Below are 230,686 nucleotides of genomic sequence, written 5' to 3' on the forward strand. Positions count from 1 at the left end.
TAAAAAGAAACAATATATGAACTTTGCAAGAGAAGAAGAGGAAACCCTCTACCCTTCGATTCCAAAGGGTGAGTTTGACAAAACATTATGGAACAAACTTGTCGTATCATCGTTTGGTCCGCAGAAAAAGTACAAAAACCCGCACTTTGTCCGTAAAGCCGATTTCTAAATAAACACCCCTAAAGTTAGGGGTGTTTATTTATACGTTAACTCACCAGTCGTAAGTTAAACTTGCAATAACATTTTGTCGGTCGCCATACCAACAAAAGCCATCACATGTCGCTATGTACTTTTTATCCGCGATGTTTTTAGCTGCGACTTGTAACTTGTAATCGCCGATTCGATAACTGACCGTCGCATCCATTAAGAAATAACTTGGTACTTTTAGTCTCTCTTCATTGTCTCCGTATGACTCACCTGTATAGCGCGCGCCTAAGCCAACAGCAAAGCCATCAAGAGGTCCATCAAAGAAACGATAATGTGCCCAAGCTGATGATACGGTATTCGCCACTTGGGAAGGCGTTTTGCCAACCCATGCCTTATTGATGTCTTGTTTTATCTCTGCATCAACGTACGCAATGTTCCCGATCAATGTTAAGGATGGTGTCACATTAGCTACAGCTTCAAACTCAACGCCGTTATTTTCTATTTTTCCTATTTGCGTTAATTCACTCAAGTAGATACGAGCCAAGTTTTCTTTTGTTGCCCGATACGTTGCAATATTGAAATAACCATCAAATGAATCCGGTTGGTATTTCATACCGATTTCAAATTGATCACCGCTTTCAGGCTTCGCTGACTTACCATTGCTGTCTTCTTGAATAATTGGATCAAAGTACTGAGAGTAACTAAAGTATGGCGTGAAGCCAGAATCAGAAATATAAGCCGTTCCCACGCTAAACGTCCACTCTCCATTATCGACTTTCGTGCGAGCACCAGTGGTAACATTATGTACTTCATTACTTGTATCGTCGTAACGTGCCCCCAATAACATCGCCCATTTATCGTTGATCAGCATATGATCTTGAAAGTAGACGCCGAGCTGCTGATTATCGATTTTCGTTCTTTGCTTATCGGTTTCGCTCAATGGTTGTAGCGTATTCGGATTGAGTAACATTATGTTATCCGAATAAGTAGGATTAAATACATTAAACCTAGGATCGGGCAAAGCTCCCATTGGTGTGTTTAATAATGCATTACCATTAGCAACTATAGGGTCATTGGCAAAATCTTTACCATCGATACTGATCATTTGAAAATCTATGCCCAACATCAAGTTATGCTCAACACTTCCCCAATTTACTTGGTGCATCAAACGATTATCGATATTAAAAGCATCAGATGACCCATCTTCTGTTGAAGCACCCCTAAGTATGGTTTTGCGTTCATTTGATGGGTCCAAAGCCGGCCCCAACGCAGGCACGTCAGCCGAGTAAACGTACGAATACATTTGTCTTAGCTTAACATCCATTTCGCTGTAACGAGCTGCTTGAACAAATGAAGTGGTATCATTAAATGCATGAGAAAACTCATAGCCTAAAGACACCTGCTCACGCTCAAACGTCTCCCAGTTAGGATTGCCTATCGCTAAACTATCACTGATCTTTCCATTTTTGTTTGGCGTTAACGTTCCTTCAACTGGCAAAAATTGCAGATAAGGATCTGAGTCGTCTTTTTGATAGCTCGTTAGAAAGGTAATTTCAGACGTCTCATTAAATTTGTACGTCATCGATGGAGAGAGAAGAATGCGCTCTGCTTCTACCCCACTAATTCTCGTCCCATTTTTTCTCGCTAACCCTTGAAAGCGGAAAGCTAGCTGCTCACTCACCTCAGAGTTTACGTCAAGAGAAAGTTGTTTACGGTCTTCAGAACCGTACTCCAAAGATACAAGTCCTGATCCCCCATCAAATTGAGATCGCTTACTGACAACATTGATAACCCCACCTGGAGGGTTTTGCCCATAAAGAACAGACGCTGCACCACGTAAAACTTCAACCCTCTCTAACGCAAACGGATCTATTTGCCAACTATAGAAGCCAGAAGAATATAAACGGGTACCATCTTGATACAACCCGCTGTTCGCTTGTTTAAAACCACGAATAATAAACCAATCTTGCTTGTTATCTTCGCCGAAATAATTAGTTTGAATGCTTGGTGTGTACTGTAGTGCGTCAGAAATGCTAATAGAGGCACGATCATCCATTTGCTCTCGCGTAACAACAGACACCGCTCTTGGAGTCTCATTGATAGCAATATCAGTTTTCGTCGCTGCCCGACTCTTCGCTCCGAGATAACTAAAATCTGGACCAACTGCACTGTCTTGCTGCTGTCCAATCACAACTATATTTTCATCTTCCTGAGCCAAGACATTTGGCGTTGATAAAGCTAATACAACCGCCATCGACGTTGGTGTCAGCATAAACTGCCGAGTCATATTCTTCTCCTTTTTGTCGGCAGCCAAACCAACCCTTCATGACTTCAGCGACCGCTGAAAGAAAAGCGAGTTACGGCATCGCCAGTTGTTTCCGTAAAAGACAAACCAGAGGTTTTGCATAAAGCACTCGCATAGGTTACGAATGCCACTACGAGTGCTTATTTGTATAAGTACTTTCTTGGTTGAGGCTTAACTCATCTCTATAAACGGCGTAAACCCCACATTAAATACAAACCGCCAATGAGAGACGCCATAAGCCCTGTTGGTATTTCTTGCGGGTAAAGGACCTGTCGTCCCAACCAATCAGCCAACAACATCACCCCTGCCCCCAGTATCGCGGCGCATAACATGTGTTGTGACGCTTTGTTAAAACCAAATAAGCGAGCTAAATGCGGAGCCAACAACCCAACAAAGCTAATCGGGCCAACAACCAATGTCGCACTGACCGTGAGACAAGCAACTAAAAGAAGCAGTATTGCGCGTGAACGATCAACTCGAATTCCAAGTGCTTTAGAGGAAGCGGCACCGACAGGAAGAATATCTAGCCATCTTACGCAGAGAAAACTCAACCCTATAAAGACAAGCGCAGATAAAGACAATGGGAGTAACGTTTCAACCGAGACATAGTAGGTAGACCCAGACAACCAAGCCAATGCTTGATAACTTCTTGGGTCACCAGTGGCTAGAATAAAGCTCTGTATTGCATTCATCAGTGCGGTTATCGCAATACCAGTCAACAAAATACGCTCCGGCTGAAAGCCTGACTTACGGTTTAGCAGCACAATGACTAATACCGTCGCTAATGCGCCTACGAGCCCGCCTAGAGAAAGAGTGAAAATTGACGAACCAAACCCAGTAAACATCGCGATGATCAATCCCATCGCTGTCCCTGAACTGATACCGATCACTTCAGGACTTGCCATTGGGTTTCCACTTAGGCGTTGAATCATGGTTCCAGCAATCGCTAACATTGCCCCCGCAATTGCTGCTGCAAATAATCTAGGTGCGCGCCACTCCAAAAAAATCCAATTTTGGCTAGCAAATAAGTTTGCCCACCCTTCATTTTGCACAGCAACCGTGGCAAAAAGAACAACAGAAATTAACGTGCCGATCAACGCCAATGAGATCGCTTTAGGGTTTAGCTTGTAAACATGTTCACGATGTCGAGTTAACACTGTTTGAGTATGGCCCTGCGTCTTTTGTGATAAGCGAGGTAACAGCCATAACAGTAGCGGAGCGCCCAGTGCAGCGGTTGCTGCTCCCGTTGGTATAAAACTCGCCATTAGCCCCGGCAGTTGCTGAATAACCAAATCGGTTAAAGTCAATAACATGGCACCAATCAGCATTGATACCCAAAGCTTATGCTGGATTTTATTGATACCTATCAATCGAGTAATCGCTGGCGCCGCTAACCCGATGAAACCGATGATTCCTACGGCAGAAACCACCCAAGAAGTGATTAACACCGCAAGCCCAAGACAGACAAAACGCAACTTAGCTAGCGAGACACCTAAACTCTTGGCACCTTGCTCGGAGAGTTCCAACAGACTTAACGGCTTTGCAATCACAAATGCAACGACCGTAGCAAGTGCGATTCGAGGGGCAAGATACGAGAAATCTCCCCATCCACTCTGAACAAGCGAACCGGCTCCCCATATCATTAACCCATTCAGCTTTTCGGTATTCATCATCAGAATAACCGTACTTAATGATGCAAAGTACAGGTTTATCACTAACCCAGAAACGACGACAACCGTTGGAGATAACGCTCGTCGCCATGACAACAGCATCACCAACCCCATCGATATCACACCGCCGATGAGAGCAACCAAATTAGGCGCGATATCCAACATCCAAGGTGCGAATAGCGTAGCTAACATCAAAGCAAAACTTGAACCGCTCGCCACACCAAGTGTCGTGGGTGAAGCGAGAGGGTTACGCAGCACTTGCTGCATCAATACCCCAGCAACCGCTAATCCAGCACCAGATATAATCGTGGTGAAGACTCGAGGCCACCAGCTAAAGTGAAGTAAAACAGAATCGATAGATTGAAAGTTAGGCTCCCATAAACTGCTTAGAGCCAACGAAAATGAGCTTACTTGGTACAATTGGAAAGCACCAATAGAAAAGGTAAATGCCGAAAGTAACACCACAAAGCTTAAAGGCATCGTTTTCATTGTGTTAACTCCTCGACCTTACTCGCCGTAACTAACTCTGCGAAACGGAGGGCTGAAGGCATAGAACCAAAACTCCAAACGGGCGCGACTTGCATGACCTTTTCACCAGATTGTTGAACAACATATTGCCAAAATGGGTCTTGAGAGAGCTGCTCCGCTCCACCATAAGGTAATGGCTCTACGATAACGATTTGAGCTTTTATGCCAGCTAACTTGTCGATGCCAACTAGGCTGAAGCCCCAGCTATTCGTCTTTTCATTCCATGCATTACTCAGCCCAATCTTTTCGATAGCCTGGGAGTAAAGACTATTTTGACCAAAAACACGTACGTGCTTTGTATCCATAAACTGAATCATTAGAAGTGGCGGCTGGCCTTTATTTATACGCTGTTTTAATAAAGACAAACGTTTTTCATATTGTTGGATAAGCGCCTCTGCTTCCGCCTCTCTTCCCAGCTCTTCACCAAACCTCCGAGTGAAACTGGTAAGTACCGACCAATCCGTAATCCCGCTTTCATATAAGTCAATCGTGGTAACGGGGGCAATATCGACTAAGCGATGCTTCATTGAGGAGAAGTACGGGGCAATAAAAATACGGTCAGGTCTGAGCTCGTAAATACGCTCTATATTGGGTTGAGTTCTTAACCCTACATCCTTAGTTTGAGGTGGTAACGGTGGCGATTTTACCCAAGCATCGTAATCTTGCCCTTGAGCAACGCCTACAGGTACGACCCCTAAAGCCAACATCGTTTCAGTTTGTGTCCAATCAACCGACATCACCCGAGGTGATGCGTCAGCTAGTGCTTGAAAAGAACTGACCAAAAGCGCACTAAGTGAGAGAGCGAAAGAGAAATGTTTAAGTCGAGTGTTTGTACTGCTCATTATTCCAACCTTTAGCTTGGCATCGCCACCGGATAACCCGCGGGGTGGTCAGAGATCATCATCTCTATCCCATATATGTCCCTCAACTTAGGTTCAGTAAACACCTGTTCAACATTGCCTTGTGCAATCAAATCACCTTGATGTAATGCAACGATGTAGTCGCAAAATCGTGCAGCCAAGTTGATGTCGTGTAATACGATAATAACGCCCAAACCCAGTTCTTGACTGAGTTTAGAGATAAGCTTCAACATATCGACTTGATGGCTGATATCTAGCGCAGACAAAGGCTCATCAAGAAGCAAATACTCGGTTTTTTGGGCTAACAGCATAGCTAGCCACACACGTTGACGCTCTCCTCCAGATAACGTGTCCACTAAGCGATCTGCGTATTTTAGTGTGCCTGTCATCGCCATTGCTTCTTCAACAATGTCGTGATCTTTCTTACTCAAACGTCCAAGTAAACCATGCCATGGATAACGACCAAAACCGACTAAATCTCGACCTAAAATACTGTCGGTCACTGGAAGATGCTGAGGCAAGTAGGCAATGTGTTGGGCAAACTTTTTCGCTGAGAGATCGTTAATGCTCGTTCCATGCAGAACCACGTCACCAGCGGTGTATGGCTGTTGCTGTGCCAGCAACTTTAACAATGTGGATTTTCCTGAACCATTGTGTCCAACAAGAGCGTATGTTTTTCCGGGTTCAAATGTCACATCAAACGCTTTTAGCAATGACTTGCCTTCAATCTCAAACTGGAGTGCTTTAGCTTCCAACATCCCTACTTCACCTAATAGCCATTTACGAATAACAGTTATTCAGAGCTCTCATTCGTTGATCACGTTTGCCGTTCTTATTCAACAGAACGATTAATAAGGGAGGTTTTATATAACAACAAAGATACAAATGCAAACCGTTGTCATTATCATTACATCAACAAGATCATTGAGAGAATTGCTAAGTGTTAGTGATAATTTGCTCTGCTGAACTTCATTAGTAAATTATAGGCAGGTCAACGAGAGCAGCGGTCTCCCACTGCTCTCGCATAAATTTGAACGAATACTGCAGCGTATGAAGAAATGAAAAATGCCGCAGTGAATACATTAATGACGAGCGTCAGCGCCAAACTCTACTTCTTTATAGATATCGGCCAGCGACTTTTTACCTTGTTTGTCTTTGGCTGAACGCTTTTTCTTAGTTTGATAATGGTATTCTTGCTCCTGAAGTGCTTGTTCGTGCTCTTTTGCTGACTCAACAAACTCAGGATTTGCAAGTGCTTGTTGGCGTAAGCGGTTTACTCTTTCAAGGGTTTCCCACAACATACTTCACCTCCAAACTTATTACTGTATATAAAAACAGTATTGTTTAAATATTCCTCCTCGTCAACATTTCAACTTTGTTACTGCTCTTCACATTAACCCCAAGCCTGTATAGTGCTCGGGATATTTGTGGATGATTTGCTTTATATAACCTTGATGCTCTCGCAGAGCATCAACACATTCTCGAGATAACCATCCCTGATATACCCATTTTTCAAGTTCTAACAATGCGTATGGGATGGACCACGCTTGTCTGTACGGATGGTGCGTCGTCATAAAATCAAAGGCATTCGCGACAGCCGTAATTTGCGCGGCGATTGGTATATCATCATTGGTTAAACCATAAGGATAACCAGTGCCATTTAAGTTTTCGTACTGATAAGTAACCATCTGCAAAAACAAAGTCACACTCGGGTGAACCGGATTTCCGATACGGGCAACCATGCCATCCGCTGAATCGATACAACGCTCAATATGTTGAATCAATATCGCCTCTTGTTCTTGAGAGTAATTTGTTCGGCGGCTAGCAATTTCAACTGGCAGCTGACTATCACCGAGCGCATGGAACTGAGCAAAAATACCAATATCTTCGACCATTTCGTCATTCAGGTGATAACGATCCGCTAACTGCGTTGCGATAATTTGACTGTAGTACTTCATGCGTTTGGTATGCGCGTAATACTCAGGTGAATAGCCTGGCATCATACATTGCATTCGGTTCGCTAGCGTTTCTATCGCATTGACTACTTGAGTTTCTGATTCAACCGCAAATCGAATCATTTCGAAATAAGGTTTAAGACCATTCAGCGCTTCTAAACTAAACGCATCACGTTGAGTGGAGTTCAAAAATACAAAACCAGTAAAAGCTTTATTGTCATAACAAGGAATAGCAGCCGACGACTGATATCCGTGTTTGAGTAAAATTTGAACCCGAGGACAGTGATTAATATCATGAAGGTCTTCGACGATACGAGGAACCGCGTTTTTAGAGGCAATATTGAGGTGGTGGAGTTTACGGAATGCTGATTCGTGATGGGCTAAACACCAAGTGTCGAACTCACTTTCTGCAAATGATTTGAGCACATCTTGGTCTGGGTGATATTTTGCAAATGACACCCTATCAATACATGGCAAGTGCGCCTGCATCCTGCCTTTTAGCGTTTGCAGTTGCTCGTTAAGCGGTTTTGCAAACGGGTAAAAACTCCGGTGCGCCATGCTTTACCTCCACACCAAAGCAGAGAAACAAGAAAAGCTCATTGTGTTGCAAATTCAATGGTATTTTGAGCGGTTTTCTCCACTTAAATTATCGATATACCACAACTTAAGTGTACGAAATAAAAGCACATTTCTACCAATTTTTTCACCGGATATCTTACGGTAATTTGATCCAGATTAAAAAAGCCAACGAGCGAAACTCGTTGGCCTAACAATACTGATTGATTACGATGGATTCAGTAACTAGAAGTTATTCAAAGAACGTTCTAAACAACTAGCCTAGAGCAGGAAGCACACCCAGCGTAATTAACACCTGAGCGAATACGATGCCAGTGCCAGCGATGCCCGTTATCACTAACGCACCTTGACCACCTGCGACGCGGTACTCCCCAGTAAAATCATCCGATTTACGAACCTTGATCACCATAACCAAAGGCAAAAAGATGGCTAAAATCGCTAAGGCAATCGCTGCATAGCCCAAAGCCATAATAAAGCCTTGAGGATAGAAAAGTGCGAAGCCTAGCGGTGGGGTAAACGTCACTAGTGCCGCAATCAAACGATTAGGCTTATCGTTAGTTCCTTTGATGGTATCACCCAAAAACTCGAATAGACCTAAACTCACACCAAGAAATGACGTTAACAGTGCCAAATCAGCAAATACACCGACAATGTTGCCTAAGTTTGATTGGTGCACCGTCTGCGATAGTTGACCAATAAGCGCGCTCAACCCACCGTTTTCAATAAGAGTACTTTGGCTAACCACACCCAACGTCACGATTTGCCAAAAGATATAAATAACGAGTGGAATCGTCGAACCAATAATAACGGCTTTGCGTAAAGAAGAGGTGTCACCGTCTAAGTAATTCACAATTGCAGGAATACTTCCGTGGAAACCAAACGAAGTAAAGATAACCGGAATCGCCGCTACAACAAGGCCTTGTTCGATTGGCATACTTAACAAGTAAGATTCCGTAACGTTTGGAGCAAGAAAAGAAAGCACCGCAACCATCGCAATGAGCTTCATCGCGAACAGAACTCGGTTTACTTTATCGACCGTACCGGTACCCACTGTCACAACTAAAGTCACAATCAAGGTAAAGATTATCGTTGATGTAGGCCCTGAAATATCGAGGTCAAACCATTGTGCAAGGCGGTCTCCGAACTGAGCACCACCGCCAGCGATATACGCTGCACATAATGAGTAGAAAAGAAACAACATCGCAAAACTTGCCACCCACTTGCCTTTTTGACCTAGGATCTGTTTCGCCAAAGTATGAAGTGTAGCACTACTCTCCGCATGTTGATGAAGCTCAAGCATAAGCAAGGCAGTGAAAGCCATCAGAGCCCATAAGCCTAGCATGATGATAATAGAAGTTGAAAAACCAATGCCGGCAGAGGCAAGTGGAAGCGCTAGCATACCAGCGCCTATTGTAGTGCCCGCAATAATTAGCGTACTACCGAATACTTTAGAACGACTCATTGTATATTAATCTTTACACTTTATTATAAATTATCAGTATTAGATCGGGCAACGGCGGACCGAAACCAACACCATATTTGTATTGCCGTCGATATTGTAGGATCTTTAGCAGAAGATCAAGCAAAGTGTAAGGATAAAAAACCACACATGTAAACTATAATTTACGCCTTGCTGATATTTAACAATAACTGTGTGCATTCTTCCCTGTTCATGAACTTGGGAACAGGGTAATTCCAGTGCGCCTCTTTCAGAATTAAATCAACAAGCGCATCAGCATCTTCACGTTGAATGAGCGCACTGGTTTGCTCAATATCAATAGTTGAAAACAAGGACTCCAGATTCGCCAAAAAATGCTGAGCACTTGCGTTACCTAACTGCCCCTCGGCCGTCAACTCATCGAGCTTTCTTAGTTGAGGCTCAATCTCTGATAATGAAAAGCGCAGCACAGGCAACAAGGCTAATCCGTTTGCCATACCATGAGGTATTCCATATCTCGCACCGAATGTGTGAGCAAAGGCATGAACATAACCCAAACTCGCTTTGGTAAATGCTAAACCCGCGTAATAGGATGCCATAGCCATTTTATGACGAGCTTCGACATCATCCCCTTGCATCACAGCCCTAGGAAGATATTTAAAAATGAGTTTAATAGCGGCAACCGAATAAGCCATCGTTTCTTGAGTAGCGTTTTTCGATACATAGGCCTCAATAGCGTGGGTTAATGCATCAACGCCAGTATCAGCCGTGATCTTAGGAGGTAAACCAATCATTAAATTCGCATCTAAAGCTGCCATTAGTGGCACCAACTTTGGATCCATTAAAGGGGTTTTAATGTGTGAGGAGGGATCTGACACGACCGCAGCGATAGTAACTTCACTTCCGGTTCCAGCCGTTGTTGGAATAGCAAAAAGCGGCGCTGGCATTCGCCATACCTTCAATAGTCCAGCTAATTTTTTTATTGGCCGTTTATTGGTAACTTTCGCAGCGATGACTTTTGCACAATCCATTGCAGAGCCGCCACCCAAAGCTAATATGCCCTCACAATGAAAACGATGATAAGCCTCTAGACCGCTCTCTACCTGATCATAGGTAGGATCGGGCTTAACTTGCGAGAAAACATCTAACTGTAAATCGAGTTGTGCTGCTGCCTCAAGCACCTTATCAACAATACCGACTTGGACTAACCCTTCGTCGGTAACTAACAAAACGCGTTTAAATCCCAGCTCGGTCATCGATTCTAATAGCTCATTCATCGAACCAGGGCCGGAAAACAAGGTTGGTCTCGGCATAGGAAGGATATGGGCTGCTATTTTTAACCCTGCGGTGTAAGTCCGATATAAACGATGCTTCAACATACGAAATCCTTTTCATTTAGAGCTATCATTCTAGCTACTTTTACTACCTATGCTTACTTTGCAATCACACATTTTCAATAAACTTATCTCACTAAAAGGGCTAGCATCGCTGGGAAACCGTACCATTTTATTACCTTTCCTCAACGACATGAGCTACAGAGTAAATGTTTTCAACGACGCTCTATTGTCATGTAGTTAGCAAGCTGCTTTCCCTATTACTCTGTTAGTTACAGAGCAAGCCTCGAAGAAGTCTTCTTATTTTTTGCCTTCAAAAGCAACAATATGAATTCTCTTAATCAGACATCAATACCGTGTGTCTCTGGTTGAGCCCGAACACGATCTACAAAAATAAAAATAAGAATGCGTTACATCATGATTTATTGTCGTTTTCAAATAAGTCAACAAGAGCAACAATAATCTTTCAAAACTTATACTTAGTTCAAATATCTGACTCTTAACCATGAGCTTCAGGTGATATTATTATGCAACTAGGATTATTATCCCGCCCATAATCAAAACTATGTCTAAACGCCCACCTTTTTGGGGTCTATTCGCTGTCGTACCCAATTTTTCCTATCACCTTCTGATTTGGGTTTAGCGTGGGCTAATTAGCAATGTCGGTATAAACCATGAATCATTCTTGCCATTCCCATACGGACATGGGCTTTGAAGTAGATCTGAAACAAGCACTTATCTGGGTTGCTCGAGCACTCGACTATGTCGGTGTTGATGATACGCACCATAGCCATCGTGTCGCTTACATCGCTTACCAATGTGCTCGGGTCATGAACTGGGAACCAGAAAAAGCGGAGTTTTGCTACTTCGCAGGGATGATCCACGATTGTGGGGTCTCCGAAACACAAGAACATAAAATGTTACTTGAGGAGTTGGTGCCACAAGATGTAAAAACACATTGCTTAAGAGGATACCGAAGCCTCAAGCAGTGTCGTTTGTTACGTCAGTTTGCTACACCTGTTCTTTACCACCATACACATTGGAGTGAACTAAAATATCTTGATTTACCGCCTTTTGAAAAAGAGGTCGCTGCCCTACTCTATTTAGCCGATCGTCTCGATTTTATGCGTTCCAAATACGTCATGAACTGCCACTGTGACATTGTCACTCTTCATGAAGAACTAATTGCAGAATGCATCATGGCAAACGCTGGAACTTTGTTTAATCCAGACATGGCTAAGGCAATGGTTAGGCTCGTTATGACCGACGCATTTTGGTTCGCGATGGAGTCTGAAAATATAGAAACCATCGGATTAAACTTTAAAAGCATTGATTGGCTTCAAAAACAGCTCACCATCCAAGATATGAATAGTTTGGGCATGTTTATCGCTCGAATTGTTGACGCAAAAAGCCCATTTACTTATCAACATTCGCAAAAAGTGGCGGAGTTATCTCGGTATCTAGCCATCAAGCTTGGGTTCTGTGAGCACGACCAAGAGATGTTATTTATTGCTGGGTTGGTGCATGATATCGGAAAGTTAAAAACACCAGATGAGATTCTTCATAAAGAAGGCTCTCTTAATAAACAAGAGTATACGCGTATTAAACGCCATACAATTGATACTCAGCTCGCATTACACAAAGTGTTTCCCAACGCTAAAATAGCGGAGTGGGCCTCTAATCATCACGAGCGTTTGGACGGTTCTGGCTATCCTTATCATAAAACAGGAGACGAACTCGATGTACCATCGCGTATTGTCGCGGTTGCCGATGTTTTTCAAGCTCTGTCTCAGGACCGTCCCTACCGCGGACGAATGGCGCAAGCACAAATCGCCGCGATTATGGGTGAGCAAGTCGCTAAACAAGAACTTTGTCCTAACGTCTATGAAGTACTAGAGCGAAACATGACCGAGTGTTACGAGCTATCAACTAATGTTTAATCGATAAAGGGCGTATCTACGCCCTTTGCTGATTTTGTGCAGGTTGCAAACCAATCATTTTGCAATATCAAGTACATTGTCTCGCACACCATTGATTCTGAACCAACCTGCAATGCTGAACCGCTCTGCGTTGGTCGGTAAAACCTCATGCGGGAATTGCTCAGATAAGAATAAAAGTAAGCGTCCTGATTGAGGAGGGATGGTTGCTATCTTATTATCATTTAGATCGTAAACCACCAATTCACCTGCATCCTTTTCCGTCCAAGATTCGTTCATGTAAAAAACGGTTGTCAATCGACGGTTTTCATTGCCCTTAAAACAATCTAGATGCTTTTGGTAGAAATCCCCTTCCTCGTACTTGGCAAAGTGAGCTTCATACTCAAAAAGTCCCAGAAACAAGTGACGGTTCACTTCTTGGCGTATTTCTTCCATCTTATCTAAGTAAGAAGTAACCGCGTGCCCCATATTGGGCGATAACCATTGAATTTTGTCACTTCGAATTGACTCAATACGAGTCACATCGTCATTACGACCAATACGCGCTTTTTTCCAGTTACTTGGAATGCAGTCTCGCAATTGATCCACTTCTTGTTCTGAAAGAAAATCATCCCAGATGTAGTAACCATGGGTTGCTAACGCATCGATCATTTTATTCATTATTGTCGTTCACTCATATTAGTTGGGCGGTCTATATAAAAAATCTTCAACCCCACAACAAATGCGATTTTTTGTCGAAACGACAACAAAATAAAAAGAGAGTAAAAATAGGTGATGACGAATATAAAAATGCCGCTCATATGAGCGGCAATATCTTTTATTATTGACGAGCTTCTAATCTGGTTGGATGAACTCGCAACGGACTAAGACGTTTAATAGTCGGGCGTTGTTTGTTTTTTAACTGGATATGACAAAGTTCCAGAATTAAGCCGAATGCCATCGCAAAGTACACATAACCTTTGTTGATATGAATTTCGAAGCCTTCTGCCATCAATAAACCACCTAACAAAACGAGGAATAACAAAGCAAGTGTCTTAAAACCAGGGTAACACGACACCAGGTTATTGATTTTTTCGGCTGTCATGACCATCACGATAGCAGACGAAACAATCGCTGCGACCATAAGTGGGACATCACTTGTCAAACCAACGGCGGTTATCACCGAGTCCATCGAGAATACAGCATCCACGGCAACAATCTGCAACAGAACTACCGCTAAACCAGTACGGGCGTGAGTTGAGTGAGCCGACTCGTTGTGATTTAACCAACTCCACAACTCTTTCAGGCTTTTAGCCAAGAGGAATGCACCACCCGCAATCATGATAACGTCTCTTCCGGTAAACGCATGGTTCGCCAAAGAAAATAGCGGTTGAGTCAGTTGCATGATCCAAGAGATTGAAAACACTAAACCAATACGAGCAATAACAGCAAGACCAATACCAAGGTTTCTTGCCAGCTTACGTTGGTGCAGCGGCAGTCTTTCACATAAGACAGAGATAAAAACGACGTTATCAACGCCTAAGACAACTTCAAGCGCAAACAAAGTGGCGAAAATAGCCCAAGCTTCTGGTTGCATAAAAAGTTCTAGCATGAGCATGTCTCCAATAATAAGAAGACATATGGTGAAGGGTTTTGTCGACTAAAGGGGTCGTCCATTAATTATTTATACCTTTGTTACTGAGGGATCATGAGTAAATCACCAAACAATCAACAAAACAATATCTATTTTAATTAACAAGGAACAAGTTTAATTCGTGTACAAATCAATCAACTCCTCCAAATTGATTAAAATTACATAGAAGCTTTAGAATTGAATAAATGAAAGCATTAAAGTCCAACAAAACTAAGATAAATTTCTAGACTTATAAGCACCATCAACCCTTATGCAACCCATTAAATGCATTGAGCTCAAAGAGAAACAGGCGTGTTTCCGAGATAAACAATAGTAAAAATTTGTTTCATGCTGATATACTGCCAAAAATCATAAGAAACCATGCTATTTATGGACTACATTGCTCTTTCGCGTATAAGCCTTAAACATCTAACTGTTTTACATATGTTGTTAACCACTCACAGCGTCACACTTGCGGCAGAACGCTTGTGTGTAACACCATCGAGCGTCAGTAAAACGCTCGGACAGTTGCGCGAAACGCTAAAGGATGACCTTTTTTATCGTGATGGCACTCGCTTAGTGCCGACAGCATTTGCGCTGCATATAGGCCCATCAATCCATGGCATACTCTCCAGTATGAATGGGTTATTACATCAAGGCTCTTTTAATCCGGCTTACTATCAAGGTAGTTTTTCATTAGCAATGCGTGAAAGTTCGTTTGAGCTCTTTGCGCCAGTTCTACAGCATCTGTCCCAACAACTGAGCAATCACGCGCACTTGAATGTCCATGCGAAAGAGGAAATGAGCTTCGATGCATTAGCAAGAGGTCAAGTGGATTTTTTGTTGCTTCCTCACGATCTCAGCCAACCACCCACACAAAATAAAGACTTGGTCTGGAAAACCATTTTGAAAGACGAAATGGTTTGCTTAATGAGAGCATCGAACCCACTCGCTGAGCAACCCCTATCTGTTGAAAGTTACCTTTGTGCAAGACACATCGGTATTCATGATAAAGATCTGTCACAACCTTATTTTGAGCAAAATCTCACCCAAAGGCATTCAAAGCGAAACTTGGCCATGCGTGTAGCCGACTTTGGTTCAGCTGCGGTGATGTGTCAGCACTCGGATTACTTGTTCACATGCTCCAAGCTTTGGGCAAGAGCGGCAATGCAAGCAAAAGGTTTGGTTGAACAAGCTCTTCCATTCGATTACGGACAGGTAGCCTACAGCCTCGTTTGGAACAAAGCGAGCTTAAACGATCCCGCTTTAAAATGGTTACAGCAACAATTACTCGACGCCTGCGCCATGTTAGATGCCTGTGATGCGTAAGTATAGATAAACAACGGTACTACGTGAGTACTGTCGGCACTGTGATAGGGTTACTCACGTAGCATCGAAGCTCTGATTTTAAGCGTTCGATATCATGATGAGAGCACATATCCCAAGTTAACGCCTCCCCCACTACTCCGTGATGCTGAAAGGCATTTAAACGGATAAGCACCGATTCAGGAAGAGTACTCAAGTAACGTCCAATTGCTACGATTTCTATATCTAAATCACTTTTTTGGGGAATATGCAGTAAGCGGACCTCGTACAATTTTTCGTGCTCAACAAGGTACTGAAGGGTTTTAAATACACGATGATTATCACGCCCAGTTAGCCACTGATGCGTCTCCGTCTGCCACGCTTTCAAATCGATCATTGCGCCATCCAGAAAAGGTAGAATACGCTGCCAACCAGCAACCGCTAAAGAACCGTTACTGTCGATGAAACAAGAGAGGTGCCGTAATTCAGGATCTTGTTTTATCCCTTTAAACAGCTCAATAATGAAAGGAAGTTGTAAGGTAGATTCCCCACCGGATACAGTAACACCACTGATGAAAAAGCGATGTTTGCGTATCAAATCGAGCATTGTTACTACAGAGTAATCAGTAATTTTTGGATTAGATTGGTTCTGACATATCTCTATACAATGATCGCAGTGGGTGCACTCCTCTTTAAGCCAAACAACGTTGTTGTTTTCGTCGAACTTCAATGCGCCTGCTGAACATTCACTCACACACTCACCACAATGATTACAATGGTTTATCGTGTGAGGATTGTGGCAGTTCAAACACTGATAGTTACAACCCTGTAGAAAGATGACTAGACGATTTCCTGGCCCATCAACACAAGAGAAAGGAAGGATACGAGTGACTTTTGCCAAAAGGCTTCCACTTCGTCTAGACATCTTGTTCTTTCCTAAACCGAACTTATGCCTGCGTGTAAGTCGGTGTTACTTCATGACTCACCACACGTGGCGAGCGTTCTAAAATTTTGGTATTTTTTGCTGCTTCTGCACCTAGAAACGTCGTGTTGGTTCTCGAACCTTCTTTATCATATTTCGCGACGTCTGAAAGTTTGATCATGTAGCCTGTCACGCGAATTAAGTCATTTGAAGTGACATTCGCGGTAAACTCACGATAACCAACATTTAGTGCCCCTTTACATAAATTGAACATCGCTTCTGGGTTAGATTTCACCGTTTCATCAATCGTCAAAACATCGCTGATACCCGCACGATAATACTGATGATGCTTCGCCGTTGCTTGTACATAAGTGACAGGGTCTGGCTCTGCACCATAAGGCAGACGTACACCTGGCGTAACATCATGATCTAAGCTAATGCCGCCTTGTGCATGTAAGAGCGCTTTGCCATCTAAACCATATTTCACCGGGGTTGAGTCCACCAGTTTAGCCAGTGTTGCTGAAACATCATGAGCAAAAGTATTTGCTCGATCATTTTTTCCGTATCGCCCTATTTGCCCTTCTTTTTCAAATAGAAGGTTTACCGCTTCGGCCATGCCGTAAACGCCATACATTGGCGCGAAATAGGACTCTTTTATCAACCCTTCTTGCGTCAAAAAGCCTTGAAAGAAGTTCGATTTTTCATGCAAGTGCGTGCTTCTTGCGTTTATGAGCTCGACCATTAATCGATGGTAAGAAGGCAACGCACTGTTTAAGAAGTCGTTACAGTCTGATGCTCGTTTTGCAACTTCTTTTAAATTCATTCGCACCAATGTGTTCGAGCCACCTGCTAATGGAAGCGAGTTGTAGCAACTTACAATACCAAAGCGTGAGCCGTTGTAGGCTTTCGCGTGCATTGGGTAATTGGCGATATGCGGTTTACTGCATTCACAAATGTTCTGTGTCGCTTGACGAAGTAAGTCATCAGGTGTAACTGTCTCGTCGTACATAAAGGTGAGATTCGGTGCGATCTGCTTGAGCTCCGCATCTACTTTTAAAACAGTGCGACAAATAATGTTGTCTGTCGGTCCGACATTCACATGCATAAACGCATCTGGCAATGTGCGATCCAGCATGATCCAAAAATGTTTTAACTTTTTGTAAATCTGGCTCTCTGTTAGGTCGCCTATGTAAGGCAACAAGACATCATCTAACTGGCCTAAGTAAACCGGAATGTTCGTTACCGAAGGAACATGATGGTAAATGATGGTCAGCATGTTCAACGCATCATCGAAATCATCAGCCGGAGACAACTCTAAATAGTCTGAGCCTTGCGATAGAAATTTAGCGTAATCAGGCAACACATAGCGAGGTTTAAACGGTGCATGACCTTCAAACATATCGCAGATGATGCCTTCATCCATTGCTTGTCTCAGTGATGGAGATACGGTCATGTAAGGAATGCACGCTTCCGCCTCTAAAGCTAAAAAACTCGACTTCTGTTTTGGAGAAAGACGGACGTCGGTCGCGATATCTAGAAAACGTTGTTGTAGTTTAGAAAGGCTTGTCATCTAAGATATTCCTACAAAGTAACCACAAGCCCACAAGACAAAATACGAGCTCTACCCCTAAAGAGTAACGTGATTTTACTCCTGCTTGGCTGTTGCCACTAATGAAAATAAACAAAACGTCTATTTCCATTCTGGAAATAAGATAAAGCTAAATTAGCGCATCCCAACTTACTATATGGGAAAAACCTAGCTGCGTACCGAAGTCTGTCTTATTTATCGGTTTGCCGTCGACAACATCACGCCAGCACCAATAAATACTCCACCAGTCAAACGATTGAACAACTTCGCTCTTCCAGCGACAAACAACCAATCGGAGGCTTTTACCCCTAACAAGGCATAAAATGTTAGCCAGCTCAGCTCAAAAACCACAAATGTAGACGTGAAAATCGCGTATTGAGACAGTAGCGGTGCGGAAGGTTCTATGAATTGAGGAAACAAAGCGGTGAAAAAGACTATCGCTTTGGGATTACTAGCGCCAACAATGAAACCACTAGTGAACGCGCTGAACGCTGTCGCGGAACTTTGAGTCGTTGCCGTTTTATTAAAATCTGTCTGAGATGAGCGCAACGCTTGAATACCTAACCAGATTAAATAAGCGGCACCACACCATTTGATAATATTAAAAACCAACTCAGATGAAGCAATGACAACTCCCAGCCCGGTAAATGAGAGCGTAAGGATGATCGTAATAGCAGACAAACTGCCAAGCGCAGTCATGAAAGCAATACGAAACCCACTACTCACTCCTTTACTCAAACACAACAGTGAGCTTGGTCCTGGTGAAGCAGTGAGCACGAGAATGGCAAGAGTGTAAAAAATCCATGTATCTATTTGCATTGGCATCCCTTCCAGCAAAATGAGGTTTATAGCCCATTGTGTATGGAACTATTTTATCGCCCGGTTTCTATCCATGAAGCCGAGGTCTTAATAACCATCTTGCATCTAAATAACTTAGAAAAAATTAATAGATAGTTATGCAAATAAAATACGATCTACATGCAAGGATGTAAAGCCTATTGTATAAGCTTATCTATTTCTCTTAATCATAAAAAGGCTTAGGATCGATCTCTAACGATGAAGGCGCGATCGCTCTTTCAATTTTGTACGCACTCGTTTTTAAATCCACCATCGTGACATCAATGTATCGTTTATACTTGCGGGAGTAGAAACATTTCACTTCTGGCTTTAATGCTTGAGATTCATTTGAAGACCAAACAATACCAACACGCCCATCGTTCAACTCGACAATGGAGCCTACGGGATACATCCCAATGCAATTAATGAATTTGTAAACTAAGTCGGCGTCTAAATGAAATGGTGTTAGACTCAACAAGATTTTAAACGCTTCGGCAGAACTCATGCCTTTTTTGTAACAGCGATCAGCCGTTAGCGCATCGTAGATATCTACAATACAGCTCATACGGCCGTGAATTGGAATCTCCTCCCCCTTCAAGCCTCTAGGATAACCATTGCCATCTAACTTCTCGTGGTGCATCAAACAAACATCACGGCTTACGTCACTAAGTCCTTTTACGTGAAGGATAATCTCACCTGCGAACACTTGATGTAGCTTCATATGTTCAAATTCTTCAGGCGTTAGCTTCGCTGGCTTGTGCAAGATCTTATCATCGACTTTAATTTTACCTACATCATGAATAATGCCACCTACAGCAAGCTGTTTTAGCGTTGGTTTATCTAAGCCCAAGTACTTACCGAATGACACTAAAAGACAAGCGACATTGACGGAGTGTTCCAATAAGTAAGAGTCTTTTTTTCGGAGCGCAGAGACACACTGCAACGCATCTGAGTCAATCAAAACACTTTCAATGACATCGTCAGCCCAAGCTTCTACTTCATCAACTTCAATGATTTTTCCTTCAAAAGTTTGATTCAATAGTTTCTGCGCCAAATCTTTTGCTTCGGCGATCAGCTTTTTGGCTCGCTTGTGTTGGATGTCTCTCGAACGATAAGTTCGTTGACCCCTCTTAAAATCTGAGTGTTTCTGCTCTCTCGTCTCTTTAGTGGCATCAGTTGATTCATCTACATGCTTGAAGACACACTGCTGCGAAGATAATGTTTGATCTACCCAAACATACTTTACGCCACTTGTAGCAAGCTTCTTAATGCCTTCAGGGCTAGATATCCGCCCTGCATTGGCTAAATTGACGCGCTTGTTGTGCTCTATCGCGGTAACAAACATACCAACGCCGATATCAGCGAGCGCAATTTTGATTGAATTTTTCGGATCGTACTGCATATAAAGAAGGCTTACTCGATATTAACGTCCGCATTATAAGAGATTTGATTACTTGGCGTGATAATAAATTTGAATTGATTACAATTAATGAGCATCCTGTCAATTAATAATCGGTCGCGCTCATTAAGTCCTTTTTGTTATTATGGTTTTATCCAAGATAACATATATACAAATGACGTTAGAAAACAGCACATTGATACCGACACAACTGAAAATAACTTTAGGATAATTATTCATAAATATTTATAGATTGCGGACGGCATCAATAACTGTATTTTATAAATGATTTTTACTGTTGACTATTTTTTATAAATGTCGATGATTAGCCGCCTAATCTTAGTATGTTATTAACCTAGTAGCGCATAAAATGATAGCCAAACAATTTGAACTGACACTTTTGTGATTGTAATGTACGCCAGCAGATCAACTCTATGTTATCAACCCCAACACTCATCTCTGATGCTAAAAGGCTCGAGGAGGAAATATCTTGACCACCATATTTGACCAACAAGTCTCAGATAGTGACCGAGAGTTCCTAAAAATCGTCGAAGAACGATTCATTCATATCTTCGATGTATTTAACGAAGGCCTCTTTTACATGGATGAGTTTGGCACCATGGTATTTTATAACAAGGGCTTTTATGAGCAGCTTGGTATCAACGCTGGTCGAATCAGCTTAGAGCAATGGTTAGACCTTGTTCACCCTCTCGATCGAGAAAGACTCTCCACTCGGGTCGATGCTCACATCATTACCAACAACACGAGGGTCACAACGACCTACCGCGTGCGTAAACCCAATGGACAGTACGTCTGGATTGAAGGCGTAGCCATGACCAAAGAAACAGAACATGGTCATTATATGGTTGGTAGCCACCGTGATATTTCTGAACGCAAGCTGATGGAAAGCTACATTCATCAAGTCGCATTTCATGACAATGCGTCAGGTATGGCTAATCGCGCCCATCTCTTGCTGGATATTGAAGATAGTGTGCGAGCCACCGATTCTTGTGCATCTATCTGTTACATTCAGATAGAAGAGATTAAATCTTACTTAAATCAATATGGCAGCGAGTTGGTCGATGGGTTAGTGGAAAAATTGCTACAAACTCTCAGTCACCTACCTTCTCCAAATAGTTCTGTATATCGCGTACATGATGATGACTTTGCGATTTTGATTCACGATGAATGCTCGGTAGAAACGCTGCAAAGTTATGCCGAAAGTTTAAAGGAAACCTACCACGAGGCAGTGATTGAAGAGGGCCAATACTTAGGAAGTAACATTAGTATTGGTTTGTATCCTTGCATAGATCCAAGTCACTCAGCAGAGGAAATATTACGTAAAGCAGCACGAACTTGTCAGTACGCAAGCGAGCAGAATAAAGACCGTGTTGCGGTTTACAGTGAGAAAACTCAGCATGCCGTAGACCGTTATTTCTTTATTGAACAAGGTCTAAAAAGTGCACTAGAAAAACAGACATTAAGCGTTAAGTTTCAGCCAATTATTGACGCCAAAAGCTCAAAAGTGGTGAGCTTCGAATCTCTGGTTCGCTGGCGTAGCAAAGAGTTTGGCGAAATTTATCCAGACGAATTCATCCCCGTGGCAGAGAACAAAGGTTTGATTGTCGAACTCGGATATCAAGTCTTTGCCAAAGCGTGTGAATTTATCAAAAACTACCGTGAGCGTTACCAAAACCAAGTTCGTGTAAACGTGAATGTTTCTGTACTTCAGTTAATGAATAGTGAATTCCCTGCGCGAATTAAAGCCATGGCGGATGAGGTTGGTGTCGATCCTGAGTCTATTGTGTTGGAACTAACAGAAACGTTTATTTTGGATAATAATCAGACAGCCATTGCCCCTCTGAATACCCTCAGGGAACTAGGATTTGCACTCTCTCTGGATGACTTTGGATCTGGTTACAGTTCATTAAATAGCTTCTTCGACCTCCCGATGACACAAATCAAAATTGATAGGTCGATGGCGTGGAAAACACTAAACAACCGCTCTTCACAAGAATATCTGAAGTTTCTTATCACTATGTGCCAGGAAAATAATATTGAAGTAGTGATTGAGGGAATTGAAGACGCCAAAATGTGTGAATTTTTTACCGAAATGGGCGTCGATTATCTGCAAGGTTATTGGTTCTCTAAGCCACTTTCTGTTGCCAGTGCAAGCCGCTATTCGTTGAGTTAAGCATACTAGAGCAATATTCCGCACGGCCACGTTAAACATGCTGAACTATTCACTATAGATTTCAGACACTAACTGGCCGTGACGAAAACAAGCTTAATGTCCCCCTATTAACGTAGGCGTTCAAACACCACACTCTGATCTAAATGTTCGTGATACTGAGTGTAATCTAAGCCCACATCAAAGATATATTGGGTCACCAGGTTTCTAACGCACTCTATTAATTGGCTTGCTTGCCATGGTTTTTCAAAGTAGCGGTCAATGCCTGCGGAGTTGATCGCATTAATCGTATCGGTGTGCGTCGCTTGCCCGGTAAGAAGCACTTTCCTCGTAAAGCCAAAACGACCGTCCTTTGATACATCGGTCAGCAGCTCTACTCCCGTTTTACCTGGCATCACATGATCGGAAATAATCAATGCGATCATCTCGCCTTCTGCATCAAATTCATCCATCAGTTCTAGAGCCTCACCTGCTGATTCGCAGTCTTCGACATTCAACCACTGATTTAACGGCTCTAAATCTTGTAGAACCGCGCTTAGTACCTCTCGTTGGTCATCAACGCAAATTACATTAAGCTTCTCCATGTTCACCCTCTACTGGTAACTTGATTCTAAAAATCGTTTTTTCACTGTCGCTCTTTACTACAATAGAGCCGTTATATCCGGCGATAATGCGCTTCACAATCGACAGACCTAACCCTAAACCAAACGACAATCCCCCCTTTTTAGTGGTGAAGTTTGGCCGGAAAATTTTTCTACGTGTCGCTTCATCAATTTCTGGTCCGTTGTTAGCAATCGTGACCAAAATTTTACCCTTACTCTCCCGAGTATGTATTTCGATACCGGGTTTCTCCGTTTCACCAAGTGCATCGCACGCATTCTTTAATATATTTACCCAAACTTGGACGAGTTCGGTTTGAGAACCAATAAAAGCAGGTAAATCCGCAGGGCTAAAACGAACACTCACTCGTCTTAAGTCACTTTGCAATAGAGCCAAGGCGCGATTGATTGAATCATTGATGTTAATCGCTTCATCCAAGTCGATATCCGTGCGCCCCAATTGTTTTACGGATCGTACAATGCCAACGGTATGTTTAGAGGCAATGCGTAAGTCATGGAGATCTCGTCCCATTTGCCAGAAACGTATCGCTTCTTCTGGTCTTTTTAGCCAATGTTCCGAAAGGAAATTATTTGGAACGGCACGTGCAAGATCACGAGCAACCTCCTTGGTTAAACCGTAGTGTTTTTCGAAGTGGCGCCCCCGCTTTCTCGCTTCGCTAGAAGAGACTTTCTGCCCTTGCATTAAACCAAAATCAAAAAATTGACTCGCTTCCGGATGAACTTCTTCAAGCAGTTCCATGATAACTGTCTCTAGCCGTTCTGATTTACTGCTTACAACGCCTATCGCATTGTTCAACTCATGAGCAATACCCGCTGCAAGCTGCCCCAACGTTGTCATTTGCTCTGCGGTATGAAGCTTTTGTAGTGCTTTTTCTTTAGCCAATGCCTCTTGCATTGCGCGCCGTTGACGACGAGATAATTCGTTAACCATCACAGGCATAAATTGTGTCGTCAATGGTCCGTATGTCGCCTCTTCCACGGCGGGCGTATCGCGCTGTATCCAAGCCAATTCAACATCGGTTTGAGCAATCACTGTCGAAGAGGCGGTCCACGTACCAGAAAAGAAACTGTGTACGCCAATAAACGCACCTTGAGACGCAGAAAATACCTGAATCGGTTTCTTGTCATCTTCCGCGTAATAGCCCGCCAGTTCTCCCGACAGCACATAGTACAAGCGATCGTTGTAGCCTGCTTGCTCAATAAGCACCGACCCGGATAAAACCGTTAATCGGCGTTCAAGGTGATTAAAGTAGCGTTGTACTAACGCGTCTAACTTCGTTTCGTACATGGGTTATCCAATATGCCCAACAGTATGTAAAATCCACACCATCACAAAACTGAGTAATACGCCAATCACGCCTAGCACGGCACCGATACGAGCCATTTGGCCGCTCTCGACATGCCCTGTTGCATGAGCTAACGCGTTTGGTGGCGTACTGATTGGTAACGACATACCGAGTGAAGCGGCAAATGTCACGACCAAGATTAGAGTAACTTCACCGCCGAGAGGCGTTAGCGAAGCCATAGAAGTACCCAGCGCAGCCATAATCGGCATCAGCAAGTTTGCGGTGGCTGTATGCGACATAAAGTTTGCCATTAACAAGCACAAGAAAGCCGCACCAAACAAGACAACATATGGCGAGAACTGATCAAACGGTATGCTGTGTACCACCAGCTTCGCAAGCCCGGTTTTATCTAGAGCAAGGCCCAGAGCAATACCGCCTGACACCAACCAAAGCACATCCCAAGAGATTTTCTTCAAGTCTTCTTTGTTGATGATGCCCGTCAATGAGAACACTGCGACCGGAATTAATGCTACTGTGTAAGAATTCATTCCATGTGCAGAACCCATCAACCAAAGAATAATCGTGCCGGCAAAGGTGACGTAAACCATTATTGCTTTGGGTGTTTTCAAAAACTTGCTTTTAATGTTCAGATCGATGGTGGTTTGTTCGGCTTTATACAAAAAGCCAATCAGAAACCAGGCTAACGCCATCATCACAATAACGAATGGCACACCAAATACCATCCATTCACCAAACGTAATTAAGTTGTCACCAACCAAATATTTTAGGGCGATGGCATTCGGTGGCGTGCCGATTGGAGTACCAATGCCACCAATGTTGGCCGCAACAGGAATACACAAAGCGAATGCAATTCGACCTGGGTCTTTAGGTCCGAAAACTGCTATCACAGGGGTTAAAATGGACAACATCATCGCTGTTGTTGCGGTGTTTGACATAAACATGGAAAAAACAGCGGTGATCAGCATCAACCCCAGCATAACGAACTTTGGTTTTTGTCCAAATGGTTTGAGTAACACTCGGGCTAAGTTGACATCTAACCTGTACTTTGTCGCCGCCATAGCCAAAAAGAAACCGCCGAGGAAGAGCATGATAATCGGACTAGCGAAGGTCGCCATTATCTCGTTGTATTGTAATAGCTCACCAAAATGTGGCTGCCCTTCTTGCAAACGAAAGAGCACAATACCTTTATTTGATACAAGCAATAGCTCTAGGACAATGATCACAACCGAAGTGGCGTAGATTGGAATTGGCTCGAATACCCAGCAAAGTGCGGCAAGCAAGAAGATTGCAATCACTCTTTGCTGGACGATAGTAATGCCATCAAATGGGAACGCAGAGAGAGGCATTAACCAAACAAGCAATGGTATCAATGTTGGAACAACGTATTTGAGATAAGGGCGCATAGTACTACTTCTCTTCCTGAGATGGTTAGCCAGACACATTTGGCGTTTGGAACGCTATTACCCGCCGCAAAACCAAAACTTTCAGACTGTTTTTAAGCCTTCAGAGACGAAATGCGGTAATGGCGTTCCAGAGAAGATTATGTACACTGTTTTCAAACAAAACGTTGGTGCGAGATCAATGAACTCGTTTTCACATTGGAAAACATTTTATATCTGTGTTCAAGCTCACTAAATGCTCACGATTTAAGTTAAATATACTTTTCCATCATAAAGTTAGTTAAGGTTTCTCCCCTAATCTCAACACGTTGTCGAGACTTAACTGTGAAACCCATTTTCTCGTAAAAAGGTCGGGCGGTAATACTCACTTCAGAATACTGTCGTTTTATCCCCTGTACTTTCGCCTGTGAACAAAGAAAAGACATCAAATCACGACCAACACCTTGTCCTTGGTATTCATGATGGCAAAAGAAATGATCAATCAAGCCGTCACCTTGCAAATCACAATAGCCAACGACCTGCCCTTCTATCTCCGCGACGTAGGGTTGAATATCGTCCATTTTGTGTTGCCACACATCGAGGTCAAAATCTGATGGTGCCCAAGCGGAAACTTGTGATTCAGTGTAATCGCGACGATTAATGATTCGCACAGTATGGTAAAAGAGTGCCCACAGTGTTGGGGCATCCTCGGTGCGATAGCAGCGTATTGAGAGCATCAGTTTCCTCATTCTTATTCAATAAATACTAAGCATTAACGCAAAGTGATACTAGTGAACTCATCATTTTCAATGCCAATCACTAAAGGCTTCCCAATCTGATTACTGTTCATCAGTACGGTTGTATTCAGCTCACGGCTTGATCTGCGTATATTGCTTTTTCTTATGATATGAATATTCACAATATAATCGGAATACTCCTTTGTGATTCCGCCGGAAAATTCTACGTGCTCACTTTCATTGTCTCGGACAACATGAAATTTTCGATTGGCTTGAATATCAGTACTGATGGAGGAGTCACCATAGTTCAGCACAACGGACGTTGGTTCGCTATCTTGATTGGCAAAACAGCCAAATGCGAACATGCTTAATGCGAGTATACTTTTTGATTTAAACATTAATTATTCTATTTCTGGTTATTTTTCTGCTATTTGCATGACCAAACAGCACTTGTTCTGTGAGCGCCTATTGTGCCATAGCTGAACGCTGACTCTAAACGCGCAAAAAGATGAGCGATGAAAATTCCGTCCAAAACAAGCAAATGTGAGACAATGTGAGGGTCCCAAACTCACTCAACCAGTCAAAGGCCACTGTAAATCTCTGTTTTTTATGCTTTTAATTCATGTGACCGTGTAAGGAATACATACAACCTCTTACTTTTTCATACGCAACTAGATGAATCGTTCGAGAAATACGGCATCGTCTATGCCACATGTTACAAATCGGCTTACCTTATTATTACGTATGAACTGGAATTATGGCACTAACTTCCCTCTCTCTTTTAATAAGGAGAGGATTTCAACAATCAGGCTTGCCACGTTTTTATAGCTAAAATCAGTAGAGCGTTACCAACATCGGTTGGTCTAGGAGCAATAAATGAAAGACCCTCTCAACTTTACTCACCTTGTAAAAATTTGGCTCATGTCAATCGCGGTTATGCTGGGTGGATGCACTCAAGGAGATTGGCGTACCGCTAGCAGAGAACCTGCGGGTATCGCACCCGATCCTTCCAATGTTAAGCATGCTGTGATTGAGTTTTACGCCGCAGACGCGTTTGGTTGGCGAGGCTGGTTTGCCGTTCATACATGGTTTGCAATAAAGCCTGAAAATGCGAACGAATATACAGTGTATGAAGTAGTCGGCTGGAGAGTGAATCGCGGACAACCCGCTCTATATCAGTACCAAACTGGGACGCCAGATCGATATTGGTATGGTGCAAAACCAGAAAAGATCCTCTCCATACAAGGTGAAAAGGCCCGCCAGCTTATCCCTAAAATACAAAGTGTTATTAACCAATACCCTTGGGCTGAAGAATATACGCTGTTTCCAGGGCCAAATAGCAATACATTTCCGGCTTGGGTGGGTAAACAAATTCCAGAATTAGAGCTGAACTTGCCGTTTCGCGCAATTGGTAGCGGTTACGCCAGCGATTAACAGCAAAGATTAGTCACTGGCTCGTTTTATGTTCAGCATAAAGCGCAATATCTATTGTGCGTCGTCACCCAACTCCGTTCTATTTCTTCCATTATGTTTCGCTTTATACAGTGCATTATCGGCGTCTTTCATTACCGCTTCAATTGGTGTGTCATTGCCTTTCCAGTGAGAAACGCCCAACGAAACCGTGACCTTACCAACCACCTGAAAGTCATGTTGTTCCACGTTGTGTCTAATACGCTCTGCAACATCCATAGCGTGGTTTACGTCTGTTTTTTCCAAAAACATCATAAACTCTTCACCGCCAGAACGACACAGGTGATCATTAGAGCGAGCTTGGTCTTTCATTAACTGCGCAAACTCTCTAAGTAAGTTGTCACCCACGTCATGGCCATAGTTATCGTTTACGCTCTTAAAGTGGTCAATATCTAGCGCCAAAACAGAGAACGCGGTATTTTCCTGCTTAAACAAACCAAGAACTTTATCTAATCCACGTCGATTCAATAATCCAGTCATCGAATCTGTTAATGTATCCAGTTGCAGCTTATCAATGGTTTTTGACACGATACCAAATGCTTTAAGAAAACTAAGCTTCAAATGTGAGACCTCAAAATACCAAGACTTAACCAGTTTGAGATCATCGATAGATGATGAATGTTCTTCGACACCTCGCACAGCACCCGCTAACTGCCAAAGTGGTCTAGAAATAAGAAGGGACAAGAACCAAATTAGCAACAAAGTTAATAAACCAATTGGAATCGACTTAAGGAAAACATTCCACATCTGTTCATCTAGCACAGATAACGTCATCGATTTAGGGCGCTGAGCAACAATTCCCCATCCTGATGACTTTACTGGTGCATAACCAGCAAGCATTTCGACGCCGCGAGAGTTAACAATTTCTTTGTTACCGCTCTGCCCCATCGTCACCGCTTTGATTGCTTCATTATCGTCGATTACTTCACCAACTCTCGATTGATCTGGGTGATAAATCAGAGTGTTACTCTCATCGACAACGTAAAGGAAAGAACCATCTTTGTATGCGTGCTGGCTGAGTAACTCTGCAAGAATATTTTCTTTTTCTAGATAAATAGTGCCGCCGATATAACCTAAATATTCATTAGATTGAGAAAATATAGGGTATGAGATGGTTAACAAGTAATTTCCAGCTGGCGATATAAATGGTTCAGTAACAACCGGTGCTTGAGCGTTTAAAGACTGGCGTTTTCTTTCACCCACTAACCTTACACCTTTCACCTGAAGTGTTTCAGGGGATACAGAAATAATAACCCCTTTTGCATTAACGACAACCACAGAGTTAAATGATTTGGTTTGCGTTCTTAATCTCTCAGCCTCTTTATCAAGAAGCTGAGCGTCATGCATCTTGTCTTTTAGCACGTTCGCACTGTATTTTAGCTGCGACATTGAGCTTTCTATGAAAGAGTCTGTCATTTCAGACATTTTTTGGGCGTAAACACGGTTTGATTCTAACGTGTTATTGATGATGAGATCCCTTTGAACACGATAAATCGAGTAGAATGCGTTGATCAAAGTGACAAGCACACTGAACACACATAGGGTGACAATAAGATTTCTAAGATTGAGTTTTTCTTTTCTTCTAAAAGACATTGCCAATGGCCAACTTTGAAGGCTTTCTATATGAATGAGCGTATAGGTTATATGAAATTGATTTGATTTTCAGGTAGTAAGTTGGGATCAATGTTAATATTTGCTCACATTAAAGAACACTTTATGAGCTAAAAAGAGAATTCAGTAGCACGATAAAGAACCGTGCTACTTTCATATTTGGCGTTTAAGAGGGTTTTGTCTCTATCATCGTTTTTAATATATCCACAACTAGCTGATGATCATCTAACTGCGGTAAACCCGATACCGTCACAACCCCAACCAAACCAGACCCAGAAAGCCGAATTGGGAACGCGCCACCATGAGCACAGTACTCACGAGCATCGAGATGAGGCTGATTTTCGAAATCACGTTGCTTTTGCTTGTTGTACAGAGAAAGATAGTAAGAGCTGTGGCCATACCTTAATACTGAGTTTCGCTTCCTACGGACCCAATCTAAATGATCAGCGCAGGTTCCTGCCATCGCGTATTGAAATAGCGTTTGTCCAAAGCCGTAAACCTCAATAGCAACAGCCGCGCCGCGAGCTTCAGCCTCTTCTTTTAGAGCGAGGCCGATAGACCACGCAATATGGTGATTAAATTCCGCCAACTGAAGTTCATGCTCTTGCAGGGCCACGAGTTCAAGCGTCAAACTCATGGTTTCACCTGAATCGTTTTACCCGTTTTACTGCTTTCCAATGCCATCTCAATCAGAGCGATATTCTGTACTGCTTGAGCGGCAGGAACCGGGTTATCAGTGCCCAAACGAATGGCGTCTGCCACACCAACAAAGTAAGCTTGGTACTCGCCTCTCTCCGTTTTGATAGTTTGCGCACCGTCTTCGTCGTAACGGACGCCGTATAACACCTCATCTTCTTCCGACCAAGCATCGTTTTCCGGCAAACGGCCTTCTTTTAAGTAGCCCTCTTGAGGATCTAATCCGAACTTTTCATATTTAGCTTCCGTACCCAATACTTTGTAGCGGAGATTCGGCTCTGGGCTATACAAGTTTGAATGCAAGTGCACAATATGCTCAGGGTAATGAAGTATCAAGTTGTAATAATCAATCGTCGTCGCGCCCGGACGCATCATTCGACATTGTGCGTCTATCGCATCTGGCAAGCCAAACAACACCAATGCTTGATCGAGAAGATGAGGAGCAAGGTCGAATAGAATACCACCGCCATCTTGAGCCTGCTCTCGCCATCGTTGACGAACTTCAGGGCGGTAACGGTCAAAGTGTGACTCAAACAGCTTTATATCACCTAACTTACCTTGTTCGATAAGAGATTTAACCGTGAGAAAATCTCCATCCCAACGTCTATTGTGAAAAACGCTCAGCACTAGACCTTTCTCTTCCGCCAAGGCGATAAGTTCATTACCGTCTTCTATACGAGTAACAAACGGTTTCTCGACGATGACGTGTTTCCCATTGTTCAACGCACGCTTTGCAAGTTCGTAATGTACGTCATTTGGCGCAGTAATGATTACGAGCTCTGCATCACTATCATCGAGTAAAGTATTCGCATCAGAAAACCACTTAGCATCTGGCCAATCATTTTGAACCGCCTCCTGTTGACGAGAGCTTATCGCGCTCAGCGTTAAATTTGGTAGCGCTTTAATGAAGGGTAAATGAAACGTTTTTGCTGAATATCCGTAACCAATCACAGCGGTTTTTACGGGATCGTAAGCCATTCTAAGATTCCTTATTTCGGTGACACAACAATACATTCAATATCATTGTGATCGAGGAGTTGTTGAAAATCTGATTGAGGGGGATGATCGGTAATAATGATGTCGATCTTTGACAAATCACATACGTGGTGGAAATTGTCGCTACCAATTTTTCGGGATTCACAAACGACGATGACCTGCTGAGCTTGAGCAATCATCGCTTGTTTCATTGTTGCTTCTAACAAACTATTTGTTGTCAGCCCTCGGGATGTCAATGCACACACGCCAATGAACGCTTTGTTCACGTGATACTGCTGCATTTGCTGCTCTGCTTGCGCCCCTAAAACTGCTCTGGCATAAGGGTCAAAGTGTCCGCCTAAGAAATAAACGTCCATTGTGTCGTTTGTTTCAGCAGCGGTCAGTACATCAATGCTGTTAGTGACGACGTTGAGCTTGTTTTCTCCACAATGTGCTTTTCCTGCATAGAGTGGGAGCAGAGACAAAATGGTGCTGGTATCAATAACAAGATGGTCGCGCTCATCCAACAACGCTGCGGCAGCTTGAGCTAGTCGATGTTTAACGTCACTCACGGGTCGACTCGCGTATGCCTCGGTATGGGAAGAGATCGGCGCAAGCATGACACCACCTCGTATTCTTTGTAACCCAGGTTGCTGACTCAACTTAACTAAGTCTCGACGAGCTGAATCTCGCGAGATACCAAAGTACTCACAAACTTCAGACAACGTTACTTTGTTTTGCTGCTCCAGCTTCGCTCTGAGTGCTACGAGTCTTTCTTCTTGTGTCATAACTTAAATTCACTTAAGTGGTTTTAAGTAAACTTGCCACAATAATAGAAAAATTACCAACAAAACCACTTACAACCAACTCAATTGACCAAAGGTTAACCAAAGATAAATGAGCAGCAAGGCAAAACTTCCTAGGACGGTACGTTCACTCAAGCCCACATAGTTAGGCGTATGAAGTTTATTTATACCCATTTAAAACAACTGGCTCATCTAGCCCTAACTGCACTCTATTTCTTTTAATAAGCGCTTTTGGTAGTGGAATAAACCCAGCATTTCGTACCTGTTGTGTATTGTGGTCGGTTGTAAGGAGTTCAAATAGCTTTGATTTTTTGATCTTCTGATTAGTGTCGAATTGTTTATTTATATAAACGTAATAGACCACGGAAAATGGATAGCGAAGAGAATAGATGCAATCTGTGCTCAAAGAGCATGAGTCATCATTATGATGAACAGAGAGAGCCTTGTAGCTCGACCACTGTTCTGAGTATTTAAAATCGGAGTATCGCATATAAGCTTTGGCTGACAAGTCGTCGCTTAAAGCCCGTTTCAATCGGTCTTCATCAAGCATTTGAATCGATGATTGACAACCATTAGAGCTCACATCTGGGTTACTTAAACGCATCTCCCCGAAAGCATACGTATTTGCATCACAGCGTTTCAATTCACTAACGGAAAAACTATCTACCGTACTCTTTTGACCATTGATTACGACAATAGCGTTTGCCATTAAAAACAAACGTGTAGGCCTGTGGCCTCTTTCTCGTTGAAATCGGGAGATGTTTTCATCTGACCATTTCTTAGATGTGATCGCAATAGAGGTTCCGTCATTTAGCATGTCGTTAAAACCACCAGACTGAGATGCAAGCGCTACATTTACATTTGGCTCATCTATCAATGTTTCTATCGTTTCTAGTATCTCTGGCTCGACAAAAATCGATGTTCGAGCCTCAGAGTCAGAAAATGCCAGCGGTGAAATCAAACATGAAGTTAGAGCAAGGAAAGGCAAGACTTTAATTTTCATAATTCAGCTCCAACTTCGAATTAGGTGTCAACTCGCTGTCCGAACTAAATATAGTCCACGCTTGTTCAGTACTTTCAGCTTTCGTGTTTACAACAGCAATTGTGCGCCTTTCCCGTTTTTTTAGTTGTACCGTCAATGCCGTATTCTGATAAAACTCTTGCTCTTCAATTCGAGTATCTTGAATGCCGTTTCTCACTAGCAATTTTCGTATAGCTGCCGTTCTTTTCTTTGCCAACGCTTTGTTGTATTCGAGTGACGCTTCAGGGCTTGTGTCTCCTATCAGTATGACTTGCGCATTTGGGTTACTCTGAAGCAATGCTTTCAACTCGCTTAGCGGCATATCATGAGATGGCGTTACCTGATGCTCATCCATCGCAAAGAAAAAGCTGATCAGGTGTGTCTGCGAGTCGTTGACCCAATTCGCACAGCCCTCACTGTCAACAACCACACCTTTGGGCGTATCTGCGCAGTTATCTCGTTGGTTTATCACGCCATCACTATCATTGTCTTTAAGGTCGTTGTACTGGTAAGTGGTCAACGTCGTATTCGGTGATTCAGCACAGCCTGCTAACATGAAAACTAGAACACTCGTCACTGCGAATTTATCCATTATTGTTCTCCTTCCAGTTCTCTGGATACTCAACTCGCAACGCATAAGTCAGAATCCCCATCGAGTTGAATAAACGGTAAGTGGCAACCAAATGATCGTACTTTGTTCGGGTGTAGTTCCGTCTCGCAACAAACGTTTCAACTTTGGCATCTAATACATCTAACAAACTGCGTCGCCCTACATTGAACTGCTGGATGTACCCTAATTCAGTTACTTTCGCCGCATCAACGTTGACTTTTAAAAACTCCATTTGCTGTTGAAGCAATGTATGTGCGTCCCATGCCAGCCTTACACCTTCATTCGCATCTAGTTCTGCATTTGCTCGAATAGCCCTCGCCTCCTCTACTCGCCAGGCAGATGACTCCACTCGGGAGTCTGTAGAAAAGCCGTTAAAGAGATCGTAGTTGACCGTCAGCATAACCTTTGCATCTTCGTTAATGCCTTCAATATTATCCACGTTGTCTGTTTTGTTGGCTGACAGCTCAAGCTTGAGCTCTGGGTAGTAATCCCCCTTTTCTCTTTTTACTTCATGTCGAGCCGCCTCTAAATCTTTCATCGCCGACTGTATGGATGGGTGCAACCTAACCGCTTGTTTGAGTGCTTCGTCAAGCTTATTCGGAAGCAATTCCTGCGGGTAAACAGGCTCAACTAAGTTTTGCGGCGCTCGACCAACTAAACGTACAAATCTTGTTCTAGCATCGGAAAGATTGTTTTGGGCGGCAATCAATGAGGACTGTGTTGTCGCGACACGCGAAGAAACTTGCGCTAAGTCGGAGTTGCTGGTTAAACCTTTTTCTTTTTTATCTAGAATGAAACGGTAGATCTCTTGGTGTTCACTTAGGTTTCTTTCTGTCAGTTTCATCAACTCTCGGGCATGTAAAACATCCACATACGCTCTGACAGTATCTAATGCAACATTTTCCGCAGATGCCAATAAGTCCAAGCGTTCAGCTTCAGCCTCGTAAGATAGGCGATCAACATCAGCACTTGTTTTAAATCCATCAAATAACAGTTGGGAGATTCTTACGCCCATCTCCGTTCTTTCTAATGTTCTATCTTCACTGTCGATGTAGTTTCCGTTGTTATATCGAGTACCTTCGTACCCTGCTGCTGCATACAAATTAACCTGAGGAAGAAATGAACCATTTATGGCATTTCGGTCTCGTACCATCGACTCATAGCGAGAATAGCGAGCAAGCAAACTGGGGGAGCTATCGAGAGATAACGTAACTGACTCTTCTAAAGTCAAAGCGTTTGGCGACGATGATACTGCAAACAAGACCAATAACGTTGATTTAAGCCGCATCTTATATCCTTATGTCTATCTTTCTCTGAGCGAATTCTCTTTCGCACGTAATATAGGTTTTAACCAATAATTCAGTACTGTTTTTTCTCCTGTAAGAATGTCTACCACAACCTGCATTCCCGGGATGATCGTAAACTTATCATCAACCTTGAAAGTAACGTTGGCACGGTAGTAGGCATTGCCCTCTTCATTTTGAAGTGCATCGGCGCTTACGTAGGTCACTTCTCCTTCTAGGCCTCCGTAAATGACAAAGTCATAGGCAGACAACTTTACCGTTGCCGGCAGGCCAGGCCTTATGAAGGCGATATTCTGAGGAGAAATTCTCGCTTCAACGATTAACGTGCTATTACGAGGGACTATTTCTAAAATAGGCTCACCCGGCTTAACCACACCTCCGATGGTTCTGACAAAAACATCTTTGATGGTTCCATCGACCGGAGAAAGTAACTGCGTTCGATTCAACTGATCCGCAATCGCCTGACGACTTTCATTGAGCTGCGCTAGTTGCGTCACAACTTCATTGAGCTGCCCTTGTGCCTCTGCCCTAAAAGCAAGCGCAGTACCACGATAATCTGCGATGGATTCAGAATACACAGCCCTTTGCTTTTGGGCAGCAGCTTGTGAACTCGCGATGTCTCCTTTGAGCTTTATAACGTCTCTATTCAGTTTTAATAATTCCACTTCAGCTACCGCGCCACTAGAAACCACCTCTCTCAGCATATCTCGCTCTTTCGAGACAATAACCAGACTGCTTTTTAGTGTTTGAATGGTATTCAAGGTATCAAGATAAGCTTGCGATTGTTGCTCAATTCGCAATTTAGCCTCCTCCAGCTCAGACTCCAGTTGGCTCAACCGCTCAAGATAGTTTGCTTTGGCATTCAGATAGGCAGAGTGGCCGGTCATCGAAATATCAAATGGCTGAGGCTCGATACTCACTTGTTGTTTCCAATCCAGTTGGAGGCTATTCACTTTTACCGTTTCTAATTCAATTTGAAGCCTCTGCTTTCTGGCGAGCAAAGATTCAACTTGTTCAGAGGTCTCCGAATAGGTCGACTTAAACCTTGTATCATCCAGAATGGCGATGGTTTGCCCCTTAGTGACGCTTTCACCAGGCATGACAAGTAACTCCTTTAGAATGCCTCCCTCTAAGCTCTGAATCGTCTGAACAGACAAAGTAGGAACAACTTTTCCTTCGCCGACAACCACTTCGTCTAACCTCGCCCACGAGGCCCAAATAATCACACTCAGCACTAACGCGGCAGACAACCAAATCAACGTTCTCGAACGGTTTGCTAAATGAGCATTACTCCAACGAACTGTGCTCATCATTGACCTCCTTCGCGTACAATTGATACTGCGCGTACTCTGTTCGTCTTCGCGTTAGACTGTTGTTTAGCAAAAATTTCTTGGGGCGCTCCTTCCCTCAAAATTGTGCCTTTATCAAGCACAACAATTCGATCACAAAGCGATAATAAGGAATGTTTATGAGAGCTAATAATCATCGTCGTCGAGTGCGGCAACGATTTGAGAGCATTAAACAACGCATTCTCAGCTGGCTGGTCTAAGGAACTGGTTGGCTCGTCTAAAATTAATGCTGCTGGGTTTCGATAAAAAGCTCTTGAAATCGCTACAGCTTGCCTTTGCCCCCCCGACAAATAACGCCCTCCTTCTCCGACTTGCGTTTCTAGACCATGAGGAAGGCGACTCATGTACTGGTTCAAACCCGATAATTCTATCGCACGGCGTAAACGTTCTTGATCAATAACATGATGTCCTAATACTATGTTTTCCATAATGCTGCCGTATATAAGATGCGAATCTTGGCCAACCCAACCCGTTTTCTCTCTTATCAATTCGGCGGGCCAAAGCTGACTGTCAATGTCATCAAAATAAACGCTACCCTGTAAGGCACTGAGTTGATTGGTAATAATAGAAAGGAGTGTAGACTTTCCTGCTCCTGCACTACCAATAACGCCAACGCGTTCGCCTTGCTTGATAGTAAGATTAATATCTCTCAAACATGGCATATCAACATCTGGGTATTGGAAGCTCACGTTTTCTAAACGTATATTCCCTGTAAATTCGGCAGACGTAATGACCTGACTGCGTTGCGCCTCCTGAGGTAAAGACATGATAGAATTTAAGCCTTCAACCGCTGTTTTTGTCTGTTGATAGCGAAGTAACAGCATAGCTAACTGGTTAATCGCCCCTGCAGCACGACCGCTAAGCATGACAATAGCAATGAGCCCCCCCATGCTTAGCAATCCCTCAGAAATTCTGTACACGCCTGTTACAAGTAACATTACGGTAATTATCTGCTGGCTAGATTGAATGGAGTAAGCAACGATATTCGAACAGTTTCGCGATTGATTTTGCCAATCAGAAAGCATGGATACCGTTTGCTCCCAACGCTTTTGTGCTTCTCCCGTAGCGTTATTTTGCTTAATCTCTTTTAAAGAGGACAATGAATCAAACAAGTGAGCTTGTCGCTTCATGGATAGTGCAGCACTTTCCGTATGTGATTGTTCTATTTTTGCTTTTACCGCAAAACCAAGGATCAGCAGGGTAAACATGACGGCAATAGGTATGAACATCATTGCCCCACCTAGCCAACCTATTAAGACTAAAAATAACAACGTAAATGGGAGATCAACTAAGGTCACAAGAGATGCAGAAGTAAAAAAATCGCGAACACTATCAAAATCTTGTAGTTGTCGAGCGAATGCACCGACTGATGCAGGACGGTGTTCAAGTTTCATCCCCATAACTTTAGAAAAAAGTATCGAAGAAAGCTTGTTATCGATGTACTTACCCGCGGTATCAGTGACAACTCCCCTTGCTTTACGCAATAGCCAATCAAAAATAATGATGACGGAGACACCAGCGACCAAAACCCATAATGTACTGAAAGCTTGATTAGGCACTACACGATCGTAAACGTTCATAGTGAAAAGCGGAATAACTAGCGCTAGCGTATTGATAAGGAAAGAGGCAATCAAAAGATCTCGATACCACGGAGACATTTCTTTCACTACGGCGAAAAGCCAATGTTCATTATAATCCGCTTGAATAGAACTTATCCGTTTGTCCAGCTCTGGACGCATAGAAACTTGCCATGCTTGAGGCTGGAATTGATTATGCAGTTCCTTGCTCGTGACGTATTGCGTTTCACCTTGATCTTCACTAAATAACGTGACTTGATAATCGCTGTTATGTCGCTCAGATATAATAGCGGGTTGTAACGTCTTCCTATTGATTACCACCAATGGAAAGCTCAACATTGCGGTGGATTTTAAATCGATTAATGTGAGTTCAAGATCGGCTCGCTCAGCGGCTCTGATGAATAAGTCACTATCCAATCTACCCTCAACAAGAGGTAATCCAGAAAGCACCTTTTTTGTATGGTGTCTAACCTCAAAATAACGCATCAACCAAGTTAACGATTGCCCCCAAGGATCGTTAGTCAGCTCACTTGATGAGGATGAGTGATGCTTCATGACATACCACCTACTAGCAAGTTGTTGTCATCAATCATCTTCTGTAAGACATTTTCTTCGGCTACGCCAGTCGAGTCACCTTTGTAAAGCTGATCGAGAGTGACGCCCTGCATAAGAATCTGTTGTTTTGTCCCCGTCTCTTCTGGTTTTATGTGAAGCGTTACGCCATCATCATTCTCTGTTAAATCGAGCTTATTATCGACTTCTGTTATCGAGGTAGCGGTGATTATCGAGGCGATGTCAATTGTGTCATTATCATCACCAATAACGGATATTTGGAAATCGTTGATCACATCGTACGAGGGCTTTAACTCGTTACCGAGCCCTGAACTGTCAAACTGGAATACATCGCTGCCACTTCCTCCAATAAGCAAATCATTAGCATCTGTCGCAAGTAATGTTTGGCCCCCTTCTTCCACTAAGGTAACATTGACTGTCTGAGCAGCACCTTCTGCGACTGTAGCACCCAGTGTTGCAATCGGTTTTATCGACAACGTAAAATCACTTGCACCGCTAAACCCGCCAACGATGGAAAGATCAGCGACATTCTCTTGATCAACAGTATAAATGCCGTTCAATCTTTCACCATGACTCAACTCTAGATCTGTTGGTAATCCGCGAATCTCCACACTTCCAAACTCTTCGGGTGCAGGATTGACTAAATTCATGCTCAACCCCAAAGGAATACTCCCAGACGCTTCAGACACAATAGACTGATAATCAGCCGTTAGTGTTGGCTCATCAGCTTCAGGGGTAACAACAATGGTTAGATCGGTAGTTTGCACATCTCCAAAATCGGTTTCGAGTGTCTCTGACACTATCGCTTGATCAAACGTTCTAACATTGAGAGCAACATCCATCGTTCCAAATGCATCCTTCGGAATGAACTCCAAACCTGACACTTCATTTGCTCGCACTAATACCGTCGCCACGGCATTGCCCGCGTCATCGAAGGTAAAGGATGAGAATTGAGTTCCAATACGAATCCTACCTAAGCCTTCCAATGCAGAGGGTTCAGAGCTTGCTTTGATCAACATCGACACTTCTATATATTCGTTGCTATTTGTTTCAAAACCGCTCGCTAAAAAGTCAATCGAAATGGAATCACCTTCATCTCCAGTGAACGTGTTAGAGGTTGTATTCAACGATACATCATCGCCAATCGGTTTTACGCCGACGTTGAACTGAGAAGTGGTATAGTTATAGTCGTTTGATCCAGACTCTTGGGTAATAGCTTGCAGTGTTAATGAAATATCCCCACTAAAATCTAGTGGCGGTAGAAAGTAAACCTTATCAAGTTGTGCTTGAGTTAGCTGCCACTCCTTGCTCTCACCATCCGTTGAACCGTTATCAGGGAGTAATTCGAACGTCCCATTATTGTCCCAAACCAACACGGCTCCGTCTGGCACTCCTGTCATGACCAAAGACATCGACTCAGAACCATCTTGATCGATTAATGATGCAGATAAGTTTCCTAAATAAATATAATTATCTTCATTACCAACTACGTCTTCTGTTTCCAGAACCGCTTTATCAACCACTGGGGCAATGGTAACGGTAACTTCTGTTGATTTAGTTTGAGTATCTTTCGCACTGTCAGTACTTAAACAACTTCCCGTGACTTCATCAGTAATGTTTGCGTCAACGGAAATAACAAGCTCTCCACTGTAGTTTTCAGGTGGGATTAACTGAATTTCGTTTAGACGCGTAACATCTGTCACTACCCATGTTCCATCACCGTTGTCAATGAGTAGGCTCGGGTCCACGGCAGTAAACCGCGCATTCTCGTCAGACACCGATAAAGAAACCCAATTGACACTTTCAAGGCCAGTCGCTGCGTCACCTTCTCCAGTAATGGACTGCATTGGCCCTTCACTATCGCCCAATACAAGAGCAAGATTCAGGTTGGTTATAGTATCTTCTTGAACCGTAACTTGGCTTGGTGCTATCGCGATATCATCGACAACAGGAGAGATTTGTACCGTAATGGTCTGAGCGGTTGTTTTCGAGTCACCATCGCATGGGGCCGTTTCTGTCACTTCTAAATTGAAAGTAATGCAACCAGCAAAGTCCTCATCCACGCCAGTAAGCGTCAAGGAAGACAATCCAGCGCTAGAAATTGAATAACCCAACAGATTGCCCGTATTATCATAAGCAGGTATCACACCTTCGCCAGTAAGCTCGACTCCTTCAGGTAAAGAATCTGCGGCGACAAAGAAGGAAACTAAGTTATCATCACTACTCGCCACATCAGGGTTTAAAAACGCCCCAATTGAGACATCTTCACCTTCTTTACCTACAATATCCCCACTTTGAACGCTTCCCGGTTCACCAGGATCAGCACACTGGTCTCCATCTCCTTCATGGCCAGTAATTTGAATTTGGAACTGACCTGTGATGTATTGAGCATCCGTTCCATCTCGAACATACGCTAACACATTCACATCAAGTATCTCTGTGTTAGATGGGCTATAAATCGATGCGCCAGCAAGCAAATCTTGAGCGGTTTCCAACACGCTATCACTTGTGATTCCTTCGATTGGAATCAGCCAGTTCCCATCGGCATCTTGAGAAGCACCATTCGGATGAGTAACAATGAGGTCTTGACCCTGCGGTATCTGTAAAACGATGTAATCGAGATACTCTGAACCATCAATATCCGCTTCTGTAAATGTAATGCCTCCACTCACGTCAACAGCAGACCCATCCGTACTTGTGAATACTTCAGTCGCGCCTTCTAAACGTGTTTTGTCAATATCTTCATTACCAATATCCACTTTTCCAGAAACCACGACGCTCAAAGAGCCATTGATTGCCTTTACATCAGTCTCCATCGTCGGAGACGTGTCTGTCACTTCGTACTGAACTTCCAGGCTAAACGTCCCACTTAGGTCTTCATTAGCTTTTACAGTGATTCGTCCACTGTTTAACAACTCAGATAATGTTGCCGAGCTACCATCGAGTAGTTCATTGAGTTCTAACGGTAAATTACTTTCCTCTACTGCATTACCATCAAAGTAAAGTGTTAAGCCATCTGGAATGGATACAATGATGTATCCTGTCAAGGACTCACTAGAATCTATATCTTGATTAACGACAGGCTCAAGATTTAGTGTGATGAAATTGTCCTCAATACCATTGCTTTGTAATTCTTGACCGTCAGTTTGATCAACAATAGGTAAGATTTCCATTTCCACTTTAAGAGGGGTTTCAGCAGAATCACCATCGGGCTCTGTTGAAACGACGATAACATCCATGCTCAGTGTTCCACTAAAATCTTGCTCTGTTTTGAGGTAAGTGTTTTCAAGAACAGCGTTCGAGACCTGATAAACTGGCCCCGTTATTGGGTCCACGTATGCAATTGGAAGAGCAATAGGGTCACCATTTACATCTGTCAGTTGTGTTCCCACAGGGATGTTCTGAAGCAAGATATTAATTTCTTCTGATAGATCGTCGTCTGATGTCTGGATGATAAAATCCAGTTGTATCAGGTTATCTTCGTCTAACGTAGAGAGATTACTAATTACTTTAGTCGCTTGATCATATTGCCAATTCCCCTGTCCACCATCTAGGACAATTGGTTCATCGACCACGCCTTTTAGCTTAATGTCAATGGTTGCAGATTGGCTCTCGGCGGTTTCATTAAGAGGTGCTAAGCCATCAATAGTCGACTCTGTTGAAATGGCGGTTACTTGAAGGGATAGAGATTCAGTAAATGAGCTGATATCCGATTTTGGTTGAAGTAACGCCTCTGAATTGGCTAGAGCATTGGAGGTCACTAGGTAGGTATTAATACCGATAAGCGTAATCCCAGCTCCGACAGGCAATGTCCAACCATCTTGAACTTCTATGCGATAAGAAAGAGACTCCGAGCCATCTGTGTCAGTGAGCCGCCCTAGGATGTAATCTTTTAAGTCAATCGCTTGGTCTTCAAGCCCCTGAATGTTTTTAACGGTCAGCGTAGGCACATCGGCATCTGGAGATATATCGATAACAACTTGCTCAGTGATCTCCGCTGTTTTATCTTGCTCATCGGCAAACACACTACCCGACTCAGTCGTTACTGCCGTTACATCAAAAGTAAATCTTCCGGCTAAGTTTTCGTTAGATGTGATTTCAATTTGATCTAACTCGGATTGGCTGTACGCTTTCCCTTCCTCAATAGCACTTCCGTTAAGTGTTAATATAAGTCCATCTGGAATATTCGAAATTTGGTAGTGGAGCGTTTCAGAACCGTCTTGGTCAAACTTTTCAGCGACAATATTGAGCGAAAGTGATTCAGCGGAATCTTCAACACTTTGATAAGAAAAGTCCGAATCATTAGACCACTCTGGCAAATCTGCAACCGGTAAAACGTTAACATTTAACGTGTTATTGCCTTGTAATACAAAACCATCTGGTTCGACATCAGATACGATTAATGCAGACACTGCTAACGAAACTTTGATAGTGTTGCCCGACAGGTTTAGTGCTGGTTGATAAGTGAGATCACCATTTGGAACGGTGAATATACCCACCCCCATTAGCTCTGTACCAGAAAGACTAATAAATCCGTCATTATCATCATCTTCAAGGCGCGCTCCGTCTAAAAACAGAGCCCCTCCTTGTAGAGATTCAACAGAGATCCTTATCGCTTCAACACGCTCATTATTCTCCGTATCCCCAGGAGAAACTCTAATCGGTAACGCGACTGGCGTGGGGTCTCCACTATTATTCGCGCCATTATCTTCTAACGTATCTACATTAACGGTTCGAATAAAGCCCCTGGCATCATCAAGAATTAATTGAGCTTCACTGCTTGCTTGGTCACCGTCTGCATCCGTCACAGTTATCGTTAGATCATCAAGCAAACCACCTACAGGCGTATTAACAATAAGCTCGGTAGTTAGCGTAAATGTCCCATCTTGAGCAATAGTCAGCGTTCCATATTTTAAGTTACCATCACTACTATTGATTAAATCGATGGTCCAAGCATCATTGCTAAATACCGAACTCGCCGTATCGTATGTTTCACCTGCATAGGTCAAACTTGAAATCAACGTGCCATCTGAACTGATTAAGTCGGCATTATTGCTAAACCAGTTTCCCGAAAACTCATCCCCCTCGGTAAGTTCAATTTCTATTGGTGAGCTTGTGTCTTCAGGGATATCATCTACTACACTAACGGTATATGTCTCAGCTTCAGACTGGTCGCCATCCTTATCAACGGCATAAATTGAAAAACTGAGTTCTAATGTGTTCTCGTCCGCTGGAACACCGTCAGGTTCATCGTGTTCAAGTGCACGGTATAGATCAAACTCGACAGTCCCATCGGTATTAAATCTAATTCTAAAGACGTCTTGCTCGCTTTCATCTCTTGCATATAACCAACCATTCGAGTCCGGTGAATCAAGCGAAACCAGGCTACCACTACTTGTTTTATAGCCGAGCGCATTGAACATATCGATATTCACGCTCACACTGGCGATAGAGTCTGAACCTTGTAATAGCGTAATGGATGGTGACGAGCCCTCGATGCCAGAATCAAGCGAATCATCATTCAACCCGCTTTCATTGACTGTGATTCCCTCTGTAATTACTAGTTCCGGAAACAAGCCATCATAGACCAGTATGTTGGACTCCGTAGAGATCTCGCTTCCATCAGAATCTCTCGCCACGATGGGCATAGAGATCGACAATTGCGTCCCATCACCTAAAACATGGTCAAGCGAGTGATAAAGCTCTACAGTTACATTAACGGTAGACGTATCATTTGATGGCAAAGAGAAGTCACTAGGTAACGTGATCCTAAATACAACGTCTCCAGTGTCTGAAATTGCGTCAAAGCTTCCATCATTGTTATCGTACCAAGTGACAGCCTCTCCGTTATAAGTAACAGCATCACCAAGCGTAGTTTTGACAGTATCTCCATCATTTATGTCAACACCCAGATACACAATCGGATCGAATGATGACGTAACTATCACATCCGTATTCGCTATGGCTGAAACCCCATCAGGAGCAATGTTTGTATCGACAGGTGTTTCGGTTAACTCGACATTGCCGCTATTGATTAGCGCTTGTCCATTGTCGTTATCTATCACATTAATGTCTAAAACGACCGACGTGTTATCTTGGTCTGAGTCCATTGCAGTAACAACGAGAGGTACGTTTGGATCAGTATTTTCTTGTTGGTCGAGAGCCTGAAAAAGCTCAAAGGAGTAGGTAATGTCGCTATTTGCATCAATAGGTAATGAAGCATTGAGGGTAGCCTGAAAGATGGGAATCTGAGTTTGCCCATCTTCGTCAAGAATATAACCATCAAGTGTTTTGCCATCCGCAGAGACTTGATAAAGCACAACTTGTTCACCACTCGTCAACAAGGGTTGTTCAGAGACGATGAACGACAAAGATTCGAGGTAATCACTGCCAACCTCAACTTGAAAATTCCCTGAGCTCAACACACTTCCATTTGCGAGATCAGATTCTTTTACTTCTACCCCATTCAAATTATTTAAAGTTGGGTCTGCGCCATCCTTTAGAACATAGTCAATTTCATTCTCTACAAGCGGTGTGGCATCTAAATCTACGCCACCAATGGTCAACGGGAAAGTGACCGTATCACTGCTATTGAATTGATCGATAGGGTGCTCAAGAGTAAGCGAAATTGAAGCTAATACATCGTTACCCGACTCAACGCCACTCAATGTTAACGTAAATACAGTGACACCATTCGCAAATGCTGTAATTTGCTTTCCACTGGAACTTAACGTGTAGCTAAGCTCATTATCAGAGACTGAGCTTGTAAGCCCTAATGCTTCTAACTTAGTAATGGATGCCCCACCAAAATACAAACTACTCGGATCAGGGTTGTCAGATCCCGCGACAATATTGACAGTTCCTTCAAAGTTCAATATCGGGCCATCCAAAGGGACTTCTGTTACGTCTATAGTCGCATTGCCTACGTAACCTGCTTGTCCATCAGTAATGTCAATGGTCGCGTTAGCCAAGCCATAGTCTTGGGAGTCATCTGCCGCTAAATAGCTGAAAGAAACACTTTGCTCGACCGAATGATCTAGGTTTCGACCTGCATCAAACTGCCAAGAGCCATCAGAAAATACGGTTAATTCGCCTTTTTCTAAACTAAAACTTACGGATCCCCCCTCTAGAATTGACTTCTGCTCCCCGCCAGCCTCTACAAATTTCACATAAAGTGTTCCATCAAGATCAATATCATTTTCAAGTACATTGCCCGTAATTGTTTGATCTTCTACGACTGAGTATGTGTCATCTCTAATCACCGGATCAGAGTCATAAATAGTAATCGTTAACGGTGCCACAACCGTCTCTTGTGTACCATCAGCATCACTTTGAGTGCTTTCAACCAATACGTTAGTCACCAGCTCATCTTGACCTACACCATGATCAATCGCTTCATAAAAAGTAATTTGAACCGTACCATCATCATTGACTTCTGCTGAGAAAACTAATCGGTCGTCAGTCGATGTTCCTTGTAAGCTCAACCCATCTTCTGCAACAACAACGTTAATAGATTGACCGACCGATGTAAGCGCGCTCAAACTTGGCTGCTCTGCATGCAGTGCTGGCACACCATTTTCTATGTTGATGGCTGCCGAGCTGCTTTGCTCACCAAAAAATCCAACGATGTTTTCAGAAAATACCGTTGAACCGGGTAGCACTATTGTCGGCATGGTATCGACCACGTGGTTGCCGGCGGCATCCAACACTTCTGCTTCAATGGTCCACGTGTTGTTTAGATTGAGAGTGTTTACGTCAATTCCGGTTACTGTCCACGAACCTGAGGCATCAACGAGGCCAGTAAAATTCAGCGTGCTGTCTCCGTCACTTACCCGAATCGTCACTGCCAGACCTTGCTCTACACCACTGGTTGTCCCTCTCATTTCCGTGACTATACCCTCACGGAAATCATCAATGGCAAGGCCACCGCTAATATAAAAATCCGTATCGATATCAATGGTGGGAGCAGTGGCATCTATGGTCGTAGCCTCATCCATTGCTTTCGCTTGGTTGCCCGCTACATCATTCACGGAGGCAGATACGGTTAACGCCCCATCGGCTAACGTGGATAAGTTCGCCCCTTCGACTTGCCACATACCATCAACGACAACGGTATTGAACGAGAGCATCACCCCCAAGCTGTCTTGAACCGTGACAGAAACCGTCTGACCATTTTCAACATCACTGACTTGCCCTGACAAAGTGACAGATTGGCGCTCTTCAGTGTTTAAATAGCCGTCTCCGCCATCGTCAACGTCCACCGTCACACTTGCGAGCGTATCTTTGATGATGGTGTTTTCACTGGTTGTAGGGTTGCCCGCTATATCAATACTCTCAGCAACAACTGTCAGCGTACCTTCAGACAATCCAGAAAGGTCAACGTCGTCCAGAGACCAACTTCCACCAGTCACCACCGTTTCTAAGTTTATGACCGCTCCTAACGAGTCGGTTACCGTAACTTGGATACGCTGGCCATCTTCAATGTTTTCAATCGTCCCTTCGAGGCGAGTAGTCGCGATTTCGTACTGATTTAAATACTCATCCCCTCCACCATCAAAATTGACGTTCACCGTTGCAAGCGTATCTTTAATGGTCGTATCGACGGCGTTCAGGTTATTGCCATAAATGTCAGAAACCACAGAAGTCACCGTAAGCGGCCCTTCGGCAAGAGAAGACAGATCAACGCCTGATAGGGTATAAGACTCGTTCTCTACGGTCGTTGTAACAGTAATAGAATTATTGAGGCTATCGGTAATGGTGATAGTAACAAGCCACTCATCGCTTATCTTGAGTGCGTCACCTTGAATCGTGACACTAGGAACTTCAAACTGGTTTTCGTATCCATCGCCGCCATCAAGAATATCCACCGTTAAAGAGGCATCATCGTTCAAACCTTCAATTGCCTCTAAGGTAATATCCAATGTTACGGAGGTGGTGTCACCGTCTGAATCTGTTGCATTAACTAACAATGGTATATCCAGGATTTGATCTTTTGACAGATCGAAAGAGCGATATAATTCAAAGGAATACTCTATTTCACTACTCGACTCTACAGGTAATGTGGATAATAGTTTCGATTGAAAAATATTTACTTCCACCCCACCTTCTAAGATATAGCCAGTAATTGTCGTACCGTCATCAGACAGACGGTAAAGCAACTCACTTTCACTACTCACTAATGTGGGCTGGTTTAATTCGCTAAATCGAAGAGAGTCAACATAATCACTCCCGATATCGAGTTGAAGGCTCCCAGTCTTAAAGATTGCCCCACTTTCTAGATTAATCTCTTCCATTGCAACAACAGTCAAGTTGCTCAACGTAGGATCAACACCATCTTTCAACACGAAATCAATTTCATTCTCTACAAGCGGTGTGGAGTCTAGATCTGTCCCTCCAATGGTCAGCGGGAAAGTGACCGTATCACTACTATTGAATTGATCGATAGGATGATCAAGAGTAAGCGAGATTGAAGCTAGTACATCGTTACCCGACTCAATGCCACTCAATGTTAACGTAAATACAGTGACACCATTAGCAAATGCTGTGATTTGCTTTCCACTGGAACTTAACGTGTAGCTAAGCTCATTATCAGAGACTGAGCTTGTAAGCCCTAATGCCTCTAACTTAGTAATGGATGCCCCACCAAAATACAAACTAGTCGGATCAGGGTTATCAGAGCCAGCAATCACATTAACACTGCCTTCGGTGGTTAATAATGCCTCTCCCAGAGGTACTTCTGCTGCGTTTATAGTAGCGCTGCCTACATAACCCGCTTGGCCATCTATAATGTCGATAGTTGCGGTTGCTACACCGTAATCTTTTGAATCATCGGCTGCGAGATAATCAAAAACGAGACTTTGCTCAACCGTGTGATCTAAGTTGCGACTGGCATTCAACTGCCAAGAGCCATCTGAAAATACGGTTAATTCACCCTTCTCTAGACTAAAACTTACTGAGCCACCATCAGGGACAGACTGGATCTCTCCTCCGGCTCTGACATATCGAATGTACAATTCACCATCAATATCAATGTCATTCTCCAGTACATTGCCAGAAATGACTTGGCCTTCGGTTACACTATATGACTCATTTTCGATCACTAGATCGGCATCAAGGATGGCGATTTCTAGGGGAGCCACAACAGCCTCTTGTGTGCCGTCAGCATCACTTTGAATGCTTTCAACCAATACGTTAGTCACCAGCTCATCTTGACCTACACCATGATCAATCGCTTCATAAAAAGTAATTTGAACCGTACCATCATCATTGACTTCTGCTGAGAAAACTAATCGGTCGTCAGTCGATGTTCCTTGTAAGCTCAACCCATCTTCTGCAACAACAACGTTAATAGATTGACCGACCGATGTAAGCGCGCTCAAACTTGGCTGCTCTGCATGCAGTGCTGGCACACCATTTTCTATGTTGATGGCTGCCGAGCTGCTTTGCTCACCAAAAAATCCAACGATGTTTTCAGAAAATACCGTTGAACCGGGTAGCACTATTGTCGGCATGGTATCGACCACGTGGTTGCCGGCGGCATCCAACACTTCTGCTTCAATGGTCCACGTGTTGTTTAGATTGAGAGTGTTTACGTCAATTCCGGTTACTGTCCACGAACCTGAGGCATCAACGAGGCCAGTAAAATTCAGCGTGCTGTCTCCGTCACTTACCCGAATCGTCACTGCCAGACCTTGCTCTACACCACTGGTTGTCCCTCTCATTTCCGTGACTATACCCTCACGGAAATCATCAATGGCAAGGCCACCGCTAATATAAAAATCCGTATCGATATCAATGGTGGGAGCAGTGGCATCTATGGTCGTAGCCTCATCCATTGCTTTCGCTTGGTTGCCCGCTACATCATTCACGGAGGCAGATACGGTTAACGCCCCATCGGCTAACGTGGATAAGTTCGCCCCTTCGACTTGCCACATACCATCAACGACAACGGTATTGAACGAGAGCATCACCCCCAAGCTGTCTTGAACCGTGACAGAAACCGTCTGACCATTTTCAACATCACTGACTTGCCCTGACAAAGTGACAGATTGGCGCTCTTCAGTGTTTAAATAGCCGTCTCCGCCATCGTCAACGTCCACCGTCACACTTGCGAGCGTATCTTTGATGATGGTGTTTTCACTGGTTGTAGGGTTGCCCGCTATATCAATACTCTCAGCAACAACTGTCAGCGTACCTTCAGACAATCCAGAAAGGTCAACGTCGTCCAGAGACCAACTTCCACCAGTCACCACCGTTTCTAAGTTTATGACCGCTCCTAACGAGTCGGTTACCGTAACTTGGATACGCTGGCCATCTTCAATGTTTTCAATCGTCCCTTCGAGGCGAGTAGTCGCGATTTCGTACTGATTTAAATACTCATCCCCTCCACCATCAAAATTGACGTTCACCGTTGCAAGCGTATCTTTAATGGTCGTATCGACGGCGTTCAGGTTATTGCCATAAATGTCAGAAACCACAGAAGTCACCGTAAGCGGCCCTTCGGCAAGAGAAGACAGATCAACGCCTGATAGGGTATAAGACTCGTTCTCTACGGTCGTTGTAACAGTAATAGAATTATTGAGGCTATCGGTAATGGTGATAGTAACAAGCCACTCATCGCTTATCTTGAGTGCGTCACCTTGAATCGTGACACTAGGAACTTCAAACTGGTTTTCGTATCCATCGCCGCCATCAAGAATATCCACCGTTAATATAGCATCGGGATTCAACCGCTCAGGAGCCTGAGTCTCAGAAGTTGGGTTTTCTCTTTCTTGCACTGCTGGCCTGGTAACATAGCCATTAGAAACGAGTTGCTCAGGTAAAACAGCGCGAATATAGGCAACAAAACTTAACCCACCAGAAGACTCACTAAAATCTCGAACGCTCTGATTAAAAGTGGATTCAATACCGTTTTGAGATGCAATTAAAAGATCATTCGAACTCGATTCATCCTCACTTGTTGTATCTTCATTAAATGCAATATCGAGAATGTCAGTATTAAGAACAACCACCTCTACTTCTGGAACTAATTGTTCGTTGGGCAACATTTGGATCCAAGAACCGTCACTTAAAACCGCCCAAAGAACATTACCGATTTGAATGTAGAGTATTGGCTGCATAATTCGCCCCATATGAAACAACGAACTTTAAGTATGGTCGACGAATATGACTGTTCAAATGAAACTAGAAAAAACATGGCCCTAAATGGCTCTAATGAGATATTGAACCAAAAACATACCTCATGTATGCGAGAAAGAGCCATTGGGGTAAACTACTTCTGGCGTAATCCATCCACTGGAAATTGATTGAAATTCCCCTTGCTACAATCGGGCTCATATCCAAATGGAGCAGGGAAAGGAATCGTATCGCAGCTTGTTGAAACGGAAGATTCAAACTTTACTCTCTTTCCTATCATGATAGGAAATAACCATGTGGCATTATTTCTTAAATCAAACTCCTCTTTAGGGTCATCAATCAAATTGTATATTTCAGGGATCTGTAATGGGCGCCCTTTCTCCGGCATGATATCTTGATCAATAAAGTGCATCTTGTAATTTTCCCACTTATAAGCGTAGGTTTCAGATCCATTGTTAACGATGAAACCATCTCGATTAGACTTTTCACTATCTCCCTTTAAAAAGGCCCACTGATCAATACTATCTATTGTTCTATCGCTTGGTAATTTGTATCCACCGACATGAGAAAGTGAGGCAAATAGATCCACAACATGGATAATTTCATCACTCACTCTGCCCGGTTTGATGTGGTTAGGCCAAGAGGCAATAAATGGTGTTCGGAGAGAGCCTTCAAGAGCCGTAAAGTACGCACCACGCCATGGTCCGCTAGAGCCTTGGTATGGCATATGCCACTCTGGACCGTTGTCAGAAAACCAAATCACTAGTGTATTGTCTTTAATTCCTGCTTTTTCTATTGCACCAATAACTTGCCCAGCTCGAAAATCTATCTCAGCTAACACATCTGAGTAATTTCCTTTGCCTGTTTTACCAATAAAATCAGGATGAGGTAGCGTCGGTAAATGTGGTTGAGTAAAAGTAATTACAGAGAAAAATGGCTTATTCTCTTTCACATTTCGATTTATAAAATCTGTGGCATGTTCAACTAGCTCACTGTCAATCGTTCTACGTGAGTCCAAATTATATTCTTTGACCCCTTTAGGATCCTGCCCTGCTCTAGCTGAAAGGATTTGAGGTTTAGGTAATATAGCTTTATAACCGGGTTGAGAGCTATATTCTGACTCATCCGTCGTATTTGCAATGCCATACCATTCATCAAAGCCTTGATCCGTTGGAAAGCGCCCTTTTTGGTCTCCCAAATGCCATTTCCCGTAAAGGCTCGTGTTATATCCTTGTTCCTTAAACTTCTCTGCAATGGTTATCTCCCAGTTCACCATACCGTAAGGCACTCCCCAAACAACCTTATCTGTCCCAGATCTAAGCGCTCGCCTCCCCGTCATGAATGAGGAGCGAGTTGGCGTGCATTGCGGTTCCACATTAAAATTAGTAAGGCGTACACCTTCTCTAGCAAGTTGATCTAAGTTTTTAGTTTCAACACCTCTGGTACTCCCATAGGAACTTAGTTCCCCCCACCCAAGGTTATCAACCAACATTACCACGACATTTGGTGTCTCTTCCGCAACCACTTCTAACGGGATACATAGAAACAGGATAGTTGCTATTTTATTTTTCATAGTGTCGCCTTTCATTGAAATTCAATCCTGTAAGTGCGTCTTATCACACTTAAAACACACTAAAGTCTAGTCCATGTTAGTTAACATTTTTGAAAAACAGGGATTACTTGGAAGCAACAAAAAACCTCTACTATATTCAACTGACTACATTGTCTCATTTGGTGTCATCTCACTCGACTTCGCCATGATGAACACAATTAGTAACGTTATATAACGATAATGGATTCATTTATCGCGGAGGATTTTCATGCGAAACTCGATTAAAAAGGTAATGGCATTGGTCGGTACATTAGCTGCGTCCACAGCCTTTGCTGCCGATAAGCCCAACATCCTTGTGTTCTGGGGTGACGATGTAGGTGTATACAACATTAGTGCGTATCACAATGGTATGATGGGAGGGAAGACTCCTAACATTGATAAAATCGCCAATGAAGGTGCCATTTTCACAGACGCTTACGCACAACAGAGTTGTACTGCCGGACGAGCCTCATTTATTCTGGGCCAACATCCGTTTCGTACCGGTCTATTGACTATTGGTATGCCCGGCGCAAAAGAGGGTATTCAATCGAAAGATCCTACTATCGCAGAGTTACTTAAAAATCACGGCTATGTGTCTGGTCAGTTTGGTAAAAACCACCTTGGTGATCAAGATGAGCACCTACCAACTAACCATGGGTTTGATGAGTTCTTTGGTAACCTATACCATTTAAACGCGGAAGAAGAGCCTGAGTCTGAGTTTTATCCAAAAGATCCAGAGTTTCGTAAAAAATTCGGACCTCGAGGCGTGTTGAAGGCGACTGCGGATGGCAAAATCGAGGACACAGGTCCCCTTACTCGTAAGCGTATGGAAAACGTAGACCGAGAGTTCATGGATGCTAGCTTGGCATTTATGGAAAAAGCAGTAAAAGAAGACAAACCATTCTTTATTTGGCATAACTCAACCCGTATGCACGTCTGGACACATTTGAGTGAAGAATATCAAGGGAAGTCAGGTTACGGCTTATACGCCGATGGCATGATGGACCTAGATGATCAAGTAGGTGTCATGCTTGATAAACTTGAAGAGCTAGGCGTAGCAGATAACACCATTGTTGTTTTTAGTACTGATAATGGCGCTGAGAAATTTACCTGGCCAGATGGTGGTACTACACCGTTCAAGGGCGAAAAAGGTACGACTTGGGAAGGCGGATTCCGCGTTCCGATGATGGTACGCTGGCCTGGAAACATTAAACCAGGAACGGTTATCAACGATATCTTTTCACAAGAAGACTGGATGCCAACTCTACTAGCAGCTGTGGGCGAACCTGATGTGAAAGAAAAACTATTGAAGGGTCATAAAGCAGCGGGCAAAACCTTTAAAGCACATTTAGATGGCTACAACCAACTTGATCTGCTGACTGGTAAAGCTGATGAAGGCGCACGCAAAGAAATCTTTTACTTCGATGCTGGTGGTAATTTAAACGCCGTTCGTTATAAAGACTGGAAGATCCACTTCAGTATTATGGAGGGTGCCATTAATGAGGCATACCGCAAAACACCTAGTTGGCCTTTGATTGTAAACCTTCGTATGGATCCATTTGAGGTCGGTCCAGATGCAGCACTTTACGTCAGACATTTTTACGCTGATCAAATGTGGATGTTCGTTCCTGCTCAAGCTATCGTGCGTAAGTTCCTAGAGACATTTAAGGAGTTCCCTGCAACGAAAGGTAGCTCGTTAAGTATTGAAAAAGTGGTAGAAACAATGACACAGCAACCTAGAAACTAGACCCTAGGTATCGAAGCTACTGTGGAATTAACTAAGGCCTCAATTGTGAGGCCTTTTATTTCGTTGCAATTGTTTGGTTGCAGCAATTTATGGTCAAACAAAGATTATCATTTAGTGCTCTCTTTAAACACTTGATTCCAATCTTGTTTCATATCGACAAATAGCCAACCTTGCTCTTCACCTACTTTAAACGATTTATCTAACTTACCAACATGAGAATCTTTATCATACGCCCATTCGCGCTTGTCATCCGTGTGATGGATAATCGCAGAAAATCTTGGACCTGAACCTGCTTTCGTCCACTCTAACATCTGTAAATCACCATCAGAATTACCAAACGCCATGACCGGACGTTTGCCAATGAAGTTTTGGATCGTCACAGGCTTTACTGCTTTGTCATTGACAAAGTCTATTTCCGGCATACGTTGGATGGTAGGTTTTCCATCAACACTTTGATATTCCGCCTTTAACGTCGTTCCCACGATGTTTTGCGTTGGAATGCCGTATACTTCCGGCACCCAAACGCGCATAAATTCAATTCCGCCTCCAGAAACGATGTAGGTCTGATAGTCGTTAGCTCTTAAATAGTCGAGCAGTTCGAGCATAGGTTGATAGACCATTTCAGTGTATGGTCTACCCGTTGTTGGATGGACAGCCGTTTTCAACCATTCCTTAACTTCTTGATGAAACTGTTCAGTAGACATTCCAGAATGGGTTGCCATAACAAGCTTCATTACACCTTCGAGTCCTTGTTTACCAATCCCCTCCATGTCACCTTTTAATGCGGAAGCAAAGGGTTCGGTTGTCTTCCAATCAGGATGCTCAGAGGCCATTTCTTTTACTCTATCGATCGCAAAAAACAACTGTAGATAAACGGGCTTTTCTGCCCAAAGTGTTCCATCATTATCAAACGTCGCGATTCGTTGGCTTTCAGGAACATAGGAATCCGAACCTTGGGTCGTTGTTTTCGTAACAAACGCCATAATAGCTTGCTTAGCGTCAGTGTTGTTCCATGACGGAAGTGGATCTTGCATATCAGCAGCAACAGCGTAACTAGACAGAGCAAAACCTGTTGCTAAGACAATCGTCTTTAACTTTATAGCCATCTTAATTCCTTATATTGAGGTGCTAGGTGCGAATCCAATCAAAAGTATAGTTCAATTGAAACAGGCGCATATTGAACTGACATATCCAACGGCCACCAAAGAGTGACACCGTCACTAAATTGGTTCACTATTTTATTGAAATAGGAACATGGAATTTACCGATTAGAGTTTAAATTCATTGGCTTCAACTGATGTAGAGGCACTTTTACGTCCCTTTTTCTGATTGAGCTCTTCAATAACATAGTCGGGAGCGACCTTCGTTAGCTCTGTTAAACAGTCATCCGTTTTAGGGTTGCCGTATCTGACATAGATGTCACACACGGCATACAATTGTTCTGGAGCACCGGATATCAAATACGCTTGCTCAAAAGCGTTGACAGACTTCTTCAAGTCTAACTCTTCTTGCAGAACACCATTTAAATACCAAAAGTAACTGTTCGTCTTTGCCATCGTCGCAGCTTTGTCTATTTCAAACGCCGCTTCTTTCTTTTTGTCTAATCTAACCAAAGCGAGAGATTTAGAATAATGCAGCGAGGCATCTTCTGAATTTAGCTTGATGCCCTCGTCAAGCACGTTGATAGCTTTTTGGTCTAGCTGTTGCGCTCGGAAGTTGTCTGCATAGCTTAACCAAACTTGAGGGTTGTTTGGCTCAAGCTTAGTTAACTCTGGGTATATCAGCGCCGCTTTATCCCAATCACGATGCCAACGGTAAACGTCTGCAAGTAATAACTTGGAAACATTATCGTTCTTACTGGACAAGTGTGCTGTCAGCTCTGAAACAGGCCCTTCAAGTGACTGATGTTGCTCTGAACTCAAATTGGCGTAATCTCGAACGAGGTTAATCGCTGCTGTAATTCGCACCATGGCGGCGTCATCACTCAATAATGGTGAAATCAAACGCCAACGGTGCTCAATCATATATGGTTGTGCTCCCACGATCGCAGCTTCGCGAATACCTGCATCTTCATCCTGCAACCCACGCGCAACTGCAACCAATGCATTTTGGCTTGGATAGTTGGCTAACTCACGTAAAGCATCAATACGTTTTTCTGAAGACAACTTTTTATTTTGCGCATCATAAGACAGCTTTTCGACTCGTTGCGCCGGTGTCATTTGAGCTTCTTGTGGAGTGACAACCGTTGTCGGCGATACCTGGTCTGGGTCTAGCAATGTTGTTTCTTGTGCCACTGCTGTTTGACTCGCAGCAATGCCGATCGAGATCACGAGTAATGATTTAGAGAGCAGCTTAATTTTTTGCATTCAATAACCTATATTCTTTCATTTCCGGGCCTGTAGCAGGCGTAGTGACTATCTTAAAACTTCGTTTCAAACACAGTCTGTGTTTGAGTAGCTTGCTGGTGTAGAATCTGGTCACTGTATTTACCGTGAACCACTGGGTTACCTGTCGCTCGTAAGATGTACGCCATCGACTGATCAACATGGGTAAAAAACTTCTTCCAACCCGCGCAGAGATAATTAAGACCAGGCTCACCTTGCCTAGTACGGATAAAACGGTTTTTGGGACATTCTCCAAAACATGCAAATTGATAATCACATTGAAGGCACTGTTGGGGCAGCGTACGACTTTTAGCAAACCCAAATTTCTGCTGCTCAGAGCTATAAGCGAGCGTATCGAGCTTTTCGTGATGAATGTTTCCAACCTTATATTCTGGGTACACGTAATGATCACACGCAAACACATCACCATTAGGCTCCATTGCTAAGCCCTTCCCGCAGATTTCACCTAACGTACACAGTGGGTTTTTTCTGCCCATCCAGGTTTCGATACTGGCTTCAAAGTACTGCACAAACACGTTGCCGATATCGTGTAAAACCCATTCATTGAAAATCGCGATCAGAAAATTTCCCCATGCTTCATCCGCAACGCAAAAAGGCTCAACAACGGCATCTTTATGACCTGGGATCAACCGTTTATCTCCTTGCTTTAGTTGCTCGTTTGGCTCCCAAGTTTGAGGGGCGGTTGTTCTGAATGTTTTCTGTTCAACTATTGGAATAAACTGCATTTGAGGGGAGCGTACTTCATCTCGCAAGAATCGGTACACTTCAAGTGGGTTACGGCTGGTCAAGTTGTTAACACAAGTGAGCGTAGCAAACTTTACTTCGTGCTTATGTAATAATTCAACCACATTCATAACTTGCCGGAATGTGCCTCTACCAGCTCGGTTTGTTCGGTAAGCGTTGTGCATCATTTCTGGGCCATCAATGCTTAAACCGACGAGAAAGTTGTTCGCCTTTAAAAACTCACACCATTCATCGTTAAGCAGTGTGCCATTAGTCTGGAGATCATTGGAGATCGTAATGCCATCGGGACGGTATTTATTCTGTAGCTCAACAATTGTCTTGAAATAATCCAAACCTAGCATTGTCGGCTCACCACCCTGCCAAGAGAAAATGATTTCAGGTGTATTCTGTCCCGCTATATATTGACGGATATAGGTCTCTAGCGTTTCCTCATCCATGACTGGTGAGCAGCCTGGCTTGTACTCAAGTAAATCTTGTTTGCTTAGGTAATAACAATAGGTGCAATCGATATTGCACACTGCACCGATAGGTTTCGCCATAACATGTAATCGCTTGGATGCTTTTCCATTGAACTGCGGACCTTGAGTTATGTGCATTCATCACCTTCTTAGTTGCTAGCCTGTGCCCAACGGCGTTAAGACTAATTATTAAGTTAATCGCCTAGTGTGATGATAATGTTCAATTATTCGTGGCGCTTGTTATAGTGTGTATAACTGTTTTTCATAGACTTGCCTGATAAAATTCTTTGATCATAAATGTTGATGGAGCTCCCCTATGAAGCATTCCAAAAGTAATACTCTTTACCTTGGTGCCGCTATTTCGATTTCGCTAATTATGACTGGATGTGCAACAACACAACCTAGCCCTCTTGCTCAAAAAATCGATCAAGATATGGTTCTTATTGAAGGCGGACAATTTACGATGGGCTCGGATAATCCATCAGCAAATAAATCCGAGCGCCCGGCCCGCACCGTTCGCGTGGAAGATTTCTATTTGGCAAAATTTGAGGTAACCCAAGAGTTATTCGAATCGGTTACAGGCTCTTCTCTGAGTTATTTTAGAAACCCAAATACGCCCGTGAATAACATTAGCTGGCAACAAGCCAATTATTTTATAAAGAAATTGAATGAAAAAACGGGAGAGCACTATCGTTTACCCACAGAAGCAGAATGGGAGTTTGCAGCGAAAGGGGGGAATCTAAGTCAAGGATTCACTTACGCGGGGTCTGATGATATTAACGACGTTGCCTGGTATGCCAGTAACTCAAACAATAAGGCACACAAGGTAGGTCAGAAAAAACCGAATGAGCTTGGCTTATACGATATGACGGGTAATGTTGGTGAGTTTGTTATTGATGCGTTTGATGAAGGCTATTACAAATCAGCACCAAGTGATAATCCGGTAAACGCAAAAGATGAAAAAGAAAGCCTTGCACACAAGTCTGTACGAGGTGGTAGCTTTGCCTATGATGCTGACGAATCCGAAAACTATCGTCGCGATTTTGCTAGCCAGTCAGTCATCATGTCCGACATGGGGCTGAGATTAGCGAAAGACGCTGATTAAACTAAGCAAGAAAAAAGTGGAGCGATAAAAGCTCCACTTTTGGTAATTAGCTCCTATTGACCCCGACAATAGAGGCTTTAAGCTGATCAATAGCTTGTTTAGGTGCATAGTGACTAAGCTCTTGTATGCACCTATCGAAAGCAAAAGCGACAGCACCTTTTTTATGATTTCTCGCTAGAACCTCGCATTGAGCATACAAGTGCTGTGGATTGCCACCGACTTCAAATGCTGTTTGCAACGCTTTACTGGCTTCTAGAACATCGCTTTTTTCTAGGGCTAGACCGTACACGTACCAATAATGAGCATTAGTTTCACCAATTTCTGCGGCGCGTCTAAGTAGCTTTTTCGCATCATCAGCTTTGCCTTGACGCAACAAAGAAAGACCTGCGCTGTATGGTAACGTGCTGGATTTAGGTTGAGCTTTCATCCCTTGTTGTAGCACCGTGAGCGCAGCTTCTTCTTTACCTAGGTGACGATACAAATCTGCTAGGTTAACGTAGCTATTTTCGAAATAGGGTTCGATGCTGATCGCTTGTTTATACAGCTCGGCCGCTTTGTCGATTTCACCTAAGCTGCGGTACACATTCGCCAAATTGGTTCTTCCGAAACCACGATCGGCATTAAACTCTTGAATTTCCATGTACTCTTCTAAAGGTGATTTAATGATATCTTTTTGTAAAGGGGTCATTTGTGCGTAGTTCGCTACCAGCACCGAGGCAGCTTCCGCTCTCACTGAAAGCACCGGGTCACCAAGCAATGGCTCTAGAATCCGCCACCGATCATGAAATTCATAACCAGACGAGCCTGAAATTGCCCCTAATCGAACCATTTCATTCTCATTCTTAACGGCCCTAGCCAAAGATACTGTTGTATTTTGGTCAGTGTTGCCCCCCATTCTCTCCAGGGCTGAGGCGCGAATAATGTCTTTTAAAGACGAATCCTGAGCAGAGTATGCCAACGCATTTGCTGCTCCTTGATGACCAATTGAATCCGCATAAAATGCGACAGCAAAATGTTGCTGATTACGATACTTCGAATTCGGGTACCATTCTGCTATCTGTTCATCGGCCCATTGATTGCTTTTATCTTCATGGCATGACATGCAAACATTGGGCGTTCCAATATGTTTGCTCAAATCCGGTCGTGGAATATGCCAACTGTGGTCTCTACGAGGATCGACTTGCATGTAAGTCGTTTCTGGCATGTGACAGGTCGTACATTGCGATGCTTCAGATCCAGCCTTATGAAAGGTATGCTTTTCAGGTGTATATTCAGATGCAATATGGCATTGCGAACATACTGCCTCTTCTGGGATCGTTAATTCTGCCGTGTGTGGATCATGGCAATTAGTGCACGTGACCCCCTTCTCCGCCATTTCAGATTGAAGAAACGAACCATAAACATAATCTTCGTCGTAAATCTGTCCATCATGATAGTAGAGTTCAGGTGTTATAAGACTTAAGCGATATTTATCAAAAAAGGAACCTTTAACATGATCACCTGTTTCATTTAACTGGGTTCGGCGACTATGGCATTGAGCGCATGTTTGCACTTGATTGGTTGCTTCAATTGATTTCGGCTGTAACGTACTATGGCCTTCCTCAAACACCCAGTCCGACACTGCTTTAGACAAATTTCGATCAAAGCCATAATGGCTGTCATGCTCAAAAGAAGTGCCAGCATTTTTGTATTTCTTGGCCAGTTCTATGTGCTGACTAGCGGGACCATGGCATGCTTCGCATCCCACATTAATCTCTGACCATGAGCTGTTGTAAGTGTTTTTGTCAGCGTCGTAATTCTTCTTTAGGTTCGTTGAATGGCAATCAGCACACATGAAGTTCCAATTTTGCCCGGTATTGGTCCAATAGAATTCATCCGTTGTTGTCGTTTCTGGATAAAGATGAAACCAACGCTGTCCCCCTTCAACTTTAGCTCTTGTGTCCCAAGCAAAAGGAATAAGCTGCACGCGGCCATCTTCAAACTCGACCATGTACTGCTGTAATGGTTCCCAGCCAAATGTATAGCTGATCTTATAGTCATGCCATTGCCCGTCAGAGCCTTGAATGTTGACCCAATATTCGCCGCCTTTTTTAAAAAAACGATTAGGCATTCCTTTGTGTGTTACAACATGGTTATCAAAATTACCACGCACAGAGGTTGTACTTGCATGCTTCATGGCCATATCGTGATGTGACCCTTTCCAGGCCTCCACCTCGTTTTGGTGGCAATCTATACAAGCTTGTGTGCCAGCATATTCTGGATTTAAGCCTAAAGGAATATTTGGTTTCTCTGTTAATAACTCTTGAGAAAAAGCCATAAAACTGACAACAACGTTGACCAGCAATAAAATGCGAAACCGGCCTGCCCACTGACTCATAGATATCCTTATATTTATAATGTACAACCTAAATCAATATAGACACTAAATCACTGGTTATACAAATAATTACAAGCAATACATAACGACTTTAGTATTGCTTTAGGACCGTAAAACAAGCGAGCATCCTATTGCTTTTCATTTCCATCCCCTCTTCTACTACGCAATAAAAATAAGGCTCTTAGGTGATCTAAATCTACTTTACGAATCTCTACAAACTAATAGAACAATCCTATTTCTTCTTAATTAACAAATGGTTACAACCTAGCAATAACTTATGGTTATATCGAGTATAAGAGGATTTTTCTATATACATCATTAACTTATGCAGCAACTAAGCATAAGGCTCACTTGTGCTTATCTTTACTCTCAACAATCTGGAGTTTTTATGGCAAATCAATTGAGCAAAATCGCTGTGGGCGCAGGACTGTTAGCGGCGTCCAGTGCTGCTATGGCAGCCGACAAACCGAATATTCTGGCAATTTTTGGTGACGATATCGGCTACTGGAATATCAGCGCATACAACCAAGGTATGATGAGTTACAAAACGCCAAACATCGACCGTATCGCGAATGAAGGTGCGTTGTTCACAGATCACTACGGACAACAGTCTTGTACTGCTGGTCGCGCGGCCTTTATTACGGGTGAAGAGCCATTTCGTACGGGTTTGTTAACAATTGGTATGCCAGGCTCTGACCACGGCATACCTGATTGGGCGCCAACCATTGCAGATCTGTTAAAAGAACAAGGTTACATGACGGGTCAATTTGGTAAAAACCACTTAGGTGACCAAGATAAGCACTTACCGACCAAACACGGCTTTGACGAATTCTTCGGTAACTTATATCACCTAAACGCAGAAGAAGAACCTGAAACTTATTACTACCCTAAAGACCCAGAGTTTCGTAAAAACTATGGCCCTCGTGGTGTCATTAAGTCTTATGCCGACGGTAAGATTGAAGACACTGGCCCGATGACACGAAAACGTATGGAGCACGCAGATGAAGAGTTCCTAGAGAGCTCTTTGGCATTTATGGAAAAAGCAGTTAAGGCGGATAAACCCTTCTTTATTTGGCATAACGCCACTCGTATGCACGTTTGGACTCGCTTGCAGGAAAAATACCAAGGTAAATCAGGCGTAAGCATTTATGCCGATGGTATGCTGGAACACGATGATCATGTAGGTGTTTTACTCGACAAGCTGGATGAGCTAGGTGTTGCAGACAACACTATCGTTATCTACTCAACGGACAACGGCGCAGAAACCATGACTTGGCCAGATGGTGGCGCAACACCATTCCATGGTGAAAAAGGTACAACTTGGGAAGGCGGTATGCGTGTTCCTCAACTGGTTCGTTGGCCAGGCGTAATTAAGCCAGGAACCAAGATCAATGAAATGATGGCACACCAAGACTGGTTGCCTACATTATTGGCAGCTGCTGGCGTACCTGATGTAAAAGAAAAACTGGCAGAAGGCTACAAAGCAAATGGCAAAGAGTGGCGTGTACATTTAGATGGTTATAACTTCATGCCATACTTTGAAGGTAAGGAAGAAAAAGGCCCTCGTGAGTCGCTGCTTTACTTTACGTCTAATGGTGAATTAAACGCTGTCCGCTGGAATGACTGGAAACTTCACTTTGCAACGCTTGAAGGGAACCTAAGTAACGCAGTTCGTTTTGCTCCGAACTGGCCTAAAATCATCCACCTACGCGCTGACCCATTCGAAAAAGGCCCAAGCGAATCACAAATGTACTTGCGTTGGATGGCTGACAACATGTGGCTATTTGTACCTGTACAAGACGTTGTGGGAGAGTTCTTTAAAACACTTCCAGAATACCCAATGCAACGTGGCACAGCGATGAACCCTGCTTCACTAAACTACAACTCTCTAAAAATGCAAGAGAAGCTGCAACAACTAGACAAAGTTGAACAAGAAATCAGCAAGTTTAAGTAAACTAAGTTAACGTTAGTTAATCAGTAACATAAGCCAGCAGACCATTCTGCTGGCTTATGTGTATCGCCACATAGGAACTTACTTAAATCGCCTGTTTAGCCTATACAAAGTGGGCATTGTGAGTACAAACTGAAAAACAAAAAAGGAGAGCTAACCTGCTCTCCTTTGTATTTTAACCGTGGATAAACTAAGCCACATTAACCGATTTAGCTAAACTGCTACTTTGGAAAAACTCATCATGCAATGCGCAAATCGCGTGCTGGTATTCCTTATCACCGACAACAAATTGAACATTTACATTTCTCAACGATGAGTGCAGTGCAACTGGCGTAACGCCATTATTCATCAATGCAAGTACACCTTTTGCCAACGTCTTGTTGGTATCAATTTGAGAACCAATTGCTGAGATAAGCGCGACCATACGGCCTTTAATCGAGGCATTCGGATAACGTTTCTCGGCTTTATACAATACTTTGTTTAAGCTATCAGAACTGCCACCTAGATAGTAAGTAATAGAGTTAGCGTTCATCTCTTTACCAACCAAACTTACACGAGCATCTGAGATGATTTCCATCAATTCGTAACTAACGTTATCGGCTTTTCCCACCATTGCTTGGTCAAACAAATGCAGTGCAAATACTTTTTCTTTACCTGCGATGATCTCGACTTTGTCTTCTTCTGGGCGGTAGCTTGAAGAGATCAAAGTACCTTCGTGTTCAGGTTCGAATGTATTTTTAATCTGTAGCTCAATACCACTTTCACGTAAACCCGCAGCGGCATTGGGGTGAATCGCTTCCATGCCAAGGTTGGCAAGTTGGTCTGCTACGTCATAGTTTGTACTACCAATTGGTAATACTTTTTCAGGGCCAACAACGCGTGGATCTGCTGAGCTCAAGTGGTACTCTTTGTGAATTACTGCTAAATCCGCTTTTGTTATTGCTGCAATTCGGCTAAATGTCATCTCACTATAACCTCGGTCATAAGTGTGCATTAGGCCCTCTTTACAGTAAGCATAACCTGTCACGATTGGCAGTTCTTTTGATACATCGATATCAGCAAACGCGTCACTGATCGACTCATCAAGGCTTCTTGGCGCTTGATTATCCCAACCAGACAGGTCAACGAACTTAGCGTTAATACCCATATTTTTTAGTTTTAGTGCTGTGTTGTAAGCACTATGTGCCTCACCGATAGACGAGAGAAACTCTCGAATTTGAGGCAAGTACTGGCGCAACGAAAATTGACCGTACTGACAGGTTTCTAAAATATTCGCGATACAGTTTTTCGCTTCAGCAATGCGGGAGCGAATGAATTTATCCGCACGGATACGATTCATTGGGTCCGCAAAAATATTTTCATTGGTCAGCAACATACGGCTTTCAACGTACGCTAACGCTTCTTCCCATTTGTCGTCGCGTTTCGCGATAAGCTGATAAACGCCTGGTTTACTGGTTTTTTTACACTCGAGCAGCGCATCGGTCATACCACCGTATGCAGATACGACAAAAATACGATTGTATGGTGTTTTGGGACGAAGAATAATATTGTCGAGAACAGCATCAAATGCTGTCATTGATGTACCGCCGATTTTTTCTACGGTAAATGTCATGATAAGCCTTTTTTGATTGGTAACTTTAAAAAGAAAAAAGAAGAGATAGTAAAGTGTGGGGTGGCAAAGCACCCCACCATCATCTTTTAGTCAACGAGAGGATAAACACCGTTTTCATCGTGCACTTCAGCGCCAGTAATCGGTGGGTTAAACACACACGCCATTACCATTTCTTTATTCTTATAAGCTCTCAAGTAGTGCTCATCGTGTTTATCAAGGATGTATAATGTACCTGGTTTGATTGGGTACGTTTCTCCACCTACAACTTCAATCTCACCTTCACCACTCATACAAAACACCGATTCAAGGTGGTTTTGATAGTGAATATGAGTTTCTGTATCTTCATAAATCGTTGTGACGTGGAAAGAGAAACCCATGTTGTCGTCTTTCAACAACATGCGGACACTTTCCCAGTTATCTGAAACAACACGTCGTTCGCTGTTGCGGCATTCATCTAGAGTTCTGACGATCATAATTAAAATCCTTATTAAGATGCTTGTTTGAAATGTTTCGCAGCGATAGTCTCTACTGCATTTTCAAAGATGCTTAGTCCTTGATCTAGCTCTGATTCGCTGATGGTTAGTGGACAGAAGAACTTCACAACTTCATCGTCTGGACCCGCTGTCTCTATCACCATTCCATTCTCGAAACAGTTTTTCGCGATTTCAGATGCCATGTCACCATTGATACATTCAATACCAACCATCATGCCGCGGCCTTTTTTCTGCACAAACATTTGTGGAAAGCGACGAACACAACGGTCAATAACAGCACTTACCTTGTCTGAACACTGCTTGATGTGTGTTTCAAAATCATCGTTTGCCCAGTAAATTTCTAGTGCTTTTGCAGCGGTAATAAAGGCGTGATTATTGCCACGGAACGTACCGTTATGCTCGCCTGGCTTCCACTGGTCAAGCTCAGGCTTAAGTAATACGACAGCCATCGGCAAACCGTAACCACCGATCGACTTCGATAGCGTCACGATATCCGGTTGGATACCAGACGGCTCGAAACTAAAGAAAGTACCGGTACGTCCACAACCTGCTTGAATGTCATCGACAATCACAAGAATGTCATTGGCTTTACAGATTTTGCTCAAACGTTGTAACCACTCGTTTGAAGCAGCATTTAAACCACCTTCACCCTGCACAGTTTCAAGAAGTACAGCGGCTGGTTTATCCATACCTGCAGAGTTATCATTTAGCATGGTTTCGAACAGCGCGAGACCATCTACGCCAGCGTAACCTTCAAATGGAATACGAGTGACGTTACTTAGACTAGAACCATTACCTTGTCTGTGATGCTGGTTACCCGTTGCAGCCAGTGCGCCAGCAGTACAACCATGGAAGCCGTTAGTAAACGCAACGACGCTGTCGCGGCCTTTTACTTTTTTAGCCAGCTTCAATGCCGCCTCAACAGCGTTAGTACCTGTTGGGCCCGTAAACTGAACCTTGTAATCCAAGTTTCTTGGTTTAAGGATGTAAGTATCCAACGCTTCCAGAAACGATGCTTTCGCTTCTGAGTGCATATCCAAACCGTGAGTAATACCGTCCATTTCAATGTACTCAAGCAACGCTTGTTTTAGTACTGGATTGTTATGGCCGTAATTTAGAGATCCCGCTCCAGCAAGGAAGTCTAAGTATCGTTCACCTTGTTCTGTTTCTAGCCAGCAGCCTTTCGCTTTACGAAAAACGACCGGGAAATTGTTTGAATATGAGCGTACGTTGGATTCCTGCTTTTTGAAAATATCCATGATGAGACCGTTTTTAATTCCTATTGTTTGAGGATTATTTGAGAGGAATGCGATACAAATATTCTGTATCGTGTTTGCCTTTAAAGTGGGCTTCTTCATCCAAAAATGTGCTTACTTGGCCAGAATTGCCGTTAATCGCATCTAACTTTTTGAACAGTGCCCAAGAGGCTTTATTATCTTCCGTGATGGTAGTTTCTACCGATTTAACACCGCCTAATTCCTCTCGGGTGAGAAGTTCTTTCAACATGCGGAATGCTAAACCATGACCTCTAAAGCGAGGTGAGACTGCAACTTGCCAGACAAATAAAACGTCTTGCTCGTCTGGTTTCTGATAACCGGAAATGAAACCTGCGATTTCGCCTTTTTGCTCAACCAAAATACTGGTTTTGCTGAAATGCGTAGACTGTAGGAAATTGCAATAAGATGAGTTCATGTCCAATGGAGGACAGTCTGCAATCAAGCTGTAAATGTCGTCACCATCAGAGATTTTAGGCTCACGAAAAATCCATTTTTTACTTGAGTCTTCTCCAATCTCTGGATAAAGGACCCAAGGTGCTGATGTGATCATGTGAAAATACATATCCTTTGAGGTCTAATTAAATTTCCTTTTTATTATGGGCATCCCTCGCGACTAAAAATCAAATAATCCGCCTTTTTATCGGTATTTTTGTGATATGGATCACAAAAATAAACCTATTAACCAAAAGTTAAAATAGTTCGAGGTCTAATTTATTAAATAGTCACCTAAATGCACAGTACAAAAAACAACCAGAATAAGACCATTTTCCATGCTGTTCATTTCTCAGAGAAAAATAGAAATCCAAAAAAAAGCGGCATGCTTTCGCATACCGCTTTTATCAATAATTTAACTGCTGATACTAGTTATTTTGATTTCTTAGACACCGCCTTTGGACGAGGTTCATCCATCAAACCTTTTATCAAAGATACCGTTGCAACAAGCAAAACAATAGTAAATGGTAAACCAGTCGTCACCGCCATTGCTTGAGCAGCAGCTAGACCACCACCCAACATCAATGCAATCGCAACCAAACCTTCAAACGTACACCAGAACACGCGTTGTGGCGTTGGTGCATCGACCTTACCGCCCGCAGCAATAGTATCAATAACCAGTGATCCTGAGTCAGAAGAGGTAATGAAGAACACCACGACTAAGATAATGCCGACAAAAGATGTTATCTCAGCCAATGGCATAACATCTAACATGGCAAAAAGTTTTAAAGGCAGTTCTGCGTTAAACACCGCCTCATAGCCATCATTAACGTATTGGCTAATTGCGTTACCGCCAAAAGCCGTCATCCATAACACACAAACTGAAGATGGGATAAGAATAACGCAAATAATAAACTCACGAACCGAACGACCGCGAGACACACGTGCGATGAACATACCCACAAATGGTGACCAAGAAATCCACCACGCCCAGTAAAACGCCGTCCAGCCTTGAGAGTAATTCACATCCTCTCGTCCAAATGGCATAGATAAGGCAGGGATATTAGCCACATAGGAAACGATGTTCTCGAAGAAACCAGTTAAAATCGCAATCGTCGGGCCAACAACAATAACAAATAGCAATAGCAGTGCTGCAAGACCCATATTGATTTCAGATAAGATCTTCACGCCCTTATCGAGTCCAGCCACAACAGAGATTAAAGCGAGCGCAGTAATACCAATAATCAATATAACCTGCGTCGTATTGGTCATTGGGACATCAAACAGGAAGTTCAAACCCGTTGCGGCTTGAGATGCACCGTAGCCTAGCGATGTTGCTAAACCAAAAACCGTCGCTACCACTGCAAGAATATCGATAATATGACCAGTCCAACCCCATACACGCTCACCAAACAAAGGGTAAAAAATTGAGCGCATGGTGAGTGGCAAACCTTTGTTAAATGAAAAGATAGCCAGCCCAAGAGCCAAGAGCGCGTATATTGACCACGGATGAAGTGCCCAGTGGTAAATCGTCGCAGCCATCCCTAATGCCGAAGCTGCAGTTGCATCGCCCTCTGCACCACCTAGCGGTGCCCAGTCAGTACGTACACCATTCTCAACGCTCACGCCACCAATCGCAGAACTAAAATGGGACATCGGTTCTGATACACCGAAGAACACGAGACCAATGCCCATACCTGCAGCAAATAGCATTGCCAACCATCCGGCATAGGAGTAATCCGGTGTTGCTTCAGTACCACCGATTCGCACACGGCCCAATGGTGTGAAGATCAATCCGACACAGACAATGACAAAAATATTACCTGAAGCGAGAAAAAACCAGTCTAAATTGTGCAACAAACCCGCTCGTAGGTCTGCAAAAAACGGCTCTACCTGTTCTCGGAATAATAGTGTTATCACAACAAACATGACGATTGCTAAGCCAGAAATTGCAAAAACACGGTTGTGAATATCAAGGCCAAATGGGCCTACCTTTAGCGCAACGTTATCCTGACCAATTTGATAGTCAGTATCTATTGCGTTTACTTTTCCATCGGGGCGTTGAATGCCACCGTTATTATCGGTGCTCACGGATAATCTCCTTAAAAATACGTGACCAAGTTTAAATTACTTTCGTCGGAGTTCGAGTAATGAAACGTCTTCATCACTACCAAGCACATGTTCATAAAACATTGTTCTTATAAGCGGTTACTCAATCCGCCATCATAATCTTAAAGCCCCCTATCTCTCATTGCATTTTATTGTTTTCACCATAAATAACGCCTATTGCCAAACCGAAGATATTGGCATGTTTCGATTAAAGTGATACTGCAGTTGTGCTTGAAACAGCTCCGCAGTTGCTAACGCATCCGTCAGGGCATGGTGAGGTTGATAAGCAGGGAGGCCATATCTTTCACGAGCGTGCCCTAATCGTACAGAACCGGGTTTCTTGCCTTTCAACTTATTGATAAAACCTCTGCATTCACGGCGTTGTATCGCATACTCAATATCTAACGTATCAACGACAGGAAACTGTATCCCCTCTCCGATGCTATTTAGCAAGGCGTTATTAAAGAACTGCCTTTCAATGTTCTTATAGTGAACAAGTACCACTTTGCCTGACAACGCATCCAATATTTCACCCAAGATCTGAGACAGCTGCGGCGCGTTTTTTACCTCTGAGTCAGTGATACCGTGAATAATGACAGACTCGTGGTTTAACTCTCTGTTTGGGTTAACGACCCAATGAGCAGAGCCATTACATTGAACACGATCAATAGTAAACGGCACAAGTCCGATCGTGAGAATGACATCCTCTTCCGAGTTCAATCCTGTTGTCTCAAAGTCTACCGAGACAAATGGCACTTGTTCAATTGGTGTTTCCCCATTAACCATCGGTGTCGAATAATAGCGTTTGAGCCTCTCGTCTTTCGCTTCTTTAGCGAGTTGTTTGAACAACATTGACCACTCTGGCGTCTGGGATGTATCCAACAACGGTTGTTCTTTTTCTACATTTTTTGAGAACCACATTATTTGCTACTTCTCTGGTATCGAAACTTAATGAAGTTCTGAGCGTTACTTAGAATTTGAAATGCTGCTTTTAAGTTTCGACGTTCAAATTCAGACATGTTCTCCGGCTCAATATTGTTGTCTGGCTCTTCTCCATTTTCTATATCAAGGGCTTGGTGACGAATTCGAACCATGTAGATTAGCTCCATCGCATCCCTTAAATCCAAACCTCGACCTTTCGGTAAAATGCCAGCATCATTAATGTCATCTAAACGGTCGAAAGAGTTTTGCGATCGGGAACCGATTGCCAGAGAATGCACCCGTATTAAATCGGCCAACGGAGCCGTCCCCCTTCGCTTCAAGTTAATCGAGTTGCGATGACGACCATCTTTCTCCATCACAAAGTCTTTGAAAAAGCCCAGTGGAGGCGTCCTACGTATTGCGTTATACGCCATACAAGCAAGAAAGCGGTTATTTCTTTTCGCTCGTCTCACAATAAAGCTGCTTAATTGCTCCGCCCATTTCACTCGCCCATGCACACCGAGGAGATCAAAAAAGATATTACTATTTAACAATCTCTCAGGGGTTGGATTGTCTATCCAGTTTCCAAAGCATTCTTCCCATTCTGCACGAGTTTTTCGCCATTCTGGGTTGGTAGCCATAATGTCTCCAGTACAATAAGCATAGCCGCATGCCGCTAAACCATCACAAACAAATTTAGCAAACTTTTCAAAGTACTCTCCGTGAATCTCAACGTCATAACTGTTATCGAGAATAAGCGCGTTATCTTGATCCGTTACAATTAGCTGCTCATCCCTCGCCATTGAACCCATTGCGACTAAACAATAAGGAATGGGCGCTGGGCCGAACTCTTGCTCAGCTAATTCAGCGAGGCGTTGTTTGAAACTACTGCCTATAACCGACATGGCTCGACCAATCATGTGCGCGTTGGCATCTTCATTGACCATTCTTACGAAACAGTCTTTTACTTGTTCAGAAACCTGCTTGAGATCCTCGACACTGGTTTGCTGAAAAATAGAGCTCACTAGCAATAGGCTGTTCTGAGATTCATAACGAACGATGTCCGTCATGCCAATAATTCCTATCGGCTTTTTATCTTTTAAAATTGGTAAATGATGCACGTTGTAACGCAACATGGTTAACATGGCCTCAAACACATAGGCGTTATAATCCAATGAAACCACGTCATAACTCATGACCTCACTCACTGGAATATTGGTATCAATACCTTGAGCTAGTACGCGAATGCAAAGATCGCGATCAGTCAATATTCCAAGCAGCTGTTCATCATCTTCTTCTGTGAGCTCCTCTGTCGGGCGAATAATGAGCAGAGAGGTGACATTTTCCTCTGCCATTAGTATCGCAGCTTCCTGAATTGAAGCCGTTGCCTCCAGAGTTACTGGATCTCTTGCTAAGATTTTACGTGCCTTAGCGGTGGTAAAGTCATTGCTTTCGGAGCGGCTAGATATTGCGCTTCGCAAACGCGCGCTATCTTCCAGTTCCATGTAGTCCGCAAAGTTTTCAAACTCATCACAAAGTTCATTGAAGATGTTTTCCGGAATACAGTAAACGAGAGTGTCTTCTATCGCTTTGGCTGGCATACGTACGCGGTTGTTCATCAACAACCCCATCTGACCAAACAGTCCACCAGCATCAATCCTGTTGTAAAGTTCACCTTTACGTCGATAAATCTCTACCGCCCCACTTCTCACCATATACAAGTCGCGGATCGTATCTCCGAAGTTAAGGATTTTTGTTCCTTGCCGAAAGTATGCAACCTCGGCATTGAGAGCAATTTTTCTAAGCTGCTCTTCAGGTAGGTCATCAAAAGGTGGGTACTGGCTAATGAAATTGAGCACTTCTAACTGTTCGGCTTCCATTTTTTATTCCATACGTTGCCTAAACTACAGCGATAAATATCACCCTGAGTGAAATCAAGCAATAAATAAATCTAAGGATAACAGTACCTAACCGATTTCACAGGACCAAGCCTTAACCAAAAATTAGAGCTCTAACCTTTTTATATGTAGAGTTCTAAGCTATCACAGCTTATATCTATGCAAGCGAGTTGAGTTGAAATGTACAAAAAAATTCAAAATAAATTCAACCCTACGTCAGGGCAACGTTATGGCGGATAAAAACACATCACAAGCAATTGTTTTAAATATAAAAAATAAGAATTGAACATACCTTGCTCAACGAATTCTCTATGCACGGCAGAACTAGTTAACCAACCCCCTTTCGTTGAAAGTTGAACTAAAATTAATTAGAGTACAAATCGTTAAACAGTTATAAACACACGAAAAAGGACAGATAACATGGATCCCATACTGGAAGTTAAGGGACTGTATAAAGTGTTTGGAGAAGACCCAGAGAGAGCCTTCTCGCTTATCGACAAAGGCGTCGATAAAGACGGTATTTTTGAACAGACAGGTTTAACAGTCGGCGTAAACGATGTATCTCTCACCATAAATGAAGGGGAAATTTTCGTAATCATGGGCCTTTCTGGCTCCGGGAAATCCACCCTTGTTCGACTTCTTAACCGGCTCATTGAGCCGACTAAAGGTAGTGTTTATCTCAAAGGAAGAGATATCGCCCACATCTCCGAGAATGAACTTCGAGAAGTTCGTCGTAATAATATCTCAATGGTGTTTCAAAGTTTCGCACTCATGCCACACATGACGGTGATTGAAAATGCCGCCTTTGGTTTAGAACTTGCCGGCATCGATGTTAATGAGCGTCAGAAAAGTGCCCTTTCCGCCTTAGAAAGAGTGGGTTTAGACCCTTATGCAGAATCTTTCCCTGACGAATTATCCGGTGGTATGAAACAGCGCGTTGGTTTAGCGAGAGCGTTAGCCTGTGATCCTGACATCCTATTAATGGACGAGGCGTTTTCCGCTTTAGACCCATTGATCCGTTCTGAGATGCAAGATGAGCTTATTCGTCTACAGAACGATGACAAACGCACAATTGTCTTCATTTCTCATGATTTGGATGAAGCAATGCGCATTGGCGACCGTATCGCCATCATGCAAAACGGTGAGGTTGTTCAGGTTGGTACACCTGATGAAATATTACACAGTCCAGCAAATGATTATGTCGAAGCCTTTTTCCGCGGCGTAAACATCGCAAGTGTCTTGACAGCAAAAGATATCGCTCGCAAGAAGCCAGCGGCTGTTTTTAAGAAATCGGAAAATGACGGTCCAGGCTCTGCGATGCAGATTCTGATGGATCACGACCGTGATTACGGTATTGTCGTCGATAAATCTAGCCGATATTCCGGCATCGTATCTCTTGATTCACTACGTTTGGCTCATAAAGAAAACCGTTCGTTAGCCAGTGCTCAATTACCGGATGAAGTTACTCTTCAGCCTGATCAGTCAATTAATGACATTTTGGGTCTGGTTGCTGGTGTTCCTTATGCCGTGCCTGTCGTAGATGAGCAAGGAACTTACTTTGGTGTCGTGACTAAATCACGTCTTCTACAAACACTAGATAAGGATTAACACGATGTCTTCAGAGCAAACTAACAATGATCCCTGGTCAAATACTGCTCCTGCGCAAGATGATCCTTGGTCGCAAGGTACAGAGGCCGCGCCAAGTAATGATTGGCTCAACTCAGAAACTGTAGAGCAAGCGCCATTCGATATTATGAACCCATTCCAAGATGCGGTTTTACCCCTCGATAGCTGGGTAGAATCCGGTTTGAACTGGCTGGTGGAACATGGTCGACCTGTTTTCCAAGCAATACGAGTTCCAATCGACTTTATTCTAACGTCGTTTGAAACTGCTTTGGTGTCTACACCTGCGCCTATAATGGTACTCATTTTATTTTTGCTAGCGTGGCAGTTTTCCAATGTAAAACTTGGTTTTTCTACTCTTGTATCCCTTGTTTTCATCGGCCTAATTGGTGCGTGGTCACAAGCGATGACAACGCTAGCACTGGTGTTAACCGCCGTTTTCTTCTGTTTGCTTATAGGGCTACCAATGGGGATATGGTTGGCAAGGAGCCAAACCGCTGCCAAATTTGTTAGGCCAATATTAGATGCAATGCAAACGACTCCCGCGTTCGTTTACCTTGTGCCAATTGTTATGTTGTTTGGTATTGGTAACGTTCCTGGCGTAGTAGTAACGATCATTTTCGCCCTGCCTCCCGTTGTGCGCCTGACTATTTTAGGTATTCAGCAAGTACCTGAAGAGCTTATCGAAGCTGGCCACTCTTTCGGGGCAAACAAAAAACAGATGCTTTATCGCATCCAGTTACCGTTGGCGTTACCAACTATCATGGCAGGTGTAAACCAAACCTTAATGCTGTCACTTTCTATGGTAGTGATTGCTTCAATGATTGCTGTTGGCGGCTTAGGCCAAATGGTACTTCGTGGTATTGGCCGACTTGATATGGGTCTTGCTGCCGTTGGTGGCTTAGGCATCGTTATTCTTGCGATTTTGTTAGACCGTATCACCCAGGTGTTAGGGGTTAATGCGGGCAACACTAAACTTCGCTGGTATCACACAGGTCCTGTTTCATACCTATTAAAACTGAAAACAAAGACGAACCAAGACGATCTAAAACTTAGGAGAAACATCAATGAATAATTCATGGAAGAAAGCGCTCTCAGTTGGAGCTCTAAGTACTATCGCATTTTCAACTTATGGTGTGGCAAGTGAACTACCGGGTGAAGGTGTCACTGTTCAGCCTGTTCAATCAACCGTTGCAGAAGAAACATTTCAAACGTTGATCGTAAACCGCGCACTTGAAGAGCTTGGTTACGATGTTAAACCGACCAAAGAAGTGGACTACAACGTAGGCTACACCTCTATTGCTAAAGGTGATGCTACTTTCTTAGCGGTTGGTTGGTTCCCTCTTCACGCCGATAAGTACACGATGTCGGGCGGTGATGATAAGTTCTTCCGTAAAGGCCAATACGTAAGTGGTGCTGCGCAAGGTTATTTGATCGATAAGAAAACCGCGGAAAAATATAACATCACTAACATTGGTCAGTTAAAAGATCCAAAATTGGCGAAGCTATTCGATGCAAACGGCGATGGCAAAGCGGACTTAACTGGTTGTAACCCAGGTTGGGGGTGTGAAATGGTTGTTGAGCATCAGTTGGATGCTTTCAAACTTCGTGGCACAGTAACACACAACCAAGGTAACTACGCGGCGATTATCGCTGATACGATCTCACGTTACAAAAAAGGCGATCCGATTCTTTACTACACTTGGACACCGTACTGGGTAAGTGGCGTTTTAGTTCCAGGGAAAGATGTTGTGTGGTTAGAAGTGCCATTCTCTTCACTTCCTGGTGAGCGTAAGGACATTGATACGACACTAGAGAACGGTAAGAACTACGGCTTCGAGATGAACTCTATGCGCATCGTTGCCAATAAAGAGTTTACGGAAAAAAACCCTGCTGCTGCGAAGCTATTTGAAATCATCAAACTAAATATCAATGATGTTAGTGCTCAGAATATGATGATGAGCCAAGGTAAGAACAGCTCAGCGGACATCGAGTCTCATGTAAATGGTTGGATCAAAGCGAACCAGAAAAAGTTCGACGCATGGGTCGAAGAAGCGAAGAAAGCCGCAATGTAATCATGCCTTTATCAACCTCTAGAGCCAGTTGGTGTTATCAACTGGCTCTTTTTTTACACAAACGCCCCTCCCCCTTACATAGACATACCAACACTTACACTACTCGACCATAAACCCACATTATAATTCACGTTTATTTCACGCTTGCTTTGCTAAAAACAACACAACATAACAATTAAACTATTCGAATAAATATGAAAAACTTATCAAAGAGCTCTGTGTGGGGGCCTTTGCAGCCAATTGCTGCCTTTTCTTTGTTTTCGCTTCTATTTCTGTCTATCTCAAGAGTTTTGCTAGCTTTTTGGCAGATTGACCGTATTGACTCTCTAAACGACTTAATTTACATCCTAGGTCAAGGTTTGCGCGTAGATATTGCAACGCTTTGCTGGTTATTTATTCTTCCAGCACTGTTTTCAACCTTCATGCCATTAACCGGTAAGATGGGAGAGTGTTGGAAGCGAATATTACGCATATGGATGGTTTTAGGGCTTTGGGTGCTTGTATACATGGAGCTAGCAACAGCGCCATTCATTCAGGAATACGACCTACGTCCAAACCGCCTGTTTGTGGAATACTTAATCTACCCAAAAGAAGTCTTGAGTATGCTCTGGACTGGCTACAAATTAGAACTGTTTATTGGTGCGTTAGGTACAGTTTTAACCATCACTTTAGGTTGGAAGTGGAGTAAGAAACTGACCGATAAGGCGCAGCAGGTCAACTGGAAATGGCGACCACTATTGGCACTTTTCGTTGTTCTTTTTGGGGTTGCAGGTGCTCGCTCATCTTTAGGGCACCGCCCGCTAAATCCTGCTATGGTCGCCTTTTCTAACGATCCACTGCTTAACGACTTAGCACTGAACTCATCTTACTCATTGTTGTTTGCGGTTAATAGCATGAAGTCAGAAAAGAGTGCTGAGCAGTTCTACGGAAAAATGGACACTCAAAAGATGTTGGAATTAGTTCGCACTTCATCAACAAAGTCCGACTTCACCCCTTCATTACTCCCAACCATGAACAGTAACCCCGCGACTTACCAGGGTAAACATAAAAACTTAGTGATTTTGCTACAAGAAAGCTTAGGCGCCCAATTTGTCGGTGCTTTGGGTGGTTTACCTCTAACACCAAACCTTGATGAACTCATGAAGGAAGGTTGGCAGTTCACACAAATGTACGCCACTGGTACTCGTTCTGTTCGTGGAATTGAAGCCGTAACCACGGGCTTTCCTCCATCTCCGTCTCGCGCGGTAGTGAAGCTGAGTAAAAGCCAAACGGGTTTCTTTACCATCGCGGACTTACTGAAAGCTCAAGGCTATCACACGCAATTTATTTACGGCGGTGAAGCCAACTTTGACAACATGAAAACTTTCTTCTTTGGTAACGGTTTTGATCAAATAGTAGAAGAAGACGATTATAACAACCCAAGCTTTGTTGGCTCTTGGGGTGTTAGTGATGAAGATCTATATAACAAAGCAAACGAAGAGTTTGAACGCCTTTCAAAAAGCGACAAACCTTTTTTTAGCTTAGTTTTTACGTCAAGTAATCATAGCCCTTATGAGTATCCAAAAGGCAAAATTGAGCCATACGATTCAGAATATATGACGCGTAAGAACGCCGTTAAATATTCCGATTACGCTTTGGGTACTTTCTTTGAAAAGGCGAAAAAGTCATCTTATTGGGATGATACCATTTTCATTGTAATTGCAGATCATGATGCACGTGTTTCTGGCGCTAACCTTGTTCCAGTTAAGCACTTTCACATTCCAGCATTGATCCTTGGTAAAGGCATTCAACCACGTAAAGATGACCGCATAGCAAACAACATAGACATGCCGCCTACACTGTTATCTCTGATTGGGGTAGATGCTAAAACACCGATGATTGGTCGTGATTTAACGAAGCCACTGGCTCGCGAAGATGAACGCGCAATGATGCAATACGACAAAAACTTTGGTTATTTAACGCGCGACAATCTCGTTGTGCTTTCCCCTGGTGAAAAGATATCGACCCTGGCGTACGACTTTAAAGACCAAACCATGAAGCCGCTAGAGGTGGACGAGTCTATTATCGAGCGTGCAAAAGCAAACGCATTATTTGCATCTAAAGCGTATCAAAACAACTGGTATTCTTCCAAACACACTCATTAATACCAATGATTCCGCTGATAAAAAGGAGCTAAACGGCTCCTTTTTCTTATTCTGTCACTTACCTTCGAGAATGTTCTACTGACAACTCCTGTCGTTCCTTTCCGTTAGATTGCCCCTACTATTTCTAATTGATTAAGGAACAAACCATGCTGACTATCAATTCATTCGTTCTCTACGTTGAGGACATCCAGCCAAGTTTTTTATTCGAAACTGTTCGAACGCAAAGTCACGCAGTTGTCTCCAACCTTCGCCGCTATTCCACTGACCGAAGGCTTAACGTTGACACTCAAGCAAAGAGATAATCTTTCACCCTACAGCGGAATTAGAGGTGGTGGCACCGAGTTGTCTTTATCGGTGCCCAATAGTCATATGCTAGAGCGCATTTACAAGCGCTGGAAAGACCTAGGTGTTGAGTTTGTTCAACCACCAGCGACATCAGTGTATGGGTTAAATTTTATGGCTATCGATCCAGATAAGCATCGCATTCGTGTTTTCATAAATGAATAAAAATGCGTTAAAAATGCTTTTTACCCATTCCCAATGTGACTTCAATAAATTAGACTCAAGGAAACATCAAAAGCGGCGTAGTAATAAGAAGGAATGCCCATGAGCTCAAGTATGATCCTTAGCGAATCCCTAATCGAGAGCGGAAGAGATATCCCCCTCAAAGAACTGCTTTATGCAAAGCGCGTGCTGGATAACTACATGGCAGTAGCCAAAGAAAGTAGCCCGCTTGAGCTATTAACTGAGATGAAATCGGCAGCAAAGCAAGTAGAATACTTTACAACGACGAGTAACCCGTGTGAGGCTCGTAATGTCATCAGTCAGATGATTGATAAAATCGACACCGCGGAATCTTTTGCTTCGTTCAAAGCATTAGCAGGTAAGCCATCTCAAGCACTCAATGAACTAATTGAAGATCGAGCTCAGCTGATTAAACACGAACGAGAGCTCCTGCTCGCCTCAGGCTATGACGCCTCACGAATCTAATATACGCGACAGGCTAAAAGTCATAGCTAACAACGAAAAAGGAGCTCTTAAAGAGCTCCTTTTGCTTTTCAAAACCGGATACAAAAGACTTAAAGGCCGATATCTTCCGTTATTGCTTTGATTTGTTTGAGGTCCATTTTATAGACTTCAATCATTTGATCGACCTGACTTAGTCGTGAATTAGCTTCATCATGTTTATCACACGCGTCCGACTTCACGTCCCAAGATTTGCCTTCTAAAAATACGTCACACTCTTTCTTGAGTTTCTCAATCTTAGGTAATAATTTCGACCGTTCTTTCTCGAGAGACTCTAATTCTTGCGAAATTTTCAGCTCTTTCTGGAATACTTCGCGGGACCGCTCAAACATAGTCGCTTGCATATCCGCTTGACGACTCAACTTCTCATTTTCTGACTTCGTCGTGTTGATCTTATCTGCCTGCTGCTTCAATTGAGACTCTAGTGACAAGTTGACCTTCTCGACCTCAGTCAATTGCTTTTGCAACTTCTTAAGTGCTTTCTGGTGCGCTTCGTCTTTCGCGGCAAGTAACTCACTAACTTGGTTTTGTATTTCTTGGTCAAGCGCCTCTTCACGCACTTTTACTTGAGATTCCAACTGGGTTTTATCTTGCGTTAGTGCTTGATACTTTTCTTCTAATACGTGGTAAGTCGATTCCCACTTGTTCGCAGTGACAACCGATCCAACAAGGCCACCAAATGCCAAGCCTAACACCGCAGCGATTGCGATATAGATATGCGTACGTTTGTCACGCTCTTCAATGACAACTACGTCGTCTTGCTCTTCCATTTTGTTCTGAGAACTCACCGTATACTACTCCAAGGACTCTTTTACTTTGCTAGCGGATCAATTCCGCAAACATAATTGATGCTGTATAAATCAGAAATGCGCCAATTAATGTTATAACGGTCGCTTTTTGGACTTTTTCATTGGTTCGATAACGAAACAGCACAAATGCTACTGCAATCAACACCGCAATGGCTAATAATCTGGTCATACCGCCTCCTTGTCCACTCATGAAAAACTGCCTAGGTCCGTAGACTGTTTCACAAAGATTCATTGTAACCCATTTATACGTACCATAAGGTCAACTTAGCGTAGATTTTAAAATAAGTGCTCCGATTTTAATCAATTTTGTGTCCTTAATTGAATAACTTATGTCGTAACGATCGAAACACATTTATTGTTCTGAAGTGTTTTTGGGTTCCATTCCCTAACCCAATAAATTTTATTTATGCCGTGACTCGCACAAAAAGATTGGCAAACATACCTTCATGAAAATAGATAAGGTTATTTCATTGAAAATAAATTGACATAGGGTGTTGAAATGGACCAAAAACATGATAGAGTTCACACGTTAATGATGACCAGCATCATTAACTAACCTTTACTCATTTAATTGAGTAATTGTTCCGATGAAGACTGCAGGAGAGTGGTTATTAATCAAATTTTAACATTTGATTAGCATAACTCGCCGAAGAATTAACTATTTCAGGTGCTACCTAGGTAGCGGGGACTGTAGTTGGAGGAACCTCTGGAGAGAACCGTTAAATCGGTCGCCGAAGGAGCAAGTCTTGCACTCACGCAAGGTGAAACTCTCAGGCAAAAGGACAGAGGAGTGGAAAGTTACAACCTAACTATTTTGCTTGGCCTTCCCGCCTACAGCCAATAGCTTAGTTCTTTTAGAGATCGTTGATCTCGTCCTTTCCCTCTTCTCCTTATTAGTTGTTTTATTAAGGGGAAATCATGAACAACCTACAATCTTTACTACAAACCATCGATAATTTTGTCTGGGGTCCACCGCTGCTTATTTTGCTAGTGGGTACAGGTGTTTACTTCACTTTTAGCCTTGGCTTGATCCAGTTTAAACACCTCCCAACAGCGCTAGCGATGGTATTCAGTAAAGATAAGTCATCTAATACTCAAGGTGACGTTTCTAGCTTTGCAGCTCTTTGTACTGCACTCTCAGCAACAATTGGTACTGGTAACATTGTTGGTGTTGCCACAGCAATCAAACTAGGTGGACCAGGCGCTCTATTCTGGATGTGGCTCGCTGCCCTTTTCGGAATGGCGACTAAATACGCCGAATGTTTGTTGGCGGTTAAGTACCGAAGAGTCGATGATAAAGGCCAAATGATTGGTGGCCCAATGTATTACTTGCAATACGGTGTTGGCTCAAAAGCTCTCGCGATCATGTTTGCAGTGTTTGCTTTAGGTGTTGCTTGTTTTGGTATCGGTACGTTTCCACAAGTAAACGCGATTCTGGATGCAAGTGAGATATCTCTTGGTGTTAACCGTGAGCTATCTGCCTTTGTACTAACTCTTTTGGTTGCTTTCGTAACTTTGGGTGGCATCAAATCCATTGCTAACGTTGCAGGAAAAGTGGTTCCTACCATGGCTGTATTTTATGTGTTGGCGTGTTTAAGCGTGATCATCATGAATGCAGACCAATTGTTCAATGCCGTTGAATTAGTGCTGGTTTCAGCCTTTACATCAACAGCAGCGACTGGTGGTTTTCTAGGTGCAAGCATCATGTTGGCAATCCAATCAGGTATCGCTCGCGGTGTGTTCTCAAATGAATCAGGTTTGGGTAGCGCGCCTATGGCAGCAGCAGCAGCGAAGACAGACTCTTGTGTTAAACAAGGCCTAATTTCAATGACGGGTACCTTTTTCGATACCATCATTATTTGTACCATGACAGGCCTTGCTCTAATCCTGACCGGTGCATGGCAAAGTGACCTAGCAGGCGCCGCGATGACGACTCATGCTTTTGCGGTGGGTTTAAATGCAGATACATTTGGCCCTATGCTCGTCTCAATCGGTTTGATGTTCTTCGCTTTTACCACCATTCTTGGTTGGAACTACTACGGTGAGCGTTGCGTTGTGTTCCTGTTCGGAACTAAAGCTGTGCTTCCATACAAACTGATTTTCGTTGGCTTGGTGGCATCTGGTGCATTCCTTCACCTCGATATGATTTGGCTACTGGCTGATATCGTAAACGGTCTGATGGCAATTCCTAACCTGATTGGTTTGATCGCACTGCGTCACGTCGTACTGGCAGAAACCAAACTGTTCTTTAGCTCAACATCGCAATCAGGTGAAGTTGAAGCAGTGAAAGCTTAGTGAAATGACAGCTGTTCGGTCACAAACTACCAGTAACGGAGAGCAAAGCACATTAGAAATGGTAAAAACATAAAGCCCGCTATTATTTAGCGGGCTTTATTTATCTTCGGTTAAATGGTTAATCTCTCAACCATTGATGCTCAACGTTTTCTCCACGTTCTTCAAAAAACTTCGCATTTTTTTGCTTGAATTGATCCGCTTTCAACTCTGATAGCGGCCAGTCTAAAAATGCTTCTGTTACAAACGAGTCGCCGACACCAACCTCAATCGATTCCAGATGTTTCCCGATGTAGCGATAAAAGTAGCCTTGCCCAAACGCATCGCACACCATAGGTACATGCCTGACACGTTGATGATTGACAGAGACCGAAGCCCAAGTCGTCGTTTTAGGTTCACAGGTTTGCTCTTTTACAACGTCGACCTCAAATTTATTGTCCATAGTTGTCGAAACAAAAACGACAATAGCGTCATGCAAATACACACGCCTGAGCAATAACTGTTTAGTGTCTTGAGTTCGCGTTTGTTGTATTCCATTAGCAAAAGGCTCGAAGTAGCCCCAGTGCCAAGACCAGATCATGCCGCGTTGCGCAAACTGTACTTGTGGCCACGTATGCCAAGCAACAGCGGCACCTATCCCCACAATAAATACAGCGAGTAGTATCAACAATCGATAAATATTACGCATTAAACGGGTTTTTCAATTAATAACTTCACACCAAGTGCGACTAATACTGCGCCCGTCGCGCCTTCCATCCACTTCATAAAGCTTGCATTCTTTAGTAGATTTTTAGCCGAGTTAAGCGCGCCAGCTAAACCACACTGCCAAACCATCGCAATAGCAAAGTGTACAGATGCCATCATCATTGATTGAAGCAAGGGTGAACCTTCTGGATTCACAAACTGTGGTAAGAAAGCCAAATAGAAGACCGCCGTTTTCGGGTTCAAGACGTTAGAAAGAAAGCCCTCTCTAAAAGAGCGCTTACCATTAAACACTTCGTGAATCTGCTCGGTCACGGTCAATCCATCTTTCGACGACATTAGCGCTTTTAAACTGCTCAAACCAAGCCAGATAAGATAAGCTGCGCCAATCATTTTTACGATTTGGAACAACTCTGCTGATTGCGCAAGAATCGCCGAGATACCAACCGCAGAAAAAAAAGCATGTACGAATAAGCCAAAGCAAATCCCTAGACTGGTTGTACATCCATCTTTTAGGCCCGAGCGGCTAGTGTTACGGATAACAAGTGCAGTATCTAAACCTGGCGTTAACGTTAAAATCGTAATGGCAATAATAAATGCCTCGAAATTCAAAATATCCATATTATCGTGATAATTAATTGTCAATCCTTCATCAATACCGCCAATCCACAAGATTCGCAAGCTTCTTTTTTAAGAGAGCTATACAACTGGGTGAGTTTATGGACAATGGGTTGGAGTTAATTGTTAATTATTAGTAAATTAACGCAGGTTGCTTAGTGCAACACCATATGAAGGACCCGTTATCGGGTGTTTAGGGAAAGAACAAAAGAATAAGAGTAGTCACATGAACGCATTTACAAAACTCGTTGAACATTCCAAAAAAGTGGCAAATTTTGAGCATCTATCTGCCATCATAGATTGGGATCAAGCAGCGGTCATGCCACCTGGTGGCGCTGAAGCACGCTCGAATGCCACGGCAGAGCTTGATGTACATATCCATTCTTTAATGACTCAACCGCACTTGGGAGAGCTTTTCGCTCAGGCAGAAGAAGACACGCTGTCTACAAAAGAAAAATCTATCCTAAGAGAAATGAAGCGTGGGTGGCAGCAAGCTAACTTACTACCAGAATCATTAGTTCAAGCTCAATCTCTTGCTGGCTCCAAATGTGAACATGCATGGCGTACACAACGTGGAGAAAATGACTGGGCTGGTTTTGAAAAGAACTGGGCTGAAGTAGTAAAGCTATCGCAGGAAGAAGCGCAAATTAGAGCCGAAGCAAATGGCACGACTCCTTATGATGCCATGCTCGATGTTTATGAACCTGGCACAACGTCTGCGTCGTTAGACATTCTTTTTGCTGACGTGAAAACCTGGCTTCCTACTTTGATCGATGAAGCGCTTGAAAAACAACAATCAGACAACATCTTATTGCCAACTGCACACTACCCTGCGGAAAAGCAAAAAGCGCTCGGTTTGGAAGTCATGAAGCTACTTCAATTCGATTTTGAACACGGTCGACTTGATGAGAGTACCCACCCATTTTGTGGCGGTGTACCGACAGATGTACGTATTACGACACGTTATAATGAAAACGAGTTTGTCCAATCATTGATGGGGATTGTCCACGAAACTGGCCATGCTCGATACGAGCAAGGGCTACCAAAAGATTTATCAGGAACACCCGCGGGAGAAGCTCGCTCTATGGGTATTCATGAATCACAATCACTCTTCTTTGAAATGCAAATAGGACGAAGCAGCGCGTTTATCGATCACCTCGCTCGACTGGCTTCTAACCATTTTTCTGGTAGTGAATTCGAAAAAGACAATTTAGCCAAAATTTACACTCGCGTAGAAAAAGGCTTTATTCGCGTAGATGCTGACGAACTTACATATCCTGCTCACGTTATTCTTCGATATGAAATTGAGCGAGATCTCATGAACGGCGTCATCAAACATACAGATGTACCAGAACTCTGGAACGAAAAGATGAAAGCGTACTTGGGGCTATCAACCGAAGGAAACTTCAAAAATGGCTGTATGCAAGATATCCATTGGACAGACGGAAGTTTTGGCTATTTCCCGTCCTACACGCTCGGTGCGATGTACGCTGCACAATTTATGGCAGCAATGAAACAAACCGTCGATGTAGATGCGGTTATTCGTTCTGGCGACTTAGCTCCGATATTCAATTGGCTCTCGGAAAACATCTGGAGTAAAGGGAGCTTATTCACCACTGATGAGTTGGTAAAACAAGCCACGGGTGAAACACTGAATGCTAAACACTTTCAAGCTCACCTAAAAGATCGCTACTTATAAAGCGAAAAGAATAGAAAGTAAAAGCCCAAGGTTCGTATGTTCCTTGAGCTTTTTGTAGGCTATCTATGTGTTATGCCAAGCTAGGGATGAGCCTAGGCTTGTACAAACAGTCCTCACCCTCTGGTCTAGTTTTAAACCGACGATGAAGCCACATATACTGGCTCGGACTTGCCATGATTGATGTTTCAACTATTTGATTCACGAATGCGGCGGCGCGTTGATGATCCTCTTTCGGGAAACCTTCGACGGGCGCACTAATGGTTAGGGTATAGTGTCCGTCTTTTCCTCTTACCATCGTAAAAGGCACAATGGCGCAATCTGTAGAATCAACCAACAAACTTGTACCTGTCGTAGTACAAGCATTTTTAACGGCAAATAACGGTGCAAATGTCGAGCGTCGGTTACCATAATCGTGGTCCGGTGCATACCAAACCCGCTCACCCGTTTTAAGTGATTCAAGCATGGCTTTGACGTTTTTACGATCAATCAGTGTACGATTAGAGCGAGAGCGTCCCTTATACTGAAAATAATCAAAGCACGGATTATTGTTTGGGCGATAAACACCGGTTCCAGACTTTTTAATGCCAAAAGCTCGAGCACCTAACTCTAGATTCATTGAGTGTACGGCCAACATTAATGCACCTTTGCCTGACTTCTCTAAAGCCTCTAGATGCTCCATGCCTTTTATCGTGACGTGTTTGTTTACCCGTTTATCTGACCAAAACCATGCCATTGCGGTCTCAAAAAGTGCGATGCCAGTATTGTCGATGTTGTCTTTTAGAATTGCTTCGCGTTGGCATTTTTCCATATGAGGGAAGCAAAGCTCAAGATTGCGTCTGATCGTAACTTGACGTTTTCTCATGAATCGCATAGCTAAACGACCAATGTTGCGTCCCAAAGCTAGTTGAACTTTAAAAGGAAGGAGGCTAAGTAAGTACATCACGCTAATGATAATTAACGTTCCCCAGTAACGAGGCAAAAGAAATTCGGCCTTGAAAGCAGGCTTTTTGTATTTGTTCATGTAAGTATTGTCAGATGTGCCCATCTATAAGTGATAAAAACAATGATAATGGACTGCACTTTTATCATTGATAACGCTAATAACATAAATTAAAGCGCGCGGATTCTATGGTTCTTCGACACACTACACAATAAGAACTTTGCAGAAATATGTAGGGAATGAAAAAGCAGTAAAGATGAGTCGCCACGTTAACATCTATCGGAGTGATTTATCTACTGCCCTTTCCTAAAGTTTGAAGAAACATAACTTTGTATTTTCAATGCGCTAAATAATGTCTATTTTTCAATCACATAATGCGACCGTTATGAATACAACAATAAGACGTCATATCAATACTCGCCATTAGCGATTGAATTTGTACTAAAAAGCCGCAGCAATTTCTCGCTGCGGCTTCTTATTCACTTAACAAGTAGAGTGGCGTTATTCGTGCCCTACTGTTTTGGATAATAAATTTACGATCAACACACCTGCGATGATAAACCCAATACCAACTAGGGCTGGTAAGTCTAGACGCTGTCCGTAAACAAAGTAACCAACCGTCGCAACCAAAACGATCCCAGCACCACTCCATATGGCATAAACAACCCCGACAGGCATTGTTTGCACTGTGACGGAAAGCAAGAAGAAAGCGATGCCGTAACCAATCAAAACGACTGTGCTCGGCATTACTTTCGTAAATTGCTCTGTTTTGGGAATATAAGAAGTGGCAATCACTTCACATACAATCGCTATCGACAGCGCCAACATTGGTGGCATAGAGACAAGCATTTTGAACATAAGGCATTAACGCTCAACAGAAATGTAACCGACAACATGTCCGGATAATTAGACCGCGCATTATACCCAACTCATCTCACGATGGAATACCACTAACGATGTTTACACACCATCACTTTCGCTTACTTTTTGATGACCAGGTGAAAGGCTGACGTTTTGGTGCTGACGAGAAATTTCAAAGTAGATATGCATATCAATCGGCTCAGGTGTATTGAGTAGCATCTTACCTACTTCACGTTGGAAATGACCATAATTACCTAGCTCATCCGTTAGTTCTAGGAGCTCGTAAGAGGCTTCATCGGCAAACATTCCATACGCATACTGATAATGACTGATATCCTTGCTCTTATCATAACCCAGCTTTTGAAGAGCTTGATCAATCTCTTCCGGCGTATAAATGTCTTTATCACCAAACGAATGCAGTAGCACGCAAGGAACTTCTTGAGCGATGCTCTGAATCTTTGTCTTTCTCTTGAAAATACCGAACATAATGTCCTCCACTGACGATGTTTCCAAACATGCACATTAATGCAAAATGGTGAGCTGATTGTTTTTAGTATGGCTCATTAATTTGAGACTTCCTTACTACGAAGTCACCTTCACATATTAACGTGATCGCATAATTACCAGGAAATAGTACACACTGCGTTTCAAACCTATCTCATCAGAAACTCTGCTTTAGTCACAATTGTGTGACAACCCCGAGTACGGTTTACCATAATGTAAAGAGTAGATTGAAAAGTCGGATTTCGTATCGACATCTAAACTTAATTAAGTTAGCTTTAGAAGTATAGACGTCTAGATTGACTATACTTAGGGAGAGAAAGTCGTGCCAATTAGAATTCCAGATCAATTACCAGCTACCGATGTATTAAGGACAGAAAACATCTTCGTGATGAGTGAAACGCGTGCAGCGAGTCAGGAAATACGTCCTTTAAGAGTGCTGATCCTTAATCTGATGCCAAAAAAAATAGAGACTGAAACTCAGTTTCTGCGTCTACTCTCAAACAGCCCACTACAGGTTAACGTCGAATTACTGCGCATTGATAACCGCCCGAGTAAAAATACGCCAACTGAACATTTAGACACGTTTTATCGCCAATTTGAAATGGTGCGAGATAAAAACTTCGATGGCATGATCATTACTGGGGCTCCATTAGGTTTGGTGCAATTTGAAGATGTCATTTATTGGGATCATCTCAAAACCATCATGGAGTGGGCAAAAGATCATGTGACATCCACTCTTTATGTTTGCTGGGCTGCGCAAGCAGGGTTAAAGCTACTCTACGATCTACCTAAAAAAACGCGTAAAGAAAAACTTTCAGGCGTGTATCATCATCAAATCCATCATCAGTTTCACCCTATCTTACGCGGATTTGATGACACGTTTTTGGCTCCTCACTCGCGTTACGCAGATTTTTCGCCTCACTTTCTAGAAGAGCATACTGACTTAGACATTTTAGCGACATCGGATGTCGCAGGTGTGTACTTGGCCACCACAAAAGACAAACGAAATGTCTTTGTCACAGGACACCCTGAGTATGATTCTCACACTTTACATAATGAATATATCCGAGATTTAAGCGAAGGTATGGAGCCCGCTATTCCTGTCAACTATTACCCAAACAACAACCCAGATAACCCACCAATTGCAAGCTGGAGAAGCCATGGACACCTCCTCTTTTTAAACTGGCTGAACTACTGTGTTTATCAGCAAACACCGTACGATCTCGATCACTTCAGTGAAGATGCTTTCACTAAAGACGATTAGCTTCAAAATAAGCAAACAAAGCACTCATCATTACCGAAATGTAATATGTGAACCAAGCCGCCATATGGCGGCTTTTTCATAACAGTTTGCAAACCTGATCGCATAGTGTTTTTTCCTCAATAGGTTTTTGCTAAGTAATTCATATCATGCAGAAAGATTCAGGGATGTAGGGATAAAGAATGAAAACAGCAAAGCTCGGTGCACTAATATTATTGTCTCAGTTTGCACTCGTGGGTTGCGTGACGGTGAAAGAAGATGGAAGCCCTGTCGTTAAAGCCGATCCTGTGGCAATGGCAGAATCACGTATCGCACTTGGCTTAGGTTATTTAGACGGCGGTAACATGATTCGCGCGCATGATAACTTACAACAAGCCTTAAACCACGCACCTCAATACTATCGCGCGCAATTATCTATGGCTCACTACTACGAAACGGTTGGTGAAGATATTAAAGCCGAACAGATGTATAAACGCTCTCTACGCCAACACACTAAAAACGGAAATGTGCTCAATAACTACGGTACTTTTCTTTGCAAGCGAGGTGACTTCGAAAAAGCCGATCAGATGTTTAATCGAGCCATTGAGCAGCCTTATTACTACCTTATTCCAGCAAGCTATGAGAATGCAGCTTTTTGTGCGCTAAAATCACAAGATAAAGACAAAGCGAGATACTACTTTACTAGAGCTATCGATCATGACCCTCATAGACCAAAATCGATTTTGCAACTCGCTAAAATAGAAATTGATAGCGGTGATTATACTGAAGCTAGAATTCGATTAATGAGATTCAATCAAATGTATGGCGTGAAGAAGCCCTCTTTGCAACTCATGATTCAACTTGAACGTGCAGCAGGCAATGAAGCTCTCGAGAAAAAGTATCAAAAACAATTGGAAAAATTTTCTTAGTACAAAATAGCGATACATAAGGCGCATTAGCTCACAGCCAATACAGCGCTTGACCAAGAATCCAGTGAATTCAGACTCACGGTGATACATTCATCCTGTACATAAACGTCAAATTCGGTACTATTTGAACGGAATAAGTGACCAAGTCACATTATAAAAAGTGCGCACACAACGAAATTTGTACATCATACTGTTTTTAAGATTGATTTCGGCACATTGATAAATACTAAATATTACTGACATGCACCAGAAGGAAGTTGAAGCCGGATGAAACCTGCCTGCACTCTGTTATTACTCACTTTGCTGAGTTCACCTTTTGTTGTCAGTGCACAAGAAAATATTGAGAAAACATTCACATTTGGCATTGTGTCCAATAAAGCCCAAAGCAAAATCAAAAAAGCGACGCCCCTTACTCAGTATGTAACTGAAAATATGACTGAATATGGTTACGCAAAAGGGGCGGTAAAGGTATTTAAAAATTATCGTCAGCTCGCGGTTGCGCTTGAAAATGGCACCGTTCAAATTGCAACGGCGACCCCCTTTAATGCGATGACCTTAGAAAAGGAGTCTAATAGCCAAGTTCTTGCTATACGATGGAAAAAAGGCCTGCAAAAATATCATACGGTGTTCTTTACTAATAAAGAGAGTGGCATTGAGTCACTTTCTGACCTGCGCGGAAAAACGCTTGTTTTCGAAAAGCGCACGTCTACCAGCAGCTATTACCTACCTGCGATTACATTGCTGAACCACGGAGAAAAACTGCAATACCTTCCCTCTCCTGATGACAAACCGGCCAAAGACAGCATTGGTTATTTATTCCTTGATGAGCAACTCGCTCAGTCAAATGAAATCAACCTATCTGTATGGGTATATAAACAGAGAGTTGCAGCAGGAGCATTCAGTAACTTCAACTGGAACAATCCCAAAGATTTGCCAGAGAACATGAAAGACAAACTAGCGATTTTTTCTCGTTCTGTTGAAATACCCAGGGATTTGATTCTCGCTTCTCCAAGCATGAGCCTAGAGCAACAGCGTAAAATCACGTCCATACTGCTTGATATGGATACAACTCACGAAGGCTCTCTCGCACTTAAAAAGTTTCAGAACACCAAAAAATTCAGCGCGCTTACTCCAGAAATGCGAGCCTCCTTAAGTACAGTGCGCAAGTCAGTTCACTTATTACCGAAGGTGGATTGATGTTTCAAAAGCTCTCACTCGAAACCAAATACATTTGCTCGACAATGTTCGTTGTCTTGTTTGTTGTGGTGATAAATCTTGCGTTATACATGCACGGTTACGATGCGTATTCAAATAGCTTAACTCAACAAATCACGAACAACTCTCAAGAAAAAACAGAATCTTACGTTAAGCAAAAAGGGTTGGTTTATGCAGAGCTATTATCAAAACAGCTTTTTGATCCACTCTATACAGACAATATCAGTCAAGCGTATGAGCAAATTAAGGCAACATTGAGCCAGCCAGATGTCTCGAAAATACATGTTGTTGACAATGAAGGGCTAATCTTTCACGACGGCACTACTCAGCTAAGGATGTTTGCCCAACCTCATTACCGCTCTCCTTTTATTTTGAAAGCAATAGAAGAATCTAGAACTCTCGTTTCCTTTTCCAAGCATCAGTTGGAGATCGCAGCGCCGATTCAGCAATCAAACATTACTCTTGGGGCGGTGTATCTTGAGCTTAACTTGATACATCTACTGGAAGAGAAAGAACAGAACATTGAACAAGTCCAAGCGATTACCTCAAACGATAAACAGAAGATGTTTAACTTGCTGCTAACGATCAGTGGGATATCCGTTCTATTCGGTAGCATCATCGCTTATGCTTTGGGGCGGTCGTTAACTAAGCCACTCAAGCAACTAAAAGATCAATTTTCAGAGTCAAATACCCAAGCGCTGCCAGTCACCGATATACAAAGCAAAGATGAAGTGGGAGAACTTATTTCGGCGTACAACAAAATGTCAAACAAAGTGAACCGATACACCAGCCGAGTTGAGTTCATGGCGTACCACGATATTCTGACTTCCCTGCCAAACCGAGAAAAGTTACTCATTGATATTCAAACGCAAATAACTGACCACAAATCCCCCTCACTCGCGGTTGTGTTTATTGACTTGGATGACTTTAAGCACATTAACGATAACTACGGACATAACATTGGGGATAAATTGCTCGGCCATCTTGCTTCAGAGCTTCAAAGCCGTTTGCCGAGTTATTTTAAGCCGCTTTACCGCCTTTCTACCATCGTAAGTCGAGTAGGTGCGGATGAATTTGTACTGGCCTTTCCGTGCTCGGACAGTCATGAAGCTACAGAAAAAGCGCACGCTATTCATCGCCAACTACTCTCTCCCTTTAGTTTGGAAGAGAACGATATTCAAATTACGGCAAGCCTCGGAATTGCTGTGTATCCAGAATTTGGTTCAAACGCTGAATCTCTTTTACAGCTTTCCTCTCTTGCGGCGCAGGAATCTAAAAGACGCGGTAAAGACATTATGACGATATACGACTCCACGTTTGATGAAACGATTAAACAACGTTTATACATAGAACGAGAACTGCGTCGTTCAGTACGTGACTTGTCTCAATTCGAGCTGTGGTATCAACCACAATTTGATCTAAAAACCTATCGCCTAATTGGGGTCGAAGCATTGGTTAGGTGGAATCATCCCGAGAAAGGCTATATCAGTCCAGAATCGTTTATCCCGATCGCAGAGCAAAGTGATTTAATATTGGAGCTTGGAGAACATATCATTGAGACAGCAGTTGCTCAGCGGGCAATGTGGGCAGAACATTTCGGTACGGATTTTCACATCGCATTAAACTTATCCCCAAGGCAAATCTATCGCCAAGATTTAAGTCAATTATTTTCTAAGTATTTACGACGACATGATGTCGCCCCTCAAACCATTCATGTTGAAGTGACAGAGTCACTTTTTATTGATGATACAGAGAAAGCTCAATATGTGCTTAAAAAACTACAAAGTATCGGAGTGGAAGTTTGGCTAGATGACTTTGGTACGGGGTATTCAGCCCTTGCCTACCTACAACATATGGCTTTTGACGGGCTCAAGATTGATCGTTCATTTATCGCTCAAATCCGAAAAAGCGATCAAGACGATTCATTAGTTCGCGCGATTGTATCCATGGCTCACAACCTAAGAATGAAAGTAGTAGCCGAAGGCGTAGAAACTCAAACTCAACTCACACGAATGGAGTCTCTCCACTGTGACGTCGTACAAGGCTTTTTCTTAGGTAGGCCAGTACCTGCTGAGGAATTGATTGCATTTGAATACCAACGAGGGAGTGGCGCTCAAAGCGTCAATCACTTTGCTTAGAACGCCGTTTTGTTAACTATTGCCGCTTAGCGCGTTAGTACTCGTAATGCAATATCGGTCACACTTCCCCCACCTCATTAATATGAATTTTCTCTTAAAATCTAACATCTGAGATAAATAAACTACACTTTTCATATCAACTTCTTGGATATGGAAATGCGCGTGGTAGGAATCTTTTCTTGGAACAACCTGTCGGTAAAACAAAAGCTATTTGGGTTGGTTTTGCTGCCAATTTTATTGTTGCTTGTCCTCGCGGGTAAACATGTACAAAGCCTTTCTATCCAGGCTCAGGAACTACAAAAAGCACAGTTATTCTCTGTCTACATCGACCGCGTATCTTCGCTTTATCACCTACCGAATAACCCTGATTTAATAGATAAGCAACTAAAAACTCAGCAGATATCTCAATTGTTACGCGACACCGCTGCACCAGTATTCGGTGAAAACGCTGAGATACTAAACCAGTTGACAAGCTTTGAGGAAGCAACCCTCTCGATGCTCTCTTCGCAAAATCAAGAAGAAAAGTTAGATGCGGCAGAGTGGCGCGCTGATACGTTCAAAGAAATCCTCATGAGCTTAGACAAAGTCTATTTTAGAAATGTGAGTTATGAAACAAACACTCACCTTTCTTCTTTGATGCAACTTGAATGGTTGATGTTTTGGTCCACTGAAGAGCATAGATTAAGCGAATATTTGATTCGATCTTCAGAGGAAAATAACGAGTATGACCTCACAACACAGGCTTCTATCCAATCTTTAATCCAGAACCAACAACTATTTCTAGAGCGTTTTGTGACGCTAAATGCCAATCAACAACAAGTAGATCTGCTCATTGAGACGTTTACGGGTGAAGTCTTTATCAAAAGCCAAGAGTTTCGTGCTTATTTATTGCAACCAGCTCAACTCAAATCATTAACCCCGGATGAGATTGATGCGGGGTTATCTGCACTCAACAAACGCTTATCGTTATTACAAAGTGTTGACGACAAAATGGAACAACAGCTGAGTGATGATATATCAAAGACAATCAACACGACGACACAGCACCGCTTTACCTTTATCGCAATGATGAGCCTTTTAACGCTGTTGGTCGTAAGTTTAACGCTAAGATTGGTGCGAAAAGTTACTGGAAACTTGAATCTAGTCCTCAAATTTCTCAGTAACGAAAGCAATGAACAAAGTAACACTGAAAATTCACCTCTTGCTCAACTAATAAAGGGTAAAGACGAGCTGAGTAAGTTTGCTCGAGAGGTAAAAAAGCTTAGTGATGAGCGGATGTTGTCCAGACTAAAGCTCACACAAGCTAAAGAAGATGCAGAACAAGCAAAAGATGATGCAATTAAGGCGAGTAAAGCCAAAAGTAGCTTTTTGGCCAACATGTCCCACGAGATCCGCACGCCGCTAAATGGCGTTATTGGCATCTCTGAAGTGTTATCCGATACTTCCCTGACTGCCACACAACGCGATTACGTCGACACGATTGAAACCTCCTCCCAACTGCTTTTGAGTTTAATTAATGACGTTCTAGACTTCTCAAAAATTGAATCTGGGATGTTGCTCATTAGCCCACATTCAACTTGTGTTCGAGAGTCTATCTATGACATTGCTTCTATCATTTCACCGAAAGCAAAGGAAAAAGGCATCGATGTGCAAGTCAACATTAGCCGTAACACGCCTTACCACGTAATGTTGGATGACCATCGTATACGCCAAGTTGTCATGAACTTCATGTCTAACGCGGTAAAATTTACCGAACAAGGCAGTGTAGAGCTATCGGTCATCACCCGCGAAATTAAAAATGGTGAAGCGGTCATCGAGTTTTCCGTTAAAGATTCTGGGATTGGTATTGATGCCCAGCAGCAAAAGAAAATATTTGCTCCATTTGCCCAAGAGGATAACTCTACTACCCGACAATTTGGGGGAACTGGACTTGGGCTTGCCATTAGCACGCAATTAGTTGAGCTAATGGGTGGAGAAATTCAACTTGAATCCGAGAAAGGTAAAGGCAGTCGCTTCTTCTTTGAACTAACTGCTCCTGTTGTGACGCAAGAGTTTAACGCTTATCACGCTCTGAATCACAACGATATATGGATTGTATGCAGCAGTACTCAACTAGAACAAAAACTGCGTAACGAGTTAAGTTTTTTCAACATCAATATAACGCAGTCAGTAGATACCTTAAGTGCGTTGCCAACGTGGATTGATAACGAGCGCGTTATCGTTATTCATGTAGAAGCATCACCAAATGCAGCGGCGATGCATATCGATGAGATAGAAAGCCTTTGTAAACGAAACATTCGTGTCTGCCTCATCAAGCACCTTCATAGCCCACAATTCGACTTTAGAAACAATATCAGCGCCTTGGTCACTCAGCCACTACTAGGGCAGCGCTTAATTAAAGCACTTGAAAGTTGTGCGGCAAATTTCTCGCACGCACAACAAGAGAGCACTTCAGCGCAACATGTTAAATCTCTGCCGAAAATTTTGGTCGTTGATGACAATACGGTCAATCAAAAAATCGCGGGGCTACACGTCACAAAAGCTGGCTTCGACTTTGATGTCGCAGTAAACGGACAAGAAGCGGTTGAGAAATTTCAACAGAATCAGTACAGCCTAATTTTAATGGACTGCATGATGCCCGTAATGGATGGATTTGAAGCCACCCAAATAATTCGTCAAATAGAAGTAAAAGAAAAACGCGCTTTCAGAATTCCGATTATTGCTCTAACGGCAAGTGTGGTCGATGACGATATACAAAAATGCTTTGACGTTGGAATGGATGACTATGTACCCAAACCGTTTAAAGCAGGGTTGCTTAAAGAGAAGTTAGATAAGGCAATAGGGTTACGCGTTTCCAACACGACGCCTGCTGAACCACACCAAGAGAACACCACCCCCGATAAAACTCATGAACTACCTGCAAGTTCTGAGCAACCAGAAGCAACGGTAACGCCTATTCGCTCCGAACGCATCTTGCTTGTCGAAGATAATAGAGTGAACCAGAAAGTGGCTTCTCTATTGCTATCTAAAGCAGGCTATCAATTCGAAGTCGCAGAAAACGGTCAAATTGCAGTCGAAATGTTCCAAAAAGATGGAAAGTTTGATGTTATTTTGATGGATTGCATGATGCCCATAATGGATGGGTTTGAAGCTTCTAGGCAAATTAGAGCTTATGAAGCGAGTAAAGGATTAGCTAAGACGCCCATTATCGCATTAACAGCAAGCGTCGTTGATGATGATATTCAACGCTGCTTTGATTCAGGAATGGATGCCTACGTACCAAAGCCTGTGCGCAAAGAAAAACTGTTGTATCAAATTGAACAAGCAATGTAGGTGGATTCTATGAGTAGAAATCATTCTCGCGTTGCTTTTCCTTTGCGTTACATAAAACGCTATCTGTTTATTCTGATTGCCCTTCTTTCATTAAATTGCCAAGCTCTCGCTGCAGAGAGCTACGCCGTTTTCTCATTTAATGACGAATTCTCTCCGCTCACTGTCAATAAAGCGCGAAAGTTGTACAGAGGGAAGACGCAACTTTTACAAGGCCAGCGAATTGAACTCTCTGACTGGCCTGCGACATCAACAGAAAGAGCTGAGTTCTATCGTTATCTTCTCAACAAAAATTTAGCGCAAATGAACGCGCATTGGGCAAGCTTGTCTTTTTCAGGTAAAGCTAGACCGCCAAAAGTGATTGCACGCTCCAGCATTGATGACCTCATAGCATGGATGCAAGAGAAGCCGAATAGAATTGGTTATGCCCCAACATCGAGCGTCCCTAGTAATGCTCATGTTTTATGTGTGGTTAGCTCGGAGAATTGATATGAAAAAATATTTAACCATGTTATCGCTGAGTATCGCGACCTTTCCGAGCTCAGCCACGATTGAACTAACAGAACAACTTTCTTTAAGTGGTTTTGGCTCTACTTCGTGGGCAAAATCCGATAACCCAACTACGGTACTAGTTAACCGCTTTATTGGCGATGAATCTTGTTTCGATTGCGATACCACTTTCGGCATGCAGCTCGATTATTTTCACAAGGCATTTCGGGCATCCGCACAAGTCGTAAAGCGCCCGCAAGACCATTGGAGCTCGCCTCAGCTCGAGTGGGCGTATTTGGCTTATACCTATAAAAACATAGAAATAAGAGGAGGACGCTTAAGACTGCCACTGTTTTTGATGTCTGAGTACAACTATGTCGGTCACGCTTTTACCCAAGCCCGCCCACCGAATGAGGTATATGACAGCATTCTAGGTATCACGGCTTATAACGGCCTATCTGCACGCTGGATTCATGACCTTAATGAGCAAGTCGTACTTACCGCCATGCCGTTTGTCGGGTTTAAAGACAATAGTGACGTAACCATCAATGAACGTACTGAATTGGAAATTGAGTCAAACAACACTGCAGGGATGAACTTAACGCTAAGCGGAGAGAGCTATCGTTGGAATTTTTCCTACCTCCACGGCGATTATGATCAAACAACGACGCTCTCTAACATTGAGCAGTCCACTCCCGGTGGCGGAACCACAATCATTGACCGTCTAGTTGAAACAGAAAAAAACAACACGATCGATCTGTTTTCTCTAGGGTTAAGATACGAGCTCGATAACATTGTGATTATGGCAGAAGGACAGACCAGCAATCTTTCCTCATCTTGGTACGCGACAACAAGTTATAATGTAAAAAAGTTGACTCCTTATATTGTTTACGGTCAGCAGTTTAATAGTCGGGATAAAAAAAGTGGAGACAGTTTCTTACTCGGATTGAGATACGACCTAGATTACAACGTTTCCCTAAACGCAGAATGGCAAAGGTTCAACGCCTACAATAATAGCTCTGGCGCGTTTTCATCAGCCCCAAAGGATGACAGTGCGAGCCTTTATACGCTAATGCTCAACTTCGTTTTTTAATGTTTCTTACAGTACCAATTTCCACAACGCTAGGGGCTGTTGCATTAAGAAGGCTTTTTGCAACACGTAACTAAACGCTAAACGACTGAAAGGGGTAAAATCGAACAGTTCAGATAGATAAGTGGCAATCCAAACATAGACAAAGGTTACTCTATTTCGGTTTGTTTTGATTGTCTTTTAACCGCTTTTCTTTGCGTCGCAGTGCCCGGAAAAACTTTGACTCTTCGTGGTACCAACCAAGGACACTAATTGGAAAGCCCACGAGCATCATAATAAAAACATCCGCAGGGAGTTGTTCCCAAATGTCGCTTAAAGAATGCAGCTCTCCAAAAATGAACAAACCGATGACTTTACCAAGCAGTAATGCACAACAAATCATAAAGAAGGACTTTAATATATAGTGCCATTTGCCTTTTTTACGCTCTTCTCTCCAATAGGCATACTTATATTGTCGATCGTACATTCATCCCCCTAAAGTAAACTTGCCGTAAGTTTAAGCATCTCGATAGCGTAAAGTGCGTTGGCACCTCTTTAATCATAGTGCGTATCTAAAGTGAATGCTTGTCGTGGCAATAAGAAGGAGATGTATTCTGTAGTAAGAGCTACATAATCTCTGAACGTTATATGTCTTGTGTCATTCGGATGATGCCTGATTTTGCTTATCGCTAGTGTTTTCTGAACACCCAAATCGGGCCGATGAGTAGAAACTGTAAATCCTCAAAAAACGACGGTTTTTTACCTTCAATCTTGTGACCGATAAATTGCAATATCCACAATACACCAAACAAGAGCATAGAAATATGCAGAACGGGCAACATCAATACCTCTAGAGACCAAATAAGGCCAATGCACGCTAATGTGTAGCCGATCATCATCATGAATACGCTCAGAGACAAACGAAAATAGAAAACCCAAGTGGGGATCACTGCTACCCAAACCCAATTAAGTTCGAAGCCTAATAATGAAATCTGGGGAATCGACCAAATAAGTCCAACCACAGAAAGGTAGATACCTGGAACTGCGATTGTGTGAATCTTTTGGTTGATAGGGTTTTGGTGACTCTCCCCGTATTCTTTTAGCCATTCAGATAATGCTCGCATATCATTCCCCTTTTCCACCTTCTTATTCTTATATAGCCCGAGGATGAAAAAGGTGCGAATTTTTCCGTAAAGGCTACGAGCAACGAGCGACAAAACAACAGAGGCCAGTGCGTTGCCGATTACTCACCAAGCAACGCTCGTTGTGCTTTCGGCAGCTTGGCAACGACAAGAGCATAAGAGCGTTCACACAAGTCTTGAATCAACCCATCCTCGACATCACCGTTAAAATAAACCGTTATCCAATGACGCTTATTTAAGTGATAACCTGGGATAATGTCCGTAAACTGCGACGTTAAGACTTCTCCATCTTCTGGTTTTACTTTTACGCTGACATACTCCCGACCGTTTCTCTCTGCAATGATGGCAAACATCTTGCCTTTGATTTTGTAAACAAGCGCTTCAGGCCCAAATGGGAAATCGCTTTCTGCACACATGAAGGTACTTAAGTATTGTTCTAGTTCTTTGCTTTTCATATCCCCTACCTCCTTCTGCGTTCTCACTCAAATTGTGGCAATAGCAATTTTAACGCCTGGTTAACCTGCTCTTTTTCATTGCCTTCTAAACCATGCAATAACGATTGCTGAACGTCTACATGCTCCAAAATTAGCTTGTCAATTAAGGTTAAGCCTTGCTCTGTTAGTTCAACGGTGACGCTACGTCGGTCTTCTTTACTATGGGTTCTGGTAATAAACCCTTTCTTCTCAAGTTTATCTAAGCGATTAGTCATCGCACCCGAAGTGAGCATCATCGACTCTATTAACGCTGAGGGAGTAAGACAATATGGTGAACCAGCTCGACGCAGTGTCGCTAACACATCAAATTCACCCATTTTCAGGTCGTACTTCTTATGTAGCTCGGCGACCCTAGATTCCATGTGTTTTGCAATTCGCATTAGTCGACCCATTATTGCCATCGGTTCAGTGTCGAGGTCTGGCTTCTCCCTAGCCCACTGCTCTACCACTCTATCAATTGCATCCATTATTTCTCTCCAAACATCATATATTTTTTATTTTAACATAAAGATACTTTACAAAAAGCCACCTTGCCGATATCGTTACATTTAATTATCTCTACATAAAGATATTTAACATGAACATTTTACTTGCGATGATTCCTGCCTTTTTTTGGGGGACGACTTACGCTGTTACTCAGTTTACTCTACCGGACTGGCCTCCCGTTTTACTTGGCGCTCTAAGGGCACTGCCTGCGGGTCTTTTGTTGCTGGCAATAAAGCCCTCGTTTCCAAAAAGAAGTGAGTGGAAGGTGCTGCTTGTTTTAGGAACCATCAACATCGCTTGCTTCTTTGGTCTCATTTTTGTCATGGCGTTGACGCTTCCTTCTGCCATCTCTGGTGTTGGTATGGTTTCGGTCCCCGTTTTTGCGATGCTGTTTGGTTGGGCGGTCTACAAACGTCAGCCTAGTGGCATTCAAGCAATAAGCGGCGCAACTTTGATTGCTTTAGCTTGGTTCTTATTTGATCCTAGCTCTATTTCTCTCGAACCCGTGGGCTTACTTGCGATGATCTCCGCCATTATGTGCATCGTGATAGGAAGTAGCGTAACAAAGTCACTAGGTACAAAAATGCACTGGTGGACAGTGCTAACATGGCAGCTCATTTTGGGTGGCGTGATTATGTCTATCGCAACAAGTGTGCTGGCGATAAACAATCCAGAGCCATATGTTACGGTCGTTCAGGACGTATCCATGACGAATATTCTAGGGTTACTGTGGGTAATTATTCTGAACACCGCATTAGGGTATGGCATGTATGTATGGTTATTGCAGCGGATGTCGGTAGTAGATTTTACCTTTGGGGGTATTGCAAACCCAGTCGCAGGCATTGTTTCGGGCCTACTGCTATTGGGGGAAACGTTCACTCCTCTGCAATACAGCTTAATGCTAGGAATGATCGTAATGTCATTACTACCTCAGCTCATTACGTCGATCAAAGCGAAAAGAGCCGCACTCTCCTCCTAAGTAACGTTAATTCCTAACACTCTAGAAGTAATGAGAGTGTTAGGAATCCTCAAGTGTGACCCCATCAGCAGAAATCAGCGCTAACCTAGGCAACTGACACCTTTAAAACGGTACGTTTTGACATTATGGCTGTTAAGCGCCTGCAAGGTTAGTCAGGGGCTCTGGTTTAGCGTAAACATAACCTTGAATAAGGTAAATCGCATGCTGAGCCAGGTATTCGACTTGAGCCTGGCTCTCTACACCTTCTGCAATCATCTCACATTCCGCTTTGTTCGCTGCAGACACAATTGAGTCCAGCACTTTCAATTTTTGGTCGTCAGATCCTATTGGATCAATGAACATCTTATCCACTTTTAAACATCGGATGCCCAAGTCTTGTAGGTAAGAAAAGCCACCATATCCGGTACCAAAATCGTCAATTTTGAACTTGTAGCCTTTATTCGTTAAATACAAAATCTCTTTTTTCGCGGCCTCAGTGTCTTTTACTGGTATTCTCTCGGTCAACTCAAAATGAATTCTATTCGAGATTGGCCAATTTAACTCCGACAGCAACTTCGTTAATACGCCTGACTCTAAATGGGAGGAAACAATATTTATGCTGACCCACGTATGCTCGGGTAAGTCACTTAAGTCTTGTATGATTTTACGAATAAGCTGATTGGTCATCGGGATAATCAGGCCACTTTCTTCTGCAGCACCAATAAACATATTTGGTGGCACCATTCCATCACGCCGCGACCATCGAATCAGAGCTTCGTATCCTACTGTCTTACCATCGCGACTATCGACAATCGCCTGGTAGTAAGGAATAAATTCTGCATTACTAATCCCATTTTCAATTAGACCAGTAATGGATTTTCTCAAGCTTTTACCAGATATGTATGCAAAGGCAGTCGCAAGACCTGCAAGCACACTTACAAGACCGCCCCACAAAAGTACTCTTTCCTGAGCATAATTTTTAAGTTTTTCACCGCTGTATATCTTTATGAGCATGTTGGCTTGAGACTCTCCTGAAAAGAAAAACTCTTTTGACAGTGCGTTTTCTTCTCCTGCAATATTCGCTTTGCCACGGCTTATCGTTAAATCACCAAATATTGGTTCATCATACTTAAACTCTACAAATAGGCAGTCTTTGCAAGGCGTTTTTATTACCTCGTTAACCCAACTGTTATCAAGTACCCAGAAGACTTCAACGTGTTCATTATCATAAATGACCATCCACTCTATTTGGTCATTCTGTTGCGGCAAAATAAGTGATGCGAAAAAGTTTTCATCCATCTGAAATCGTTCACTACTAGATGGGCGAGACACTTCACTACCAACCGTGGAACACGTTTTTCCGCCTTCTGTGGTCATCGCAATAAAACGAATGTAACGGTTATAAAAACGTGGGTCGCGTAAAGTTCTTACATCACTATCACTACAAGTAAAATCTAACTGAGCAATCTGCTTCACTATTGCTCCGTCCAAATAGGCAGACCTTTGATTTAAATAATCTACGTAAGCATCTATTTTCGACGCTTTTACCGAGTTGACGTAAAAGTTGGTTATCGAATGAAAGGCCACTACAAATATGGCGATGGGAACTAAGCCGAGTAAAATGGCATACCTTGTATTCTTTGTTATCAAAGTTCGTCCTGCTAATCTGTCAAGCAACCTAAGTGGGATATGAATACTATCTCATTTTTATAGTCCAAAAAGTGAGGAATGACGCTCAATAAAATTATAGACTCAAGTGGCTTTCAGATGTCGGGATTTAGAATGCGAGCACCAAACCACACTCGAGGAGAACAAAGTAGCGACTAAGTGGAAAGTAAGGACGAACCCAATTGTTAAGTCATCCGTAATAAAAGTGACAACTTGGAGCTTGAGCAATACTTTTTAGATAGGCAGCAGATACGCTAAAAAACAAAAAGGAAACGATTGATGCCAACCGCTTCCTTGATTTGTTATTGCTATTTAAAAGCGCGTGAATTACGCCACTTCAAGAATCACTTTTTCCAACTTATCTAAGCCTTCGTTCAGTACGTCAGATTTGATGGTCAGTGGAGGTAACAGACGAATCACGTTCGCTTTTACTCCACAAGAAAGCAGGATAAGGCCGTTTTCTTGCGCTTTAGAAATCACCGATTTGGTCATCTCTTGTAGCGGCTTACCTGATTCTGGGTCAGTAAATTCAATCGCCATCATCGCACCCGTAGTACGGATTTCACCAATAGCAGGCACAGATTGTTGCAGTTTGGTCATACGTGCATTGACCACTTCACCGATGCCCATCGCTTTAGCACACAAATCTTCTTCTTCGATGATTTTCAGCACTTCAAGACCAGCAACACAACCGAGTGGCGAGCCTGCATAAGTACCACCTAAACCACCAGGCAGTGCGGAGTCCATTACATCCGATTTACCAACAACAGCTGAGATTGGGAAACCACCAGCAATGCCTTTCGCCATTGTCATTAGATCGGGTTCAATGCCTAGGAGCTCCGTCGCAAACATTTTACCGGTACGGGCAAAACCCGTTTGGATCTCATCCGCAATCAGCATGATACCGTGCTTGTCACACAGCTGACGCAAGCCTTGTGCAAACGCTTCAGGCGCTTTGTAGAAGCCGCCCTCACCTTGTACTGGCTCGAAGATGATCGCCGCAACACGTGATGGTTCAATATCACAAGCAAATAGATCGTCGATCGCTTGTAAGCTTTGCTCAACGCTGATGCCGTGAAACGCATTTGGGTACGGCGCGTGGTAGATTTCGTTCGGGAAAGGACCAAAGCCCGCTTTGTACGGCGCAACTTTACCAGTTAACCCCATCGTCATGTTTGTGCGACCGTGAAAGCCGCCTTTAAACGCTATCACGCCGCTACGGCCTGTATGAGCGCGTGCCACTTTTACGGCATTTTCGACCGCCTCGGCGCCAGTGGTTAGAAAGATCGCTTTCTTCTTAGTCTCACCTGGTACAAGTTCTGTCAGCTTTTCAGCCAGCTCTACGAATGACGCGTATGGCGTAACCATCGCACACGTGTGTGAGAAATTGTCCAGCTGAGCTTTTACCGCTTCGCTAATGCGCTTGTGAGAATGCCCGGTGTTAGTTACCGCGATACCCGCTGCAAAGTCTATGTATTTGTTGCCTTCGATATCCCATACGTAAGCGTTTTCTGCTTTCTCTACGTAAAGTGGGTACAGTGCGCCCATGCCTTGAGCGATAACTTGGCTTCTTCTTTCGTGCAGTTGTTGGTTTGTCATTGTTTTGTCCTTAATTAGTTGCCGCCAAAGCAGAGATATTTCACGTCCATATATTCATCGATACCTTGTTTTGCTCCTTCGCGTCCGATGCCGGACTGCTTAACACCGCCGAAAGGAGCGACTTCAGTAGAAATCATGCCTTCGTTAATGCCAACCATGCCGTATTCGAGCGCTTCTGCGATTTTCCAAACACGGTGGATGTTTTGGCTGTAGAAGTACGACGCAAGACCGTAAATGGTGTCGTTCGCCATTTCGACTAGTTGTTCGTCGCTGTCAAAACGAATCACTGGCGCGACAGGGCCAAAGATTTCCTCGGAAACAATCTTCATGTCGTGAGTAACGTCTTTGAGAACCACTGGCTGCATAAATAAACCATCGAGCTTTTTAAGTTCTGAAACCGGCTTCGCGCCTTGCTCGATAGCACCATCGATCAACGCTTGAATGCCTTGCTTCGCTGACTCGCTGATCACTGGACCAATGTTGACCCCCTCTTCCAATCCGTTACCAACTTTGAGCTGCTGAACCGCAGCGTCAAACTTAGCAACGAATTCGTCATACACTTTGCTGTGCACGTAGAAACGGTTAGCACAGACACATGTTTGACCAGCATTACGGAATTTAGAAGCGATTGCACCTGTCACGGCTGCATCGATATCAGCGTCATCAAACACAATAAACGGTGCATTACCACCCAGTTCCATTGATGTGCGTTTAATGTCCCCCGCACTTTGCTGCATCAGCACACTACCAACTTGGGTAGAGCCAGTGAAAGACAACTTACGAATCAACGGATGCGAAGTGAAAATAGCGCCTACCTGACGTGAATTTTCACCCAGAACCACTTGCAGCACATCGCGAGGGATACCCGCTTGATAGGCAAGCTCTGCGACCGCAAACGCAGACAGCGGCGTAGATTCAGATGGTTTTACGACAAAGCTACAACCGGCCGCTAAAGCTGGCCCTGCTTTGCGCGTGATCATCGCAATTGGGAAGTTCCAAGGCGTAATCGCACAGGCGACACCAATTGGCTGTTTGATGGTCACCAAACGCTTGTCCGCACTTGGCGCAGGAATCGTCTCACCGTAGGTACGTTTCGCTTCTTCAGCAAACCATTCGATAAAGCTCGCACCGTAAAGCACTTCACCTTGAGCTTCCGCTAGCGGCTTACCTTGCTCTAACGTCATCAAACGGCCAAGGTCGGCTTTGTTTTCTAACAGAAGTTGGAACCAACGATTGAGCATGCCAGCGCGAGTTTTTGCTGGCAGTGCCGCCCATTCTTTCTGCGCCACACTGGCACGTTCAATGCCATTTAAAATGTCGTTTTCGGTTGATACTGGTGCGTACCCGAGGAGTTCTCCGGTCGCCGGATTAGTCACTGCAATGCCCTGTTGTGGATTCGCTACCATAAACGAAACAAGGCTTTGGTTTTGTATCTGTTGCATGGTCATTCCTTTTGACAACTCATCATCGCCGCTAAGCCAGCGGCGAGTTTATGTTTAAGCAGGGATCTGCTGCGTAATACAGTGAATGTTCCCTCCGCCGAGTAGAACCTCTCTCGACGATATCGCGATGATTTGGTATTCCGGCATCGCGTTTTGCAAAATATCGATCGCCATAGCGTCGGTCTCTTCGTCCAGCATCGGCAAGAACACATGCTCGTTGACGATAAGAAAGTTGGCATAAGAGGCACTTAGGCGTTCGCCAGCTTGTCGACTCATTCCTGAACTGGCGTCAATGCCATTGGCTTCACGCTCGCTGTAATGCAACGGACCCGGTAATGGCAAACGGACAATTTCAATCTCGCGCCCTCTCGCATCGTGCTGAGATTTCAGTACTTGTTCCGCTTGACGAGATAACGCGTATTGCGGATCGCTTGGGTCATCGGTCCAACTTAGTACCACTTTACCCGGTGCGATAACGTGCATCAGGTTGTCGATATGGCCGTCTGTTTCGTCATTGAATAAACCATTTGGCAACCAAATGACTTTTTCGATACCGAGGTACGCCTTTAACTGCTCTTCGATTTGCGCTTTGCTCAACTGCGGATTACGTCCTGGGCTGAGTAAGCACTCTTCTGTGGTGTAAAGCGTGCCTTCACCATCGGTGTGAATCGCCCCACCTTCAAGTACAAACGGAGCGCGGTAATGATCAATACCGATGATGTCGCACACCGAGCCAGCGACAAGGTCGTCCTGCTTCCAGTTGTCGTAAAGCCCGTTGTATTCGCCGCCCCACGCGTTGAATTGCCAACTAATCCCACGGCGCTCGCCCGCTCGGTTAACAAGCACGGTCGGCCCGATGTCTCGCATCCACGCATCGTTAAATGGGATTTCCACCAAACGTACATCTGAGTGAAGCATTTGACGCGCTCGGTCAAAGTTGTGCGAGCACACCGCCACACACACTTTGGTCACTTCCGCGATTAAGTTCGCGATTCTGGCAAAGGTTTCTTGCGCGGGTAATGCGTCATCACGCCAGTTGTCTTTCCTTTCTGGCCACGCTAGCCAAACTTCACTAACCGGCTGAAACTCAGCCGGAAAATAGAAGCCATCTTGCGCTGGTGTTGTCGATAACTTCATTTTAACGCCTCTTTAAACGGCTAGTTTGCCAACGCTGGTGTAAAGGTCTGGACGACGGTCGCGGAACAAGCCCCACGCGTGACGCGCTTTCGCTGTCGTAGCGAGATCGATTTCTGCGTAAATGATGGTTTCACCTTCACGCGGTGCTTCGGCAATTTTTGCACCGGTGTGGTCAGTGATAAAAGAAGAGCCGTAGAACGTCGTCTCGATACCATCATCGACTTCAGTGCCCACTCGGTTTGACGCAATCACTGGAACGAGGTTTGCTGCCGAGTGACCTTGCATTGTACGTTGCCAGTGGTCACGTGAATCCAGTGTCGGATCTTGAGGCTCAGAACCGATTGCAGTTGGGTAAAAAATCGCTTCCGCGCTGTGCAGAGCCAAGCTGCGTGCAAGCTCTGGAAACCATTGGTCCCAGCAAATGCCAGCACCGAACTTACCGAACTTGGTTTGCCACACTTTGAAACCGGTATCGCCAGGGCTAAAGTAGTACTTTTCACTGTAGCCCGGACCGTCAGGAATGTGTGACTTGCGGTAGTTATCTAGTACCGTGCCATCGGCATCTATCATTACTAGCGAGTTAAAAAACGTGTTGCCCGCTTTTTCAAAGTAACTGACTGGAATAACGACGCCGAGCTCTTTAGCCAACGCACTCATCTCTTTAATAAGACGACAATTCTCCGTTTCTTCTGCAAGCTCGAAATACTTTGCTTCCTGTTTCTTGCAGAAGTAAGGCGCAGCGAACAGCTCTTGCGGAAGAATCACGTTCGCACCGTTTTGTGCTGCTTCACGAATCGCCTTTTTTGCTTTGGCTAGGTTATCTTCCAGATCCCAGCTTTTCGTCAGTTGAAGGGCTGCAAATTTCACCACTTTGCTCATTGGATATTCCTTATCTCTTAAATCGCCAGTTTGTCACGTAGGTTGTAGTAAGCCGCACCCATTGCCGTAAACGGAATTTGGAAGTGGCGGCCACCTGGGAAGGAGTAATGTTTCAGTGCAGCAAACGCGTCGAAACGTTCAGCGTGTCCAGTCAAGGTTTCAGCCAGCAACTTGCCTGCTAGGTGAGTACACGTTACACCGTGACCGCTGTAGCCTTGTAGGTAGTAAATGTTGTCTGCAAACGAGCCAAATTGCGGCATGCGTGAGTAAGTCAGCAAGAAGTTACCCGTCCAGGTGTAATCAATCTTGATGCCTTTCAATTGTGGGAAAACTTTTTCCATCTTCGGACGGATCAGTGATTCGATGTTTTCTGGGTCACGTGCACCGTAAACTACGCCACCTCCGAACAACAAACGCTTGTCGGCGGTTAAGCGGAAGTAGTCAAGCAAGTAGTTACAGTCTTCAACACAGTAGTCACTGGTCAGCACTTGTTTGAGCTGCTCATCACTCAAAGGCTGAGTCGCCACCACTTGTGTGCCGCACGGGATCGCTTTGTTGCTGATGTTTGGTGCCAAACCACCAAGGTAGGCGTTACCTGCCAGTACCACGTACTTGCTCTTCACGCTGCCTTGCGCCGTTTTGACTACTGGGTTAATCCCTTTGTCAATCGACACGACCGCCGACTGCTCAAAGATTTGACCACCTAGAGAAATGAACGCAGCGGCTTCACCTAATGCCAGTTTCAGCGGATGAATATGACCACCGCGCATATCCAGCAAACCGCCAGTGTACACTTTCGTCCCTACCGCTTGTTCTACCTCTCCTGCGTCAAGCAGAGTCAGTTGGTCGTTGCCGTAACGCTCCCAGTTCTTCTTATGTTCTTCTAGCCCTTTGAGTTGTTTACTGTTCAGTGCCGTGAACAAGCCACCTTGCTTGTAATCACAGTTGATATCATATTTGTCGATCAGACCACGGATGATATCGCCGCCTTCAAAAATCATATCGCACAGAGCTTTAGCTTGGTTTTGGTCGTAACGGCTTTCAATCACGTCAACATCTCGGCTGTAGCTATTAACGATTTGGCCACCGTTACGACCAGTTGCCCCAAAGCCCACTTTTGCGCTTTCTAGCACAACGACTTTAAAACCTTTTTCTGCAAGGTGTAGTGCAGAAGAAAGACCAGAAAATCCCGCACCGACTACACACACATCGCACTCGATGTCGTTTTGCAACTGTGGGTATTCCGGCATGTTTGGCACAGAGTGCGCGTAGAACGAATCCGTATGCTTGTTCATAGAACTATTCCTTTATTTATCGTAATCGTCAGCAGGCTTAAGGATGGAGGCGAATCCAAGTGGTTTTGGTTTCGGTGAATTTTTCAATCGCGTGGAGAGACTTGTCTCGACCGTTTCCGCTCATTTTGAATCCACCAAATGGAACCGTCATGTCACCTTCGTTATAGTTGTTGACCCAAACCGAGCCAGCTTGCAGTCGTTTTGCTACGCGATGAACGCGGTTGATATTGCTACTCCAGAGTGCCGCGCCTAAGCCGTACTTCGAATCGTTAGCGATCTCAATTGCTTGCGCTTCGTCTTTGAATGGAATGACACACAGCACCGGACCAAAAATTTCCTCTTGAGCGACACGCATCTTGTTGTCGACGTTGTCTAAAATGGTTGGGGAAACAAATGCGCCCTGCCCATCGACATCGCCGCCACAACGTACGTTTGCACCTTCTGATTCACCTAACGAGATGTATTCCAACACTTTTGATTTATGATCTTGGTCAATGAGCGCACCCATTGATGAACTTGGGTCCATTGGGTCTTTTGGCGTGAACGCTTTCGACGCTTGAATAACTTTTTCTATAAACTGCTCTTTGATGCTTTCGTGAACAAGCAGGCGGGTTGCCGCGACGCACACCTCACCTTGGTTGTAGAAACACCCTGCGGCGGTGTCTGCTGCTGCGCGGTCTAAATCATCACAATCTTCAAACACGATGTTCGCGTTCTTGCCGCCCGCTTCTGCAAACACACGCTTTAGGTTGCTCTCACCCGATCTGACCATCAGTTGACCTGCAATGCGCGTCGAGCCTGTGAAGGCGATGCAGTCTACGTCTTGGTGTTTCGCCAACGCGTCGCCAGCTTCATGACCAAAACCCGTAACGACTTGGAAAACGCCTGTTGGTAATCCCGCTTGAGAAGCAAGTTGACCTAGAAATATCGCGGTGAGAGAAGATTTTTCTGACGGTTTTAGAATCACGCTGTTACCAGCGGCTAAAGCAGGACCAAGTTTCCAGCACGCAAGCCAAAGGGGAAAGTTCCACGGTACAACCGCAGCAACCACACCAATTGATTGATGAGAAATAAAAGCGTGTACATCTTTTTCTGTTGGGGCAACTTCGCCGTACACTTTGTCGATCGCTTCTGCGTACCAGCGTAAAGAGTTTGCTGCGCCAGGAATATCGGTTGAGAAGCTGTGAGAGATAGGTTTACCAGTATCAAGCGTTTCTAGCAGAGCCAATTCTTCTTGGTTTTGATCAATCAAGTCAGCAAACTGTTTAAGCACTGCTTTGCGATGAGCTGGGCTGCTCTCGCTCCACTGACCGGATTGAAATGCTTGGCGAGCGTATGAAACCGCGAGATCAACATCTTCATTTTGGCAACGGGCGATTTCGGTGAATATCTCATCTGTTGCTGGGTTAACTACCGGGATGGTTTGCCCTGTTAAAGCGGCACTGTATTCACCGTTAATGTACGCCCTGTTTTCGATGTTTAGATTGTTTTTTAGTTCAATCCATTGCTCTTGGGTTTTCATACGCTCTCCTTGTGATCACACAAGGCAAGCCCCCACTAAAATGTGGTTGGCGTATGCGCACTTATCATTCGACAAGCCTTGTCTGTGTGATTTGTAAATCGATGGGGCTTCGTCGTATCAATAATGTACGACTCGCCCGCTGTTATGACATGAGATTGCCCTTTATATTCCAGAGTGATTTCACCCTCTAATACGGTGCCAATCTCTTCGCCTTCGTGTTTGATTTCTGCCGCACCAGTGGTTCCATAAGGTGCGTATTCCTCGATCAAGAATCCGATAACTTGATCTTTGTCGCCATTCGTTACCAGTTTCATGGACACCGTCTCGCTCCCGATTTCCACAAGATCTGACGGCTTGATGACTACTTTCACTTCATCGTTCGAAGGTTGTTCAAAAGTGAAAAACTCTGATAACGATAAAGAAAATACATTAACGATTTTTTGTAGTGAGCTGACCGACGGGCTCACTTTGCCATTTTCAATGGATGAGATTGCACTGTGGGTAATACCAGCGCGCTCGGCTAGTTCCCTTTGTGACAATCCATGTTTTTTTCGTAACTGAACAATATTTTTACCAATCTCTTGATTGTCCATTCATACAGCTCCAAACGTTTAACGAGAGGTAGCCATCATAAATTCATTGAACAAAATTTGAGAGAAATGATTGGTTTTTGCTTCCCATTCTGGGTGCCACTGCACGCCAACGAAAAATTTTTGATTAGGAAGACTAAATGCTTCTACCAAGCCATCCGGGGCTTTAGCTTCTACTTGTAATAGAGGAGCAAGCTGATCGACGCCTTGGTTGTGTAGTGTGTTCACTTCAAAGAAGGTGGTATTTTCCCAATGATTTTGCACCAGCCATTGTTCAAATAAGCTCTGCTTTTGAACTAGTACAGCGTGTGCTGGCGCGTATTTTTGTTCGAAATCTTCAACAGGCGCTTCACGATGGTCATTGAAGCCGGAGTCATGAACGGCTGGGTTTAACGAGCCACCAAGTGCGACATTCATCTCTTGAAAGCCGCGGCAAATACCAAGGCACGGAATGTTTTGGTCAACCGCATGACGAATTAACGTGAATGAGAGCTCATCACGAGCTTCATCTTTGTAGCTCTCTTCGTGCGTTGCATTGTATCGATGTGGCGCAACGTTAGAGTGGCTGCCAGGAAAAAGAAAACCATCACATATGTCTAGGATGGTGGTTACGTCATCGCCCGACATGTCGGGAGCCAACATAATCGGTAGTCCTCCAAAATCCTTTATGGCGCGAAGGTAAAAGTCGTTGACCGCTTGTATCTGATAGCCACCCAACTCTTTAGCGCAGCTAACCACACCAATGATGGGTTTGTGTGTATCTGCCATGATATGTCCGTGTTCAATTTATTTAACACAAACCCTACAAACCATGTACAAAATTATCAACACAGATGACCATTATTATCGTCACAACGTGATCTGAAGCACTTTTTAGGCTTCAAAACTGAATATTTATGCTCATTATATTGAACAAAACAAAACCAACTGTTACAAAATAGTTAACAGAAAGACATAAAAACCAGCCGTTAAACATCAAAAACACAGTGTAAGTACATGTTTAAATTAAAAATAACCTAAAAAACAAACAGCTCGCTCAGAGTGCTGTAATTTATTTGTTAATTTGGTTATTTCTAATTTCTACTCGTCAGGCTATTTGGAGAAGAAAATGGAATCGTATCTACAGGAAGTACAAAATTTTAAACAAAAATGGCCCGATATTGAATTTATCGATCTCATCTTTACCGATATAAATGCCACCCCGAGAGGAAAACGCATCCCGATAGATGCTCTAGAAAAACTGAATAAAGGTGTTGCCCTCCCCCTTTCGACCATCACCCTAGATACCAAAGGTAACGTCGTTGAAACGGCCGGGTTGGGAGAAGATCTCGGAGAGCCAGATAATCTCTGCTATCCAATCAGCGGCACCTTAATGCCGACGGCAAAAGAACAAGTTGGTCAGCTACTGCTTAGTATGATGGATGAAACCGGGCAGCACCCTAACCCACTGTTCATCCGAAACATTCTCGCTTCTATATTGCAAACACTGCATGCTAAAGACCAATATCCTTGTGTCGCGCTCGAGCTGGAGTTCTATTTAATAGACAAAACCCGCGGCGAAAATGGCGAACCATTAACGGCAATTAACCCCACGAAAAAAACTCGAGAAAAAGATACCGAGGTTTACGACCTTGATGGACTAGATGACTACGCTGATTTCTTGGCCGACCTTAATCGAATTGCATTAGAACAAGGTTTAAACACTTCCGGAGCCCTATCTGAATCGGCACCAGGGCAGTTCGAAATCAACTTCAACCATTCTAAAGATGTACTTCGAGCATGTGATGAAATCATCATCGCAAAACGCTTGATTCGCCAAGTCGCTCATCAGCACGGATTTGACGCCACATTTATGGCGAAACCTTTTAGTGAGCAAGCGGGTAATGGCATGCACATTCACCTCAGCTTGGTTGATACAGATGGTAACAACCACTTTAGCCAGCCAGACGGTCAAGCGAGCGCCTTCTTCTATCAAACCATGGCAGCGATGCTGTCACAAACATCCGATTCCATGGCCCTAATCTGTCCTAACGTTAACTCTTACCGTCGCTTTGTTCCTGGCGCTTACGTCCCGACCAAAGCCGATTGGGGAGAAAACCACCGTGGTGTTGCGTTGCGTGTGCCTATCAGCGATAGCAAAAATCGCCGTATAGAGCATCGTATAGCAGGCGCTGACGTTAACCCTTACATTCTCGCTGCAGTAGTACTTTCCGCAGTATTAGCGAGTGAAAGCTACACCAAAGATCAATGTCCACCGACTCTCAGTGATGATGCAATTGAGTTACCTCTGCGTATGTCAGAAGCTCTAGAGCGACTGGAGCACAGTGAGCTGGCTCAATACATCTCAAGAGACTTTATCGATTTGTATCTAGCTTGCAAACAGAGTGAACTCGCAGAATTTGAGCGAGCGATTACTCCATTGGAAATCGACTGGATGTTGCACTCGGCATAAACAAAGGAAATGAACTTTATGACTACGCAGACCAAGGCGCTGGATGCGCCTCTTAAAATCAACTCTCAACACATTATTGTTTCTTTAATCTCGGTTGCGACGTTTGTCTTTTTTACCACAATCGGTTTGAACCATGAGGAAGGCGAAGCCTACGGATGGATGAGTCTTTTACCAACGGCGTTGGTATTGGTCTTTGCGCTGACAACACACCGAACTGTGGAAGCCCTCTTTAGCGGCGCTATTGCCGGTGTTCTTCTGCTTAACCCAACTGAAGCGGTAGAACAGATTGTTGATATTTCCATGAGTGTAATGATGGATGAAACTATTGCTTGGATCATCCTCGTTTGTGGTTTGATGGGCGGCCTAATTGCTATTTTGGAGAAAGGCGGCAGTATCTTAAGCTTCTCCGACATGCTGGTCACGAAAGTAAAAAGCCGTAAGCAATCGATGCTGATGACCTTTGCTTTAGGTATTCTGATCTTTATCGACGATTATTTGAATGCGATTGCAATTTCTTCCTCAATGAAAAAAGTTACGGACGGCTACCAAATCTCGCGTGAAAAGCTCTCATATCTTGTGGATTCAACCGCCGCGCCTATCTGTATCCTCGTACCGATTTCCACTTGGGCAATTTTCTTCAGTTCGTTGCTAGAAGCAAACGGAGTAGCAGAAGCGGGAGATGGTATCAAAGCATACATTGAAGCTATTCCATACATGGCTTACGGCTGGGTAACGCTGGTGATTGTTTTGCTGGTTGCAATGGAAAAGATCCCAGATCTAGGTGCGATGAAAAAGGCAGAAAAGCGTGCGAAGAATGGTCAAGTTCGTCCAGACGGTGCAACAGATGTCGACTTTGGTCCCGATGTATCTGCACATACCAACCCAACCATGGGCCTTGTCAACTTCTTGTTACCAATGATCGTACTTGTTGCCGCAAGTTGGTATTTTGGTATCGATCTACTTGCTGGTGTTTTCGTCGCGTTAATCTTTACTATTAGCTTTTACGGCGCACAAAAACTGATCTCGATGAACGACATGTTCGAAGCTGTTTATGATGGCATTAAGGTTATGCTACTGCCGCTTGCGACCGTTATTGGTGGTTTCATGTTGAAATCGGTCAACGACTCATTGGGCGTCACGCAGTATGTCATTGAGACCGTCAGCCCTTACCTGTCAGCGTCTTACTTCCCGGCGATTATCTTTATGATTACGGGCGCGTTGGTATTTGCAACGGCATCGTCTTGGGGAACGTTTGCAGTAGCGATGCCAATTGTTCTACCTTTGGGCGAACAGCTTGGTGTGCCTCTACACTTAACCGTTGCAGCGCTGCTTTCAGCATCAGCGGCAGGGAGCCACTCTTGTTTCTTTAGTGACTCAACCGTGTTATCTGCACAAGGTTCGGGCTGTACAGCAATGCAACACGCAACCACACAGTTTCCTTATGCGTTGATTGGTATTGTTGCAACCGCGATTTTCTTCTTCATCATCGGTTAGCCCCTTTATCTAATTGCAAAACCCTGCTCAAAAATAGCGGGGTTTTGTTCTATCAAGTCTAATGATCCTCTTAAAACTACTTTACGTTCGTTCAGTATAAAAATACTCAAAGATGTACAGCTGCACTCAATAAGGGTTTGGTAAACCTAATATTTTTGGTTTACGCTTAGCGAAGAGTTTATTGTGCAACAAGGCAGCTTTTGAGTAACTTAAATGCCGCCTTAATACAGTGTTAACGGTTGGAGAGACATGAAAAAGTTAGCCCAAGAGATATGGATATTTGACGGAGATCCCGTCCAATTCTTAGGACTCCCATACACCACTCGTATGACTATTGTTAGGCTTTCTGATGGTGGCCTTTGGGTTCATAGTCCAATTAAGTTATCAAATTCGATTAGAGAGCAAATCAACAATCTAGGCCAAGTGAAATACTTAATCGCTCCTAATCATTTACACCACTTGTTCTTATCTGAATGGGTATTTGCCTATCCTAGCGCAGAAGTTTATGGCACAGATGAAGTCATCAAGAAGTGCCGTGATATACACTTTCACGCTTCACTTAACCAAGGCGGTAATGCTTGGAACTCTGAGGTTGAACAAGAACTATTTTCTGGCTCTCCATTAATGGAAGAGTGTGTGTTTTATCATCGACTTTCAAAGACCTTAATTGTTACTGACCTCGTCGAGAATTTTTCTGGCCAGGACTTTAACTACTGGCAGCGGTTTGTGGCTAAAGGGGCCGGTATTCTTGCTCCGAATGGAAAAATGCCTTTGGATTGGCGCCTAAGTTTTATGTTTAGCAAACAAGAGGCTCGAAAACACTTAAATAAACTGCTGTCTTGGAAACCTAATATATTGGTTATGGCTCACGGTGAAATCGTCCTTGATAATGCAGACAAGTTCTTACAGCGCTCTTTTAAGTGGCTAGTATGAGACAACATTGAAAACTCACACAACAGAATAGACAAGAAGCTATTTTAAAACATTAGGCCCTTTTAGCTTAGTCTTAGGGGGCAATTTACAGAACTACACGTTATGTTTAACGATAAGCTCCCCTATTCCTCTTAATTGAGCATTATGCAGCAATTTAAAATTCCGTTAGAATTGCACTTCAAAAACTTCAATGCGAAGAATTCTGAACATTGATACGGACATAAGTTCAAGAGTTAACATAACGCTATAGCAATCTCTTACTAATTATTTTGCTTCGAGACATTGGCATACTCCCGAAACAAACCCTTCGACTCTAAAGGTTTTGTTAATAACTGTTGCCATGCTTGTTAGTTATTCTCGTTGAACTCAGTATCTTGAAGTTGTTTGAATATATAAATTTAAAAAAGAGACATAAGATGCACAAAAAACTCATCATTCTAAGCTTGCCTATTCTATTAGCCGCATGTGCGGCACCAAAGTATACGGTAGAAACAATCTCGAAAGAAAATCAGAGCAAGGAAATCACCATCGTAAAAGACAACGCCACGCGAGATGTTTTCTTAGATTCGATGCAAGACTGGTGTTTGGATACCGCCCATAAATGCACAGTCGTAAGCGACGGCACGCCTCCTGTTAGCTCTGAGCTAACACTTACTTACGTATCACGCTGGAGCTGGGATTTTAGAACATTTATCGCTGATGCTCAGATCAAAGCCTACAAAAATAACGAAAAAGTAGGACAAGTTGAATTTAAAGCACCAAACAGCGCGAATCCAGATAAATGGGGTAAAGACAACAAACGAATCATTTCGATGATGGATTTGTTATTCGGTAAACAAACCGTGAGTGAGGCTCAATCCAAGATTAAGCTGGGCGAAATGTAATGAGCCGAACAATTGCCCATTTAACAAGCATCATATATTTGTAGAGAAAGATAGGAATGTTTAAGTGACTGAAGTCAAAACCATTGGGCTTTTCTTTATAACCGCCATTGCAGAAATATTAGGCTGCTACTTACCTTATCTCTGGTTAAAGGAAGATAAGTCAGTTTGGCTTTTGGTACCAGCAGCGCTATGCCTTGCTATGTTTGCTTGGCTTCTATCTTTACATCCTACCGCAACTGGCAGAGTTTATGCTGCTTACGGAGGTGTCTATATTTTTGTCGCAATTCTATGGTTGTGGTGTATCGACGGCGTTCGACCAACGCTCTGGGACATAGTGGGGGTTTCTGTCGCTATGCTTGGCATGTCAATCATCATGTTTTCACCCAGAGCATCCTAAACGTAACCGAGGGAAACCCTTACGCTTAGTATTTTGGCTATGTGCTAGATTTATTGATTAATAACATTATGACGTAATTGCTACATAGCCAAAGTATGCTTGGGCTTCACCCCAAAACAGCGCTATTTATAGGAGATACCAATGAACCATGCAGTGAAGGCAAGATTTGATGAGTATCCAAAACATGTGCGTATTCGGATAGAAGAGCTACGAAATATCGTCTTAACTATCGCTTCTGAATTAAAACTGGGGGAAGTTGAAGAATCTCTAAAATGGGGAGGGCCAAGCTACAGTGTGAAAACAGGTAGCCCGGTAAGGATGGATTGGAAACAGAAAACGCCTAGTCGTTATTATCTGTTCTTTAATTGCCAAACTAAGCTCGTCGACACATTCCGCGAACTGTATAGTGACTCACTTGAGTTTCAGGGTAATCGAGCAATAATTCTATCTTTATCAGCACCTTTGCCAGAAGCTTCAATCAAGACCTGTTTAGAATTAGCATTAACCTATCAAAAGCGAAAGAACTTACCTCTTTTAGGTATGTAAAATCGCTTAATAAAACTATTTACGGCCGATTAACCATATTCAACTACTCTACCTTTGTATCCTTTTTGATGCTTCCGCAGTAAAGTTTTAGATTAAGTGGTCACGTTAATAGCGCCGTAACCAAACTAGTAATATCGAAATAAAGAAGAGTTTATGAAATCAAAAATCTTGTTCTTACTTATGCTTGGAGCTCATTTCAATGCTTTTTCAGCGACGAACTATCAAGTCAATGTGGTAGTAACAGAGCCTCAATCAACATTCATTTTTCCGACTTTTGAAATATCCTCTAAAGGAAAAAGCAAAACCAGTTTTGTCGACGGCTGCACGTACTTAGGAACCCTTTCAGAACCGAGCAAAAATAACATACAGCTTGAAGCTACCATGTCATGCAACCAAGATGGCGCTACGTCAAGGATGGAAATGCCGGTATTTGTACTCAACTCCGAGGGTCAAAGCGCGAGTTATGATCTTGTAGAAAACGGGATCGTGATGTGGAAATATTCTGTAGAAGTTAAGCCGTCACTTAAAAAGTGATATATCAGAAATACTAAAGTAACAATCAGCACTATTAACCGCCGCTTAAGTGTAATAGGTATATTCTTTACGACTTAATGACGTTACTTGTTGCTGCAAGTCTCCAACTCATGTACAAAACAGCCCTAAATTTAATAGGAGCTAAGTGGCATGAATTTAATTGTACGTCAGGTAACTTTAGGTGATGCTGAAGGCATTACAAACGTCCTCAATCCCATCATTATTGAAGGTTTATACACTGTATTAGATACGCCTTTCACACCTGAAGAAGAAAAAGAGTTCATTACTCATTTCCCAGAACGGGGCGTGTTTACAGTCGCTTTATCCGAAAATAGCTCACAAGTCATTGGTTTCCAAAATATCGAGCCCTTTGCACAATATACAAAAGCTTTTGACCATGTTGGCATAATTGGTACGTTTGTTAGTGACGGTGCTCGTGGCCAAGGTGTGTCTAAACAGCTTTTCAAATCGACATTCGAAGTAGCCAAACAAAAGGGTTACGAAAAACTATTTGCGTACGTTCGCAGCGATAATGAGCGAGCGTTATCAGCCTATCTCAAACAAGGCTTCGAAATCGTAGGGACCGCGAAGAAGCATGCAAAAGTTCGTGGGAAATACGTAGACGAAGTCCTCACTGAGAAGTTTTTGTAGGTGTTAAGTCGCTAAACACTAAGCACGCATATAAGAACATTTGAACCAAGACTCAATTTCCGTCGTAGAAATCTCTTTTCTAAAATAGGTTATTTGAAATGAAACTGACCTCGGAAACTGAGTCAAGAATAATAGAAATGGCATGGGAAGACCGCACCCCATTTGAGGCTATCGAATTCCAATTTGGTTTGAATGAATCCGACGTGATTCAGTTTATGCGTAGCCGGCTCAAATCAAGTAGCTTTAAATTGTGGCGTAAAAGGGTTTCGGGGCGCAATACAAAACACAACAAGCTACGAAACTCAGACATCATTAGAGGTTATTGCCCAACTCAATATAAGCCGCGATAGCGAACTGCACTTGGCATAAATTTTTATTACGAATCGCAACATTTATCGCCCTACCTTTGAATCAACTCCATGATTGGAGGGGAATAGTCACCACTTAATTCAACCTAGGTGTTTCAGGGCGATAATAAATTCATTGGGAGTCATCTTAACGTCCTCAGTCGCCATCAAACTAATGATTCCACAGAAAAGATTGATACAAAACGCCCACTAAAAGTAACTCAGATTAAGGCGTCATTTAACCCGTGTATCAATCTCTTTTACCTTCTGTTTAGGCACTAGAATCACTAACCTTCTATTTTATCTTTGAAGGCACAGATAAAAAGCTGCATGATTAAAAAGGAAAAATAGCGGATAACTGTTTAACAAGCACTCGGAGCTTGGAGGCAATTTTGAACAAATTACTTATGATGTTTGCGTTGGTTTCTTTACCTTGCTTGGCTTCTGATGATGTTGAAGATCCCTGCAAAGTAAAAGGCGGTGGCGTTATGGCTGGTTATCAGTGTGTAGAAAAGAAGATGGAATCTGCAGATAAAGAGCTTAACGAAAGTTACAAGGAAGCAATCGCTAGAATAGGTGAGGAAGAAAAAGCACTAAGGGAAACATGGTCTCAGACCGAACTGGTAGAGCCATTTCGAAAGGCCCAAAGAGCTTGGCTAAAATACAGAGACGCCGAATGTGAATTTACGGGCCTGTCTTCCACACCCTCACCCTGGCAAGGTGTCCAAATTGAAGAATGTAAGTTAAGAATGACGTTAGAACGCGTCGAATACTTCAATGGTGTATACGTAGGCTAAACGGATTACATCTAACAAGGCACTTCAATAAGATTCGCAACTCTTGGCAATTTCAGTTTAAATGTACTCTGTGTTTAAGATGCAAGCGTTCAGGTTGTGCGTAAAGCTTATATGGGTGTGAAATAATTATGGAAAAAGACGATTTAGTTGGGCTAGTAGTTAAGTATTTCGAGAAAATAGATGCCGGTGATCCTAGCTATCTGGATCTATTCTCAGAGGATGTTGACTTTTTCTTTCCTAAATTTGGGCAAGCGAAAGGAAAGAGTGCCTTAGTGGAGTTTGGCAATAGGATTGGTAGCTCGTTGATTAGTATCTGGCACGACATAGACGGCTTTCAAATAACGACTGCTGGAAACAAGGTCATTGTTGAAGGACAGGAAGGCGGCGTAATGAGTGATGGTACCTCTTGGCCGGACAACAAAGTTTCCACAGGGCGTTTTTGTAGTGTATTTGAGTTTGAAGGAAAAATGATAAGTCGTATGTTTGTGTACGTAGATCCTGACTTCCCGAGTCGAGATTTTGAGAGAATTTCCGTGCTATCAGGCGAGAGCAACGTGCGACAAACTGTTCAAGCCTGAATACTACCGTTACCGCATAGCATCTTTGTTATGCGGTAGTATTCGTAGTTAAGGTGTGTTGAGGGCTTTGATATCGCTTTACTCACACCTTATCAGTGCGTTAGCCACATTCCCTTACTGATAGAAATGCTACTTTCTTCAATCGTCCTGTATTATGATAATGAAAAAGATTGCACTAATTTTAAAATTAAAATGAACCAAAAATTTTTTCTAAAACTACTCCCTGTCCCTTTTCTTCTAACCGGTTGCCAGTCTACGCAAAGCCAGCTTCAGCCTATACCTGAAAACGTATTATCAAACCTATCGACTCAATGGGCAGTGGTAGAGGCCTGTTTTCACTCCGATGCTTATAGCTTAGAGCAATCCGTAAACTATCGAGAGGCCATTAACTATTCTTTTTCTACTTGGCTAGTCGATCAGTCCGATATCGATCAGTCTGTAAATGAAGCTCGTGTAGCGTTATCAGAATATCAGTCTCAGAATGATGGTTTAGGAACAACATGTAAGGATTGGCACCTACCCTTAGAATCTGGATTGCGAGAAGTTAACAATCACAAGAATCAAGTGGCGATAAACCAGCAGCGAGCACATGAAATACATAAAGCAAACGCTTCTAAACCTGTGACGTATTCAACACCAGCATCTACTTCGACTAGTAATGTTGTTCACTGTTACAAATTGGAAGACGTTAGCTTGAATAAGAACATTCAAACGTTTAATGGAATGATATGCCCTATAGGCTGGCTTAAATATTATGGCTATTAATGCATTTGATTAATAAAGCCCTTAAGAATGAACTCAAAGTTTAATTTTTAGTTCAAGGTTGGGTTTCGTGTTTACAATGTTATGTTTCCAGTTGGATTACCGTATTCGAATAGATTGACGAAGTTAATCAACATATGTGTATTGATGCTTACTTTTTATCGAGTTATCTTTGTTTGATAGCCATTAAAACGAGTAAGGAAACAAAGTGACTGTGTTAACAAAAGGCATACACCACGTAGGTTTAACCGTATCTAACCTAGAAGCAAGCGCGAAGTTTTTCACTGAACAATTAGGTTGGAGTGAAGTAAAAAGAAATCCAGACTACCCGGCAATATTTGTGAGTGATGGGCATATCATGCTTACACTATGGGCGGCTAAGGCTGATGCCGCCACTCCATTTGACAGAAAAACGAATATTGGTTTGCATCACTTAGCTTTACTCGTAGAGACTGAGAAGCAACTCTATGAGTTGCGTGATCAATTTATGGCGTCGGGAATCGAAATTGAGTTTGGTCCCGAGCTTGTTAAGACAGGACCCGCAAAACATTTAATGTGTTACGACCCAAGTGGTATTAGGGTTGAGTTTTTCTGGGCGGGCTCGTAAAACAAACATAACAAAATTTTATAATAGGGATTTGGTACACATGGCATTGTTAGTTTGCACCGCCTTTGGTATTTAAGGTGCTCAGCAGAAGCTTGCGTATTGAATGCCCCTCCCCTCCTACTACACATTTTGCGACTTACGAGTAAGTCCAAAAGGATAAATGTTATGTATAAAATCGGCGTTGTTTTATTTGATGATTTCACGGATGTCGATTTCTTTCTTATGTATGACTTGCTAGGGCGCACAACCGACAGTTGGACGGTAAGTATACTTGGAACTAAATCTGAACATCATTCCCACCTCGGTATGAAAGTTAAAACAGACGGACACCTTTCTGAGGTGACGAATCAAGATGTCGTTCTTATTACAAGCGGCAAACAGGGTATTCCAGCCGCTTTAAAAGATGCTGAATTTATGTCAGCGTTGAATCTTGATCCAAATAGGCAGCTAATAGGTTCGATTTGTGCGGGATCATTCATCCTCCATGAACTCGGTTTACTAAAAGGCAAGCGATTAACAACAAACCCAGATGCAAAGGCTGTTCTACAAAGTATGGGAGGAGATGTTCAGGATCTGCCTCTCGTGATAGACGGTAATGTAGCGACGGCCGGTGGCTGTCTTTCACTGATGTATCTAATTGGTTGGTTAACAGAGCGGCTATTTGACTCAAACAAACGAAAAGCTATACAAAATCAATTGATACCTGCTGGGCAATTAGAGCTGTTTGAAGAACTTATTGCCACAACTATTCAATCAGCAGAGTTAGCAAGCTCGGATAACAAGGCGTTAAGTAATCATTCATAACATGTGGTGTTTTACATTACGTTCGTTTTAGTGTTTAGGGTAAGTCACACATCAGTCTTGTGTGACTTACCCTTGAAGATAACGCCACTTGGGAAATTAACTTACAGGGAGTAAATCAATTGGTAAAAATGTACGGTTCTGAAGAGACAAGAGCGTTTTGCTGTAATTGTAAAGAAGTAACGCTACATCGGTACGAAAGCTTCTCTAAAGCGCAGGAAAAGACCGAGAAAAAAGCTAAAGGTTTCTTCTCTGGTCTATTTGCAGCAATAATTAGCTCATTAATGGAAGGCGAAGCGACTGGTGACTACAAATGTACAATATGCGGCACTAATCTTCACACGCCAGATAATTTAGATTAGTAGTCAGTGTCTCTAAAGCCACAGCAAGTGGCACGCAACATAATTTATAGACGGCTCTAGTGGGTTTGAAGCGTATGCACCTTATGCTTTGCATTTAGGGTCTTGAGGTTGTGTTGCGGATCAGGTAGTGCACTTTTATCTCTGACAAGGGGCTAACGCAGAGCAAAAACAAGGGACAAGAAAAGAAGTAGTTTTACTTGAGTATCAATGAATTACAGACACAAAAAAGCCCACCAAAAGGTGGGCTTTTCTAAAATTTGGTGGGTCCGGGCGAACTCGAATCGCCGACCCCTACCATGTCAAGGTAGTACTCTAACCAACTGAGCTACGGACCCAAATTTTTACGTTCCTAACCATTCAATTCAGAATGGTGCGTCCGAGTGGACTCGAACCACCGACCCCCGCCATGTCAAGGCGATACTCTAACCAGCTGAGCTACGGACGCATTTCTCTGGAACGACGAGGATATTAGCTATAAGCGAACGACGGTGCAAGCACAAATTTGCCAACTTTGAACCGTTTGGCGAAAATGTAAACTCAACACGCGTTTTCAGATGATTTTATCGACAAGGACTGAGCCCGTAGGGTTTAAAAGTGTGATCTATATAACTTTTATTATCTCACTTAATTGTCGTAAGGCACTTCACTGAGCATCCAAATCTGTAAGGTTTGCGATACATTGGGGCAAGTACCAAACAAAATCTGATATTTAGGTTTAAATGGATCGCCGATATAGGTTGTACGGATCAACTCTCCTGTTTTGACATCCACTTGAGTGCTCACCCTGCCTTTGAAGTTTTGAAATATGACAAACTGCTCACTGTGGTAAACCATTTGCTCTCGGTAAAACAAGAAATGATCTTGGGGTGTCTCTGTCAATTCACACTCCAGTGGTTTCAAATTAGGTATCGCACTAACATTCGATGCGATGAACAACGCCGATAAAATCCATCCGTATCGCATATGGCTGCCCTATTCTGCCCTCTTTTTCAAAGTATAGGCCCTGCCTTGATGACTGATACAAAAAAGGCTTTGATCATCTCTAATCAAAGCCCCTTGTTTCTGCTGGTTAATTGTCGTGTTTAGTCGTCCGCCTCAAACACAACGTTATAATTTTCGGTGTATGTACAATTCGGCTGACGGCTACAAGTAAAGAAACGTCTCCCTTTGAACTCACCTTGGCTTGCGGTTTTAATGATCATCGGACTGCCGCATTTTTTACAAAAACGCACTTCTTTATCGGGCTCAATCAAATCAATGTGTGCCGCAAGCAAACGACGTAATCGCCCAACTTGATAACTGTGCTTTATCGAGGCGCCAATTAAAGGCAGGTTGGCCGTCTTACAAACATGAATCAATAACTTTTGTCTTTCTATCTTACCCTTGTTTAGCTCCTGCCCATTATCCAATTCAACGATAACGCGCGGCTCTAGTGTCCTTGGGTCACAAATAACGTAATCAAAATAGCTTCGAGATATACGATTGTTCGCGACAAAAAACTGCTTCTTATTTTTGATTTCTTTTGGCGTAACCAAACTGGACATGTTTACTTTCGCGAATACTACGGCATGCTCCCCGACCGCCGTTCTTAACGCATTATAGAACGCACCCTCTTGACCTCTGAGCAGAGGGCCTTTCGAGCGATAAGGATAATCACGCGTGTCATCGTGCTTAATCACGTACTTTTGAATAACAAAGAAGAATAAAACCAGAAGAACAACAATGATAAAAATGTTGGTCATAAATAAAGTGCATCCAAAACAACTCGTTGCTCAAAGCGTAAATGGAAATGTTATGCAGAGCAACAAAACCTCGCAATTTTGAGGCGCCACGACGATAGCGAGAAACAGAAAATTTTGCTCACCAATAAAAACGAGCCAATCACACACTTGGATTGGCTCGTTTAAATTTTGTTAATACATTATGTATGCTAAGAATCAACTATTAGCGTCTGGCTGATTCTCTGGCATCGCATCAATAAAAGCTGGTAGTTGATTGCATGACTGCACAACAGCGTTAATGGTTGGATAAAGAGAGGTATCTACACCAAAGCGTTGTGCGTTATAAAATTGTGGTACCAGACAAATATCGACAATAGATGGCGAGCTTGTCAGGCTAAACTTGCAATCACCATTTAGTTTACGATGCTTCTGAAGTTTCTCTTCTAATGCTGTAAAACCTTTGTGGATCCAGTGATGAATCCAAGCGACTTTGCGCTCTGGCTCGCAAGCTAACTCCCCCTCTAAATACTGTAGAACTCTTAAGTTATTCAGGGGATGAATCTCCATTGCAATATCCTGAGCCAAAGCTAGCGCTTGGTATCGAAGCGGCGTTTGCTCGGGGATCACAGTGACATCCGGGTAGTGTTCTTCTAAGTATTGAATGATCGCCAGTGACTGGGTTAACTGAACCTCCCCATCCACCAGCAAAGGAACCAGTTCAGAAGCGTTTAACTCATGGTACTCGTCACTGTGTTGTTCGCCACCATTGCGCACCAAGTGTACCGATTTTGAATCATACGATAACTCTTTAAGATTCAAGCAAATACGCACACGATACGCCGCCGATGATCGCCAGTATCCGTATAAAATCATGCTATCGCTCATATCGTCTCCCAACCAGCATTGTTAGTGCTTGAGATATTGGCTAACTTGTTGGTCAATCGAGCCGAATATGTTGTTGCCATCCGCATCGAACATTTCCAATCTGATTGAATCTCCAAACGACATGAAGTTAGTCGACGGCTTACCATCACGAATGGTTTCAATCATGCGAACTTCCGCGATACATGAATAACCAACACCACCCTCCTCAATCGAAGTGCCATGTTCGGTGCCTTGCTTATTAGATACCGTGCCAGAACCTATAATTGCCCCAGCAGATAGCGGGCGCGTTTTAGTCGCATGAACAATTAAGTCTGCAAAATCAAACGTCATATCGATACCCGCATTTGGGCGACCAAACGGCTTGTGGTTGTAGGTCGAGACCAATGGTAAATGCACTTTGTTTTCGTACCACGCTTCGCCGAGTTCGTCAGGTGTTACTGCCACAGGAGAAAACGCAGAAGAAGGTTTAGATTGGAAAAAACCAAACCCTTTAGCTAATTCTGCGGGAATTAGCCCACGCAGTGAGACATCATTCACCAGCATGATCAAACGAATCGACTCCTGAGCCTCTGCAACACTCGCGCCCATTGGTACGTCACCAGTTACCACAGCCACTTCACCTTCGAAATCAATACCCCATTCATCACTCGCAAACTCGATGTTGTCACAAGGACCAATAAAGGCATCAGAGCCTCCTTGGTACATCAACGGATCCGTCCAAAAACTCTCTGGCATTTCAGCGCCGCGAGCTTTTCGAACCAACTCAACGTGGTTTACGTAAGCACTGCCATCAGCCCACTGATAAGCGCGAGGAAGCGGCGACTCGCAGTAGTGCGCTTCAAACTCTTCATACCCTGCAACCGTGCCATTGTTCAGTGCAACGTATAGCTCTTCCAGTTGCGGTGCTAGCGTATCCCAGTTATCAAGTGCCACCTGCATCGTCGGTGCTAAGTTCATGGGGTGGAAAATTTCTGTCGCTGGTACGCAGCGCGTTAAGTCTTTGCTCACGACCATCAACAGACCGTCACGAGTGCCATTTTTCTTGGTTGCTAATTTCATCCTTGCCTCTTACTTCTCTTGCCAGCTATAGACGTATTCTTTGTTTTCTACTTTTTCCAGCTCATCCGAAAACTGAAGTGCGTGACGCGTATCAATCATGACCGCGACTTCGTCGGCAAAAGTCTTCTTATGCTCTCGCCCTGCCTTGAAAGCTTTCGGGTGAGGGCCATGTGTAAAACCTGCTGGATGGAATGTCACCATACCCGCTTCAATGTTGTCACGACTAAAGAAGTCACCTGCATGGTAGAACAAGACTTCGTCATAATCGTCATTGTTGTGGTAGAACGGTACTTTGAGCGCTCCAGGATCACTTTCAATTGGACGAGGAACGAAGGTGCACACCACAAATCCTGCTCCTACAAATGTAGTATGTGCAGAAGGCGGTAAATGGTAACGATGTGACATAAGTGGACGAATATCACGCCAGTTCACTTTTACTACCGCCAAATCACCATGCCACCCAATCGCATCCAGCGGGTTGAATGGGTAAGTGATAACACTGACTTTATCGTGGCGTTTCACCTGAACCTGTGTTTGATTCTCAGAATATTGAGCACGGAACTGATCGTTGATCGACGGCGTTTCTAAAACCGCCGGATCAAACACCGCGTGGTTTCCAACCATGCCTTTTTCGGGCAATGTATAAGCCGCATCGGTGTTTTCAATCATCAGAATGAACATCGGCTCGCTTGGTTCTAAACGCCAACTCGTTGAGCGCGGGATCATGACATAATCCCCTTCGCTCACTTTCAAATGACCATAATCACAGTAGAGATCTGCCGTACCTTGGTGGATGAATAGCAGTTCGTCGCCATCTGCATTTCTCACCAAGAAGTCCATTTTTTCATCCATACGCCAAACACGAACTTTACAATTCGCGTTGTGTAATAGATGCGGGACTGCCCAAGGGGTAATATGGCTGGCTTTTTCGACTAGATTAAAATCAAACGCTCGTGGACGTAGCTCGCCCTCCCACTCAGACCACCCCGTTGGGGCATGTTGATGATGAAAATGTGTTGCGGGGCCGAAGAAGCCACTTCGACCTGCCTCACGTTCATAAATTGCCTCTTCCGGGAAGTCAGCATGTGCTTGTTTAGAGCACACTCCCTCCCGATGAGGGAATGTGATCCATTTATGCATCGCTCAATACTCCTCGGCGAATTTGGTCTTCTTCTATCGATTCAAACAACGCTTTGAAGTTACCCTCGCCAAAGCCTTCATTGCCTTTACGTTGGATGATTTCGAAGAACACAGGGCCGATAACGGTTTGAGTAAAGATCTGTAGCAAGATGCCATCTTTCGTTGGTGCACCATCAATAAGAATCTGCAAATCACGAAGCTTGCTTACATCTTCACCGTGGCCTTCAACACGCTGATCGACTTTCTCGTAATAAGTATCTGGCGTTGGCATAAAGTCCATGCCTCGCTCACGCAAGGTTTTGACCGTTTCGTAGATGTCGTCAGTGGTCAATGCGATGTGTTGAATACCTTCGCCATTGTATTCACGGATAAACTCTTCAATCTGTGATTTATCATCTGACGACTCATTGATAGGAATTCGGATTTTGCCGCAAGGTGCGGTCATCGCACGGCTGACAAGACCAGTCAACTTACCTTCGATATCGAAATAACGAATTTCGCGGAAGTTACCAATGCGCTCATAGAAACCAGACCAGACATCCATGTTGCCTTGCTTAACGTTGTGCGTTAAGTGGTCGATTTCGTAAAGACCAACATTCGCTTTTGATAAACGTTCATCAGCATCATCATAAAAACGAAAATCGACATCATAAATACTCTGCTTTCCATAACGGTCGACAAAATAAAGCAAGCTTTCACCGATGCCATAAATAGCAGGAATGCTTAGCTCCATCGGCCCAATTTCCGTTTTATATTCTTTACCGCCTTTCTCTAACGCATGCGCCAGAGCAACGGTGGCGTCTTTCACACGAAATGCCATGCCACAAACCGACGGACCGTGAACTTTGGCGAATCCCTCAGCTTGGCTATGCGGCTGCGCATTCACAATAAAGCTAATGTCACCTTGTCGATATAACCACGCTTCTTTTGAGCGATGCTTTGCAATCTCCGCAAAACCTAACGATATAAACAGATCTTTAAGCTGTTGAATGCCTTTGTTGTCAGCAGCAGTATATTCAACAAACTCAAATCCGTCTGTTCCTAGTGGGTTATATGCATCAACCATGACTTTCTCCTTGTCTCAGTAGCTTTTGTTTGGACTTATTTTTCTAACTTGGCGCAGGTCTTGAGAAATTGGAATACGTGGGGAGAAATCTTTATCTTGGCGATTTTTACGCATAATTGTAAAATATATGTTACACACAGAGAACGCATCGAACCCACTTTCGTAAACATCAAACAAACTGCTTATTTTCAATATATTAGATTGATATTTTCGGCTTTACGCCAACACACAAAATGTAAACAAGTTGTTACCTTGGCATTTTATCTTGGCAACGTAGCTCAAAAAGTAAAAGGGGATGGAAAGTCTATTGCACCCTATCTCTATCCGATTTATTCATTTGATCCTGCAAAACATCAAAAGTAATGTTTCGTGACGCTTCATACAGTTCGAAAGACTCATCGGTCAGAATCGTGTCATGGATACCCCTTTATTGATTCACCTCAGTTTTATTCAAAAGTAACTGTGCCATAAGTGGTGCTCTGTTCCCTATCGAGCCGAGCCACAAGGCTTCACGCTCGATCAGAAAAAGAGACATCTAATGACACACATTAATCAAGAACGCCTAGTTAAACACTTTTGCCAACTAGTACGTATCGACAGCGAATCAAAAAACGAAAAACAAATTGCAGAAACACTGGCAGAACAGCTAGGCGAGCTAGGCTTTACCGTACGCAAACTTCCAGTGCCTGAGCACATTTCTAACGGTTTTAACGTGTACGCCCGTTTAGACGGCAAAAAAGACGGCTCTATTCTAATGAGCTGTCATATGGATACGGTCACTCCAGGTATTGGCATTGAGCCAATCATCGAAGACGGCATTATCCGTTCAAAAGGCAATACGATTCTCGGTGGCGATGATAAATCTGGTATTGCTGCCATCATGGAAGCCGTTCGTTGTATTCAAGTGGAAAACCGTGAGCACAAAACGTTAGAACTTGCTTTCACCGTGTATGAAGAAGGCGGCTTATTCGGTTCACAATACTTCGATATGTCACATGTCAATTCAACGGAAGCAATCGTGTTAGACACAGGTGGCCCTATTGGCACCATTGTGACCGCAGCCCCAGGCCAGCAAAAAATCATGGCAAAAATCAAAGGTCGACCAGCACACGCAGGGCTTGCGCCAGAAGAAGGCATCAGTGCGATCATGGTGGCGGCAGATGCCATCAACCAAATGAAGCTGCTTCGCATCGACGAAGAAACGACAGCCAACATCGGTATGGTTAACGGCGGTCAGGCCACAAACATTGTTATGCCTGAATTAAAAATCGTGGCAGAAGCACGCTCCCTGAATGGCGATAAACTAGATGCTCAGGTCAATCATATGATCTCAACATTAGAGTCTGTCTGTAAAAAACACGGTGCAGAAGTCGAAATTGAATCTAGCCGAGCCTACGACGCTTTTGTTATTGAAGAAAACCACCCACACGTAAACGCTATAAAAGCAGCGTTTTCAGAGTTGGGCATTGACGCTTTAACAAAAGGCACTGGCGGCGGTAGCGATGCCAACAACTTTAACAAGAAAGGTCTCACAACGGTCAACCTTTCAACTGGCATGGCAAAAGTACACACGACAGAAGAGTTTATCGCGGTAAGTGATATGGTCAAAATCACTGAGTTCGTGAAACATTTCCTAGTCAGTTAACGTCGTGCCTTTTGAAGAGCAGACTGACTATCTTCCCCTTCTAGCCTGTGTTTGAAGGGGATTTTAATTTGTATCGAAGCAAAATTACTTCCCGTCATGCCAACTTGATATCAGATCTTCAAAGAAATTCCCCTAGCTCACTTTTTGAGACCAGACAGCTCAACACCTGACACCCTGTTACAGTAATGTTAAAACTCGATTGTGTAGACAATTTATACAATATACATTTTTGGCATCTTTCAGGATGAAAAGAGTGAGACAAGGATGAAATTACCTAAGTTGCTTTTATTAGCGTCGATGATGAGTCCAATACTGGCAACATCAAGCTATGCCGCGCCGTATCCCGCAGGTGTGACCCTCAATGAGACACAAGAAATTACGCTAAACAATGGAGCTGAAGTTACTTCTATTGATCCAGCCAAGCAAGCCGCAGAGCCCGCTTTTAATCTCGGTCGAGACCTGTTTGAAGGTCTGGTCATTCAAGATAAGCAAGGTAAAACCATTCCTGGTGTTGCTGAGTCTTGGTCAGTCAATGACAACAATACGGTTTATACCTTCCACTTACGTGATGCAAAATGGTCAAATGGCGAAACGGTCACTGCACAAGATTTTGTCTACAGTTGGCAACGCTTACTGAATCCAAGCACTGCTTCACCGTACGCTTGGTTTGCAGCCATTCCAAATATCGAAAACTCGCAAGCCATTATGAAGGGCGAAGCCGAGCCTGAGTTTTTGGGCGTGAAGGCGCTGGATGAAAAAACATTCCAGGTTACACTCGAAGAGCCTATTCCCTTCTTTACGAAACTATTAAGTCATCCAGTGCTTGCCCCCGTTCATAAAGCGACCATTGAAAAACATGGCAACCGTTGGACCCAGCCTGAGCATATCGTTACAAATGGTGCGTTTACTGTCTCTGAATGGAAAGTTAACGAAAAACTGGTGATGGTTAAAAATCCACATTATTGGGACGCAAGCAATGTAGTGCTGGAAAAAGTCACCTGGCTACCAATTGGTGATGCAAACGTAGTGCTAAACCGCTACCTAGCTGGTGAGATAGACCAAGCGGTTTCCATTCCTGCCGCCCAGAAGAAAAAGTTAATTCAACAACGCCCACAAGAAGTGGCAAGCACCAGTGCGTCTCTTGGCTCCACATTCTATTACCTCAACACTCAACAAGGGCCAACAAAAGACGTGCGGGTTCGTAAAGCCCTATCATATGCCATTGACCGTCAACTGTTAACGAGTGCTATTTTGAGAAACGGTGGGGTTCCAATGTATACCCTTGTGCCACCTCAAACAGATGGTTTTAAATCTCACACTCCTGAGTTCGCAACTTGGAACCGCCATAAACGTATCGAAAAAGCGCAGCAATTACTGTCAGAAGCTGGATACGATAAAAGCAATCCGCTTAAGTTAACGTTTACCGTACCAACTTTCTCGATGGACGTAAAAATGGCAACCACCATGGCAGGCATGTGGAAAAGCCGATTGGGTGCGCAAGTCACGATAAAACAGCTAGAACCGAAAGTGTTCTACGCACTTAAAGAGCCGACCGACATTACTCGCGGCGGCTGGACGGCCGACTACAATGAAGCCTCTACATGGTTGGATATCTTCGTTTCTAGTGGTGAGTACAACGATTCTCGTTATAACAACCCGCAATACGACGAGTTAATGGCTCGCTCAAAGACCATGAGCAACCCATCAGAACTGTATTTACAAGCAGAAAGCATGCTGATTGAAGACATGGCCATTATTCCTATTTATCGTCCGGGTAACGATCAATACCTCATCAAGCCTTACGTGGGCGGCTACGAACTGACAAACCCTGAGTCGTCGTACTACCGCAAGAATGTCTATGTAAAAGCCCACTAAAAGCATGTTTTCGGTCTGAGTCGGCAAGTTCAATGTTTACTTGCCGTTCCTCATATCTCTCGGTGGAGAAGGCAACCTGAGCTCAGACCATTTTTTATTCATAACCGTTCGAAGTGATTTCGGATGACCAAAGGATGATGGATCATGATTTGGTACATTGTTAAGCGATTAGCTATCGCTATCCCCACGCTTCTATTCATCGCACTCGTATCATTTTGGCTGATGCACATTGCACCAGGGGGACCATTTGATATGGAACGGCCTATGCCAGAAGTGGTACGTGCGAATATCGAAGCAAAATTCCATTTGGACCAGCCCTTCCTTACTCAGTTTTGGATTTACATTGGTAATTTCATACAAGGAGATCTCGGTCCGAGCTTCGTTTATCAAGACTTCAGTGTTACACAGCTCGTCGCACAATCATGGCCAGTTTCAGCAGTATTAGGCGTACTCTCCTTTTGTATCTCCGTTCCACTTGGCATGTTACTTGGCACCATTGCGGCATTGAACCGAAATAGCCGCCTAGATTACGGCCTGATGACACTTTCGATGACTGGAGTTGTGGTTCCGGCTTTCGTGCTTGCTCCAGTTTTAGTCATGATCTTCGCTATTCAGCTCGGCTGGTTCCCTGCTGGTGGTTGGGAAGGGGGAAAACTGGCTTTCCTTGTTCTTCCCGTGCTCAGCCTGGCGATTGGCTCCATTGCGAGTATTGCACGCGTCATGCGTGGCGCAATGATTGAAACACTCAACCAACCATACATTCGAACGGCAAAGGCCAAAGGTTTGTCCACAACCTACATTTTATTCCATCACGCTTTGCGACCATCCCTGATTCCCGTCGTTGCGATGCTCGGCCCTGCGTTTGTGTCTGTCGTGACAGGCTCGGTAATTATCGACATTTTCTTTGGTACAGGTGGCATGGGACAACACTTTGTGTCTGGGGCTCTCAACCGCGACTACGGCCTAGTAATGGGCATTACTCTGATTGTCGCTTCACTCACTATCTTCTTTAACCTTGTGGTCGACTTGCTATATACGATTATCGACCCTCGTATACGCGTTTAGGAGTACGGCATGTTAACGATCAAAAAACTGGATACACAAGCTCTTCAAGATCAAGTCGTCGACAATATTGAAGCCGTCGAAGGTCGCAGTCTTTGGCAGGATGCATGGACTCGATTTCGTAAAAACAGAGCCGCGATGACATCAGTGTATGTTTTGGCGTTCATTACCTTATGCATCACCTTCGGCCCCTCTCTTGCCGCTTTTGGCCATGATGAAATTGACTGGGAAGTGCTCATCGATCCATACGAGCTAGGAAAACCTTCACTGAGCAGTGGTCATTACTTTGGTACCGATGATCTCGGGCAAGATGTTTTCGCTCGCACGATGCAAGGTGGCAGGCTCTCTATTTTGGTAGGTTTTGTTGGCGCCTTAGTCGCCGTTGTTATTGGTACGATTTGGGGAAGTATTTCCGGCTATCTTGGCGGCGTTGTCGATAGCGTAATGATGCGCATTATTGAGGTGCTCGATTCGGTGCCATTTATGTTTATGGTTATCCTGTTTGTTACCCTTTTTGGCAACAACATCTACCTGATTTTTATCGTGATCGGAATGGTATCTTGGCTGGGCATTGCCCGTGTTGTACGTGGCGTCACCTTCGGTCTAAAAAAGCGAGAGTTCATCGAAGCCGCACACTCTATTGGGGTTTCTAAATTGACAATTGTCCGACGCCATGTTCTGCCTAATGTTCTTGGGATCGTGATGGTTTATTCCTCCTTAATGGTACCAGGATTCATTATGTTCGAATCGTTTTTGAGCTTCTTAGGGCTTGGTGTTCAACCACCAGACACGAGCTGGGGAATCCTAATTTCCGAAGGCGCAAAAATGATTGACGTTGCATTGTGGATGCTGCTTTTTCCCTCTCTGTTTTTAGTTGCCACCCTCTTTTGTTTTAACTTCATCGGCGATGGCTTGCGTGATGCTCTTGACCCGAAAGACCGATAAGGACAAACCCATGCTATCTATTGAAAACATGAACGTGCGCTTCGATACGCCAGATGGGCAAGTGCAAGCGGTCAGTAATCTCTCCTACTCGATTAAAGCGGGCGAAACTCTTGGGATTGTTGGGGAATCAGGTTCGGGAAAAAGCCAGTCTGTTTTCGCATTAATGGGGTTAACCGCGGATAACGGCGCCGTGTCTGGAAGCGCAATGTTCCACGGTGATGATTTACTCGCGATGTCTAAAAAGCAGCTCAACCGCATCCGTGCAGAGAAAATCGGAATGATCTTTCAAGATCCGATGACGTCACTCAACCCATTTATGAAAATTGGCAAACAGCTTTGTGAAGTTCTCATGATTCATAAAGGAATGACCCGAAAACAAGCAAAAATTGAATCGATTCACATGTTGGATGCGGTGCGTATTCCCTCTCCCGAAACTAGGATGAATCAATACCCTCACGAATTATCTGGCGGAATGCGTCAGCGAATCATGATAGCGATGGCCTTGTTGTGTAAGCCCGAGTTGTTAATTGCAGACGAACCAACCACCGCGTTAGATGTAACCGTTCAAGCTCAAATTTTGACGCTATTACGAGACTTACAACAAGAGTTCAATACGGCTATTTTACTGATCACTCACGATATGGGCGTCGTCGCCGAGATGTGTGATCGCGTATTGGTCATGTATGGTGGTCAAAAAATGGAGCAATCAGATACCGAGACATTGTTCGCTCAACCTGCGCACCCCTACACTCAAGGCCTGCTAAAGGCGATTCCTTCCATCACTGAAGATATGCCGCGTTTACCAACCATCCCAGGTAACCCACCAAGTGCGTTGATTAACCATCAAGGGTGTCCGTTTAAAGAGCGGTGCGAGCATCGAGAGACGCGTTGCCAATACGAAACCCCACGGTTTTCTCCATTAAACACGAGCCAGTCCATTGCCTGTCACGTTAAAGCACCCAGTGTTATCACTCCCATTCAAATAAAAGCTTAAGGAGGCGTTATGAATAAAAAAGAAGTCCTCATGTCTGCTCGTGATTTAAACGTCCACTTTCCTGTTTCACGTCATCTTATTCCAAGTCGACGTAAAATCGTGAAAGCGGTCAATGGTATCGACTTAGATGTTTACCGAGGTGAGACACTTGGCATTGTGGGGGAATCAGGCTGCGGAAAATCAACACTTGCTCGCGCCTTACTTCGCTTAATTGAACCTACACATGGCGAGTTGACTTGGAAAGGTCAAGACATGCTCGGGTTTAGTAAAAAAGAGCTTTCCTCTCGACGCAGAGAATTTCAGATGGTGTTTCAAGACCCATCCGCTTGTTTGAATCCGAGGTTAACCATCTCAGAATGCATCGCCGAACCACTGCTCACCCACGAGCCAAAGCTTAAACGGGCAGAGGTAGAAAAGCGTGTCATCGCTATGATGGATAAAGTGGGTCTCTTGGCGAGCCAGCGAAACCGCTATCCACATGAATTTTCCGGAGGTCAATGCCAGCGTGTGGGCATTGCCAGAGCATTAATTCTCAATCCAGATTTGGTCGTGTGTGATGAACCCGTTAGTGCACTAGATGTCTCCATACAAGCTCAGGTCATCAATCTTCTAGATGATCTTAAACAAGAAATGGGGTTAACACTGGTGATGATTGCGCATGACTTAAGCGTGGTGCGCCATATCAGCGACCGCGTTATGGTGATGTATCTTGGTAAACCTATGGAAGTAGGACGTTACGATCAAGTATTTGATGATGCTCAACACCCCTACACCAAAGCACTGTTATCTGCTGTCCCGATAGCTAATCCGCAATTAGCACGTGACCGTGAAATACAACTATTGCCCGGCGATCTTCCTTCTCCACTTAACCCACCGAGCGGTTGCGTTTTTCGTACTCGATGCCCAGAAGCAACAGAAGTATGCGGGCAACAGAACCCAATAAAAACAGGCTCGGAGCAGCATCATATCTATTGCTCAAATATGACTTTAGGAACCATTTAATGAACAATACTAACTCAGTAAACCAACGCCTTACGTTATTGCGTGAGGCAATGTCCTTTCACAACGTGTCTGCATATATCGTGACCAACAATGACCCACATAACAGTGAATACTCAGCGGATCATTGGTTAGCGCGAAGCTGGATTTCAGGTTTTACCGGCTCAGCAGGCGATGTCGTCATTACCCAACAAGGTGGTGGCCTGTGGACTGATGGTCGTTACTATATTCAAGCTGAAGAACAGTTACACGGCACAGGACTTGAACTGTTTAAAGCCAAACAACCAGAAACGCCGACAGTTGCCAAATGGCTGGCTACCACGCTACCAGAAAACAGTATTATCGCGGTTGACGGGCGCGCCATCAGTTACGCTTTTTATCAAGGCCTCAAACAAACCTTTGAAGCGAAAAACATTAAGATCATTCTCGACCTGGATTTACTCACACCGATTTGGCTTGAAAGACCACCTCGCCCAAGTGCACCCGTATTCGAGCACCCCACCGCTTTTGCTGGCGTTGACACTGAAAATAAGTTAGCGAGAATCCGTTCTTGGTTAACCGAGAACCAAGTAGATAGCTTATTAGTGTCAACGCTAGATGATGTCATGTGGACAATGAATATTCGAGGTGGTGATACGAATTACTGCCCAGTTTCTGAAGCCTATCTAGTCGTAGAGCAATCACTTGCGACACTGTTTATTGATAAAGCCAAACTGCCTCAAGACGTTGAAAGAGCGCTGACCGATCAGAGTGTACACATTCGCCATTACAACTACGTAAGTCAGTATTTGAATCAGCAATGTGAGGGATTATCGCTCGCTTTTAACCCGACCCACACAGACAGCTTATTGGTGAGTTCGATTGAAGGGAATGTGAATCTAAAGCCAATGGCTTGCCCTGTAACGGCAATGAAGGCCATAAAAAATGCGACCGAGCTAACTAGCCTAGAACAGGCATTAACAGATGATGGTGTGGCAATCGTAAGGTTTATGAACTGGCTAGAAGAGCAAGTTCCAAGCGGATTCGTTACAGAATTGTCTGCTGAGGCACAACTGAACCACTATCGCCGTCAAACCCGACATTATGTGAGTGACAGTTTCCGTACTATCGCAGGCTTCGCAGCTCACGGGGCAAAAATGCATTATGCCGCCGATGAAGAGAGTAATGCGGCGGTCAATGAAAGCAACTTCTTTCTCGTCGATTCTGGTGGCCAATACCTTGGCGGGACAACAGACATCACCCGTACTTTCCACTTCGGGTCACCGACCATTAAGCAGCGCAAAGATTATACCTTGGTGCTCAAAGCGGTCATCCGACTGACTCAGACTCGATTTATGAAAGGCTCTACGGGTGCCAATCTTGATATCATGGCGCGTGGCGTCTTATGGCAACATGGTATTGATTACAAGTGCGGCACTGGACACGGCGTGGGCATTTGCTTGAATGTTCACGAAGGCCCACAAAATTTCTCGCAAAGCCACCACGAGGTTGAACTAAAACCGGGTATGGTCATTACTAATGAACCAGGCGTTTATCGCGAAGGTGAGTACGGGGTAAGAATAGAGAACATTCTTAAAGTTGTAGAAGTAGAACAAAATGAGTTCGGCACGTTTTACGGTTTTGAGACCATCACTCTTGCTCCAATTGCGACCAACGCCCTTGATTTATCAATGCTAGATCAAGCAGAGCTAGACTGGCTCAATCATTACCATTCACGAGTCTATCAAGCACTTAGCCCTTTTCTTGATACGCAAGATAAAAACTGGCTTCAACGCACAACCCAACTTATTGAGAAATAGGATATCAGCAAGCTTTATAACGTTTTCATTTTCATCTCAAACTCCTTGTTTGCCAGCCTTCGGGCTGGTTTTTTTTATAGAGATAACGGCGTGAAAAACAAAAACGCCCCGCAATGTTAGCGAGGCGATCAATTAAATTAAAATGATGCAGTTAAAATGCCCTACTGACGACACTTCTGAGCATCAAAATCAACGACGATGGCGGCATTCTCAAAGTCACCAGATACTTTAACATAGCCCCAGTAGTTACTCTGATTTGACAACGTAATACACTCTCCATTACCAATATTATCTGACCACCCGTGAAGATTAGCACCATCCGGCCAACCAGAGTTACTGTATTCAAGCTTTAGGTTGCCCGTACCATTCCCCGTCGTTATCGCCAGATTTGAGCTCTCATTCACCGCTGGCACGCTTAGCCAAATGGTTTGTTGATTTGCCAAGCAAACGGGCTCTCCTGCTGTTAGGCGCCCACCGCTTACTTTACTTTGCACCGCGCAGTCTTGTGGCAATGTGTCATTACCGCCCAACGTTGAGATAACAACACTATGAGTGGCGGTTGCCGTCAAGCCTTCACTGTCTGTCACACTTAGACTGACCGAATACTCCCCTTCACTCCCATATTGGTGCGTCGGCTTGGTTTGTGTACTTGTCGAGCCATCACCGAAGTCCCATAAGACGCTGACGATCTTCCCGTTTGGGTCTGTACTGTTTTCACTGCTAAATGTAATGCTTTCACCGACTTTCCCCTTGTTGTTTGCGGTTATGACTGCATTAGGTGCACCATTTGAGACAAGGGCTTGCTGCCACTGCTCAAACTCACTTTGATACAAATTCGCCCATTGGGTGATCGTTGCTTTGTAATTGCTCCAATTCCCCTGGCGTGTTTCCACCAGCATTTGGTTTACGTCATCTTTATGATTTTCAAACATAAAACGTACAGCTAAGTACCCCCAACGATAAATTCGATCGACATCAAACCCATCATAAGTAGTCTCGAAAATCTCACTTAAGGTATATGTCGAGCCGTCTAGAATCGTCTCAAGTGCTGCTTGGTTGTCATTTTCTTGAGCGACATACTCTGCAATGCCTTCACTCCACCACACTATTTTTTCAGTTGGATGACTAAACCCTCCATAGAGATCAAATCGACCATCTAAGTAATGCACGTATTCGTGCTCTAAGTTCCAGACAAAGTGATCCGCGTTCGCATAAGAGGCTTCATAAGCAATAAAGTTGGGAATATTCCCCGGCTGGGAAGGATCGCCCTCCAAGTACATACCGCCATTGTCAGTACTAATATCGAAAATTGGCCCTGCGTACTTACCATAATCGGTGCTTGAATCGAAGATATTGACTTGGAGCTGAGTATTATGGTCATCTTTTACTGGCTGTTCACCAGTTTCTAATGACTGATGAAAGTAACCCTCTTCGTAACCCATTTTAGAACATGCGGCCGCGTGTTGCTCTTGCGTCATATTCTGGGACAATATTCGAATTGTTGGACTACAAGTATAAGTTTGCGATAGCACTAAGCCTTTTAGCTCAGTTTCGAAATTACAAATTCCGAACTCACTACAATCTGCGTAATATGAGGCGGTGTCCGCCGCCGCAAGCCAAACCGCGTCACCCCGACCATACATTTCATACTGTTCAAAGATTCGACTCAGCTGACTCTTCACCACAGAACTCGCGTTACCCGTATATTTGGTCAGACGCCCGAGCTCTCGCCCCGCATTCGCGGCCATAAACTCATCTTCAGCACCGATTGATGACGCCCTCAGAGCAAAATCGCCTAAAGCTTTGGCAAGGTCTGTTTGGTTACCAACTACTTGCACAAATTGCTCGTTCCACTGCCCACCAAACAAAATAGTGAAAACACCATTAACCGCATTGCGCATATACCAGTGCTGGGCGTATTGATCATTCCAACGTGTAAGCCACTGAGTCACTTGCGGTAAGTACGCGTGCTGCAAGCCCGCACTATCCATAGTGATGATGACTTCACTAAGCACTTTGCCGTGACGGTCGCTGTTCTCGTAGAAATTTGCGTTGTTAACAAACGCATCCACTGATTCTTTCACCGCTGGGGTGACCCATTCAATAAATGAGATGTTGTCATTGTAAAACTCGGCGTAATAACCCGCGCGCAAGTATAAGAACAACGTTTCTAGTTCATCGCTCCCGCCACCTGTATACCCCTTCGCCAATGTCGTAGTACGCTTCGCAATGTTGTACATATGATCGGAGCTAAATACCGACTCTTGAATCCGACTTTCAGCAGAGAATAGCTGGTTCACACACGTCGCGCCCTGACTTAAAATTTCGCCGATCAATTGGTTACTGCTTTCGGTAACCAATGCTTCCAAATCACAAGCAGTGCTCGACTCATCAAGGCTTTCAAGTGACTGTACTCGAGTTGCCTTGGAGGGCTGAATAGGGAGAGTTGCGGTTGGTTGGTATTCAACTCGATTGGATTCAACACCGTGTGTATGAGCCGAATGTGCATGTTGCTCTGTAACTTGAGAAACTGGCTCGCTTAACGCAAATACGCCAGTGCTGGTTAATGTTGTCGCAATCGCGACACTCAAAGTCTTCAGTTCCATCTAATTTCTTCTATATTGAGTTTTCCTTAGATGCATTACGTCTTTTGCATCGCCACTGCCCTTATTACTGCAAGAGCATCTCCATATAATCTACTCGCAAGACAAGAAGAAACATTTTGTTAACAACTAGATGTGGCGGTATCAGTTTTTGGTACTCGAGTTGCCGTTGCACGGGCTTGCCAGAAATCGATTTGCTTTAGTAATATTGATCAACTAGTTGTTTATCTTTCCATTCAAATATCTTTTATTGCTCCTCACAAAAGCGATAAAATGGTTTCTTTTCTTTTTGCTAAACAACTCCTATGACCGACGCTGATATTGAGCTACAACACCTTTGGTTAGAAGTCCAAGCCGAACGCTGGCAAAACCTGCCACGCTTTTTATTCAGTTACTACTGCTACAAGCACAACCTTGTCAGTAAAACCAACAAAGTTTGCTGGGAGACGGCACGTGCAAAACTGCGCGCTTCAACATCAATAAAAGAGCGAAAAAAGGCGGTGGTTGAATCGTTAGTCCCTGAGGAAACCGTGGTTGGGTTATTGAAAGCCATCAGCAAAGATGGGGAAATGACATTTGACGTGATGGGAACCACACTTGATACGTTTTTGCATTATGTTGTGATTAGCAAGGAAGAAAAAGCGCGACTTAAATCAAACATGCCAGCTAGTTGGTATCAGCAATCAAACAAGTCGCCTTTGGCACGTTTCGAGCAGGCTGGCATTAATCTACAGGAGTGACATGTCAGTCATCGCTGACGACAAACACAAAAGACAAGCGCCTACAATGAGGCGCATTTGGTCAAAAATTGAGGAGCACCTAAACAAAAGTGCGTAGCGAGCAACAAAGAAAAAGTTTGGTTATTCTTGAATGCCTCGAATGCGTACATTACGCCTACGTAGAACTTCTAAAGTCACGAGCAAACACACCGACATAAAAATCAGCAACGTAGCGACCGCCAATATAGTCGGACTGATTTGCTCTCGAATTCCTGACCACATCTGCCTAGGAACGGTTTTTTGTTCTGCCCCAGTCAGGAATAACGCCACCACAACCTCGTCGAACGAAGTGCCAAAAGCAAACAAGCCACCAGAAATCATCCCCGGACGAATAAGAGGAAAGGTAATGTGTCTGAAAGTATAAACAGGGTTTGCTCCTAAGCTAGCCGCCGCTTTTACCAAGCTATGGTCAAAGCCGCTTAACGTCGCAGTAACGGTAATGACGACAAAAGGCGTACCTAACGCAGCGTGTGCCAAAATGACGCCTAAATAAGTTTGTGATAAGCCAAGGCGTGTGTAGAAAAAGTACATCGCAGCAGCAGAGATAATGACTGGTACGATCATGGGTGAGATCAACAGCGCCATAATCGTATTGCGAAAAGGCAAATTACTACTTGCTAAACCCAACGCCGCCAGAGTTCCTAGCCCTGTTGCAACGAGTGTCGCCATAAAAGCAATGAACGTGCTGTTTTTCAGCGCCAACAGCCACTGATCACTAGTAAACATTTCTTGATACCAGCGAGTAGAATACGCTGCCGAATCAAGGTTTAGCATCCCCTCGGTAAAAGTAAAGTAAGGCGTTGCATTAAACGATAACGGGATGATGGTCAGAATTGGAGCGATTAAAAAGAACAGCACCAACCCACAAAAAACTAAGTAACCTGCGTAAGCGACTCGCTCTACTTTTGATGCATAGTTTGGTAATGCCATGGTTATCCCCCTACCTTGAGGTTGTTAATGCCAACCACACGGTTGAACATATAAAACAGAACCAGTACAACGAACAAAAGCAGTCCACCCAATGCGCCAGCCATCCCCCAGTTCAGTGATGTCTGCATATGATAGGCAATCATATTGGAGATCATCTGTCCGCTTCTTCCACCAACCAAAGCGGGCGTAATGTAGAAACCAATAGAAAGAATGAAAGTAAGCAAAGCCCCCGCACCTATCCCCGGTAAAGTAAGCGGCATATAAACTTTGATGAACGCAATGAAAGGCGTCGCGCCTAGAGAACGAGCGGCACGGAAATAAGTTGGGCTAATTCCTTTCATTACGCTATACAGAGGCAGGATCATAAAAGGCAACAGAATGTGCACCATAGACACCACCGTTCCGAAGGTATTGTGAATCATCTGAATTCGCTCAGAAGTAAAACCCGACCAAATAAGGAGATCATTAATGACCCCTTGGTTTTGCAGCAGAACAATCCAAGACGTGGTTCTGACTAATAATGATGTCCAAAATGGCAGCAGCACAATGATTAAAAGTAAGTTCGCGCGCTTATCAGGTAAATTGGCAAGCAGGTAAGCAACGGGGTACGCCATCACCAAACAAATTAAGATGATTGAAATAGACATCCAAAAAGTTTTAAAGAAAAGGTCGACGTATATTTGGCGTTTTTCTGGTTGGGGTTCAATGTCTCCAAACTCATTCACTTGCAAGTCTAGCGCTGCAAGATAGTGACTGAATGTTAATGCGCCACTAAGATTCTTAAACGCCGCCCAATATTTAGGATTAGCCCAACGCTTATCCAGCTTAGCCAACTGTGTCACCGAGCTCGGCAGCGACGTCAAACGAGAAAACTTTCTGCCGGTTTTCATGAGTAAACTGCGCATACCAGACTCTTCAATATTCATCCGGTTGGCTATTTTCGGTAGATCTTTGCTTTGATAAAGCGCAAGTACTTCAACAGAGAATGCCTCAATGACTTCTTGATGAGGCTGACCTTGATAATCCCAACTTTCTAAGGCTTGAATAGTTTGTGGTAGTGACAGGGATATTTCTCGGTTATCCACGCTTCGATAAAGCATGTCGAGGATAGGAAAAGCAAACGTAAGCAGAATAAAACACACCAATGGCGTTGTGAGCATAATGGAGCGAAGCTTTTTTCGGCGCTCGGCCTTTTGCAACTGCGCTTTCAAATTGGTTTCTTGCTCATGAACTTGGCGTTCGATTTCCAATACAGAATCTAATGCGGTTAGCTCTCGACTCATGCTGCTACCTCGCTACTTTGAGTTTGTGTCCCATCAAGAGCATGGCAATCGTCACTTTGCCAACCAATACGACAAATTGAGCCAGGCGTTAACTGCAAGTGTTTACGATTATCGTTAGGTACTTTAACGATGAAGTGACCAACGCTCTCTACTTCGACGACCAAACGATAATGATCACCGTGATAAATCAATTCTCGTAGGACGCCTGAGACTTGGTTCTCACAAGACGCTTTCTCTGGTTGAATAACAATCTTTTCTGGTCGAATGGAAAGCGTTGTTCTCTGCCCTTGCTCAGAGACTCTGACAGGTTTCGCAGTAAATAACTCTTTCCCAACGAGCACTTGGCAATACTTTCCGTTCCACTCTTTGACTAAACCTGAGAGTTGGTTGTTTTCTCCGATAAACTGCGCAACAAACGTATTACTCGGAGATTCATAAAGCTCGGTTGGTGTCGCGAGTTGTTGCACTTCGCCGTGATTAAAAACCGCAATACGGTCGGACATAGTGAGAGCTTCGTCTTGATCGTGCGTCACATACAAAATGGTAATGCCAAGCTTTTCATGCAAATGTTTAATTTCCATCTGCATTTGCTCGCGCAGCTGCTTATCTAATGCGCCTAGTGGTTCATCCATCAACACGAGTTTAGGCTCAAACACTAATGCTCGCGCTAACGCGACACGCTGTTGTTGACCACCTGATAACTGCTTTGGGTATCGAGTCGCAACATGCTCAAGCTCGACCATTTCTAATACACTCTGAACTTTGCTTTGAATCGTGTCACTGTCGAGTTTTCGCACCTTTAAAGGAAACGCAAGATTCTCAGCAATGGTCATATGTGGAAACAACGCATAGTTTTGAAACACCATACCAATATCGCGCTTGTGCGGCGCGAGATGATTGACAGGAACGCCATCAATATAAATGTCTCCACCGGTCGCAGTTTCAAAGCCTGCTAGCATCATCAAGCAAGTGGTCTTGCCCGATCCTGACGGCCCCAACATAGTAACAAACTCTCCAGGAGCAATATCTAAGTTGAAGTCTTTCACCACCAAATTCGTGCCATCGTAGGTTTTCTTAACGTGTTGAAAGCTGACATAGTCCTTGTTTTCCGTGCTCATGACTTCCCTCTTCTCATTTTTTGAATATTACGAATGAGTAGAGCGTCAGTTAACGCTCTACTAAACAGCACAATTACAGATTGTATTTGGATAGGTCTAAGCGGGTTTCTAACGCATGTTCAACCATTTGAATGACTTGTTGACGCTCTTCACCTTGTAAAAGTTGGCGTGGCGCACGAACTTGTTCAGAGCCACGTCCGCAGACTTGCTCGGCCAATTTTATGCACTGAACCAGCGTAGGAATGGTGTCTAAACGCAGTAGAGGTAAGAACCAACGGTAGATCTCTAACGCTTCAGCATAACGACCTTGGCTTGCCAGTTTATAAATCGCAACGGACTCTTCTGGGAATGCGTTGGTTAAACCAGAAATCCAGCCGGTCGCACCTAGCATCAATGATTCAAGAGCGATGTCATCAACACCACTGAACACGGTAAAGCGGTCATCAAATTTATTGTAAAGCTCGGTGATACGACGAGTATCAGTGGTCGACTCTTTGATAGCTACAATACTTTCAAACTCAGCCAGTTTCGCCATGATGTCGAGGTTTACATCGACACCATAAGCAACCGGGTTGTTGTAAATCATGATTGGCATTTCTGGCGTTGCTTCTGCTAGCGTGCGGTAATATTCGAACGTTTCGCTCTCAGACGTGCGGTAAACCATGGCAGGCATCACCATACAACCATCGATACCAATTTTGTACGCATCCTGCATGTAATCAACAGCTGCTGTGGTAATAGACTCTGCTGTACCAGCAATCAAAGGCGCACGGCCATTTACGACTTCTTTTGCCGCTTGCAAGACCTGGCGTTTCTCCTCCGGGTACAACGCACAGTTCTCACCGACAGTACCCAAGCAGATAATGCCATTCACACCATCTTTAATTTGGTTATCTATAACAGTTTGCGTTGCGTCTAAGTCGATTGACTGATCTTGACGAAATTGCGTACTGACCGCCGGATAAACACCTTTCCAATCAATTTTCATGAACTACTTTCCTTATATGTATATTGTATGCAATTTAAATGAACGAGCAAAAATGCTCAGGCATGGCTATCTATGCCATTTTCTAACAACACCGCCTTTACAGCGGCCAAATCAGCCAAAGCACTGCCAACTGATTTGTATAAAGTAATGACCTCATCGTTTTGACGTCCTGAGATTTGTTGGGCGCAAAGCTGCGGTAATTCCCCTTTAATATCGTCTGACGTGAACACGCCCTCTTGAATTGGAATGAGAAGATCGCCCGCTTCGGCTAATACATTAATACGGCTATCAACATACACCTGTGCTCGTTGCACTGCTTCGGAGTCGCATTCACGCTTATCCAAGTCATGATTACCGACCAAATCAATATGGGTGCCCGGCTGCACGTCTGCGCCATTAAACAAAGGCTCTGCTGATGCGGTAATACAGCTGATGATGTCAACGTGTTTGATAACGTGGTCCACATTTTCTACGACTGAAACACGGAACCGACGCTCATCAGGAAGCGACTGATACTCTGAAGATGACACAATGGCATCTACCGTCGCCTCGGCTTTGTCTGAGTTACGCCCCCAAATATAAACCTGCTTAAGTGGGCGAACCGCAGCGTATGCCCACGCAAAATAAGGCGCAAGATTGCCCGTTCCGAAGATCAACAGACGATCAGCATCGGGACGCGCTAAATAGTCCGCTGCCAACGCAGAAGCTGCGGCGGTGCGCCAAAACGTTAAAACTTTACCGTCCACGAGTGCGAGCGGCTCACCATCGTTTCGTCTAAAAACAAGCAGCTTAGATGCAAGCGTATCTTTGCCTTGCTCAGGGTTATGCGGGAAATACGTAAAGGCTTTCACCGCAATTAACTCCTGGTTCCAAGCTGGAAGTAGCGCAAACGCCTCGTATTCTCCCTCTTCTAAGGGCATGACTCGGCGTTGAGGTATTGTTGCTGGCCGCGAGTACATTTCACGCATCGTTTCAATAAGAGACTTCATTGTTAAACATTGCGCGACTTGCTGTGCTTCGATGACTTTCATCATTTCTCCGAAAACATAAATACAGTTGAGGAAAAGTACGGAACCTCACTTATGGATGAAAACTTGGCCCCATACACAATTTAACGCCTAGTTAAGCAGCCAGGTATTAAACTCTTCATTTAGTTCATCTGCGTAGTCTGACCACCATTCATCGTTAATCAGGAAGGCGGTTTGGAAGTTTTGAGGTGCGGTAGGAAGGTTCGCTAAAATGTCTGGGTTCACCTCCGCCGAAGACGACTTACGCGTAGGCCCATAGGCAACGTACTTAGCTTGATCAGCTAATGGTTTTGTTCCTGAAGAAAAAGCAATAAAGTCCAATGCAAGCTTTGTGTTCTCACTCCCTTTAGGTATCGCCCATCCATTCATGTAACCCATTTGACGGTCCCATATAATCCGAAATGGTTGACCTTCATCTTTACGGGCATTGTGGATTCGGCCGTTAAACGCCGAGGCGATCACCACTTCTTTGTCTGCAAGCATTTGAGGTGGCTGGGCTCCTGTTGTCCACCACAGCACTTCTGATTTGATCGTATCCAACTTAGCAAACGCACGCTCACGCCCGGCTTCGGTTTCGAGCAGGCTGTAGACCTCTTCTGGTTTTACACCATCAGCCAATAGTGCCCACTCAAGATTACCCTGAGGTTGTTTTTGCAATGCACGTCGACCTGGAAAAGTTTTTAGGTCAAAGAGGTCGGTCAACTTGCTAGGCAAAGCCTTACCTTTAAACGCGTCTTCGTTCACCGCTAATACAGTGGACACTACGATGGTATTGATTGCGCATTCGTGAATCGCACCATCAATAAAATCCTCTTGTGCTGGTGTTCCATCAGCTCCCGGAGGCAAAATACTTGGGCTCACTGGTTCTAATAGCCCTTCTGCACAACCACGAACAATGTCCGGCTTGTCGAGAGAAACCAAATCCCAGCGCACATTGTTCGCTTCCACCTGCGCTTTAATTTCGGCTAATCCGCCGCTGAAATCCTCGGATACGATCTCGACACCTGTTTTTTTAATGAAAGGCTTGTGATATGCCTCCACTTGGCTCTTGGTGAATGCACCACCCCAAGATACGACCGTCAATTTGTCTTCAGCATAAGCAGAGGTCCCCAACAGCATTCCTGAAATCAACAGCGCCAATGGTGCTTTGGTCATTCGTGACATGTTTTACTCCTTTTGGTTGTTTTTCTGGAGGCATCCGAGTACGGCTGTTGGACACCATTCTTGTTAAAATTAAGTTAACATTAGCATTTAATATATTTTATACAATATTTAATATTAAATTTTTCAGGCAAATCGTTGTAATGAAAAAGGTGAAAGATCAATCGATGTCGGCTTTCCTTCGATAAGCTCTAAAAGGAGATCTGCCGTAATCGCCGCTTGAGTTAATCCAAGGTGTTGGTGGCCAAATGCCAGTAATACATTTCCATCCCAAATGCTATCAATAACCGGTAACGAGTCGACTGTTGAAGGCCGATTACCCATCCACTTTTCTCCTTGCTTGAGTGAATGTAACCCCGATTCAAACATCTCATCACCTAACTTAAAAAGCATTTCTGAACGTTTCATATTGGGTGGTGACTCTACATCGGCATACTCAACAGTGCCTGCCAAGCGTAGCCCACCAGACATCGGAGTCATGATGAATTTTCTATCGGCAGAGCTAATAGGAAATGGCAGTACATCATGCTTGTCGTCCACCATTAGGTGATAACCTCGCTCGGCTTGAATAGGCACTTTGACTCCGGTTAGCTGCCGTATCAAAGGCTTAGAATGTACACCAGCGGCAACAATGATTCGGTCAAATGAATACGTTTGAGACTCAACCAGCACCTCGCCATTTTTCGCCAACGCAGATACACCGTTTTGTAAAACCTTACCGCCAAGAACTTCAAAAGCTTCACTTAGCTCAACACAGAGCTGATAAGGGTCTAGCGTATGACCTGTATCGGGAAAAAAGACGCCGACACGAACCTTATGGCTGAGATCAGGTATCCGCTCTCGAATCGCCTCTTGTGTCCAAACTTGATACGCCACACCGTTTTTAGCCAGTGAGTTAAGCGTGCTTTGATAATTCTGAAACAGTTTCTCGTTTTCAAAAGTGAGCAATGAACCATTCATTTTTATTAGATGTGCTTTTCCGATTGAATCAAGCACGCCACGCCAACTTGCCACTGACCGCTCGTTAAGACTCTTAATCGCGTTTTTTGCCCGCTCCGCGGCTGATGGCTTTGTTTGTAATAGAAAACGAATCATCCACCCGATTGTGTTTGGAATATCTTGCCAACGGATCGAAACCGGACTTTTGGAATCTAGCAGCATTTTAGGTAATTGTGGAAGCAGCGCTGGCGTTGCAAGAGGGAAGATTTGCTCAGTCGCGATATGACCTGCATTTCCCTTAGAGCATCCATTCCCCACGCCATTGGGATCAAAAATCGTGACTTGATAACCTTGTTGCTGCAACTTCAATCCAATTGATAAGCCAATAATCCCCGCACCTATCACGGCGATCCTTTCCTTTTTGGTTTCATCCTTGACCAACATAAATATGCTCCGAGTCACACTTGAAAACGTAGATTGTATACAATATATTTTACATTACGTTAACATCACTATTGTTTAATTCAACCATTTTTTCAGCAAGGAGCGAAAAATGAGACAAGGAACTTTTTTCTGTATTGATGCCCACACCTGCGGCAACCCAGTTAGGCTGGTCGCAGGCGGTGTGCCTCCACTCGAAGGCAATACCATGAGCGAAAAGCGCCAATACTTTCTTGAGCATTATGATTGGATTCGTCAGGCACTCATGTTTGAGCCTCGCGGACACTCAATGATGTCGGGGTCAGTTGTCTTGCCTCCTTGCAGCGATAACGCAGACGCTTCAATTCTGTTTATTGAAACCAGTGGCTGCTTACCAATGTGTGGCCACGGCACCATTGGAACCGTCACTACCGCTATCGAGAATCGCCTTATCACTCCCAAAAAAGAAGGCCGTTTGATACTTGATGTCCCAGCAGGACAAATCGAAGTGCACTACCAAACAAAAGGTGACAAGGTCACGTCAGTGAGGATATTTAACGTACCAGCTTACCTTGCCCACCAAGACGTAACCGTGGACATAGAGGGCTTAGGTGAGCTCACTGTCGATGTTGCTTATGGCGGAAACTATTACGTAATCGTCGATCCTCAAGAAAACTATGCCGGACTTGAACACTACTCTCCAGATGAAATTTTGATGCTTTCACCAAAAGTTCGCGAAGCGGTATCTCGAGCGGTTGAGTGCGTACATCCAGAAGATCCAACAGTATGCGGTGTTTCTCACGTGCTATGGACCGGAGAGCCCACTCAAGAAAACGCCACCGCTCGAAATGCTGTGTTTTACGGCGACAAAGCGTTGGATCGCTCGCCATGTGGTACGGGTACTAGTGCACGCATGGCGCAATGGCATGCAAGAGGCAAACTCAATCAAGGAGAAGACTTTATTCACGAAAGTATCATCGGCAGCCTATTTCAAGGACGTATAGAAGGCATTACCGAAGTGAATGGCAAAGCCGCTATTTTGCCAAGTATTGAAGGATGGGCACAAGTATACGGTCACAACACAATATGGGTAGACGATGAAGACCCATATGCGTACGGATTTGAAGTGAAGTAATAAGGATAGTAAGGAAGAATGATGAACCCACAAGAACCAACCACTTTTTACGCAGTCAACGCCTTTACTGGTGAGCCTCTACCTATTGCGTTTCCGGTACATGGAGAGCAAGAAGTTAATCAAGCCGCCTCAGCCGCCCAAAACGTTGCGCGTGAGTTTCGCCAACTAAGCAATGCAAAGCGAGCGAGCTTACTTTGCTCTATCGCCTCTGAATTGGAAGTGAAGAGTGAAGAAATCGTTGCTCGTGCTCATTTAGAAACTGCCCTTCCCGAAGCACGTTTAAGCGGTGAAATAGGACGTACAGCGAGCCAATTAAGACTATTTGCCGAGGTTGTGAGCTCGGGTAATCACCATCAAGCAATTTTCGATACGCCAAACCCAGACCGTCAACCACTGCCGAAACCAGATATTCGTCGTCAGCAAATCGCAATTGGCCCTGTCGCCGTGTTTGGTGCGTCTAATTTTCCGCTCGCATTTTCTACGGCAGGTGGTGATACGGCTTCGGCACTGGCAGCTGGCTGTCCTGTGATTGTAAAAGGCCATACCGCCCACCCTGGCACCAGTCAACTTGTTGCAGAGTGTATTGAGGCTGCACTTGAGAAAGAGTGCTTACCGCAAGCCATCTTCACGCTATTGCAAGGCAACAAACGCGCACTTGGCCAAGCACTCGTTACCCATCCAAAAATTAAAGGGGTTGGGTTTACAGGTTCCGTCGGTGGTGGCCGTGCGCTGTTCAATCTAGCTCAGCAAAGACCAGAGCCAATCCCCTTCTATGGTGAACTAGGGGCGATTAATCCAACATTTATTCTCCCTTCAGCCATACGAGCAAACGCCTCATTGGCTGAAGAGTTTGTGGCTTCTATGACTTTGGGCTGTGGACAATTTTGTACAAAACCAGGCGTTGTATTTGTCTTGAATAGCCCAGAAACGCAAGCCTTTATCGAAATCGCTCAAGGGTTAATTCGACAACAATCAACGGCCACTTTGCTAACGCAAGGAATCCGAGAAACGTATGAATCCGAAGTGGATAAGCGAGCTTCCGAAACAGGCATTAACGTAACTCGTTCTGAACAAGCAGAAGTGACCAATGTCGCACCAGCACTGTTCGTGACGGACAGTAAAAACTGGCGTAAAAACCCGCAATGGGAAGAAGAAATATTCGGTCCTCAATCGTTGATCGTAATCTGTGAAGATTTCGATGACATGTTGAAACTGAGTGATTCACTGACTGGCTCGCTCACCGCAACCCTTCACGCTACCGCTGAAGACGAAGAACAAGCCAAGCAACTGCTTCCAAGTTTGGAAGAAATCGCCGGACGCCTTGTATTCAACGGTTGGCCAACTGGCGTCGAGGTTGGTTACGCTATGGTTCATGGTGGACCCTATCCGGCTTCAACCAATTCTGCCTCAACATCTGTCGGGGCAGAGGCTATTCATCGTTGGTTGCGTCCCGTCGCTTATCAAGCTTTACCAGAATCTTTATTGCCGGATTCATTAAAAGCGTCGAACCCACTGGGTATTCAACGCGCCATAGATGGCAGTGTGTCCCAATAAAATCACCAAATGGCTCAAAAAGGCATCAACTGATGCCTTTTATTTCACTCTACTTCTCAAAACCTTCTTTCCTAGTTGGTTTGTGCCAGAAAAACAATAAACTACTAAAGTAAAATGGATTGGATACAATATTAATTTCACGGGAGACTTCAATGTCACAGAAACCTGTTTTTAAAACGCGTACTCAGCTCGTTGAGGAAGCAATTCGAACTCAGATCTTGAAGGGCGAGTTAAAAACTGGTCAACCTTTACGTCAAGATGCGTTAGCAAAAGAGTTTAATGTTAGCCGAATTCCTGTGCGTGAAGCGTTAGTTCAATTGGAAGCACAAGGACTCGTTAGCTTTGAACCTCACAAAGGTGCGACGGTCACTGAGCTATCTCCAGAGAAAATCAATGAGCTATTTGAACTGCGCGCTGTCGTGGAATGCCACATTTTAGAGCGCGCGATTCAAAATATGACAGACGCTGACCTTGAACGCGCGCGCGAAGTTCGCGAACGTTTCGAGTCAGTAGTGAACAGTGGCGACGAAGTAGAAGAATGGAGCAACTACAACTACGAGTTCCACAAAGCCCTATATGCGCCAGCCAACATGCCTGAAACTATGGACGTCATTTACAACCTGAACACAAAGTGTGACCGATACATACGCATGCAGCTATTGTTTACTACAGGCATTAAAAAGGCAGAAGAAGAGCACTTAAGCTTGTTTGAAATGTGCCAAAATCGCGATATCGAAGGCGCCAAGTACCTACTGAAAAAGCACATTCTAGAAGCAGGCACAGCGATTCGAAACCTGCTGCTTGAAAGGCAAAATATCAGCCAGTAAACGGAATAACGAATAAGGTGATATTCAAGGATGAATGTTGGACCAAAGTTTTTACTTGCAGCGCTACGACAAAAGATTAAAGAAGAAGGGCTTTGCTACAATTCCTTGTCAGAGAAAAGTGGCATCCCTTTATCTAGTATTAAACGCCACCTACATAATCCAGCTTTAGGTTTGGATAAAGTACTTATTTATCTGAACTACCTGAATACCGATCTCATCGAACTCGCAACCTTAGCCAACGAGCTTCAGCACCAAAACGAGCAAATGCTAACAGATGAAGAGAGCGCCCTTTTCGTTGAGCATCCTTATTTACTTGATTTTATTTATATGCTGACTTCTCGTGATATTAAACCGCAAGAGATAGCCCAAACTTACGGACTTTCTGATACAAGCTTACGATTCTATTTGCGTATCGCGGAAATTCTAGGATATGTCGAAAACTTCGGAGACGGCTTGTTTTACCGTTCTGGTCGTCGATTTATTATGGAAGAAGGTACGGCATTAGACACCTTATTCAAAGAGCGATTTCAACAAGATTCGCTTTCTCATGATATCAACCCAGGCATATGTATAGGTCGCATTAGGCTCACCGAAGAGCAGAAAGTGCAAATAGAGGACGAGCTTTGTAATAAATTAGCGAAACTTAACGCAGTTAACACTTCCAACAATGAAGGTGAACTAACAAATATATTAATGCGCTGCACTCCCGGTGCTCAGATATTTTTCGCTGATGATTTACCTAACATTGACGGAAGCCTATTAAAGCACGTCGCTCAACTCACTAAATTAAGTTAAAGCATCAGACAAATAAATCAAACAAATCCCAGATAACATCATATACCCCTACCAAATTATTGATTCAAAGCGTTTCCTGAATCTAATTCTGATTTTTATTTAACAAGCATCGCTTAGTCAACTAAGAACTTGTCTTAATTTCACACTTATTAATTGTCTTGTTAGATCTTTTAAAATAGACAGAAAACTTAAGTAATGACTAATTTAGCTTAAGGATAAAAGACAACTTTTTTACGTTATTTACCTCACACTATTTAACTATAAATTTGCAGACGAACAAATTAAATTAATACATTCACCTAGCTAATAAAAACAAAAGCAAAACACATAATTATAATTCTATTATTTATAAGGACATAGAAAAGTGAAATTTAAGTATTCTTTAGCAACGGCAGTCACTCTCGCATTATTACAAGGCTGTGGCGGTGGCGGCGGTGATAGCTCATCACCTACTCCGTCCACTAGCAGTGCAAACGGTCCAACATGGAAAGTTCATGATTTTAGCCAATCGTCGAAAACGTTTATCAACCAATGTGAAACGCCCCGCGTCGGACTGGACCCATATGACAACTATGCCGCCTATCCAGATAAATTGGGCTCTGCATTACACGAAAAACTCTTTTTAAGAGCTTTTACTAACGAAACGTATCTATGGTATGACGAGGTTCCTGATAATAATCCAGCAAACTACAAAACTGTTACTGATTACTTCAATACGCTGGTCACCTCTGCTACTACCGCGACGGGTAAACCGAAAGATCGCTTCCATTTTACCGTCTCTTATGAAGATGATATGAAATCATCGCAATCCGGTTTAGTTGCTGGATTTGGTTTCAACTGGGCATTCCTACGTGGCGTACAACCTCGAGACGTTCGTATTTCCTACACTGAAGAAGCCTCGCCAGCTGATAGAAGCGGCATTGCTCGTGGTGATAAGCTTCTGAAAATCAATAATATTGATGTGGTTAACACCGGTAGTCAGTCCGACATTGATTTTATTAACAAAACGCTCTTTAACCCTGACATCAATCAAGATTACACCTTCACATTTGAGAGTGTTGACGATCTAGAGAAAACCGTGACGCTTACCGCCTCTGATGTCATGACCTCTCCAGTTAAAAATGCCAAAGTGATTACACACAATGGTATGCGGATCGGCTATCTGCAATACAACTCCTTTGAACCAAGCGCTCAAGCCCCGCTTATTGAGGCGTTTAGTACGCTCTCAGCAGAGAATGTTGACGAGATCGTCGTTGATTTACGTTACAACGGCGGTGGATTAGTCCTTCAGTCCTCGCAAGTAGGCTACATGCTAAGCGGTGCTGGTCAGAACCGAGTCTTCAGTGAGTTGATTCACAATGACAAAGTGATGCGTACCATTAAAGATGGGGATAACATCTATCGCTTTACAAATCTAGCAATAGACTGGGCAGCACAGAAATATTCGGACCAAGTGCTTCCGACACTGAACAAAAAGCGCGTATATGTACTGACTTCAGGAGGCACGGCTTCCTCAAGTGAACTGTTGATCAACGCTTTGCGCGGCATTGATGTGGAGGTTATCCAAATAGGCTCAACAACCACAGGTAAACCGTATGGGTTCTCACCAGAACAAAACTGCGGCACTATGTACTACACTATTCAGTTCAAGTCCGCGAACGAGAAAAAATTTGGCGACTTCGCTGATGGTTTTATTCCTACTCCAAAGAGCCAAATCAATACCGAGTTAGGCTTAAACAACAGAGTGGAAGGTTGCTGGGTCAATGACGACCTAACAAAACCATTAGGCGATCCGTCTGAAGGTATGCTTTCTGCGGCACTAAACTACATGGAAACTGGAACCTGTCCGCCAGTCTCCTCTTCAAGTTTCAACGCCATGCCGCGTAACATTTCATCTCCGGAGTTAAGCGATCTTCGCTCTCCGCTACGAACAGAGGCAATTCATGTTGAGATCAACTAACTTTTTACGAATGCTGATTCGGGTTGCGCTTTTCTTAGGCACTTCGATTTCTTTGATAGGATGCCAAGCTATGTCACAAGAACCCGTTGAAGCATTGAGTAAAAAGAGCTCTCCGGAAACAGTCATAGAGATTCAAAACGCGATCGCAGAAATCCAAGGGACACCAGCACCTAGAATCGCAAATAACGTATTTGAATCCTCACCGCATGTGTTGATTGAAAAAGGACGAGTAAAAGGGAAAAACAATCAACTGTTGGATGGCAGCTATACGGATCTTCCAGACCAATATACGTTGCAGATCAGAGGTGAAACCTGTGGCTTGTACTATGCCAAAACAGATACTTTTGTCTCTCTCAGTTCACTAGATTGTGAGCCCATCATTAAGTTTTAGATCTCCCAAAATAGAAGCCCGCTGATATCAGCGGGCTTTCTACTTTATTGCTCAGCGTGAAACGGTCAATGTTACTTTAATTCAATCCATGCTTTACGCTGTTGTTTATCCATGTATGACCAAGCTACAAAGCGGCTCACTTTCTGTCCTTGACTCATTTCAACCACACGAATGGCTTTCACACCCAATTTTTCAAGCTGCTTGCGCATCGGGCGAACGTTGTCTTTTTTGGATATAAGTGTTGTAAACCACAAGACCTGCGCAGCAAAAGCTTGGCTTTCATTCGCCATTTTTCGGATAAACGCCGCTTCTCCGCCTTCACACCACAATTCAGCGTTTTGACCGCCAAAATTCAACGCCGGCTTACTTGTCTTTACTTGTGCGGTTTGAGATTTTAGCCCTTTCTTACGCTGGTTTGCTTTTAGATTATCGATTTTACGCTGGCTGCCCATAGCGGCATCTTCCGCCGAACGGTGGAATGGCGGATTACATGTCGTCACATCATAACGATCATTCGGTTGAATGATACCTCGATAAATATTGGCATCATTGTGTTGCTGTATTAATGCAATTTTTCCCGTCAAAACACGATTGTGCTCTACGATCGTTTGAGCCGATTGGATGGATTTTGGATCGACATCGCTGCCCGTATAGTGCCAACCGTATTTTGTTACACCAACAATCGGATAAATACAGTTTGCTCCCACGCCAATGTCCAACGCTTTCACTTTTTGGTGCGCGTACTGACCTTTTACTTCACCATCAAGTAGTTCTGCCACTCGGTGAATGTAATCAGCGCGGCCCGGAATCGGTGGGCAAAGGTAGGTGTCGGGAATGTCCCAGAACTCGATACCATAATACGCAGCAAGCAATGCTTTATTGAGCATTTTAACAGCATTAGGATCAGAGAAGTTTATGGAGTCTTCCCCTTTCGGATTTTTGATAACGAATGGCTTTAACTGTGGTTCACTTTCCACGAGTTTTTTAAAATCGTAACGACCTCGATGAACATTACGCTCATGCAAACCATTCTTCGCTATTTTTATGAACTCGACTTCGCTCTTTCCTGCAGGCTGCGAGGATTTGCGCGCAACTTTGTCTTTAACACGCTTCGGCTTGGCTTTATTCGCGTCTGTATTCTGAGCCGCCTTTGAAGCCTTTGGCTTTGCTTGCTTCGCGTTGTGATTATTGTTCTTCATTCAAATTCGCTTTTAAATCGAGGTAAATCATAAACAAACGAGCATCAAATTCGAGTTGGTGATACTCAGGCTCCATGCAGCAACATAACTGATAGAACGCCTTGTCGTGGTTTTTCTCACGAGTATGTGCCAACTCATGTACCACCAGCATTCTTAATAGTGGCTCGGGCGCATCTTTAAATACATTGGCAATGCGAATCTCGTTTTTCGACTTAAGCTTACCACCATGGTTTCTACTGATTACACTGTGCAAACCAAGCGCATTGTTTACCGCGTGAATTTTCTTATCGTAGACAACTTTACTGATTGGCGCGGCTTTCTTCATGTAGCGATTTTTGATTGCCATGGCGTACTCATAGAGCGCCCTTTCGCTTTTGATTTGGTGCCTATCGGGATAACGCTTTTCGAACCAAGGAACAAACTTGCCACTCGCTATCAATGAGCTCACCTGCTCTACGATGTTTTGTGGGTAGCCTTGAATGTATCGAAGTGACGGATGCATAGAGTTAACGTCTGTTATGACAAAATAAAGGCGCTCAATATACCTGAGATAAAGGACAGTTTCACCTTAGCTTTCGCCTTTCATTTATGGTGAAAGGCCGTTAAACTTCGCCTCCCAATGATAATGGAGAGAAACTCAATGAAACGTGTCGTCCTTTACGTCAAAGACAAATGCCCTCACTGCAAAGATGCTCAACGTTATCTGGATTCGAAAAATATTAATTATCGTTTGTGCAATGCTAAGATGCAACGCGGTCGCAAAGAACTTGATGCGCTTGGTGCTCGTTCAGTGCCAGTTTTAAAAATTGGTGATCGGGTAATGATTGGCTGGAACCCAAAGAACTTCGAGAAGATGTACAAAGGCGACTAGTGCTCGGACGATGAATCTGCGCTGCGTTTAAACGTAGCGCTTGATAAAGTCGATAAACGTTCGATCTGCTATTGATAAATACCCCTGCTTGCGCCAAGCAAGTGCCAGATCCAGCGTAACTGGTGGTTCAAACGGTAAGCCAACAACGCCCGACTCATGTTGAGTCACCAATTCCAGTAACGCGGTAATCGCAAACTCTTGTTTCACAATACTCAAAATCAAAGGCAGTAAGTTGGTCTCGAATGATGACTTCATGGTAAACCCATGCTCCTCACTCACCTGATCCAAAAATTCGCGGTGAAAATAGCCATGCTGAAACATAACCAAATCATGTTCAAAGAACTCATCAAAAGTAAGAGCGTCTCGCTGGGCTAACTCATGCTCAGGTGAAACAACTGCGACCATTTGGCTAGTAAACAAATGGTCAGTTTCTAGATCATCAGGCACGTTATCACAACTGATCACACCGATATCGAGTTGACCATTGAGCAGCATACGACGAATCGATTGAGTCCCAGCTTCGACCAAGGTCAATTTTAACTCCGGGAACTGGCTTTTAAATGCCATCACAATTCGTGGAAAGAAATAACTGCCCATCATTGATGGCGTCCCGAGCCTTACTTCGCCTTTCGCTAAGCCTTTCAACTCATCAATCGCGAGCTGCGCGTCGTGCAACTGTTGAATCACCCGCTTGGCATGTATAAGTAGCGTTTCGCCCTCTTTCGTTAAGCTGATTTTTTTATCATCACGGCGAAATAGGGTAACACCCAAAGACTGCTCAAACTTTTTGATAGAAATGCTTAATGCGGGCTGGGCAATATGCAGGGCTTTCGCCGCATGGGTAATGTTTCCGTGTTCAGCGACCGCCAGAAAATGTTTAAGTTGTTTCGATTCCATTAGATCATAAATATATGGTGTCCATATTTTTAATATATTTTTTTAATTTATAACGAACTGATAGATTGATCACAGTCTCTCCATTTGCTCACATTAGGCAGGATTCATGGTCAGTTTTGGCACACCGGAATACAAACGCATTACGCTCTCGCTAGCGCTTGGTTCCTTCTTGGTTTTTTCAAATTTATACCTACTACAGCCAATGCTGCCCACTTTTGCTCAAATTTTCACGATCACAGAAACGCAAGTGAACTGGTTATTTGCGGCCTCAACACTCGCTCTCTCTTTTAGCCTCGTTCCAATGGCTGTGTTGTCAGAATCAGTGGGACGAAAGCCAGTCATGATGGCTGGTCTGTTTTCGATTCCTACCCTTTCCGCTTTGATGCTGTTTGGTGACTCATTTCTGTTTTTGGTGGTATGTCGAGCACTGATCGGTGTCGCGCTCGCCGCTTTTGCTGCGGTCGCCGTGGCTTACATGGCAGAAGAACTCGACAAGCACGCCTTCTCGATGGCAATTGGAACGTACATTGCGGCTAACTCATTAGGCGGCATTGCAGGGCGTATTAGCGGCGGCTTATTGGCGGACAATTTCAGTGTTGATGTCGCCATTGAAGTTATGATGGTGTTCACTCTTCTTGGTGTCATTGGCGTTCACTATTTATTGCCAACACAGCGCAACTTCACCCCGTCATCAAGCAGCTTGCGCCATCAAAATCGTGCGCTTATTGGTCATTTTAAAAACCAACGCGTGTGGTTCGCGATGCTGATAGGAGGACTCAACTTTGCTTTGTTCGTCAACCTTTATTCCGTCATGGGTTTCCGTCTGGTGAATGAACCTCACAATGTGCCTGTCGGGTTGGCCTCACTGATCTTTATTTGTTACTTGGGAGGGACTTTCTCCTCTCGTTGCGCAGGCCACTGGAGTAAACGTTATTCATCAATCCTCGGTATGTTCTTAGGCGCGATAGTGAGCATGACGGGGATGTGGATTGCTGCGGTTGAAAGCTTGACTGCAATGCTAGTTGGGTTGTTGCTGATAAGTTTTGGTGCCTTCTTTACTCATACCCTCGCCTACGGTTGGGTCGGTCAGAATGCCACTCACGCCAAAGCCACCGCGACAGCGCTCTACTTAGTACACTACTATGTAGGCGGTAGCTTAGGAGGATTCTTACTTCTTTATTGTTGGCAGCATGGAGGTTGGTCGAGTGTTCTTATGGGGGGAAGCACCGTCTACCTAGCAATGTTTGCTGCAATTGCGTATTTGAAACACATTGCCGAAAGAAAGCATACTGACCAAACACCTGACACTGCGAGTTTAAAGAGTAGCTAAGGTACGCTCACTTGCGTAATACCTCTCTGGTTACTTGGATAACCAACTCTGCTATGCTTGCGCTACTTTAATAAAAACCAGAAAGTCGTATGTCAACGCGTTCAACACAAAACACAGATATCGAAGCGATCACTCAACAGGTCGATCAATGGCTCAACGATGTAGTAATCGGTCTCAACCTTTGTCCGTTTGCTGCCAAGCCGCAACGTAATAAACAAATCAAAATCTTTGTTAGTGAAGCGACTCTAGAAGAAGCGCTTCTTGAAGATATTTTATTGCAACTGATTGAGCTGAGTAACACAGAGCCCGAACAACTTGAGACCACGTTGGTTGTGGTTCCCAACATGCTACAAGATTTCTGGGACTACAACTTTTGCATAGATTGGGTTGAAGGATTAATTAAGCAGCAAAACTGGGAAGGTGTTTTCCAAGTAGCGACTTTCCATCCTGATTACTGTTTTGGCGGCGCAAGGCCTGAAGACGACGAAAACCTAACCAATCGCTCTCCTTACCCGATCTTCCATTTGATTCGCGAAGAGAGTATGGAAAAGGTACTAAAACACTATCCTGATCCTGAATCCATTCCCGATACAAACATCGCTCGTGTTTCCTCCCTTTCAGAGGAAGAACGTAAAAAGCTGTTCCCTTACCTATTTCGTTAAGCACCACCATTCCCAAAGGCAGATTTATCACCAGTTAGATGCAATGCCCTTGGGGTTCAAAGTGCGGTTTGGTATCATTGCCGCTTCAATCGATTCAATGGAAATTAGAATGCAACTGTCAAAGCTAACCCAAGAGATTTTTGATCACTTATACCGTGATATCACCGAGTTCCGTAGTACGTTCGACTTACCAGTCGCAGACGCTGCAAGCCTTGATACGCAAGCAGACACACTACACACCTCTTTGGCGATCGAAGAGCTAACAGAGCTAGCAGAAGCAGATTGTAAAACTGAGCAAGCAGATGCCATCGTAGACAGCGTGTATGTATTAATGGGCCGTCTCGTTCATCTTGGCCACAGCAAAGTAGAAGACAACCCGGCGATCAGCTACTTAATTGATCTTCTATTAAACGTTGCGGTAAACCGTGGTATCGAATTTATTCCTTGCTGGGATGAAGTACATTCAAGCAACATGAGCAAAGTATGCCGTAACGAGCAAGAGTACTCAGAAACAGAAGCATTCTACGCGGAACAAGGCATCAAGTTGATGGCGGTGCAGAAAGGTGAATACATCATCGCGAAATGCGCCGAAGATTTCGTATCGGAAGGTAAAACCATTCGTAAAGGCAAAGTACTCAAATCTGTTTACTACCGCCCTGCAGATCTAAAACCGTTAACTCAATAAGCGTTGAGTTTGGCTATCTCGATTAAAAAAAAACGACCTCAAGTAGGTCGTTTTTTATTGTCCCTAAACATTAATCAAAGATTAAATAAGGTTGCTCATCTACGATGACCTTTTTGACTTGAGTATTGAACACTTCCCCGAGAGCTTCTTCCGTTAGCACAGTATCGGCACTTCCTGATGAGTGCAGCACACCGTTGTTAAGCAGCAATACTTTATCTGCGTGCTTTAATGTGCGATTGAGATCGTGATTAGCAACCAATACTCCAATTCCCTGCGCCGCCATAGTGTTAATCAATTGATAGAGCAGACCCTCTTGCGCAATATCTAACGGTGCTGCTGGCTCATCCAAAATTAAAAACTGCGAAAAAGGATTAATGGTACGCCACACCTGCAAACATACACCTGCTAATCGGACACGCTGCCACTCACCACCGGATAATGTTTGAATACTGCGATGAAGCTTATCTTGCAGTTGTACCAGCTCCACCACCATATTGACAGCATCACGCACTTTGATATCCGCAATCTCAGCACCACTTGGCAGAGATAAAGCGAGATACTGAAACACATCAACATTAAACGCTGGGCGCGATTGCTGACACAAATAACCTCGAACATGAGCTTGCTCTGACAACGGTAAAGTAAGCAAGTTTTTGTTGCCAACGTACACTTCACCACTCATACCGTCTCGGTGACTTAACGTACCAGAAATCGCAGCCAATAAAGTACTCTTACCGGAACCATTAGGCCCAACGATATGTACGATTTCGCCAGCTTTGCATTCAAAAGAAAGAGGCAATAATCGACTACCAACCGACATATGTTTAACGTGCATCATGACTCTTCACCAGCATCCAGATGAAAATAGGTGCGCCAATCGATGTTGTCATGACACCTAAAGGTAACTCTGCGGAGTCCAATAACAGTCTTGCGCCGATGTCAGCAAATACAAGCAACGCAGCACCAGATATTGCAGAAAGTGGCAATAAATAACGGTTTTCAGTACCAAAAGCCAAACGCAACAAGTGCGGCACCACCAAACCAACAAAACTGATGATGCCACCCAAAGCGACTGAACTACCCACCAAAACAGAAATGGCGAGGATCAATTTCCAACGCATTTGATGCACATCGACACCCAATTGGGTCGCATGAATCTCACCCAGCATCAATTTATCAAGCGACTTGCCTTTACAACATAACCAGATAAGCACCGGTAACATCACCAAAGTAACGGTATGTTGATACCAACTTGCACCGCCAATACTGCCCATTAACCAATACATCAGTTGGCGTAAACTGAGATCATCACTAAAGTAAAATGCCCACGTCACAATCGCGCTCGATAAAATACCCAATGCGACCCCAACCAAAAGCAATCGAGCCGTCGTCAGGTGCATTGCCCTTGCTATCGCCACCAAAACAAACGTGAATACCATCGAGCCTGCAATCGCTGCCAACATAAAAACAATCGGGGTAGGAAGAACAGGTGACGCGAACATGATTAAGACCATTGCTAAGCTTGCGCCACCAGAGATACCAAGCACGCCAGGTTCAGCCAACACGTTCCCAAGCAACACTTGTAACGTCGCGCCAGATACCGCTAACGCAGCACCAATAATTGCCGCAGACACTAACCTCGGTAAACGCAAGTCCACCAATAACTTCTGTTCAAATGCAGATAAGGATTGAAAAGGAGAAAGGAAAATTTCTCCGACCATCAAGTGAATGGCAGAGAGTACAGCGAGCACGATCGACATAACCATCAGGTTACGTTGCCAGCGTCGTTCCTTGTTCAGGATAAGTTGTTGAAAATCCATAGCGGCCGATAAAAACAAACGAGGCTTAACCTTACAGTTAAGCCTCGGTAAATTGCAATTAACTTCTCAAAGCAATGTTGGATTAATCGTAAACCAACTCACCCTCTTCAAAACGGGTTTTCACTTCACAAACCATCAGAGCTGCACGTTGACCTATTGCGACGTGGCGGTTCGGGAAGACAATCGCTTCGTTTTCATTCTTCGCCATTAATGGTTTGTCGCCATCATGACCAAACACTTCGCCGTGAACAAATGAGGTGAAGTTTTCAACATTGTCGTCGAACATAAAGTCAAAGTCTTCGTTCAAACGAACGATTGTGCGACTTACGCGATACTTAATGCATGGTTTTGGTAAGTGTTCTGGCTTCGTTTCCGCAATCAAATTACGTAAAGACAAATCAAACGCGGTCAGTTTATCGAGGTCATTTTCACCGATACGAGCCACACGGCCAAGCTCCATTGTGAGAGCCTGCGCACCAAAATTCTCGGCACTGTACCAGCTAAACGTGCTCGATGGTGAGTTTGACAGGAGCACTGCTTCAATGTGTGCACTGTCCAAGAAATCGATCAATGCCTTGCTGCGCACAGGATGACGAGTCTTAGGACTTACTGCAAACGTATAGTGCTTCGAGCCTCTAATCGCGCAGTGTAAATCAAGGTGCCAGCGTGTTGTCGGGTCGGTATCCTGATAAAAATCTCGAACAAGCAGCTTAAGCGTATCGGCGATAACAAGCTCTTTTGTCTGTTTGTGTTCTTTTTCGTCAAACAGACGGTTGAGATTTTCTTCGAGGAATCGCGTGTGCGCCAGAGTGGATTCTGGGTGAGCGATAATGAACAGACAACGGGTATCGACCGTCTGGAACCCAGATTCTATGTCTTGAATAATGGAATCCACCAGCTCCATCGGTGCGGTTTCATCTCCGTGAACCCCACAAGAGATGATGATGTTCTTCGTATCCTGAGTATAATTCGCAGGGATTACTTCTAATACACCACGCTGATAGAGTTTAAGTTTTACACCGTTAGAAAGCACCTGCTCCGCTGGTGCAACATCAATATGAACATCTAACGTGTCAGTTAAAAACGATTGGCGAAAGAGAGACTTCGTCATGCGTTACTCCTTAATAGCACGGCGGATATGTTAATAAATTGTACAAAGGATTTTTGTTGCTGCGATCTCACTTATGAGTAGAAATCACTATTTCCCTCGAAAATCCGATGCCTTTTCGCGCCAGGCACTCAAATCAAGCATTGAGGCGTTTAATTTTCAAACAATTACAAAGTGTTAGGGCTGTGAACTTTACCACAGCCCTGATTAAGATCATTATGATTTGATCAAATTTTTGTAGCTATAAAGCAGATTATGCATCAACACTGCGAAAAACTTAGCCGCGCTGTGCGAGCAAACGCTCAAACTCATCGACTTTTTCACGCACTAGCTCAACACTCTGCTGCCAAAACGTTGGCTGGGTTAAATCCATCGACAGATGCTTTTCGACGACATCTTCCGCCATCATGCAGCCAGTATCGCGCAGCAAATTGATGTAATCGGTGTAAAACGCTTCGCCTTTGGTTTCTCGCTGTGCATAGATACCCTTGCTAAACAAGAAACCAAATAGGTATGGGTAGTTATAAAAGCTCACGCTATCAATAGAAAAGTGCAGCTTGCTTGCCCAGAAGTACGGATCCGGTTCGCTCATTACGTCGCCATACCATTCTTTCCAAGTTTCTGACATCAACTCACAGAATTCATCTGCGGTTAACTCTCCATCCTGGCGGCGTTCATAAAACGATTTTTCAAACTCGTAGCGAACCGGAATGTTGATCATTAAAGCTAGCGCAGATGACAACTCTTCCCACAACATCTCGAGCTTTTCATCAACGCTCTCAGCTTTCGAAATCAAATGATCACGAACGATGTTTTCTGCAAAGATAGAGGCGGTTTCTGCTAACGTCATTGGGTAGTAAGTTTGGCAAAGTGGCAAATCACGAATAACCCAGTTATGGAACGCATGGCCAAGTTCATGTGCCAGAGTCATAAGGTCTGACCGGCTGCCACTCCAAGTCATAAACACAAGTGGTGTTCGCGTTGCTGGCAGTTTGGTGCAGTATGCGCCAAGACGCTTGTTAGCATTTGGCGCGGCATCAATCCAACCATTTTGTACCATCAAACGGACAAACTCCGACATCTCAGGGTTTACTGTTTCAAATGCTTCACAAATAACCTCAATCGCTTCATCAAAGTCGTAAACCTTCGCTTCACCGCTCAAAGCAGGCATAGCCGCCAGATGATTCCAAGGTTTCATCTCATCCAGACCATGTACTTGCGCCATCAATAAACCCGCTTTCTGACCAATAGCTCGACTGTGTTTGGCTACGGTCATCATCGCATTTAAAGTTTCAGCTTGGATTCGGCTACCATGCAAACTCGGCTCTAGGAAGTGAACTTCACGCTTCGTAGAACGCTTTTTGTTTTCAGTTAAGCGCCATCCTGCTAACGCATTCAAAATCGCAGCGAATGATTCTTGGTGCGTTTGCATTGCATCTTGTACGCCTCGCCACGCGGCTTCTTGACGCTCGAATTCAGAACCATAAAGAATGCTTGCCGCTTGAGAAAACCCAAGCTCTTCACTATTACCATCTGTGTACTCAAGCTTCACTTTCAATGAGCCAGTCAGGTTATCGTATAGGTTACCCCAAGCCGATTTGCCATCCACACTCATCGCAGCCAGTAACTGTTCTTCTGCGTTGCTAAGACGAGTATCCGCCAACTTTCTAGAATTCAAGATAGAAAAAGCTTGCCCACTGATATCAGGATTCTCATGGTCTAACACGCGCAAGATAAACTCTTCGTCGGCATGCGTTAGTGTCAAATCAAAGGGACTGAACGCTTGGGAAAGCTCCGAAAAGATGCGGGTCATTTTACCAAGTAACGATTTCGCTTCGGCGTTTGTTGCATCAACAGAAGCATAACAACTCGCAAAATTTGCAACTGTACCCGCTAAACGACTCGCGGCTTCATTGGTCAAAATCGCATTTTGCATGATCTCTACGTTGCCACAATCTGCTGATTGTTTATTCAAAAGATCAATACATTGTTCCACAAGAGCAATATCGTCTTGAATTCGTGGGTCAGAAAGGTCGTTATAAACGATGGACAAATCCCAACTCGGCGTTGTCATTTCTATATTTCCTTTTTATGTAACTGAGTCAATTTTCGCTTCCTGCACCTAGCAGATGGGCTTCCACTGACATCTTCCGTGACTATGCCCGTAAGCAATATCGTTCTGGGCATTTTAATATTTATAAATTAACGAGTTAAAAGAGGTACGCCAATCGAACGCACCGAGGCGTAAATTTGCTCATCTATGGTAACTGTTACATGCGTGACAGAAGCGTTTCCTATCGACAACGTCGAATACCACTTTGGGTTACGCCAATCTAACTCCAATACATGAGCAAGAATCATACGAATGACGCCACCATGCGTGACGATAAGTAGATTGTCATTGATATCGTTGATGATTTGAGACCAAACGCGACATATGCGCTCAGAAAATGTGCTTAAGCTCTCAGCATTCGGCAACGTATGTTGTGCTGGCGATTGCCAAAAAGCATCTAGCTTTTTCCACTGCTCAGTGAGCATATCAAAAGGCATACCATCAAAATCACCAAATGCCATCTCTTGTAAAGACTCATCCGTCATTACTGGTAATAATTGCTGTTCAGCAATGATGTTTGCCAGTTCTTGACAGCGTGAAAGCGGAGAAGAAATTATTCCAACCACACCTCGTCCACTCTCGGCCCAAGCCCGAGCAATACTCTCTTGATCAGCAGGCGTAACTTTTACATCTGTTTGGCCATGGAGTCCTGGTGGAGCGTCTACTTTTCCATGACGCACAAGATAGATATTGAGTGTTTTCATTTTGTTCCATCCTACTCTTTAAGAACCAACGGCAAACCAGCAGCAACAAAGGTAACGCGATGGCAAACACTGGCTAGTTTTTGATTCATCCGTCCTGCATTATCCACAAAATAACGACTAACCGCCCCCAAAGGTACAATGCCCATTCCAACCTCGTTAGAGACGAATATTAACGTCGCATCTGAGCCACGTACCACCTGTATAAGCTTTTCAATTTCTGCTTCTAGCTTCTCATTGGAACATTCATCACCTAACTCAAATATCCAATTGTTGAGCCACAAGGTTAAACAGTCGATCAATACAACATCGGTGATAGCGAAATTTGTCAGTAACTCAGATAAATGAAGGGGGCATTCATGCTCTTGCCACTCGCCCCCGCGTTGCTTTTGATGATGCGCTATTCGCTCTCGCATTTCTTGGTCAAATGGCAGCGCGGTTGCAACATAGTGTAATGATCGATGAGAAGCGACCGATAATTGCTTAGCTGTTTTTTCTGCCAAATGCGACTTCCCAGAGCGCGCGCCACCGAGTATCAATTGCTTCATGAGGAGTGATACAACCCAATCATAGTGAGATAAATAAGCAGTTCCGACAACTGTTGCGCTGCGCCAAGGCAATCCCCCGTAAAGCCGCCAATTCTCTTGGTTAACCAACGTTTGAACATCAAACGAAATACCACGAGAACAAGCGATATCAAGATCGCATCCGCGATACCAAGCACAAGCAATGTTACGCCACCAGTAAACAACAAAATGGAGACTTCTAGAGAAGACTGGCGACTTGCTAGCGGTTTACTTTTCGACGTATCACTGTCACTGACATAAGGCATGTCATAAATAAGCGTCGCTGCTAGTGCTCGGCTTGCGGTGTAAGCGACGACAATGACCAACCAAAAGTGCGGCAAGTTAGCCAGTTCACTCCAAAAAACATACTTAGCCAATAACGCCATAATGAGAGTGGCGGCACCATAAGTGCCAATACGACTGTCTTTCATAATAGAGAGGCGTCGCTCTACGGTCATGCCACCGCCAATGCCATCCGCCATATCGGTCAAGCCGTCTTCGTGAAAAGCCCCAGTTAACAATAAGCTAAACACCATCGTTAATACTATGGCAACCGACTCTGGGAAAAAAATTGAGGTGAGCGAGAATACCAAAGCGCAAAGTGCTCCAAGCACGAGACCAACTAACGCGAAGTAACGGCCTGCCTGATTCATGCGTTCTTCACTGTAAGGCAACGCTTGGGGCACGGGTAAGCGGCTAAAAAAACTGGTAGCTAATAGAAATAACTCCCACTGGTATCTTAACGATGACGGCGTGACTTTCTCAGAATTATCAGGGACTGACACTATACTGTAACTCCTGCACTCTCGAAGCTCGCCATTTTGTTGTAAAACTGAGCGGCAGCTTTTAACAAGGGTAAGGCAAGAGCGGCTCCTGTTCCCTCCCCTAGCCGTAAACCAAGGTCGAGCAGAGGTTCTGCTTTAAGATGTTCCAATACAAATTTATGTCCATTTTCTTCAGAGCGATGGGCAAACAACATGTATTCACGCGTTTCTTCGTCTAACAACGTCGCAATATAAGCCGCTACCGATACGATAAACCCATCCACTAAAACTGGAGTTTTAAGCCGCTTGGCTTCTAAAAAAGCGCCCACCATTTGTACGATTTCAAAGCCCCCAACCTGTGCGAGAATCGCTTTGGTATCAAGACCTCGACATCGGTTTACCCCCTGTGCTACCAGTTTATATTTGCGGCTCAACTGCTGTTGATTGATTCCGGTGCCAACGCCAACACAATAATCAATATCTAATGAGCTCAGCGCCGATAACAGTGCTGAGGCCGAACTGGTATTACCGATGCCCATCTCGCCGAACATTAAGAGGTTTGAACCATGCAAAATGGTATGCTCAGCAATCTTCGCACCATATTTTAAACCTAACGCCACTTGTTCAGGGGACATCGCGGATTGTTTAGAAAAATTAGCCGTGCCGTTACCCAACCGTTGTTCAACCAAGTTGGGATGGGATTTAAATTCTGGAACCAGCACATCAATAGGAGCCAACATGCCGCAATCTATTACTTTGAGTTGAATGCCATTAATGTCGCAAAAACAGTTGATGGCTGCGCCGCCAGCGAGAAAGTTAGCCACCATTTGCTGAGTGACTTCGCTTGGCGCAATGCTCACACCCTCCTCTGCAACGCCGTGATCTCCAGCAAATACCAGCATGCTCGGTTTGCAGATAGCGATGGAATCAACTGGCTGAGGTTTATCCTGACTTTGAATAAGAGCTAACTGCAGTGCCACCTTTTCCAATAAGCCTAAAGAACCGACGGGTTTGGTTTTGTTATCTATGCGTGCTTGTATCTCCGCAGCAAAAGAGTCATCCATTTTTTACGTTCCTTTGATGTTGTCTGGGTGAGAGATGTTCTGTTGTTCAAGAGGTCTTGTTCAGCGACAGTTTTTGCGCGCCCCACTATTGTATACACTTGCATCCAATTGGGGCAGCGCTAATCAAGTTTATCTCAGGATAGTCTGCCGAGTTCGCAGAGCGTCTCACCTTTCTTGCACGAGATTATAAGTAACTCGTTGAAATCCGCTACAATAGCTTAGACTATGTTCCCATATAGGAGAAAAGATATGGATAACAACACCTGCGCAATCATCGCCGGTGCAACTGGCTTAGTAGGCTCAAAAGTCATTGCAAACCTCATAAATCAATCGGGTGTTGGAACATTATATTATCTTTCTCGCCGCCCACTCGATGGCGTCCTAGATGTGGACAACAAGCTTATTCCTCTCATTGATGCAGACCTTTCTATCCACCAATGGGATGAGAACCAACCAACACCAACCATCGGCTTTATCTGTTTAGGCACGACCCTTAAGCAAGCAGGCAGTAAGGATAATTTGCGTAGAGTAGATGTTGATCTGGTGTGCAAAGTCGCCCAACAAATGAAAACAATCGGAGTCAAACGCCTTGCGGTTGTTTCTAGCCTCGGTGCAAATAGTAAATCGCCATCCCATTACTTAGCTTGTAAAGGACAAATGGAACAACGAATCGAAGCTATGGATTTTGAGGAAATCGTATTTGTTCGCCCAGGCCCGCTTGTTGGTCAACGTCAAAACCCAAGAATGGACGAGAAGTTAGTACAAACTCTGTTTAAGGTAATTCGCCCACTTATGCTTGGCAAACTGTCCAACTTTTTACCTATTCGAGCAGAAGATGTCGCCAAAGCGATGATTTATCAACTTTTCAGTTATCAAGAAGACTCGGTGGTTTACTTACAAAGGAAAGAAATGCGTGACTTACTGCATCACTACGAATAACCATTTTGTACAATTAACGTGCTAATTCACACTCTCACGCGACTTAGATCTCGTTTTTATATTCATTTTAGATCTAGCTAATACCCGTTTGTCATTTTTAAAGTTATATCACGAGCGTTATCTTACGCTCCATAAATAAATCCGTATAAAACCCCGTATAAAAAACAACCGCCACTTCGGCTGGTTGATAAGGTCAAATTATGAATTTTGCAGTGATAGCCTCTCTAGCCGTCTTTGTTGGAATATTGTTCTTTCTATTTAATCAACAACAAAAGAAACACACTCTTTCACGTCTCGTTTTGATCGGTCTTGTTACCGGTTCTCTTTTTGGGCTTGCTTTGCAACTCATTCACGGTGAAGGCAACAGCGCAATTGCTCAAACACTTGAATGGGTAGGCATTGTAGGCAGTGGCTACGTTGGTCTACTGAAAATGGTCATCATGCCACTGGTGTTAGTATCGATGATCTCTGCAGTTGTTAAATTGGAGAAAGGTGGCTCTTTAGGTAAAATTTCTGGCCTGACCATCTCTGTTCTTTTAGTAACGACTGCAATTGCTGCACTTATCGGTATCTTGGTGACAACGACATTTGGCCTTTCAGCAGAAGGGTTAACTGAAGGTGCGCGTGAAACCGCTCGTATCGCCGTTTTAGAAAGCCGTGCCGGTACAGTAAGTGACCTAACTATTCCTCAAATGCTAGTTAGTTTCATTCCAACCAACCCATTTGCTGATCTAACAGGTGCTCGCTCGACATCGATTATCGCTGTTGTGATTTTCGGCGTGTTAACTGGTATCGCCGCTCGTAAAGTGATGATAGAAAAAGCAGAGTTGGAATCACCGATTCGTACTTTCGTAGAAGCTGCTCAATCTATCGTTATGCGATTAGTGAAGATGATCATGGCCCTAACGCCATACGGCATCGCAGCACTGATGGCAAAAGTGGTAGCGACATCAAGCGCAGGCGACATCCTAAACCTACTTGGCTTTATTGTGGCGTCTTATGTTGCTATCGCACTGATGTTTATTGTTCATGGCGTATTAGTCTCTTTTGTCGGCGTTAGCCCTGCGGAATACTTTAAGAAAATCTGGCCTGTACTGACCTTCGCGTTTACATCTCGTAGCTCAGCAGCAACGATCCCACTAAACGTAGAAGCGCAAATCACCAAGCTTAACGTTCCACCAGCGATTGCAAACCTATCAGCATCGTTTGGTGCCACTATCGGCCAAAACGGCTGTGCGGGTATCTATCCTGCAATGCTTGCAGTGATGGTAGCTCCGACAATGGGTATCAACCCTCTGGATCTTCACTTTATCCTGTCATTGATTGCGATTATCACCATCAGCTCATTTGGTATTGCAGGTGTCGGCGGCGGTGCGACGTTTGCAGCCTTGATTGTTCTTCCTGCAATGGGCTTACCTGTGACCATCGCGGCGCTGCTTATCTCTATTGAACCATTGATTGACATGGCACGTACCGCACTAAACGTTTCAGGTTCAATGACTGCGGGTACAATTGCTAGCCGAGTGCTGAAGTCACCAGAAAGTGAAGCAACATTGGAAGAAACACGAGCATAGAACTCAAATTCCTTCCAAAGCGATAAAACGTAAAATATCAAGCCGATGGTTCGCCATCGGCTTTTTTCATTTTCAAAAATTCAACTTGCATCTTTCGTTGCTAGTCAAGGCGTTGAATGGTCTAATACTGTCATCGGTTTTGTAAACGGTAAGCAGAATGCACCAAGATAATCAGCCCACTTTTTTCTTCTTTGATTATGAGACATGGGGAACCAACCCCGCGAAAGATCGCCCAAGCCAGTTTGCTGGTGTTCGTACAGATGAAAACTTTAATATCATCGGCGAGCCTTTAGTCATGTACTGCCAGCCACCTGCTGATTATCTTCCGTCTCCTGAAGCTGCACTTATTACTGGTATTACTCCGCAAAAAACGGTTCAAGAAGGCCTTTCTGAGCCAGAGTTTATCGCTAAGATTCACGCTGAACTCGCGAAACCAAATACTACCAGTTTAGGCTACAACAGCATTCGCTTTGATGACGAAGTGACCCGTTATACTTGTTATCGCAACTTTATCGATCCATACGCATGGAGTTGGCAAAACGGTAACTCACGTTGGGATTTACTCGATGTACTACGCGCGTGCCATGCCCTTCGCCCAGAAGGCGTAGAATGGCCAGAAAACGAAGATGGCTTCACTAGCTTTAAATTAGAACATTTGTCCGTGGCTAACGGCATAGAACATAGTAACGCGCACGATGCCATGGCAGATGTGGTTGCGACTATCGAAATGGCAAAGAAAGTAAAAGCAGCGCAACCAAAATTGTTTGATTACTTTTTTTCTATGCGCCAAAAGCGCAAGCTCAATGATTTAGTCGACATCGTCAACATGACACCGTTGATGCACGTTTCAGGCATGCTAGGGCGCGAATGCCAGTACACTAGCTGGATTGTGCCTGTTGCTTGGCATCCAACCAATAATAACGCCGTTATCACCATCGATTTAGCGAAAGACCCTCAACCTATTCTTGAGCTATCCGCAGAAGAGCTGCACGAAAGACTCTACACTAAGCGCGAAGATCTTGGTGAATTGCTACCAGTGCCAGTTAAACTAGTTCATTTGAACAAATGCCCTATTCTCGCCCCTGCAAAAACGTTAACGGCTGAAAATGCGGAGTCTATTGGCATTGATCGCCAGCAATGTCTCGCTAATCTCGCTTTGTTGCGCCAACATCCTGAAATTAGAGAAAAGCTGATTAGCCTCTTTTCAGTCGAGCGTAAATTCGATAAAAGTGATGACGTCGATACACAGCTTTACGACGGGTTCTTTTCTCCGGCTGATCGCGCAGCTATGGATATCATTCGAGAAACCGATCCGAATAATCTTGCTGCATTAGACATTGAATTTGATGACAAGCGCATTAAACCTCTATTGTTCCGCTATCGTGCGCGTAACTTCCCAGGCACATTAGACGAGCAAGAACAAAGACGCTGGGCACTACACTGTCGAGAAGTGTTTGAAAGCCAAATTGAAGAGTACATGCTGAATTTAGAAAACTTAGTTCACGAACATGAAAGTGACGAAAAGAAGATTGCGATATTAAAATCCGTGTACCGTTATGTAGAGAGCTTAGCTTCCTAACTCCTCCTAATACAAGCGCACCTTATGGTGTGCTTGTTGTTTATATACTGTCAAAATGATTAAAGAACGATTCTTACAACTGATCCAACTGCTCATTTCAATCTTCCTCATCATGGGAGCACTTGGCATCGGAATTACCATTCAAAAGTTCACTGGCGTTTCCGTTCCAGGAAGTGTCATCGGTATGCTCGTACTGTTTTTCTCCATGACTCTTGGGCTTGTAAAAGTCGACTGGGTCAAACCGGGCGCCACGCTATTTATCCGCTATATGATCTTATTGTTCGTTCCTATCAGCGTCGGATTAATGCAGCATTTCGATTTACTACTCGCCAATGCGCTCCCTATCATCGCTAGCGCGGTTGGCGGTTCACTCATTGTATTGGTCAGCCTCGCTTGGCTGCTGGATTACTTGCTACAGGAGAAACACTGATATGTGGTTAGTTGTTACCATTGCGGTTTTTCTTATCGCTCGCCAAATCGCAATCAAAGTGAACAATCCTCTAGCAAACCCTTTGCTGATCAGTATCGCAGTGCTCATTCCTTTGCTTACTTACTTAAATGTGCCATTTGAAACGTATTATGCGGATAACGAAGGAATTAGCTTTTTGCTTCAACCTGCTGTAGTTGCTCTGGCTTATCCACTATATGAACAACTACCACAAATTAAAGCAAACTGGCGAATCATCACTTTCGCTTGCACAGTAGGCAGTGTGATGTCGATGATGACAACCACCTTGATCGCAGTCGCTTTCAAAGCGGATATCAGTTTAATCGCGAGTCTAGTGGGTAAATCCGTCACGACACCAATAGCGATGGAAATATCGAGTCACCTCGGTGGTGAAGCCGCCGTTGCAGCGATCTTGGTTCTGATTGTCGGTTTATTGGGCGCAATTTTGGCATACCCAATTTACAATTTGATTGGAATTAAACACCCGATTGCACGTGGTCTGACAATGGGTACAGTCTCTCATGCCTTAGGCACCGCTACTTGTGCAGAGAAACAACCCATAGATGCCGCGTTCTCATCACTCGCATTGGTTTTATGTGGGATCATAACTTCTATTTTGGCTCCAAGTTTTTTTGCTTTGGCGGTCTGGCTATATCAATAGTTAAGCGCTCTCGGTCTGCCCTCCTTCCGGCAGGCCGTAGCCTTTCCGCTTCTTCCTTACCCTTTTCAAAACCCTATCTTATCTATCAACCTCACCCAGTAATATCGTGAAGGGACTTGACTGAGATATACATTCATAGCATTAGCATTCTAGCTGCTACCACTCGCTCTAGATTACGTAAGTATAAAGTAGCATAGCGGTAAAAGTCGCGTTGGTAACATACTCCTGCTCCTTGGTCATATGAATATATACTGATATGGTTAATTGTGAGACGGAGATAACGCTTCACACCTGTGCAATCGAATACATGTGTGAGCTCACTCTAATTATGTAACAGAATTATCAATTGCATTATTTATCGTGATCTAACGCACGGAACATTTCTATCTTTCACATAGAATAACTGTCCATGCAATAACAAGGATTCAACATGAAAAGTCGCATTGAACAGGCGCTAGCAGGCGCTCCAGAAGCACTTTCCAAACAACTTGCTCCTATCATCCAAGCTGATGATTTTGATGCTACGCTTTCAGTTCAACAATTTGAGCAGTTGCTTTCAGCTACCGGTCTATCAGACAAAGAGCTTCGTGTTGCGCTACTTCCTTTTGCCGCAGCGTACTCCTATGCTCCCCTTTCTGACTTTTATGTCGGCGCTATCGTTCGTGGTCTTTCAGGTCGCCTTTACTTCGGTGCCAACATGGAATTCTTTGGTGTACAGTTGGGTCAAACGGTTCACGCAGAGCAGTCTGCGATTAGCCATGCTTGGATGAAAGGCGAACGTGGTGTTAAGGATATCACTATCAACTTCAGCCCATGTGGTCACTGCCGCCAGTTCATGAATGAGTTATCTACCGCAAACGAGCTTAAAATCCAGCTCCCAGAACGCGAAGAAAAGTCACTTCATGAATACCTTCCTGAAGCCTTTGGACCAAACGATCTCGGTATCGAGTCCGGCTTAATGGCAGAAGTTCAACACCAGTTCTCATGTGATGATGAAGACGCACTCATCCAAAGTGCAGTTGAAGCGATGAACATGAGCCACTCTCCATACACCAACAACTTGAGTGGTTTAGCATTAGAGATGACTAGCGGCCGTGTATTCCAAGGTGCTTATGCAGAAAATGCAGCGTTTAATCCTAGCTTGCCACCGCTACAAGTTGCGCTAATCCAAGTTTTACTTGCGGGTGAAACCTTTGACAGCATCAAAGCCGCTGCATTGGTAGAAAACTCTGAAGGTAAGATCAGTCACTTAGCCGATACGCAATCAACGTTGGAAGCGTTGAATCCAGATATTCCGCTTAGTTTTGTCAACGTATAAACGACAAATTCAACAAAGAGCTCTACAACATGTAGAGCTTTTTTATTACCTAAAAACCAAAAGCAAACGTTTGCTTTGTCATAAAACTTCAGTATGATCTCCTGCAATTTCTGTCTCATCACTCTATTTTGTAAGGGAACACTATGTTTGGCACTGCAACTAGCGCAAATGCTACCCGTGTATTACTTTTAGGCTCTGGCGAACTCGGTAAAGAAGTCGCCATTGAATGCCAGAGACTTGGTTTAGAAGTGATTGCTTGTGATCGCTATGCCAATGCTCCAGCGATGCAAGTCGCTCACCGTAGTTATGTTATCGACATGTTAGATGGGAACGCCTTAGAAGAAGTTATTACGAAGGAACAACCTACTTACGTCGTACCAGAAATTGAAGCCATCGCAACCGGCAAACTGGTAGAGCTTGAAGAGAAAGGACTGAATGTTGTTCCAACCGCTAAGGCAACCAGGCTAACAATGAATCGTGAAGGTATCCGACGTTTGGCAGCAGAAGAACTGGAATTGACGACTTCACCTTATCGTTTTGCAGATAACTTTGAAGACTTCAAAGCCGCGGTTGAGCATGTGGGTATTCCGTGCGTGGTGAAGCCTGTGATGAGCTCTTCAGGTAAAGGGCAAAGTGTTATCAAGACCGAAGACGACGTTACAAAAGCATGGGATTACACTCAGGAAGGCGGGCGTACGGGTGCAGGTCGCGTTATCGTGGAAGGTTTTATCGACTTCGATTACGAAATCACTTTATTGACCATCAGAGCCGTTGACGGTGTGCATTTCTGTGCTCCAATTGGTCATCGTCAGGAAGATGGCGACTACCGCGAATCATGGCAACCGCAAACTATGTCAGAAAACGCAGTAAAAGCAGCTGAATACACGGCTGAGAAAGTGGTAAACGCGCTCGGTGGCTACGGCATCTTTGGTGTAGAGCTATTTGTTAAAGGCGATAAAGTCATTTTCAATGAGGTCTCTCCTCGCCCTCACGATACGGGTATGGTTACAATGATTTCACAGGAAATGTCTGAGTTTGCTCTCCACGTGCGCGCGTTTACCGGAATGCCAATTAATAATATTGTGCAATATGGCCCATCTGCGTCTGCTGTTATTCTTGGACAAGGGACTTCCACAAACATTCGCTTTGAAAACCTAAGCAAAGCTTTAGCTCAACCTCAAACACAAGTTCGTCTATTCGGTAAGCCAGAAATCGATGGTCGCCGCCGTTTAGGTGTTGTCCTTACGCGACGAAAAACCACCGAAGAAGCCGTTCAAGATGCTGTTGAAAGTGCTTCAAAAGTGAATATCATTTATTAAATACGAACCACTCATACAAAAATAGCGCAGCTCAAATTGCTGCGCTATTTCGTGTTCCAAACCGAAGAGAGCCTATTCACTCTCGATTAAGTACACTTCTTCAGAGAAGCGACTTAAGCCTTTTTTCGCAATTTTAGGATGATTCTCGTCAGCTTCATCTACGTTCAAACAAGTAACTTTGTAACCTGAAAATAACTGCTCTATCTCTTCGACCGGCACGCTAAATGGAGGCCCCGCCATCTCTTCTTGAGGATAGTTGAGTGTGACAAGCAAAATACGACCGCCTGGGTTCAGCAGTTGCTTGAGACGCTCTACATACTCCTCTCGCATATCTTGCGGTAAAGCAACCAACGCGGCGCGATCATAAATGATATCGGCTTGAGATACTGGTGCAGTGAAAAAGTCCCCAGTATAAATAGAGAGCTCATCAAATTGATAAAGCTCGTGCATGCCATTAAGAGGCGTTACCGTTGGCGTGTAAAAATGTTCAGCAAAAAAGGCACGCACAGCAATATGGCTTAGCTCAACGCCTTCAACCGAATCATGCTTCATCGCTAGCCAAATCAAGTCTTCTGACTTTCCACATAAAGGAACTAACACTTTATCTTCACGCTTTGGATTAGTGTGTTTCCAATATACTGGTAATAGCGGGTTTACATCTTCCAAGTGAAACCCGATCTGATTGCTGGCCCATTTGTTATGCCAAAATTCTTGGTCTCTCATTTTACTTTCTACTTGTCGGCTGTTTTCATTTTGAGAGGTAAGACTAACGTTTTTTTTCAATTTGTCTATGCCGTTCATCTTTGGTTAATACTGCGGTGATAGGATGTAATCGGTCTCATAGGAGACGCGCCTTTATCTGATAATCAGAATAAAGAAAAGAGAAATGGTGATCTAACGCACGATTCTACTTCAAGATAAAACTAAAACCTTGGAATCTTTCGTAATGGCCCCATTTATAAGTTAGTACCTGATTTGCCGAACTTAGCGACCTTTATGTTCCCTATTTTCTAAGTACAAGCAAGTTAAGGAGAGTGAATGAGCTTATTTCTTCGTACTACAGCATTGATGCTTTTGGTACTTAGCCGTGCACCGGCATTTGCCGCACTTCCAATTACCCCTGCGCCTAGTGGCGAACAAAATCGTTCAACCAGCCAAAACGAAGTTTGTTCGAAACTTTTTAAACACAGCCTTAGCGGTTTATATGGCATTCAGTCAATCGACACCACACCAACTCAGCCATATTCTGACTTCGACATTCTTTACAGCAAAGCTCACCAAGCGCAATTTGAACTTGAAACTATCTGTAAAAGTACCGCACTTCTTAATGACGCTCAGCCATACTTCGCAGGCGTGAAATCCAAACAACGAGCAGAAGAAAAGATAGCTTTAGAGTTAGATGGGAAAGTTGAACGTATTACTGACCTAGCACGTGCAACGATTGTAGCTGAAGATGTCGCGAGTTTAGTCTCCATTTATGAAACGTTAGAGCGTGAAACAACGATTGTGAAAGTAAAAAATCGATTCAAAAAACCTGGCCCTTCAGGATATAGAGACTTGAACTTGCTCGTTCGTTTACCAAAAACAAACCTAGTAGCCGAAGTTCAACTGCACTTGAAAGCAATCGCAGATGTAAAAAGCGGTCCCGAACACGACCTATACGAAAAAATCCAGAAACTAGAACGTCAAGCGATGTTGGAAAAACGTGAGCTAAGCGAAATAGAGCTTGCCTCTATTCGCAACATGCGTACACAGTCTAAGAACTTGTACCAACAAGCATGGCAACCATACTTAACAACGCATCTAGAAGCGGCGTAACCGATATCATTAAGCGTCTCTCATAAACAGAAAAACCACCGCATTGCGGTGGTTTTCATTTGTATGCACACGAATTTTACGCAAAAAAAGACCACGCCTTAGCGTGATCCATTTATTCGGCTTACTGTACTTTCTTCAGGTTTTCTACACGAGCTTTTAACTTCTGACCCGGGCGAAAAGTCACTACACGTCGAGCAGTAATTGGAATATCTTCACCAGTTTTCGGGTTACGACCAGGTCGTTCATTCTTGTCACGAAGATCAAAGTTACCAAAACCTGACAGTTTTACCTGTTCGCCACTTTCCAGTGCCTTACGAATCTCTTCAAAGAACACTTCCACCGTTTCCTTGGCGTCCCGCTTACTAAATCCTAATTTATCAAACAGGTTTTCTGCCAGTTCGGCTTTTGTGAGCGCCATAAAACTTTCCTCAAAGCTATGTTAAACAATGCTACGTTAGTGTAGCGCCAGAGCAGTTTTACCCTACCAATTCAACAACATATCGGGGTTACATCAGGAAGTGTATGACAAGCTTATGATTTTCGCCAACTTTTTTCTTGGCGAACAAAAGGAATAGCACTACGTAAATTATTGTTAAACGCCAGAAATTTGATATTTTTGTTTTTGTTTCATCTTCATCAGGAAAAACATCCAGATTATAAAACTAAAAATAGTTTAAATGTCAACATTAAACACTATTTAATAAAAATATCAGATATTGGTTATTTAACAGACACTTGACATAGAACTTGTCGTAAATTCAGTGATTTGTATGTAACTCGATACGTAACAATTAGATTAAAAGGTATGACCACCTGTACTTTGCAACTGTGCTTAGAAAGCTTGATTAAACCCACGCTTCTCGCTGTTTAACGATGACGCCATATACAAAGATTGATAATGTGGAAGTTCGTGTATTTCCTCATTGGCTTCTTACACTGCTTCTAGGCGACTATGATTAATCAAATCATAAATATTCTTTTCCCTGTTTTTGCTCTTGTCGGAGTTGGCTATTTGGTCGGTCGTTACATCAAGCCTGACTTTCGCCCAATAAACCGCATTAATATTGAGGTTTTTACGCCAGCACTGGTATTTTCGTCACTCGTTAGCATGCCGCTCGATTCAAATCAGGGGCCACTTCTTTTGGCGGCAATTGTTGCGGTTTTAATTCCCGCACTACTCATGATCCCGGTATGTCGATGGACGTCACTCTCGTTTAAAACCTGGGCGCCACCACATATGTTTCGCAATAGCGGAAATCTAGCTATTCCTTTGTTTACCTATACGTTTGGAGAAATTGCGCTGTCGTCAGCAGTGCTTTTATTTGTCGTGTCAGCATGCTTGCATATCAGCTTAGGCGTAATGCTGCTTAGTCATGGCAACCCTTTTAAGCAAATAGTCAAGATGCCAATCTTTTTAGCAGCGTCGTTGGCTCTGTTTCTCAACGTGTCAAATGTGGGAGCATGGGCGCCTTTATACGAAGCCACGGCTCTACTTGGGCAAGCGGCCGTACCCGTGATGCTTTTATCTCTGGGGGCACAAATGTGTCATTTAAGGTTGGACGGTTTAAAGATTGGTGTGCTGTGTACCGTGCAGTCACTGGCAACTGGTGCTGTCGCTTTTGCACTTATTTATTGGTTAATTCCCCTTCCGACGATGCAATTGCAAATGATGGTGCTCTTCACAATGCTGCCGCCAGCCGTCATGAATTACCTATTTGCGGAAAGGCTGAATATAGAACCCATGAAGGTGGCGTCAATGGTACTATTTGGCAACTTTTTTAGCATTCTTACGCTACCTCTTCTGCTTAGCTATACCCTCTCACTCGCTGCCTAACCGCCAACAAGCTATCGTTAGCGTGTATTAGCTGAAAAACAATACGTTCCTAATCTCGGGTAAGGGCCATCCCTAGTTTGGTCTAGTATTTTAAAGTAATGAGGGATGGTGCGAGCAGTAAGCAACTTGAACAACGATAAGGTAATCCTAAAAATAAAAAACCCTGCCAAACTGGCAGGGTTTTCATTTCTTAAGAAGATACGTTACGCGAGATTAGTCACGCAGAGACGCACCAAACTTCTCAGAAACGTGAGCAACGATAGCGTCAACCGCACCAGCGATATCTGCATCTTCAAGCGTACGCTCAAGTGACTGTAGAGTCAGAGCGATTGCTAGGCTCTTCTTACCATCTTCAACGCCTTTACCTACGTAAACGTCGAACAGTTTCGCATCTTTAAGGAACTCGCCACCTTGCTCTAGACAAGCGTTAACAATGTCACCAGATGCAACAGCTTCATCCACTACTACCGCGATATCACGACGGTTTGAAGGGAATTTAGAAAGTGCTACCGCTTCTGGGATCACTTTGCTGTTGATTGCAGACCATTCGATTTCGAATACGATAGTACGACCGTTTAGACCGAACTTACGCTCAAGCTCAGGGTGAACTGTACCGATCACGCCCACTTCTTTGCCGTCTACGATGATTGCCGCAGATTGACCTGGGTGAAGTGCTGGGTTAGCTTTTTTGCTTTCAGGTGACAGTGCAGCGAAAGAGTACGCTTTTTCGTTCGCAGATAGCTCTAGAATCGCTTCTAGATCGCCCTTAAGGTCGAAGAAATCAACAGTGTTGGTTTCGATATCCCAGTGCTCTTCACCACGAGTACCAGCAATAACACCTGCAAGCATAGGCTCTTGACGCATGCCGTTTTCTGCAGATTCACATGGGATGAAACGTAGGCCATATTCGAATAGACGAACGCGTGGCTGTTGACGCTTCTGGTTGTGAACAACCGTGTTCAGCAGACCTTGGATAAGACCAAGACGCATTGCTGACATGTCTGCAGAAATTGGGTTTGGAAGCACTAGAGGCTCAACACCAGGTACAACTAGCTTTTGTTGCTCAGGCTCAACGAAGCTGTATGTAATTGCTTCGTGGTAACCACGGTCAACAAGAAGATCACGAACGCGTTTCAGTGGAAGATCCGCTTCAACGTGGTTGTGCATCTTAAGTGCTGCTGCTGGGTGTTGGTTAGGAATGTTGTCATAACCGTAGATACGGCCAACTTCTTCAATCAGGTCTTGCTCGATAGCAATATCGAAACGCCATGTTGGCGCTACTGCCATCCAACCTTCTTCTGAAGCTTCAACAGTCAAACCTAGACGCTCTAGGATTTCTACTACGTCGCTATCTGCAATGTGGTGACCTAGCAGGTTGTCTAGCTTAGTACGACGTAGAGCAACTTTGTTTGGCTTAGGTAGGTCTGCTTCAGACTCTACTGCAACAACAGGTGCTACTTCACCGCCACAGATCTCAACAAGAAGCTGAGTTGCACGCTCCATTGCGCTCACTTGTAGTGCGTAATCCACACCACGCTCGAAACGCATTGAAGAATCAGTGTGAAGACCGTAGCTACGTGCGCGGCCACGGATGTGGTCAGGTGCAAAGAATGCACACTCAAGTAGAACGTCTTTAGTCTCAGTTGTTACACCAGAGTCTTCACCACCAAAGATACCTGCGATTGCAAGTGCTTTGTTGTGGTCTGCTACTACAAGTGTATCTGCGTTTAGTTCTGCTTCGTTGCCGTCAAGAAGCGTTAGCTTCTCACCTTGCTCAGCCACACGAACTACGATGCCACCCTCGATCTTCGCTAGATCGAATGCGTGCATTGGTTGGCCTTGCTCTAGAAGAACGTAGTTAGTGATGTCTACTACAGGGTCGATCGAGCGAATACCACAACGACGCAGTTTCTCTTGCATCCATAGTGGCGTTTCAGCTTGAACGTTTACGTTCTTAACTACACGACCTAGGTAACGTGGACACGCAGCTGGCGCTTTCACTTCGATAGACACTTTATCGTCGATTGAAGAGGCAACTGCTTCTACTAATGGCTCTGTCACGTCAGCACGGTTTAGTACGCCAACTTCACGAGCTAGACCACGAATGCTGAAACAGTCTGCGCGGTTTGCTGTTAGGTCTACGTCTACCGTTACGTCGTTTAGACCTAGGAATTCACGGAAATCAGTACCGATTACTGCGTCTTCTGCTAGTTCCATGATGCCGTCTGACTCAACGTCGATACCTAGTTCAGTGAACGAACAAAGCATGCCGTGAGATGGCTGGCCACGTAGTTTCGCTTTTTTGATTTTGAAATCGCCTGGAAGAACAGCACCAACTGTTGCTACTGCTACTTTCAGACCTTGGCGACAGTTAGGTGCGCCACAAACAATATCTAGAAGCTCTTCTTCACCCACGTCAACTTTAGTTACGCGCAGTTTGTCTGCATCTGGGTGTTGGCCACATTCAACAACGTGACCGACTTTAACGCCAGTAAAAGAACCAGCTACAGGAAGAACGTCGTCTACCTCTAGGCCGGCCATTGTAATTTGGTGAGTTAGCTCGTCAGTAGTAACCGCAGGGTTTACCCACTCACGAAGCCATGATTCGCTGAATTTCATGTTGATGAACCCTCTGGATTACTTGAACTGTTTTAGGAAACGAAGATCGTTCTCGAAGAACGCACGTAGATCGTTCACGCCGTAACGAAGCATTGTTAGACGCTCAACACCCATACCGAATGCGAAACCAGAGTATTTTTCAGGATCGATACCTACGCTACGTAGCACGTTCGGGTGAACCATACCGCAGCCTAGTACTTCTAACCATTTACCGTTTTTGCCTTTCACGTCTACTTCAGCTGAAGGCTCAGTGAATGGGAAGTAAGATGGACGGAAACGTACTTCTACTTCTTCTTCGAAGAAGTTACATAGGAAATCGTGCAGGATGCCTTTCAGCTGAGCAAAGTTTACGTTCTCATCAACCAGCATGCCTTCCACTTGGTGGAACATTGGCGTGTGCGTTTGGTCGTAGTCGTTACGGTATACACGGCCTGGTGCGATGAAACGGAATGGTGGTTTACCATTTTCCATCGTACGGATCTGTACGCCTGACGTATGAGTACGAAGCATCAAGTCTGGGTTGAAGAAGAAAGTATCGTGGTCAGTACGCGCTGGGTGATCAGCTGCGATGTTTAGCGCATCGAAGTTGTGGAATGCATCTTCGATCTCTGGGCCAGCCTCGGTGTTAAAACCAAGTTCGCCAAAGAACTTCTCAATACGCTCTACAGTACGAGTTACTGGGTGTAAACCACCGTTTTCAATACGACGACCTGGTAGTGTTACGTCGATTGTTTCTGCTGCTAGTTTCGCTTCAAGCTCAGCACGTTGTAGTGCATCTTTACGAGCTGCGATAGCTTGCTGAACGACGCCTTTCGCTTTGTTGATCTCTTGACCAGCTTCACGGCGTTCTTCTGGTGGTAGTTTGCCTAGGCTTTGAAGTTGAGCAGTTAGCTCACCTTTTTTACCCAGATACTGAACACGCACTTCATCAAGTGCGACTAGCGATTCGGCAGCTTCAATTGCAGTGCTCGCGCTAGCAATGATCTCTTCTAGATGTTGCATCGTTTCCTCATCTACCTGTAGGTAGTGTCCATAAGGGAGTGATTGGTTTTTTGATAGCTGTACATAGTAGCCAAACCGGGCACCAATGCCAAATTGAATTACGAAAAGAAGAGGTTATTGAATAAAAAGAGCACAAAAACGTCAAAAATGTCATCTTTAGTTAATCTGCCGTTTAGTTGTGCCCTTTTGTTTTAGAAATAGTATTGAATAGATAGCTCGATAAAATCGTCATCTCTAGCGAAGTAGAGCAAATCATTTGGTGTTTCATTTTTAAACAACCAAGCATCAATTTGCCACTTAACGTGATTCGATATTCGGCTCGATGCTTCTAACTTAGCATTGTAAACATCATCGTTATCTAAATCCTTCGTAATTCCCGTCAATACTTCCGTTCCGTCCTCATCATTGAGCGCCCAACGAATACCTGCAAACACATCATTTTGACCGATAGTTTGTGCGTTGTTCCCACGACTGTCATAGAGGTACTCACCAATAACTCCCACATCCCAAACCGTGTCAAATGCACCGACGAAGGTATACTCAAAACCCGTCACAAGACCGACATGATTATCAGCGCTATCTCGATAAACACTTTCTAGTTTCCATAACCAATCGCCAACGATTCCTTGCACATCCAGACCGACATGACTCATCAGAGCGTAGTAAGGCTTTAATTCTCCGTACTCAAAACGAAAGTAAGGATCCCGGTTTGTTCCATATAAATAGCTCAGGCCTACGTCCCAATCGCCAAGCATTTTCGAATATCGAAAAGCCACATCTACGTGCTTCTCTTCTCTGCTTGATTCATAGATAGCATCATCAGAGACAACGGGGTCGGTTCGCAAGCGGCCATCTGTACCCGCAAACGTTCGTTCCCTAAAGTAAGGTAACAACATTGCGTGGACGGTGCCCCAGTCTTTGAAAGAGGTAAAATGTAACATCGGCTGACCGAGTTTATCTTCACCATCGACGGCTTCAATGGTATCTGTTTGGTTTACTACATCAACTAAATGGGCTGATTCAGTCACTCCCCAAAAGACCTTACTAATCCCAACTCGAAGCTCATAATCATCCCAATAAGTCAGATAAAGTGCCTCTCGTATGTCACCATGACTTCGCTCATCGTCTAGACCATCCAGACGATAGAAAGGTGTGAAAGTAAAGTTTGCATCACCATTTTGCATCTCCCAGTAAAATTCTGGCTGCAAAACCAATGACGTTTGCGCTTTGCTCTGACCCTGAGAGCCCGTTTTAAAAAACTGACGATGCTCAATATTGACTTGTCCTGCAAGCTCGACGGCAGTCAGAGGCATCGAGTAAAAAAAGGCTGCTGCACTAAGCAACAACCCAGCATTTAATCGCTTCATTTTTCCTCCACTATCTCACTCGCTTCAACACATTCTTATGAAAGTCATTGTCTTGTAATCCAGTGTTAAAACGCATTTCGCTAGTCGTTAGCTCAGTACTTTTTCCTGTTTGATGGTTTGTCATCGCCATAGTGTGCGCTCGCCAATATTGGTTGAGATATTGCTTGTAATCGGAAAAAGAAAGCGTTTTTAACAAAGAGCCTTTGCGGTCGTAAAACTCAACTTTAAGTGGACGATAATGCGCTTTATCTAACCATACCGTTTGCTTGGTATAACCTGAGTTCTTATCGGTCGGAATTTGCTCTACGACGAAAACATCTTGCCCGTTTATGCTGTCATCTTTTAGGTAGTTGAAACGGTATTTTTCAATCTCAAAGGAACTGAGATCCTCATACGCGAATTCACTGCCCATAAAAGGACCTGATTTGTTACGCGAGGAAATACGTTTCACACGTTTCAGTGCAGGAAGGTAAAGCCATTGGTCATCGGCACCCACCGTATGAGAATGGTTAAGAAACGCCGTGCCTTTTACATCTCTCGGTTCATCAAATATCGTGAGCCCTTTGTCACCATCGCCATCAACTTCGAGTGATTGTAAGCGCATTAAACGTGTGCTGCTTTCTCCTTGCGCGTTTCGCAGAATCATTTGCATCGTAGCAACAGAATCCCCCCACCCTTCATCACGGGCTTTGCGCTCTTGGGCAATTTCTAGTCCTTTGGCTTCATCCGCCAACACCGCATGACTCATAATAAGCGAGACAGAAAGTACTGATACTTTTAAGGCATTTTTTACTAAATTCATGTTCGATCCTTTAATTCGTTATGACTGAGTAACAGTCTTGGTTTGAGAGTCAGTTGATTTAAGCTTATTTCGGCGCTCCACCTCGTCGTAAACGCCTTTGTCAAACAACATCAGTAGAGTCGGTAGGAAGATGAAATCCACAACAAGGGCAATAAAGATGACAATGGCACTCAGCTGTCCCATATCGGCATTTAAACGGAAGCTCGACATCGCCAGAACAGAGAAACCAGCAACAAGCACGACCGTCGTAATCCAGAGTGCGCGCCCCACGGTACGAAAGGCGTAGCGAACCGCTTGCTCCGCACTGTGGCCATCTTTACGAGCGTGTTGATATTTAGAAAGAAAGTGAACGGCGTCATCGACAACAACACCAAGCGTTAATGTCACAACGACAGACAATCCCAAGTTAATCTCGCCAGAAACCAGCGCCCAAATACCAAAACCAATAAGCGCAGGAGCAATATTCGGGACAAGACTAATTAAGCCAAGCTTGAATGAACGCAAGGCAAAGATCAGTAATGCAGAGATTAAGACAAGAGTAATGGGCAAGGTTGACAGCATGCTGGCCATATTCGTTTCACCAATATGCGCAAACATCAATGAAGGACTAGAAGCAACAACATCATATTGAGGCGCGTTTTCGTTAAACCATTGGTAAATGCGATTTTCCAAATCAACAAGCTCGACGCTGCCCAAGTTCTCCACGGTGAGAACCATCTTGATCGACGACTTATCTACATTGATTTGGTTGTTCAAATCTAAACCATACGGTAGTGACATTTCATAAAGCAGCAGATATTGAGCCGCTAATTCTCTGTCTTGAGGGAGCGAGTAATAAGCCTGATCATCTCCATGCATGTTCTTGTTTAGGCGCTTATAAACATCGCTCAAGGTCGCAACATGGTCCGTTTCTGGCTGCAACCTTAGCCAGTCAGTAAATTTACCCACGGTATTGAGAAAATTAGGATCCGCAATACCCTGCGATTCGTTGGTTTTTATCGCGATACTGATGTTCGCCATGCCACTGATTCGCTCTTCCATAAAATCAGCCGCTCGGCGAAATTCATTGCTATGGCCAAAGTACTCGACGGATTCATCATTGACTTTGTTCAGTGGAATCAAGCTCGCACTCGCGACAATAACAAGCACCGACAACGGCAATAAAGCATGTCGCTTTGACACCACGAAATCTCCTAAATGATCCATAAAGTGCTTTCTTTCATCAGAAGTATCCGACTTCACCGTAACCGGAAGGATATTAAGCAAGGCGGGAAGTAACGTGATGGAAAGGAAACAAGCAACCATGACGCCAAGGGCTGATAGGTTGCCGAAATCTCTCAGGATTGGAGAATCCGACATATTCATCATTAAAAAGCCGATCGCGGTGGTAATGGAGGTAATCAAGATAGGCATGAAATTGAGCGCAATACTTCGCTCAATAGAGTGGGCTTTACTAAAGCCGTTTTGCATAGACTGACGCATTGTCGCGATGATGTGTACACAGTCTGCGACGGCAAGCGTCATCACCAAGGTAGGCACATTAACGGTCGCCGTGCTTAAGAACATACCAGCCCATCCTGACAAGCCCATTGTAACCATAACCGAGCCGATAATAACGATGAGCGTCGCGATGACGCTAAGCAATGAGCGCAACATGATGGTCAGAAACACCAATATCACTAGTAACATAGTTGGCACTAATGTTGCGCTATCATCTTGGGCTGCGGTCATAAACGCGTAGTTCATTGCAATAATACCAGCCTTGTGGAATTCCGTGTCTGGGTACACTTGCTGATAACGCTCAATCATTCCGTTTATGTAAGCAACCACCTCTTGTACTTCAGCAGTTTTATCTATTTCAGGGAGTTGGACCGTAATGTTTACGACCGTGACATCTCCTTTTTCAGAAATCAGTGAACTTTTCAAAACCGGCTCACTCAACGCAATACTTTTGACTTTCTCTATTCGTTGAGGTGTCAATTCATATTCGCTATACAGTAAATCTTCGACAAGAAGATCATCTTCAAACGCTTCGGTATGCTGGTAGTTAGCGAGGGAATCAACGCGGGTGGAGTATGGAACTTGCCACGCCTCGTCAGTGATCTGCTGAATAAGAGATAATGTGCTAGGAGTAAAAACAGTGCCGCTCTTTGGTGCTATAACCAAAGCAAGACTGTCAGATTTTGCAAAGGTGGTTTGAATTTCATCAAACGCAAGTAACTGCTCATTTGTTCCATCAAAGAAGATGTCGTAATCTCCTCTAAAGTAAAGATTTTTTCCTCCAATAGTTGCTATGACAATCAATAAAACGGTAGCAAGCATCACCAATACACTGTAATTCGTTGGTAGCTTACCACACCCTGAACGGGCGTATTGTTGAACGTTGTGATGTGGCATCACACTCTCCTTTTGTGACGTTTCGTCAAATTTAAAAACTAAAAAAACAGCAAATGCTGTAAATAACCAGACAAACTCGACATGCAAACTTTAGATCGAATGAATTTGGCTACATAAGTTAGTTTTTAGTAACTTCCTATGCTTCTCGTGATCATTGGCTGAACGCCAACCTTCGAGATTTAATGACGATTCGTCACAATAGTGCGATAAAAAAGCCAACCATAACGTCAGATTGGCCTTTCCAGTTTATTAGCGATTCACTGACTCTAAATAAGCAAGCTCTTCACTAAATAACTCCTGCTCCACTCGACGCCAGGTTTTACGGTAGTCCCATTCTGTAGATAAAGGCGACCAACCTAAACCATCAAGTAACATATTCGCGTTGTGCAGTACTGAGAATGGGTCTTGAATTCGCTGAATACATCGACTGTTCGATGCATTTTGCGCCAAAGCGTTTGAACCGAATGCAATAGACCAGTTTGCGAATACAATAGCATCAGAACCAATTGCGGGAGAAAACTTAAGATCACCACATTCTACCGCATTGTTCACCAGCGCATCAGCACCATCTATTACTTGTTCTTCCAAGTTATTCAGTTCATTCACACGTTTAGGCGAAGCCTTCTCTAGAACCCAAGGCGTCTTTGCAACAATCGCACAAGTTGATAGTACTGGCTCCATACGAGCGTAAATACGATAACCTACATGCATCGCAATGATTTTTTCTCTGGTATTGCCATTAAATTTGGCGGTACGTTCGAAAAATATTGCTTCGCTTTTCAGCGAATGAATACAAAGCGCAAGAATCACATCTTCTTTGCTGCAAAAATGATTGTAGATCGTCCCTTTAGAGTAAGGGCTTGACGCTGTAAGCTTGTCCATCGTTAAGTTGGCAAAGCCTTGCTCTTGAACTAAAGACTTAGCCAATTGAATAAGCTCTATCTCACGATCAGCAATCGCCTGTTGCTTTTTTGTTAGCCCTGAAGACACACGACATCCGTCTTGCTTGCTATATTTTTTACAGCGAAAGTTAAACATAATCCTTTGATCCGTATACCAACACACTCCCAATAATTGTAACACGATTCTTTAATACAGGAACGCAACTAAAGTTGACGAACCGTCACAAATGACACTTCGTCATAATAGATCAAAAAACAAACATTTCAAGTATGAATTTATAATTAGAAGATAAATAGCTACCAATTATGCATACCCAAGTAGCTACAGGATGCTTGGTTCAACGAGAATGGTTTCTTTGTAGAGGAAGCGAGAGAGGCTTTGGGAGGAACAACGAAGGAAATCAGCATGTTAAAAATAACGAAAGTAGATGCTGAACAGGTATTTTTCGAAATAAGCCCAAAACACTTTAAGTCTGAATTAAGAGCAAACACCGCTGAATGCCCTACTTACAAAGTATTTGCTGTCTTAGGCTTTTTCTTTTGCAACGCCCTTTCAGAAACTCTCTTCAAAAAAGGCTCAAAATCTATATAGATAGGCTTGGCTTATCACCTGCAGATGCGATGGCATAACGAATATCATCAATAAATCGCCCCTCTGTCTCAATAATGCCGTCAGAGAATGTGACTGGCTGATGTGGCCCAGCAAGTAGAACAATATTAGTAAAATCAGAGACATTAAAGTTCTCTGCTACAACATTTTTGGAATGAAAATCGATGACGGTCTTTGCGACTTGATCTTCCAGTAACAAAAGCTGTTCTTCGGTAATTTTCATACGCGCCAAAGCAACGCGAACACACTTATCGTGGGTAGTCGTCTGCTCTTTTATGATTTCGGTATATTTGTCGTTGAGCTTGGAGTTTTCTGCATAGCTATAATATAAAGGTCCGTGCAGCGTTATATTTTTATCTTCATCAACGTAAACAAGATCCAACAACTCTAATGCTTTTAAGTAATCAGACATGCTCTGCTCAGACAAGTCATACTTTTTCTTTAAAATAGAATAACCATCTTTACCTCGTAGCATTCTCAATTCACGATAAAAGTCGTAAAGGTGAGGGAATTGAAAGAATACCTCATCCTGCGTACGACTAAAGTAATCCTCGTCTTCACCTTGCAATTGATTTGCGAGCTTTTGTAGTTCATCTAACGTGCAATCAACCGCTCTACAATATTCCAGCAACTTATCTAAAGCGAGATTCGTGCTTGTAAGATGTCTCTTAAAGGTAGACAGTGGCATACCCATTTTCTCAGATAGCTCTCGATATGTTAGCCCTTTTGTTTTAATCGCTTGGCGTAATGCGGCTAGCAAGTATTCGGGAGTCAGATCTCTCATCTACAATTCCTTTTGCAATGTTACAGCTGTATAGTATTTGTAACAATTTAGAACCGCTTGGCAAGGTATAAGTTCATATTTTTATAAGAAAAACATGAATTAATATACTGAAAGGAGAATTCACACAACAAATGAAAAATTCAATATGAATTCAGTTTCATTATAGATATAAAATAATATGCAAAATAAAAGTAAAGCAATTACTCTAAATTGTCGTGATTAATTTTAATAGTAACGTAAAGTTGAGAATATAAACCTATTCGCTCTACAAAAATCTAGAATAATTAACCTAAAAGGAACAGAACGGTAAATGCATAATAATTCACCGCCCTCTATTGGCATTTTTGCAATGCTATTCAAGTAGACTAGTTCGCTAATTTCACCGCAGTACCAAATGCCAAAATTTCCGAAGAACCATCTACGATTGAGCTTGTGGTAAATCGAATCCCTACAATTGCATCGGCACCTTTAGACTCAGCGTCCGCCACCATGCGTTGTATAGCAATATCACGCGCGTCGGTCATCATTTCCGTGTAACCACGAATTTCGCCGCCAACAATGCTCTTGATACCCGCCATGAGGTCACGGCCAATATGTTTTGATTGAACAACATTACCAGTTACAACCCCTCTGATTTCAGAGATCTGCTTGCCAGGAATGCTTTCGGTCGTTGTGTAGATCATTTTTAATCCCTTATAAACGTAAAAATTTATACCCAAGCTACCTTATAACTAACATAAGATGCTAACCAATAAATTGAGAAGACTGATAAACAATACTCTAAATAACCAAGCTAAAAGTCATTTGGGTATAAATTTTAGCAATAAAAAAGGAGAGCTAATGCTCTCCTTCTCTTAATCCTAAACTGCTAATTAAAGAGCAGCTTTCGCTTTTTCAACTAGAACTGCAAATGCAGCTTTGTCGAATACTGCGATGTCCGCAAGGATCTTACGGTCGATCTCGATAGATGCTTTCTTAAGACCGTTGATGAAACGGCTGTAAGATAGACCATTTTGACGAGATGCCGCATTGATACGTGCAATCCATAGTTGACGGAATTGACGTTTCTTAGCGCGACGGTCACGGTAAGCGTATTGACCAGCTTTAGTAACTGCTTGGAAAGCTACGCGGTAAACACGTGAACGCGCACCGTAGTAACCTTTAGCTTGTTTTAGAACTTTCTTATGACGTGCACGAGCTTGTACACCACGTTTTACGCGAGGCATTATGCTTCTCCTAAACTAAACGATTGATAACTAAAAAGAATTAAGCGTATGGCAACATACGGATTACTGCAGCCACTTCACATTTTGGAAGGATTGCATTCGGACGTAGTTGACGCTTGTTCTTAGTAGTACGCTTAGTCAGGATGTGACGTTTTGTAGCGTGCTTGTACTTAATACCACCAGCAGTTTTCTTAAAACGCTTAGCAGCACCTTTGTTGGTTTTCATCTTAGGCATGATGAATAACTCCGCATTGAGTAGGTTTAATAAACAACGTAATTAGGGCGAACAAAACCCAGCCGTTATGCCTTTATCGAAAGGAAAGCGGCTAGGTTTTAATTACTTGATGAGCCGTTAATTACTTCTTTTTAGGGGCTAGCACCATGATCATCTGGCGACCTTCAATCTTCTTAGGGAAAGATTCAACTACAGCAATTTCTGCAGTATCTTCCTTAAGACGATTTAGAACGTCAACACCGATGTCTTGGTGTGCCATCTCTCGGCCACGGAAGCGAATTGTTACTTTCACTTTGTTGCCTTCTTCAAGGAAACGCGTCAGGTTGCGTAGTTTTACCTGATAGTCTCCAATATCAGTTCCAGGACGGAATTTTACTTCCTTGATCTGGACCTGCTTTTGCTTCTTCTTCTGCTCTTTAGCAGTTTTGCTCTTCTCGAAGAGGAACTTACCATAGTCCATCACACGACAAACAGGTGGCTCGGCGTTAGGACTGATCTCAACGAGATCCATACCAGCTTCTTCAGCAGCTGCAATGGCTTCTTGAATCGATACAACACCAACTGATTCACCGTCAGCGCCTGTTAGTCGAACTTCACGAATACCACGAATTTCACCGTTGATACGGTGCGGGTTTTGTTTTACCGGCTGTTGGCCACGTCTTCCGCCTTTAATAGCTTATTCCTCCAGATTGAGCTTACGGCTAGAGATCTCGTCTTGTATGTATGCAATAAAATCATCCACTTTAAATTTACCAAGATCTTTACCTTTACGAGTACGCACTGCAATTTCGCCAGCTTCCATTTCTTGGTCACCAACAACAAGCATATACGGTACACGCTTCAAAGTATGTTCGCGGATTTTAAAGCCAATCTTCTCATTTCTCAAGTCCGCTTTAGCTCTAATTCCACTTTTTTGTAGTTTTTGTACTATTTCTTGAACATAACCTGACTGTTTATCAGTAATGTTCATAAGAACTGCTTGTTCTGGCGCCAACCAAGTTGGGAAGAAACCAGCATATTCTTCGATAAGGATACCGATGAAGCGCTCTAGTGAACCTAGAATCGCACGGTGAATCATTACCGGTACAAGACGTTCATTGTTTTCACCTACATAAGTAGCGCCTAGGCGACCTGGTAGGTTGAAGTCTAGCTGGACAGTACCACACTGCCACGCACGGTCTAGACAATCGTATAGTGTGAATTCAATCTTAGGGCCGTAGAACGCACCCTCGCCTTCTTGAATTTCGTATGGGATATCCATCGATTCAAGAGACTGCTTCAATGCTTCTTCAGATTGATCCCAGATTTCATCTGAACCTACACGTTTCTCTGGACGAGTAGACAGTTTCACTACGATGTTGTCGAAACCAAATGTTTGGTACGTATCGTACACCATCTTGATACAGTTTGTTACTTCTTCTTGAATTTGGCTCTCAGTACAGAAAATGTGAGCGTCATCCTGAGTAAAGCCACGTACACGCATAATACCGTGTAGTGCACCAGATGGTTCGTTACGGTGACATGAGCCAAACTCAGCCATACGTAGCGGTAGGTCGCGGTACGATTTTAGACCTTGGTTGAAGATCTGTACGTGACCTGGACAGTTCATTGGCTTAATCGCGTATTCACGGTTCTCAGAAGAAGTTGTGAACATTGCATCAGCGTATTTATCCCAGTGACCTGAGCGTTCCCAAAGAACACGGTCCATCATAAGTGGACCTTTCACTTCTTGGTAACCGTACTCATCTAGCTTAGCGCGGATGAATACTTCTAGATCACGGAAGATAGACCAACCATTGTGATGCCAGAACACCATACCCGGTGCTTCTTGCTGCATGTGGAATAGGTCTAGTTGCTTACCAATCTTACGGTGATCACGCTTCGCCGCTTCTTCTAGGCGAGTTAGGTGCGCTTTCAGTGCTTTCTTGTCGTGGAAAGCCGTACCGTAGATACGTTGAAGCATTTTGTTGTCGCTGTTACCACGCCAGTAAGCACCTGCAACATTCAGCAAAGTGAAGTGTTGACAGAAGCTCATATTAGGAACGTGAGGACCACGACACATGTCGATGTATTCTTCATGGTGGTAAAGGCCTGGACGATCATCGCGAGATACGTTTTCGTCTAGGATTTCAACTTTGTATGGTTCGCCACGTGATTCAAACGTATCACGCGCTTCCTGCCAGCTTACTTTTTTCTTAACCACTTCGTACTTGGTTTTCGCTAGCTCTTTCATACGCTTTTCAATCTTTTCAAGATCTTCTTGCGTTAGAGATTCGTCTAGGTCGATATCGTAGTAGAAGCCATTGTCGATGGTTGGACCGATCGCCATTTTAGCTTGAGGGTAAAGCTGCTTAAGAGCGTGACCAAGAAGGTGAGCACAAGAGTGACGAACGATTTCTAGACCGTCTACTTCATCTTTAACTGTGATGATTTCAAGGCTTGCGTCTTCTTCAATTAGATCACACGCATCAACGCGGTTACCGTTTACACGACCAGCGATAGTTGCTTTTGCAAGACCAGGACCGATCGATTGCGCAACTTCCATAGTAGAAACTGGGTTGTCAAATTGACGCTGACTGCCGTCAGGAAGAGTAATAATAGGCATGCTATGTCCTTTACAGTGGTGTTGCACACCAAGCAACACATGTTATTCAAATTAGAAGCTATTTGTTGAAAATAGTTGAGAGTCAATAAAGGCCTCTCGGTAACACGAATACCGGACCGTTATCGAAAATGGGATTGTACCTAGCTCACATTTAGAATGCAAAGCGCGATTTTGTTTTGTCATAAGAACTTAACCGCAGACCCGTCACGACAATCTGATCATGCTTTTTAAGAGACCGCATAACTTGTAAACGGAATTGCCCCCCAATGAACTTACACAACAAATTACAATATCGCCTATTACGTCTGAACCGATACAAAGCTTAACACGCTTGGCGAGAGCTCAACGTGCGATTTAGGTATATAGTTGTTTTATAGAGTAGTTTGTATGTAGGTATTCATCATGGTCTATTTCAAATCGCGCTTTATGGTACTTCTAAGCACCTCGATATGTTCTTTGCAAGCCTTCGCATCAAATGACTTATATGGCCCGCTGCGTTCTTACGCACAATCCCCAATGCAAGTGGTTAGTCACACCAACATACTGCGTTCAGGGCATAGTCTGCCCTCTGGTTTTGTCGAAGCCTATGGTTCGGGAACCGTGGCAAGTGTTTGGGCTCATACTGATGAATACGCACTGGATTATTACCACAATCAAATCGAATTAGGCAGCAAATGGCAAGTCAGCAACCGTTGGCAGTGGGAGCTCAACTATCGATGGGTCTTTGCCGCTGACAACCATTTAGATGGACTGACGAAAAGCTTCCATAAACTTTTCGGTATCGGACAAAATGGGCGGGATAAAGTAGACAGAGATCGTTTTTACATTTCAATGCCGCAATATAATGTGCTTGAAGATGATTTCGAAGGACAAACACTAGCCAATAACCTATCTACTTACTTACAGTATCAAGTGTTCCAAAATGAACATCACGGCCTATCGATTGGCGGCAGTTTGTATTTTAACGATGTGGCTCACGGTACTTTTCAAGGTAGCAGTTTCGAGCAAGGCTTCCAATTAAACTACAGCTACTTAAGTGATGCTCATGCATTTTATTCGATGATTGGCATGACTTTTCGCTCGGATGACCGTGCCTTGCTCGATCTGCCCTATCGACATAATACGATTGCCATTGCGGGTGGGTACCGTTATGCCTTAGAAGATAACCATCACCTGATGTTGGAATATCATTGGTATCAAGGGTCAACAGAAGGGCCCACAGAGTTTGCTGATGCCTCTAATGAACTGGTATTGGGCTATCGATATCTAATGGAAAATTCAGCGCTTGAGTTTTTAGCCGTAGAGAACGCAAGAAACATGGATAACAGTACCGATATCGCTTTCACAATAGGATATCGGTACATATTTTCATCAAGGTGATGAGAGCTATAGATTTAGCGTTGGTGCCACTGCGGCTGCGACTTGAGCATCGGTTGCATTGATCGGCAACGTAAACGAGCGATATTGGTCACCAGCCAAACTGAGCGAACGGTCAATCTCTGCCAAACAATGCATGACCTGCCCTTCCAGAATAAAAGAGAGCTCAATTTCTTTTGATGAGATAAAGCCGCTGTTACGGAACTCTAGCTCTTGATAAATACCAGAGCGAGAAGCAAACGAGCCACCGCGCAAAAAGCCTTTTTCAACATCGGCTTTAACCATAGTGAAGCCAGCTTGCTCGATCGCTTGAATAACCCGAGATGCTACTGGTAGTGGTTTCACTTCAATATAGTCACGGTCACGCGGATCAATTGCAAAATCAATATCTAACGTCGTCTCGACCCAAACATGACATTGATTCTTAAGTGCGCTAACCGCAGTAATTGGTGTTTCGTCATGCAGTTTTAGCTCAAACGGAACCTGCTTTTCTTCATTAGGTTGAATCACAAAAGGGTCAACTGCTTTCAATTGATCGATAGTGAAGGTTTGATAACTTACGCTATCATCCACTTCGACTTTCATTTCCGTGTTCAATTTAATCGTAATAGCATCAATTTGTTGTTCGACGTCTCCACCTTTGATATAAACCTGCCCTTTCAGCGTCGCTCCTTGAAACACGCTCATTTCGTCCAAAATGGTATCTACTTTTGCAGAGCCGATCCCCAGTGATGCTTTCAATTTTTTAAACATATTTTTCCTTTTTTAGCGACTTTTCTTCTAATAATCGTTTGTTTACACAATTGTTTTCTGCTGTGCAAGCAATAGACCACAAGAAAATGCTTGAATTCAATCATCAAGCCAAATAATGCTCAACAGCAAGAGTCATTCAGCTCTGCAATAGGATTGTTCGGTCACTAAGCGGTACATTCGTCGAGAAATGTTTGCAATTTGTACCTAAATTAAGCAGTATTTGTATAGTCAAATAAAGGAAAATGATTATGTCTGCACCACTCTACATTCAAATTAAACAATTTATCCTGGATAAAATTGAGGCTGGAGAGTGGGTAGTTGGTCATCGCATCGCCACCGAGATTGAGCTTACCGAGCAATTTGGTGTCAGTAGAATGACAGTGAACAAAGCAATTCGGGATTTAGTTAATGAGGGCCGATTACAACGTCGCCCACGCTTAGGCACGTTCGTGTGTGATCCTGGTGAAAAGTCAGAATCTCCCCTGCTAGACATTCGAAACATTGCCGAAGAAGTCAGCGATAGAGGGCGAAAGTATGGCAGTAAAGTGCTCAAACAGATTGCTATAAAAGCAGATGACAACATTGCGACAAAACTCGGCGTTATGTTAGGCACGACAGTGTTTTACAGTGAAATTATTCACTATGAAGACCAAACGCCGATTCAATTGGAGCTCCGCTGGGTGAATAGCCAATATGCCCCGAGTTATTTAAATCAAGACTTCACACAAATCACTCCAAATCAATACCTGTCAGATAATTGCCCACTCAGCGCGATAGAACATACTGTAGAGGCAATTGTGCCTGAAAGCCGTATTAAGCAAGACTTAAAAATGCAAGCCAATGAACCTTGCCTTCTCTTGAATCGCAGAACGTGGAGCCAAGATAAGTTAGTCAGTACCGCCCTACTTTATCACCCTGGTAACAAATATAAGCTGAGCTCAAAAGTGCTCATTTAAGGACAAGATTTGTCCTCTAGATCTACGTTTTGATCACATTTTAGCAACATCAATCTTGTCAGTGTTCTTATTTTGCTCTATTTATTTGTATATACATTTAATGATACAAATAAACACAGGGACACAAACATGGATTTGCTGATTGAAAACGCACGTCTAGTTACCATGCAATCGGGAGAATGCGGATACCTTCCAACGCCTCCAGCGCGCATTGGTATTCAATCTGGAAAAATCGTTGCGATCAGTACCTGTGCCATTGGTGAAGACGCACCGCAAACCGAGTCTCTGTTGTCTGCCCAACATTACCCTCAGAGTATCGATCTTCAAGGCCAGTTAGTTCTGCCAGGTTTGATCGACTGCCACACTCATCTTATTTACGCGGGCAATCGTGCCAACGAATTTGAAATGCGCTTAAACGGCGTGCCATATCAAGAAATTTCCAAACAAGGCGGCGGGATTCTCTCAACGGTACATGCGACACGCTCTGCAACCGAAGCACAACTAGTTGAGTTAGCGTTACCACGTTTAGATGGGTTACTCGCGAGTGGCGTCACTTCTGTCGAGGTGAAATCTGGCTATGGATTGACACTGAATGATGAAATAAAAATGCTCCGTGCCGCCAAAATGCTAGAGCAAGAGCGCAAAGTTAAAATCACCACTACACTTCTCGCCGCTCACGCTATTCCGCCAGAGTTTCAAGGTCGTGCAGATGATTATATTGAGCACATTTGTCAGGACATAATCCCTGTTGTCGCAAAGGAAGAATTAGCTACGAGTGTCGATGTTTTTTGTGAATCGATTGGTTTCAATCTTGAACAAACAGAAAAAGTGTTTGTAGCTGCAAAACGCCACGGCTTAAAGGTTAAAGGGCATACTGAGCAACTTTCTAATCTCGGTGGTACAGCCCTCACTGCGCAATACAACGGTCTGTCAGCGGATCACATCGAGTTTTTAGATGAACAAGGTGTTAAAGCACTTGCTCGATCAAACACCGTCGCCACTCTATTGCCTGGCGCTTTTTATTTTCTAAGAGAGACTCAGTTACCACCGATTGAGTTATTGAGAGAGCATAACGTGCCGATGGCAATTGCTACGGACGTCAACCCAGGTACATCACCATTTTCTGATCTCACACTCATGCTGAATATGGCGTGCACGCTATTTCGCCTTACACCGCAAGAAGCACTGCGTGGTGTAACGCAACATGCAGCCAAAGCACTGGGTTATCAAAACTCACGTGGCGAAATCAAAGTAGGGTTTGATGCGGACTTCTCTATCTGGGATATCGAAAGCCCTGCGGATTTAAGCTATCAAGTCGGAGCAAAACGTCTGGTAGGTCGTATAGTAAATGGTGAATACATTTCACACGGAGGCCAATAATATGTCTCAATTCGACCTACACTCTCCCCTATTTCATTGGCAAGGCCGTCATGATGCCGAGGACGGCAAGCTTGGTCAGCGAATTCATCACGTTGTTCAACGCCAAAAAGCAGATGAGTTGAGTGCCGTTGCGCATGGCGTCTCATTACTCGGTTTTGCTACCGACGCTGGCGTTGCGAGAAACAAAGGACGCATTGGCGCGAAAAAAGCGCCAGACTTAATCCGACGAGCACTCGCTAATTTAGCATGGCACCAAGACGCCCCACTATATGACTTAGGTACTGTGGTGTGTGAAGACGACTTACTGGAAGAGAGCCAAGCTCTATGTGCAGCAACCATTTCAAGCGCACTGCCCCACACGCCAGTCATCGTGCTGGGTGGTGGGCATGAGATTGCGTGGGCCTCCTTTTCCGGCTTAGCGGGGTATTTTAAAGCGCACCATCCAGAGAAGAAACCTAAAATCGGCATTATCAATTTCGATGCGCATTTCGATTTGCGCGCATTTGAGAGTAACCTCGCCGACATAAGACCAAGCTCTGGTACACCCTTCAACCAAATTCATCATTTTTGTCAACGTAACGATTGGGACTTTCATTACGCTTGTATTGGTGTAAGCCGTAGTAGCAACACTAAAGCACTATTTGAAAAAGCAGATGCGTTAAATGTTTGGTATGTAGAGGACAATCAGCTCTGCTACTTAAACCACAGTTATCACTTAACTCAGCTTCAGCATTTTATTGACGACTGTGACTACCTCTATTTGACCATTGATCTAGATGTATTTCCTGCCGCAACCGCACCTGGAGTCAGCGCACCAGCAGCTCGGGGAGTGAGTTACGACACTATTGCACCCTTTTTAGAGCGAATTCTTCATTACAAAAATAAGCTAATGCTGGCTGATATCGCCGAATACAACCCAAATTATGACGTCGATAGTCAAACTGCACGATTAGCTGCCCGTTTGTGTTGGGATATCGCCAACGCGATGGCGGAAAAACAGCACAAACCATAATGCATCCCAGATGCCACTGATTATTACGACCAAGCAAGTACTTGGTCATCACGAGAAACTAAAGGAGTCTGAAATGACACAGCGCCAGGGACAAGATCCACGACTTGATACAAGCAGAACAATTCGTGCACCTCACGGAGATAAACTGCGCGCAAAATCTTGGCTAACCGAAGCCCCTCTTCGTATGCTGATGAACAACCTTGATCCTGATGTTGCAGAACATCCACATTCACTGGTTGTATATGGCGGCATTGGCCGAGCAGCGCGAAACTGGGAATGTTACGACAAGATTGTTGAAGTACTTGAAAGACTCGAAGATGACCAAACGCTTTTAGTTCAATCAGGCAAGCCTGTTGGTGTTTTCCCTACTCATAAAAATGCCCCACGCGTGCTTATCGCAAACTCAAACCTTGTTCCGCATTGGGCAAACTGGGAACACTTCAACGAGCTCGATAAACAAGGCTTGATGATGTACGGCCAAATGACCGCTGGCAGCTGGATATACATTGGATCGCAAGGTATCGTACAAGGCACATACGAAACGTTCGTATCTGTTGCAAAAAAACACTTTGACGGTGAAGCAAAGGGCCGTTGGATTCTAACAGGTGGTCTCGGTGGCATGGGTGGTGCTCAACCTCTCGCTGGTACAATGGCGGGCTTCTCCATGATTGCAGTAGAGTGTGATGAATCACGTATCGATTACCGCCTACGTACAGGCTATGTCGATAAGAAAGCGACTTCTTTAGATGAAGCGCTAGCTATCATTAAAGAGTCAGACACACCAATATCGGTTGGCCTACTAGGTAATGCAGCAGACGTTTTCTATGAGCTGGTAGAACGTAATATCACGCCTGATGTCGTAACAGACCAAACGTCTGCACACGACCCACTCAATGGCTATTTACCACAAGGCTGGAGCATGTCTCACGCAGCAGAAATGCGTTTGCAAGATGAAGCAATGGTCGTAAAAGCCGCGAAAAAATCCATGGCTGTGCAAGTTCAAGCGATGTTAGAGCTGCAAAATCGCGGCGCCGCAACACTCGACTATGGCAACAACATCCGCCAGATGGCCTTGGAAGAAGGCATAGAAAACGCATTTGATTTCCCTGGCTTCGTTCCAGCCTACATTCGTCCTCTATTCTGTGAAGGTATCGGTCCTTTCCGTTGGGCTGCTCTCTCTGGCGATCCTGAGGACATTTATAAAACCGACCAAAAAGTAAAAGAGCTAATTCCAGATAATCCGCACTTACATAACTGGCTAGATATGGCTCGCGAACGCATCCAGTTCCAAGGTTTACCTGCGCGTATTTGCTGGGTTGGTCTTAAAGATCGTGAGCGTCTTGGTCAAGCATTCAACGAAATGGTGAAAAATGGCGAACTTAAAGCGCCCGTTGTCATTGGTCGAGATCACTTAGATTCTGGCTCTGTAGCAAGCCCGAACCGTGAAACCGAAGGTATGATGGACGGTTCTGACGCCGTATCAGACTGGCCATTATTAAACGCGCTACTCAACACGGCGGGCGGCGCAACTTGGGTTTCACTACACCACGGTGGTGGCGTAGGTATGGGCTTCTCGCAACACTCAGGTATGGTTATCTGCTGTGACGGCAGTGAAGATGCCTCACAACGTATTGCCCGCGTGCTGCATAACGACCCAGCAACAGGCGTGATGCGTCATGCTGATGCGGGATACGATATCGCTAAACAATGTGCAGCAGAGCAAGGGCTAGATTTGCCAATGCTCAACGAAGAACTGAAGAAGCTCAAGTAAGGATGAAAGAGATGTTAAATTTAACGCTAAAGCCAGGTCATATTAGCTTAAACGAACTACGCCAAGTGAGCCGTTCACCAGTCAACCTTACTTTGGATCCTGAAGCCATTCCGGCCATTGAAGAAAGCACACAGGTCGTAGACCGAGTCATCGCGGAAGATAGAACGGTTTACGGAATTAACACTGGTTTTGGGCTATTGGCTAACACACGAATAGCACCAGAAGATTTAGAAACACTGCAACGCAGTATCGTTCTTTCTCATGCGGCAGGTATCGGTGAGTTTATGTCAGATGAAACGGTTCGTCTGATGATGGTATTAAAAATCAATAGTCTGTCTCGTGGCTTTTCTGGGATTCGCCTAAAAGTCATTAATATGCTGACCGACCTAGTCAACGCACAAGTTTACCCTTGCGTACCTAAAAAGGGCTCTGTTGGCGCATCAGGTGACTTAGCTCCTCTAGCCCATATGAGCACTGTATTACTGGGAGAAGGACAAGCTCGCCACAACGGTAAAATCATTTCCGGGCAAGAAGCATTAAAAATCGCAGGTCTAGAGCCTATCACTCTGGCGCCAAAAGAAGGCTTAGCGCTACTAAATGGGACTCAGGCATCCACAGCGTTCGCATTGGAAGGCCTGTTTATCGCGGAAGACCTTTTCGCGTCAGCAACCGTTTGTGGTGCAATGTCTGTTGAAGCCGCTCTCGGCAGCCGACGTCCATTCGATCCGCGCATTCACCGTGTACGTGGTCATCGCAGCCAAATGGACGCAGCACTCGCATACCGTCATTTGTTAGACACATCGAGTGAAATAGGTGATTCGCACACTAACTGTGAAAAAGTACAAGACCCGTATTCTTTGCGCTGTCAGCCTCAAGTGATGGGCGCGTGTTTACAGCAAATCCGCAATGCGGCGGAAGTATTACAAGTAGAAGCGAACTCCGTATCAGATAATCCGTTGGTGTTTGCTGAAGATGGTGACATCATCTCTGGCGGTAACTTCCACGCGGAGCCTGTTGCAATGGCAGCCGACAACCTAGCACTTGCGATTGCCGAGATCGGTAGCTTGTCTGAACGTCGTATGGCATTACTTATCGATAGCGCGCTATCAAAACTACCACCGTTCTTAGTCGACAATGGTGGTGTGAACTCTGGTTTCATGATCGCTCAGGTGACCTCTGCTGCGTTAGCAAGTGAAAACAAAACGCTCGCTCACCCAGCGTCAGTAGACAGCTTGCCAACATCTGCAAACCAAGAAGATCACGTGTCAATGGCAACATTCGCGGCTCGCAGATTGAAAGAAATGGGCGAAAACACTCGCGGTATTCTGGCGGTAGAATACCTCTCAGCAGCACAAGGCCTAGACTTTAGAGCACCAAACAAGTCCTCTGAGCGTATTGAGATTGCGAAACAAATGTTGCGTGAAAAAGTATCGTTCTACGATAAAGATCGCTACTTTGCTCCAGACATTGAACAGGCAAACACTCTGCTTAAGCTGGCTATCCACAACACGCTCATGCCAGAGAGCTTGTTACCAAGTATTCAATAATTAAGCATAACTGGCATTTCATCGAATAAACAGATGATGACTTGAAGGCTCTACGTTCTGCGTGGAGCCTTTTTACATACGATTAAACATGTTGATGGCACTGTTTATGAACGCCTGTCTACTTTGATGGCTATACTTTAAAAGATAGGCGAGCGAAAAGGTCGTTGTTTATTGCTTTCACAAATAAAAGCGTTGCTAAAGTATGCGTTTTTAACGGTTTATCCGCCGAAATAGTGTCTTATTGTTAGGATACGGTGAAGTTTTCACTGGATGGACCATTGCTACGCAGATATTCGCATATAATCCCACACAGTTTTGGTTACTACGTAAAAATTATGTTTCTAACACCTTATTTTTCAAACACTAATCACCAGTTTCAGTTCACTCGCGAACAAGCAAGCCACTTTGCAAAACGTGTCGCAGGTGACTACAACCCAATTCATGATGAAGACAACAAACGCTTTTGTGTCCCTGGGGATTTACTTTTCGCAGTGCTCCTTAGTAAAGAAGGCGTTAGCCAAAAGATGCGTTTTAACTTCTCTGGCATGGTAAACGATGGTGTAGCACTTCATATTGAAAATAAGTGTGACAAAGAAAGCGCTGTTGTTGACGAGGCAGGTAAAGAATACTTACACATGTCCCGTGAAGGTGAAACTAACCACGATCCGGCATTTATTGAGCATGTAGTGACAAATTACGTGCAATTTTCTGGTATGAACTTCCCTCACATCATGGTTCCTCTTATGGAAGAGAAGCAAATGATGATTAACTGCCAGCGTCCATTAGTTATTTATGAAAGCATGGAAGTCGAATTTTCACGCTTAGACCTTACGCATCCAGAGGTGGATTTCACTGGCGCAACATTCGATGTAGAAGGAAAACGAGGTGTAGTCACCTTAAACTTTGCGTTCAAAGAAGACGGTGAAGTCGTTGGTAAAGGTATTAAGCGCATGGTTGCAAGTGGCTTGAAGCCATATGACCAAGAAGCGGTTGACGACCTTGTACGCCGCTTTAATGAACGTAAGGATGCATTCCTAGCAAAGTTCGTTAAGGCAGCCTAGTCGACTGCCCTATCAGAAGCGCACAAAAAACGTGTTTACTAAAAGAAAGCCCAACGTCGACCGTTGGGCTTTCTTTTTATGTCTCATCCAAACAAAACTAAACGCAATGCTTAGAGCCAACGACGAACATGGTTTTTATAATCCACATACTCTTCACCAAACAATCGCTCTAAAACGCGTTCCTCAGGCTTGATTTGAAACCGATTCATATAACTGACAAATATCACGCCACAAAGCACCACACTCAAGTGCTGCCACCACAAACCAGTTGCTATGATTAGAAGCAATAATGCCGTGTACATAGGGTTGCGTGAAAAGGCAAACACACCAGTTCTTACAACAGAAGATGCCGCTTCAGGTTTTACTGGGTTCACTGTGGTTTTTACTTTGCGAAATTCATACACGCCAGCAATGCCCATGTAGCCAGACAACAAAGTTAATACACCTACTACAAATTCAACAAAGGGGACTCGAATGTTCATGCTCGGCGTCAAAACTTTAAGTCCGTACATCAAAAGTATGACTAGCAAAAACACCGCAACAGGTGGGACTTTGAGTTCAAGTTTTCTCAAGATCCATATCCTTTGAAAGGGTCTAAGTACGGTTTCTAAAAAGCCCAGTAAAACTGGGCTTGATTTAGTCCGATTACAACAAAGTTAACAATGCCTGAACGGGATGCTTGGGCTTCGTTCCTTCAAAGCGTTTCACTTGGCTGCGGCAAGAATAGCCTGTAATCAAACATCTCTCGCTATCCAACTTATCTAAGCTTGGCTTCCAGCTTAAATTGTAAATGTCTTTCGACATCGACAACTTATCAACCTCATGACCAAACGTACCCGCCATACCACAACAACCAACAGGTACCGTATTCAAAACTGCACCAAAGTGAGCAAAAATAGCGCCCCACTCTTTTTCCGCATTTGGCATTTTGGTTTTCTCAGTACAGTGCGCAAACAGATACCAAGGTTCCTGCGCCTTATGCTCTCCGCTTTCAAACGCTTCTAGTCTTGGGTAAAGCCATTCGTGGGCTGTTAGTACATCGAAATTACCTCGCTTACTGCCAAGCACTTCAGCGTATTCATCTCGATAACACAGCACCAAAGCAGGATCGACGCCAACTAATGGAATATCCAGATCCGCTACCATCGCCAAGAACTTCGCTGTGTCGGCTGCTGTGTCCTTAAACTGACGTAAAAACCCTTTAATGTGTTGTGCTTTACCATTCGGCTTAAACGGCAGAAGCACCGGATTCATACCCAGCTTTTTCAATAACTTAACGAAGTCTTCAACGACATCAGCGTCGTAGTAACTAGTGAATGGGTCTTGAACAATTAAAACATGCTTGCTCTTTTCAGACGAAGACAAACCACTGAGCGCTTGCAGATCATAAGGCGTTGTCAGCGACTCTACTCGTTGTTTCAAGGTGGGTACTGATAACAACGGCGCATCGACATACCCGACCGTAGATGCCGTTAAACTTTTCACCCACGACTGCTTCAAAACACCATTTACGACACCTGGCGCTTTTGCCATCATCGGCAGCATAGTCTCAATGTTCGCAACCAGATAGTCTTTTGCAGGACGTTGATAACGAGAGTGATAGATGTTTAAAAAGCGTGAGCGAAAACTCGGAACATCGACTTTAATCGGACACTGGCTCGCACATGCTTTACACGCCAAACAACCATTCATCGCTTCATACACTTCGTGGGAGAAATCGTATTCGTGACGACGATTGATAGAATGACGTACACGGTCAATCATGGTTTTGATTGATGTTCTGTTTTCTAGCGTTTGCTTTTCTAAGTCAAGGATATCAATGCCTTGTTCAGTGAGCTGACGCAACCACTCGCGAACCAAACCCGCACGACCTTTCGGTGAATGACGACGATCGGCTGTTACTTTCATCGATGGACACATTGGCGAGCTAGTATCGTAGTTAAAACACAAACCGTTACCGTTACATTCCATCGCTTGTTTAAAGCTGTCACGTACTTGAACGTCAATCTGACGGTCATAGTAACCACGTTTGGTATCGGTAACTTTGACAAGCTCTGCATCACTATCCAGCGGTGTACAGATTTTGCCCGGGTTCATTTTGTTGTGTGGATCGAATGCCGCTTTCACACGTCTCAGTTCAGTAAACAACTCGTCGCCGAAAAACTCAGGGCCATATTCGGAACGGAAACCTTTGCCGTGTTCACCCCACATCAAACCACCGTATTTCGCCACCAGCTTGACCACTTCATCAGACACTTCGTGCATCAATGCTTCTTGGTGCGGGTCACACAAATCCAACGCAGGACGTACGTGAAGCACCCCAGCATCGACGTGACCAAACATGCCGTAATTCAGAGACTTGCTGTCTAACAGCTCTCGAAACTCTACAATAAAGTCCGCCAGGTTTTCTGGTGGCACACAGGTATCTTCAGCGAATGCGACCGGTTTAGCACGACCTTTTGCTGCGCCTAACAAACCCACCGCTTTTTTACGCATGTTGTAAATACGCCCAATGCTCGCTACATCATTACAAACTTGGTAGCCGATAATGCCCGCTTCTTCTGTTTCCAACATGGTATCGAGCTTGGCGGTCAACGCTGCAACCTGAGCAGCAACTTCCTCTTCGTCCTGACCTGCGTATTCCACCATATTGATGCCAAGCATCTCTTTATTTGGAACATCGGTAAGTAAATCGCTCACGGTGTGCCAAACGATATCTTGCTTCGCGAGATTAAGCACTTTTGAGTCAACGGTTTCTACAGACAGCGCTTTCGCCTCTACCATAAACGGTGCATTACGCAGTGCAGAATCAAAGCTGTTGTATTTAACGTTAACCAAAGTACGTGCTTTCGGAATTGGCGTCAGGTTAAGCTTTGCTTCGGTAATAAATGCCAATGAACCTTCCGCGCCGCACAGTACTCGTGTGATATCGAAACGGTCGTCGTCTTCATTCAAGGCATTTTTTAAATCGTAGCCCGTTAAAAATCGGTTAAGAGGAGGAAACTTATCTACGATCTGCTGGCGTTTTTCACGACATACGGATTCCGTTACTCGTAGCGCCTTGGCAGCAAACTCGCCTTCTTTTGGGTAGCCGTTGGACAGATCTGATTCTAAAACTGAGCCATCAGCAAACACCGCTTGTAGCGACAAAACATGATCGGATGTTTTCCCGTATTTCAGAGAACCTTGACCAGAAGCATCGGTGTTGACCATGCCGCCAATCGTTGCACGGTTACTGGTAGATAAGTCTGGAGAGAAGAAGTAGCCATAAGGGCGAACTGCGTCATTTAACTGGTCTTTCACTACACCAGTTTGTACACGAACCCAGCCTTCTTTCTCATTAATCTCAAGCACTTTGTTCATGTGGCGAGACATATCCACCACAATACCTTTGGTTAGCGACTGACCATTGGTCCCCGTGCCGCCACCACGAGGTGAAAAGGTAATTCGTTCGTACTTTTCTTTATTGCTCAGTTTCCCGAGGAGAGAAACATCTTCTGTCGTTTTGGGATGAACGACAGACTGAGGAAGTTGCTGGTAAACACTGTTGTCAGTGGCAACCGCTAGTCGACTTGAATATTGGCTTTCGATATCACCAGTGAATCCGGCGTGCTCAAGCTCTTTCAGAAAACTAAGAACAAGAGGATCGACATCAGTTTGCGAGTGTAATCTTGGTAACATTTGCTTCCTGCCCCTACGACGCTGATCCGATCAGCTGCGGGTTGTGTAATTATTTGCTCACTTCTCATACAAATTGGCGCTAAGCGAAAAAACACCACAAAAGAGTTAGTGAAGTAATATTCTTTGAATTTCGTCACTTTACAACATTTAAAAAGACGAGCAAATCAGAATCTCGATACAATAATTAAACTTATGCTTTATTTTTTCACGCTTGATGCCTTACATTGGGGAACGAATCGCGTTTCTAGATGAGTTTTCAGAATGAAAAAAAATAAAATTGTGACCACTGAAGATATCCTTCTCAAACTTTGCCAGTCTGTTTCTGGCGTACTTACTTCGGCGACATCTTCTCAAGTAAATTATTCAGCAATGGTGCAAAAAATCCACAAGACTAGCCTCAAACCAGATTTTGGCTGTTTTGTTCTGTTTGATGGCGGATTTACCGGGCTAGTTGTGATTAATTTTACGGCAAAAGCCGCACTGGAGATCTACACCAACTACATGCGTAATATGGGCATGCCAGAAGAAGAACTGGCAATATCTCATACTTCTGACGAGGTAGGCGATGTTCTGGGTGAACTCATGAATCAACTGGTCGGAGACTTCACTAATAAAATTCGTAAAGACCTGCAAACGAACATCACACAAAACCAACCAAAAATGCTGGCGCTGAATAAGCAAGTTATCTTACAAGTTGATACCAACCTTGACCGCCCTCAAGCGCGCAGAGTGACGTTCTCCACCGAAAACAACAATATTTTCTATCTCGAGCTAGCAATGGATAAAACTGAGTTCATCCAACTGGAAGAGTTTGAAGTTGCTGAAGACGAAAACCCAGACGACATTTTAGAGGCAACACGTAAACAGTTGGCTGAGAAAGAATCTAAATCGTCGGGATCAAACGATGATGCCGATGACTTGCTCAACCAGCTCGGGTTGTAATTCTAACGAATCTTAATGAAGAATGGCTTCTTAGACACAAGTACGGCTTCATACTGATTACGACGAACTAAAACGCCAGCCTCGCTTAATGCGAGGCTTCTTTTTATGTGCAGAAATTATCTTCAGTCCCACCTTGTATTTCGTTTTTATGTCAAAAAAGGTAATATATCTGACTTCATAAATTTTCTGCTTTCGTTACTGGTTGTCGATGGATAAACAAAAAGCTCTGAAAAAAATCGCCAAGTGCTTAGAACTGGGCAATTCCGCTAATGTTAATGAGGCTGCCAATGCTATCAAAATGGCACATCGCCTCATGCTTAAATATGGTCTCGATAAAGACGATATTGAGTTCATCAGAATGGGAAAAACACAATCTTCTCATCTGCTACCAGCGAACATCAGTTCTACCATATTGCGAGTGATTCGCGGCATTAACACAAAATTCGGTGTCGAAGCAGTATTGTTGAATCACAAAGGGCTCAAACGTGTCGAATTTATCGGTGAAGCAGATCGCGCTATTTTTGCTGCATTTGCTTTCGATATTGTTTATCGCGAGATGAACGAAAGTACCGGACAATTCCGAAACAGCTTTGCTGGCACCGGCACCTCTTCTCAGGAAGTGACTCGCCGTGTGAACTCATTTGTATCTGGCTGGGTGGAAGGCGCGATTGAAAAATTGCCAATTATTTCTCCAGATGAAGAGTCGGCCAATAAAATTAATGACTATATTGATAAAGAATTCCAAAACATTGACCGCGAAACGTTCAAGAAGCAATTGAAAGAAGCGATGAAAAACCTAACTGAAGACTACGAAGTGGGCTTAAAGAAAGGTAGAAAGGTTTCAGTTAACCGTGGAGTGGGCGGCGAACAAGCACGCAAAATGTTGGGCGATTCATCGAAATAGCCAGAATAGTAAAGGATTCACATAAGCACCCATGACTTCGATGTCTATAGGGCTTACTTTGAGAGCTTTGGCAGTATTGATAGGAATTTTCTTACAGAAACTCTTATCAATCTTACTTTCTCATAACAAATATTAATGCTTGTTTATTCATAATTCGCATCCCATTATGAGGCATAGTTTCGCCTCAGTTTTATACGGAGATTTTCCCTTGAAAAAGATGCCTATTGCACTAGCTCTAGTGCTAGCTCTTACTGGCTGTCAAGCCACTCAACGCCAAAATGCAACAACGGGTGAATACGAAACTAACTCCACCACGCAAGGCGCGCTTATTGGTGCGATCGCTGGCGCAGCAATCGGCCTAGCAACGGGTGATGATGCTAAAGAACGTCGTCAGCATGCACTCATTGGTGCAGCCGCAGGCGGAGCGACTGGTGCTGGCGTTGGTTACTACTTTGACCAACAAGAAGCGGAATTACGTCGCGCTTTGCTAAACTCTGGCGTACAAGTTCAGCGTGTTGGTGAAAATCAGCTTTTACTGCGTATGGAAAACGGTATCGGCTTCTCTTCAAGCTCTTACCAGCTTGATGCTAGTATCCATAACACTCTACGCGGTGTTGCTCGCATCCTAGTTGAGTACCCAGATACCAGTCTCGTTATTGACGGTTACACGGATAGCACAGGTAGTGAGTCATACAACCAAACGTTGTCAGAGCGCCGTGCAGAGTCCGTACGTCAATTCCTAGTATCTCAAAACGTTGCACCTGGTCGTGCAATTGCACGCGGCTACGGCGAACGTAACCCAATTTGCTCAAACCAAACTTCTGAAGGTCGTGCGTGCAACCGTCGTGTTGAAATCCAGATCTTGCCACTGAAGTAATTTGGTTGCACCATAACGGTAATAATAAAAAATTACCGGAGCAGGCCTAACCATTATCGTTAGGCCTGACATATTAATGTCTGTCAAAACGTCTGCCCTACTCTGCTTATTTAGCCTCAGCTTTTCTGGCTACTCACTTGCCTCTCAAGCTCCAAATGACCCCATCGAACAATACGAGTACGCACAACAATTATTGGCATCAAACGAAGCTGAAGCCTCACCAGAAACGCGCTACTGGCTAGAGCAATCCGCCAACCAAGGTTACCTCCCTGCACAAAAACAGCTCGCGAACGACTTTGCTAAAGGGATAAATGGCGAAAAAAATGAAACACAAGCGTTATATTGGCTAACCTCTATCGCACTCAATGACCCAACCGATCGTGGCTTTCTTCTCGCCGATTTTATTCAGCGCAATCCAGATAAGGTCACAACTTCTCAATTGACTGAAGCCTTGTATCAAATGGCTTCTCAGCATAATCCAGCAGCAGAACAAGCTTATAATCAACTGTTAGAGCAGCGCTTCAACCAACTGCGAGCTAAACAAGTCTCGCAAATAAAGTCGCTCGATAAAAAGGCTGAGCAAGCACAGGAAGAGAAAAGCACAGTTGCAAACCCCAAAGTAGAACACTCGCAGTTTTTATGGCTGATCTGGCTAGCGGCGATACTCATCATCAGCGGCTTAAGTTTTCTCGTAATCAAGAAACTTAAGCAGAATAGAAAAGCGCTTGAAGCCAAAGAGGAAAGCCAAAATCAACGAATGGCGAAAAAAATAAAAGAGCTAGAGTTTACGAACAAGCAACTGAAACGCCAGCTAGAGAAAGTATTCAAAGAATTTAAGAAATCCAAAACCCAGGCAGAGAACCATAAGCTAAGCGTCGCGTGTGCTATGTTTGGCTACACACCACAACACATCCCTGATTTACAAGCAATCAAGCTACGCTATAGACAGCTATCAAAGCTTTATCATCCTGACACAAGAGGCAGTGAAGAAGAAATGAAGCGACTCAATCATGCCTTTAAGCTCGTCTCACAAAATGTTACAAAACAGTGAAAATAGGTCAGGATACTTTGGCTAGCATGCTTTTAGACCTATATAATCAAGCGCCGCAATCGATCTCCCTCTCAAACAAATTAACAGACATTTAACTTAAGTCGCGCTTTTATGCCATAATGCCCGGCGCAAAATAACACCTAACGACTCAAATTAATCTAGGTGGGGAGAAAATCAATGTTCACTGAAGAAGGCACCTGTGATTGGTGTAAAAAACCTAGCCTTGTAACTCGTCACGATTATTTAGATGGCAAGCACCACTACTCATGTAAAGCTTGCTACGACATGGCGAAAATCGACGTGCGCCTATTTAACCAAGGCGAATTACAAATGCGCGAACGCTTGCAACGAGCGAGCTAAGCAAGACGGAATCAACGGAACTGATTTTCAAAGGCGCCTTTTAAGGCGCTTTTTTGATCGGCCAAGCCCTATTTCCAATCTCTATCTCGTATTCCCTCCTATCTTACATAGCACGTCGCATCGGTTATCAGCCCTCTCCCACTGTATACAAACCATTGTCCGTGAAAAACACCTGTATATACAGTAGTAAACCCCTGTATGTCTCTCGTCCAGTTTTCTACTCACCTCACATTTTTAAATTGATGTTAGACATATCAAAAATGAAAAACAACCACATAAATTCAATTACTTAGAATCAAATCCTTTTATTTCCTTCTCAAAAAACCGCAAATAACTTTTGAGAAACTGGTTGATCAGGTCACCAAAACAAACTACTGTATACACATACAGCATGTATAAAGGAACAGTAAGATGCAGTTACAAAGTCAATCTCATACATACTCTCGTTACAACGTATTGGCACAAGCAACTAAGCCCATGGCCGTTTCGGATCAGCTTCTATCTAAGCTGGCTGTTTTATCGCAGCAGAAACAATGGATTTTGTTTACAGCAGACTGCCCTCGTCCAGACTTTGAACAACTCACTGCTTCTAATATTTGCTGTAAAAACGTTATTCAAATGAAGCCCTCTCAACAGCTTTCAGAAGTCGAGATCGTGATCAAAGCCATCCGATCAGGCAATGCCAGTGCTGTTGTTGCATCAAATAAAATTGCACTTATGAATCAATCTATGTTGCGCGACATGGCGCAGCGCTATCAGTGTGAAGTCTTTTTCGTCGAAGGCAGAGTTAATAAGTACCACTAATAAGTTCGACGTTATCCATCCTGCATCTCGCCTCCTTTTTAAGGGGGCATTTTTTTGTATTAAAGAAAACAAGCAAACGTTTGCTTTTTCTCTGGCGAGTTAAAATAGTTCTGGTATGATGCCCACATTCGATTTATTCAGCGCCCACATTTTGCTGAATATCTTCTCTTTCTGACGTTTGATTAAGATGATAGGAATGTCGCAATGAGCCTTGCTAATCAAGTACTTGCCGTCAATGACGACCTGCCAATTCGCACCCATAAACCCGTTCATAGTGGAAAAGTTCGTTCAGTTTACTGGTTAACTGAAGAAGACAGCGCCCGACTGATCAAAGAAAAAGGATACGATGTCGCTCCAGATGCGCCTTTGGCTATCATGGTGATTAGCGACCGAATCTCTGCATTCGATTGTATTTGGCATGCTGAAGGTGGTCTTAATGGTGTCCCGGGTAAAGGGGCTGCGCTTAATGCGATTTCTAATCACTGGTTCAAACTGTTCAAAGAAAATGGCTTAGCAGATAGCCATATTCTAGACATTCCTCACCCTTTTGTTTGGATTGTACAAAAAGCCAAACCGGTAAAAATCGAAGCCATCTGCCGCAAATACATCACGGGTTCGATGTGGCGCGCTTACGCAAATGGCGAGCGCGAGTTTTGTGGAATCCAACTTCCTGAAGGGTTAGGAAAAGACAAAGCACTGCCAGAGTTGCTAATGACCCCATCCACAAAAGGCATTCTAAAAGGCATTCCCGGTGTGCCAGAAGCGGATGACGTAAATATTACTCGTCAAAACATCGTAGACAACTACGAAGCATTTAACTTCTCAAGCGCTGACGATATCGCACTCTACGAAAAATTGCTGAAAGAAGGCTTTAACGTTATCAGCCAAGCGTTAGAAGAAATCGACCAAATCTTTGTCGATACCAAATTCGAATTTGGTTATGTTCATGATGCTGCTGGCAATGAAAAGCTGATTTACATGGATGAAGTGGGTACACCAGACTCGTCTCGTATATGGGATGCTAAAGAGTACCAAGCAGGTCACATCGTAGAGAACTCAAAAGAAGGTTTCCGCCAGTTCCTACTTAACCACTTCCCTGACCCAGATATCTTGCTAAACAAAGAACGTATGCCAGAGCGTGAAGCACTCGCTCGTGATAATGCTTTACCCGTCGAATCTTTGATGGCGATTTCGAGCACCTACATTGGTATTGCCGAGAAGATTACAGGCAAGCCGATTCATTTGAGTGAGAATCCGAAAGCGGAAATCATCGAAGTTCTGAGCAAAGAATACGGATTGATTGACTAGCACTGTCGCTAGATTGCTAAACGCTTTCCAATAAAAAGTCCGCACTAGCTTGCGGACTTTTTTCATATTAGGTTCAGTTTAGCTGATGTTTAACGTAGTGCCATCTGTTGTAAAGGCTGACTTAGTCGTCACCTGATATGTTTTGTCTTTAATCGTTGATACGAAATACCAGGTCGACTCTGCCTTGTCGGGCGTAAAAGTAACGCGCATAAAGCCACGCTGTTTGATGTCTGCCCACTGTAATTCTGACACTAAGTGCGGCAGCGTGTATTCCATTTGAGCGATCGCGACAGGGTCTAACGCGAGGTAGGCCTCTAACCCAGGGGAACTCACCGAGCTAGTCGCAAACTCTACCCCGATAGGATGCTTAGATACGTCTTTAAGCTCACTTGCCCATGCGTTGTGCGTATCTCCTGCCAAGCAGACAAAGTTACCACTGCTGGCTTTGGCCAGTTGATAAACTTTCTCTCGCTCAACGTAGTAACCATCCCATGCATCTAGGTTATATGGCAAAGCAATGGTATCTAAACTTGGGTCAGAGAGATAACCCGTAATCGCAGAGTTTACCGCTAATAACGCCTCTGTTTTTTGTTCTTCAGTGGCAGTAAACAATTGAAACATCGCGGTCATAACCGAACTTGGCAACTCCATACGAGACATTAACACTTGTTGCCCTAGCACATTCCAAGTTGCGTCGTGCGTACTGAACGCATCCATCAGCCAAGCGAGTTGGTCACCGCCTAACAGCTCTCGGTCTTGACTGCGCGACTGAGCAACTAAACCGCCAATAGCTTCCATCGTTGGTGAGCTGAGCGAGAAATAATCCAACGGTTTATCACGCCCCACAAGTCGCGTGTCGAGCATCATCAAATTGACTAAACTTCCAAACGAAAACTGACGGTAAATCAGCATGTTTGAGAAAGTGTTTTCACGAACGGGCAACCATTCTGTCCACGCGGCAGCCGCAGATGCACGACGATCATTAAAACTGCCTTCCTCTTCTTGATGGTTTTCCGCACCATTTTTCCAAGTATCATTTGCAAGCTCATGGTCATCCCAGACAGCAATCATTGGTAGGCTCGCATGTAACGCTTGCAGATCAGCATCTTGGCGATATTGCGCATACCGTTTTCGGTAATCATCTAAGGTAATACATTCAGTGCCTTTGCTTGGCTCTCGCCCTAGTGCCTCAGCATCTTCACTAGCGTAGCCACCAGCACCATACTCATAAATGTAATCACCGAGATGAAGCACCACATCAAACGGGTCTTGCTCATGTTGATTTAAAATCTCTCGATACACATGGAAATAGCCAGCAGGATAGTTTGCACAAGAAACAACCGCCATGGATGCCTTTTCTACACCATCCTCTGGTAATGTTTGAGTTTGCCCGACTTCGCTAGTGACATCTCCAACCATGAATCGATAGTAGTAGCGAGAATTTGCGTTGAGATTTTGAACATCGACTTTTACCGTGAAATCTCGGCTCGTGTCTGTGGCAAAAGTGCCACTTTGCACGATATCAGTAAAATTTTCGTTAGATGAAACTTGCCAGCTTACATCTGCGTAGCTTGCTGAGGTCGTAACACGAGTCCAAATGATTACTTGTGTTTGAGTAGGATCTCCACTCGCCACTCCGTGCTCAAAGGTAACCGCAACAGATTCACTAGCATCGCTACCACAGCCCACCAGCCCGGTAACAATCGCCGTTGAAGAGGCAGCTTTCATAAAGTCTCGACGAGACAAAGACATATTGACTTCCTTTCTTATTGTGTTTGTTTTTATGCCCAAATGACGTGGTGACTCAATCATCCTTGTATGCCAATAAGGGACGTTAATTCGAACTTACAGTACCAACCACTTAGTCGGTAATTTGTCCTAAAAACACAAAGTTAGAAGCTAGTTATGACAATTGCATTTCCAAACGTTACATTTTTGTTAATTTAAGTGCAAATACTCTATATTCATCACACTTCCTAAGACCTGTGACAAAAACCTCAAAATAAAAAAGCGACCTACTTTGAGGTCGCTTTTCATTGCACTATTGTTAAGTAGTACATCGATGAAGTGGAAATACTCAGCCTAAAACTTGATGTTAAGAACATCTTGTTCTGACGTGTCCACTTTCAACTGACTGCGAGATTCTATGTACTCGATTTGCTGAACATCGAGCGAATATGGCATAACGACTCGCAATTCATTGATCCCTTCATGTTTAGCTAGCTGGGTTAAGCGGACCAAATTGGATTCATCACTTTTACGAGAAGACATCGATTTTAATGCGGCATCCCACAACCGATCTTCAGGCTTGCTCAATTCCGCAATGTTCTGTTTCCACATCAAACCGAAAATAGGCGCGATGGTGGCAAATGCCTCTAAAAAGGTCCATTTCTTACTACCTGTCGCTCCTAAAAAGCTAGTGTAGTCGAATTCAATGCACGTCTTTCCTTGTTGATCCATTCTATGCCCCCGACACTCGAAAATGAGATATACCAAATATCGTTCAACTGTTTTGATATAGCAATGGGATATAAAACATTCGTCTTTTATGCCCTAATTTACATACAAAAGGAAATATTAAAACCAGCTTTGTAACAACTGATGTACAGCTTCGCCATATATAAGCATTCAATTGATTAATATTTCAATTAAGAAACTAAAAACAACACACAAGTAACGCTATCAATATGAAATAATTATAGATTCACCAAGAAAATATCAATTCTTGTCACAACGTCATCCGCCGACCTACTTCACATCAATCACTCGACTGGCCTTTTTATACTGTATCTTCCAACCAGCCCAGCGAGGCAGCTCCCAACGCTTCGGGTCTCCCTTACGGTTTCCCTCTCGATAAACGACCTGTACCAGCTTGCGAGACGCGTAATACTCGACATCCAGTTGGAGTTCTGGCAGCGAAAGTTCTAAAGGGTACTGCTCCGTGAAATCGTCGTATTCCCATTCTGGAACACCGTTAAATGTTAAGTCTTCCGGTTCAAACAACGCCATATCATCGACATTTTCAACGCCTAATGTTTCCAACTGATCCTTTAACCAGCTAGAAAATGTCAAGGAGGCCAAGTCGTTAACCTCTTCTCCTTCGACATTAAGGCCCAATGCGTTGTAGAGTTTCCAGTGTTGGATTTGTTGTTTTCTTTGAGAAGCAAATCCTGGTAACAGTGTCTCGTCTTCTATCATTTCGACAATAGACTGAACAGCAACATCACCTTTTAACGCTTGATGTTCAGTACAGATTGTTCGTCCGGCGTAGACCAAATGCATCGTTGCTCTTGGGGTCTCCTCTTCATAATTCGTCTCACCTTGTTGCCACTCCCCTAGCTCAAGTTCGCGTAATAATGTCAGCGGGATAGGCATCATAACCGATGCGAGGTTCAGTGTTTGCTTAACGCCTCGTCCTGGCACGCTATGGCTATCTAGCACGATGGCCGCTTCTTCTTTATCAGGAAAGCGGCTGTTACGCCCAACCAGCATCTCGACTACGCCATTTCCTAGAGCATCCCTTCGACGAGCTCGTCGGACAAACACAAGCTCAGGGTGCAATGAGGCGATGGAGAAAAAGAGCGCTTCACGTTTATATCGAGAGGCAACGTCAAGTTCCGGCAATTCAAATACTTCTCGCATTTGTTTCGCTAAACCTTGTGCCTCTTCGAGCGCGCTAGCATCAATGACAATGCCCGGAAGTCGCTCCCCCCGAACCAAACGGATAAGCAAAGAGGCATCACATCCGTATGGCTCCTCTTGAGATAGAAGCTCAGCAACTTCACCACTTTGTCGCTGATAGAGCTGCGCAGGCACAGATAAGGCGGCAGCCAAATCAATCATTGCTTCCTTCTCTGGCTTCGCTTGAATTCTGGTAACGAGATCGGCAAACAGTGCATCAATGGGTAGTGGGTATACTTTTCTCCCATGCTGCGTGACATTGCCATCCTCATCAATCGCTTCCATAGATAACAACGTCGAATGAGATGCCTCTAGCGACTTTGGGGGAATTGAGTCGAGAAAATCGAGTGTTGAGAGACGGTACCCACAACAAGCCGCTGCCAGCATGGGCTCGACGAGCTCTTCTCTGTGTAATTCTGGAGGTGTCACCAACTCTAAAGGCGCGTGCTCACCATATAGACGAATACAAGCCCCTTCGGTAACGCGACCTGCTCGCCCCATTCGCTGCGCGGCACTGGCCTTAGAAATGTTGGTTAATGTCAGTGCTGTACGTCCATTTCGTTGTACAGTTCTGCGCTCTAAACCACTATCGATTACCACACGGATATTAGGAATGGTCAGAGAGGTTTCCGCGACGTTGGTTGCCAATACGACTTTCCGTTGCTTTTGTACCGTCAGCGCACGATGTCGTTCTGCATCACTGACCGAGGCATGAAGTTTAACCACCATGACATCACTGCTGCTTTGTAGCATCTGCGCGCATTGGGCGATCTCTTTACGTCCTGGGAGAAAAACAAGAATATCGCCATCTTCATCTTCCAGTGCTTCTTTTACCGCTCCGACAACCTCCTGTTCACATCCCTTTTTGTTCGGTAAATAGCGGCTGTCTGTAGAACGATGTGTCACCGTGACTGGAAAGCAACGTCCCTCCGAACTCAGGCGCTTAGCATTCAGGTAACGAGCAAGCTTTTCGCCTTCTAAGGTAGCGGAAGTGACGATCAATCGATGTTGATTTTCTTGCTTCAAAATGGCGGTTAATAGATCAATATCCCAGCGTCGCTCGTGAAATTCGTCCACTATCACGACATCAAAGTCTGCTAGCTTGTTTTCCGAAAACCAACGCAGTGCAACCCCCGGAGTCACAAATACAACTTCGGTTTTTTCATCAAAGTAGGCATGAAGCTTGATCGCGTAACCGACTTTGCGACCTATTGGCTCTCCAGATTGCTCCGCAAGAAATTCAGCCAGCGAGGTACAAGCAATTCGACGTGGTTCAATAACCAGAACGCGTCCGTGTTTTGCCGCCCACATGGGCAAGCGGGTAGATTTACCCGACCCGGTTTCGGCTTCCACCACAAGATGGTTAAGGCTTACATGATGGTCAAACTCGGCTTGCAGGCTGTCGATAGGTAGTTGAAACATAGAAATTGGATTTGATTTGATGATGCAAAACATTATACCCAAGTAAAAAAATCCTGCTTTAGGTATCTCTAAACAACCAATATTGCCGATATTTTCGTCGGTATCTGAATTTTTTTGCGACATTACATTGATGTGCATCAACGCATGTTTACAACTAAATAGTGAACCCGTTAAAATTTGGTGCGCATCCTTCAACCCTACATAAGGCACCCAATGAACAACGATAAACGCCCACTATATATTCCATATGCGGGTCCGGCTCTTTTAGCAACCCCTCTTTTGAACAAAGGCAGTGCATTCTCTGCTGAAGAACGTAGTTCATTCAACTTAGAAGGTCTGCTTCCAGAGTCGACCGAAACTATCCAAGAGCAGGTGGAACGTGCCTACCAGCAATACAAAAGTTTCGAAAGCGATATGGATAAGCACATTTATCTGCGTAACATCCAAGACACCAACGAAACATTGTATTACCGCCTAGTGCAAAATCACATTTCTGAGATGATGCCTATCATCTACACGCCGACTGTTGGCGCAGCATGTGAAAACTTCTCTAACATTTACCGTCGTGGTCGCGGTCTGTTCATTTCATACCCGAACCGTGACCGTATTGACGACTTGCTGAACAACGCAGCAAACCACAACGTTAAAGTGATTGTTGTGACAGATGGCGAACGTATCCTTGGCTTGGGTGACCAAGGTATCGGCGGCATGGGTATTCCAATCGGTAAACTGTCACTATATACCGCGTGTGGTGGTATCAGCCCTGCTTACACGCTACCAATCGTGCTTGATGTGGGTACCAATAACCCGCAACGCTTAGCTGATCCGATGTACATGGGTTGGCGTCATCCTCGTATTACGGGTGCAGAATACGATGCATTTGTAGAAGAGTTTATCCAAGCGGTACAGCGCCGTTGGCCTGATGCTTTGATCCAGTTCGAAGACTTTGCTCAGAAAAATGCGATGCCTCTTCTAGAGCGTTACAAAGACCGCGTGTGTTGTTTCAATGATGATATTCAGGGTACTGCAGCTGTTACTGTTGGCTCTCTACTTGCAGCTTGTAAAGCAGCAGGAACTCAGCTTTCTAAACAACGTATTACCTTCCTAGGCGCAGGGTCTGCTGGTTGTGGTATCGCAGAAGCGATCATCGCACAAATGGTATCGGAAGGAATTTCTGACGAGCAAGCTCGCTCACAAGTTTACATGGTTGACCGTTGGGGTCTGTTACAAGAAGGCATGCCTAACCTTCTTGATTTCCAACAACGCTTGGTGCAAAAGCATACCAATACGAAAGAGTGGGAAAATGAAGGAAATGGCTTCTCACTACTCGATGTAATGCGTAACGCCAAGCCAACGGTACTAATTGGTGTTTCTGGTGCGCCTGGCCTATTTAGCCAAGAAGTCATCGAAGAAATGCATAAACACTGTAAGCGTCCGATTGTCTTCCCACTGTCGAACCCAACAAGCCGCGTGGAAGCGACACCGAACGACATCATTCGTTGGACAAATGGTGAAGCACTGGTTGCAACAGGTAGCCCATTTGAGCCAGTGGTTCATGAAGGTCGCACTTACCCTATTGCACAATGTAACAACAGCTACATCTTCCCAGGCATTGGCCTTGGTGTACTTGCTGTCAATGCAAAACGTGTCACTGACGAGATGCTAATGGAATCAAGCCGCGCGCTCGCAACATGTTCTCCTCTAGCAATCAACGGTCGTGGGGCACTACTTCCACCACTGGAAGAGATCCACTTAGTATCGAAAAAAATCGCATTTGCCGTTGGTAAAAAGGCAATTGAACAAGGTGTCGCATTAGAAATTACTGATGAAGCATTGAACGTGGCGATTGAACAGTCGTTCTGGCAACCTGTTTACCGCCGCTACAAACGCACTGCGTTCTAAGCTTGAGACAATTCGTTTAATAATTAGCCCCTACCATGTAGGGGCTTTTATTTTTTTATCATCCTAACCAGATTTTGGCATAAATGGGCTTCTCTCTTTTTGTTTCTATCAGATATGATGAGAACTACATTTTTAGTTAAGGATATAAAACGTTTTGTTGTTTTCTCGCATAAGATCAAAGTGGAAGCTGAAATTTTCCTGGAAGCGATTTGCTTTGATTTTGTCGATCTCTGCACTTAGTCTGCTTGTTTCTGTTATTGCCATCGACCGGTGGGTGGTTTTACAAGCCAAAGAGAGCATTTTCACTGAATACGAGCAAATCCCTCAACATGAGGTTGCCGTAGTTCTTGGTACCAGTAAATACATCGGAAAGATCCTCAACACTTACTACACTCATCGCATTAATGCGGCGATTGAGCTTTACAACCAAGGCAAAGTAAAACAGTTTTTATTGAGTGGTGATAACGCCCACCGTTCATACAACGAACCGTGGACAATGAAACGCGACTTACTTAAAGCAGGCGTGCCTGAAGAAGTGATTCACCTTGATTATGCTGGCTTTCGTACCTTAGATTCGATTGTACGAGCGAAAAAAATTTTTGCTTCGGAGCGATTTCTGATTGTGACTCAGCGCTTTCACTGTGAACGCGCACTGTTCATCGCTGATGCTTACAGCATTGATGCGCAATGTCTCGCGGTAGCAGGGCCGACGGCCAACAAGCAAAAAACATCGATGCGTGTTCGAGAACTGCTAGCCCGTGTGAAAGCGTTTTTAGACCTGTACATTATCAATACGCAGCCTAAGTTTCTTGGCCCTCAAGAACCTATCGTCGCAGTAAAAGAGCCAAATAAAGCAGCTAACGAGCCTCTTCAAGTCCCCGTCGAATAGAGGAATAACGTGGCTCACAAGCCTAGTAACATTTCTATAAAACAAATGGGTAGTTTTCTACCCATTTCCAATTCTCAACATCACACTTTCTAATTTGCTCTACGATTCAGGCAAAACTCTTTTTCGCATTCAAAGTAACATTTCATCAATAAATAACTACAAGTCAGTTACTTTGCCATAAAAAACCGACAAAAGGCAATGCAAAAGGAGCACTACCCATGACCGCACTCGCTGTGACATTGAAGAATTGGTTCTTCACTCGCAACAGCATGATTTTGAACGCGAATATCCTATTGTTCATTATCTTGTTTAATACCTTACCCTTTGAACCACAAGTAGTAACCGGCCTGAGCATCTTAGTTTTTGTTGCTATTTTGTGGCTAACCGAAGCGATTCACGTCAGCATTACCGCGCTGCTCATACCACTACTTGCGGTATTTTTGGGTGTGTTCAACACTCAAGCCGCACTGAATAACTTTTCCAACTCCATCATTTTTCTATTTTTGGGTGGTTTTGCACTAGCTGCGGCTCTGCATAAACAAAAGTTAGATCAAGCGATTGCAGATAAAGTACTATTGCTGGCAAGAGGAAAAATGTCTGTCGCTGTATTCATGCTATTTGGTGTGAGTGCTGGCCTGTCAATGTGGATTTCAAACACCGCCACCGCCGCGATGATGTTACCGCTTGTGCTGGGTGTGATGACAAAGCTAGACGCCAAGAAAAACCACAACACCTTTTTGTTTGTTCTACTCGGTATCGCTTACAGTGCTTCAATTGGTGGTATTGCAACACTGGTTGGTAGCCCACCAAACGCAATTGCAGCCGCTGAAGTTGGCCTAAGCTTCACTGAATGGATGAAGTTTGGTGTACCTATTTCCCTAGTATTAATGCCAATCGCTATCCTCGTATTGTACACGATGACTAAGCCTGACCTTAGCCACAAGTTTGACCTTGACCATCAACCAGTCGAATGGACAAACGGCAAAATGATTACGTTGGCGATTTTCTTACTGACCGTAACTTTGTGGATATTCAGTAAGCCTATTAACGCTATGCTGGGTGGCTTCGCGAAGTTCGATACTCTTGTAGCCATTGGCGCCATCCTTCTACTTGGTGCTTCTCGCGCCGTCGAGTGGAAAGATATTGAGAAAACAACCGACTGGGGTGTGTTAATCCTATTTGGTGGTGGTATCTGTCTGAGTAACGTCCTAAAAGCAACCGGAACAAGCGTATTTTTGGCTCATAGCTTGTCAGGCTTCCTTGAGCAAGCCGGTATTCTCTTAACGATTCTTGCAGTGGTTGCTTTTGTTGTCTTCTTGACTGAGTTTGCGAGTAACACCGCCAGTGCTGCGCTACTTGTCCCTGTATTTGCGACCATTGCAGAAGCCTTAGGCATGTCTCCGGTTATTCTCTCTGCACTGATTGCCGTCGCTGCATCTTGTGCATTTATGTTACCTGTTGCAACACCTCCAAACGCGATTGTGTTCGGTACGGGTCATATCAAGCAAAAAGAAATGATGCGAATTGGTTTCGTATTAAACATTGCCTGTATTGCTGCACTAACGCTTTTCGCTTGGTTGTTCTGGTAAAAATAGCAAGTTCGATTAGCACTACACTGCTGCTCACGGTAATCGTATCGATAACCCAAACTTCCCCCCTAAGTGGTGTTCAGCAGTTTCCCTCTTGGTGGCCAGTTGGCCACCTTTTTTCTTTCCTTTCAGTGAACGGCTATCAGGCTTGCTTCTTTTCGCAAGCAAGTAAACCATAATGAGCTTCCACTCGGTTGCGGCCATTGCGCTTCGCCTGATACAACACTTCGTCAGCTCTCGCCATGGTTTCTGAGACGCGTTCATTCTGCATTTGGGCAACGCCAATACTGCAAGTTAGTGAATCACCGTGCACCCACAAATGATCCTCCACATTTTTGCGAATCATTTCTGCCTTCTCTAACGCTTGTTCAATATTGGTATCAGGGCAAAATACGACAAACTCTTCGCCGCCCCAACGAACGAGTCGATCGTCTGAGTAAATAGAAGTCGCTACCACCATGACAAATTCGCGCAATATGTCATCCCCCATTTGGTGCCCAAATTTGTCGTTCACCTTTTTAAACTTATCCAAGTCCAAATAGAGAATACTGAAGGTGTTATGCCCCCAGCGAACCTGACGAGATTGTTGTTCCAGCCAGTGTTGCACAGCATATCGGTTCATCGCGCCCGTCAAAGCATCTCGATGCGCTAACTCTGCAAACTCATAGTTTTGAGCTCGCAAAGTATCATTCACCTTTTCCAAATGACGGTGACGCTTTTGCGCTTTTTCATAAGCCACTCTATTTTTTCGTAACTCATGCAGTGAAAAAGCCAGTCCAAGCGCCATCCAAGAGAGTAATAATGCATACAACAATGTTTCTTGCGCAAGGTAAGCGCCTTCAAACTCAATTTTATCAATCACAATTCTATGTTTACCAAGTGCCGCACCAGACCCAGTTGCAATATCAATACGTGTGATGTTTGAAAATTCAGGTGCAGAGTGTTCAATCGCGACTCCGTTATCTGCTAACCACCAGGTCATCACCTGAAGATTTTTAATCGGAATTTCGACAATATCGATCGAACCCGACGGAGAAAACTGCATGCCATTATATTTAATGGTGTACTCGTCGTCCGGTTTGGAATACTCAGAATTATAATTGCGAAGATACAAACGTAGGTCGTGGCTAGGGTTAGCCCCTATTCCTGCCTCTTCATATCGCACCTTCAATCGAATCGTATGGTAGTTGGAAAGGTCAATACCCTGTGTTGGCGTTGCTGAATCGGTATAAACCGAGATTCCGCAATAAGGCCAAGCATACGAGCTCTGCTTTAGTTCACAGCTAAGAACTAGGCTTTGCCGATCGTATGTGATATCTGCCTCACTCACACCTCCTTCACTGGCATCTTTAGTTGCATAGATATTGAAATGCTCAGGTGTAATGGTCAGCTTTCGCGTATCGCCAAGCACACTATAAAGGGCAACCAAACTGATAGTGCAAATAGAAAGAGCAAAGATAAAGTTATGGATCCACTTCATGGGCAAGTGACCTGCTGAGATTATACAATACGTGGGGTTCAATAATTTCAAAAAATGAAATCAAGGTGATTTATCAAGAAATAAAATCGCTTTTTCATTCAATTCTTAGTTTCGACACATAGTAACGGATTTTGAACCGTTATCACGTTTCAAAATTTCTAAAAAGTGCAGCCCAACTTCTATTTGCGAAGCATTTCACAGCCATAATTTTTAGCAAATAAAACACGATGCATAATAATTTAGTGCAAGACATTTACTTTAAAGCTCCTGTCAACCCTGCATCTCTTCTCCACTTCAGTATATACTGTGCAAAAACACAATAATGAGTAATGTCATGTCATTAATTGCAACTGGCACGCTAAACAAAATGCGTGCTTCTCTGGACGGTGCCGTCAACTACCGTCTTCCTGTCGGTGAGGAAGAGATCGACTTAACTCCGTTTCTGGGTAAAACGCTCACACTGACTCACACTGGCAATATTTTTTGTTGCTCATGTGGAAAGAAAACGAAAAAGAGTTATTCGCAAGGCCACTGTTTTGTATGCATGAAAAAGCTAGCAAGCTGCGACATGTGTATCATGAAGCCAGAGACCTGCCACTACGATCACGGGACTTGTCGCGAACCACAATGGGGTGAAGAGAATTGCATGGTGGATCACTTTGTCTACCTGTCCAACACATCCAGCTTAAAAGTTGGTATTACTCGTCATACTCAAATCCCGACTCGTTGGATTGACCAAGGCGCGACTCAGGGCTTGCCAATTTTTAAAGTAAAAACTCGCCATATCTCCGGTTTAATTGAAGTTGAACTGGCGAAACATATCGCAGACAAGACCAATTGGCGCACACTGCTAAAAGGTGACGGTGAACCTATGGCATTGCAGGACCGTTTTGCTGAGCTATTGCCTTTAGTCGAAGAGAAAATTGCCGAGATAAAACAGCAATTCGGCGAAGATGCCATTGAAGTATTAAACGAAAGCATTACCGACCTTAGCTACCCGGTACAACAGCACCCAACGAAGATCACTTCGCATAACTTCGATAAAAACCCGGTTGTTACTGGCACTTTGCAAGGCATCAAAGGTCAATACCTCATCTTTGATACCGGCGTTATTAATGTAAGAAAATTCACTTCCTATGAAGTTGAAGTTAGTGCGTAATCGCTTGCAGAACGCGTTGATTCAAATAAAAATGAAAAAAGCTCGAGTTTGACTCGAGCTTTTGTTTTTCTATTAGGAAGAAATCGTTAGTTATGCGTCAAGGATGCTTTCTAGCACATCGAATAACATATCGACTTCTTCTATTGTGTTGTAATGCATACAACCAATTCGCACTACACCACCCGATTCTTCTAAACCAAGTTGACGAACTAAGCCCAACGCATAAAAGTGACCATTCCATACACAAATGTTATGTTCACCCAGTGTTTTCGCGATGAACTCTGGAGAATATCGGTCAAACGTTAGCGCAAAAGTTGGCGTGCGGAGTTGGCTATCTTCCTTTGCGATACCGAATAGATTGACACCATCTAATGCATTCAAACGCTGTAAGAAACGCTCACTCAAGCGCTGCTCATGTTGTTCATACAGTTGGTAGCTTTGCTCCAATCGTTGGCGAAGAGGTAAACCGACTTCACCAAATTGAGCCAGGTACTCAACCGCAGAAACGACACCAGCAAGACCTTCAAAACTTTGCGTTCCTGTTTCAAATCGACCAGGGCCTATATTAGTGGCAGGCTCGACTTTGTAAGGGCGAATACTGTGGAGCCACTGATCGGCTATGTAAGCAATACCAACGTGCGGTCCGAAAAACTTGTAAGCTGAGCAAGCTAAAAAGTCACAACCTAACGCTTGAACATCAACCAAATGATGAGGCGCATAATGGACGGCATCCACATAAACTTGTGCCCCAACATTGTGCGCCATGCTGACTACTTGCTGTACATCCACAATAGAACCCGTCGTGTTCGATGCATAAGTCACAGCGACAAGGCGCGTTTTATCAGAAAGAAGGCGGCTTAAATGCTCCATATCAAGCGTACAATCTTCTTCGTTGATACGAACTTGATGAACCGTAACGCCTTTATCTTCTGCCGCTTGCTGCCAGCTGGATACATTTGAATAGTGATCCAAAGCGGAGACAATGATCTCATCTCCTGCTTGCCAATCTCGACTAATCGCGCGACTAAGCTGAAAGGTTAGTGAGGTCATATTGGCACCGAAGACAATATTGCCAGATGAAGGGGCATTAAGTAGAGCCTGAGCCGACTCACGCGCATTTTGCATTACGTCAACGGTCACTTGGCTAGAAAAATAATGCCCGCCTAAGTTAGCGTTGAAACGACCTAAATACCCAACCATGCTGTCTAGTACTGGTTGAGGCACTTGTGAGCCACCTGGACCATCAAAAAACGTCACGGGCTTGTCGTTGTGGTATTGAGCCAACGCCGGAAATTGCTCTCTGATCTGATTAAGATTGAAGTTCATTACGCTTATCCGTAGCAGTAAGTACAAATACATCCATATGGCCCGCTTCGTCATCAATAACAGAGCGGATTGGGCACGCGTTATGCCACAGCTTGCTATCAGCCAAGATTGCGACCTCTCCGGTTTCTAGCACTTTACGGAAAAATGGGGCTTGGTTATGGCTGCTGTACAGCATGATGTCGCCACCGATGATGTTATGGCGTCCCACACCAACCATTGCAATATGATCAAAACCGTCTTGGTGCACACCTTCAGGTGCTACTTGGGTTTCTTCTTCCAGTGCCCTGATACGGATTTGGTGAATTTCTATTTCTTGACCGTTTGGCAGATGATTCGCATTGACAAACAATTCACACATTTCTCGAAATCCATCGCTGGTAAGAATATCCTTCTCAATTGGCTCGAATTGTCTTACTACATCACCTTGAAATCGGTTGATATCAGAGGATTGAACAAAGCTATTTTTATTTAAGTCGATGACTTTGCCGTTATCAAAGCCAACCACAGAATAACGTCGTAGTCGATACTGACCATCTGCATGTTCGGTACGAGGCAGTTCTTCAAACGATGGGGAAAGCTGCTCAATTGCTGCCATGCTGAGCTGTGTTAAATGTAGAGTATTCTCACGTGAATGTAACATCATTTGCTCCTTTAATGAGGCACATTAATTAACATTTAATTTACACACTAGGTTACGCAAATATTCTGCAATTACCAGCTTTTAACGTTGATAGCTTCAACAAAACGACGAAAACAACATAACAAACCAAACCAAACCACAAAAACAGAGCCATGTTTCAGTTTTACGCTTTGACAATATTTGAAACTAGACTTCTCTACTACGAATAGAATTTTATGCTAGAAGTCAACGTTCTCAATCAATATTTAGTGGGTTCTAATCTATAACCAATTATTCGATCACAATCGTTGTTTATGCTTTTAAAGCACTAAGAATTTCCATACAATCGAGGGAAATGTTACGCCCTTTTTGGAGCCATAATGAGCGACGTAAAACACTGTAAATTATTAATTCTTGGTTCTGGTCCTGCAGGATACACAGCTGCCGTCTACGCAGCGCGTGCAAACTTAAACCCTGTGCTTGTGACGGGAATGCAACAAGGTGGTCAGCTAACCACCACAACTGAAGTTGAAAACTGGCCAGGCGATGCTGAGGGACTGACAGGTCCAGCATTGATGGATCGCATGAAAGAACACGCCGAGCGTTTTGAAACTGAAATCGTATTTGATCACATCAATGAAGTAGAGCTATCACAACGCCCATTTCGTTTAAAAGGCGACTCAGGTGAGTACACTTGTGATGCCTTAATCATATCTACCGGCGCATCAGCAAAATACCTTGGCCTTGAGTCTGAAGAAGCATTTAAAGGTCGCGGCGTTTCTGCTTGTGCAACCTGTGACGGTTTCTTCTACCGTAATCAGAAAGTTGCAGTTGTGGGCGGTGGTAACACGGCTGTTGAAGAAGCGCTATACCTATCTAACATTGCGTCAGAAGTTCACCTGATCCACCGCCGCGATTCATTCCGCGCAGAGAAGATCCTTGTGAAACGTCTGATGGATA

Annotated in this window: 194 protein-coding genes, 2 tRNA genes, 1 pseudogene and 1 riboswitch (2 of these 198 running past the window's edge); of the genes and pseudogenes, 86 read left to right on the forward strand and 111 right to left on the reverse strand. The window is 43.9% G+C overall.

Going from position 1 to position 230,686, the window contains the following annotated elements:
• Positions 1–169, forward strand: partial view of a hypothetical protein gene (locus tag R7P36_RS01090; RefSeq protein WP_005377712.1) — the 3' end only. 380 nt of this gene lie to the left of the window's left edge; 169 of the gene's 549 nt are visible here — the last part of the coding sequence; its start codon lies beyond the left edge, outside the window; it ends in the stop codon at positions 167–169.
• Positions 170–211: 42 nt separating this feature from the next.
• Here the strand turns inward: R7P36_RS01090 and R7P36_RS01095 are convergent, their stop codons facing one another.
• The 8 genes from R7P36_RS01095 to R7P36_RS01130 all read right to left on the reverse strand — a co-directional run bounded on the left by R7P36_RS01095 (position 212) and on the right by R7P36_RS01130 (position 10,858).
• Positions 212–2,434 (reverse strand): TonB-dependent siderophore receptor, encoded by a 2,223-nt coding sequence (locus R7P36_RS01095; RefSeq protein ID WP_213899343.1) that lies wholly within the window; start codon positions 2,432–2,434, stop codon positions 212–214.
• Positions 2,435–2,634: 200 nt separating this feature from the next.
• On the reverse strand, positions 2,635–4,611 hold the full coding sequence (gene fhuB, locus R7P36_RS01100) for a Fe(3+)-hydroxamate ABC transporter permease FhuB (protein WP_005377716.1): 1,977 nt from the start codon (positions 4,609–4,611) through the stop codon (positions 2,635–2,637).
• Positions 4,608–5,492, reverse strand: a complete 885-nt coding sequence (locus R7P36_RS01105; protein ID WP_005377718.1) for an iron-siderophore ABC transporter substrate-binding protein — start codon at positions 5,490–5,492, stop codon at positions 4,608–4,610. The genes fhuB and R7P36_RS01105 overlap by 4 nt, the downstream gene beginning before the upstream one ends.
• Before the next feature lie 11 nt (positions 5,493–5,503).
• A complete protein-coding gene (locus tag R7P36_RS01110) occupies positions 5,504–6,268 on the reverse strand; it encodes an ABC transporter ATP-binding protein (RefSeq protein WP_005377721.1) in 765 nt (254 codons plus the stop codon).
• 324 nt (positions 6,269–6,592) lie between these two features.
• Positions 6,593–6,811, reverse strand: a complete 219-nt coding sequence (locus R7P36_RS01115) for a hypothetical protein (RefSeq protein ID WP_005377723.1) — start codon at positions 6,809–6,811, stop codon at positions 6,593–6,595.
• Between the two features lie 87 nt (positions 6,812–6,898).
• Complete coding sequence (locus tag R7P36_RS01120) at positions 6,899–8,023, reverse strand: HD-GYP domain-containing protein (RefSeq protein ID WP_213899342.1); 1,125 nt, start codon at positions 8,021–8,023, stop codon at positions 6,899–6,901.
• 274 nt (positions 8,024–8,297) lie between these two features.
• Positions 8,298–9,503, reverse strand: a complete 1,206-nt coding sequence (locus R7P36_RS01125; protein WP_005377727.1) for an aromatic amino acid transport family protein — start codon at positions 9,501–9,503, stop codon at positions 8,298–8,300.
• Positions 9,504–9,664: 161 nt separating this feature from the next.
• A complete protein-coding gene (locus tag R7P36_RS01130) occupies positions 9,665–10,858 on the reverse strand; it encodes an iron-containing alcohol dehydrogenase (RefSeq protein ID WP_213899340.1) in 1,194 nt (397 codons plus the stop codon).
• Between the two features lie 629 nt (positions 10,859–11,487).
• Here R7P36_RS01130 and R7P36_RS01135 point away from each other — a divergent pair.
• Positions 11,488–12,753, forward strand: coding sequence for an HD domain-containing phosphohydrolase (locus tag R7P36_RS01135; RefSeq protein ID WP_213899339.1), 1,266 nt, complete (start codon positions 11,488–11,490; stop codon positions 12,751–12,753).
• Between the two features lie 54 nt (positions 12,754–12,807).
• On the opposite strand, the gene R7P36_RS01140 is transcribed toward R7P36_RS01135, so the two are convergent.
• Both R7P36_RS01140 and R7P36_RS01145 read right to left on the reverse strand, forming a co-directional pair.
• A complete protein-coding gene (locus tag R7P36_RS01140) occupies positions 12,808–13,410 on the reverse strand; it encodes a 2OG-Fe(II) oxygenase (protein WP_033905235.1) in 603 nt (200 codons plus the stop codon).
• A gap of 160 nt (positions 13,411–13,570) precedes the next feature.
• Positions 13,571–14,341: a TerC family protein gene (locus R7P36_RS01145; protein ID WP_017820626.1), complete on the reverse strand. Its 771-nt coding sequence runs from the start codon at positions 14,339–14,341 to the stop codon at positions 13,571–13,573.
• Positions 14,342–14,752: 411 nt separating this feature from the next.
• Between R7P36_RS01145 and R7P36_RS01150 the strand changes: the two genes are divergently transcribed.
• Complete coding sequence (locus tag R7P36_RS01150; RefSeq protein ID WP_005377737.1) at positions 14,753–15,691, forward strand: LysR family transcriptional regulator; 939 nt, start codon at positions 14,753–14,755, stop codon at positions 15,689–15,691.
• Positions 15,692–15,710: 19 nt separating this feature from the next.
• On the opposite strand, the gene R7P36_RS01155 is transcribed toward R7P36_RS01150, so the two are convergent.
• The 4 genes from R7P36_RS01155 to R7P36_RS01170 all read right to left on the reverse strand — a co-directional run bounded on the left by R7P36_RS01155 (position 15,711) and on the right by R7P36_RS01170 (position 20,416).
• Positions 15,711–16,592 carry a YjjW family glycine radical enzyme activase gene (locus tag R7P36_RS01155; RefSeq protein WP_021033867.1) on the reverse strand — a complete coding sequence of 294 codons (882 nt, stop codon included), beginning with the start codon at positions 16,590–16,592 and terminating at the stop codon, positions 15,711–15,713.
• Between the two features lie 22 nt (positions 16,593–16,614).
• On the reverse strand, positions 16,615–18,159 hold the full coding sequence (locus R7P36_RS01160) for a YjjI family glycine radical enzyme (RefSeq protein WP_213899338.1): 1,545 nt from the start codon (positions 18,157–18,159) through the stop codon (positions 16,615–16,617).
• Between the two features lie 213 nt (positions 18,160–18,372).
• Positions 18,373–18,996, reverse strand: coding sequence for a LysE family translocator (locus tag R7P36_RS01165; protein WP_213899337.1), 624 nt, complete (start codon positions 18,994–18,996; stop codon positions 18,373–18,375).
• A gap of 202 nt (positions 18,997–19,198) precedes the next feature.
• Entirely contained in the window at positions 19,199–20,416 is a 1,218-nt protein-coding gene (locus R7P36_RS01170) for an HD-GYP domain-containing protein (RefSeq protein ID WP_213899336.1), read from the reverse strand.
• A gap of 487 nt (positions 20,417–20,903) precedes the next feature.
• On the opposite strand from R7P36_RS01170, the gene R7P36_RS01175 reads away from it, so the two are divergent.
• A complete protein-coding gene (locus R7P36_RS01175) occupies positions 20,904–22,607 on the forward strand; it encodes a putative bifunctional diguanylate cyclase/phosphodiesterase (protein WP_213899335.1) in 1,704 nt (567 codons plus the stop codon).
• Between the two features lie 107 nt (positions 22,608–22,714).
• Here R7P36_RS01175 and R7P36_RS01180 read toward each other — a convergent pair whose 3' ends face one another.
• From R7P36_RS01180 to R7P36_RS01200, 5 genes are all read right to left on the reverse strand, one after another.
• Positions 22,715–23,188, reverse strand: a complete 474-nt coding sequence (locus tag R7P36_RS01180; protein WP_005377744.1) for a response regulator — start codon at positions 23,186–23,188, stop codon at positions 22,715–22,717.
• Positions 23,175–24,512: an ATP-binding protein gene (locus tag R7P36_RS01185; RefSeq protein ID WP_213899334.1), complete on the reverse strand. Its 1,338-nt coding sequence runs from the start codon at positions 24,510–24,512 to the stop codon at positions 23,175–23,177. The genes R7P36_RS01180 and R7P36_RS01185 overlap by 14 nt, the downstream gene beginning before the upstream one ends.
• A 3-nt stretch (positions 24,513–24,515) precedes the next feature.
• Positions 24,516–25,934 (reverse strand): SLC13 family permease, encoded by a 1,419-nt coding sequence (locus R7P36_RS01190; protein ID WP_017634015.1) that lies wholly within the window; start codon positions 25,932–25,934, stop codon positions 24,516–24,518.
• Between the two features lie 248 nt (positions 25,935–26,182).
• Complete coding sequence (locus R7P36_RS01195) at positions 26,183–26,647, reverse strand: GNAT family N-acetyltransferase (protein ID WP_213899333.1); 465 nt, start codon at positions 26,645–26,647, stop codon at positions 26,183–26,185.
• A gap of 35 nt (positions 26,648–26,682) precedes the next feature.
• Positions 26,683–27,045: a hypothetical protein gene (locus tag R7P36_RS01200; protein WP_064353880.1), complete on the reverse strand. Its 363-nt coding sequence runs from the start codon at positions 27,043–27,045 to the stop codon at positions 26,683–26,685.
• 478 nt (positions 27,046–27,523) lie between these two features.
• Between R7P36_RS01200 and R7P36_RS01205 the strand changes: the two genes are divergently transcribed.
• Complete coding sequence (locus tag R7P36_RS01205) at positions 27,524–28,081, forward strand: DUF3750 domain-containing protein (protein ID WP_064353879.1); 558 nt, start codon at positions 27,524–27,526, stop codon at positions 28,079–28,081.
• Between the two features lie 51 nt (positions 28,082–28,132).
• On the opposite strand, the gene R7P36_RS01210 is transcribed toward R7P36_RS01205, so the two are convergent.
• From R7P36_RS01210 to R7P36_RS01260, 11 genes are all read right to left on the reverse strand, one after another.
• Positions 28,133–29,710: a sensor domain-containing diguanylate cyclase gene (locus R7P36_RS01210; protein WP_005389121.1), complete on the reverse strand. Its 1,578-nt coding sequence runs from the start codon at positions 29,708–29,710 to the stop codon at positions 28,133–28,135.
• Between the two features lie 184 nt (positions 29,711–29,894).
• The gene (locus R7P36_RS01215; RefSeq protein WP_053350586.1) at positions 29,895–30,365 is read right to left on the reverse strand and encodes a heme-degrading domain-containing protein; all 471 of its coding nucleotides are present in this window, start codon (positions 30,363–30,365) and stop codon (positions 29,895–29,897) included.
• Entirely contained in the window at positions 30,362–31,402 is a 1,041-nt protein-coding gene (locus R7P36_RS01220) for an oxidoreductase (RefSeq protein WP_042522861.1), read from the reverse strand. Before R7P36_RS01220 ends, R7P36_RS01215 begins: the two co-directional genes overlap by 4 nt.
• Before the next feature lie 11 nt (positions 31,403–31,413).
• Positions 31,414–32,187: a DeoR/GlpR family DNA-binding transcription regulator gene (locus R7P36_RS01225; RefSeq protein WP_025766712.1), complete on the reverse strand. Its 774-nt coding sequence runs from the start codon at positions 32,185–32,187 to the stop codon at positions 31,414–31,416.
• Positions 32,188–32,365: 178 nt separating this feature from the next.
• Positions 32,366–33,208: a phosphate ABC transporter substrate-binding protein gene (locus tag R7P36_RS01230; RefSeq protein ID WP_213899332.1), complete on the reverse strand. Its 843-nt coding sequence runs from the start codon at positions 33,206–33,208 to the stop codon at positions 32,366–32,368.
• Positions 33,198–33,818, reverse strand: coding sequence for an OmpA family protein (locus tag R7P36_RS01235; RefSeq protein ID WP_213899331.1), 621 nt, complete (start codon positions 33,816–33,818; stop codon positions 33,198–33,200). The genes R7P36_RS01230 and R7P36_RS01235 overlap by 11 nt, the downstream gene beginning before the upstream one ends.
• On the reverse strand, positions 33,811–35,124 hold the full coding sequence (locus tag R7P36_RS01240; protein WP_213899330.1) for a TolC family outer membrane protein: 1,314 nt from the start codon (positions 35,122–35,124) through the stop codon (positions 33,811–33,813). The genes R7P36_RS01235 and R7P36_RS01240 overlap by 8 nt, the downstream gene beginning before the upstream one ends.
• 15 nt (positions 35,125–35,139) lie before the next feature.
• A complete protein-coding gene (locus tag R7P36_RS01245) occupies positions 35,140–36,453 on the reverse strand; it encodes an HlyD family type I secretion periplasmic adaptor subunit (RefSeq protein ID WP_021033865.1) in 1,314 nt (437 codons plus the stop codon).
• Positions 36,450–38,621 (reverse strand): type I secretion system permease/ATPase, encoded by a 2,172-nt coding sequence (locus R7P36_RS01250; protein WP_213899329.1) that lies wholly within the window; start codon positions 38,619–38,621, stop codon positions 36,450–36,452. Before R7P36_RS01250 ends, R7P36_RS01245 begins: the two co-directional genes overlap by 4 nt.
• Complete coding sequence (locus R7P36_RS01255) at positions 38,618–50,758, reverse strand: Ig-like domain-containing protein (RefSeq protein ID WP_318121990.1); 12,141 nt, start codon at positions 50,756–50,758, stop codon at positions 38,618–38,620. Before R7P36_RS01255 ends, R7P36_RS01250 begins: the two co-directional genes overlap by 4 nt.
• Positions 50,759–50,910: 152 nt before the next feature.
• Complete coding sequence (locus R7P36_RS01260) at positions 50,911–52,347, reverse strand: arylsulfatase (RefSeq protein ID WP_225452467.1); 1,437 nt, start codon at positions 52,345–52,347, stop codon at positions 50,911–50,913.
• A gap of 247 nt (positions 52,348–52,594) precedes the next feature.
• On the opposite strand from R7P36_RS01260, the gene R7P36_RS01265 reads away from it, so the two are divergent.
• Positions 52,595–54,112, forward strand: coding sequence for an arylsulfatase (locus R7P36_RS01265; RefSeq protein WP_005377761.1), 1,518 nt, complete (start codon positions 52,595–52,597; stop codon positions 54,110–54,112).
• Between the two features lie 107 nt (positions 54,113–54,219).
• Here R7P36_RS01265 and R7P36_RS01270 read toward each other — a convergent pair whose 3' ends face one another.
• The 3 genes from R7P36_RS01270 to R7P36_RS01280 all read right to left on the reverse strand — a co-directional run bounded on the left by R7P36_RS01270 (position 54,220) and on the right by R7P36_RS01280 (position 57,857).
• A complete protein-coding gene (locus R7P36_RS01270; RefSeq protein ID WP_213899327.1) occupies positions 54,220–55,218 on the reverse strand; it encodes an HAD family hydrolase in 999 nt (332 codons plus the stop codon).
• Between the two features lie 162 nt (positions 55,219–55,380).
• On the reverse strand, positions 55,381–56,478 hold the full coding sequence (locus R7P36_RS01275; protein WP_213899326.1) for a hypothetical protein: 1,098 nt from the start codon (positions 56,476–56,478) through the stop codon (positions 55,381–55,383).
• A gap of 53 nt (positions 56,479–56,531) precedes the next feature.
• Positions 56,532–57,857 (reverse strand): anaerobic sulfatase maturase, encoded by a 1,326-nt coding sequence (locus R7P36_RS01280; protein WP_047100657.1) that lies wholly within the window; start codon positions 57,855–57,857, stop codon positions 56,532–56,534.
• 238 nt (positions 57,858–58,095) lie between these two features.
• On the opposite strand from R7P36_RS01280, the gene R7P36_RS01285 reads away from it, so the two are divergent.
• Positions 58,096–58,824 carry a formylglycine-generating enzyme family protein gene (locus R7P36_RS01285; RefSeq protein WP_372034459.1) on the forward strand — a complete coding sequence of 243 codons (729 nt, stop codon included), beginning with the start codon at positions 58,096–58,098 and terminating at the stop codon, positions 58,822–58,824.
• A gap of 46 nt (positions 58,825–58,870) precedes the next feature.
• On the opposite strand, the gene R7P36_RS01290 is transcribed toward R7P36_RS01285, so the two are convergent.
• Positions 58,871–61,201 carry a tetratricopeptide repeat protein gene (locus R7P36_RS01290; RefSeq protein ID WP_047100659.1) on the reverse strand — a complete coding sequence of 777 codons (2,331 nt, stop codon included), beginning with the start codon at positions 61,199–61,201 and terminating at the stop codon, positions 58,871–58,873.
• 388 nt (positions 61,202–61,589) lie between these two features.
• Here R7P36_RS01290 and R7P36_RS01295 point away from each other — a divergent pair, with 388 nt between their 5' ends.
• Complete coding sequence (locus tag R7P36_RS01295; RefSeq protein ID WP_138939901.1) at positions 61,590–63,155, forward strand: arylsulfatase; 1,566 nt, start codon at positions 61,590–61,592, stop codon at positions 63,153–63,155.
• A 187-nt stretch (positions 63,156–63,342) separates the two neighbouring features.
• Here the strand turns inward: R7P36_RS01295 and R7P36_RS01300 are convergent, their stop codons facing one another.
• The 7 genes from R7P36_RS01300 to R7P36_RS01330 form a co-directional block, all read right to left on the reverse strand.
• Entirely contained in the window at positions 63,343–64,764 is a 1,422-nt protein-coding gene (locus R7P36_RS01300) for an aspartate kinase (RefSeq protein WP_047100661.1), read from the reverse strand.
• A gap of 86 nt (positions 64,765–64,850) precedes the next feature.
• Entirely contained in the window at positions 64,851–65,237 is a 387-nt protein-coding gene (locus R7P36_RS01305; protein ID WP_047100662.1) for an ectoine synthase, read from the reverse strand.
• Positions 65,238–65,251: 14 nt separating this feature from the next.
• Positions 65,252–66,517 carry a diaminobutyrate--2-oxoglutarate transaminase gene (gene ectB / locus R7P36_RS01310; RefSeq protein ID WP_017820939.1) on the reverse strand — a complete coding sequence of 422 codons (1,266 nt, stop codon included), beginning with the start codon at positions 66,515–66,517 and terminating at the stop codon, positions 65,252–65,254.
• A 34-nt stretch (positions 66,518–66,551) separates the two neighbouring features.
• Positions 66,552–67,085, reverse strand: coding sequence for a diaminobutyrate acetyltransferase (ectA, locus tag R7P36_RS01315; protein WP_047100663.1), 534 nt, complete (start codon positions 67,083–67,085; stop codon positions 66,552–66,554).
• Positions 67,086–67,399: 314 nt separating this feature from the next.
• Positions 67,400–69,058 (reverse strand): BCCT family transporter, encoded by a 1,659-nt coding sequence (locus tag R7P36_RS01320; protein ID WP_005377772.1) that lies wholly within the window; start codon positions 69,056–69,058, stop codon positions 67,400–67,402.
• A 192-nt stretch (positions 69,059–69,250) separates the two neighbouring features.
• Complete coding sequence (locus R7P36_RS01325; protein WP_196363362.1) at positions 69,251–69,997, reverse strand: 3'-5' exonuclease; 747 nt, start codon at positions 69,995–69,997, stop codon at positions 69,251–69,253.
• The gene (locus tag R7P36_RS01330) at positions 69,997–71,877 is read right to left on the reverse strand and encodes a DUF294 nucleotidyltransferase-like domain-containing protein (RefSeq protein ID WP_005377775.1); all 1,881 of its coding nucleotides are present in this window, start codon (positions 71,875–71,877) and stop codon (positions 69,997–69,999) included. Before R7P36_RS01330 ends, R7P36_RS01325 begins: the two co-directional genes overlap by 1 nt.
• A gap of 438 nt (positions 71,878–72,315) precedes the next feature.
• Between R7P36_RS01330 and proV the strand changes: the two genes are divergently transcribed.
• The 6 genes and pseudogenes from proV to R7P36_RS01360 all read left to right on the forward strand — a co-directional run bounded on the left by proV (position 72,316) and on the right by R7P36_RS01360 (position 78,727).
• Positions 72,316–73,503, forward strand: a complete 1,188-nt coding sequence (gene proV, locus R7P36_RS01335) for a glycine betaine/L-proline ABC transporter ATP-binding protein ProV (protein ID WP_017633996.1) — start codon at positions 72,316–72,318, stop codon at positions 73,501–73,503.
• Between the two features lie 4 nt (positions 73,504–73,507).
• The gene (gene proW / locus R7P36_RS01340) at positions 73,508–74,593 is read left to right on the forward strand and encodes a glycine betaine/L-proline ABC transporter permease ProW (RefSeq protein WP_005377778.1); all 1,086 of its coding nucleotides are present in this window, start codon (positions 73,508–73,510) and stop codon (positions 74,591–74,593) included.
• Positions 74,586–75,593, forward strand: coding sequence for a glycine betaine/L-proline ABC transporter substrate-binding protein ProX (gene proX, locus R7P36_RS01345; protein ID WP_005377779.1), 1,008 nt, complete (start codon positions 74,586–74,588; stop codon positions 75,591–75,593). Before proW ends, proX begins: the two co-directional genes overlap by 8 nt.
• 194 nt (positions 75,594–75,787) lie before the next feature.
• Entirely contained in the window at positions 75,788–77,737 is a 1,950-nt protein-coding gene (locus R7P36_RS01350) for an LTA synthase family protein (protein WP_005377780.1), read from the forward strand.
• 146 nt (positions 77,738–77,883) lie between these two features.
• A pseudogene (locus R7P36_RS01355) lies at positions 77,884–78,244 on the forward strand (VOC family protein).
• A 99-nt stretch (positions 78,245–78,343) separates the two neighbouring features.
• Positions 78,344–78,727: a hypothetical protein gene (locus R7P36_RS01360; RefSeq protein WP_005377782.1), complete on the forward strand. Its 384-nt coding sequence runs from the start codon at positions 78,344–78,346 to the stop codon at positions 78,725–78,727.
• 89 nt (positions 78,728–78,816) lie between these two features.
• Here the strand turns inward: R7P36_RS01360 and R7P36_RS01365 are convergent, their stop codons facing one another.
• Positions 78,817–79,551 carry a chromosome partitioning protein ParA gene (locus tag R7P36_RS01365; protein WP_033905210.1) on the reverse strand — a complete coding sequence of 245 codons (735 nt, stop codon included), beginning with the start codon at positions 79,549–79,551 and terminating at the stop codon, positions 78,817–78,819.
• 31 nt (positions 79,552–79,582) lie between these two features.
• A complete protein-coding gene (locus tag R7P36_RS01370; protein WP_005377784.1) occupies positions 79,583–79,741 on the reverse strand; it encodes a hypothetical protein in 159 nt (52 codons plus the stop codon).
• Between the two features lie 527 nt (positions 79,742–80,268).
• Positions 80,269–80,368: riboswitch (glycine riboswitch) on the forward strand.
• A gap of 122 nt (positions 80,369–80,490) precedes the next feature.
• Here R7P36_RS01370 and R7P36_RS01375 point away from each other — a divergent pair.
• Positions 80,491–81,867, forward strand: coding sequence for an alanine/glycine:cation symporter family protein (locus R7P36_RS01375; RefSeq protein WP_005377785.1), 1,377 nt, complete (start codon positions 80,491–80,493; stop codon positions 81,865–81,867).
• A 118-nt stretch (positions 81,868–81,985) separates the two neighbouring features.
• On the opposite strand, the gene R7P36_RS01380 is transcribed toward R7P36_RS01375, so the two are convergent.
• Entirely contained in the window at positions 81,986–82,552 is a 567-nt protein-coding gene (locus R7P36_RS01380) for a hypothetical protein (RefSeq protein ID WP_005385713.1), read from the reverse strand.
• Positions 82,552–83,187, reverse strand: coding sequence for a LysE family translocator (locus R7P36_RS01385; RefSeq protein WP_017820932.1), 636 nt, complete (start codon positions 83,185–83,187; stop codon positions 82,552–82,554). Before R7P36_RS01385 ends, R7P36_RS01380 begins: the two co-directional genes overlap by 1 nt.
• A gap of 223 nt (positions 83,188–83,410) precedes the next feature.
• Here R7P36_RS01385 and R7P36_RS01390 point away from each other — a divergent pair, with 223 nt between their 5' ends.
• Entirely contained in the window at positions 83,411–84,883 is a 1,473-nt protein-coding gene (locus R7P36_RS01390; protein ID WP_017820931.1) for a carboxypeptidase M32, read from the forward strand.
• A gap of 70 nt (positions 84,884–84,953) precedes the next feature.
• Here R7P36_RS01390 and R7P36_RS01395 read toward each other — a convergent pair whose 3' ends face one another.
• From R7P36_RS01395 to R7P36_RS01405, 3 genes are all read right to left on the reverse strand, one after another.
• A complete protein-coding gene (locus R7P36_RS01395; RefSeq protein WP_053303308.1) occupies positions 84,954–85,904 on the reverse strand; it encodes an LpxL/LpxP family Kdo(2)-lipid IV(A) lauroyl/palmitoleoyl acyltransferase in 951 nt (316 codons plus the stop codon).
• Between the two features lie 420 nt (positions 85,905–86,324).
• Positions 86,325–86,660, reverse strand: coding sequence for a DMT family transporter (locus R7P36_RS01400; RefSeq protein ID WP_069593657.1), 336 nt, complete (start codon positions 86,658–86,660; stop codon positions 86,325–86,327).
• Positions 86,661–86,783: 123 nt separating this feature from the next.
• The gene (locus R7P36_RS01405) at positions 86,784–87,170 is read right to left on the reverse strand and encodes a DUF6559 family protein (protein WP_005377791.1); all 387 of its coding nucleotides are present in this window, start codon (positions 87,168–87,170) and stop codon (positions 86,784–86,786) included.
• Between the two features lie 340 nt (positions 87,171–87,510).
• Here R7P36_RS01405 and metA point away from each other — a divergent pair, with 340 nt between their 5' ends.
• The 7 genes from metA to R7P36_RS01440 all read left to right on the forward strand — a co-directional run bounded on the left by metA (position 87,511) and on the right by R7P36_RS01440 (position 97,622).
• The gene (metA, locus tag R7P36_RS01410) at positions 87,511–88,452 is read left to right on the forward strand and encodes a homoserine O-acetyltransferase MetA (protein WP_005377792.1); all 942 of its coding nucleotides are present in this window, start codon (positions 87,511–87,513) and stop codon (positions 88,450–88,452) included.
• A gap of 179 nt (positions 88,453–88,631) precedes the next feature.
• Positions 88,632–89,357, forward strand: coding sequence for a type IV pilus biogenesis/stability protein PilW (gene pilW, locus R7P36_RS01415; protein WP_017820928.1), 726 nt, complete (start codon positions 88,632–88,634; stop codon positions 89,355–89,357).
• Between the two features lie 267 nt (positions 89,358–89,624).
• A complete protein-coding gene (locus R7P36_RS01420) occupies positions 89,625–90,554 on the forward strand; it encodes a phosphate/phosphite/phosphonate ABC transporter substrate-binding protein (RefSeq protein ID WP_053303129.1) in 930 nt (309 codons plus the stop codon).
• Positions 90,554–92,710 (forward strand): GGDEF domain-containing phosphodiesterase, encoded by a 2,157-nt coding sequence (locus tag R7P36_RS01425; protein WP_213899325.1) that lies wholly within the window; start codon positions 90,554–90,556, stop codon positions 92,708–92,710. The genes R7P36_RS01420 and R7P36_RS01425 overlap by 1 nt, the downstream gene beginning before the upstream one ends.
• Positions 92,711–92,866: 156 nt before the next feature.
• A complete protein-coding gene (locus R7P36_RS01430; protein WP_213899324.1) occupies positions 92,867–96,043 on the forward strand; it encodes a response regulator in 3,177 nt (1,058 codons plus the stop codon).
• Between the two features lie 9 nt (positions 96,044–96,052).
• Positions 96,053–96,529: a hypothetical protein gene (locus R7P36_RS01435; protein ID WP_017633987.1), complete on the forward strand. Its 477-nt coding sequence runs from the start codon at positions 96,053–96,055 to the stop codon at positions 96,527–96,529.
• 1 nt (position 96,530) lies between these two features.
• Positions 96,531–97,622: a hypothetical protein gene (locus tag R7P36_RS01440; RefSeq protein ID WP_064353870.1), complete on the forward strand. Its 1,092-nt coding sequence runs from the start codon at positions 96,531–96,533 to the stop codon at positions 97,620–97,622.
• A gap of 151 nt (positions 97,623–97,773) precedes the next feature.
• Here R7P36_RS01440 and R7P36_RS01445 read toward each other — a convergent pair whose 3' ends face one another.
• The 4 genes from R7P36_RS01445 to R7P36_RS01460 form a co-directional block, all read right to left on the reverse strand.
• Positions 97,774–98,085 carry a hypothetical protein gene (locus tag R7P36_RS01445; RefSeq protein WP_054577887.1) on the reverse strand — a complete coding sequence of 104 codons (312 nt, stop codon included), beginning with the start codon at positions 98,083–98,085 and terminating at the stop codon, positions 97,774–97,776.
• Between the two features lie 202 nt (positions 98,086–98,287).
• The gene (locus tag R7P36_RS01450; RefSeq protein ID WP_005377800.1) at positions 98,288–98,722 is read right to left on the reverse strand and encodes a DUF962 domain-containing protein; all 435 of its coding nucleotides are present in this window, start codon (positions 98,720–98,722) and stop codon (positions 98,288–98,290) included.
• Positions 98,723–98,841: 119 nt separating this feature from the next.
• A complete protein-coding gene (locus tag R7P36_RS01455; protein WP_017633985.1) occupies positions 98,842–99,195 on the reverse strand; it encodes an MmcQ/YjbR family DNA-binding protein in 354 nt (117 codons plus the stop codon).
• A 23-nt stretch (positions 99,196–99,218) separates the two neighbouring features.
• Complete coding sequence (locus R7P36_RS01460; RefSeq protein WP_017633984.1) at positions 99,219–99,701, reverse strand: MarR family winged helix-turn-helix transcriptional regulator; 483 nt, start codon at positions 99,699–99,701, stop codon at positions 99,219–99,221.
• A gap of 110 nt (positions 99,702–99,811) precedes the next feature.
• Between R7P36_RS01460 and R7P36_RS01465 the strand changes: the two genes are divergently transcribed.
• The gene (locus tag R7P36_RS01465) at positions 99,812–100,699 is read left to right on the forward strand and encodes a DMT family transporter (protein WP_042522534.1); all 888 of its coding nucleotides are present in this window, start codon (positions 99,812–99,814) and stop codon (positions 100,697–100,699) included.
• Positions 100,700–100,831: 132 nt separating this feature from the next.
• Here the strand turns inward: R7P36_RS01465 and R7P36_RS01470 are convergent, their stop codons facing one another.
• The 9 genes from R7P36_RS01470 to R7P36_RS01510 all read right to left on the reverse strand — a co-directional run bounded on the left by R7P36_RS01470 (position 100,832) and on the right by R7P36_RS01510 (position 111,578).
• Positions 100,832–102,328 (reverse strand): EAL domain-containing protein, encoded by a 1,497-nt coding sequence (locus tag R7P36_RS01470; protein WP_250154960.1) that lies wholly within the window; start codon positions 102,326–102,328, stop codon positions 100,832–100,834.
• Positions 102,329–102,673: 345 nt separating this feature from the next.
• A complete protein-coding gene (gene gabT / locus R7P36_RS01475; protein ID WP_213899323.1) occupies positions 102,674–103,945 on the reverse strand; it encodes a 4-aminobutyrate--2-oxoglutarate transaminase in 1,272 nt (423 codons plus the stop codon).
• Between the two features lie 14 nt (positions 103,946–103,959).
• The gene (locus tag R7P36_RS01480) at positions 103,960–105,387 is read right to left on the reverse strand and encodes an NAD-dependent succinate-semialdehyde dehydrogenase (protein ID WP_213899322.1); all 1,428 of its coding nucleotides are present in this window, start codon (positions 105,385–105,387) and stop codon (positions 103,960–103,962) included.
• A gap of 54 nt (positions 105,388–105,441) precedes the next feature.
• Complete coding sequence (gene aguA / locus R7P36_RS01485; protein ID WP_213899321.1) at positions 105,442–106,524, reverse strand: agmatine deiminase; 1,083 nt, start codon at positions 106,522–106,524, stop codon at positions 105,442–105,444.
• A 12-nt stretch (positions 106,525–106,536) separates the two neighbouring features.
• A complete protein-coding gene (gene aguB, locus R7P36_RS01490; RefSeq protein WP_213899320.1) occupies positions 106,537–107,403 on the reverse strand; it encodes an N-carbamoylputrescine amidase in 867 nt (288 codons plus the stop codon).
• A gap of 17 nt (positions 107,404–107,420) precedes the next feature.
• Positions 107,421–108,698 carry an NAD(P)/FAD-dependent oxidoreductase gene (locus R7P36_RS01495; protein ID WP_053303134.1) on the reverse strand — a complete coding sequence of 426 codons (1,278 nt, stop codon included), beginning with the start codon at positions 108,696–108,698 and terminating at the stop codon, positions 107,421–107,423.
• A 37-nt stretch (positions 108,699–108,735) separates the two neighbouring features.
• Positions 108,736–110,220, reverse strand: a complete 1,485-nt coding sequence (locus tag R7P36_RS01500; protein WP_053306913.1) for an aldehyde dehydrogenase — start codon at positions 110,218–110,220, stop codon at positions 108,736–108,738.
• Between the two features lie 35 nt (positions 110,221–110,255).
• Positions 110,256–110,813, reverse strand: coding sequence for an HTH-type transcriptional regulator PuuR (gene puuR, locus R7P36_RS01505; protein WP_005377813.1), 558 nt, complete (start codon positions 110,811–110,813; stop codon positions 110,256–110,258).
• An 18-nt stretch (positions 110,814–110,831) separates the two neighbouring features.
• A complete protein-coding gene (locus R7P36_RS01510; RefSeq protein WP_005377814.1) occupies positions 110,832–111,578 on the reverse strand; it encodes a gamma-glutamyl-gamma-aminobutyrate hydrolase family protein in 747 nt (248 codons plus the stop codon).
• Between the two features lie 340 nt (positions 111,579–111,918).
• Between R7P36_RS01510 and R7P36_RS01515 the strand changes: the two genes are divergently transcribed.
• The 15 genes from R7P36_RS01515 to R7P36_RS01585 all read left to right on the forward strand — a co-directional run bounded on the left by R7P36_RS01515 (position 111,919) and on the right by R7P36_RS01585 (position 122,955).
• Positions 111,919–113,262, forward strand: coding sequence for a glutamine synthetase family protein (locus R7P36_RS01515; protein WP_213899319.1), 1,344 nt, complete (start codon positions 111,919–111,921; stop codon positions 113,260–113,262).
• Between the two features lie 18 nt (positions 113,263–113,280).
• Entirely contained in the window at positions 113,281–114,756 is a 1,476-nt protein-coding gene (locus tag R7P36_RS01520) for a Na+/H+ antiporter NhaC family protein (RefSeq protein WP_005377816.1), read from the forward strand.
• Positions 114,757–115,005: 249 nt separating this feature from the next.
• Positions 115,006–115,689, forward strand: a complete 684-nt coding sequence (locus R7P36_RS01525; protein WP_054574095.1) for a DUF4336 domain-containing protein — start codon at positions 115,006–115,008, stop codon at positions 115,687–115,689.
• A 416-nt stretch (positions 115,690–116,105) separates the two neighbouring features.
• Positions 116,106–116,573, forward strand: coding sequence for an Sbal_3080 family lipoprotein (locus R7P36_RS01530; protein ID WP_005385757.1), 468 nt, complete (start codon positions 116,106–116,108; stop codon positions 116,571–116,573).
• Positions 116,574–116,637: 64 nt separating this feature from the next.
• Complete coding sequence (locus R7P36_RS01535) at positions 116,638–116,970, forward strand: YnfA family protein (protein WP_005377819.1); 333 nt, start codon at positions 116,638–116,640, stop codon at positions 116,968–116,970.
• A gap of 141 nt (positions 116,971–117,111) precedes the next feature.
• Positions 117,112–117,516, forward strand: a complete 405-nt coding sequence (locus R7P36_RS01540) for a DUF1801 domain-containing protein (protein ID WP_213899318.1) — start codon at positions 117,112–117,114, stop codon at positions 117,514–117,516.
• A 153-nt stretch (positions 117,517–117,669) separates the two neighbouring features.
• Positions 117,670–118,050: a hypothetical protein gene (locus R7P36_RS01545; protein ID WP_213899317.1), complete on the forward strand. Its 381-nt coding sequence runs from the start codon at positions 117,670–117,672 to the stop codon at positions 118,048–118,050.
• A 150-nt stretch (positions 118,051–118,200) separates the two neighbouring features.
• Entirely contained in the window at positions 118,201–118,701 is a 501-nt protein-coding gene (locus tag R7P36_RS01550; protein WP_213899316.1) for a GNAT family N-acetyltransferase, read from the forward strand.
• Between the two features lie 98 nt (positions 118,702–118,799).
• The gene (locus R7P36_RS01555) at positions 118,800–119,051 is read left to right on the forward strand and encodes a TIGR03643 family protein (RefSeq protein ID WP_005377824.1); all 252 of its coding nucleotides are present in this window, start codon (positions 118,800–118,802) and stop codon (positions 119,049–119,051) included.
• Positions 119,052–119,455: 404 nt separating this feature from the next.
• A complete protein-coding gene (locus R7P36_RS01560) occupies positions 119,456–119,845 on the forward strand; it encodes a lysozyme inhibitor LprI family protein (RefSeq protein ID WP_053303310.1) in 390 nt (129 codons plus the stop codon).
• A 128-nt stretch (positions 119,846–119,973) separates the two neighbouring features.
• Entirely contained in the window at positions 119,974–120,423 is a 450-nt protein-coding gene (locus tag R7P36_RS01565; protein WP_005377826.1) for a nuclear transport factor 2 family protein, read from the forward strand.
• A gap of 192 nt (positions 120,424–120,615) precedes the next feature.
• Positions 120,616–121,188, forward strand: coding sequence for a hypothetical protein (locus tag R7P36_RS01570; RefSeq protein WP_248394029.1), 573 nt, complete (start codon positions 120,616–120,618; stop codon positions 121,186–121,188).
• Between the two features lie 205 nt (positions 121,189–121,393).
• Positions 121,394–121,792 (forward strand): VOC family protein, encoded by a 399-nt coding sequence (locus R7P36_RS01575; protein WP_031780991.1) that lies wholly within the window; start codon positions 121,394–121,396, stop codon positions 121,790–121,792.
• A 165-nt stretch (positions 121,793–121,957) separates the two neighbouring features.
• Positions 121,958–122,596: a DJ-1/PfpI family protein gene (locus R7P36_RS01580; RefSeq protein ID WP_213899315.1), complete on the forward strand. Its 639-nt coding sequence runs from the start codon at positions 121,958–121,960 to the stop codon at positions 122,594–122,596.
• 128 nt (positions 122,597–122,724) lie between these two features.
• Positions 122,725–122,955, forward strand: a complete 231-nt coding sequence (locus R7P36_RS01585) for a hypothetical protein (protein ID WP_017820907.1) — start codon at positions 122,725–122,727, stop codon at positions 122,953–122,955.
• A gap of 258 nt (positions 122,956–123,213) precedes the next feature.
• Here the strand turns inward: R7P36_RS01585 and R7P36_RS01590 are convergent.
• From R7P36_RS01590 to hppD, 8 genes are all read right to left on the reverse strand, one after another.
• Positions 123,214–123,290: transfer RNA gene (locus R7P36_RS01590), tRNA-Val, on the reverse strand.
• A 33-nt stretch (positions 123,291–123,323) separates the two neighbouring features.
• Positions 123,324–123,400 (reverse strand) — tRNA-Val (locus R7P36_RS01595).
• A 179-nt stretch (positions 123,401–123,579) separates the two neighbouring features.
• Complete coding sequence (locus R7P36_RS01600) at positions 123,580–123,918, reverse strand: hypothetical protein (protein ID WP_213899314.1); 339 nt, start codon at positions 123,916–123,918, stop codon at positions 123,580–123,582.
• Positions 123,919–124,037: 119 nt separating this feature from the next.
• Positions 124,038–124,697, reverse strand: a complete 660-nt coding sequence (locus tag R7P36_RS01605) for a DUF2726 domain-containing protein (RefSeq protein ID WP_053303141.1) — start codon at positions 124,695–124,697, stop codon at positions 124,038–124,040.
• 195 nt (positions 124,698–124,892) lie between these two features.
• Complete coding sequence (gene maiA / locus R7P36_RS01610; RefSeq protein ID WP_005377832.1) at positions 124,893–125,561, reverse strand: maleylacetoacetate isomerase; 669 nt, start codon at positions 125,559–125,561, stop codon at positions 124,893–124,895.
• 21 nt (positions 125,562–125,582) lie between these two features.
• Complete coding sequence (locus R7P36_RS01615; protein WP_005388946.1) at positions 125,583–126,620, reverse strand: fumarylacetoacetate hydrolase family protein; 1,038 nt, start codon at positions 126,618–126,620, stop codon at positions 125,583–125,585.
• 9 nt (positions 126,621–126,629) lie between these two features.
• Positions 126,630–127,760 carry a homogentisate 1,2-dioxygenase gene (locus tag R7P36_RS01620; RefSeq protein WP_042521907.1) on the reverse strand — a complete coding sequence of 377 codons (1,131 nt, stop codon included), beginning with the start codon at positions 127,758–127,760 and terminating at the stop codon, positions 126,630–126,632.
• The gene (gene hppD, locus R7P36_RS01625; RefSeq protein WP_005388950.1) at positions 127,753–128,826 is read right to left on the reverse strand and encodes a 4-hydroxyphenylpyruvate dioxygenase; all 1,074 of its coding nucleotides are present in this window, start codon (positions 128,824–128,826) and stop codon (positions 127,753–127,755) included. The genes R7P36_RS01620 and hppD overlap by 8 nt, the downstream gene beginning before the upstream one ends.
• Before the next feature lie 538 nt (positions 128,827–129,364).
• Between hppD and R7P36_RS01630 the strand changes: the two genes are divergently transcribed.
• The 7 genes from R7P36_RS01630 to R7P36_RS01660 all read left to right on the forward strand — a co-directional run bounded on the left by R7P36_RS01630 (position 129,365) and on the right by R7P36_RS01660 (position 138,145).
• The gene (locus R7P36_RS01630; RefSeq protein ID WP_213899313.1) at positions 129,365–130,471 is read left to right on the forward strand and encodes a M20/M25/M40 family metallo-hydrolase; all 1,107 of its coding nucleotides are present in this window, start codon (positions 129,365–129,367) and stop codon (positions 130,469–130,471) included.
• A 264-nt stretch (positions 130,472–130,735) separates the two neighbouring features.
• The gene (locus R7P36_RS01635; protein ID WP_318121992.1) at positions 130,736–132,346 is read left to right on the forward strand and encodes a peptide ABC transporter substrate-binding protein; all 1,611 of its coding nucleotides are present in this window, start codon (positions 130,736–130,738) and stop codon (positions 132,344–132,346) included.
• A gap of 144 nt (positions 132,347–132,490) precedes the next feature.
• Positions 132,491–133,411, forward strand: a complete 921-nt coding sequence (gene oppB, locus R7P36_RS01640) for an oligopeptide ABC transporter permease OppB (protein WP_005377838.1) — start codon at positions 132,491–132,493, stop codon at positions 133,409–133,411.
• 9 nt (positions 133,412–133,420) lie between these two features.
• Positions 133,421–134,353 (forward strand): ABC transporter permease subunit, encoded by a 933-nt coding sequence (locus R7P36_RS01645; protein ID WP_213899312.1) that lies wholly within the window; start codon positions 133,421–133,423, stop codon positions 134,351–134,353.
• A 10-nt stretch (positions 134,354–134,363) separates the two neighbouring features.
• Entirely contained in the window at positions 134,364–135,347 is a 984-nt protein-coding gene (locus R7P36_RS01650) for an ABC transporter ATP-binding protein (protein ID WP_017820901.1), read from the forward strand.
• A gap of 9 nt (positions 135,348–135,356) precedes the next feature.
• Positions 135,357–136,349, forward strand: coding sequence for an ABC transporter ATP-binding protein (locus R7P36_RS01655; protein ID WP_017633963.1), 993 nt, complete (start codon positions 135,357–135,359; stop codon positions 136,347–136,349).
• Entirely contained in the window at positions 136,349–138,145 is a 1,797-nt protein-coding gene (locus R7P36_RS01660) for an aminopeptidase P family protein (RefSeq protein WP_213899311.1), read from the forward strand. Before R7P36_RS01655 ends, R7P36_RS01660 begins: the two co-directional genes overlap by 1 nt.
• A 161-nt stretch (positions 138,146–138,306) precedes the next feature.
• Here the strand turns inward: R7P36_RS01660 and R7P36_RS01665 are convergent, their stop codons facing one another.
• The gene (locus R7P36_RS01665; protein ID WP_213866578.1) at positions 138,307–140,751 is read right to left on the reverse strand and encodes a collagenase; all 2,445 of its coding nucleotides are present in this window, start codon (positions 140,749–140,751) and stop codon (positions 138,307–138,309) included.
• 302 nt (positions 140,752–141,053) lie between these two features.
• On the opposite strand from R7P36_RS01665, the gene R7P36_RS01670 reads away from it, so the two are divergent.
• Entirely contained in the window at positions 141,054–141,488 is a 435-nt protein-coding gene (locus tag R7P36_RS01670; RefSeq protein ID WP_203346416.1) for a hypothetical protein, read from the forward strand.
• A gap of 120 nt (positions 141,489–141,608) precedes the next feature.
• On the opposite strand, the gene R7P36_RS01675 is transcribed toward R7P36_RS01670, so the two are convergent.
• From R7P36_RS01675 to R7P36_RS01705, 7 genes are all read right to left on the reverse strand, one after another.
• On the reverse strand, positions 141,609–142,457 hold the full coding sequence (locus tag R7P36_RS01675) for an ABC transporter permease (protein WP_005393492.1): 849 nt from the start codon (positions 142,455–142,457) through the stop codon (positions 141,609–141,611).
• A gap of 2 nt (positions 142,458–142,459) precedes the next feature.
• Positions 142,460–143,740 (reverse strand): ABC transporter permease, encoded by a 1,281-nt coding sequence (locus R7P36_RS01680; RefSeq protein WP_318121993.1) that lies wholly within the window; start codon positions 143,738–143,740, stop codon positions 142,460–142,462.
• A complete protein-coding gene (locus R7P36_RS01685) occupies positions 143,737–144,858 on the reverse strand; it encodes an ABC transporter ATP-binding protein (protein ID WP_048626301.1) in 1,122 nt (373 codons plus the stop codon). The genes R7P36_RS01680 and R7P36_RS01685 overlap by 4 nt, the downstream gene beginning before the upstream one ends.
• 73 nt (positions 144,859–144,931) lie before the next feature.
• Positions 144,932–145,846 carry a dihydrodipicolinate synthase family protein gene (locus R7P36_RS01690; protein WP_213899309.1) on the reverse strand — a complete coding sequence of 305 codons (915 nt, stop codon included), beginning with the start codon at positions 145,844–145,846 and terminating at the stop codon, positions 144,932–144,934.
• A gap of 56 nt (positions 145,847–145,902) precedes the next feature.
• Positions 145,903–146,877 (reverse strand): ornithine cyclodeaminase family protein, encoded by a 975-nt coding sequence (locus R7P36_RS01695; protein WP_054730112.1) that lies wholly within the window; start codon positions 146,875–146,877, stop codon positions 145,903–145,905.
• A gap of 87 nt (positions 146,878–146,964) precedes the next feature.
• Positions 146,965–148,038, reverse strand: a complete 1,074-nt coding sequence (locus tag R7P36_RS01700; protein WP_017633955.1) for a polyamine ABC transporter substrate-binding protein — start codon at positions 148,036–148,038, stop codon at positions 146,965–146,967.
• Between the two features lie 123 nt (positions 148,039–148,161).
• Positions 148,162–149,418, reverse strand: a complete 1,257-nt coding sequence (locus tag R7P36_RS01705; RefSeq protein WP_213893800.1) for an NAD(P)/FAD-dependent oxidoreductase — start codon at positions 149,416–149,418, stop codon at positions 148,162–148,164.
• Between the two features lie 109 nt (positions 149,419–149,527).
• Here R7P36_RS01705 and R7P36_RS01710 point away from each other — a divergent pair, with 109 nt between their 5' ends.
• From R7P36_RS01710 to R7P36_RS01735, 6 genes are all read left to right on the forward strand, one after another.
• The gene (locus R7P36_RS01710) at positions 149,528–150,529 is read left to right on the forward strand and encodes a 4-hydroxyproline epimerase (protein ID WP_017820891.1); all 1,002 of its coding nucleotides are present in this window, start codon (positions 149,528–149,530) and stop codon (positions 150,527–150,529) included.
• Between the two features lie 21 nt (positions 150,530–150,550).
• On the forward strand, positions 150,551–152,083 hold the full coding sequence (locus R7P36_RS01715; RefSeq protein WP_017820890.1) for an aldehyde dehydrogenase (NADP(+)): 1,533 nt from the start codon (positions 150,551–150,553) through the stop codon (positions 152,081–152,083).
• A gap of 152 nt (positions 152,084–152,235) precedes the next feature.
• A complete protein-coding gene (locus tag R7P36_RS01720) occupies positions 152,236–152,910 on the forward strand; it encodes a GntR family transcriptional regulator (protein ID WP_005377862.1) in 675 nt (224 codons plus the stop codon).
• 30 nt (positions 152,911–152,940) lie between these two features.
• Complete coding sequence (locus R7P36_RS01725) at positions 152,941–153,705, forward strand: transcriptional regulator (RefSeq protein ID WP_213880136.1); 765 nt, start codon at positions 152,941–152,943, stop codon at positions 153,703–153,705.
• Positions 153,706–154,069: 364 nt separating this feature from the next.
• Positions 154,070–155,665 carry a S41 family peptidase gene (locus R7P36_RS01730; RefSeq protein ID WP_213880134.1) on the forward strand — a complete coding sequence of 532 codons (1,596 nt, stop codon included), beginning with the start codon at positions 154,070–154,072 and terminating at the stop codon, positions 155,663–155,665.
• Positions 155,666–155,735: 70 nt separating this feature from the next.
• A complete protein-coding gene (locus R7P36_RS01735) occupies positions 155,736–156,056 on the forward strand; it encodes a hypothetical protein (RefSeq protein WP_213899308.1) in 321 nt (106 codons plus the stop codon).
• Positions 156,057–156,127: 71 nt separating this feature from the next.
• Here R7P36_RS01735 and rlmF read toward each other — a convergent pair whose 3' ends face one another.
• Together rlmF and R7P36_RS01745 are read right to left on the reverse strand one after the other, a co-directional pair.
• Positions 156,128–157,255 (reverse strand): 23S rRNA (adenine(1618)-N(6))-methyltransferase RlmF, encoded by a 1,128-nt coding sequence (gene rlmF / locus R7P36_RS01740; protein WP_213899307.1) that lies wholly within the window; start codon positions 157,253–157,255, stop codon positions 156,128–156,130.
• The gene (locus tag R7P36_RS01745) at positions 157,242–157,757 is read right to left on the reverse strand and encodes a M48 family metallopeptidase (RefSeq protein WP_047100699.1); all 516 of its coding nucleotides are present in this window, start codon (positions 157,755–157,757) and stop codon (positions 157,242–157,244) included. Before R7P36_RS01745 ends, rlmF begins: the two co-directional genes overlap by 14 nt.
• A gap of 138 nt (positions 157,758–157,895) precedes the next feature.
• Here R7P36_RS01745 and R7P36_RS01750 point away from each other — a divergent pair, with 138 nt between their 5' ends.
• Positions 157,896–158,126 carry a glutaredoxin family protein gene (locus R7P36_RS01750; RefSeq protein ID WP_005377871.1) on the forward strand — a complete coding sequence of 77 codons (231 nt, stop codon included), beginning with the start codon at positions 157,896–157,898 and terminating at the stop codon, positions 158,124–158,126.
• Positions 158,127–158,153: 27 nt separating this feature from the next.
• Here R7P36_RS01750 and R7P36_RS01755 read toward each other — a convergent pair whose 3' ends face one another.
• Positions 158,154–159,023: a LysR family transcriptional regulator gene (locus R7P36_RS01755; protein ID WP_005377872.1), complete on the reverse strand. Its 870-nt coding sequence runs from the start codon at positions 159,021–159,023 to the stop codon at positions 158,154–158,156.
• 106 nt (positions 159,024–159,129) lie between these two features.
• Here R7P36_RS01755 and R7P36_RS01760 point away from each other — a divergent pair, with 106 nt between their 5' ends.
• The 3 genes from R7P36_RS01760 to R7P36_RS01770 all read left to right on the forward strand — a co-directional run bounded on the left by R7P36_RS01760 (position 159,130) and on the right by R7P36_RS01770 (position 161,700).
• The gene (locus R7P36_RS01760; protein WP_213899306.1) at positions 159,130–160,353 is read left to right on the forward strand and encodes an MFS transporter; all 1,224 of its coding nucleotides are present in this window, start codon (positions 159,130–159,132) and stop codon (positions 160,351–160,353) included.
• An 89-nt stretch (positions 160,354–160,442) separates the two neighbouring features.
• Entirely contained in the window at positions 160,443–161,015 is a 573-nt protein-coding gene (locus R7P36_RS01765; RefSeq protein WP_213899305.1) for a DUF1415 domain-containing protein, read from the forward strand.
• Between the two features lie 109 nt (positions 161,016–161,124).
• Positions 161,125–161,700, forward strand: coding sequence for a nucleoside triphosphate pyrophosphohydrolase family protein (locus R7P36_RS01770; protein ID WP_136976271.1), 576 nt, complete (start codon positions 161,125–161,127; stop codon positions 161,698–161,700).
• Positions 161,701–161,770: 70 nt separating this feature from the next.
• Here R7P36_RS01770 and btuD read toward each other — a convergent pair whose 3' ends face one another.
• From btuD to cobT, 8 genes are all read right to left on the reverse strand, one after another.
• Positions 161,771–162,538, reverse strand: coding sequence for a vitamin B12 ABC transporter ATP-binding protein BtuD (gene btuD / locus R7P36_RS01775; RefSeq protein ID WP_080773704.1), 768 nt, complete (start codon positions 162,536–162,538; stop codon positions 161,771–161,773).
• The gene (gene btuC / locus R7P36_RS01780; protein WP_042521936.1) at positions 162,525–163,520 is read right to left on the reverse strand and encodes a vitamin B12 ABC transporter permease BtuC; all 996 of its coding nucleotides are present in this window, start codon (positions 163,518–163,520) and stop codon (positions 162,525–162,527) included. Before btuC ends, btuD begins: the two co-directional genes overlap by 14 nt.
• An 82-nt stretch (positions 163,521–163,602) precedes the next feature.
• On the reverse strand, positions 163,603–164,631 hold the full coding sequence (locus R7P36_RS01785) for a succinylglutamate desuccinylase (protein ID WP_005377878.1): 1,029 nt from the start codon (positions 164,629–164,631) through the stop codon (positions 163,603–163,605).
• A gap of 274 nt (positions 164,632–164,905) precedes the next feature.
• Positions 164,906–166,702 carry a M3 family oligoendopeptidase gene (locus R7P36_RS01790; RefSeq protein ID WP_213899304.1) on the reverse strand — a complete coding sequence of 599 codons (1,797 nt, stop codon included), beginning with the start codon at positions 166,700–166,702 and terminating at the stop codon, positions 164,906–164,908.
• Between the two features lie 128 nt (positions 166,703–166,830).
• Positions 166,831–167,445 carry an alpha-ribazole phosphatase gene (gene cobC, locus R7P36_RS01795; RefSeq protein ID WP_213899303.1) on the reverse strand — a complete coding sequence of 205 codons (615 nt, stop codon included), beginning with the start codon at positions 167,443–167,445 and terminating at the stop codon, positions 166,831–166,833.
• An 11-nt stretch (positions 167,446–167,456) separates the two neighbouring features.
• Positions 167,457–167,990: a bifunctional adenosylcobinamide kinase/adenosylcobinamide-phosphate guanylyltransferase gene (gene cobU, locus R7P36_RS01800; protein WP_065274411.1), complete on the reverse strand. Its 534-nt coding sequence runs from the start codon at positions 167,988–167,990 to the stop codon at positions 167,457–167,459.
• Positions 167,987–168,793 carry an adenosylcobinamide-GDP ribazoletransferase gene (locus R7P36_RS01805; RefSeq protein ID WP_054576446.1) on the reverse strand — a complete coding sequence of 269 codons (807 nt, stop codon included), beginning with the start codon at positions 168,791–168,793 and terminating at the stop codon, positions 167,987–167,989. The genes cobU and R7P36_RS01805 overlap by 4 nt, the downstream gene beginning before the upstream one ends.
• Entirely contained in the window at positions 168,793–169,836 is a 1,044-nt protein-coding gene (gene cobT / locus R7P36_RS01810; protein WP_206957324.1) for a nicotinate-nucleotide--dimethylbenzimidazole phosphoribosyltransferase, read from the reverse strand. The genes R7P36_RS01805 and cobT overlap by 1 nt, the downstream gene beginning before the upstream one ends.
• Before the next feature lie 249 nt (positions 169,837–170,085).
• On the opposite strand from cobT, the gene R7P36_RS01815 reads away from it, so the two are divergent.
• The 7 genes from R7P36_RS01815 (at position 170,086) to purT (ending at position 177,674) form a co-directional block, all read left to right on the forward strand.
• Positions 170,086–170,775 (forward strand): NAD(P)H-binding protein, encoded by a 690-nt coding sequence (locus R7P36_RS01815; protein WP_053350419.1) that lies wholly within the window; start codon positions 170,086–170,088, stop codon positions 170,773–170,775.
• 200 nt (positions 170,776–170,975) lie between these two features.
• Positions 170,976–172,349: an L-cystine transporter gene (locus R7P36_RS01820; protein ID WP_213899302.1), complete on the forward strand. Its 1,374-nt coding sequence runs from the start codon at positions 170,976–170,978 to the stop codon at positions 172,347–172,349.
• Between the two features lie 157 nt (positions 172,350–172,506).
• Positions 172,507–173,928: an exodeoxyribonuclease I gene (gene sbcB / locus R7P36_RS01825; protein ID WP_085569561.1), complete on the forward strand. Its 1,422-nt coding sequence runs from the start codon at positions 172,507–172,509 to the stop codon at positions 173,926–173,928.
• Positions 173,929–173,983: 55 nt separating this feature from the next.
• Entirely contained in the window at positions 173,984–174,358 is a 375-nt protein-coding gene (locus tag R7P36_RS01830) for a CidA/LrgA family protein (RefSeq protein ID WP_005377887.1), read from the forward strand.
• Between the two features lies 1 nt (position 174,359).
• Positions 174,360–175,037, forward strand: coding sequence for an LrgB family protein (locus R7P36_RS01835; protein ID WP_005385454.1), 678 nt, complete (start codon positions 174,360–174,362; stop codon positions 175,035–175,037).
• Positions 175,038–175,467: 430 nt separating this feature from the next.
• Positions 175,468–176,355 carry a cytidine deaminase gene (gene cdd / locus R7P36_RS01840; RefSeq protein WP_005385457.1) on the forward strand — a complete coding sequence of 296 codons (888 nt, stop codon included), beginning with the start codon at positions 175,468–175,470 and terminating at the stop codon, positions 176,353–176,355.
• 143 nt (positions 176,356–176,498) lie between these two features.
• A complete protein-coding gene (gene purT, locus R7P36_RS01845) occupies positions 176,499–177,674 on the forward strand; it encodes a formate-dependent phosphoribosylglycinamide formyltransferase (RefSeq protein ID WP_054728706.1) in 1,176 nt (391 codons plus the stop codon).
• Between the two features lie 72 nt (positions 177,675–177,746).
• On the opposite strand, the gene R7P36_RS01850 is transcribed toward purT, so the two are convergent.
• Entirely contained in the window at positions 177,747–178,397 is a 651-nt protein-coding gene (locus R7P36_RS01850) for a thiopurine S-methyltransferase (RefSeq protein ID WP_021707633.1), read from the reverse strand.
• A gap of 315 nt (positions 178,398–178,712) precedes the next feature.
• Here R7P36_RS01850 and R7P36_RS01855 point away from each other — a divergent pair, with 315 nt between their 5' ends.
• Entirely contained in the window at positions 178,713–179,492 is a 780-nt protein-coding gene (locus R7P36_RS01855) for a phosphoribosylglycinamide formyltransferase (RefSeq protein ID WP_025766820.1), read from the forward strand.
• A 121-nt stretch (positions 179,493–179,613) separates the two neighbouring features.
• On the opposite strand, the gene ihfA is transcribed toward R7P36_RS01855, so the two are convergent.
• Positions 179,614–179,910 carry an integration host factor subunit alpha gene (ihfA, locus tag R7P36_RS01860; RefSeq protein ID WP_005377899.1) on the reverse strand — a complete coding sequence of 99 codons (297 nt, stop codon included), beginning with the start codon at positions 179,908–179,910 and terminating at the stop codon, positions 179,614–179,616.
• Positions 179,911–180,444: 534 nt separating this feature from the next.
• Between ihfA and R7P36_RS01865 the strand changes: the two genes are divergently transcribed.
• Positions 180,445–181,326, forward strand: coding sequence for an AEC family transporter (locus R7P36_RS01865; RefSeq protein ID WP_005377901.1), 882 nt, complete (start codon positions 180,445–180,447; stop codon positions 181,324–181,326).
• A gap of 213 nt (positions 181,327–181,539) precedes the next feature.
• On the opposite strand, the gene pheT is transcribed toward R7P36_RS01865, so the two are convergent.
• The 6 genes from pheT to R7P36_RS01895 form a co-directional block, all read right to left on the reverse strand.
• Positions 181,540–183,945 (reverse strand): phenylalanine--tRNA ligase subunit beta, encoded by a 2,406-nt coding sequence (gene pheT / locus R7P36_RS01870; protein WP_213899301.1) that lies wholly within the window; start codon positions 183,943–183,945, stop codon positions 181,540–181,542.
• 18 nt (positions 183,946–183,963) lie between these two features.
• Complete coding sequence (gene pheS, locus R7P36_RS01875; RefSeq protein ID WP_005385470.1) at positions 183,964–184,947, reverse strand: phenylalanine--tRNA ligase subunit alpha; 984 nt, start codon at positions 184,945–184,947, stop codon at positions 183,964–183,966.
• A gap of 191 nt (positions 184,948–185,138) precedes the next feature.
• A complete protein-coding gene (locus tag R7P36_RS01880; protein WP_054577913.1) occupies positions 185,139–186,314 on the reverse strand; it encodes a hypothetical protein in 1,176 nt (391 codons plus the stop codon).
• Between the two features lie 10 nt (positions 186,315–186,324).
• Positions 186,325–187,116 carry an outer membrane lipoprotein-sorting protein gene (locus R7P36_RS01885; protein ID WP_025766823.1) on the reverse strand — a complete coding sequence of 264 codons (792 nt, stop codon included), beginning with the start codon at positions 187,114–187,116 and terminating at the stop codon, positions 186,325–186,327.
• Positions 187,117–187,134: 18 nt separating this feature from the next.
• The gene (locus R7P36_RS01890) at positions 187,135–189,513 is read right to left on the reverse strand and encodes an efflux RND transporter permease subunit (protein WP_213899300.1); all 2,379 of its coding nucleotides are present in this window, start codon (positions 189,511–189,513) and stop codon (positions 187,135–187,137) included.
• Positions 189,514–189,762: 249 nt separating this feature from the next.
• Complete coding sequence (locus R7P36_RS01895; RefSeq protein WP_005377913.1) at positions 189,763–190,551, reverse strand: TetR/AcrR family transcriptional regulator; 789 nt, start codon at positions 190,549–190,551, stop codon at positions 189,763–189,765.
• A gap of 270 nt (positions 190,552–190,821) precedes the next feature.
• On the opposite strand from R7P36_RS01895, the gene R7P36_RS01900 reads away from it, so the two are divergent.
• Positions 190,822–191,007: a hypothetical protein gene (locus R7P36_RS01900; protein ID WP_206969840.1), complete on the forward strand. Its 186-nt coding sequence runs from the start codon at positions 190,822–190,824 to the stop codon at positions 191,005–191,007.
• Here R7P36_RS01900 and R7P36_RS01905 read toward each other — a convergent pair.
• The 6 genes from R7P36_RS01905 to thrS all read right to left on the reverse strand — a co-directional run bounded on the left by R7P36_RS01905 (position 191,000) and on the right by thrS (position 195,875).
• Positions 191,000–191,809 (reverse strand): helix-turn-helix domain-containing protein, encoded by an 810-nt coding sequence (locus R7P36_RS01905; RefSeq protein WP_005377917.1) that lies wholly within the window; start codon positions 191,807–191,809, stop codon positions 191,000–191,002. The genes R7P36_RS01900 and R7P36_RS01905 overlap by 8 nt on opposite strands.
• A 365-nt stretch (positions 191,810–192,174) precedes the next feature.
• Entirely contained in the window at positions 192,175–192,492 is a 318-nt protein-coding gene (locus R7P36_RS01910) for a heavy metal-binding domain-containing protein (RefSeq protein WP_130546017.1), read from the reverse strand.
• A 189-nt stretch (positions 192,493–192,681) separates the two neighbouring features.
• Entirely contained in the window at positions 192,682–193,035 is a 354-nt protein-coding gene (gene rplT / locus R7P36_RS01915) for a 50S ribosomal protein L20 (protein WP_004727974.1), read from the reverse strand.
• Positions 193,036–193,075: 40 nt separating this feature from the next.
• Positions 193,076–193,270, reverse strand: a complete 195-nt coding sequence (gene rpmI / locus R7P36_RS01920; RefSeq protein ID WP_005377932.1) for a 50S ribosomal protein L35 — start codon at positions 193,268–193,270, stop codon at positions 193,076–193,078.
• A gap of 121 nt (positions 193,271–193,391) precedes the next feature.
• Positions 193,392–193,943: a translation initiation factor IF-3 gene (gene infC / locus R7P36_RS01925; RefSeq protein ID WP_080276913.1), complete on the reverse strand. Its 552-nt coding sequence runs from the start codon at positions 193,941–193,943 to the stop codon at positions 193,392–193,394.
• A 3-nt stretch (positions 193,944–193,946) separates the two neighbouring features.
• On the reverse strand, positions 193,947–195,875 hold the full coding sequence (gene thrS, locus R7P36_RS01930; protein ID WP_005395892.1) for a threonine--tRNA ligase: 1,929 nt from the start codon (positions 195,873–195,875) through the stop codon (positions 193,947–193,949).
• Between the two features lie 402 nt (positions 195,876–196,277).
• Between thrS and R7P36_RS01935 the strand changes: the two genes are divergently transcribed.
• Positions 196,278–197,255: a DUF3187 family protein gene (locus R7P36_RS01935; protein ID WP_017821819.1), complete on the forward strand. Its 978-nt coding sequence runs from the start codon at positions 196,278–196,280 to the stop codon at positions 197,253–197,255.
• A gap of 6 nt (positions 197,256–197,261) precedes the next feature.
• Here R7P36_RS01935 and R7P36_RS01940 read toward each other — a convergent pair whose 3' ends face one another.
• Positions 197,262–198,005, reverse strand: coding sequence for a sporulation protein (locus R7P36_RS01940; protein WP_170897138.1), 744 nt, complete (start codon positions 198,003–198,005; stop codon positions 197,262–197,264).
• A gap of 248 nt (positions 198,006–198,253) precedes the next feature.
• Here R7P36_RS01940 and hutC point away from each other — a divergent pair, with 248 nt between their 5' ends.
• The 6 genes from hutC to R7P36_RS01970 all read left to right on the forward strand — a co-directional run bounded on the left by hutC (position 198,254) and on the right by R7P36_RS01970 (position 205,732).
• Positions 198,254–198,961 carry a histidine utilization repressor gene (gene hutC / locus R7P36_RS01945; protein ID WP_017634851.1) on the forward strand — a complete coding sequence of 236 codons (708 nt, stop codon included), beginning with the start codon at positions 198,254–198,256 and terminating at the stop codon, positions 198,959–198,961.
• Positions 198,962–199,090: 129 nt separating this feature from the next.
• Positions 199,091–200,341 carry an imidazolonepropionase gene (gene hutI, locus R7P36_RS01950; RefSeq protein WP_017634852.1) on the forward strand — a complete coding sequence of 417 codons (1,251 nt, stop codon included), beginning with the start codon at positions 199,091–199,093 and terminating at the stop codon, positions 200,339–200,341.
• Position 200,342: 1 nt separating this feature from the next.
• On the forward strand, positions 200,343–201,353 hold the full coding sequence (hutG, locus tag R7P36_RS01955) for a formimidoylglutamase (RefSeq protein WP_171345343.1): 1,011 nt from the start codon (positions 200,343–200,345) through the stop codon (positions 201,351–201,353).
• Positions 201,354–201,426: 73 nt separating this feature from the next.
• Entirely contained in the window at positions 201,427–203,124 is a 1,698-nt protein-coding gene (hutU, locus tag R7P36_RS01960) for a urocanate hydratase (protein ID WP_318121994.1), read from the forward strand.
• A gap of 11 nt (positions 203,125–203,135) precedes the next feature.
• A complete protein-coding gene (hutH, locus tag R7P36_RS01965) occupies positions 203,136–204,671 on the forward strand; it encodes a histidine ammonia-lyase (RefSeq protein ID WP_064368094.1) in 1,536 nt (511 codons plus the stop codon).
• A 335-nt stretch (positions 204,672–205,006) separates the two neighbouring features.
• Positions 205,007–205,732, forward strand: coding sequence for a DUF3581 domain-containing protein (locus tag R7P36_RS01970; RefSeq protein WP_017821813.1), 726 nt, complete (start codon positions 205,007–205,009; stop codon positions 205,730–205,732).
• 110 nt (positions 205,733–205,842) lie between these two features.
• On the opposite strand, the gene R7P36_RS01975 is transcribed toward R7P36_RS01970, so the two are convergent.
• Together R7P36_RS01975 and R7P36_RS01980 are read right to left on the reverse strand one after the other, a co-directional pair.
• Positions 205,843–206,304 (reverse strand): methyltransferase family protein, encoded by a 462-nt coding sequence (locus R7P36_RS01975; RefSeq protein WP_033905135.1) that lies wholly within the window; start codon positions 206,302–206,304, stop codon positions 205,843–205,845.
• Positions 206,305–206,377: 73 nt separating this feature from the next.
• Complete coding sequence (locus R7P36_RS01980; RefSeq protein WP_213899648.1) at positions 206,378–209,413, reverse strand: FAD-binding and (Fe-S)-binding domain-containing protein; 3,036 nt, start codon at positions 209,411–209,413, stop codon at positions 206,378–206,380.
• A 261-nt stretch (positions 209,414–209,674) separates the two neighbouring features.
• Here R7P36_RS01980 and R7P36_RS01985 point away from each other — a divergent pair, with 261 nt between their 5' ends.
• The 7 genes from R7P36_RS01985 (at position 209,675) to R7P36_RS02015 (ending at position 215,659) form a co-directional block, all read left to right on the forward strand.
• The gene (locus R7P36_RS01985) at positions 209,675–210,355 is read left to right on the forward strand and encodes a DUF3334 family protein (protein WP_005388843.1); all 681 of its coding nucleotides are present in this window, start codon (positions 209,675–209,677) and stop codon (positions 210,353–210,355) included.
• Between the two features lie 208 nt (positions 210,356–210,563).
• Positions 210,564–211,259 (forward strand): DUF2786 domain-containing protein, encoded by a 696-nt coding sequence (locus R7P36_RS01990; protein ID WP_005377954.1) that lies wholly within the window; start codon positions 210,564–210,566, stop codon positions 211,257–211,259.
• A 217-nt stretch (positions 211,260–211,476) separates the two neighbouring features.
• Positions 211,477–212,136, forward strand: coding sequence for an OmpA family protein (locus tag R7P36_RS01995; RefSeq protein WP_005377956.1), 660 nt, complete (start codon positions 211,477–211,479; stop codon positions 212,134–212,136).
• Between the two features lie 76 nt (positions 212,137–212,212).
• Positions 212,213–213,187 carry a molecular chaperone DnaJ gene (locus tag R7P36_RS02000; protein ID WP_017634859.1) on the forward strand — a complete coding sequence of 325 codons (975 nt, stop codon included), beginning with the start codon at positions 212,213–212,215 and terminating at the stop codon, positions 213,185–213,187.
• Positions 213,188–213,364: 177 nt separating this feature from the next.
• Positions 213,365–213,547, forward strand: coding sequence for a hypothetical protein (locus tag R7P36_RS02005; protein ID WP_005377960.1), 183 nt, complete (start codon positions 213,365–213,367; stop codon positions 213,545–213,547).
• A 411-nt stretch (positions 213,548–213,958) separates the two neighbouring features.
• Positions 213,959–214,351: a SulA-like leucine-rich domain-containing protein gene (locus R7P36_RS02010; RefSeq protein ID WP_005377962.1), complete on the forward strand. Its 393-nt coding sequence runs from the start codon at positions 213,959–213,961 to the stop codon at positions 214,349–214,351.
• Between the two features lie 204 nt (positions 214,352–214,555).
• Complete coding sequence (locus tag R7P36_RS02015) at positions 214,556–215,659, forward strand: phosphoribosylaminoimidazolesuccinocarboxamide synthase (RefSeq protein ID WP_085569567.1); 1,104 nt, start codon at positions 214,556–214,558, stop codon at positions 215,657–215,659.
• A 78-nt stretch (positions 215,660–215,737) separates the two neighbouring features.
• Here the strand turns inward: R7P36_RS02015 and R7P36_RS02020 are convergent, their stop codons facing one another.
• The 3 genes from R7P36_RS02020 to R7P36_RS02030 all read right to left on the reverse strand — a co-directional run bounded on the left by R7P36_RS02020 (position 215,738) and on the right by R7P36_RS02030 (position 220,762).
• The gene (locus tag R7P36_RS02020) at positions 215,738–217,411 is read right to left on the reverse strand and encodes an alkaline phosphatase D family protein (RefSeq protein WP_213899649.1); all 1,674 of its coding nucleotides are present in this window, start codon (positions 217,409–217,411) and stop codon (positions 215,738–215,740) included.
• 330 nt (positions 217,412–217,741) lie between these two features.
• Entirely contained in the window at positions 217,742–218,119 is a 378-nt protein-coding gene (locus tag R7P36_RS02025; protein ID WP_005377965.1) for a hypothetical protein, read from the reverse strand.
• Positions 218,120–218,407: 288 nt separating this feature from the next.
• Positions 218,408–220,762, reverse strand: coding sequence for a helicase-related protein (locus R7P36_RS02030; RefSeq protein WP_213899674.1), 2,355 nt, complete (start codon positions 220,760–220,762; stop codon positions 218,408–218,410).
• Between the two features lie 213 nt (positions 220,763–220,975).
• Between R7P36_RS02030 and R7P36_RS02035 the strand changes: the two genes are divergently transcribed.
• The 3 genes from R7P36_RS02035 (at position 220,976) to R7P36_RS02045 (ending at position 225,142) form a co-directional block, all read left to right on the forward strand.
• On the forward strand, positions 220,976–222,664 hold the full coding sequence (locus tag R7P36_RS02035; protein ID WP_005377977.1) for an NAD-dependent malic enzyme: 1,689 nt from the start codon (positions 220,976–220,978) through the stop codon (positions 222,662–222,664).
• A gap of 154 nt (positions 222,665–222,818) precedes the next feature.
• Entirely contained in the window at positions 222,819–223,553 is a 735-nt protein-coding gene (locus R7P36_RS02040) for a vancomycin high temperature exclusion protein (protein ID WP_005388862.1), read from the forward strand.
• Between the two features lie 218 nt (positions 223,554–223,771).
• The gene (locus R7P36_RS02045) at positions 223,772–225,142 is read left to right on the forward strand and encodes an SLC13 family permease (protein WP_017634863.1); all 1,371 of its coding nucleotides are present in this window, start codon (positions 223,772–223,774) and stop codon (positions 225,140–225,142) included.
• A gap of 142 nt (positions 225,143–225,284) precedes the next feature.
• Here the strand turns inward: R7P36_RS02045 and R7P36_RS02050 are convergent, their stop codons facing one another.
• Complete coding sequence (locus R7P36_RS02050) at positions 225,285–226,622, reverse strand: GGDEF domain-containing protein (RefSeq protein WP_138939965.1); 1,338 nt, start codon at positions 226,620–226,622, stop codon at positions 225,285–225,287.
• A 334-nt stretch (positions 226,623–226,956) separates the two neighbouring features.
• Between R7P36_RS02050 and R7P36_RS02055 the strand changes: the two genes are divergently transcribed.
• Positions 226,957–227,781, forward strand: coding sequence for a DUF2797 domain-containing protein (locus R7P36_RS02055; RefSeq protein ID WP_318121996.1), 825 nt, complete (start codon positions 226,957–226,959; stop codon positions 227,779–227,781).
• Between the two features lie 90 nt (positions 227,782–227,871).
• On the opposite strand, the gene R7P36_RS02060 is transcribed toward R7P36_RS02055, so the two are convergent.
• The gene (locus R7P36_RS02060) at positions 227,872–229,107 is read right to left on the reverse strand and encodes a cysteine desulfurase-like protein (RefSeq protein WP_005377986.1); all 1,236 of its coding nucleotides are present in this window, start codon (positions 229,105–229,107) and stop codon (positions 227,872–227,874) included.
• Positions 229,091–229,747, reverse strand: coding sequence for a 2OG-Fe dioxygenase family protein (locus R7P36_RS02065; RefSeq protein ID WP_005377989.1), 657 nt, complete (start codon positions 229,745–229,747; stop codon positions 229,091–229,093). Before R7P36_RS02065 ends, R7P36_RS02060 begins: the two co-directional genes overlap by 17 nt.
• A gap of 359 nt (positions 229,748–230,106) precedes the next feature.
• Here R7P36_RS02065 and trxB point away from each other — a divergent pair, with 359 nt between their 5' ends.
• Positions 230,107–230,686, forward strand: the 5' portion of a protein-coding gene (trxB, locus tag R7P36_RS02070; RefSeq protein WP_005377991.1) for a thioredoxin-disulfide reductase. 380 nt of this gene lie beyond the right edge of the window; only the first 580 of its 960 coding nucleotides appear in the window; it begins with the start codon at positions 230,107–230,109; its stop codon lies off the right edge, out of view.

The sequence above is a fragment of the Vibrio sp. 397 genome (assembly GCF_033339395.1).
Lineage (GTDB): Bacteria > Pseudomonadota > Gammaproteobacteria > Enterobacterales > Vibrionaceae > Vibrio > Vibrio alginolyticus.

What these genes read in the sequence shown, in the direction of transcription:
- R7P36_RS01095 (WP_213899343.1), bottom strand. Translation starts at nt 2,434, where the DNA reads ATGACTCGGCAGTTTATGCTGACACCAACGTCGATGGCGGTTGTATTA.
- fhuB (WP_005377716.1), bottom strand. Translation starts at nt 4,611, where the DNA reads ATGAAAACGATGCCTTTAAGCTTTGTGGTGTTACTTTCGGCATTTACC.
- R7P36_RS01105 (WP_005377718.1), bottom strand. Translation starts at nt 5,492, where the DNA reads ATGAGCAGTACAAACACTCGACTTAAACATTTCTCTTTCGCTCTCTCA.
- R7P36_RS01110 (WP_005377721.1), bottom strand. Translation starts at nt 6,268, where the DNA reads ATGTTGGAAGCTAAAGCACTCCAGTTTGAGATTGAAGGCAAGTCATTG.
- R7P36_RS01115 (WP_005377723.1), bottom strand. Translation starts at nt 6,811, where the DNA reads ATGTTGTGGGAAACCCTTGAAAGAGTAAACCGCTTACGCCAACAAGCA.
- R7P36_RS01120 (WP_213899342.1), bottom strand. Translation starts at nt 8,023, where the DNA reads ATGGCGCACCGGAGTTTTTACCCGTTTGCAAAACCGCTTAACGAGCAA.
- R7P36_RS01125 (WP_005377727.1), bottom strand. Translation starts at nt 9,503, where the DNA reads ATGAGTCGTTCTAAAGTATTCGGTAGTACGCTAATTATTGCGGGCACT.
- R7P36_RS01130 (WP_213899340.1), bottom strand. Translation starts at nt 10,858, where the DNA reads ATGTTGAAGCATCGTTTATATCGGACTTACACCGCAGGGTTAAAAATA.
- R7P36_RS01135 (WP_213899339.1), top strand. Translation starts at nt 11,488, where the DNA reads ATGAATCATTCTTGCCATTCCCATACGGACATGGGCTTTGAAGTAGAT.
- R7P36_RS01140 (WP_033905235.1), bottom strand. Translation starts at nt 13,410, where the DNA reads ATGAATAAAATGATCGATGCGTTAGCAACCCATGGTTACTACATCTGG.
- R7P36_RS01145 (WP_017820626.1), bottom strand. Translation starts at nt 14,341, where the DNA reads ATGCTAGAACTTTTTATGCAACCAGAAGCTTGGGCTATTTTCGCCACT.
- R7P36_RS01150 (WP_005377737.1), top strand. Translation starts at nt 14,753, where the DNA reads ATGGACTACATTGCTCTTTCGCGTATAAGCCTTAAACATCTAACTGTT.
- R7P36_RS01155 (WP_021033867.1), bottom strand. Translation starts at nt 16,592, where the DNA reads ATGTCTAGACGAAGTGGAAGCCTTTTGGCAAAAGTCACTCGTATCCTT.
- R7P36_RS01160 (WP_213899338.1), bottom strand. Translation starts at nt 18,159, where the DNA reads ATGACAAGCCTTTCTAAACTACAACAACGTTTTCTAGATATCGCGACC.
- R7P36_RS01165 (WP_213899337.1), bottom strand. Translation starts at nt 18,996, where the DNA reads ATGCAAATAGATACATGGATTTTTTACACTCTTGCCATTCTCGTGCTC.
- R7P36_RS01170 (WP_213899336.1), bottom strand. Translation starts at nt 20,416, where the DNA reads ATGCAGTACGATCCGAAAAATTCAATCAAAATTGCGCTCGCTGATATC.
- R7P36_RS01180 (WP_005377744.1), bottom strand. Translation starts at nt 23,188, where the DNA reads ATGGAGAAGCTTAATGTAATTTGCGTTGATGACCAACGAGAGGTACTA.
- R7P36_RS01185 (WP_213899334.1), bottom strand. Translation starts at nt 24,512, where the DNA reads ATGTACGAAACGAAGTTAGACGCGTTAGTACAACGCTACTTTAATCAC.
- R7P36_RS01190 (WP_017634015.1), bottom strand. Translation starts at nt 25,934, where the DNA reads ATGCGCCCTTATCTCAAATACGTTGTTCCAACATTGATACCATTGCTT.
- R7P36_RS01195 (WP_213899333.1), bottom strand. Translation starts at nt 26,647, where the DNA reads ATGCTCTCAATACGCTGCTATCGCACCGAGGATGCCCCAACACTGTGG.
- R7P36_RS01200 (WP_064353880.1), bottom strand. Translation starts at nt 27,045, where the DNA reads ATGTTTAAATCAAAAAGTATACTCGCATTAAGCATGTTCGCATTTGGC.
- R7P36_RS01205 (WP_064353879.1), top strand. Translation starts at nt 27,524, where the DNA reads ATGAAAGACCCTCTCAACTTTACTCACCTTGTAAAAATTTGGCTCATG.
- R7P36_RS01210 (WP_005389121.1), bottom strand. Translation starts at nt 29,710, where the DNA reads ATGTCTTTTAGAAGAAAAGAAAAACTCAATCTTAGAAATCTTATTGTC.
- R7P36_RS01215 (WP_053350586.1), bottom strand. Translation starts at nt 30,365, where the DNA reads ATGAGTTTGACGCTTGAACTCGTGGCCCTGCAAGAGCATGAACTTCAG.
- R7P36_RS01220 (WP_042522861.1), bottom strand. Translation starts at nt 31,402, where the DNA reads ATGGCTTACGATCCCGTAAAAACCGCTGTGATTGGTTACGGATATTCA.
- R7P36_RS01225 (WP_025766712.1), bottom strand. Translation starts at nt 32,187, where the DNA reads ATGACACAAGAAGAAAGACTCGTAGCACTCAGAGCGAAGCTGGAGCAG.
- R7P36_RS01230 (WP_213899332.1), bottom strand. Translation starts at nt 33,208, where the DNA reads ATGAAAATTAAAGTCTTGCCTTTCCTTGCTCTAACTTCATGTTTGATT.
- R7P36_RS01235 (WP_213899331.1), bottom strand. Translation starts at nt 33,818, where the DNA reads ATGGATAAATTCGCAGTGACGAGTGTTCTAGTTTTCATGTTAGCAGGC.
- R7P36_RS01240 (WP_213899330.1), bottom strand. Translation starts at nt 35,124, where the DNA reads ATGCGGCTTAAATCAACGTTATTGGTCTTGTTTGCAGTATCATCGTCG.
- R7P36_RS01245 (WP_021033865.1), bottom strand. Translation starts at nt 36,453, where the DNA reads ATGATGAGCACAGTTCGTTGGAGTAATGCTCATTTAGCAAACCGTTCG.
- R7P36_RS01250 (WP_213899329.1), bottom strand. Translation starts at nt 38,621, where the DNA reads ATGAAGCATCACTCATCCTCATCAAGTGAGCTGACTAACGATCCTTGG.
- R7P36_RS01255 (WP_318121990.1), bottom strand. Translation starts at nt 50,758, where the DNA reads ATGCAGCCAATACTCTACATTCAAATCGGTAATGTTCTTTGGGCGGTT.
- R7P36_RS01260 (WP_225452467.1), bottom strand. Translation starts at nt 52,347, where the DNA reads ATGAAAAATAAAATAGCAACTATCCTGTTTCTATGTATCCCGTTAGAA.
- R7P36_RS01265 (WP_005377761.1), top strand. Translation starts at nt 52,595, where the DNA reads ATGCGAAACTCGATTAAAAAGGTAATGGCATTGGTCGGTACATTAGCT.
- R7P36_RS01270 (WP_213899327.1), bottom strand. Translation starts at nt 55,218, where the DNA reads ATGGCTATAAAGTTAAAGACGATTGTCTTAGCAACAGGTTTTGCTCTG.
- R7P36_RS01275 (WP_213899326.1), bottom strand. Translation starts at nt 56,478, where the DNA reads ATGCAAAAAATTAAGCTGCTCTCTAAATCATTACTCGTGATCTCGATC.
- R7P36_RS01280 (WP_047100657.1), bottom strand. Translation starts at nt 57,857, where the DNA reads ATGCACATAACTCAAGGTCCGCAGTTCAATGGAAAAGCATCCAAGCGA.
- R7P36_RS01285 (WP_372034459.1), top strand. Translation starts at nt 58,096, where the DNA reads ATGACTGGATGTGCAACAACACAACCTAGCCCTCTTGCTCAAAAAATC.
- R7P36_RS01290 (WP_047100659.1), bottom strand. Translation starts at nt 61,201, where the DNA reads ATGAGTCAGTGGGCAGGCCGGTTTCGCATTTTATTGCTGGTCAACGTT.
- R7P36_RS01295 (WP_138939901.1), top strand. Translation starts at nt 61,590, where the DNA reads ATGGCAAATCAATTGAGCAAAATCGCTGTGGGCGCAGGACTGTTAGCG.
- R7P36_RS01300 (WP_047100661.1), bottom strand. Translation starts at nt 64,764, where the DNA reads ATGACATTTACCGTAGAAAAAATCGGCGGTACATCAATGACAGCATTT.
- R7P36_RS01305 (WP_047100662.1), bottom strand. Translation starts at nt 65,237, where the DNA reads ATGATCGTCAGAACTCTAGATGAATGCCGCAACAGCGAACGACGTGTT.
- ectB (WP_017820939.1), bottom strand. Translation starts at nt 66,517, where the DNA reads ATGGATATTTTCAAAAAGCAGGAATCCAACGTACGCTCATATTCAAAC.
- ectA (WP_047100663.1), bottom strand. Translation starts at nt 67,085, where the DNA reads ATGATCACATCAGCACCTTGGGTCCTTTATCCAGAGATTGGAGAAGAC.
- R7P36_RS01325 (WP_196363362.1), bottom strand. Translation starts at nt 69,997, where the DNA reads ATGTGGTTCTCAAAAAATGTAGAAAAAGAACAACCGTTGTTGGATACA.
- R7P36_RS01330 (WP_005377775.1), bottom strand. Translation starts at nt 71,877, where the DNA reads ATGGAAGCCGAACAGTTAGAAGTGCTCAATTTCATTAGCCAGTACCCA.
- proV (WP_017633996.1), top strand. Translation starts at nt 72,316, where the DNA reads ATGGATCCCATACTGGAAGTTAAGGGACTGTATAAAGTGTTTGGAGAA.
- proW (WP_005377778.1), top strand. Translation starts at nt 73,508, where the DNA reads ATGTCTTCAGAGCAAACTAACAATGATCCCTGGTCAAATACTGCTCCT.
- proX (WP_005377779.1), top strand. Translation starts at nt 74,586, where the DNA reads ATGAATAATTCATGGAAGAAAGCGCTCTCAGTTGGAGCTCTAAGTACT.
- R7P36_RS01350 (WP_005377780.1), top strand. Translation starts at nt 75,788, where the DNA reads ATGAAAAACTTATCAAAGAGCTCTGTGTGGGGGCCTTTGCAGCCAATT.
- R7P36_RS01360 (WP_005377782.1), top strand. Translation starts at nt 78,344, where the DNA reads ATGAGCTCAAGTATGATCCTTAGCGAATCCCTAATCGAGAGCGGAAGA.
- R7P36_RS01370 (WP_005377784.1), bottom strand. Translation starts at nt 79,741, where the DNA reads ATGACCAGATTATTAGCCATTGCGGTGTTGATTGCAGTAGCATTTGTG.
- R7P36_RS01375 (WP_005377785.1), top strand. Translation starts at nt 80,491, where the DNA reads ATGAACAACCTACAATCTTTACTACAAACCATCGATAATTTTGTCTGG.
- R7P36_RS01380 (WP_005385713.1), bottom strand. Translation starts at nt 82,552, where the DNA reads ATGCGTAATATTTATCGATTGTTGATACTACTCGCTGTATTTATTGTG.
- R7P36_RS01385 (WP_017820932.1), bottom strand. Translation starts at nt 83,187, where the DNA reads ATGGATATTTTGAATTTCGAGGCATTTATTATTGCCATTACGATTTTA.
- R7P36_RS01390 (WP_017820931.1), top strand. Translation starts at nt 83,411, where the DNA reads ATGAACGCATTTACAAAACTCGTTGAACATTCCAAAAAAGTGGCAAAT.
- R7P36_RS01395 (WP_053303308.1), bottom strand. Translation starts at nt 85,904, where the DNA reads ATGAACAAATACAAAAAGCCTGCTTTCAAGGCCGAATTTCTTTTGCCT.
- R7P36_RS01400 (WP_069593657.1), bottom strand. Translation starts at nt 86,660, where the DNA reads ATGCCACCAATGTTGGCGCTGTCGATAGCGATTGTATGTGAAGTGATT.
- R7P36_RS01405 (WP_005377791.1), bottom strand. Translation starts at nt 87,170, where the DNA reads ATGTTCGGTATTTTCAAGAGAAAGACAAAGATTCAGAGCATCGCTCAA.
- pilW (WP_017820928.1), top strand. Translation starts at nt 88,632, where the DNA reads ATGAAAACAGCAAAGCTCGGTGCACTAATATTATTGTCTCAGTTTGCA.
- R7P36_RS01420 (WP_053303129.1), top strand. Translation starts at nt 89,625, where the DNA reads ATGAAACCTGCCTGCACTCTGTTATTACTCACTTTGCTGAGTTCACCT.
- R7P36_RS01425 (WP_213899325.1), top strand. Translation starts at nt 90,554, where the DNA reads ATGTTTCAAAAGCTCTCACTCGAAACCAAATACATTTGCTCGACAATG.
- R7P36_RS01430 (WP_213899324.1), top strand. Translation starts at nt 92,867, where the DNA reads ATGCGCGTGGTAGGAATCTTTTCTTGGAACAACCTGTCGGTAAAACAA.
- R7P36_RS01435 (WP_017633987.1), top strand. Translation starts at nt 96,053, where the DNA reads ATGAGTAGAAATCATTCTCGCGTTGCTTTTCCTTTGCGTTACATAAAA.
- R7P36_RS01440 (WP_064353870.1), top strand. Translation starts at nt 96,531, where the DNA reads ATGAAAAAATATTTAACCATGTTATCGCTGAGTATCGCGACCTTTCCG.
- R7P36_RS01445 (WP_054577887.1), bottom strand. Translation starts at nt 98,085, where the DNA reads ATGTACGATCGACAATATAAGTATGCCTATTGGAGAGAAGAGCGTAAA.
- R7P36_RS01450 (WP_005377800.1), bottom strand. Translation starts at nt 98,722, where the DNA reads ATGCGAGCATTATCTGAATGGCTAAAAGAATACGGGGAGAGTCACCAA.
- R7P36_RS01455 (WP_017633985.1), bottom strand. Translation starts at nt 99,195, where the DNA reads ATGAAAAGCAAAGAACTAGAACAATACTTAAGTACCTTCATGTGTGCA.
- R7P36_RS01460 (WP_017633984.1), bottom strand. Translation starts at nt 99,701, where the DNA reads ATGGATGCAATTGATAGAGTGGTAGAGCAGTGGGCTAGGGAGAAGCCA.
- R7P36_RS01465 (WP_042522534.1), top strand. Translation starts at nt 99,812, where the DNA reads ATGAACATTTTACTTGCGATGATTCCTGCCTTTTTTTGGGGGACGACT.
- gabT (WP_213899323.1), bottom strand. Translation starts at nt 103,945, where the DNA reads ATGACAAACCAACAACTGCACGAAAGAAGAAGCCAAGTTATCGCTCAA.
- R7P36_RS01480 (WP_213899322.1), bottom strand. Translation starts at nt 105,387, where the DNA reads ATGCAACAGATACAAAACCAAAGCCTTGTTTCGTTTATGGTAGCGAAT.
- aguA (WP_213899321.1), bottom strand. Translation starts at nt 106,524, where the DNA reads ATGAAGTTATCGACAACACCAGCGCAAGATGGCTTCTATTTTCCGGCT.
- aguB (WP_213899320.1), bottom strand. Translation starts at nt 107,403, where the DNA reads ATGAGCAAAGTGGTGAAATTTGCAGCCCTTCAACTGACGAAAAGCTGG.
- R7P36_RS01495 (WP_053303134.1), bottom strand. Translation starts at nt 108,698, where the DNA reads ATGAACAAGCATACGGATTCGTTCTACGCGCACTCTGTGCCAAACATG.
- R7P36_RS01500 (WP_053306913.1), bottom strand. Translation starts at nt 110,220, where the DNA reads ATGAAAACCCAAGAGCAATGGATTGAACTAAAAAACAATCTAAACATC.
- puuR (WP_005377813.1), bottom strand. Translation starts at nt 110,813, where the DNA reads ATGGACAATCAAGAGATTGGTAAAAATATTGTTCAGTTACGAAAAAAA.
- R7P36_RS01510 (WP_005377814.1), bottom strand. Translation starts at nt 111,578, where the DNA reads ATGGCAGATACACACAAACCCATCATTGGTGTGGTTAGCTGCGCTAAA.
- R7P36_RS01515 (WP_213899319.1), top strand. Translation starts at nt 111,919, where the DNA reads ATGGAATCGTATCTACAGGAAGTACAAAATTTTAAACAAAAATGGCCC.
- R7P36_RS01520 (WP_005377816.1), top strand. Translation starts at nt 113,281, where the DNA reads ATGACTACGCAGACCAAGGCGCTGGATGCGCCTCTTAAAATCAACTCT.
- R7P36_RS01525 (WP_054574095.1), top strand. Translation starts at nt 115,006, where the DNA reads ATGAAAAAGTTAGCCCAAGAGATATGGATATTTGACGGAGATCCCGTC.
- R7P36_RS01530 (WP_005385757.1), top strand. Translation starts at nt 116,106, where the DNA reads ATGCACAAAAAACTCATCATTCTAAGCTTGCCTATTCTATTAGCCGCA.
- R7P36_RS01540 (WP_213899318.1), top strand. Translation starts at nt 117,112, where the DNA reads ATGAACCATGCAGTGAAGGCAAGATTTGATGAGTATCCAAAACATGTG.
- R7P36_RS01545 (WP_213899317.1), top strand. Translation starts at nt 117,670, where the DNA reads ATGAAATCAAAAATCTTGTTCTTACTTATGCTTGGAGCTCATTTCAAT.
- R7P36_RS01550 (WP_213899316.1), top strand. Translation starts at nt 118,201, where the DNA reads ATGAATTTAATTGTACGTCAGGTAACTTTAGGTGATGCTGAAGGCATT.
- R7P36_RS01555 (WP_005377824.1), top strand. Translation starts at nt 118,800, where the DNA reads ATGAAACTGACCTCGGAAACTGAGTCAAGAATAATAGAAATGGCATGG.
- R7P36_RS01560 (WP_053303310.1), top strand. Translation starts at nt 119,456, where the DNA reads ATGATGTTTGCGTTGGTTTCTTTACCTTGCTTGGCTTCTGATGATGTT.
- R7P36_RS01565 (WP_005377826.1), top strand. Translation starts at nt 119,974, where the DNA reads ATGGAAAAAGACGATTTAGTTGGGCTAGTAGTTAAGTATTTCGAGAAA.
- R7P36_RS01570 (WP_248394029.1), top strand. Translation starts at nt 120,616, where the DNA reads ATGAACCAAAAATTTTTTCTAAAACTACTCCCTGTCCCTTTTCTTCTA.
- R7P36_RS01580 (WP_213899315.1), top strand. Translation starts at nt 121,958, where the DNA reads ATGTATAAAATCGGCGTTGTTTTATTTGATGATTTCACGGATGTCGAT.
- R7P36_RS01585 (WP_017820907.1), top strand. Translation starts at nt 122,725, where the DNA reads ATGTACGGTTCTGAAGAGACAAGAGCGTTTTGCTGTAATTGTAAAGAA.
- R7P36_RS01600 (WP_213899314.1), bottom strand. Translation starts at nt 123,918, where the DNA reads ATGCGATACGGATGGATTTTATCGGCGTTGTTCATCGCATCGAATGTT.
- R7P36_RS01605 (WP_053303141.1), bottom strand. Translation starts at nt 124,697, where the DNA reads ATGACCAACATTTTTATCATTGTTGTTCTTCTGGTTTTATTCTTCTTT.
- maiA (WP_005377832.1), bottom strand. Translation starts at nt 125,561, where the DNA reads ATGAGCGATAGCATGATTTTATACGGATACTGGCGATCATCGGCGGCG.
- R7P36_RS01615 (WP_005388946.1), bottom strand. Translation starts at nt 126,620, where the DNA reads ATGAAATTAGCAACCAAGAAAAATGGCACTCGTGACGGTCTGTTGATG.
- R7P36_RS01620 (WP_042521907.1), bottom strand. Translation starts at nt 127,760, where the DNA reads ATGCATAAATGGATCACATTCCCTCATCGGGAGGGAGTGTGCTCTAAA.
- hppD (WP_005388950.1), bottom strand. Translation starts at nt 128,826, where the DNA reads ATGGTTGATGCATATAACCCACTAGGAACAGACGGATTTGAGTTTGTT.
- R7P36_RS01630 (WP_213899313.1), top strand. Translation starts at nt 129,365, where the DNA reads ATGACACACATTAATCAAGAACGCCTAGTTAAACACTTTTGCCAACTA.
- R7P36_RS01635 (WP_318121992.1), top strand. Translation starts at nt 130,736, where the DNA reads ATGAAATTACCTAAGTTGCTTTTATTAGCGTCGATGATGAGTCCAATA.
- oppB (WP_005377838.1), top strand. Translation starts at nt 132,491, where the DNA reads ATGATTTGGTACATTGTTAAGCGATTAGCTATCGCTATCCCCACGCTT.
- R7P36_RS01645 (WP_213899312.1), top strand. Translation starts at nt 133,421, where the DNA reads ATGTTAACGATCAAAAAACTGGATACACAAGCTCTTCAAGATCAAGTC.
- R7P36_RS01650 (WP_017820901.1), top strand. Translation starts at nt 134,364, where the DNA reads ATGCTATCTATTGAAAACATGAACGTGCGCTTCGATACGCCAGATGGG.
- R7P36_RS01655 (WP_017633963.1), top strand. Translation starts at nt 135,357, where the DNA reads ATGAATAAAAAAGAAGTCCTCATGTCTGCTCGTGATTTAAACGTCCAC.
- R7P36_RS01660 (WP_213899311.1), top strand. Translation starts at nt 136,349, where the DNA reads ATGAACAATACTAACTCAGTAAACCAACGCCTTACGTTATTGCGTGAG.
- R7P36_RS01665 (WP_213866578.1), bottom strand. Translation starts at nt 140,751, where the DNA reads ATGGAACTGAAGACTTTGAGTGTCGCGATTGCGACAACATTAACCAGC.
- R7P36_RS01670 (WP_203346416.1), top strand. Translation starts at nt 141,054, where the DNA reads ATGACCGACGCTGATATTGAGCTACAACACCTTTGGTTAGAAGTCCAA.
- R7P36_RS01675 (WP_005393492.1), bottom strand. Translation starts at nt 142,457, where the DNA reads ATGGCATTACCAAACTATGCATCAAAAGTAGAGCGAGTCGCTTACGCA.
- R7P36_RS01680 (WP_318121993.1), bottom strand. Translation starts at nt 143,740, where the DNA reads ATGAGTCGAGAGCTAACCGCATTAGATTCTGTATTGGAAATCGAACGC.
- R7P36_RS01685 (WP_048626301.1), bottom strand. Translation starts at nt 144,858, where the DNA reads ATGAGCACGGAAAACAAGGACTATGTCAGCTTTCAACACGTTAAGAAA.
- R7P36_RS01690 (WP_213899309.1), bottom strand. Translation starts at nt 145,846, where the DNA reads ATGAAAATTGATTGGAAAGGTGTTTATCCGGCGGTCAGTACGCAATTT.
- R7P36_RS01695 (WP_054730112.1), bottom strand. Translation starts at nt 146,877, where the DNA reads ATGAAAGTCATCGAAGCACAGCAAGTCGCGCAATGTTTAACAATGAAG.
- R7P36_RS01700 (WP_017633955.1), bottom strand. Translation starts at nt 148,038, where the DNA reads ATGTCACGAATGACCAAAGCACCATTGGCGCTGTTGATTTCAGGAATG.
- R7P36_RS01705 (WP_213893800.1), bottom strand. Translation starts at nt 149,418, where the DNA reads ATGTTGGTCAAGGATGAAACCAAAAAGGAAAGGATCGCCGTGATAGGT.
- R7P36_RS01710 (WP_017820891.1), top strand. Translation starts at nt 149,528, where the DNA reads ATGAGACAAGGAACTTTTTTCTGTATTGATGCCCACACCTGCGGCAAC.
- R7P36_RS01715 (WP_017820890.1), top strand. Translation starts at nt 150,551, where the DNA reads ATGAACCCACAAGAACCAACCACTTTTTACGCAGTCAACGCCTTTACT.
- R7P36_RS01720 (WP_005377862.1), top strand. Translation starts at nt 152,236, where the DNA reads ATGTCACAGAAACCTGTTTTTAAAACGCGTACTCAGCTCGTTGAGGAA.
- R7P36_RS01725 (WP_213880136.1), top strand. Translation starts at nt 152,941, where the DNA reads ATGAATGTTGGACCAAAGTTTTTACTTGCAGCGCTACGACAAAAGATT.
- R7P36_RS01735 (WP_213899308.1), top strand. Translation starts at nt 155,736, where the DNA reads ATGTCACAAGAACCCGTTGAAGCATTGAGTAAAAAGAGCTCTCCGGAA.
- rlmF (WP_213899307.1), bottom strand. Translation starts at nt 157,255, where the DNA reads ATGAAGAACAATAATCACAACGCGAAGCAAGCAAAGCCAAAGGCTTCA.
- R7P36_RS01745 (WP_047100699.1), bottom strand. Translation starts at nt 157,757, where the DNA reads ATGCATCCGTCACTTCGATACATTCAAGGCTACCCACAAAACATCGTA.
- R7P36_RS01750 (WP_005377871.1), top strand. Translation starts at nt 157,896, where the DNA reads ATGAAACGTGTCGTCCTTTACGTCAAAGACAAATGCCCTCACTGCAAA.
- R7P36_RS01755 (WP_005377872.1), bottom strand. Translation starts at nt 159,023, where the DNA reads ATGGAATCGAAACAACTTAAACATTTTCTGGCGGTCGCTGAACACGGA.
- R7P36_RS01760 (WP_213899306.1), top strand. Translation starts at nt 159,130, where the DNA reads ATGGTCAGTTTTGGCACACCGGAATACAAACGCATTACGCTCTCGCTA.
- R7P36_RS01765 (WP_213899305.1), top strand. Translation starts at nt 160,443, where the DNA reads ATGTCAACGCGTTCAACACAAAACACAGATATCGAAGCGATCACTCAA.
- R7P36_RS01770 (WP_136976271.1), top strand. Translation starts at nt 161,125, where the DNA reads ATGCAACTGTCAAAGCTAACCCAAGAGATTTTTGATCACTTATACCGT.
- btuD (WP_080773704.1), bottom strand. Translation starts at nt 162,538, where the DNA reads ATGATGCACGTTAAACATATGTCGGTTGGTAGTCGATTATTGCCTCTT.
- btuC (WP_042521936.1), bottom strand. Translation starts at nt 163,520, where the DNA reads ATGGATTTTCAACAACTTATCCTGAACAAGGAACGACGCTGGCAACGT.
- R7P36_RS01785 (WP_005377878.1), bottom strand. Translation starts at nt 164,631, where the DNA reads ATGACGAAGTCTCTCTTTCGCCAATCGTTTTTAACTGACACGTTAGAT.
- R7P36_RS01790 (WP_213899304.1), bottom strand. Translation starts at nt 166,702, where the DNA reads ATGACAACGCCGAGTTGGGATTTGTCCATCGTTTATAACGACCTTTCT.
- cobC (WP_213899303.1), bottom strand. Translation starts at nt 167,445, where the DNA reads ATGAAAACACTCAATATCTATCTTGTGCGTCATGGAAAAGTAGACGCT.
- cobU (WP_065274411.1), bottom strand. Translation starts at nt 167,990, where the DNA reads ATGAAGCAATTGATACTCGGTGGCGCGCGCTCTGGGAAGTCGCATTTG.
- cobT (WP_206957324.1), bottom strand. Translation starts at nt 169,836, where the DNA reads ATGGATGACTCTTTTGCTGCGGAGATACAAGCACGCATAGATAACAAA.
- R7P36_RS01815 (WP_053350419.1), top strand. Translation starts at nt 170,086, where the DNA reads ATGGATAACAACACCTGCGCAATCATCGCCGGTGCAACTGGCTTAGTA.
- R7P36_RS01820 (WP_213899302.1), top strand. Translation starts at nt 170,976, where the DNA reads ATGAATTTTGCAGTGATAGCCTCTCTAGCCGTCTTTGTTGGAATATTG.
- sbcB (WP_085569561.1), top strand. Translation starts at nt 172,507, where the DNA reads ATGCACCAAGATAATCAGCCCACTTTTTTCTTCTTTGATTATGAGACA.
- R7P36_RS01830 (WP_005377887.1), top strand. Translation starts at nt 173,984, where the DNA reads ATGATTAAAGAACGATTCTTACAACTGATCCAACTGCTCATTTCAATC.
- R7P36_RS01835 (WP_005385454.1), top strand. Translation starts at nt 174,360, where the DNA reads ATGTGGTTAGTTGTTACCATTGCGGTTTTTCTTATCGCTCGCCAAATC.
- cdd (WP_005385457.1), top strand. Translation starts at nt 175,468, where the DNA reads ATGAAAAGTCGCATTGAACAGGCGCTAGCAGGCGCTCCAGAAGCACTT.
- purT (WP_054728706.1), top strand. Translation starts at nt 176,499, where the DNA reads ATGTTTGGCACTGCAACTAGCGCAAATGCTACCCGTGTATTACTTTTA.
- R7P36_RS01850 (WP_021707633.1), bottom strand. Translation starts at nt 178,397, where the DNA reads ATGAGAGACCAAGAATTTTGGCATAACAAATGGGCCAGCAATCAGATC.
- R7P36_RS01855 (WP_025766820.1), top strand. Translation starts at nt 178,713, where the DNA reads ATGAGCTTATTTCTTCGTACTACAGCATTGATGCTTTTGGTACTTAGC.
- ihfA (WP_005377899.1), bottom strand. Translation starts at nt 179,910, where the DNA reads ATGGCGCTCACAAAAGCCGAACTGGCAGAAAACCTGTTTGATAAATTA.
- R7P36_RS01865 (WP_005377901.1), top strand. Translation starts at nt 180,445, where the DNA reads ATGATTAATCAAATCATAAATATTCTTTTCCCTGTTTTTGCTCTTGTC.
- pheT (WP_213899301.1), bottom strand. Translation starts at nt 183,945, where the DNA reads ATGAAATTCAGCGAATCATGGCTTCGTGAGTGGGTAAACCCTGCGGTT.
- pheS (WP_005385470.1), bottom strand. Translation starts at nt 184,947, where the DNA reads ATGCAACATCTAGAAGAGATCATTGCTAGCGCGAGCACTGCAATTGAA.
- R7P36_RS01880 (WP_054577913.1), bottom strand. Translation starts at nt 186,314, where the DNA reads ATGAAGCGATTAAATGCTGGGTTGTTGCTTAGTGCAGCAGCCTTTTTT.
- R7P36_RS01885 (WP_025766823.1), bottom strand. Translation starts at nt 187,116, where the DNA reads ATGAATTTAGTAAAAAATGCCTTAAAAGTATCAGTACTTTCTGTCTCG.
- R7P36_RS01890 (WP_213899300.1), bottom strand. Translation starts at nt 189,513, where the DNA reads ATGCCACATCACAACGTTCAACAATACGCCCGTTCAGGGTGTGGTAAG.
- R7P36_RS01895 (WP_005377913.1), bottom strand. Translation starts at nt 190,551, where the DNA reads ATGTTTAACTTTCGCTGTAAAAAATATAGCAAGCAAGACGGATGTCGT.
- R7P36_RS01900 (WP_206969840.1), top strand. Translation starts at nt 190,822, where the DNA reads ATGTTAAAAATAACGAAAGTAGATGCTGAACAGGTATTTTTCGAAATA.
- R7P36_RS01905 (WP_005377917.1), bottom strand. Translation starts at nt 191,809, where the DNA reads ATGAGAGATCTGACTCCCGAATACTTGCTAGCCGCATTACGCCAAGCG.
- R7P36_RS01910 (WP_130546017.1), bottom strand. Translation starts at nt 192,492, where the DNA reads ATGATCTACACAACGACCGAAAGCATTCCTGGCAAGCAGATCTCTGAA.
- rplT (WP_004727974.1), bottom strand. Translation starts at nt 193,035, where the DNA reads ATGCCTCGCGTAAAACGTGGTGTACAAGCTCGTGCACGTCATAAGAAA.
- rpmI (WP_005377932.1), bottom strand. Translation starts at nt 193,270, where the DNA reads ATGCCTAAGATGAAAACCAACAAAGGTGCTGCTAAGCGTTTTAAGAAA.
- thrS (WP_005395892.1), bottom strand. Translation starts at nt 195,875, where the DNA reads ATGCCTATTATTACTCTTCCTGACGGCAGTCAGCGTCAATTTGACAAC.
- R7P36_RS01935 (WP_017821819.1), top strand. Translation starts at nt 196,278, where the DNA reads ATGGTCTATTTCAAATCGCGCTTTATGGTACTTCTAAGCACCTCGATA.
- R7P36_RS01940 (WP_170897138.1), bottom strand. Translation starts at nt 198,005, where the DNA reads ATGTTTAAAAAATTGAAAGCATCACTGGGGATCGGCTCTGCAAAAGTA.
- hutC (WP_017634851.1), top strand. Translation starts at nt 198,254, where the DNA reads ATGTCTGCACCACTCTACATTCAAATTAAACAATTTATCCTGGATAAA.
- hutI (WP_017634852.1), top strand. Translation starts at nt 199,091, where the DNA reads ATGGATTTGCTGATTGAAAACGCACGTCTAGTTACCATGCAATCGGGA.
- hutG (WP_171345343.1), top strand. Translation starts at nt 200,343, where the DNA reads ATGTCTCAATTCGACCTACACTCTCCCCTATTTCATTGGCAAGGCCGT.
- hutU (WP_318121994.1), top strand. Translation starts at nt 201,427, where the DNA reads ATGACACAGCGCCAGGGACAAGATCCACGACTTGATACAAGCAGAACA.
- hutH (WP_064368094.1), top strand. Translation starts at nt 203,136, where the DNA reads ATGTTAAATTTAACGCTAAAGCCAGGTCATATTAGCTTAAACGAACTA.
- R7P36_RS01970 (WP_017821813.1), top strand. Translation starts at nt 205,007, where the DNA reads ATGTTTCTAACACCTTATTTTTCAAACACTAATCACCAGTTTCAGTTC.
- R7P36_RS01980 (WP_213899648.1), bottom strand. Translation starts at nt 209,413, where the DNA reads ATGTTACCAAGATTACACTCGCAAACTGATGTCGATCCTCTTGTTCTT.
- R7P36_RS01985 (WP_005388843.1), top strand. Translation starts at nt 209,675, where the DNA reads ATGAAAAAAAATAAAATTGTGACCACTGAAGATATCCTTCTCAAACTT.
- R7P36_RS01990 (WP_005377954.1), top strand. Translation starts at nt 210,564, where the DNA reads ATGGATAAACAAAAAGCTCTGAAAAAAATCGCCAAGTGCTTAGAACTG.
- R7P36_RS01995 (WP_005377956.1), top strand. Translation starts at nt 211,477, where the DNA reads ATGCCTATTGCACTAGCTCTAGTGCTAGCTCTTACTGGCTGTCAAGCC.
- R7P36_RS02000 (WP_017634859.1), top strand. Translation starts at nt 212,213, where the DNA reads ATGTCTGTCAAAACGTCTGCCCTACTCTGCTTATTTAGCCTCAGCTTT.
- R7P36_RS02005 (WP_005377960.1), top strand. Translation starts at nt 213,365, where the DNA reads ATGTTCACTGAAGAAGGCACCTGTGATTGGTGTAAAAAACCTAGCCTT.
- R7P36_RS02010 (WP_005377962.1), top strand. Translation starts at nt 213,959, where the DNA reads ATGCAGTTACAAAGTCAATCTCATACATACTCTCGTTACAACGTATTG.
- R7P36_RS02015 (WP_085569567.1), top strand. Translation starts at nt 214,556, where the DNA reads ATGAGCCTTGCTAATCAAGTACTTGCCGTCAATGACGACCTGCCAATT.
- R7P36_RS02020 (WP_213899649.1), bottom strand. Translation starts at nt 217,411, where the DNA reads ATGTCTTTGTCTCGTCGAGACTTTATGAAAGCTGCCTCTTCAACGGCG.
- R7P36_RS02025 (WP_005377965.1), bottom strand. Translation starts at nt 218,119, where the DNA reads ATGGATCAACAAGGAAAGACGTGCATTGAATTCGACTACACTAGCTTT.
- R7P36_RS02030 (WP_213899674.1), bottom strand. Translation starts at nt 220,762, where the DNA reads ATGTTTCAACTACCTATCGACAGCCTGCAAGCCGAGTTTGACCATCAT.
- R7P36_RS02035 (WP_005377977.1), top strand. Translation starts at nt 220,976, where the DNA reads ATGAACAACGATAAACGCCCACTATATATTCCATATGCGGGTCCGGCT.
- R7P36_RS02045 (WP_017634863.1), top strand. Translation starts at nt 223,772, where the DNA reads ATGACCGCACTCGCTGTGACATTGAAGAATTGGTTCTTCACTCGCAAC.
- R7P36_RS02050 (WP_138939965.1), bottom strand. Translation starts at nt 226,622, where the DNA reads ATGAAGTGGATCCATAACTTTATCTTTGCTCTTTCTATTTGCACTATC.
- R7P36_RS02055 (WP_318121996.1), top strand. Translation starts at nt 226,957, where the DNA reads ATGTCATTAATTGCAACTGGCACGCTAAACAAAATGCGTGCTTCTCTG.
- R7P36_RS02060 (WP_005377986.1), bottom strand. Translation starts at nt 229,107, where the DNA reads ATGAACTTCAATCTTAATCAGATCAGAGAGCAATTTCCGGCGTTGGCT.
- R7P36_RS02065 (WP_005377989.1), bottom strand. Translation starts at nt 229,747, where the DNA reads ATGTTACATTCACGTGAGAATACTCTACATTTAACACAGCTCAGCATG.